Origin of the sequence: Streptomyces sp. GMY02, from assembly GCF_019056675.1 — a bacterium.
GTDB classification, from domain to species: domain Bacteria; phylum Actinomycetota; class Actinomycetes; order Streptomycetales; family Streptomycetaceae; genus Streptomyces; species Streptomyces odonnellii.
On sequence record NZ_CP077658.1, the window covers coordinates 6,960,408 to 7,191,093 of the forward strand.

The following is a 230,686-nucleotide window of genomic DNA, read 5'->3' on the forward strand; positions in this document are numbered from 1 at the left end:
AACTTCCGCTCCAGCGGTGCGGGCCGCTGCTGCCGGGGGAGTCGCTGTTCCTGCACACCGACGGCGCGCAGGACGCCCGGGACGCGGCGGGACGGTTCTTCGGTCTGGAGGACGCGCTCGCGGAAGCCGTGGCGGGTGCCCGCGGGGCGCCGCTCTCGCCCGCGGATGTGGTGCGGCGGGTGCATGCCGCACTGCTGCGGCACACGGGCGGGCGGATCACGGACGACATGGCGCTGCTGGTCCTGCGCAACGACCGGCCGGCGGTACGGGTGGCGGACCCGGCGCCGGATACGGGTGCGGACCGCCGGGAGCGGGACGCGGGGGCATCGGGCGACCGGGCGGCCGAGGGTGCCGTGGCGATCGCGGGCCCACCGGCCGGCCACCCGCCGGAGCAGGTCCCGCTGGAGCAACTGCCGTGCGCCTCGGCCCGCTCGGAACAATCTCCGCCCGGACACGTTCCCGTAGAGCAACTCGCATCGGAAACTCTGCCCCCTGAGCCTCGGTCACCCGGTGCTTCCCCTTCCGATGTACCGGCGGACACACATGCGGAGAAGCTCGCGGACTTATATCCGCCCGGGCAACGTCCCTGCCCCCGGCCCGGGATCACTGTGACCGGGGTGGTACGTACGACTTCCTTCCGCCGGTAGGGGCGACATGGCCGGACATCGAAACGACGGCCGGCGCCGCCTGCCCCGCCGCGGAGTGTCGGGCAGGTCAGCAGGGCAGACGGCGCGGTTGCGGGCCACCGCACTGTGCGAGGGGGAGCCGGCGGCCCGGCCGCCTCTTTCCGAGGCGGACTCCAGTCAACCGGTCCCGGGCGCCCGGCGGCAGAGTGCACAAGGTGCGGATGCGGGCATTACGTTCACACCCCGTGCGAATCGCACTACGCTGGCGCCCTCGTCAAGAGGGCCCGGAATCGGACGCGTCACTGGAGGGGCACCGCACATGCAGCCCAACACCCTGCTCGATTCACTGCTCGACGAGGCGGGCATCTCCCACGCCGGACTCGCCGCCCGGGTCAATGAGGCAGGCCGGGCGAGAGGCCTTGCCCTGCGGTACGAACACACCGCCGTGTCCCGGTGGTTGAAGGGCCAGCGGCCCCGCGGCCAGGTGCCCGATCTGATCTGCGGGGTGCTCGGCGATCGGCTGCGCCGGGCGCTCACCCTGGACGACATCGGACTCGGCGTCGCGGGCGAGCCGCACGCGCCGGGGCCCACCCCGCTCTCGGGCTTTGTCGAGCGGGCCACCGCGCTGTGGCGCTGCGACGAGCAGCGCAGGCCGCACATAGTGGACGCCCCCGCCGTCACCGGCACACCGGCGGTGATCCCCGTCTGGGAGTGGGAGAACCCTCCGGAGGATGCCGATGTCTCGCGCAGCGGCCGTACGAAGGTGGGTCCCGCCGATATCGAACTGCTGCGATCGGCCAGGGAGCACTACGAGCTGATGTACCGGAGGGCGGGCGGTGTGGCCACCCGCTCCCGGATCGTCCGCTTCCTCAACGCCGAGGCCGCGCCGCTGCTGCGCGGCGGATACAGCGACGCCCTGGGCCGTCAACTGCACCGCGCCACCGGCGGACTGGTCGCGGTCGCCGGTATCTGCGCGTACGACTCCGACGCCCATGGCCTTGCCCAGCGCTACTTCCACCAGGCGCTGCGGCTGGCCAAGGCCAGTGGTGACCGGGGCCTGGGCGCCTATGTGATCGCGCTGCTGGTCAACCAGTCGCTGCACATGGGCGAGCACCGTCAGGCCGTCGCCTTCGCCGAGGCCGCGCTGCGCGCGGCGGGCCGTCAGATCACCCCGGCGCTGGCCGCCGATCTCTATGCGATGCAGGCCAAGTCGTACGCCCATCTCGGCGACGGCAGCGGCGCGCTGGGGTGCATCAGACGCGCCGAGACGGAGGCGGAGCGGATCAGGCCGGGGCACGAGCCGGAGGAGACGGGCTACGTCCAGCCGGGCCTGGTGAACGTACAGGTGGCGGAGGCGCTGCTCAGCCTGGGGGATCTGGCGGCGGCCCGGGCGCACGCGGCGGCGGCCGTGGACACACCGGCGCACGACAGGGGCCGGGTGCACCGGCTCGCCATGCTCAGCCATATCGAACTGCGGCAGGGCGAGGCGGACAGGGCCGCCGGTACGGCACGCGAAATGGCCGAACGGGCGCGGGGAATGGAGTCCCAGCGGCTGCGGGACCGGCTGCGCGCCGTGCGCGCCCAGTTGGTGGCCAGCGGATCCTCCGACGCGGAGGCGGCGGCCGAACTGATCTCAGGCGCGCTGCGCGTTCCCCTGTGAGCCCCTCTGTGAGCCCCCTCTGAACCACCGTGTGCAAGAACCGCTGCTGCGATATTGCCATCAACTTGTCGGAAGGTGGCAGAAACGTGCAGTGGACGAAACTTAGCGAACAAACTGTGTATGAGAACCCGTGGTTCCAGGTCAATCTCGCGGACGTCAAGCTTCCTGACGGCCGGCACCTCGACCATTTCCTGATCCGGCTCCGGCCGGTCGCCGTGGCGACCGCGGTCAACTCCGCCAACGAGGTGCTGATGCTCTGGCGGCACCGCTTCATCACCGACAGTTGGGGATGGGAGCTGGCCGCGGGTGTCGTCGAGGACGGCGAGTCCATCGAGGCGGCAGCGGCCCGGGAGATGGAGGAGGAGACCGGGTGGCGCCCCGGCCCGCTCCGGCATCTGCTGACGGTCGAGCCGTCCAACGGTCTGACGGACGCCAGGCACCATCTCTACTGGGCGGAGGAGGCCACGTACATCGGTCATCCGCAGGACGACTTCGAGTCCTCGCGCCGTGAGTGGATCCCGCTCAAACTGGTGCCGGACATGATCGCCCGAGGAGAGATCCCGGCCGCCAATATGACGGCCGGGCTGCTGATGCTCCATCACATACGGCTCGGCTGAGGGCCACCGGCCGCCGACCACCGTCGGCCGGCCACGCACACTCCTGATCCGCCCGGCGGATCAGGAGTACGCGTCAGGGTCCGGGATGCGCGTCAGGGTCCGGGGTACGGGCCGGGGTCAGGAGTACGGGTAGAAGCCCGCGCCGGTCTTGCGGCCGAGCCGGCCCGCGTCCACCATCCGCTGGAGCAGCGGCGGCGCGGCGTACAGCGGCTCCTTGAACTCCGCGTACATCGAATCGGCGACCGACGCCACCGTGTCCAGACCGATCAGATCGGACAGCTTGAGCGGGCCCATCGGATGGGCGCAGCCCAGCTCCATCCCGTCGTCGATGTCCTCGCGGCTCGCGATGCCCGACTCGAACATCCGGATCGCGGACAGCAGATACGGGATGAGCAGCGCGTTCACCACGAAGCCCGAGCGGTCCTGGGCACGGATCGCGTGCTTGCCCAGCACCCCCTGGACCAGGGACTCCGCGCGCTTGATCGTCTCCTCGGACGTCGTCAGCGCGGGAATCAGCTCGACCAGCCGCTGCACGGGCGCCGGGTTGAAGAAGTGGATTCCGATGACCTGGTCGGGGCGCGAGGTCGCGACCGCCAGCCTGACCAGCGGGATCGACGAGGTGTTGGAGGCGAGGATCGCGTCCGGGCGGGTCACCACCTGGTCGAGCACCTGGAAGATCTCGGTTTTCACCTTCTCGTTCTCGACCACGGCCTCGATGACCAGATCGCGGTCGGCGAACTCGCCGAGATCGGTGGTGAAGGTGAGCCTGCCGAGCGCCGCGTCGCGCTCCGCCTCGCTGATCTTGCCGCGTTCCGCGGCCTTCGACAGCGAGTTGTGCAGCCGGGTACGGCCGATCTCCAGCGCCTCGCCCGTGGTCTCGGCGACCTTCACGGCCAGGCCGCTCCGAGCGACGACTTCCGCGATGCCTGCGCCCATCTGGCCGCAGCCCACCACTCCGACGCGGGCGATGTCGGTCAGGGTGTCGGTCACATCGTGCCTTTCACTCGTCCGTGTCCGCGCGGGTCCCCCGTCTGGTTCCGGTGCCCGCCTCAGGACAGGACGTTACTCCGCGGCGGAGTGTGGACGACCGGCCGGGGCGGGCATGCTCAGCGGAAACAGCGGCCCGCCCGGTGATCGACGGCGGGCCGCCCGGCTGCGGACCAGAGGACGGGGCGGCGCATGGCACACATCGGCAGACGAGGGCTGGTCGCGGGCGCCGCGGGGGTGGCGGCCGCACTGCTGGCGGCGGGCGATGCCGCCGCGGGGACACCCCGGCACCACGCGCCGCGCCGGGAGTTCCGCGGGATGTGGCTGGCGACGGTCGCCAACCGGGACTGGCCCTCGGCGCCCGGTCTGCCGGCGGCGCGGCAGCAGGCGGAACTGATCGCCCACCTGGACACGGCCGTGGCGCGCGGGCTGAACACGGTCGTGTTCCAGGTCCGGCCGACGGCGGACGCGCTGTGGCCCTCGCCGTACGAGCCCTGGGCGCAGTACCTCACCGGCGTCCAGGGCCGCGATCCCGGCTGGGATCCGCTGGGCACGGCGGTGCGCGAGGCGCACGCACGCGGTCTGGAACTGCACGCCTGGTTCAACCCGTACCGCGTCGCGAACCACACGGATCCGACCCGGCTGACCGCGACCCACCCGGCCCGGGTCCATCCCGAGTGGATCCTCCCGTACGGCGGGAAGCTCTACTACAACCCGGGGCTGCCCGAGGTCAGACGCTTCGTCCAGGACGCCATGCTGGACGCCGTCGAGCGGTACGCCGTCGACGCCGTGCACTGGGACGACTACTTCTATCCGTACCCCGTCGCCGGGCAGGTCTTCGAGGACGACGAGGCGTACGCCCGGTACGGAGCGGGCTTCCCGGACAAGGCGGCGTGGCGGCGGGACAACACGGACCGGCTGGTACGGGAGACCGCGGCCCGCATCAGGAAGATCAACCGGATGAACGGGACCAGGAAGGACGTACGGTTCGGGATCAGCCCCTTCGGGGTGTGGCGCAACGCGGCCACCGATCCGCTGGGCTCCGACACCACCGCCGGCGTGCAGACCTATGACGATCTGCACGCCGACACCCGCAAGTGGGTCAAGGAGGGCTGGATCGACGACATCGTCCCGCAGCTCTACTGGAACATCGGCTTCCCCGCCGCCGACTACGCGAAGCTGCTGCGCTGGTGGGACGGGGTGGTACGGGGGACGGGGGTGGCGCTCCACATCGGCGAGGCCCTCTACAAGGCGGGCGACCCGGCGCAGCCGGCCGCCTGGCAGGACCCGGCCGAGCTGTCCCGCCATCTCACCCTGGCGAAGGGGTTCGCGGAGGTGCGCGGGCACTGCTTCTTCTCGGCGAAGGAGGTCGGCGCGGACCCGATCGGGGCGATGACCCGGGTGGTGGCGGACCACTACGGCGGGGCGGGCGGGCGGAATTGAGCGGATGCCGAGGACACGTCAGGCGCAGGCTCGCTGACCGGCGTACGCCTCAGGTGCCGGCCCGCTGTGTGACCGCGATGCAGACCAGCACCGCCACCGCCGCCACCGGCGCCGCGGGCGTGAGGTGCTCACCGAGCAGCAGCACCGACCAGACCAGGGTCAGCACCGGCTGGGCGAGCTGGAGCTGACTGGCCTTCGGGATCCCGATCGCCGCCATGCCCCGGTACCAGACGTACAGCCCGAAGAAGGTCGAGCCCGCGGCCACCCAGACCAGCCCGGCCACCCCATGGCCCGTCAGCCGCACCGGTTCGAAGGCCAGCGCCACCGCCGCACCGCCCACCGAGAGCGGCAGGCAGCCGATCAGTGCCCAGCCGACCACCTGCCAGCCGGGCATCACCCCGGCCAGCCTGCCGCCCTCCGTATAGCCAGCCGCGCACACCACCAGCGCGCCGAACAGATACAGGTCCGCCGCCGACAGGGCCCCGCCGCTCTGCTGGACCGCGAACGCGATGACCACGGCCGCACCGGCGAGGGCCGCCAGCCAGAAGGTACGGGACGGCCGCCGGCCGGTCCGGACCGCGGCGAACGCCGCCGTGGTCAGCGGCAGCAGCCCGATCACCACGGCCGCGTGCGAGGTGGTGGAGGTCTCCAGCGCCAGGGTCGTCAGCAGCGGAAAGCCCAGCACGACCCCGCCGCAGACCACCGCGAGCCCGCCCCAGTGCCGGCGCTCCGGGACCGGCACCCGCAGCGCCAGCAGAAAGGCGCCCGCGATCAGCGCGGCGAGCACGCTCCGTACGGCCACCAGCGACCAGGGGCCGAAGCTCTCCAGGCCCCACACGGTGGACGGAAAGGTGAGTGAGAAGGCGGTGACGCCCAGTGCGGCGAGCAGCGTGCCGCCGCCGACCGCTATCGGGGTATGTGGAGTAGCGCTATCCTGTGCTGTCATGTACGAGCGTAGCAGTGTGTCGGAACTGGCCGATTCCCTGAGGCAGGAGTTGGACCGCTACTCACCCGGTGGAAAACTGCCGTCCAGCAGAGCACTGGTCGACCGTTACCGGGTCTCCCCGGTGACCGTCTCCCGCGCCCTCGCCCGGCTCGCCGCCGAGGGGCTGGTCGTCACCCGTCCGGGCGCCGGGGCCTTTCGGGCCGCACGGGCCACGGCCCCGCAGCGCGGCGACACCCGCTGGCAGGAGGTCGCCCTCAGCGCCGACGCCGCCGCGGAACTCGTACCGCGGACCGTCGACGCCTCCGGGGTCCTGATCACGCTCGCCGCGCCGCCGCCGGGTGTCATCGAGTTCAACGGCGGCTATCTGCACCACTCCCTCCAGCCGGAACACGCCATGGCCGCCGCCCTCGCCCGCGCGGGCCGGCGGCCCGGCGCCTGGGGACGGCCGCCCGCCGACGGCCTTCCCGAACTGCGCGAATGGTTCGCCCGGGGCATCGGGGACACCGTCACGGCCGCCGAGACGCTGATCACCGCCGGCGGCCAGAGCGCACTGACCACCGCGCTGCGCGCGCTCGCCCCGCCCGGCGCGCCGGTCCTGGTCGAGTCGCCCACGTATCCGGGGATGCTGGCGATCGCCCGCGCCGCCGGGCTGCGGCCGGTGCCGGTGCCGGTCGACCACGACGGCGTACGGCCCGAGCTGCTCGCCGCCGCTTTCCGGGCCACCGGCTCCCGGGTCTTCGTCTGCCAGCCGCTGTTCCAGAACCCCACCGGCGCCGTGCTCTCCCCGGCGCGCCGCCCCGAGGTGCTGCGTATCGCCCGGGAGGCCGGGGCCTTCGTCGTCGAGGACGACTTCGTACGGCGCCTGGCGCACGACGACGCGGGTCCGGTGCCCCGGCCGCTCGCCGCCGACGACCCGGACGGCGTGGTCGTGCATGTCTGCTCGCTGACGAAGGCGTCGTCGCCGAGCCTGCGGGTGGGGGCGCTCGCGGCCCGCGGCCCGGTGCTGGAGCGGCTGCGCGCGATCCATGTCGTCGACACCTTCTTCGTACCGCGCCCGCTCCAGGAAGCCGCGCTGGAGCTGGTGGGCTCCGCCGCCTGGACCCGGCATCTGCGCTCCGTCTCCACGGCGCTGAAGGTCCGCAGGGACACCCTCACCGCCGCGCTCCGCACGGAGCTGCCCGAGCTGGATCTCCCGTACATCCCGGCCGGCGGCTATCACCTCTGGCTCCGGCTTCCCGACGGGACGGACGAGCAGGCCGTGGTCTCCGCCGCGCTGCGCGCCGGGGTCGCGGTCACGCCCGGCCGGCCGTACTTCAGCGCCGAACCGCCCGCCGCCCACCTCCGGTTGAGCTTCGCCGCGGTGGCGGGCCCGGCCGAGATCACCGAGGGGGTACGGAGGCTCCGTACCGCCTGCGACGAGGCACTCGTGCCGCCCGGCTCCAGGGCGCCGGGCGCACCGCCGCGGGGAGCCTCTTGACCTGCTGGGCAATCGGCCCCACGATCACGCCCATGAGTGTTCGGGTCACGCTGGTCGCCGCCGCGCGCAGCTCGGACGTGTTCGACGAGCGCTTCGACGACGACCGGTCCCTCGACCAGGTGGGGTGGTACGAGACACAGCTCGCCGCCCACACCCTGATCCCGCTGGCCGCCGCCGATCTCCGCTACTGCTCGCCGACCCCGCGCAGCCGCGCCACCGGTGACGCGCTGGGGTTCGCGCCGCTCGCGCAGCCCGCCCTCCGCGACTGCGACATGGGCAGGTGGCGCGGGTTCACGCTCTCCGAGGTGATGGCGCGGGAGCCCGCCGCCGTCGACGCGTGGCTTGCCGACCCGCGCGCCGCGCCGCACGGCGGCGAGCCCCTGCTGGCCTTCATCTCCCGGATCGGGGGCTGGCTGGACACCCGCCCGGCGCAGGACATCGCCGCGATCGTCGCGGTCGCGGAACCTGCGGTCGTACGGGCGGCGCTGGTGTACGCGCTGAAGGCGCCGCCCCGGACGTACTGGTACGTGGATGTCCGCCCGCTGTCGACGGTCACCCTGACCGGTACGCCGGGGCACTGGCACCTCCAGGTCGGCGCCGCCGGATGACCCCACCGCCGTGCCGCCCGGCCCGGTCCGGGCAGCACGGCGGTGTCAGCCGTGCGCCAGACCCGCCGCCGGGCCGTGCGGCAGCCGTACGACGACCACCGCGCCCCCGTCCGGAGCGTTGCCGAACGCCAGCGTGGCCCCGACCGCCCGCGCCTGCCCGAGCGCGATCGTCAGCCCCAGGCCGTGTCCGGTGCCCCGCTCGCGCGCGCCCGTACGGAACCGCTGCGGCCCGTCGTCGAGCAGCCCGGGCGGAAAGCCCGGGCCCCGGTCCCGTACGGAAATCGTGGTGACACCGGTCGTGGCGTCCACCCCCACGGTCACCGTCACCGGCGCCCGTCCGTGCCGGTGGGCGTTGCCGACCAGGTTGGCGACGATCCGTTCCAGCCTGCGCGGATCGGTCCAGACACGGACGGCCGCCGGGTCGGCCACCCCAGGGACCAGCACCGCCACCTCGCCGCCGGCTCCGGCCCGTTCCACCGCCTCCTCGATCAGCGCCACCAGACCGCACAGCCGCGGATCGGCGCGCTCGACCCCCGCGTCGAGCCGGGAGATCTCCAGGAGATCCTCCACCAGCGCGCACAGCGCCTTCACCCGGTTCCGCACATAGCGCTCCGCCTCGCCGTCCGGCAGCAGCTCGGCGGCGGTGAGCAGACCCATCAGCGGGGTGCGCAGCTCATGGGCGACATCCGCGGTGAAGCGCTGCTCGTTGCGCAGCCGCGTCTGGAGCGAGGCGGCCATCGAGTCGACGGCACCGGAGATCTCGGAGATCTCGTCGAACGCGCGCGGGCGCGCCGAGATCCGCGCGTCCAGATCACCGGCCGCGATCCGCTGGGCGGTCGCGGCGGCCGATCTGAGCCTGCGGCTCATGTTCCTGGCGACCAGACCCACCAGCGGCAGAACGACGGCGGCCGTCAGCAGACCCGCTCTCAGGACGCTCTTGTTGAACGCGTCCAGGTCGTTGAGCGCCGGGCCCAGCGGGAGCCGTACGGACAGGGTCCGCCCGGCGGCCGGGCGCGCCGCCCACATCGCGGGGCCGTCGCCGCCGGTTTCGCCGTGCCCGTACTGCGTGCCGCGGCGCCCCTGCCGTACGAGGGCGCGCAGCTCACCCGGGACTCCGGGCGCGTCCAGTTCGGCTCCCGTACCGCCGACCGTTCCGGTGCGCGCGTACGCCACGGCCGCACGGTCGAGCGTGAGCATGGCGATGGAGCGCGACTGCTCCAGCTCGAAGGCGCGCGAGGCCCGGTCGACCAGCACGACCAGCACGACGACGGCCACACAGGTCGCCGCCGCCACGAGCCCCATGATGCGCCACTGCAAGGAGCGCAGCGGATACGCGGCGGAGAGCGCTTGCAGCGGGATGAACGCCGGCGGGCGAGGCGTCGGCGGGCCGCCGTCCGGCGCAAGCGGGGCCGACGGATGGCGGGTCGGCGGGCGAGACACCGGCCGGCGCGGTGCTGACGGGCGAGGGGCCATCGTCACCTCCGCAGCTTGTATCCGAAGCCGCGCACGGTGTCGATGCGGTGGGCCCCAATCTTCGCGCGCAGCCGTTTCACATGGAGGTCGACCACCCTGGTGTCACCGTCCCAGGCGTGGTCCCAGACCTGTCTCAGCAGTGTTCTGCGCTCCATCACGACACCGGGTGAGGCGGCGAAGACGAGCAGCAGCCGCAACTCGGTCGGCGTCAGCGCGGTGATCTCGCCGGCCCGGCGCACCTCCATGCCGTCGGTGTCGATGGTCAGGTCCCCGAACCGCAGCACGTCCTGCCCGGTGGGCGGCGGGCCGCTGTCCGGGGCCGGGGCGGCCGGCGCGAAGGCGGCACGGCGCAGCAGTGAGCGGATCCGCGCGACGAGCACCGCGCTCTCGCACGGCTTGACCACATAGTCGTCGGCACCGGCCTCAAGGCCCGAGATGATGTCGAGGTCGTCCCCGCGCGCGGTCACCATCAGGATCGGGACGAGACTCGACTCCCTTATCCGCCGGCACAGTCCGATGCCGTCCAGCTCGGGAAGCATGACATCGAGCACCAGCAGGTCGGGGCGGGTCTCCCGGAAGACTTCGAGGCCGGTGAGGCCGTCGGCGGCGGTGGAGACGGTGAAGCCGTACCGCTGGAGGGCGATACGGACGGTGTTCCGGATCACCTCGTCGTCCTCGACGAACAGGATGTGCGGCTCGGCGGGCTGGTCCGGGCAGACGTCGGGGCAGGTGTCGGGGCGGGCACGGCGGACGGTGGGCATGGCGGCGTCCTCGCTGTCTCGGTACGGGTACGGAGCAGGGGCTGCGTGCGGGCTCGTACGGCCGTGGCGAGAGCCGTGTCCGACGGGGGCCTGTCGTCGACGGCTGTCAGCGCCGCGCCGTTCCAGCGGTAGCGGACGGTACGGGGACCCGCGTCCTCCGCGACGGTCAGCAGCAGGTCCCCTCCGGCCACCGCCAGTCCGGCACCGGGCGCGCCGGGGTGGACGAGGAGGGGCCGTACGCGACCGCCCGCGGCCTGATACACCGCCAGGAAGGTACGGCGGGCCACCGGTTCGTCGACCGCGACGACGAGTTCGGCCCCGCCGTCACCGGTCACGTCCTCGTACACCGGCGGCCGTACGGGACAGCGCGGGCCGGGACAGTCGCGCAGGGCGGCCCGCGACCGCTCGGGCAGCCGGGGGTCGCGGGACAGCAGCGCGGCCACGGACAGGCCGTCGAGTCCGCCGTGCGCGGGGACGCGGATCCCGTCGAGGGGCGGGTAACCCTCGGGTGCGCGCGCCTCCGGGCGTTTCGGCAGGGCATCCGTGTGCACGGACAGATCGGCCGCGGCGCCCGCGTCCCGTACGCCGGTGTCCGGCGCGTATCCGCTCAGCGCTCCGCCCAGCACGGTCGCGGCGGCGACCGTGGCTCCCACGGCCCGGCCGGGACCGCGCCCGTACAGCGACAGACGCCTCAGGGTCGCGGCGCCTCGGCGGAGGAAAACGTAGGGAGAACGCATCATGCGGAGCCTAACGGTGAGGCGACAACGCTCCGTTGGCCTGTATAGCGCGGTACGGGCTAGGGGAAGGTACAGAAATCCGCGCGCCCGTACGCCTGTTGAAGCAAGGCCCGCAGCGCCTGCCCACCGGCGGACCCTGCCCGCCGAGGGACCCTGCTTACCGCGGCAGGGTCCGCCGCGCCCCGGAGGTCACTCCGTACCCAGCGTCTCCAGGATCTGCTCCCCGTACTTCGCCAGCTTGTTCTCGCCCACCCCGCTCACCGTGCCCAGCTCCGCCAGCGTCGCCGGCGCCCGTACCGCGATCTCGCGCAGCGTCGCGTCGTGGAAGACGACATACGCGGGCACCCCCTGCTCCTTCGCCGTGGCGGCCCGCCAGGCGCGCAGCGACTCGAACACCGGCACCGCCTCGTCCGGCAGGTCGACGGGCACGGCGCGCCCCTTCTTCTCCGCGCGCGCGGGCTTGGCCACCGCCGCCTTCTCGGGCTCGCGCCGCAGCATCACGGACCGCCGCCCGCCCAGCACCTCGGCACTGTCCTCGGTGAGGACGAGCGTTCCGTAGTCGCCCTCGACGGCGATCAGCCCCTGTGCCAGCAACTGCCGTGCCACACTGCGCCATTCCGCCTCGCGCAGCTCCGTACCGATGCCGAACACGCTCAGCGCGTCATGGTCGAACTGGATGACCTTGGCCGTCTTCTTCCCCAGCAGGATGTCGGTGATCTGCCCGGCGCCGAACTTCTGATTGCGCTCCCGCTTCAGCCGGACCACGGTCGACAGCAGCTTCTGCGCGGGCACCGTGCCGTCCCAGGACTCGGCGGGAGTCAGACAGGTGTCGCAGTTGCCGCACGGCCCGCTCTTCTCGCCGAAGTACGCGAGGAGCTGTACGCGGCGGCACTCCACGGTCTCGCACAGCGCGAGCATCGCGTCGACATGGGCGCCCAGCCGCCTGCGGTGCGCGTCGTCGCCCTCGGAGGTGTCGATCATCTTGCGCTGCTGGACCACGTCCTGGAGCCCGTACGCGAGCCAGGCCGTGGACGGCAGCCCGTCGCGCCCGGCGCGGCCCGTCTCCTGGTAGTACCCCTCGACGGACTTCGGCAGATCGAGATGGGCGACGAACCGTACGTCCGGCTTGTCGATGCCCATGCCGAACGCGATCGTCGCGACCATCACCATGCCCTCCTCCCGCAGGAAGCGGGCCTGGTTCGCGGCCCTCGTACGGGGATCGAGCCCCGCGTGGTACGGCAGCGCCTCCACGCCGTTCTTCACCAGGAACTCGGCGGTCTTCTCGACCGAGGCCCGGGAGAGGCAGTACACGATCCCCGCGTCGCCCTCGTGCTCGGCACGGAGCAGATGCAGGAGCTGCCGCTTGGGGTCGTTCTTCGGCGCGATGCGGTACTGGATGTTGGGCCGGTCGAAGCTCGCCACGAAGTGCCGCGCGTCCTGGAGCCTGAGCCGGGAGGCGATCTCCGCGTGGGTGGCCTCGGTGGCGGTGGCGGTCAGCGCGATACGGGGCACGTCCGGCCACCGCTCGTGCAGCGCCGACAGGGCCAGATAGTCGGGGCGGAAGTCGTGGCCCCACTGGGCCACGCAGTGCGCCTCGTCGATGGCGAACAGCGAGATCGTGCCGCGCTCCAGCAGCCGTACGGTCGACTCCACGCGCAGCCGCTCCGGCGCCAGATAGAGCAGATCCAGCTCGCCCGCGAGGAACTCGGCCTCCACCAGCCGCCGTTCGTCCAGATCCTGCGTGGAGTTGAGGAATCCGGCCCGGACACCGAGCGCTCTCAGCGCGTCGACCTGGTCCTGCATGAGCGCGATGAGCGGGGATACGACGACTCCGACGCCCTTCCGCACCAGCGCGGGGATCTGGTAGCAGAGCGACTTGCCGCCGCCGGTCGGCATCAGGACAAGGGCGTCGCCCCCGGCCACCACATGATCGATGATCTCCTGCTGGCTCCCGCGGAAGGAGTCGTACCCGAAGACGCGATGCAGCACGCGCAGCGCCTCGCTGCCGGCCTCGGGGCCGGCTCCGGCAGGTGTCTCGGGACGCGGGTCGGTATCGGCAGAGCTCATCCGGCGATTCTATGAGTCTCCTGCGACACCGGTCCGACCGATCCGCGATCCGGGCGGTCATGGCGGCGGCAGAAGCGGCGGCTGGAACAGCGGCTGGTGCGGCGGCATATAGGACATGGTCTGACCTGCACGGGATCTAGCGTCGAAGGTGTCGCCCGGAAGTGGGGCGGCGAGACCGACGAAGCAGGAGAAGCACATGAGTCACGTGACCAGCAATCAGCCGACGGGCACCCCGACCTGGGTCGAACTCGATGTCCCCGTCGCGGAGGCCGAGCGTGCGAAGGAGTTCTACGAGGCGCTGTTCGGCTGGGAGTTCGCCGTGGGATCGCCGCAGGCCGGCCAGTACACGGTGTGTCTGCTGCGCGGCCACGCGGTGGGGGGACTCAGGCCGGTGACCACGGAGACGACGCGTGGGCACTGGCGCGTCTACATCGCCACCGACGACTGCGACAGCACCGCCAAGCGCGTCCTCGACGCGGGCGGCACGCTGATCGAGAGCCCCGCCGAGGTCGGGGACCGGGGGCGGGCGGCCCTGGTGGTGGACCCGGTCGGCGCCGAGTTCGGCCTGTGGCAGGGGCGCGGGCGCACCGGCAGCGAGATCGTGAACGAGCCGGGCAGTCTCGTACGGAACGATCTCACCACCCCGGACCCCGCCACCGCGCGCGCCTTCTACCCGGCGGTCTTCGACTACACCCTGGACGGCGAAGGCGGTCTGCCGGGCACCGACTTCACCTTCCTCCGCCGTCCGGACGGGCATGAGGTCGGCGGCATCATGGGCATGCCGCAGGGGTCGCCCTCGGTCTGGGGGACCTGCTTCGAGGTCGCGGACGCCGATGCCGCGGCGGCGCGGGCGGTCGCGGCGGGAGGCACGGCGGGCACGCCCTCGGACACGGTGTACGTCCGGCTGGCGGAGATCACCGACCCGCTCGGCAACACGTTTGTGGTGGGCGCGCGGCCGGGGGCGGGGGAGGACTGAGGGGGGACCCCCGCCTGGCGCGGGGGCACCCCTTCCGCATCCCTTCTTCGGCACCCCTTCCGCTTGAGGGGGGTGAGGCACCTTCTCCGGTTGACGCGGCTCGGGAGCAACCCGCCGGCTGACGGGCCCGCCGGCTGACGGGCCCCTCCGCCGGTTCGGAGGGGCCGCGACCGTTCACTCCGGCGGGAGCCCCGGCAGGTGCCGCGGGTCCGGGTCCTTCACTCCGGCAGGCGCCTGACCTTGACGGTGTTGTCCGTGCGGTGGCCCGGCCGGCCGTCGGGCGAGGTCTGGCTCCGGTCGTGCTCCTCGCAGATCTGCACCTCCCACTTCCCGTCCGGCAGGTCCAGCGACTCCAGGACCTCTTCCGGTGTCGGGAAGTGCACGTCGGGGTGCGGGTTCTCCTCCCAGGACGGGAAACCGGAGTGTCCGACGATCAGGAGCACGCCGCCGGGCGCGACCGCCGACGCGGCGCTGCGCAGGATCTTCTCCCGGGGCATCTCGCCGTACGAGTGCAGGAACTGGGCGGAGACCAGGTCGTACGTGCCCTCGGGGAAGGACTCGCCGAGATCGTGCCGCTGCCAGTCGATCCGGTCGGCGAGCCCCTCGGCCGCCGCGTGCTCGGCCGCGCGGCCGAGGGCGACTCCGGAGATGTCGGTGCCGGTGACCCGCCACCCCTGCCGCGCGAGCCAGACCGCGTCGGCGCCCTCGCCGGAGCCCAGGTCCAGGGCTCTGCCGGGGACCGTCCCGGTGACCTCGCGGACCAGCACGACATTCGGATTGCCGCTCCAGATCCGGTCGCTCTGGCCGTAACGGTCGTCCCAGAACTCCTCCATCGAGCCGAACTCCTCGACGGAGGGGGTCTCGTGGGAGTGGTCGGTCATCGAGGTGCCTCTTCCGTGAGCGTGGTCATGGTCTGTGCGGTCGTGGTCGGCGTCGTCGTGGTTGGTGAGGTCGCGGTCCGCGTGTTCGTGGTCTGCGAGGCCGCGGTTTGTGAGGTCGCGTTCTGCGTGTTCGTCGTCCGTGGGGGAGGGGGTGCCGCGGCGGGCCGCGACGGCCGCGCGCGTCTCCTCGGCGATCAGATCGGCATTGATCGCCGCGGCGGCGCGGACACCCGCCGCGGCCGAGCCGATGACCGTCTCGGTCAGCTCGGTGACATTGCCCGCCACCCATACGCCCGGTATCTCCGTCGCCCCGGACGGATCGGAGACGATACGGCTGCCGACCACCTGCCCGGCCATCTCCTGCGGGGTCGCGTGGAGACCCAGACCGGTGAGGACATCGGCGCGGGCGGTGAAGCGCGGGGCGACCACCAGGGCCCGGCAGGGGACGACCCGGCCTCCGGCCAGGGTGACACCGGTGAGCCGGTCCCCGGTCACCTCCAGACCCGCCACCTCGCCGTCCACCACACCGACACCGCGCGCGGCGAGCTGCTCGTACTCCTCGTCACCCGGCTCGGGCGCGGTGTGCAGGAACAGGGTGACGTCCTCGCTCCACTGCCGCCACATCAGTGCCTGGTGCACGGCCAGCGGGCCGGTGGCGAGGATGCCGACCGGCTGGTCGCGGACCTCCCAGCCGTGGCAGTACGGGCAGTGCAGCACCTCGCGGCCCCACCGCTCGGCGACCCCCGGTACCGGCGGCAGCTCGTCGACCAGGCCGGTGGTCACCAGCAGCCGGTCCGCCTCGACCGCGGAACCGTCCGCGAGTACGACCCGGAACCCGCCCGCCGCCAGGCGTTCGGCCGCCACTGCGCTGCCCTCGACGACCTCGCCGCCGTACGAGGCCACCTCCTCGCGGCCCACGGCCAGCAGCCGCGAGGGCGGGGTGCCCTCCCGTCCCAGATAGTTGTGGACATGGGCCGCGGGAGCGTTGCGCGGCCGGCCTCCGTCGATCACCAGCACCCGGCGGCGCGCCCGCGCCAGCGTGAGCGCCCCGCTCAGCCCGGCCGCTCCGCCGCCGATGACCACGACGTCATGGCGCCGTGGGGCATCGGACGCCTTATGCGTTGTTTTCGTTCTTTGCTCTGTCATGTGCCGTACCTCCGTCCGCCGGAGATACTCCGCCCGCCGGGAACCGTTTGACAAACCTTGTTGCTGAGACGGCAAATGGAGGTATGGCAATCGGGGGCATCGCAGATGACGACTTCTCAAGCGTCCTGACCGCCGTGGGGCCGCGTCTGCGCGCCCTGCGCCGGGAGCGGGGGACCACATTGGCCGGCCTGAGCGAGGCGACCGGGATCTCGCTCAGCACCCTCTCGCGCCTGGAGTCGGGTCAGCGCAAACCCACCCTGGAACTGCTGCTGCCGCTGGCGAAGGCGTACGGCGTCCCCCTGGACGAACTGGTCGACGCCCCCGCGACGGGCGACCCCCGGATCCATCCCCGCCCCTTCGTCCGCGAGGGCACGACGTACATCCCGCTGACGCGTCAGCTCGGAGGCCTCCAGGCGTACAAGCTGATTTTCCCGCCGGAGCCTTCGGACTCCTCGTGCGGCGAACTGGAGCAGCGGGTGCATGAGGGGTACGAGTGGCTCTATGTGCTGGCCGGACGGCTGAGGCTGCGGCTGGGCGAGCACGACCTCGTGCTCACCGCCGGAGAAGCCGCGGAGTTCGACACCCGCACCCCCCACGGCTTCACCTCCGCGGGGCCGGAACCCGTCGAAGTGCTCAGCCTGTTCGGCCGGCAGGGCGAGCGCATGCACGTACGCGCCCGCCCCCGGAGCCGCTGATCCGTCGAGTCCGCCGGCCGGCCGGGCCCGCTCCGACCCCGTCCGCTCCGACCCTGCCCCGTACCCGTAGTACCTCAGAGCTACGCGCGAGGTGAGTTCCCCGGCGTGACGACGTCCACGGGGCCCTGTCCATAGCGTCCGTACCGCAATCACGCCCACTTGTTCCGGTACGGAAGGACCCTCCTCCATGGCGTCTGGCCCGCGCGGCAGCCGTTTCCGCCGCACCTTGCTCGCCGTGCTCGTCACCGCGTCGGTGGCGGTGCCGGTGTCCGGCGCGGCCCGCCCCGCCGCCGTCCCGGCCCCCGCCCCGCCCGTCCTCGCCCCGCTGACGGCCGTCGCCCTGGGCCCGGCCCTGGACGCCCGGTACGCCGCGAACCGCGTCGCCATCCGGGCAGCCGCGCGCATGGCGTCCGGTCACGGCGACCAAAGACGGGCCGCCGCACTGCACGGCATGGCGGGCACCTCGCGCCACTTCCTCTCCTTCGACGGCCGCGACGGAGGCCGTATCGCCGAGGTCTTCGGCGATCTGGCGCGGGCCCGCCGGATCGCCGTCCTCGTACCGGGCTCGGACACCAACCTCGACCGGTACGGGCGCTTCCGGGCCGGTGCGCGGGCACTCCAGAAGGAGCTGGGCGCCGGGTCCGCCGTGATCGCCTGGCTCGGGTACGGGACTCCGGGCACGGTGAGCCCCGAGGCGGTGACCCCGGGCCGTGCCCATGAAGCGGCACCTCGACTCCGGTCCTTCATACGGGAGTTGCGTACGGCCAAGCCCGCCGCCAGGACCGCTCTGCTCTGCCACTCGTACGGCTCGGTGGTCTGCGCGCTCGCCGCCCCGGGCCTGCCGGTCTCCGACATCGTGCTGTACGGCAGCCCCGGTACCGGCGTCGACAGTGCCGCCGAACTGCGCACCCGGGCCACCGTGTGGGCGGGCCGCGGGGACGGCGACTGGATCGCCCATGTGCCGCACGCCCGGCTCCGACTGCCCTTCACCACACTCGGGTTCGGGCCCGATCCGGTGTCGCGGGAGTTCGGCGCCCGCCTCTTCGACGCGGGTCCGGCAGGCCACAGCGACTATCTCAAGTCCGGTTCACTCTCCCTGCGGAACCTCGCCCGGATCGTCGCCGGAGCCGGAAACACCGGCGTCTCCGTACAGGCACCGGAGGCGGCCCGCCATGCGTGATCTCGTACGGCGGATCGACTCCGCCACCCCGCCGGACCGCGACCGCGCCATCGACGCCCTGCGCGCCTTCGCCATCCTCGGCGTGGTGCTCGGGCACTGGCTGGTGACCGCCCTCGTCTCCGACAGCGGCACCGTACGCGGCGCGAGCCCGCTCCACTACATGCCCCAACTGGCGCCCATATCCTGGGTGTTCCAGACGCTCGCGGTCTTCTTCCTGGTCGGCGGGCAGGTCGGGGCGAAGAGTTACGCCGCGGCCCGCGCGCACGGCACCGGCTACCCGCGATGGCTCCGCGCCCGCCTCGCGCGGCTGTTCCGGCCGGTCGTCGCCGTGCTGTCGGTATGGGCGGTGGCGGCAGGCGTGATGCTGGCCTCCGGCGCCGGATACGACACCGTGCACGCCCTGTTCCGGCTGGTGCTCTCGCCGCTCTGGTTCCTGCTGGTCTTCGCCACGCTGACCGCGGCCACCCCGCTGGCTGCCCGGCTGCACCCGCTGTGGCCGCTGGCCGTGGTGCTGTACGTCGACCTCTTCCAGTTCGGACTCGGCGGCCCGGAGTGGCTCGGCTGGCTCAATGTGGCCGCGGGCTGGCTCGTGCCGTACTGCCTGGGCGCGGCCTGGGCCCGCGGCGGCCTGCCGGGGCGCGGGGCGGGCTGGGCGCTGCTGGCCGGCGGTACGGCGGCCACGGCCGTGCTGATCCTGTTCGCCGGCTACCCGGCGTCCATGGTGGGCGTGCCCGGCTCCGCGGTCTCCAACCTCAACCCGCCGACCCTGGCCGCCGTCACCTTCGGCCTCGCCCAGTGCGGGGCGGCCCTGCTGCTCACCGGCCCGCTGCGTCGGTGGCTGCGGCGGCCCGCGGCCTGGGCGGCGGTGGCGCTGCTGAATCTGTCCGCGATGACGGTCTTCCTCTGGCACCAGACCGCCATGATCGCCGTCACCGCCCTCGGTCTGCTCACGGGCGGCGCCCTGCCAGGACTGCACACCGTTCCCGACGGCGGCGGCTGGGTGCTGGCCCGGCTGGCCTGGCTGCCGGTGTTCGCGGCGGCGCTGCTGGTGTGCTGGGCGGCGTTCCGTACGTACGAGATCACTGCTCACAAAGGACGGCCGCGGCCGGGCGGCCCTGGCGGCCGGATCGTCCGCGAAGGGCGTCCCGACCGGGAAGAGGCGATGCGGCGTGCCTAATGTGAAGCCTGTGAGGAGTCGGGTGGGGAGTCCCGGGGCGGGGAATCCCGAAGAGCCGCCGCGGTGGCCCGGACGGCTGGCGGCGGCCGTACGGGCGGTGCCGCGCGCCCTGCGCGAGGACCTCTGGACCTCCGCCGCCGAGCCGCCCCGGCGCCTGGGCCGCTCGCGGCTGCTGGACTGGTGGCCGGCGTTCATGGTGCCGCTGGTGCTGTTCTCGGTGTTCCTGCTGGTCTCCAGCGTCGACCAGTACTCCCGTGACTACCGGATGAGCTCCCTGCTGGCCCTCCTGCTCGCCGCGGTCCAGTCGGCGGCGCTGGTCGCCGCGCCGTTCCGCCCGGTCGCCGCCTGGTGGGCGTCGACGGGTGCTCTCGTCGGGCTCGCCCTGTTCGCGGATCCCCTCACCGCCCGCGCCACCACCCTGTACCCGTGGACCGGCGCGGGGATCACCCTCGAAGCCTGGGTACTGTTCCTGGTGGCGCTGCGGTCCCGGCCCCGGGTCGCGGCCGAGGTGCTGGTGATCAGTGTGCTGGCGGGTCTGCTCCGTACCGGCCACCTCAACCGCACCGTCGTCCTGCTCTTCGTGATCGCGGTGGTGCTCGGAGCGGCCCTGCGCGGGCGCCAGGTGGCCCGTACCGAACTGGTCGCACAGGAGGAGATCACCGCCGAGGAGCGGGCCCGGCGCACCCTGCTGGAGGAGCGCCACCGCATCGCACGCGAGCTGCACGACGTGGTCGCCCACCACATGGCGGTCATATCCATCCAGGCGCAGGCCGCCCCGCATCTGGCCGAGAATCCGTCGCAGGAACTGCGGGAGAATCTCGCGGGCATCCGCGAGAACGCGGTCGGGGCGCTCACCGAACTGCGCCGGGTGCTGGGCGTACTGCGTTCCGAGGACGCCCTCGGCTCCGGGGACTCGCTCGCGGACGGGGTACGGCATGCCCCGCAGCCCACCCTCGACCGGCTGGACGAGCTGCTCGGCAATGTGCGCGGCGCGGGAGTCGGGGTCACCCGCCGCACCACCGGGGAGCCGCGCCCACTGCCGCCGGGCGTCGAGCTGTCGGCGTTCCGTATCGTGCAGGAGGCGCTCAGCAACGCGATGCGGCACGCGCCGGGGGCGGAGGTACGGGTGGAGACGGCGTACCACCGCTCGGGGGTCACGGTCCGGGTCACCAACACCGCGCCCGCCGGTACGGCCCCGCCCTCGCCCGGGACCGGCCACGGTCTGCTCGGGATGCGGGAGCGCGTCGCGATGCTGGGGGGCGAACTGGCGACCGGAGCGACCCCCGAGGGCGGCTGGGAAGTGACCGCGACACTGCCCACGACGCCCCTGGGCCCGGCGGAGCCGGACGGGTCCGCGGCAGGACCTTCCCCCGCCGGATCTTCCGAGGACACCGTATGACGACGCCAGTGCCGACCGTCCGCGTACTGATCGCCGACGACCAGATGATGGTCCGCCAGGGCCTGACCGTGCTGCTCAACGCCGAGCCCGGCATCGAGGTCGTCGGCCAGGCCGTCGACGGCCTCGACGCGGTCGCCCAGGCCGCGGATCTCGCCCCGGACGTCGTCCTGATGGACATCCGGATGCCCGGACTCGGCGGTATCGAGGCGACCCGCCGCCTCACCGCCCCTGCCGGATCCACCGTCAAGGTCCTCGTCCTGACCACCTTCGATCTCGACGAGTACGTGTACGAGGCGATCCGCGCGGGCGCCTCGGGCTTTCTGCTGAAGGACGCCTCGGCCGCCGAACTGGCGCGCGCGGTACGGGTGGTGGCCGAGGGCGACGCCCTGCTCGCCCCGAACATCACCAAGCGGCTGATCGCCGAGTTCGCCCGGATGACCGCGGCGCCCCGCGCCCCGCTCAAGGACCGCGTCGGCGACCTCACGGAACGCGAGACCGAGGTGCTGACCCTGATCGCACAGGGTCTGTCGAACGCGGAGATCGCCGCGCGTCTGGTGGTGGCGGAACAGACGGTGAAGACCCATGTGGGCCGGATACTGGGCAAGTTGAGCCTGCGCGACCGTACCCAGCTCGCGGTGTTCGCGTACGAATCGGGACTGGTGCGGCCGACCGGATACTGACCCCAGGAGAGCCCACCCGAAAGACCCTCCCGAGGAGTCCTTACGAAAACCCCCCGAAGAGCCCTTCCGAAGGGCCCTTCGACGGCCCGGACAGGATCCGCCCCGGGCCCGGACAGGACCCGGTCCGTAAGCCGGGCGGCCGGGCAGTCCCCGAGCCCGGCGGCCCCGGACACGCCTCAGTCGCCGGGTGCCGCCTGTGAGCGCGCGGCCCGTGCCCGCAGCAGTTCCCTCTCCCGCGCGTTGCGGGTCAGGGACGCCGCACGCTCGAACTCCGCACGCGCCTCCCCGTCCCGCCCCAGGCGCTCCAGCAGATCGCCCCGGACACTCGGCAGCAAGTGGTAGTCCTTCAGGGCCGGTTCGGCGGCCAGCGCGTCCACCAGCTTCAGCCCGGCCGCCGGTCCCTCCGCCATCGAGACCGCGACCGCCCGGTTCAGCTCCACCACCGGGGACGGGGTCAGCGCCATCAGCCTGCCGTACAGCGCGGCGATCGTCGCCCAGTCGGTGTCCTCGTAGCGGATCGTCCGCGCGTGGCACGCGGCGATCGCGGCCTGGACGGAGTACGGGCCGTGGCCCGCGCGGCGCAGGGCCTCGATACCGCGGGCGATGAGCATACGGTTCCACCGGGAGCGGTTCTGGTCGGCGAGCAGCACCGGTTCGCCGTCGGGCCCCGTACGCGCCGCGATACGGGACGCCTGGAACTCCAGCAGCGCCGCCAGACCGTGCACCTCGGGCTCTTCGGGCATCAGGCCCGCCAGCACCCGGGCCAGCCGCAGCGCGTCCTCGCACAGGGCCGGGCGTACGAGATCGTCACCGGCCGTCGCGGAGTAGCCCTCGTTGAAGATCAGGTAGATGACCTCAAGGACGGAGGAGACCCGGGCTGCGCGGTCGGCACCGTACGGCACCTCGAAGGGCACCCCGGCCTTGGCGAGCGTCCGCTTCGCGCGGACGATGCGCTGGGCGACCGTCGGCTCCGGGGCGAGGAAGGCGCGGGCGATCTCCTCCGTGGTCAGCCCGCCCAGCAGCCGCAGGGTGAGCGCGATCCTGGCCCTGGTCGACAGCACCGGATGGCAGGCGGTGAAGATCAGCCGCAGCAGATCGTCGTCGATGTCCTCGGCGCTCCCGGCACTCTCGGCGGGGTCCCCGGGCCCGGGCGGCGGTACGTCCTCCAGTGCCCGCCCGACCTCCGCCAGCTTCCGCGCGTAGGTCTCCTTACGGCGTACGAGATCGATCGCGCGGTGCTTGGCGGTGGCCATGAGCCAGGCGCCCGGTCTGTCCGGGACACCCGACTCCGGCCACTGTTCCAGCGCGGCGACGAGCGCGTCCTGCGCGAGTTCCTCGGCGATGCCCACGTCCCGCACGATGCGGGTGACGCCGGCGATGATCCGCGCGGACTCGATCCTGAAGACCGCTTCGACCGTTTCCGCCGTACTCGCTCCCGTCACAGCCACCCATCAGAACAGGTGGATGATGCCGGAGCAAGCGCGGCCGATCAGCCCTCCGCGATCTCGCGGACCTCGACGGAGACCTGCCAGCTCGCCGGGTGGACCTCAAGGAACCGCTTGGCCCACTCCAGCGCCTCGGCCTTGTCCGCGCACCGGGTGATGGAGTACCCGCCGACGACTTCCTTGCTCTCGGTGAACGGCCCGTCCGTGTAACCGACCTTCCCGCCGGACCAGGTCAGCCGGGTCCCCTCGGCGGTCGGCGCCAGCCCGGCCGTCTCCTGCATCACCCCGGCCCGGGTGATCTCCTCGAACAGTTCCCCCATCCGCTGATCGAACCCCGGGTCGGGCGCTTCGGCGGGAAGGTTCTGCTCGTCGATGTGGACCAGCGTGAGATAGCGGGGCATGGTTGCTCTCCTCGATCGTGTCGCTCGCGAGACGGGGCCTGTCCCCGCCTCTCACCCCTGCGTCGAACGGAGGCCGCCCGGATCGACATCACCCCGGGAAAAATTTTCCGGGATGTGGTCCGGCCCGTCGACCCGGGCGCTCCGTTCAGCGATGCTTCCCGTTCAGCTCTGCTCCCGCTCCACCGGAAGCCACAGCTCCGCGTCCGCCTCGGAGTGGTCCGGCGACATACGGACGCGCAGGATCTCGGGGCCGGGGCGGCTGCGGTACGGGTTCGAGGGGAACCACTCGGTGAACACGTCCCGCCACAGCTCCTGGATGGCCTGCGGGGCTGGCCCGGAGGTGGTGAAGACCCCCCAGGCGCCGGCCGCCACGGGGAGGACGACCGTACCCTCGGGGGCGTCCGCCGATGTGATCACCCCGTGGTAGTAGTCGAGTTCCGTGCCTTCGGCACGGCTGGGGTCCAGGTCGTCGCAGACCGCGACTATGCCCTGCGGCTCCTGGTCCGACAGCTTCTCCAGGCGCTCCAGGGTCTCGGGGCCGATCCCCCGGACGAAGTCGATGATGGCCTGGTTCGGCCCCGAGTGCACCAGTGGCACCCGGGCCTTGAGGCCGGCGACGGTGAAGGCCGGCCTGTCCACGACGCGATATCGCATACTGCTTTTCCCTTCGACGGTGAGACGGAAGGTCAACCTGGGCTGGGAGACGAGCGCGGTGCCGGTGCGCCGGGCCTCGCCGGGACCGACACCGTGCATGGCGCGGAACGCGCGGGCGAACGCCTCGCCCGAGCCGTAGCCGTAGCGCACCGCGATGTCCAGCAGCGTCCCGTTCCCCGCGAGCACCTCGGCGCCCGCGACGGTGAGCCGCCGGCGCCGGATGTACTCCGACAGCGGCACGCCCGCCAGCGCGGAGAACATCCGGCGCAGGTGGTACTCCGAGGTGGCCGCCGTGCGCGCCAGCGCGGCCACCTCGATGGACTGATCGAGATGGCGCTCGATCTCCTCCATGGCCTGGTTGAGCCGCTCCAGCACGTCAGGTCCCCTTCCTGTTCTGTGACCACCACGCTAGGTGGCGCACAACCCGCCGGACCCGACATTCTGTGCCAGGTCGAGTCGGGTGCGCGCGGCCTGCCGACAGGGCGTGTGCAGCCCTGGGCATTGCATAAAGCTGCGGAGAAACGTATAGTCATGCCATCGCTGAGGAGGGCTTTCGATGGCTGTACGCGTGGCAGTGGCAGGGGCGAGCGGGTACGCGGGCGGGGAGATGCTGCGGCTGCTGCTCGGGCATCCCGGGGTCGAGATCGGGGCCCTCACCGGGAATTCCAGCGCCGGGCAGCGGCTCGGAGAGCTTCAGCCGCATCTCGTACCACTGGCCGGGCGGGTGCTGGAGGCGACCAGCGGTGAGGTGCTCGCCGGGCACGATGTTGTCGTTCTCGCGCTGCCGCACGGCCAGTCCGCGGCCGTCGCCGCGCAACTCGGCGAGGATGTCCTGGTCATCGACCTGGGCGCCGACTTCCGGCTGAAGGACGCCGCCGACTGGGAGCGGTTCTACGGTTCCGCCCACGCCGGGACCTGGCCCTACGGGCTCCCCGAACTGCCGGGCGCCCGCGCCGCGCTGGAGGGGTCCAAGCGCGTCGCGGTGCCCGGCTGCTATCCCACGGCCGTCTCGCTCGCGCTGTTCCCCGCGTACACCGCGGGCCTGGCCGAGCCCGAGGCGGTGATCACCGCCGCCTCCGGCACCTCCGGCGCCGGCCGGACCGCCAAGCCGCATCTGCTGGGCTCCGAGGTCATGGGCTCCATGAGCCCGTACGGCGTCGGCGGCGGCCACCGGCACACCCCGGAGATGATCCAGAACCTCAGTGCCGCGGCCGGTGAGCGGGTCGCCGTCTCCTTCACGCCCACCCTCGCCCCGATGCCCCGCGGCATCCTCGCCACCTGCTCCGCCAAGGCCCGGCCCGGTGTGACGCACCAGGACATACGGGATGCCTATGAGAAGGCCTTCGCGGACGAGCCCTTCGTACACCTGCTCCCCGAAGGGCAGTGGCCCGCGACGGCGTCCGTCTACGGTTCCAACGCCGTACAGATCCAGGTCGCCCATGACGAGTCCGCGGGCCGCATCATCGCGATCAGCGCCGTCGACAACCTCACCAAGGGCACCGCGGGCGGCGCGCTGCAGAGCATGAACATCGCCCTCGGACTCCCCGAGGACACCGGACTTTCCACGATCGGAGTGGCACCTTGAGCGTCACCGCAGCGAAGGGATTCACGGCGGCGGGCATCGCGGCCGGAATCAAGGAGAACGGCAACCCGGACCTGGCCCTCGTGGTCAACAGGGGGCCGCGCCGAGCCGCCGCGGGCGTCTTCACCGCCAACCGTGTCAAGGCCGCACCCGTCCTCTGGTCCGAGCAGGTCCTCAAGGGCGGCCAGGTCGCCGCGGTCGTCCTCAACTCCGGTGGCGCCAACGCCTGTACGGGCCCGAAGGGCTTCCAGGACACCCACGCGACCGCCGAGAAGGTCGCCGAGGTCCTGAACAGCGGTATCGGCACGTCCGGCGGCGAAGAGCACGGCGCCGGCGAGATCGCCGTCGCCTCCACCGGTCTCATCGGGCTGCTCCTGCCGATGGACAAGCTCCTGCCCGGTATCGAGAAGGCCGCCGCCGAACTCTCCGAGCACGGCGGCGAGAAGGCCGCCATCGCCATCAAGACCACCGACACCGTCCACAAGACCGCCGTCGCGGGCGGTGACGGCTGGACCGTGGGCGGTATGGCCAAGGGCGCGGGCATGCTCGCTCCCGGCCTCGCCACCATGCTCGTCGTCCTCACCACCGACGCCGATGTCGAGGCGCCCGAGCTGGACTCGGCGCTGCGCGCGGCCACCCGTACCACCTTCGACCGGGTCGACTCCGACGGCTGCATGTCCACCAATGACACCGTGCTGCTGCTCGCCTCCGGCGCGTCCGGCGTGACACCCGGGTACGAGGAGTTCGCCGAGGCCGTCCGTACGGTCTGCGCCGATCTGGCCCGTCAGCTCATCGGGGACGCCGAGGGCGCCTCCAAGGACATCCGGATCGAAGTGATCAACGCCGCGAGCGAGGACGACGCCGTCGAGGCGGGCCGCTCCATCGCGCGTAACAACCTCCTCAAGTGCGCCATCCACGGGGAGGACCCCAACTGGGGCCGGGTCCTCTCCGCCATCGGCACCACGGGCGCCGTCTTCGAGCCCGACCGGCTCAATGTCGCCATCAACGACGTCTGGGTCTGCCGCGACGGCGCCGTCGGCGAGGACCGCGAGCTGGTCGACATGCGCTTCCGCGAGGTGCGGATCACCGCCGACCTGGCCGCGGGCTCGGACTCCGCGGTCATCTGGACCAATGACCTCACCGCCGAGTACGTCCACGAGAACAGCGCGTACAGCTCATGACCGCCCGCAAGCACACCGCGCTGCCCAAGGCGCAGATCCTCATCGAGGCGCTGCCCTGGCTGACCCGGCACAACGGCAGGACCGTCGTCATCAAGTTCGGCGGCAACGCCATGGTCGACGAGGACCTCAAGGCCGCCTTCGCCCAGGACGTCGTCTTTCTGCGGCAGGCCGGACTCAAGCCCGTCGTCGTGCACGGCGGCGGCCCGCAGATCAACGCACAGCTCGACCGGCACGGCCTGGTCAGCGAGTTCAAGGCGGGCCTGCGGGTCACCACCCCGGAGGCGATGGATGTCGTACGGATGGTGCTGGCCGGACAGGTCCAGCGTGAGCTGGTCGGGCTGCTCAACCAGCACGGGCCGCTCGCCGTCGGTATGACCGGCGAGGACGCCCGTACGATCTCCGCCACCCGGCACCGGCCGCTCATCGACGGCGAACTGGTCGACATCGGGCGTGTCGGCGAGATCACCTCGATCGACACGGGCGCCATAGAGGCACTGCTCGGCGACGGCCGGATCCCGGTGATCTCCTCCATCGCGCGCAGCGCCGACGACGGGCATGTCTACAACGTCAACGCCGACACCGCCGCCGCCGCGCTCGCCGCCGCGCTGGGCGCCGAGACGCTGATGGTCCTCACCGATGTCGAGGGGCTGTACGAGGACTGGCCGAACAGCGACGACGTGATCAGCCGGCTCACCGCCACCGAGCTGGAGAAGCTGCTGCCCGAGCTGTCCAGCGGCATGGTGCCCAAGATGGAGGGCTGCCTGCACGCCGTACGCAACGGAGTCAGGACGGCACGGGTGCTGGACGGGCGGGTCCCGCACGCGATCCTGCTGGAGATCTTCACCGACTCGGGCATCGGAACCATGGTCGTACCCGACGCGGCCGTCGGGTACGACGGACTCAACGCATCTGAAGGGGAAGCGAAATGACCGGCAACGAGGAGCTGGCACAGCGCTGGCGGGGCGTCATGGCCGACAACTACGGCACGCCCGGGCTGTCCCTCGTACGCGGTGAGGGCGCGCGTGTCATGGACGCCGACGGCACCGAATACACCGACTTCGTCGGCGGCCTCGCGGTCAACGCTCTCGGCCACGCGCACCCCGCGGTCGTCGAGGCGGTTTCCCGCCAGATCGCCTCCCTCGGCCATATCTCCAATCTCTTCATCGCCGAGCCGCCCGTCGCCCTCGCCGAGCGGCTGATCCAGCTCTTCGGGCGGCCGGGCAGGGTGTTCTTCTGCAACTCCGGCGCCGAGGCCAACGAAGCCGCCTTCAAGATCGGCCGTCTGACGGGCCGTCAGCACATGGTCGCCACCGCCGGCGGCTTCCACGGCCGCACCATGGGCGCTCTCTCCCTCACCGGCCAGCCCCCGAAGCGGCAGCCGTTCCTGCCGCTGCCCGGCGAGGTCACGCATGTGCCGTACGGGGACGCCGAGGCGCTGCGGGCCGCGGTCACCGAGGAGACGGCGCTCGTGATCATCGAACCGATCCAGGGCGAGGCCGGGGTGGTCGTCCCGCCCAAGGGCTATCTGGAGGCGGCCCGCGAGATCACCCGCGCCACCGGCACCCTGCTCGTCCTGGACGAGGTGCAGACGGGCATCGGCCGGACGGGACACTGGTTCGAGTACCAGGCCCACCAGGGTGTCGAGCCCGATGTGGTCACCCTTGCCAAGGGGCTCGGCGGCGGTCTGCCGCTCGGCGCGGCGGTCGCCTTCGGACCGGCCGCCGATCTGCTCAAGCCGGGCCAGCACGGTACGACCTTCGGCGGCAACCCGGTCGCCTGCGCCGCGGGCCTCGCCGTACTGGACACCCTCGCCGCGGACGGTCTGCTCGACCAGGTGAAGCGGCTGGGCGAGAAGCTGCGCGACGGTATCGAGGCGCTCGGCCACCCACTGGTCTCCCATGTCCGCGGCTCCGGACTGCTCCTGGGTATCGTGCTCACCGAACCGCTCGCGCCCCAGGCGCAACAGGCGGCTCAGGGTGCCGGACTCCTGGTGAACGTGCCCGCCCCCGACGTCGTACGGCTGATGCCCCCGCTGATCATCGGCGACGCCGAGGCCGACACGCTGCTCCGGGCGCTCCCCGGCATCCTCGACAGCGTGTACGGGGAAGGACGATCCGGGGAATGAGACGACGATGACCGAGGACCAGGGGACCGAGCACGGCGGGCAGGCCGTGCCGCAGACCAGAACCGCCCGCCACCGCAGGATCGTCGACATCCTGAACCGGCAACCGGTGCGCTCCCAGAGCCAGTTGGCGAAACTGCTCGGGGACGACGGACTGAGCGTCACCCAGGCGACGCTCTCCCGGGACCTGGACGAACTGGGCGCGGTGAAGATCCGCAACACCGGCGGTGAACTGATCTACGCGGTCCCCAGCGAGGGTGGCTTCCGCACCCCGCACGCCCCGCTCGGCGAGTCGGCGAAGGAGGAACGGATGCGCCGCCTCGCCGGTGAACTCCTCATCTCCGCCGAGGCCTCGGCCAATCTCGTCGTCCTGCGCACCCCGCCGGGCGCGGCCCAGTTCCTGGCCTCGGCCATCGACCAGGCGGAGCTGAGCGACATCCTCGGCACCATCGCGGGCGACGACACCCTGATGCTGATCAGCCGGGACCCGGCGGGCGGCCAGGCCCTCGCGGACCATCTGCTGAAACTGGCCCAGAAGAACCACTGAACGCGGCTGCCCGCGGGGTGGGCCGAGTCCGGCTTCAGGGTCCGGCCTCAGGCGGTCACCTCTGCCGTATGACGGTGGAAACCAGTCGTCATCCACCGCTCGCCGGTGGCGGTGACCGCGAAGGCCTCGGTGCCGGGCAAGGCCTCCAGCCAGGCGCGGCCCCGGGCGGCGCCCATGGCGTACGCGGCTGTCGCCCGGACGTCGGCCGAGGTCAGACCCTGGGGGGTGACCACGGTGAGCGAGGCGAGGGCGTCGGCCGGAGGTTCGCCCGTACGGGGATCCAGGATGTGGCAGCCGCGTTCGGCCGGGCCCGAGGTGGCCACGCCCAGGGGTCCGTCGGCCTCGACCACCGTGGCCAGCTCACCGGGGCGGAGCGGGTCCGTGATGCCCACCCGCCAGGGCCCGCCCAGCAGTTGGACATCCCCGCCGCCGTTCAGACAGACGGCACCGGCACCGGACGCGGCGAGCATCCGTACCGCCTGCTCCACCGCCCAGCCCTTCACCAGGCCCGTCGGGTCCAGACCGCCCGCGTACCGTACGGTGAACCAGCCCCCGCTCTCCCGCTCCGCCTCCGCGCACAGCTCCAGCACCTCGCGGACCTTGGGCGCGCAGTCGGCCAGGGCCAGTTCGCCCCGGCCCAGCCGTGCGATCTCGCTCTCGGGGCGGAAGGTCGAGAAGACCTCGTCGACCCGGTGCAGCCAGGACACGGCCGCCCGCAGGGCGGCCCGGGCCGCGGGCTCGTTCCGTACCCCTCGGACGTCGAACGAGAAGACCGTGCCCATCGACTCCTCGGCGTGGTGCAGCCGCCCGTCCATGTCCGGCATCAGACCCCGGCCTTGTCGAGGGCGCTCTGGAGGGAGTTCCGGTAGCCCTCGCTGGTGTAGCTGGCTCCGGAGACGGTGTCGATCCGCGCGTTCTGCGCGGTGACGGCGGACTGGTTCAACCGGGGGACCGCGTTCGCGGTGACCGACTGGCTCTGGGCGTCGCTGTCCGGGGCCTTGACCGCGTCGGCCGCGGTGATCCGGCCGCCACTGAGGGTGATCCGTACCTGCACGGGTCCGTACTGGGTATCGACGGCATCACCGACCACGGTCCGCGCGCCCGCGCCCGCGCCCCCGTCCCCGCCCTCGGCCGGGGTCCCCGCCGCATCGGAGCCAGAGGCACGACCCGGCGCCGGGGCCGAGGCCGGGGCGGACGCGGCGGGAGGCACTCCCGTACCTCCCCGGGCCGTGGCGCCCGCCACCGACGAGCCGCCCGGCTGCTTCAGCGCGAGCAGCAGCACCACCCCTGTCGCCGTCGCCGCGACCCCGACCATGATCCGCCGGAACGGATGTCTTCTCTTCATCGGCTGCCTCACATTTCGAACGACTCATGATGGATACGACGGGTCGGCACGCCCGCCTCGCGCAGTGCTTCGTACGACTGGCGCGCCAGTCCGGCGGGCCCGCACAGAAAGACATCGTGCTCGTCGATGTCCGGCAGCAGCTCCCGCAACCGCTGCGGGGTGATCTCCGGCCGTACCCCGTCAGGACCGTTGACCGCGTACAGCAGTCTCGCCCCGCGCGCCGACGCGATCGCCCGCAGCTCCTTCCAGAGCGCCAGATCCTCGGTCTTGCTCGCCCGGTAGAGCAGGGTCAGATCACCGGGCCCGCCGGGCAGCGTCTCGAACAGCGCCCGCATCGGGGTGATCCCCGCGCCGCCCGCGATCATCAGCACCTTCTCCCGGCTGCGCCGCGCCGCCGTCATCGCCCCGTACGGGCCCTCGGCCCAGACCCGGGTGCCCGGCTCAAGACCGGCCAGGGCCTCACTGTGCTCGCCGTTCGCCTTCACGGTGATCCGCAGCAGATCCGGCCGCGGCGGGGCCGACAGGGAGTACGGATTGGAGCTCCAGCGCAGCCCGTCGGTCAGGAACCGCCAGCGGAAGAACTGGCCGGGCTGCGCACCGAGCCGGTGCAGCCGCTGCCCGGTGATCAGTACCGAGACCACCCCGGGTGCCTCGGGGACCACCCGCTCGACCCGCATCCGGTGGCGCCGGTTGAGCCGGACCGGAGCCAGCACCCGGTACCAGAGGAGCAGGGCGCCGGCCGTGCCGTACAGCGCGTACCACGCGGTACGGGCCGTCGCGTTGCCCACGAACTCGGCGCCGGTGGCGAGTTGATGCCAGAAGCTCAGATAGACCGCGGCATAGGTCAGGAGATGGAGGTAGTACCAGGTCTCGTACCGCATCCGGCGCCGCACCGCGCCCGCCGAGACAAAGCCGATCACCAGGAGCAGTACGGTCCCGGCGGTCGCCTCCCACATCCGGGGGAAGGTGGTCACCATCGTGACGGCCTGCGCCACCGGTCCGGAATCGGCCCTGGCCGCGTATCCCGCGACGGTCAGCGGGACATGGGCGATCACCAGACCGACCCCGTACCTCCCGCCCGTCGCGTGCCAGCGTGTCACCCGGTCGGATCCCACCCGCCGCTCCAGCGCTGGGACCCGTGCCATCAGCAGCACGACGACCGCGATCGTGTAGCCGCCCAGCAGCCCGGTGAGCCGGCCCGCGCCGAGCAGCCACTCGGTCAGATCGACATGGACGACCGGGGTGTTCTGCCACCACAGGGCCGCCACGGCCGCCGTGCCCGCCCACCACAGCACCAGCAGCGGCAGCGCGCCCGACCGGCGCGGGCGTATCGCCCGCATCGTCTGCCGTCTGGCGGCCCGCCCGTTGTGCAACATCGTCACAGGAGTGCTCCTCACCTTCCTCCGTGACCGCCGATACGGAAATGAGCGACGGCAGGTTCAACGAAGTGGCATGAGGAAACGATGAGTTCGGCCCGACCGCTGTTCCGGAGGCCTCGGCGGACCGGACCGGCGGGTGCTCGAAGGACCGGCGATGCGGTGGCTCAGCCGCTCAGCGGCTCGGTGGCTCAGCGGCTCAGTGGCTCAGCGGGTCAGTGGCTCGGTGGCTTTGTGGCTCAGCCGGTCACCGCGGTGATGGCCGTCCGTCCCGACGGCGTGCCGATCGCGATGTGCGGCGCCCGGCGCGGATCCGCCCAGGCCAGGATGCGGCCCATCGCCCGGCGCGGCACGGACACGCAACCCTCGGTCGCGCCCTTCCCGTTGACATGGAGGAAGATCCCGGCGCCGCGGCCGCGCACCGGCCGGTCGTAGTTGTAGCCGATGACCAGGCCGTGGCCGTACTGCGTCCGGTAGTCGGCCAGCCGCTCGGAACGGCCCGCACGGCAGTCCCTGGGCAGGCCCTCCACCCAGCGGTTGTACGAGCGCGACGCCGTGTCCTGGCACCACCAGGAGGCAGGCGTGATCCTGCGGTAGCCGGTCCTCGTCCCCGCGGGCGCCGGAGCGGTCCCGAACGCGTACGGCAGGTCGTACACGCCCGTCGGAGTCGTCGAGGTGCCCTGGGTGCGTCTGCCGCCGTCGACGAGTCCGCCCGATCCGAAGCGCGCGGCGGCGGATCCCACCTTCACCCACCGCCCGCCGCGCCGGTCCCACCAGGTCACCCGGCCCCTGGTCGCTCCGGTGCGGGGGGCCTGGGCGGTGATGAGCTGGCTGCCGCCGCCGGTGTCCGCCATCTGTTCGGGAAGCGGGACACCGGCGGCGGAGGCCGGGGCGGCGGGTGCGGCGGTGACGGCGGTGAGCAGGGCGGCGGCGAGCAGCAGAACGGGGCGCATGCTCCGGACCGTATGCCGGGCGGCCGGGCACGGCCTCCCGGGCTTACTCCGTCCGGCCGCCTCCCACCCGCCGTATCCCGTGTCCGTCCCGTGTCGGTCCGTACCCGGTCGGTACGCGCGGGCCCGTACCGTACTCAGTCCGCGCGCACTATCACCCTCAGTCCGTACGCGCGGGCAGTGGCAGCGGCAGCGCCGGCAGCCCGTCCAGGCTCACTCCGACATGGTCCTTCTTCTCGCAGTACGCGGCGAACTCCTCGTCCGTCTTGCGGCCGAAGTGCTCGGCGTGCTGGGTCCGCTCCTCCCGGTAGTCCATGAAGGGCACCGCGAACCCGCAGGCGTCCCCGATGCGCAGCGCGTGGATCACGATGATCGCGCGGGCGGACGGCCCGTCCGTGTCCTTGAAGTACCGGATGTACTCGGCCCAGCGCGGATCGTCACGGAAAATTGGCTCGCCGCGGCCGTGCACCCGCAGCACCTTGGGCGGTCCGGCGAACGCGCACCACATCAGCGTGATGCGCCCGTTCTCCCGGAGATGGGCGATGGTCTCGGCGCCGCTCCCGCCGAAGTCGAGATAGGCCAGCGTCATCTCGTCGATCACGACGAGAGTCCCGGCCCGCCCCTTGGGCGAGAGATTGACATGCCCGTCGTCCGCGAGGGGCGCGGTGGCGGTGAAGAAGACGGGCTGTTCCTCGATGAAGGTGCGTATCCGGCCGTCGATCCGTTCGTAGAGCTTTCCCATGACTCCGCATTATCCGCGCCCGGCCGCGGGCGGCGAAGGGGTTTCGGGTCGTGGGACGGCCGCGCCGGACCGACGATGGAGCCATGGCGAGGACAACGAGGAAGACGGCGGCGAGACAGCGGCACGAGATACGGGTCCGCCGCGTGTACGAGGCACCGGAGCAGGGGGACGGCACCCGGGTCCTGGTCGACCGGCTCTGGCCGCGCGGGCTGGCGAAGGAGGCCGCGGCGGTCGACGAGTGGCTCAAGGAAGCCGCGCCCTCGGGGGAGCTGCGCGCGTGGTGCGGGCACGATCCCGGCCGGTTCGAGGAGTTCGCCGGACGGTACGGGCAGGAGCTGGCGGCACCGGATCACACGGAGGCGCTCGCCCGGCTGCGCGAGCTGGCCGCCGGCAACACCGTCACCCTGCTCACGGCCACCAAGGACCTGCGCTACTCGCACGCACCGCTGCTGGCGGCGGAGGTGCGCGGGGAGGGGCACCGCTGAGTCCGCCGGGAGCGCAGCAGTGGGGCCAGGGGACCGAGTCCGGGGCCCCGGGGGACCGCGTTGACAAAACCATACGGTGCATCGCATAGTTATACCCATCAGTGAATGCACCGTAAGGAGATACCCGTGACCGAGCGCGTCGTACTCGCCTACTCGGGCGGCCTGGACACCTCCGTCGCCATCGGATGGATCGCCGAGGAGACGGGCGCCGAGGTCATCGCCGTCGCCGTGGACGTCGGCCAGGGCGGCGAGGACCTGGACGTGATCCGCAAGCGCGCGCTCGCCTGCGGTGCCGTCGAGGCCGAGGTCGCGGACGCCAAGGACGAGTTCGCCGAGGAGTACTGCCTCCCGGCGGTCAAGGCCAACGCCCTCTACATGGACCGCTACCCGCTGGTCTCCGCCCTCTCCCGCCCGACGATCGTCAAGCACCTCGTCGCCGCGGCCAAGAAGCACGGCGCCGGCACCGTCGCCCACGGCTGCACCGGCAAGGGCAATGACCAGGTGCGGTTCGAGGCCGGTATCTCCGCGCTCGGCCCCGATCTGAAGTGCATCGCCCCGGTCCGTGACTACGCGATGACCCGGGACAAGGCGATCGCCTTCTGCGAGGAGAAGGACCTCCCGATCGCGACCACCAAGAAGTCGCCGTACTCCATCGACCAGAACGTCTTCGGGCGGGCCGTCGAGACAGGCTTCCTGGAGGACATCTGGAACGCGCCGATCGAGGACATCTACGAGTACACCCAGAACCCGGCCGTGCCCCGCGAGGCGGACGAGGTCACCATCTCCTTCGCCCAGGGCGTCCCGGTCGCCATCGACGGCAAGCCCGTCACCGTCCTCCAGGCGATCCAGCAGCTCAACGAGCGGGCCGGAGCCCAGGGCATCGGCCGGATCGACATCGTCGAGGACCGGCTCGTGGGCATCAAGTCCCGTGAGGTGTACGAGGCTCCCGGCGCGATCGCGCTGATCACCGCCCACCAGGAGCTGGAGAACGTCACCGTCGAGCGCGAGCTGGCCCGCTACAAGCGGCAGGTCGAGCAGCGCTGGGGCGAGCTGGTCTACGACGGCCTGTGGTTCTCGCCGCTCAAGCGCGCCCTCGACGGCTTTATCAACGAGGCGAACGAGCATGTCACCGGCGACATCCGGATGACCCTGCACGGCGGCCGGGCCGTTGTCACCGGACGCCGGTCGGAGGAGTCGCTCTACGACTTCAACCTCGCCACCTACGACTCCGGCGACACCTTCGACCAGTCCAAGGCCCAGGGCTTCATCGAGATCTTCGGTCTCTCCTCGAAGATCGCCTCCAAGCGCGACCTCGCCTGAGCCGGAGCCCCCGCGCTCTCCGGCCCGGAACAGGCGCCGGCAGGCGCACAGCAGCCGGTCCGCCTCCCCGTTCCTCCGAAGCGGGGAGGCGGTTTTCTTTACGATCCTCGCCTTTCCGTCCTCTCTCCGATCCGTCCCCTCTCCTTTCCGACCCATCAAGGAGCAAGCAGCAGTGAGCAGCAACAACGGTGACGTCCGGCTCTGGGGCGGCCGGTTCGCCGACGGCCCCGCCGAGGCCCTGGCCAAGCTCTCCGCGTCGGTCCACTTCGACTGGCGGCTCGCGCCCTACGACATCGCCGGGTCCCGCGCCCACGCCCGCGTCCTGCACAAGGCCGGACTGCTCACCGCCGACGAGCTGACCCGGATGCTGGCCGGGCTCGACCGGCTCGAAGCGGATGTCGCCGACGGCTCGTTCACCGGCACCGTCGCCGACGAGGACGTCCACACCGCCCTGGAGCGCGGGCTGCTGGAGCGCCTCGGCCCCGACCTCGGCGGCAAGCTGCGCGCCGGACGGTCCCGCAACGACCAGGTGGCGACCCTCTTCCGGATGTACCTCCGCGACCACGCCCGGATCATCGGCGGGCTGCTCGCCGAGCTCCAGGACGCGCTGGTCGGGCTGGCGGAGGCGCATCCTCGGGTCGCGATGCCGGGCCGTACGCACCTCCAGCACGCCCAGCCCGTCCTCTTCGCCCACCATGTGCTGGCGCACACGCAGGCGCTTTCCCGGGACGCGGAGCGGTTGCGGCAGTGGGACAAGCGCACGGCGGTCTCCCCGTACGGTTCCGGCGCCCTGGCCGGGTCGTCGCTCGGGCTGGACCCGGAGGCGGTCGCCGCCGATCTCGGCTTCGAGCGCGGTTCGTCCGGCAACTCCATCGACGGCACGGCCTCACGCGACTTCGCTGCCGAGTTCGCCTTCATCACCGCGATGATCGGCGTCAATCTCTCTAGGATCGCCGAGGAGATCATCCTGTGGAACACGAAGGAGTTCTCCTTCGTGACGCTCCACGACGCCTTCTCCACCGGCTCGTCGATCATGCCGCAGAAGAAGAACCCGGACATCGCGGAGCTGGCGCGCGGCAAGTCGGGCCGGCTGATCGGCAATCTCACCGGGCTGCTCGCCACCCTGAAGGCCCTGCCGCTCGCCTACAACCGCGATCTCCAGGAGGACAAGGAGCCGGTCTTTGACTCCTGCGACCAGTTGGAGGTCCTGCTGCCCGCGTTCACCGGGATGATGGCGACGCTGACCGTCAACCGGGAGCGTATGGAGGAGCTGGCCCCGGCCGGCTTCTCGCTCGCCACGGACATCGCCGAGTGGCTGGTACGGCAGGGAGTGCCGTTCCGGGTGGCGCACGAGGTCGCGGGTGAGTGCGTCAAGGAGTGCGAGGCGCTGGGCATCGAACTGGACGGGCTGACGGACGAGCAGTTCGCCAAGATCTCCCCGCACCTCACGCCCGACGTCCGGTCGGTGCTCAATGTGCAGGGCGCGCTGGCGTCCCGTGACGGCAGGGGCGGTACGGCGCCTTCGGCGGTGGCCGTCCAGCTCTCCGAGGTCAAGGCCGATCTGGTGATACAGCACGCCTGGGCGGACGCGAGGACCGCCAAGCACTAGGCACAGGTGGACATACGGCGGCTACAGCGCCGCCGCCCACTCCTCAAGTGTGTCGAAGTCCGGCCGGGTCAGTCCGGTGCGGGGATCGACATGGAGCAACAGGGCGGCGGCGAGGTGCTGTTGGTCCACCCAGTCCCGGTCGTACGAGGTGATCTCGTCGTCGACCCACGCGAACGGCCGTCCCTTCGCGTACTCCAGGACGTACTGCGTCTTCCACAGGGTCCCGCGAGGGGCCCAGCCATGTGTTTCCGGCCATGCGATGTACGGCAGCTCGGGCAGCCCCAGGACCGGGCCTATCCACTCGTTGGCGTCGTCCTCCCAGGTGGTCGCCCACACCAGCTCGTACAGCCCGCCGAGTGCCCGCAGCTCCGTGCCGTGGTCCGGGTTGAGGAGCACCGGCAGTGCGTCCGGCCGCGTGCGCGTCCAGAGCGACGGCCGCATCAGATGCCTGACATAGCCGTACGGCGCCTCGGGGGCGGCCAGCGCCCCGTACGGATTGAGCGGACCGTCCACATCGATCATCAGCAGCGGCTTCATACGGATGGTCCTTCCCGGTGCCGCGCTGCCAACCCGTCCGAGCCCCGGGCGGGTTGGCAGCGCGGCGGCGCGGTCAGGCGGCCTTCGCCTTCGTGGCGTACATGTCCACGTACTCCTGGCCCGACAGCTCCATGACCTCTGCCATCACCGAGTCCGTCACGGCCCGCAGCACATAACGGTCCCGGTCCATGCCCTCGTAGCGGGAGAACTCCATCGGCTTGCCGAAGCGCACGGTCACCTTGCCGGTGCGCGGCATGCCCGTACCGTTCGGCTGGAGCTTGTCCGTACCGATCATGGCGAACGGCACCACCGGCGCGCCCGTCATCAGCGTCAGCCGCGCGATGCCCGTACGACCGCGGTAGAGGCGGCCGTCGGGGGAGCGGGTGCCCTCCGGGTAGATACCGAAGATCCTGCCCTGCTCCAGCACCCGGCGGCCCGTCATCAGCGCCGCGACCCCGCCGCGCCCGCCGTCCCGGTCCACCGGGATCATGCCCACACCGGTGAAGAACCAGGCCATCGCCCGGCCCTTGAGCCCCTTGCCCGTGACGTACTCGTCCTTGCCGATGAAGAAGACCTGGCGGTCGCAGACCAGCGGCAGGATCATCGAGTCGATGAAGGTGAGATGGTTGCCGGCGAGGATCACCGGCCCGCTCCCCGGAATGTTCTCGGCGCCCTCCACACGGGTGCGGAACATCAGGCGCATGATCGGTCCGAGCGCTGCCTTGATGAGCGCGAAGCGGGACAACGGGTCCTCCGGAGTCGGGGAACGGCGAGGGACGGAGAGTGAACATCTCCGCAGGTGAGCACGTTACTCGCGGCTCCTGGGGTTCGCACATCGGGTTCACTGGCTGGATACGCGCTGTTGACATGTGTTTGCGCCACGTTCGTCCGAGGTCTCCCCCGTGGCAGACACCGCCGCCTACGCTCGGGCTCGCTTGACAGGTGCAAAACATCACATCAAGGAGCGTTCATGACACAGGGTGCGCGGAACACGCCCGGCCGGCGGACCGTACTGGGAGCGGCGGTGCTCGGCTCGGCCGCCGCCATGGCACTGCCCGCCACGGCACAGGCCACCGAGCGTGGCCGGGGCGGTCACGGCCCCTCCCGTCCGGAGCTGCCGACCCTCACGATCGTCGGCCACCGCGGGGCCAGCGGCTACCGTCCCGAGCACACCCTCGGCTCGTACCAGCACGCCCTGGACCTCGGCGCGCATGTGATCGAGCAGGACCTGGTGCCCACCAAGGACGGCCACCTGGTCTGCCGCCACGAGAACGACATCACCGGCACCACCGATGTCGCGGACCACCCGGAGTTCGCGAGCCGCAAGACCACCAAGTCGGTCGACGGCGTCAGCATCACGGGCTGGTTCACCGAGGACTTCACGCTCGCCGAGCTGAAGACCCTGCGCGCCACCGAGCGCATCCCGGGCACGCGCCAGCACAGCACCCTCTACAACGGCCGCTGGGAGATCCCCACCTTCGAAGAGGTGCTGCGCTGGGCGGACGAGCAGGGCCGCCGCCTCGGCCGCCGGGTCTGGCTCTACACGGAGACCAAGCACCCCACCTACTTCCGGGGTATCGGCCTGGGCCTGGAGGAGCGCCTCGCGAAGCTGCTCCGCCGCTACGGCCGCGACCGCAGGGACTCCGCGATCTTCCTCCAGTCCTTCGAGCCGACCAGCATCCAGCGGCTGGCCAAGCTGGTCGACTCGCCCGGTGTCGTGCTGCTCTCCGGCGCCGGCACTCGCCCGTGGGACTTCCAGGCGACCGGCGACCCGCGCACGACCGACGACCTGATCAAGCCCGCGGGCCTGAAGTGGATCGCGTCCTACGCGCAGGGCATCGGCCCGACGCTCGACCTGATCATCCCGAAGGACGCCTCGGGCAAGCTCACCACGCCCACCACGCTGGTACGGGACGCCCACGCGCAGGGCCTGATCCTCCACCCGTACACGATGCGCAACGAGAACTCCTTCCTGCCGGCCGACTTCCGCCGGGGCACGGACCCGAACGCGTACGGTGACGCCTTCGGCGCCTTCCGGACGTACTTCGCCACGGGCATCGACGGCATCTTCACCGACAACCCGGACACGGGTCTGCTGGCGCGGGCGGACTTCCTCGGCCGCTGACGCGGCTGACAGCGCTGACGGGAGTTTCCCCGGTCGGGTGACCGCCCGGCCGGGGAGCAACCGCCCTCCGTCGCGCCGGCGTCCCGGGGGACATGACGCATACAACGCATATGCCGCTCCTCCGCGCGCTGGGGCCGCTTGTGAGCGCCGAGGCGGCGGCCGAGGTGCCGGAGACCGGTGTCGAGGCGCGCGATCTCGAACAGGACATCTGGGTACGGCTGTTGGAGCGGCTCGGCGCCGAGGGCCCGCCGGCCGATCCCGGGCGGTGGGTACGGAACGCCGTACGGGACGAGGCGCGCCGCGCCCGCGGTGCCGCCGCCGGCCGGCACCCGTACCGTGAAGAGCCCGCCGCCGGGCCCGAGTCCGACCCGGAGCGGGCCGCGCTGCACAACCACCGGAGGCTGCTGCTCCGCGCGGCGGTCCCCCGTACCCCCGGTCGCTGCCCCCGGCTGCTGGCCGCGCTGCTCTCTCCCGCCGACCCCACCTACCGCGAAATCGCGGGCGAGTTGGGTATGTCACAGGGCAGCTTGGGCCCTTTGCGGGCGAAATGCGTGGAATGCCTGCGCAGATTACTGGCGGCGGAGGTTGTTGCTCCTGAACCGCGGGGAAAGGAGCGGTAGACAACCGGCGGGATCAGGTGAGCGGGAGGCATGCACACATGGGCATGAGCGTGACCATGGCAGCGGCGAGCGCGCAGGACGCGGAACACATCCTGAAGCTGCAGTACCTGTGCTACCAGCAAGAGGCCGAGCTGTACGGCGACTACACCATCGAGCCCCTCACCCAGACGCTCGACGACCTCAAGGCCGAGATCGGCCGCGGGCACTGCCTGGTGGCACGCCTCGGTGACGAAGTGGTCGCTTCCGTACGGGGAAGTGTCGACGCGGCCGGCACCGCCCGGATCGCCAAGCTGATCGTCCACCCCCGGCTGCGCCACCACGGTCTCGGCGGCCGGCTGCTGGACGCCATAGAGGCGCACTTCGCGGCCGAGTCGGCGGCCAAGCGCTTCCAGCTCTTCACCGGCCACCGCAGCGAGGGCAATCTCCGGCTCTACCGCAGCCGTGGTTACGCGGCCGTGTCGGCGGAGGAGATAGGCCCGCGGCTGAAGCTGGTCACCTTGGAGAAGCCGGCCGGTCTGGGCGCGTACGCGGCCAGCGCCTGACGCGGAGGGGAAGGCCCGGACCGGACGGTCAGCGCCGGGCCTTCCGCAGCCACAGGATCCCGGTGACCGGCAGCAGCACCGGGATGAAGAGATACCCCATGCCGTAGTCCGACCAGACCGTGGCGTCCGGGAAGGCCGAGGGGTCGGCCAGCGTCCAGGTCCCGACGGTCAGCACCCCCACGAGCTCGGCGGCGCAGCACACCAGGGCCGCCTTCCGCGCCGTCTCCCCGCCGCGTACGAGCGTGTAGGTGATGAACGCGTAGACCAGGGCCGCCACGGCGGAGAGCGCGTACGCCAGCGGCGCGTGCTCGAACTCCGTCGCGATCTGGTACGCCGACCGGGAGACCGCGCCGACCGACATCACGCCGTACAGCCAGACCAGCAGCAGACCGGGGCCGCGGACGAGCCGGCCCGTACGGCCGCTGTCGTCTCCGGCCTCCCCGCCCGTCGGCTCCGTCTTCGTACCGGTGGCGGTCTCGTCCATCGTCAGCCTCCCCAGATGTCGTGCAGCCGTACTTCCAGCACGGCCAGGACGACCGCGCCCGCGGCCACCGTCGTCGAACCCCAGCGGGTCCGCTCGGCCAGTGACAGAAAACCGGCCATCGGCACCGCGAGCAGCGCGCCGATCAGATACGAGACAAAGATCACCGAACCCTGGTCGGGCTTCTCGCCGCGCGCGAGCTGAGTGATCCCGACCACCAACTGGACCAGCGCCAGCGCGGACACCACCGCCATGCCGATGAAGTGCCAGTCCTTGGTGGGCTGGTCGCGCAGGGCGGCGAAACCGCACCAGGCGGCCAGGGCGAGCGCGGCCACGGAGACCGCGACCGTCAGGGCGACAAGCATGGGCCCGAGCGTATTACGGCGCAAAAGGCACCCTGTCCCCGGCCCCGCGCCCACCGGCACCGAAGTGAGACAGGATTGTCCGATATGCGGACAGGTCGCTGGGAGTCTCTTGATGTCTGCTTTACTTGCGGCATGACCACGACGAGCTACCGCGCCCCCGCGACCGAGGCGACCCTGACGCCCGGTGCTCGTTGTCTGTGTCGAATGTGCGCCCACTGAGGGCCCCTGCCTGAGCCTCGCGCCCGGTATCGGCGTCGCACTGCCGCGCCGTACCGCATCCGTACGCCATGAAGCCATCGAGCGTCGGCACCCGCACGTCTGAATGACGATCGCCCCGTGCCCGGCCACCACTGCGCCGTGCACTCGACAGTGATGGATACCCCTGTGATCACTACTACGGGTCTGACCAAGATCTATCGGTCAGCCGCGTCACGAGGCCGCGACATCACCGCGCTCGACAGCGTGGACCTGCACGTCCGTGAGGGCGAGGTCTTCGGCGTCGTCGGACAGAGCGGCGCGGGCAAGTCGTCGCTCATCCGCTGCGTCAACCTCCTGGAACGCCCCACCGCGGGCCGGGTGACCGTAGCCGGCCAGGACCTCACCGCGCTCGCCGGACGCGGAAGGCGGGCCGGCAAGGAGCTGCGGCGGGCCCGCAGTTCGATCGGCATGGTCTTCCAGCACTTCAACCTGCTGTCCTCACGCACCGTCCAGGACAATGTCGGACTGCCCCTGGAGATCCTCGGTGTCTCCGGCCGGGACCGCGCCCGCCGCGCCCTGGAACTGCTCGATCTGGTCGGGCTCGCCGACAAGGCCTCGTCGTACCCCGCCCAGCTCTCCGGTGGTCAGAAGCAGCGGGTCGGTATCGCCCGGGCGCTGGCCGGCGACCCCGAGGTGCTGCTGTCCGACGAGGCGACCAGCGCACTCGACCCCGAGACCACCCGCTCGATCCTCCAGCTCCTCCGCGATCTCAACCGGCAGCTCGGGCTGACCGTTCTGCTGATCACACACGAGATGGAGGTCGTCAAGACGATCTGCGACTCGGCCGCGCTGATGGAGAAGGGAAGGATCGTCGAGTCGGGCACGGTCGGCGGACTCCTCGCCACCCCCGGCTCGCAGCTCGCGCGGGAACTGTTCCCGGTGGGCGGCGCCCCGTCCGGCCCCGGCCGCACGGTCATCGATGTCACGTTCCACGGCGAGGCCGCGACCCGCCCGGTGATCTCCCAGCTCTCCCGCACGTACAACATCGACATCACCATCCTGGGCGCGGCGATGGACACCGTCGGCGGGCGGCAGATCGGCCGGATGCGGATCGAACTGCCCGGCGGTTACGAGGAGAACGTCGTCCCGGTCGGATTCCTCCGGGAACAGGGCCTCCAGGCCGAAGTCGTGGACGACCCGCCGGAGAACGAACCCGCCCGGAAGCCCGTGGCGAACGAGTCCGCCGAGGGCGGGACGCCCGCGCTGGTGAAGGAAGATGCCAAGTGACCTGGTCCGAGATGCAGCCCCTGCTGGCCCAGGGGACCATCGACACCCTCTACATGGTGCTGTGGTCCACGCTCGTCACCGTCCTCGGCGGACTGCCCCTCGGCATTCTGCTGGTCCTCACCGACAGGGGCGGGCTGCTGCAGAACGCCCCGGTGAACAAGGCGGTCGGGGTGATCGTGAACATCGGCCGCTCGCTGCCGTTCATCATCCTGCTGATCGCGCTGATCCCGTTCACCACCTTTGTCGTCGGCACCTTCATCGGTCCCACCGCGATGATCGTCCCGCTCGCGGTCGGCGCCATCCCCTTCTTCGCGCGCCTCGTCGAGACCGCGATCCGGGAGGTCGACCACGGTCTGGTCGAGGCGGTCCAGGCGATGGGCGGTTCCGTACCGACCATCGTCCGCAAGGTGCTGCTGCCGCAGGCCCTGCCCTCCCTGGTCGCCGGAGTGACCACCACCGTCATCGCGCTCATCGGCTACTCGGCCATGGCCGGGGCCGTGGGCGGCGAGGGGCTGGGCTCCAAGGCCGTCACCTATGGATTCCAGCGCTTCGAGAACGGCTTCATGCTCGCCACGGTCGTGGTCCTGATCGTGATCGTCACGGCGGTCCAGCTCCTCGGCGACGGCGCGGTGCGCCTGCTGGCACGCCGTGGCCGCAGCACCTCCTGAGCCCCGCGCCCCTGATTTTCTCCCCTCACAGCCCGCACTCCTTGTCCGGGCTCCGTCACCCGCATCAGTGGAAAGAGGCACTCTTCGTGCGTACCACCGTCAGATTCAGCGCGGCCGTCGCCGCGACCGCCGCCCTCGCCCTGACCCTCAGCGCCTGCGGCACCTCCTCCGACCCCGGCTCCTCGGACAAGGCAGGATCGGGCGCCTCGGCCGACGCGTCCGCACCCCTGCTCGTCGCCGCGTCCCCGACACCGCACGCCGACATCCTGAACTTCGTCAAGGACAATCTCGCGGCGAAGGCGGGACTCAAGCTGGAGGTCAAGGAGTTCACCGACTACGTCCTGCCGAACACCGCGACCCAGAGCGGCGAGGTCGACGCCAACTTCTTCCAGCACAAGCCGTATCTCGACGACTTCAACAAGAAGAACGGCACCGACATCGTGCCCGTCGTCAATGTCGAGCTGGAACCGCTCGGTCTCTACTCCAAGAAGATCGACGATCTCAAGGGCATCAAGTCCGGCCAGAGCATCGCCATTCCGAATGACACCACCAATGAGGGCCGCGCGCTCAAGCTGCTCGCCGACAACGGTGTGATCACTCTCCAGGACGGCGCCGGAATCGACGCCAATCTCTCCGACATCAAGGACGCGAAGGGCATCGCATTCAAGGAGCTGGAGGCCGCCACACTGCCCCGCGCCCTCAATGATGTCGACGCCGCCGTGATCAACGGCAACTACGCCCTTGAGGCCGAGCTGAAGCCCGCTCAGGACTCGCTCGCCCTGGAGAAGTCCGAGGGCAACCCCTACGCCAACTTCCTCGCCGTCAAGCGCGGCAACGAGAAGGACCCGCGGGTGCGGAAGCTCGCGACACTCCTCAACTCGCCCGAGGTCAAGAAGTACATCGAGGACACCTTCGACGGCTCCATCGTGGCCTCCTTCGGCGCGGTCCAGTAGGCAACGGGTGGTCAGTGTGCCGCCCAAGTGGCCGGAGCAGTAACGTTCTTGTCTCCGCGTCCGCCGGTGCGGGCCCCGCGTACGTCTCCGTACCCGGGGCCCGCGCATTCCTGGCGACCCGGCCATGCGCATCCCCATCCGATGCTGCATGCTGTGCATTTACGACGGACTGAGGCATGGAGCTGCGCATGACCACCACGTTTCCGGACGTTTCCATCAGCACGGAGCGGTTGGTGCTGCGTTCCTTCGAGCGGGCGGACATCCCGGCGCACATCGAAATGATGAACGACGAGCTGGTCACGGCATGGACGCCCGTACCCCATCCGTATACGCGCGAGGACGCCGTACGGTGGGTCGACAGGATCGCCCCCGCGGAACGTCTCGCAGGCCATGGAATCGCCTTCGCCGTCACCGAGTTCCTCACTCAGCGGCTCGTCGGGATCGTGCGGCTGCGCAGAACCAACTGGCACGCGCTCTCCACCGAGATGGCCTATGTGACCGCCCCCTGGGCACGCGGTGAGGGATACGCCACGGAATCGGCGCTGGCGGTCGCGCAGTGGCTCTTCCGTGACCAGAAGTTCGAGCGGATCGAAGTACGGACGGCCGCCGACAACACCGCCTCCCAGCAAGTCGCGCAGAAGATCGGCTGCATCAGCGAGGGCGTTCTGCGCCACGCGTGGATAGCGCGTACGCAGACCGAGGACGGCGGCTGGACGGATATCCGTACCGACCTGATCGTCTGGAGTCTGCTGCCCGAGGATCTCGAAGGCGTGGCCGAGCAGATGGCAGAAGCGAGCGGCTACGCGTCCTTCACCGACTGGAACTGACGACCGACTGGAACTGACAACCGTCCTCCGTACGCGCCGCACCCGGCGCGCGGGCCCGGACCGGCGGCCGGCCGTACCCCCACCGCCCGGCGGCCTCCACGCCTGGTCAGGTAGTCTCGCCGTGCTCCTCTGTGCCCTGCCGCTTCCCTGTGCTCCGCCACCGCTCGACCACACCTGACCACGGGCGGCACAGGCGACCACGACGACCTCCGGGAGACTGACGACGATGGCCGACCGCGTCACGGTGATCGGCTGGGACGGCTCGCCCCTCACCGCTGCTGCCAGGTCCGCCCTCTCGGCCGCCACACTGGTGGCCGGGGCCGCCCACCATCTCGCGCTTCCCGAGGTGCCGCCCGACGCCGAGCGCATCCGGCTCGGCTCGATAGACCTGGCGGCCCGCCGGATCGCCGGGCACCGCGGCAGCGCCGTGGTCCTCGCCGACGGGGACCCGGGCTTCTTCGGTGTCGTAAGGACACTCCGCGCCCCCGAACACGGCCTGGAGGTCGAGGTCGTCCCCGCGGTCTCCGCCGTGGCCGGGGCCTTCGCGCGGGCCGGAATGGCCTGGGACGACGCCCAGGTGGTCGTCGCCCAGCGCCGTACGCTCCGCCGCGCCGTCAATGTCTGCCGGGCGCACACCAAGGTCGCCGTCCTCACCTCCCCGGGCGCCGGGCCCGCCGAACTCGCCCTGCTCCTCGAAGGGGTCCACCGCACCTTCGTCATCTGCGAGGAACTGGGCACCGAGCGGGAACAGGTCAGCGTCCTCACCTCCGACAAGGCCGCCGACCATGTCTGGCGCGACCCCAATGTGGTGATCGTCATCGGCGGCGTCGGCACCGCGGTCGCCCCCACCGGCGGCTGGATCGCCGGCCGCGACCCCGGCTACCCGCCGGCCGAACGCGGCTGGGCGCTGCCCACCGCGGAGTACGGCATCGACCTCGACGAGGGCGAGTCGACCTGGCTGCGCGCCGCCCAACTGGCCAGACTCGGCGCCCGGACCGGCGATCTGATCTGGGACATCGGCTCCGGCAGCGGAGCACTCGCCGCCGAGGCGGCCCGCTTCGGCGCGGCCGTGATCGCCGTCGACGACGAGCCCGGCGCCTGCGCCAGCACCGCGGCGGCGGCCCGCCGCGCGGGAGTTCAGATGCAGGTCGTCCAGGGCCGGGCGCCCCAGGTCCTGGAGCGGCTGCCCGAACCCGATGTCGTACGGATCGGCGGCGGCGGTATCGACGTGGTCGTCGCCTGCGCCGACCGCAGGCCCGAGCGCATCGTCACCCACGCGGCGACCCGGGACGAGGCCGAGGCCGTCGGAAGGGCCCTGGCGGAGGGCGGATACGAGGTGGAGTGCGCGCTGCTCCAGTCCGTCGACCTCGACACCGGAGCGTGGTCGGAGCGGGAGCGCTCGGTCGTTTTCCTGGTCTCCGGGCAGCGTCCGGAGACCGGCCCCTGACCCTGTTCGGGCGCCGCGCGCGGTAGGCTGGCCGATCGTTGTACCGCAGCCGGGCGTTCGTCGGTTCGTTCGTCAATGTCCGGAAAAGGGGCCCGTTTTGGGCCCCGATGTGGTACGGCGAAACCGGGGGGACGCGCGACGTGGCGCAGTCCACAACGGGCCGTGGCAGGCCTTCTGCCATGGTGGCGAAAGGACCGCGCGAAGCCGGGAGACTCCAGGCCGGACGCGGGCCGTTCGTGCCGCGCGGCGCCCACGCTCGTTGTGCTTGACGGGCGCCGGAAGCGCCGCGGATCGGGCGCCCCGGGTGAAGGCTGAAGGAGCAGAACCAATGGGCGAGGGGTACGCATGACTGACACCGGCCGGGTCCTGGGCGAGGGACTGCCGGAGGACGCGGGCATGGTGGAGCAGCCGGGCGTCCACGCTCCCGGCGCGTACACCTACCTGGGCCCCTCCGAGTCCGTCACCGAGGACGAGGACCTGCTGCTGATGCCGAGCGCGCAGGGGGGGTGGGGGGACCCCCAGGTGGTACCGGCGGAGGCGCCCGCGGTCTACGCGGCGCCGGACGGGTACGCCATGCCCGCGCCCGGGGGTACGGCTTCCCGGTGCCCGAGACGTATGGCGCACCGGAGGGGTACGGGGCGGCGGAGCAGGTGCTGGTGCAGCAGCAGGCGCCGCCCATAGAACAGCAGGGGGCGGTAGGCGCCCCGTTGGCCCAGGCCCAGGTGCCGGTGCCGGTGCCGGGTCCGGGTCTTGGCCCGGAGCAGGTGCCGGTGCACGCCGGTGCCCAGGTTCAGGCTCAGCAGGTTCAGGCGCAGGTGCCGGTTCAGCAGGTCCCGGTGACGGATCCGCGGGTCCAGGTCCAGGTCCAAGTTCCGACCGAGCCGCAGCAGGCGTTCGCATCGCAGCAGTCGCAGCAGTCGCAGCAGTCGCAGCAGTCGCATCAGGAGTTCCAGGCGCAGGCCGAGGCCGAGTTCATGGCGCGGGAGCCGCAGGGCCCGGTCGCGGTGGCCGGGTCCGGTGCCGGGGGCGACGGCTCGGGCGAGTTCGCGATGCCGGTCCAGGTCCAGGAGGCGCCCGCCGGGCCGCCCGCGGAGGCGGAAGCGGTGGCGGCGCAGGGCCCGGAGCAGAACGCGCCGGAGCACCAGGAGTCATCGGAAGCGCCGAACGTCCCGGAGCAGGCGGCGCCCCAGGGCCCCGCGCAGGGCTCCCTCGGCCGTGGCCAGAAGCTTCACCAGCCGGGTGCGCACGAGACCGGTGGCCGCGACTCCGGTTCGGTGGACCTCAGCGGCGTACGGGTTCCGCCGCCCGTGTCGACCGCGCCCCCGGTATCGCCCCAGGCCCCGCCGCGCCGTCCGCTGCACATGGGTCCGCCCGTGCCGGACCCGACGGGCGGCGTGGTGCGCTCGCTCGCCGACCGCGGCCCCGCGGGGACCCCGACCCAGTCCGTCCGCGTACGGGCCCAGACGCAGGGGCCGCCCACCACGGGCCCGGAGTATCTGGACATCCCGCGCGAGGAACCGGAACCGGCCGTCCTGCCGGGGCCGCAGCTCAGCGAGATTCCGCCGCAGGCCGGGGTGCCGTGGACCTCGGAACCTCAGGTGACACCGGAACCGCACGCAGAAACGGTCGTCCCGGAACCGGCCCCGGAGCCGGAATCCGCGGTCCAGGCCGAGTCCGCGGTCCAGACCGAATCCATGGCCCAGGCCGAGCCCATGGTCGAGATCGAGTCGGTCCAGGCCGGGCCCATGGTCCAGGCAGAGCCCGCGCCCCAGGCCGAGACCGCACCCCGGGTTGAGGCCGTCCCGGAGCCGGGGCCCGTGGCGGAGGCGGAGCCGGCCGCGGAGGCGCAGACCGTACCGGAGCAGGAGCCCGTAGCCGTACCCGTATCTGTACCGGACGCGCAGCCTGCCGAGGCCGTCGCCGTGGTGCCCGAGCCCGAGCCCCGGCCGGAACCGGTGCCGACGGCGGCGGTGGTGGCGGCGGCGGTGGTGGTGGAACCGCCCGCGGCCGACGAGCCGGCGGCCGCGGCCGAGAGCGCGCCCGAGCCGGTGGCCGGGCCGGTACCGGAGCCGCGGCCCGAGCCGGTGCAGGAGGCGATTCCCGTACCGGCGCAGGCGGTTGAGCCCGTCCCGGAAGCCGTGCCCGTACCGGATTCCGAGTTGGTGCCCGCCCCCGCTGCCCCCGTCCCCGTACAAGTCCCCGTCACCGAGGCCGAGTTCCAGTCCGGGGCCGAGGCCGTCCCTGAGCCCGCCCCCGAGCCCGAGGCCGTCGTTCCGCAGGGCCCGCCCGCCGCCTCCGGCTTCGACGACGCCGAGCGCGAGGCCGTGCTCCGGGTGATGCGCGAGCGGCGGGACATCCGCAACGGCTTCCGCTCCGACCCCATCCCGCACGAGGTCCTGCTCCGCGTCCTGGAAGCCGCGCACACCGCGCCCAGCGTGGGCCACTCGCAGCCCTGGGACTTCGTCGTCATCCGCTCCGCCGAGACCCGCCGGTCCATGCACGAACTGGCGCAGCGCCAGCGCGAGGCGTACGCCAAGTCGCTGCCCAAGGGCCGGGCGAAACAGTTCAAGGAACTGAAGATCGAGGCCATCCTCGAAACCCCGGTGAACATCGTCGTCACCGCGGACCCCACGCGCGGCGGCCGGCACACGCTCGGCCGGCACACCCAGCCGCAGATGGCCCCGTACTCCTCGGCGCTCGCCGTCGAGAACCTCTGGCTCGCCGCCAGGGCCGAGGGGCTCGGGGTCGGCTGGGTCAGCTTCTTCGACGAGCGCGAGATGGTCCGGGCGCTGGGGCTGCCCGAGCATCTCGAAGTCGTGTCGTATCTGTGCGTCGGGTACGTCGACGAGTTCCCCGAGGAGCCCGAGCTGATGCGGGCGGGGTGGTCGAAGCGCAGGCCGCTGTCGTGGGTCGTCCACGAGGAGACGTACGGCCGCAGGGCGCTGCCCGGCGAGGAGCCGCACGATCTGCTCCAGGAGACCATCGCCGGTATCCGCCCGCTGGACGCGAAGGCGCTCGGCGAGGCATGGGAGCGGCAGAAGCGGATGACGAAGCCGGCGGGCGCGCTGGGCATGCTGGAGATCATCTCGGCGCAGCTCAGCGGGTTGTCGCGACTGTGTCCTCCGCCGATTCCGGAGCCGGCGGCTGTGGCGATCTTCGCGGGCGACCACGGGGTGCACGCGCAGGGTGTGACGCCATGGCCCCAGGAGGTCACCGGCCAGATGGTGGCCAACTTCCTGGGCGGGGGCGCGGTGTGCAACGCGTTCGCGACGCAGGTGGGCGCGGAGGTGTGCGTCATCGACGTCGGTGTGGCGGGCGAACTCCCCGCGACACCGGGCCTGTTGCCGCGCAAGGTCCGGGCCGGTACGGCGGACTTCACGACCGGGCCCGCGCTGAGCCGCGAAGAGGTCCTGGCGGCGATCGAGGTCGGTATCGAGACGGCGCGCGATCTGGTGGCGGCGGGCAACAAGGCGCTGCTCACCGGTGAGATGGGCATCGCCAACACGACCGTGTCCGCCGCGTTGATCTCCGTCTACACCGGCCAGGACGCCTCGGAGGTCACCGGGCGGGGTACGGGCATCAACGACGAGACGCATGCCCGTAAGATCGATGTCGTCCGCCGCGGCCTGGACCTCCACCAGCCGGACCCGGCCGACCCGGTCGGTGTCCTCGCGGCGGTCGGCGGCCTGGAACACGCGGCCCTGGTCGGCTTCCTGCTCGGCGGCGCGTCCCTGCGTACGCCGGTGATCCTGGACGGCGTCAGCGCGGGCGCGGCGGCGCTGGTGGCCCGCGCGATCGCCCCCGAGGCCCTGGCCGCCTGCATCGCCGGCCACCGCAGCGCCGAACCGGGCCATGTGGCAGCCCTCAACAAGCTCGGCCTCCGCCCGCTGGTCGACCTGGACCTCCGCCTGGGCGAGGGCACGGGAGCGCTGCTGGCGCTGCCGGTGGTGCAGAGTGCGGCGCGGGTGATGCATGAGGTGGCGACGTTCGACTCGGCGGGAGTGACGGAGAAGTAGCCTCCAGGGGGCCGCGGGGGCCGAATCCGGGGGCGGGCCCCGGGCCCCGGAAGCGTCGGCTCGGGCGCGCCCGGGGGTTTGTTCCCCACCCCGCCCCTACCCGATCCGCGGGGCAAGCCCCGGACCCCAAAGGAAACGCGGGGGCTACCGCCCCCACACCCCCAAGGCGCCGGCTGCGCGGCGCGCACACTTGCCGCCCTGAGGGCGCGCGGAACTGTCGCCTGCCGGGCGCCCCGGCCCGGGAAGCCGCCGCACGCGTACCGCAGCCCGGTCGGCTCTCCGCGCCGCGCGCCCGCGTCGTGGCACAGCCCCTCGCATGTCGCGTGCCGCGTGTTCCGTGCCCGTACCACGCACGTCCGTGTCCGCTCGTGCCGCGCCCTGCCGTAGCCCACCGCCCGCTTCCCGCGCCGCTCAGGGCCCCGCCCCGTCGTTTCCGTGCCGCGTGTTCCGTTCCGTAACACGTCCGTGTCCGCTTCCCCCGCCCCGCCGTACCGCAGCCCGGTCGGCTTCCTGCGCCGCGTGTTCCGTGCCGTACCACGCGCGTCCGTGTCTGCTTCCCGTGCCGCGCCCTACGGCAGTTGGCCGTGCGCTTGCCGCACCGCTCGGGGCCTCGCCCCGCCTTTTCCGCGCCGGGTGCCCGCGCCGTGGCACGCGCGTCCGTATCCGCTTCCCGTGGCGCCCCCTACGGCAGTTGGCCGCCCGCTTCCCGCACCGCCCAGGGCCCCGCCCCGCCACTCCCGCGCCGCGGAGCCGGCGCCTTTCGGGTGTGGGGGCGGTAGCCCCTGCGGCTTTTCGGGGGCCGGGGCTTGCCCCGGAATTGGGTAGGGGCGGGGAGGGGACAAGCCCCGCAGGGCCCCCGCAGGCGCCGCGATCGTGACCCCCGCCGCGCCTCCCCGTAAGGTGGGCGACGGGATCACACCCCGCCCCACCAGCCGCTTCACCGCCGCAGCGGCCCCACCCCGCCCTAGGAGTCCGCACCGCCATGGCCCAGCACGCCGAGCACCCCGCCTACCCCGTCGGACTCCGCCTGTCCGGGCGGCGCGTCGTTGTCGTCGGCGGCGGGCAGGTCGCGCAGCGCAGGCTGCCCGCGCTCATCGCGGCCGGCGCCGACATCGTGCTGGTGTCGCCCTCCGCGAAGGCGTCCGTCGAGGCCATGGCGGAAGCCGGCGAGATCCGCTGGGAGCGCCGCCGGTACGAAGAGGGCGACCTCACCGACGCCTGGTACGCCCTCATCGCCTCCAGCGACCCCGTCGCCAACCGCACCGCCTCCGCCGAGGCCGAACGCAACCGCGTCTGGTGCGTACGGAGCGACGACGCCGAGGCCGCCACCGCCTGGACCCCCGCCACCGGCCGCAGCGAGGGCGTCACCGTCGCCGTACTGACCGGCCGCGACCCCCGCCGCTCCGCCGCCCTGCGGGACGCCATCGTCGAGGGCCTGCGCGACGGCACCCTCGCCGCGCCCCACCACCGCACCCGTACCCCCGGCGTCGCCCTCGTCGGCGGCGGTCCCGGCGACCCCGACCTGATCACCGTGCGCGGCCGCAGGCTCCTCGCCGAGGCGGATGTCGTCATCGCCGACCGCCTCGGCCCGCGCGGCCTGCTCGACGAACTCCCGCCGCATGTCGAGGTGGTGGACGCCGCGAAGATCCCGTACGGCCGCGCCATGGCCCAGCAGGCCATCAACGACGCGCTGATAGAGCACGCCAAGGCCGGCAGGGCCGTGGTCCGCCTCAAGGGCGGCGACCCGTTCGTCTTCGGCCGCGGCATGGAGGAGGTCCACGCGCTCGCCGAGGCCGGAATCCCGTGCACCGTCGTGCCCGGTATCTCAAGCTCCATCAGCGTGCCCGCCGCCGCCGGGATCCCCGTCACCCACCGGGGAGTCGCCCATGAGTTCACCGTGGTCAGCGGACATGTCGCGCCGGACGACGACCGCTCGCTGGTCGACTGGGCCGCGCTCGCCCGTCTCCATGGCACGCTCGTCCTGCTGATGGCCGTCGACAAGATCGGTCCCATCGCCGAGGCGCTCGTCGCGCACGGCAAGGCCCCGGAGACGCCCGTCGCGCTGATCCAGGAGGGCACCACGGCGGCTCAGCGGCGGGTCGACGCCACGCTTGCGACCGTGGCGGAGACGGTACGGACCGAAGAGGTACGGCCGCCCGCCGTGATCGTCATCGGCGATGTGGTCGCCCTCGGTGACGGCCGGCACTGAACCGTCCCGGCCTCCGGACGCCCCCTGACGCCCCCAGACGTTCCGACCCACCACCCACCGGACAAGGCAGTCATCACCCCGTGGCCCACCTCATCACCATCGACGACCCCGACGATCCCCGCCTGCACGACTACACCGACCTCACCGACGTCGAACTGCGGCGCAGGCGCGAGCCCGCCGAAGGGCTGTTCATCGCCGAGGGCGAGAAGGTCATCCGCCGCTCCCGCGACGCCGGTTACGAGATGCGGTCGATGCTGCTGTCGGCGAAGTGGGTCGACACCATGCGGGACGTCATCGACGGGACTCCGGCCCCGGTGTACGAGGTGAGCCCCGCCCTCGCCGAACGCGTCACCGGCTATCACGTCCACCGCGGCGCCCTCGCCTCCATGCGCCGCAAGCCGCTTCCGGCGGTCGCCGAGGTGCTCCGTACGGCCCGCCGCGTCGCCGTCATGGAGGCGGTCAACGACCACACCAACATCGGCGCGATCTTCCGCAGCGCCGCCGCCCTCGGCATGGACGCCGTCCTGCTCTCCCCGGACTGCGCCGACCCGCTCTACCGCCGCTCGGTGAAGGTCTCGATGGGCGCGGTGTTCTCCGTACCGTACGCACGGCTCGACGGCTGGCCGCGCGCGCTGGACACCGTACGGGAAGCGGGGTTCAGGCTGCTGGCGCTCACCCCCGACGAGCGGGCCTCCACCATTGACGAGGCCGCGCCGCACCGGCTGGAGCGGGTCGCGCTGATGCTGGGGGCCGAGGGCGAGGGCCTCTCCGCGCGGGCCCTGCGGGCCGCAGACGAGTGGGTCCGTATCCCCATGGCACACGGGGTGGACTCGCTGAATGTCGGCGCCGCGGCGGCGGTCGCCTTCTACGCGGTCACAGCGGGCCGACCGGAGATCTGAGACCGGAGATCTGAGACCGGAAGGGGCCCAGGGGGCAGAGGGGGCCGAGGAGGCCGTACGCCGGCGGGTCAGAGCTGCTGGGCCGCCGCGATCCCCAGCGCCACCACGAGCGTCACCACGACGAAGACGATCAGCCGCTGCCGCAGCAGCCGCGGATTGGCGGGCCGCCGCCCGCCCGAGGTCGTCCGCGGCCCGGTGGGCCGGCCCCCGCCCGTACGCCCGGTCCCGCTGCCGCGCGACTGCGACGGGCGCGAACCACCCGTACGGGAACCGCCGGTACGCGACGACGCCCCCGAGTTGGGTGCCTTCGGGGCCCTCGGGCGGGACCCGGACGAGCCGACGGGGCCGGAGGAGCCGCCCGTACCGCTCGGAGTGCGGTTCTGGGGGCCGCGCTCGACCACGATGCGCTCGCGCTCCGTGTACCGCTCGGTCAGCCGCCCCGTCGGCAGTTCCTGCGTCTCGCGCACCCGCTGCGCGGGCGGCCGGCCCGCCGAGAGACCCTGGGCCTCCCTCGCCGCGATCTCCTTGAGCCGCATGGACAGTTGGAGCGTACTGGGGCGCTCGTCCGGGTCCTTGGCGAGACAGGCGCGCAGCAGCGGCGCGAGGGCGTCCGGCACCCCGTGCAGATGCGCCTCCTCATGGACCACCCGGTAGAGCATGACCTCCGAACTGCCGTGTCCGAAGGGCGAGTCGGCGGTCGCGGCGTACGCGAGTGTCGCCCCCAGCGAGAACACATCGGTCGCCGGGGTCACCGCCGCGCCCCGCACCTGCTCCGGTGCGAGGAACCCGGGCGACCCGACCGCCGTGCCCACATGCGTCAGCGTGCTCGCGCCGGTCGCCCAGGCGATGCCGAAGTCGATGATGCGGGGGCCCTTGGGGGACAGCAGGATGTTCGACGGCTTGAGATCGCGGTGGACGACACCGGCCTCGTGCACGGCCACCAGGCCCTCGGAGAGCGCGGCGCCCACGGAGGCGACCTCGGCGGCCGGCAGCGGGCCGTCCTCGGCGACCTTGTCGTGCAGCGAGGGGCCCGGTACGTACTGGGTGGCGAACCAGGGCCGGTCCGCGTCGAGATCCGCGGCCACCAGCCGTGCCGTGCAGCCGCCGCGGATCCGCCGCGCGGCGGACACCTCGCGCGCGAACCGCGACCGGAACTCCTGGTCCTCCGCCAGATCCGGGCGGATCACCTTCAGCGCGACGCGCTGCCCGCGCCGGTCGGACCCCAGATAGACGACCCCCATACCGCCGGCGCCAAGCCGCCGGTGGAGCCGGAACGAACCGACGACACGCGGGTCCTCGCGCCGGAGCCGCATCATCGCCATGTCCATCCCCGCTGCCCGGTCGTCCGTGTGACGTGGCACAGCTTACGTACCCGCGCCCCGGCGCGCTCATAGGCCGCGCCCTCGCGGACCGACCGATTGTCAGTGCGGGGTGGGAAACTCGGTAAGTGGCGGGAGGACGGCGGATTCCAAGTCCTTCCGGCCCGTGCGAGATCTCAATGGTCCGTCGCAGAAGGGGGATTGGATCGTGAAGGGTGACAGGGTCGAGATAGTCGTGGACGCGGGGGACACGACCCGTACGTATGAAGTCGTGGCGAGCAGGGCGGGCCGCCGGGTGGAGACGGCGGTGCGCCGCGGCGTGGTGGAAGTGAGCGAAGTCACCCGCAATGGATCGGTCGTCAGGACGGCCCGGTTCATGGCCACGCGGGTGCTCGCGCTGGTGGAACAGCCGGTGCCCCGGCAGGACTCCTCGGAGCGGTCGGCGGAGCGGCCTCTCAGGGAAGACCCCCAGACGTAGACCCGGCTCTCCACCCTGGGGAGTACACCACCCGCGGGTGGCTCATCCCCTGGGAGGCCCGTCAATGGGTACGCGGGCATGACGTCCGGGGCACGCCGTGTCCCTAGTGTTGTGCTCAAGCGGCGGGTGCAGCAGCTCGTCCCCCGAGGTCCGACACTCGCCGCTCTCGGGACAGACAGGAGAAGGACCATGGCGGGCACGGCACCGCGGGCAGCGATCCGTACGCAGGGACGCAAGGCGTTCGCGGCGTTCGGCGAACGCCGGTCCGGCACACGCCACCCGCTGGTGGCGACGGCCATGGTCCTTCCTCTGGCGACCCTGCTCGTAGTCGTCTTCGGCGGCTGGGACGCGGTGGTCACACAGGCGTCGTCCGTGGGCGTGATGCTGGGGCGCTGAGCGGCGCCCCGGACCTGGGAGAGCGGCCCGGGTCGGGGACATCCGGCCAACAACCCCGTGGGGACGGGGGTGCGGCGGACGGCAGCGTTTGGCCGGTCAGCTGGGGAGCTGACCGGCCATCGCGCTGCCCGCACACGGCTGTGCCTTCTGACGCCGGGGCATCCGTACGCGCCCGGGGGCGGGCTTCTGCCGTCCGCTGGACCTGCGTTCCTGGCGTGGGCCGGGCCACTGGCTGCGGCGGCCCCCGGGGCAGCCCGTGCGCGGGTGTGCGTCCGTGCCCTGTGGCGGGCTTCTGCCGTCTGCCGGTCCTGTGTTCCTGGTGCGGGCACGGCCAGGTACGCGGCTGAGTGGTCGCGCCCTGCGCGGGTTTCCGCCGTCCCATGGACCTGTGCTCCTGGTGCGGGGTGAGCCACTCGCCGCGGTGATTCGCGGCGCTGGGGCAGCCCGTGCGCGGGTGCGCGTTCGCGCCCGGCGGCGGGCTTCCGTCGTCCGCCGGACCTGCGTTTCTGGCCTGGGCCGGGTCACCGACCGCGGCGACCCCCAGGCCCCGGGGCACTCGTACGCGGGGTCGCTTCGGCACACTGTGGCGGGTTTCCGCGGTCTGCCGGACGTGCGTTCCTGGTGTGAGCTGAGCCACCGGCCGCGGTGGCTCCCGGGCCTTGGGGCGCCCGTACGCGGGGTCGCGTCGGAGCTCTGCGGCGGGCTTCTGCCGCCGCCGGACCTGCGTTCCTGGCACGGGCTGAGCCACCGGCTGCGGCGGCCCCCAGGTCCCGGCCGAGCTACCCTCTGCGGCAGCCCCGGCTTCCGGCCGGGCCCCGAGCGGGGCCCGGGCTCCCAGCGCGGCTGTTTCGCCGCGCGCGGGCATCCCGGCTGAGGACCGGAGCCCGGCCCCTGGCGGGGCCGGCCAGCCGGGGCGGCTTGGCTGGCCCTTGGACCCCAGGGGCCCGTTCTGAGCGGCCAGGCGTCCGCGTCCGGCGTCGGCGCCCCCACTGCCCGGTCGCCGGTCCGGGTCGGGGCCGACGTAGGGTCCTCATGCGGGCATGTGGGCATTTCGTACCCGGGGAGGAGGGCGCCGTGACCAACGCCGTCGTTCGTGCGCTGGGGCTTGTCGCTCGGCAGGCCGCTCATGCCGGGGATCCTGAGGCGGCGGACCCGGCGCGCTGTTCTGCCTGCGGGCACACCGACGCCGTGCTCGCGCAGCGCGGCGGCGGGGTCGTCGTACGGCACGGCAGAGCCGTCGCCAAGGCGCACGCCGAGGCCACGGACCCCCTGGGCCACCGCGCGAGGCTCGCCCTCGCCGCGCATCCGCTGCTCGCCGGGATCCTGCTGCCGCCGCTCAGCACGGACGCCGAGGCCGCCGAGAACGCCGCCGGGCGGCCCGTCACCGCGTGGCCCTACGGCGCCCCCGTCGACCCCGACGACCCGGAGGGCGCCCCCTGGGAGCAGGCGGGCAGGCTCGTCGCCCGGCTGCACTCCGTACCGCTGGAAGCCGTGCGGGCCGGCGGCCTGCCGTACATGCGCGGCCCCGCCAAAGCCGCTCGCGCCGTCGCGCGGATGCGGGCCGCCGGTCCCTGCCCCGCCGCCGTGCCCGTACAGCGCGCCTGGGAGCGGCTCCCCGCCTGGGCGCGCGACGAGGCGGCCCCGCCGGGCCCGTACGCCCTCTGCCACGGCGACCTGCACCTCGGCCAGCTCGTACGCCACCCCGCGCCCGACGGCCCCTGGCTGCTCATCGACGTGGACGACCTCGGAATCGGCGACCCCGCCTGGGACTTGGCGCGGCCTGCCGCCTGGTACGCCGCGGGGCTGCTCCCCCCGGAGATCTGGCAGCGCTTCCTCGGCGCCTACCGCGGCGCCCGCGGCCCCGCCGCACCCCCGGCGGACGACCCCTGGCCCCGGCTCGACGTCCCCGCGCGCGCCCTCACCGTCCAGACCGCGGCCCTCGCGATCGCCAAGTCCGCCGCGGAGAACCGGGATCTGGACGAGGTGGAGCGCCTGTTGATCGACGCCTGCGCCCGGATCGCCGCGCTCCCGGCGCAGTTGGAGTCGGCCCCCGACCCCGCCTCCTCGTCGTAGGCTGAACCGACCGTCGCCGGGAGCATGTTCCGGCGATGCCGGACGAACGGCGAGGAGCTGAGCCGACGATGCAGTGTCCCAAGTGCCGTGCAGCGATGCACACGTACAACCGCAATGGCGTTCAGATAGAGCAGTGCAGCGGCTGCCGGGGGATCTTCCTCGACTACGGCGAGCTGGAGGCCCTGACCCGTCTGGAGTCGCAGTGGGCGCAGCCCGCCCCGCCCGTGCCGCCGGCCCCGCAGGGCTACCCGGCGGGCTCCGCCCCCGCCTGGGGCGCCCCGCACCACGGTGGCCACCATGGGGGTCACCACCGCCAGAAGAGCTTCGGCCGGATGCTCTTCTCCTCGTGAGACTCCTGAAAATCCTGGGGGACCGGTAAAGCCCGAGCCCCACGGTAAGTACGACAAAGCCCCCGGTCATCGAATTCGATTCGACCGGGGGCTTTGAACGGTGCGCGATACTGGGATTGAACCAGTGACCTCTTCCGTGTCAGGGAAGCGCTCTCCCGCTGAGCTAATCGCGCAGGTCAACCCGCATCTCCGCGCCTTGCGGCAGCAGATTCGCGGCGACATGCACAGGCCTTGCGTGCGCGATACTGGGATTGAACCAGTGACCTCTTCCGTGTCAGGGAAGCGCTCTCCCGCTGAGCTAATCGCGCGGGAATCCACCGGAAAAACCGAACGGATTCAGTGGACGATACTGGGATTGAACCAGTGACCTCTTCCGTGTCAGGGAAGCGCTCTCCCGCTGAGCTAATCGTCCTTGGAGGTGGAGACGGGATTTGAACCCGTGTAGACGGCTTTGCAGGCCGTTGCCTCGCCTCTCGGCCACTCCACCAGGAGCATGGGGGCGGGGATCAAGATCCCCCACATCGAGCGGACGACGAGATTCGAACTCGCGACCCTCACCTTGGCAAGGTGATGCTCTACCAACTGAGCCACGTCCGCCTGTCGTTTCCCGGCCCGTCTGCACGGCCCGGCGACATGCTGAACTCTAGCGGATTCCGGAGCCAGCACAAAAACCCGTTTCCGCAGCGTGCTGGGGTGCGTTCGCCGTGCGTTCAGACCGGAGCGCCCCAACAGAGCCTGTTCCAGTGCCGTGACCGGCGCGGCAGCAGTGCCGCGACCGGCGAGGTTTGCGCGACGGGGCGGGCTTCGCCCGGGAGGGGAAGCGGACGTCGCGGGGAGGGCAAGCGGACGTCGCGGGGAGGGGAACTAGACTCGCAACCGTGCACGACCTCGCTCCTCTGGCCCGTTTCGGCGCCCTTCTCGCCACGGATCTGCGGGATGTCACCCATGATCCGGAGGCACTCGGCTCCGCCGGCTTCTGGGCTGTCGCCGTGGACTTCGAGGGCCGTATCACCTGTGCCCGCTTCGGGGACGTACGGGCGGAACCGGTGCCCATCCCCGTACCGGGACAGTGGCACGGCCCGGCCGCCGGTGACTGGACGTCGTCGCTCGGCCGCACCGCGTACACGGCGGGCGTACGCCGTATCCGCGAGCACATCGCGGCCGGTGACGTCTACCAGGTCAACCTCTGCCGCGTACTCTCCGCGCCGCTGCCCGACCCGGCCGCGTCCGACGTCGACGCGCTGACCGCGCTGCTCGCGCGGGACAATCCGGCCCCGTACGCCGGGACCATCCGGCTGCCCGCCCATGGCGTGGAGATCGCCACCGCCTCGCCCGAGCTGTATCTGCGCCGTACCGGCAGCACCGTCGAGTCCGGGCCGATCAAGGGCACCGCCCGTACCGCGGCGGAGCTGCTGGAGAAGGACTACGCCGAGAACGTGATGATCGTGGACCTGGTCCGCAACGATCTCGGCCGGGTCTGCGCCACCGGCTCCGTCACCGTTCCTGCCCTGTGTGCGCTGGAGTCGCACCCCGGGCTGGTGCATCTCGTCTCGACCGTACGGGGCGAACTCGCCGAGGGGGCGGGCTGGCCGGAGCTGCTCTCCGCCACCTTCCCGCCCGGCTCGGTCAGCGGCGCCCCCAAGTCCAGCGCCCTGAAGATCATCGATGAGCTGGAGACGGCGCCGCGCGGCCCCTACTGCGGGGGCATCGGCTGGGTCGACGCCGACCGCGGCACCGCCGCGCTGGCCGTCGGCATCCGTACGTTCTGGATCGACCGCACCGCCGTGCCGGGGCCCGTCCTGCGCTTCGGCGCCGGCGCCGGGATCACCTGGGGGTCCGACCCCGAGGGGGAGTGGGAGGAGACCGAACTGAAGGCGTCCCGGCTGCTCGCGATAGCGTCGGGCGCGTACGAGGCGAGCGGAAGGACGGCGTCATGAAGATCTGGGTCAACGGCGGACTGCTCACGGCGGAGGCCGCCCGGGTGTCCGTGTTCGATCACGGGCTGACCGTGGGCGACGGCATCTTCGAGACGGTCAAGGCCGTCCAGGGCAAGCCCTTCGCCCTCACCCGCCATCTCGCCCGGCTGGCCCGCTCGGCCCGCGGCCTCGGCCTGCCGGAGCCAGATCTGGACGAGGTACGCCACGCCTGTACGGCCGTCCTCGACGCCAACCCCATGCCGCTCGCGCGGCTCAGGATCACCTACACCGGCGGACTCTCCCCGCTCGGCTCCGACCGGGGCGACGAGGGCGCCACCCTGGTCGTCGCGGCCACGGCGGCGACGCGCCGCGCGGACACCACCGCCGTCATCACCGTCCCCTGGACCCGGAACGAGCGCGGCGCGCTGACCGGGCTGAAGACCACCTCGTACGCCGAGAACGTCGTCGCGCTCGCCCGCGCGCACGAACAGGGCGCGTCCGAGGCGCTGTTCGCCAATACCGTCGGCGCGCTCTGCGAGGGCACGGGCTCCAATGTCTTCGTCGTCCTCGACGGCGAGCTGCACACCCCGCCCCTCTCCTCCGGCTGCCTCGCCGGTATCACCCGGCTCCTGACCGCCGAGTGGGCCGGGGCCCGTGAGACCGATCTGCCGCTGGACGTGCTGGAGCGCGCGGACGAGATCTTCCTGACCTCGACCCTGCGCGACGTGCAGGCCGTCCACCGCGTCGACGGCCGTCAACTCCCGGCCGCGCCGGGGCCGGTGACCAGCAAGGCGATGCGTCTCTTCGACGAGCGCTCCGGAGCCGACCTGGACCCGTGAGGGCGCCCGGGCCCGGCCCCCGCGACCCGCCAGGACCCCATAACCGGATGACTCCGCCTCGTACGACGGGTACAACTCCCCTGATGACCACCACCCTGCGGCCGACCGGGCCGCTCCGGCAGACCGACGACGGCGGGAAAGCGCGCTCCTACGAGGTCTGCGTGAACAGCCGTCCCGTCGGCTCCATAGAACTCTCCACGGACCCCGGCTTCGGCAACACCGCCGGGACCCTCCGCGCGCTCCGGATCGACGAGCCCGACCGGCGCCGCGGCCGGGCCACCGTCGCCGTGCTCGCCGCGGAAGAGGTACTGCGCGGCTGGGGCTGCGGCCAGGTACTGGCATCCGTACCGCCCTCCGCCGTACCCGCGCTGCGCATGCTGGAGTCCCTCGGCTACGTCGAACGCAGCCGCAACATGGACAAGGAACTCCCGCCGGACCCGCCCGCACTCCCGCCGGGCGTCGAGGGCCGCCCCATGAACGAGACGGAGTACGGCCGCTGGTACGCGCGGGCCGTCGACGGGTACGCGCGGAGCTGGGCCGAACGCGGCACCCCGCCCGACCGGGCCCGAGCCCTGGCCGAGGCCAGCCACCAGAAGCTGCTGCACGCCGGACTCGCCACCCCCGGTACCTCGCTGCACGTCCTGCTCCACGAGGACGCGGTGGTCGGCCATGTCTGGGTCGCGTCCCGGGAGGTACGCCCCGGCCGGCCCGGATCGTACGTGTACGACGTGGCCGTGACCGAGGACCAGCGCGGCAAGGGATACGGCCGGGCGCTGATGCTGCTCGCCGAGGGGATCGCCCTGGAGTCCGGTTCGGACCTGCTCGGACTGCATGTCTTCGCGGGCAACACCCCGGCGATCCGGCTGTACGAATCGCTCCGCTACGAGACGACCGCCGTCAACTTCTTCAAACAGCTCCTCTAGCGTTCAAACAAACAGCTTCTCTAGCGGCTCGGCTGGGCGCGGGCCGCCAGCAGCCGGTCGGCGGCCTGCTCGATGCGCTCGCGCAGCCCCTCCTGCCCCTTGCCGCCGTCCAGCCGCTCGCCGCCGATGATGTACGTCGGGGTGCCGGTCACCCGGAGCGCCTTGCCCTCGGCCTGGTCGGCGTCGACGGCCAGCAGATGCCGGCCGTCGATCAGGGCGGTGTCGAACTCCTCGGCGTCCAGCCCCAGCTCGCGCGCCAGCTCCAGCAGAACCGGCTCGCCCCCGGCCGCCAGCTCGGCGGTCCTGTCCAGCAGGGCCTCCGCGTACGCCCAGCCCTTGCCCTGCTCCGCGGCCTCCTCGGCGGCCTGTGCGGCGGCGTACGCGTGCTTGTGGCGCTCCAGCGGGAAGTGCCGCAGCCGGATCTCCAGCCGGTCGCCGTACCGGGCGCGCAGCGCCCGCAGATCGTCCAGGGCGGTGTGGCAGTCCGGACACTGGAGGTCGAACCAGACGTCGAGGACGACGGGTCCGGCGGTGGTGAAGTCGCTCATGGGACCAGTCTCCCAGTACGAGGGACCCCGGCGTGCGACCGGGACCGGGGGAGGAGGGCGTCCCCGAGATGTCCCCGAGATCCGCGGGCTCACCGTGGCCCCGACGCGGTCCTCAGGTGCAGGATGGAGAGCGGAACAGTGTTCGGCCGATGAAGCGCGCTCCGCCGGGAGGACCCGATGATTGCCGAGACCATTTGCGCTGCGGTGTCAGCGGCGGGCGTGGGCATCGCCGCGGTCACGGCCTACCGCAGGCGTTTTCTCGCCGCCGCCCGGATCCTGGCGTACGCACTGGTCCCGGTGGCCCTGGTGATGACCGGCCTGGTGAAGTGGGCCGCCAACACCGCCTTCAGCCCGGTGGCCTGGCTGGGCTTCGGAGTGCTCGCGTTGGCCTGGGTGCTCTTCATGACGACCCGCCTGATCGAGCGGCGCGGCGGCCGTACGCGCAAGGAGCGCAAGGAAGCCGCCAGGGCGGCCCGCCAGGGTGCGGTGGAGCCCGCGGCCTCGGTGCCCTCGCTCGGCCCCGGTGCCAAGCCGGTCGCGCGGCCGGGGGCCAAGGGGACCGCCGTGGAGCCCGCCGACGACTTCAGCGACATCGAGGCCATCCTCAAGAAGCACGGCATCTGAAAGCAGCACGGCATCCGACCAGCGGACTCCGCGTCGGGCGGTACGGTCACCCGGAGCGGAGTCTGCCGGCCCGGTCGGGGTGGTCGGGGGAGCATCGCAGGTGGGCGCCGTTCGCGCGGCGGTTCCGGACCTTTGTCCACGGAATATGATGAACTCCCGCGCCGAAAACGCGTGTTGGTCATTGGCGGGGTCCGCGGTACGTCATGATCGCCCCGAGATGCTCGATACCTCCCGGGATGAAACCCCCGTTCCCACCGATGAGCAGCGCGGTTGCCTTTTCGCGCTCTCCCAGCCGCCGTTGATGATCTTTCTGGCGGTGATCGGCTCGCTGCTGCTGATGGCAGCGGTGCACGATCTGTTCCTGCTGTGAGGCCTGTTCCCGCTGCGAGGCTCAGCCGGCCGCTTCCTTGCGGCGAGCCCGGTACGCGGCCACATGCAGCCTGTTGCCGCAGGTCCGGCTGTCGCAGTAACGGCGCGAGCGGTTGCGCGACAGGTCGACGAACGCGTGCCCGCAGTCCGGGGCCTCGCACCGGCGCAGCCGTTCCTGCTCACCGGCCACGACCATGAACGCCAGGGCCATGCCGCAGTCGGCGGCGAGATGATCGGCGACCGAGGCACCCGGCGCGAAGTAGTGCACATGCCAGTCGTAGCCGTCGTGGTCGGTGAGCTGCGGCGTCGTCCCGGCGGCGGCGACCAGCCGGTTGATCAGCTCGGCCGCGGTGCGCGCGTCCGGCGCCGCGAACACCTCCGCGAACCGCGCCCGTACCTCCTGTACGGCCCGCAGATCGCGGCGGCCGAGGTCACCGACCCCGCTGAGCCCCTGGCTCCGTACGAAGGCGTACAGCGCCTCTATGTCCGCCAGCCCGTCGGGAGTGCCGCCCCGACCACCGCCCGTACCGTCCTCCGGCGCGGTGTTCACCAGATCGACCACGGTGTCGAGGGCGATCCGGGTGTCGTGGGGAATCAGCACGATCCGCTCCCTGGCCTCATGCGGGCCGGTGCCCGCCGGATCCCGCTGACTTTAGCGGCTGACCGGTGCGGGCGTGGCGGGCACCGGGAGCCGGGCGCACGCCGGAGCGGCCGGGGGGACGGCTACGGGAACCCCTCCGGGAACGCATCAACGCCGTCGTCGCGGTGGGGCCGCGGCGACGGCGTCGGTGTCCTCCGTATGCGGTTGTCCGCACGGCGCCGTCTCCCCGAGTCGGACGGCGCCGAGCAGCCCTCTGCCTGGCTCAGCTCTCGGCCAGGATGTGTGAGAGCTCCGTGTCGAGATCGAAATGACGATGCTCGGTGCCCGGCGGCACCGCGGCGTCGGTCCTTTTGAGGAACGACTCCAGGGCCCGCGCCGGGGCCTCCAGCAACGCTTCGCCCTCTGGAGAGCTCAATGCGATACAGACGACGCCCTGACCATGGCTGCGGGAAGGCCAGACCCGGACGTCGCCGGTGCCGGTGGGCCGATGCAGCCCCTCGGCGAGAAGGTCTCGGGCGAAAACCCACTCGACCGTCTCTTCGGCTCCAGTGTGGAAGGTGGCGTGCACGGCGTAAGGATCGGCCGTGTCATACCGCAGGCCCGCTGGTACAGGCAGTGAGGACTCGCTCGATACAACGAGGCGCAGGTGCAGCTCGCAGCTGACCGTGGTGTTCATAAGCGCCAGGGCCTTTCGCTCAGTGTGCGCTCGGGGATTCGCACGTCGGCGAATTCGACATGCCACCTATAGTGCCGTTGTAAACCCCTCTGTCTCTTTTGTGCAGCTTCAGGTACCTCGTACAGCGGTGTGTGACTTCAGGTCATACGGCCATTCCGGTGATGTCGAGCGTTCAGGTAGGTTGGCCTTATGCATGCGGAGAGTGACGAGCGGGGGCGCGTCGTCGTACCGGAGGCCGTGCGGAACGCGGCCGGCAAGACCCCCGAAGGGGCGGCGGACCCGGCGGACGGGCCGGAGCTGGAGCTGGGTTCGCGGGCGCCGCGATTCGTCAAGGCGTCACGGCCGCTCCATCTGAGCTGGCAGGTCGGTGTTTTCGTGGTCGGCCTCGCGGTGGTCGCGGCGGGCGTGTCCATGCTCGTACTGCCGGGACCCGGCTGGCTGGTGATCTTCGGCGGGATGGCGATCTGGGCGACGGAATTCGTCTGGGCCCAATTGGTCCTGCGGTGGACCAAACGGAAAGTGACGGAAGCGGCACACAAGGCGCTCGATCCGAAGGTCCGGCGGCGGAACCTGATCCTGACCGCCGTCGGTCTGGTGATCATCGTCGTGCTGCTCGCGATCTACCTCTGGAAGTTCGGGATCGTCATGCCCTGGAACATCGAGGAGTGAGCTGGGACGCGTCGTGGGAAGCCGCTGACATCGGGTAATGTGTGCGGTGCGCCCGGGCGATTAGCTCAGCGGGAGAGCGCTTCGTTCACACCGAAGAGGTCACTGGTTCGAAACCAGTATCGCCCACAGGATCGAGGGCGGTGTGTGCTCGCGGAAAGCACGAGCACACACCGCCCTCGTTGTTTTCGGACCGCTCAGCGCATCCTGCCCAGGCTCTCGCGGAGCCTCCTGGCGTCCTTGAGGCGTTGTTCGTAGGTCGCCCCCACGGCCAGCAGGAGCAGGCCCGCGAGGGCCGGAGGCAGCCAGCGGGGGAGTGCGTCCACGACCTGGACGACATACGGCGCCAGCTCGTGCAGGGCCACCAGGGCGAGGACCGTACCGCCCAGCAGCAGCGGTGCCTGGAGGCTCAGCCGGGCGCCCGCGAGGGTGAGGGCCAGGGCCGCGAGCCCCAGCAGCAGCGGGCGCGCCCAGTGGGTGTCGCCCCAGGCGGCCAGCAGGCTCGGCAGCAGCGTCGCCGCCAGCCCGGGGCCGTACGCCGTCCAGGACGAGGCCGCCGGGTCGCGGCGGCTCCGCAGCAGGCCGACGACGAGCGCGGGGACGGTCACGGGCAGGGTGTACGCCTCGGGCACCGACACCTCCGAGGCGGCCAGCCGTACCCAGGTGGCCAGGACGAAGAGCGCCGCCGCGGTGTATCCGGCCGCCTTTCTGCGCTCGGGGCGGATGGCCGTACCCGCCGCGATCACCCCGCACAGCGCGAGCACCAGGGCCAGTACGGGCGCCCGCCCCGAGGCCAGCGCCACCGCGAGGAGCGCGGCACCGGCCGCGGCGATCTCGACCGGCGACGCCACCGGGCGGACGCCCGGCCGCGCGCTCAGCAGGGCCACCGCCGCGGGTACCACGAGCAGGATCACGGCGGTGTGCTCGGCGGGCAGCCCGGCCGCCGCGGACGAGGCGGCCACCAGGGCGGTCGCGTACCCGACGGCCGTACAGGCGAGGGCCGCGCTCACAGCCTGCCGGATTCCCGTCCGTACGGCGGCCACCGCGGCGGCGGCGAACAGGGCCGTCAGCACGGCGAGCGCGGTGACCGTCGCGGGCCGGGTGGCGAGGGAGAGCAGCGCGCCACCGACCGAGCCCGGCCCGGCGCAGCACAGCGCCGTGACCGCCACCGGCGGGCCCGCGGGGATCCGTGGGTGGACCGCCGCCACGAGCAGGACCGCCGTCAGCAGCAGCGGTACCGCCACCGCGACCGGGTAGGCCGGAGCCAGGACCAGCGGCAGCACCAGCACACCCGCCCAGCCCAGTGCGACGGCGCCGCAGAGCGCGGGTGTCCGCAGGCCGTTCTCCTCGCCCCGGGCGTCGGGCAGCGGGCGGTACCCCCAAGCCGTGAGAGCCCCGGCCGCCACCAGCAGGACCACCGGCGCGGCGGGCTGGTACGGCAATGGCACTGTCGGTGTGCCCGTCCAGATCTCCGGGACACGGCCCAGTCCGCCCAGCAGCGCCACCCCCACCGACGGCAGCGCCCACAGCACCGACGTGCCCAGCACTGCCGCGGCCGCCCAGGTCAGCCCCCGTACCACCGGCCGCGCAAGACGGGTCCGCACCACCGCGAGCAGTGTGACCCCGCAGAGCAGATAGCCCGGAACGGCCCAGTCCTCCGGGACGATCGTACGGATCACACCGCCGGCCGCCGTGACCCCCGCCAGGCCCGCCACCACCGCGCAGGCGAACGCGGTGCCACCCGCCCGGTGGGCCACGAAGAGCCCCAGGGCCGCCGCCGCGAGCAGCAGCGCGGCCGGGCGCAGTGCCTCGGCCGGTGTCTCCGCCAGGACGGACAGCGCCCCGCCCGTCAGCAGCGCCCCGCTCGCGGTCACCCACGCGGCGGGGCCCGCGAAGGCCCGTACCGTACGAGACCCCGCCCACAGCGCGGCCGTCGTGTCCAGGGCGGCGGTCACCAGCAGGGCCCAGGCGACCGCCGACGGAGTGTCGCCGGTGGCCAGTGCCCAGAGCGGGAGCGGGAGTTGAGCTGTCAGCACGGCGACGGGAAGTGGGCCGCGCAGGGCGGGGAGCGCCGTTCCGTAACCGGTCCAGAGCGCGGCCAGGACAGCGGTGGCCGCCGCCGTGTAACCGAGGCCGTCGGCGCCCGGGAACGCCACCCGGTACAGCGCGTACGCGTCGAGGGCCGTGAGCACCAGACCCAGCGCGGCCACCGCCTCGGCCGTCGAGCGCAGATCCCGGCGCAGCAGCGCCACCGGGGCGGCGAGGGCCAGGGCGGTCACCCCGGTCAGCACCGCCGCACGGCCGCCGATCCCCATATGGCCCCAGCTCACCAGGGTGAAGGCGATCGCGGCGACCGCCAGCAGCACCCCGCCCAGCAGGAGCAGCACATTCTGCGCGCTGGTCGGCGGGGAGGACTCGGGCGCGACCGGACGTACGGTCGCCGCCGGCCGGGCCGGGGGACTCAGCAGAACCGCCCTGCGCGCCAGCAACTGGCCTCTGCGCGCGTCGAGTCGGGCCAGCTCCTGATCGATGAGCGCCAGCTCATGGGCGGGCGGCGGAACATTCTCCATGGAGGCGAGTGTGGTCCGCGCCACACGCCCTGCCATGGGCTCCCGTACTCAGATACGGCGATGAGTACCGGGCGTCCGCTTCACGCCCGGTTCGCCGGTTCGCATCGGGTTTGAAGGACACCGGCCGAGACCTGTAAGGTTCAGTGCGTTCCCGGGCGATTAGCTCAGTGGGAGAGCGCTTCGTTCACACCGAAGAGGTCACTGGTTCGAACCCAGTATCGCCCACGGGATCAAGGGCGGTGTCTGCTCGCATCTTCCGCGAGCACACACCGCCCTTGTCGTTCGATCAGACGGACGGCCTGCGGACAGGCATCGACTCCCGCTGATCAGGCCGCAGCGGCGGGCAGTTCGGGGCGGAGCGGCCAGGCGGGATCCACCGCCTCCTCCGTGCCGTTGCGCGAGAACCACGCCTGGAGACCCCGCGCCTGCGCCGCGTGCCACACCGCCTGGAGCGTGTGCAGCTCGGGGGCGCTCAGCCGCTCCAGCCGGGTCGCGAACCGCCGGCCCACCGCCCGTACCACCTCCAGCGCGGCCACCGCGTCGACGGCCGCGTCATGTGCCCCGTCCAGCTCCACTCCGTAGTGCGCGCACAGATCGGTCAGTGTGCGGCGGCCCTTGCGGTAGCGGTCCAGATGCTTGTCCAGGACCCGTGGGTCCAGCACACAGAGCGGCACATGCTCCAGACAGCGCCCCAGCGACGAGGCCCGGTGCCGCCGCAACTCGCGGTCCAGGATGGTCAGATCGAACGGCGCGTTCATCACCACCAGCGGCCGGCCCGCGCCGCACTGCTCCGCCAGCGCCCTGGCCATCTCCTCCACCGCCGGAGCCGGCCAGCGCCCGTTGCGGTGCAGATAGTCGTCCGTCAGACCGTGCACTTCGGTGGCGGCCGCGGGCACGGGCACGCCCGGATCGATCAGCCAGCGGGTCACCCGCGGCCTGCCGCCTGCCATGTCCTGGACCACGAGAGCGGCCGAAACGATCCGGTCCTGCTCGACGTCCACCCCTGTTGTCTCGGTGTCGAACCCTGCCAACGGCCCTTCATACCAACGCGTCATCCCCGAACTCCTCGCGCCTGAGCGGCAGATGGCGTCCGGCCACTGCCCGAACCGGTGATACCCGGACAGCATGTTCGGTACGCGCCGTTTACGACGGCCTCCACACGGTGACAACACTGTTGTCGGGTACGTGAGTTGACGTCCCGTCGCTCCAACTGACCGGTACGGCCCGGAAGGCACCCTGAGCCATGGCGCTCGCCAAGCCCGAACCGGGTGGGCTGCTGCCCGAGCGGATGGCACCGCTGCGAGGAGCGCTCGCCACCACCGCCTGCATGGAGACTCTCCAGGTGGGCTACCTCCACGCAGTTGCCGCCGCCGCGGGCTGCTCACTCAGCCAGCCCTTTCCCGACAACGGCATCGACTGGCACGTGAGTCACAGCGCGCCAGGACATCTCGTGGACGACGAAGTCACCATCAAGGTGCAGCTCAAATGCACCTACCAGATTCCGCCGCACCCGGCGGGCCCCGCCTTCTCCTTCACCCTCGACAACGCCCACCTCGTCAAACTCGCCCGTACCCCGGTCTCCGTGCACAAGATCCTGGTCGTGATGCTCGTGCCCAGGACCCAGGACGAATGGCTGCGCGCCAGCCATGACCGGCTCGACCTCAGACACTGCTGCTACTGGACCAATCTGGCCGGCCATCCGGTGACCGGCCGTTACCGCACCACGGTGCGGGTGCCCACCGCGCGGATCTTCGACGACCGGGCGCTCTGCGAGATCATGACCCGTGTCGGGTCGGGAGGGAGACCGTGATGCGCTGGCCGTCCGACGAGCCAGTACGTTCCCATGCGTCCCACACGCCGATCGACCTGCCGGAGCCGCTGTCCGGCGCCGACCCTCTCGGTGAGGGCGGCGTCGGCGGCGGGGCGGACTCCTGGAACGGCGGAGCGGCGCCGGGACCCGATCCCGCCACGACCGATCCCGCCGTCCTCGGCGCGCTGCTCGCCCGGCACGGCTGGCGGCGGCGCGGCGGGGCACCCGGGCGTTATGCCCGCTGGACACCACCGGGGCCGGGCTCCCGTGGCACGAGCCTGCTCGTGCCCGAGAGCCGGGCCTTCCCCGACTGCGAGGACCTGCTCGCCGAGGCCCTCACCGCGCTCACCCACAGCGCGGCGCCGTCCGCGCGCGAGGTGCTGGTCGGCCTCACCGTGCCGAGCGACGAGATCCGCTGGTGGCGCGATGTGCCGCCGGGGCCGTCGGGCGCGGCGGAGTGGACCGTACAGGAACAGCTCCGTGCGGCGGCCCGGCAGTTACTGCTCGCCGGGGCGCTCGCCGTACGCGGCAGGGCCGGGTACTACGGGGCGCGCCACCGCAGGCAGGCGCAGGAGTCCCTGGACGGGGTGCTGGTGGGACCGGCCCCCGCCGGTCGGGAGCTGACCGCCTTCCTGCCGGTGACGACCGGGCGGGCCGTCGCCGTACGGCTCCATCACGCGCTGTCGGCGGCCCGCGAGGCCACCGACTACCAGCGGGCCACCGGCGGTATGGAGGCCTTCGACTCCGCGGTGGAGGCGGGGGTGAGCCGGGAGCTGACCGAGGCACTGGTGGCCCTCGTCCGCGGTACGGAGGGCGCCCGGGTCGCGCTGGCCTGGGCCCCCGGCGCGGGCGTGCCCGAGGGGTGCGCCGCCCGCCCCGAGCCGGTCGAGTTCTCGCCCGGCGACCTGCCCGCGCTGCGCGAGGCCGGCAAGCGCTATCTGCGCGACGAGCCGTCCGTACCGGTACGGATCACCGGCGCCGTGATCCGGATGCGCCGGGCCGGTCCCAACGGCGACGGGTCCGTACGGCTGCGGGTCCTCGCGGGCGCCGAGATCCCGCACGTACGGGTCGCGCTCGACGAGGAGTCGTACCGCGTCGCGGGCCAGGCGCATCTGCTCGGACTGCCGATCCGGGTGGTCGGCCGGCTGGAGAGCCGCGGCGGGTTCCGCAGGCTCACCGACGCCAGCGGGGTGGTGCCCGTCCAGGTCGACGAGGCGGAGCGGGACCGGCTGATGAAGTCGCTCCAGGAGAATCTGGACTACTTCGAAGAGGTCTGCGGCGGGGGAGACTGACGGCGCCGGGCGGGGCCGGTCCGCCGGCCCCGGTCAATCGCTTCGCGAGCGGCCCTCCCGGCTCGGTACGATTCAGACGCGCAGTGTCCGCTGCCGCGCCCCAGAGTCAGGAGAGACCGGTGTCAGACGTCCGTGTGATCATCCAACGCGATTCCGAGCGGGAAGAGCGCGTGGTGACGACGGGCACTACGGCGGCCGAGCTCTTCCCCGGCGAGCGCTCCGTGATCGCCGCGCGCGTCGGCGGGGAGCTGAAGGACCTCGCGTACGAGCCCGCCGACGGCGAGATCGTCGAGCCCGTCGAGATCTCCTCCGAGGACGGGCTCAACATCCTGCGCCACTCCACCGCGCATGTCATGGCGCAGGCCGTGCAGGAGCTGTTCCCCGAGGCCAAGCTGGGTATCGGCCCGCCGGTCAGGGACGGCTTCTACTACGACTTCGATGTGGCCGCCCCCTTCCACCCCGATGACCTCAAGGCCATCGAGAAGAAGATGCAGGAGATCCAGAAGCGCGGCCAGCGCTTCTCGCGGCGCGTCGTCACCGACGAGGAGGCGCGCGCGGAGCTGGCGGACGAGCCGTACAAGCTGGAGCTGATCGGCATCAAGGGCGCCGCGTCGGCCGAGGACGGCGCGGATGTCGAGGTGGGCGGCGGCGAGCTGACCATCTACGACAACCTGGACGCCAAGACCGGCGAGCTGTGCTGGAAGGACCTCTGCCGCGGCCCCCACCTGCCGAGCACCCGGCACATCCCGGCGTTCAAGCTGATGCGGAACGCGTCGGCGTACTGGCGGGGCAGCGAGAAGAACCAGCAGCTCCAGCGCATCTACGGCACCGCGTGGCCGTCCAGGGACGAGCTGAAGGCACACCTGGAGTTCCTCGCGGAGGCGGAGAAGCGGGACCACCGCAAGCTCGGTGCCGAGCTGGACCTCTTCTCCATCCCGGAGGAGCTGGGCTCCGGCCTCGCGGTCTTCCACCCCAAGGGGGGCATCGTCCGCCGGGAGATGGAGACGTACTCCCGGCGCCGCCACGAGGACGCGGACTACGAGTTCGTCAACACCCCGCACATCTCGAAGGAGGGCCTCTTCGAGACCTCGGGGCATCTGCCGAACTACGCCGACGCGATGTTCCCGCCCCTGGAGTTCGACGGGCAGAACTACCGGCTCAAGGCCATGAACTGCCCCATGCACAACCTGATCTTCCGGGCGCGCGGCCGGTCGTACCGTGAACTGCCCCTGCGGCTCTTCGAGTTCGGCACGGTGTACCGGTACGAGAAGTCCGGTGTGGTGCACGGCCTCACCCGGGCCCGCGGTTTCACCCAGGACGACTCGCACATCTACTGCACCAAGGAGCAGATGGCGGACGAGCTGGACTCGCTGCTCACCTTCGTCCTGGACCTGCTGCGCGACTACGGCCTGACCGACTTCGAGCTGGAGCTCTCCACCCGCGACCCCGAGTCCGACAAGTTCATCGGCGAGGACGCGGAGTGGGAGGAGGCCACCGAGACGCTGCGCCAGGCGGCGGAGAAGCAGGGTCTGCCGCTGGTCCCGGACCCGGGCGGCGCCGCCTACTACGGTCCGAAGATCTCGGTGCAGGCGCGCGACGCCATCGGCCGCTCCTGGCAGATGTCGACCATCCAGGTCGACTTCCAGCAGCCCAAGCGGTTCAACCTGGAGTACACGGCGGCGGACGGCTCCAAGCAGCAGCCGGTCATGATCCACCGCGCGCTGTTCGGCTCCATCGAGCGGTTCTTCGCAGTGCTGCTGGAGCACTACGCGGGCGCGTTCCCGGCCTGGCTGGCGCCGGTGCAGGCGGTGGGCATTCCGGTGGGCGACGCGCATGTGCCGTATCTCCAGGAGTTCGCGGCGGAGGCGAAGCGGAAGGGGCTGAGGGTCGAGGTGGACGCGTCCTCGGACCGTATGCAGAAGAAGATCCGCAACCAGCAGCGCCAGAAGGTGCCGTTCATGATCATCGTCGGCGACGAGGACATGCACGCGGGTACGGTGTCGTTCCGCTACCGCGACGGCTCGCAGGAGAACGGGATTCCGCGCGACCAGGCGCTGGCCAAGCTGGTGGATGTGGTGGAGCGCCGCGTACAGGTGTGACCACGGGGTGCACGGGTTTTACGGAGAGGCCCCCGGGAGGCGGTATCAGCTTCCCGGGGGCCTCTCCCCGTTCGCGCCGCCGTCGCGGTCCCCCCGGTCCTCCCGGTCCTCCCGCGCGAAGACCTGGATCAGCCACGACGAGAACGCGCCCGTCACCGCGCCCAGCAGCGCCAGACCGCACGCCATCAGAAACACCCCGTACACCCGCCCCAGCGAGGTCACCGGGGTCACATCGCCGTAGCCGACCGTTGTGATCGTCGAGCAGGCCCACCACACGGCGTCGCCGAAGGTACGCACGGTGGTGCCGGGGGCTCCCCGCTCCTGCTCGTAGACGGCGAGCGCGGCGGCGAAGCCCAGCAGGCACGCGGCCAGCCCGGCGTACGCCATCACCCGCCCGTACAGACTGAGCCGGGGGCGGGCGCGGCGGCGCCGCACCGCCATATAGGTGTTGACGATCCGCAGCGGGCGCAGCAGGGGCAGAACGAGAACGACCGTGTCCAGCCAATGGGTCCTTACGAAGCGCGGGCCCTCGCCGCTGAGCAGCAGCCGTACCACGTAGTCCAGCAGGAAGAGGGCCCAGATCAGCAGGGTGAGGCCCAGCGTCACACCGCGCCAGAACGGGCCGATGCCCGGGACCAGGACGTGTACCGCATAGCACGCGAGGAAGAGCAGCGCGCCGATGAGCAGCGGCAGATCCGTGCGCCGCTCCCAGCGGAGCAGGCGGTCGGACGCGTTCCGGACATGCATCGCCCCAGCATGTCGGGAGGCCACCGGGTCGGAGCCCGACGACACGCTTCGCCGGGCCGAAGTCATATGCTGCACAGCATGACGAGTGAGCCGGAGCAGCAGATCGGAGTGGGGACCCAGGACGCGTTCCAGCGCCTGTGGACGCCCCATCGGATGGCCTATATCCAGGGCGAGAACAAGCCCACCGGTCCTGGCGCCGAGGACGGCTGTCCCTTCTGCTCCATCCCGTCCAAGTCCGACGAGGACGGGCTGATCGTCGCGCGCGGCGAGCGGGTGTACGCGGTGCTCAACCTCTATCCGTACAACGGCGGCCACTCGATGATCGTTCCGTACCGCCATGTCGCCGACTACACGGATCTGGACGACGCGGAGACCGCCGAACTCGCTCTCTTCACCAAGCACGCGATGACCGCGCTCCGTACCGCCTCGGGCGCGCACGGCTTCAACATCGGGATGAACCAGGGGGTCTCGGCGGGCGCGGGCATCGCCGCCCATCTCCACCAGCATGTGGTGCCGCGCTGGGGCGGCGACACCAACTTCATGCCGGTCGTCGGGCATACGAAGGTGCTTCCGCAGCTCCTCGCCGATACGCGCGCGATGCTCGCGGAGGCCTGGCCCGTACAGCCTGATCCAGACGGCAGGCCATAGCCTCCGCGCGGGCCGCGCGCGGCTTACGCGTCGTACGCGTCGACCTTCTTCGGTGACGGGTCCTGCACCGCGCCGAAGAGGGAGGCCGCCCGGCTGCTGAAGCCCGAGGTGTCCACGCCGTGCTCGTCCAGCACACGCAGCGCCGCCTTGTGCGCCACCCGCAGGACGGGAGTGGCGGCGCGCATGGCGTCATCGGCCATGAAGCGGTGCTTCCACGGCTGCTCGGCCCAGGGGTGCCGCAGACCGAAGGGCTCGGGCAGCGCGATCTTGCCGCCGAGGAAGTCCAGGATCGGCGGATACCAGGTGAAGGGCGCCCGCACCGCCAGCCGGACCGCTTCCTTCGGCTCCACCAGCGGCAGCGTCCGCGAGGTGGTCTCCCAGAACCGGACGGTCTTGGGCCGGCTCACGGTCTTGGCCGAGGGGCCCGAGGTGAACAGCCCGTGGATCGGCCCCAGCGCATGGCCGGAGACCTCGATCCGCAGGGTCTCGTGCAGTACGGTCACCGTGATCATCATCGTGATCACCAACTGGCCGTCCCAGAGGACGAACTGCACCCCGAGATAGTGGCGGTTTCCGGCGCCGAACTGCTGCTCGTTGCAGATCCGCTGTATGGCGTGGCTCTTGAACTGATACCCGTCCACATCCTGCCCATCGGGCCGGGACACCGAGCCGGCGCCCTCCCCGACGGCCGAGACGATCCAGTGCTTGACCGAAGGAGGCGGAAAACCACCGGAGTTGATCGGGCCGCGCTCCAGCAGCTTGAGCTGGTCGTGGATCGCCCGTATCACGTCATAGCTGCGGAACTGGTGGATCTCCTTGGAGGCGTCCTTGGGCACCAGGGCCTCGGCGAGCTGCCAGCTTCCCCAGCGGGTGCCCATGCCGAGAATGCCCTTGGGGCCCGCGTAGAAGGCGACATTCGAGTGCTGCTCGGCGGTGAGCTTCTCTATGCCCGTACGGATCGCCTCGCGCGTCGCGTCGCCCGGGTTCCCGGGGACGGCCTCGGGGACCTTGGCGCCCAGGCCGCCGCCGGCCAGCAGATCGGACCAGCGGGCCCGCAGATCCTTCGCGGTGGTCTCGCAGATCCGCCGGGCCAGCACCCAGCCGATGACCGGGCCGACGATCACGCCGCGCACGTACCAGCCGAGGAAGCCGTCGAACGGCAGCCGCAGCAGCAGGATCACCGCCAGCAGGCCCACACCCACCAGCACGCCGGTCCCGATCAGCCCCGAGCGCCGGTCCTTCGAGCCCGCGAGGGTACGGCGGACCTGGAAGACGCCCAGCCAGACGAGCAGCCCGGGCAGGAAGACCAGCCCGAACAGGGCCGTCACCGCGGTGAGTTTGATGTCACGGTCCTTGCGGATCCGCTGCGCGGCCAGCGCGTGCAGCACCACGGTCTGCGGCTCCATGCCGAAGGACTGGATGAGCGCGCCCCGGCCGCCGCCGAGCGTACGCATATGGAGGGCCCGCGCGAACGCCTCGCCCAGATTGGGCTCGAAGAGCGAGAACCTGCCCTTGGACACCTTGGACTTGTGAATCTCGTTGTCGGCCTTGAGGATGTCCTCCATCGGGCTGTCCCGGTACGACACCGACGCCAGCGCGTTCGTCGCCGCCGTCTGCCCGGTGCCTCCCTGGAGCGGGATCTGTGCCCCCGGGCTGAAGTCGAATCCGCCGTCCGCCACTGCCGCCCCCTCGCCGCAAGGATCCGCTGCCGCCACTGTTCCCGGCCCGCGCGCCCCGCACACGTGCTGAGCTGGGCACCACAGCGTAACCGGGCGGCGCCTTCCGCGTCATGGGGCTGTCTGTCTTCAGCCACCGGCGTATATCGGACCGGCGCCGCCCCAACCAGGCCGGACCGGCGCCGCCCCAACTAGGCAATGCCCGCGTCCTGTTCACGGAGTCTGTCCGCGACCCCCGGCGGCATCGGCTCGTGACGGGCGTACGAGCGGCTGAAGCGGCCCGCGCCGTGCGTGACCGACCGCAGCTCCACCGCGTACCGTCCGATCTCCAGTTCCGGCACCTCGGCCTTCACCAACGTCCTTCCAGGACCGGCCTGTTCGGTGCCGACGACCCGGCCGCGCCGCCCCGAGAGGTCGCTCATCACCGGCCCCACGTACTCGTCGGGGATCAACACCCGTACCTCGGCGACCGGTTCGAGCAGATGGATCGCCGCGTCACCGGCCGCCTCGCGCAGCGCCAGCGCGCCCGCCGTCTGGAACGCGGCGTCGGACGAGTCCACCGAGTGGGCCTTGCCGTCGAGCAGCGTGACCCGGATGTCGACCAGCGGATGGCCCGCCGCGACTCCCCGCGCGGCCTGGGTCCGTACGCCCTTCTCCACGGACGGGATGAACTGCCGCGGCACCGCGCCGCCCACCACCTTGTCCACGAACTCCACACCGGAGCCCGGCGGCAGGGGATCCACCTCGATCTCGCAGATCGCGAACTGGCCGTGGCCGCCGGACTGCTTCACATGCCGACCGCGCCCGGCCGCGCTCTGCGCGAAGGTCTCCCGGAGCGCGACCTTGAACGGTACGGCGTCTACCTGGACCCCGTACCTGCTGCGCAGCCGGTCCAGCGCCACATCCATATGGGCCTCGCCCAGACACCAGAGCACCACCTGATGGGTGTCCTGGTTCTGTTCCAGACGCATCGTCGGGTCCTCGGCGACCAGCCGGGCCAGCCCCTGGGACAGCTTGTCCTCGTCCGCCTTGCTGTGGGCCTGGACGGCCAGCGGCAGCAGCGGGTCGGGCATGGTCCAGGGCTCCATCAGCAGCGGATCGTCCTGGCCGGAGAGGGTGTCCCCGGTCTCGGCGCTGGAGAGCTTCCCGACACAGGCCAGATCCCCGGCCACACAGTGCCCCAGCACGCGCTGCTGCTTGCCGAACGGGGACGAGAGCGCGCCCACCCGCTCCTCGACGTCGTGGTCCTCGTGCCCCCGGTCGGTGAGACCGTGACCCGAGACATGCACCAGCTCGTCCGGGCGCAGGGTGCCCGAGAAGACCCGTACAAGAGAGATCCTGCCGACATAGGGGTCCGAGGCGGTCTTCACCACCTCGGCGACCAGCGGACCCTCGGGATCGCAGTGGATACCCCGGCGCGGGGCGCCCTCCGGGGTGGTCACCTCGGGCGCCGGGCGCTCCAGCGGGCTCGGGAATCCGCCCGCGATCAGATCGAGCAGCTCGACGGTGCCGAGGCCCTGCCGGGAGCCGGACGGCGCGGGGGCCGCGGCCAGCACCGGATGGAAGATGCCGCGCGCCACCGCCTTCTCCAGATCCCCGATCAGTGTCTTGAGATCGATCTCGCCGCCGCCGAGATAGTGGTCCATGAGGGTCTCGTCCTCGCTCTCGGCGATGATCCCCTCGATCAGCCGGGCCCTGGCCTCCTCGATCCGCGGCTCCAGCCCCGCACCGGACGGGCTCTCCCGCCGCTCCCCGGACGAGTAGTCGAAGACGCACCGCGAGAGCGGGCAGCCGAGCCCGGTGGCCTGCGCGTGCCCGTCGGGGCCCTCGGGTCCGTACACCGGGAGGTACAGCGGCAGTACGGCGTCGGGGTCGTCGCCGCCGAACATCCGGCCGCAGAGCCGGACCATCTCGTCGAAGCCGGTGCGGGCCGTGTCGAGATGCGTGACGACGATCGCGCGCGGCATGCCGACGGCCGCGCACTCCTCCCACACCGCGCGGGTGGTGTCCGCCACGGCCTCCGCCTCCTGGGCGGCCGACACAACGAAAAGGGCCGCGTCCGCTGCCCGCAGACCGGCCCTGAGTTCCCCGACGAAATCGGCGTAGCCGGGGGTGTCCAGCAGATTGATCTTGTACCCGCCCCATTCCACCGGGACGAGGGAGAGCTGTACGGAGCGCTGCTGGCGGTGCTCGATCTCGTCGTAGTCGGAGACCGTGCCGCCGTCCTCGACCCGGCCCGCCCGGTTCAGCGCGCCCGCGGTGAGCGCGAGGGCCTCGACGAGGGTCGTCTTGCCGGAGCCGCTGTGGCCGACCAGCACCACATTCCGTACGGAGGCGGGCCGGTCGGCCGTCGCCGCCCTGCCGGCGGCCCCGGTGTGTGATTGCGCCTTGTCGCCCATGATTCCTGCCTCCCGGTCGCTCGCGGGTGGCGAGTCTGGTAGGGGATGGGGGATATGGAGGGAATGCCTCGGGCCTCTCGGGCGCGGGCCGGGGGAGCCGCCGCGGCAGCTCCGGCGATGCCCGCGGTGGTCCTTCGAGCTTCGCACTCCGGCCATGGTGCGTCCATACGTCGTACGCGGGGGCGTGCTGTGGGTGCCCGGCGGTACGGTGTGAGGGTCGTGGCTACGATGGGCGAGGTCCTGTCCGGCCGCCCCTCGCTGCGCTGCCGGATTCGCCCAAGTACGTTCCGTACAGGGCGATCCTCCGCCTTGCGACGCACGGCACCGGACGCCGTCGGCCGGCAGCGAAGACCGGCCGGACAGGACCTAGCCGGTGGCCGTCGGGGCCGCTCGGCCCACCGAACCTCGGGAAGGCCATGCTGAACAAGTACGCGCGTGCATTCTTCACGCGTGTCCTCACACCGTTCGCGGCGTTTCTGCTCCGGCGCGGAGTGAGTCCGGACGCCGTCACACTGATCGGCACGGCCGGGGTGGTGGTGGGCGCACTGGCCTTCTTCCCCCGGGGGAGTTCTTCTGGGGCACGATCGTCATCACCCTGTTCGTGTTCTCCGATCTCGTCGACGGCAATATGGCCAGGCAGGCGGGGATCTCCAGCCGCTGGGGCGCCTTCCTCGACTCGACGCTCGACCGGGTCGCAGACGGGGCGATCTTCGGCGGCTTCGCGCTCTGGTACGCGGGCAAGGGCGACGACAACGCGCTGTGCGCCGTCGCGATCTTCTGTCTGGCGAGCGGTCAGGTCGTCTCGTACACCAAGGCCCGCGGCGAGTCCATCGGGCTGCCCGTCGCCGTCAACGGGCTGGTCGAACGGGCGGAGCGGCTGGTGGTCTCGCTGGTCGCGGCCGGTCTGGCCGGGCTGCACGCCTTCGGTGTGCCGGGGATCGACATCCTGCTGCCGATCGCGCTGTGGGCGGTGGCGGTGGGCAGTGCCGTCACACTGGGGCAGCGGGTCGTGACCGTACGGCGGGAGTCCGCGGAGGCCGACGCCGCGGCGGCGGCCGGACCGGGGCCGGGCAGCGCGGGGGGCGGCGGCAGGCAGGGGAGCGGGAGCGCGTCATGAGCGGTGCGAGCGAGCGGCTGACCGACATCCTGTACGGGCTGGGCTGGAGCACGGTCAAGAAGCTCCCGGAGCCCGTGGCCACCGGGCTCGGCCGGACCATCGCGGACACCGTGTGGAAGCGGCGCGGCAAGAGCGTGCTGCGCCTCGAGGCCAATCTGGCGCGGGTCGTGCCGGACGCGGGGCCCGAGCGGCTCGCGGAGCTGTCCAGGGCCGGGATGCGCTCGTACATGCGGTACTGGATGGAGTCGTTCCGGCTGCCCGCCTGGAGTACGGAGCGGGTCGCCGGCGGGGTCGAGATCAAGGACATACACGCGCTGACGGACGGGCTCGCGGCCGGGCGGGGCGTCATCCTGGCGCTGCCGCACCTGGCCAACTGGGACCTGGCGGGGGCGTGGCTCACCCGGGGGCAGGGGGTGCCGTTCACGACGGTCGCGGAGCGGCTCAAGCCGGAGTCGCTGTACGACCGGTTCGTGGCCTACCGCGAGAGCCTGGGCATGGAGGTGCTGCCGCACACCGGCGGCTCGGCGTTCGGGGCGCTGGCGCGGCGGCTGAGGAGCGGCGGTCTGGTCTGTCTGGTCGCCGACCGCGATCTGTCGGCCTCCGGCGTCGAGGTCGAGTTCTTCGGGCAGACGGCCCGGATGCCGGCCGGGCCCGCGCTGCTGGCCCAGCAGACCGGTGCGCTGCTGCTGCCGGCGACGCTGTGGTACGACGACTCGCCGGTGATGCGGGGGCGGGTGCATCCGGCCGTCGAGGTGCCCGAGTCAGGTACGCGGGCCGAAAAGACGTCTGTGATGACACAGGCGGTGGCCGACGTCTTCGCCACCGGAATCGCCGAGCACCCGGAGGACTGGCATATGCTGCAACGGCTGTGGCTCGCGGATCTCGAACCAGGACGCACCGGCGGCTCGGCTGGGGGCCCGCTGTGAGGATCGGCATCGTCTGTCCGTACTCGTGGGATGTGCCCGGAGGTGTCCAGTTCCACATCAGGGACCTGGCGGAGCATCTGATCAGGCTCGGCCACGAGGTGTCCGTGCTGGCGCCCGCGGACGACGAGACGCCGCTGCCGCCGTACGCCGTCTCGGCGGGGCGGGCCGTGCCCGTGCCGTACAACGGCTCGGTCGCCCGGCTGAACTTCGGCTTCCTGTCGGCGGCGCGGGTCCGCCGCTGGCTGCACGACGGCACGTTCGACGTGATCCACATCCATGAGCCGACCTCGCCGTCGCTGGGGCTGCTCGCCTGCTGGGCGGCGCAGGGGCCGATCGTCGCGACGTTCCACACGTCGAATCCGCGGTCGCGGGCGATGATCGCGGCGTACCCGATCCTCCAGCCGGCGCTGGAGAAGATCAGCGCGCGGATCGCGGTCAGCGAGTACGCGCGGCGGACGCTGGTGGAGCACCTCGGCGGGGACGCGGTGGTGATCCCGAACGGCGTCGATGTCGACTTCTTCGCCAAGGCCGAGGTCAACCCGGCGTGGCAGGGGCGGACGATCGGGTTCATCGGGCGGATCGACGAGCCGCGCAAGGGGCTGCCGGTGCTGATGAAGGCCCTGCCGAAGATCCTCGCGGTCTATCCCGAGACGCGGCTGCTGGTGGCGGGGCGCGGGGACGAGAGGGAGGCGGTGGGGTCGCTTCCCAGGGAGATGCGGTCGCGGGTCGAGTTCCTCGGGATGGTCAGCGACGAGGACAAGGCGCGGCTGCTGAGAAGCGTCGACCTGTACATCGCGCCCAACACGGGCGGTGAGAGCTTCGGCATCATCCTGGTCGAGGCGCTGTCGGCGGGTGCGGCGGTGCTGGCGAGCGACCTGGACGCGTTCGCGCAGGTCCTGGACCAGGGGGCGGCGGGCGAACTCTTCACCAACGAGGACGCGGACGCGCTGGCGGGCGCGGCGGTCCGTCTGCTGGGCGACGCCCCGCGCCGCGAGGCCCTCCGCGAACGCGGCAGCGCCCATGTCCGCCGCTTCGACTGGGCCACGGTCGGCGCGGACATCCTGGCGGTCTACGAAACAGTGACGGACGGCGCGGCGTCGGTGGCGGCGGACGACCGCACGGGCCTGCGGGGCCGCCTCTTCCGCCGCGGCGAACACGACGGCACGGGCACGGGCACCACCCCAACGCCAAACCCCCAATACCGCACAGGCACAACCCCGTCCCCGGCCTGACGCTGCGCCAGGTGCGGAACGGACGGTGGTTGGGGGCGCGGGCATCGCCCCGCACCGCCGTCGATGGGGGCGTCGGCCCGTACGCCGCCTGCGGGGCGTCGGCGGAGCACGCGGGCGTCGGCCGTACCGCTGTAGGTGTCGCCGTTGCGCAAGCGCTGCGGGCGAGCGAGGCGGGGGTGCGGTCCCTGGCCCGTATTGCCGTCGGTGTGGGCGTTGGCGATCCGCGCTGCGGACCTGCGGGCGTCGGCCTGCACCGCTGCCGGTGTCGCCGTAGGCGATCCGCCTCGCAGGGCTGCGGAGGCGCGGGCACTGGCCCGTACCGTCGTCCGTATCGCCGTTGGTGCGGGCGCCGCGGAGCCGGCGCCGTCGGGGGCTGCGGGGCGTCGGCCCCGTGAACTTTCCCTCTCCGTAGGAGGGGGCCGGGGGCGCGGGGGCCTGCCCCCGGTTTCGGGAAAGGGCGGGGTGGGGGACATCCCCCCGGTCACGGAGAACGCACCGGTAGCCTGCCCCGCGTGACCGAAACTCTCGTCTGGATCGTCGTCGCCGCCGTCGCCACCGCGCTCTACCTGAGCTGGACCGCCGGCCGTCTCGACCGGCTGCACACCCGTATCGACGCAGCCCGCGCCGCCCTCGACGCGCAGTTGCTGCGGCGCGCCTCGGTCACCCAGGAGCTGGCCACCTCCGGAGTGCTGGACCCCGCCGCGTCCATCGTGCTGTACCAGGCCGCGCACGCCGCCCGCCAGGCCGAGGAGGAGCAGCGCGAGGTCGCCGAGAGCGAGCTGAGCCAGGCGCTGCGGGCCGTGTTCGGGGAGGCCGCACAGGTGGAAGCGGTACGGGTGGCCCCCGGCGGCGACGAGGCCGCGGGCGAACTCGCCGCGGCGGTACGGCGCGTACCGATGGCCCGGCGGTTCCACAACGACGCCGTACGCGCCGCCCGTGCCCTGCGCCGGCACCGTATGGTCCGCTGGTTCCGGCTCGCCGGCCACGCCCCGTTCCCGCTCGCCTTCGAGATGGACGACGAGCCGCCCGTAGCGCTGGCGGACCGCCCCGGTACCTGAACCGGCCCCCGCTCACCGGCGCCCAGCGGCCCAACCGGCACCCAACCCGGCCCCCGCCCCGGCCCCTCGGCGTTGAGAACGATCCACCGCCTGTTCATTGGCCCTTGCTGTGGACCGCACCCGGGGCGTTCTCTTATTCGGCAGTTCCCCGTCCTTTTCAGCCAGTGAGCCAGTGAGGTCGCTTCGTGTCCAGCCCGCTCCCCACCACCCCTCAGTCCGCCGAGACCGGCACCGCGCGCGTCAAGCGCGGTATGGCCGAGCAGCTCAAGGGCGGCGTGATCATGGATGTCGTCACCCCGGACCAGGCGAAGATCGCCGAGGACGCCGGCGCGGTCGCCGTGATGGCCCTGGAGCGGGTCCCCGCCGACATCCGCAAGGACGGCGGCGTCGCCCGGATGTCCGACCCGGACATGATCGAGGGCATCATCGAGGCCGTCTCGATCCCCGTCATGGCCAAGTCGCGGATCGGCCACTTCGTCGAGGCGCAGGTCCTCCAGTCCCTCGGTGTGGACTACATCGACGAGTCCGAGGTGCTGACCCCCGCCGACGAGGTCAACCACTCCGACAAGTGGGCGTTCACCACCCCCTTCGTCTGCGGCGCCACCAACCTCGGCGAGGCCCTGCGCCGGATCGCCGAGGGCGCGGCCATGATCCGCTCCAAGGGCGAGGCCGGCACCGGCAATGTCGTCGAGGCGGTCCGCCACCTGCGCCAGATCAAGAACGAGATCGCCAGGCTCCGCGGCTTCGACAACAACGAGCTGTACGCCGCCGCCAAGGAGCTGCGCGCCCCGTACGAGATCGTCAAGGAGGTCGCCGCGCTGGGCAAGCTGCCCGTGGTGCTCTTCTCCGCCGGCGGCGTCGCCACCCCGGCCGACGCGGCGCTGATGCGCCAGCTCGGCGCCGAGGGCGTCTTCGTCGGATCCGGCATCTTCAAGTCGGGCGACCCGGCCAAGCGCGCCGCCGCCATCGTGAAGGCCACCACCTTCTACGACGACCCCAAGATCATCGCGGACGCCTCCCGGAACCTGGGTGAGGCCATGGTCGGTATCAACATCGACACCCTGCCGGAGTCCGAGCACTACGCGAAGCGCGGCTGGTAACGCCCCCCATGAGCACGCACACCCCTGTGATCGGCGTCCTGGCGCTCCAGGGCGACGTCCGGGAGCATCTGGGCGCCCTGGCCGCGGCGGACGCCGAGGCCAGGACCGTCCGGCGCCCGGAGGAGCTCGCCGAGGTCGACGGCCTGGTGATCCCGGGCGGCGAGTCCACGACCATGTCCAAGCTGGCAGCGCTCTTCGGGATGCTTGACCCGCTGCGTGCCCGGGTACGGGCAGGGATGCCCGTGTACGGCACCTGCGCCGGGATGATCATGCTCGCCGAGAAGATCCTCGATCCCCGCTCGGGCCAGGAGACCATCGGCGGTATCGACATGATCGTCCGCAGGAACGCCTTCGGCAGGCAGAACGAGTCCTTCGAGGCGGCCGTGGAGGTCGACGGGGTCGAGGGCGGTCCCGTCGAGGGCGTCTTCATCCGCGCGCCCTGGGTGGAATCGGTGGGCGCGGAGGTGAAAGTGCTCGCCTCCTACGGAGGACACGTCGTCGCCGTACGGCAGGACAACGCACTGGCGACCTCGTTCCACCCGGAGCTCACCGGCGACCACCGGCTGCACCGTCTTTTCACCGAGATGGTCCGCACGGAGACCCGGGGCGCGTCGGAAGGCGCGCGCGACAGCGCTCCTCGAGGGGTGGCGGCTGGGTGACGGGCCGTTGAGTTGGTCCCGGTAGGATCTCTGCCGAACAGAGGCAGAACCGGTTACGCGAAGGAGACAGGCAGATGTCCGGCCACTCTAAATGGGCTACGACGAAGCACAAGAAGGCCGTGATCGACGCCAAGCGCGGCAAGCTCTTCGCGAAGCTGATCAAGAACATCGAGGTCGCGGCCCGCACCGGCGGCGCCGACGTCGAGGGCAACCCGACCCTCTTCGACGCCATCCAGAAGGCGAAGAAGAGCTCCGTGCCGAACAAGAACATCGACTCGGCCGTGAAGCGCGGGGCCGGTCTCGAGGCCGGTGGCGCCGACTACGAGACGATCATGTACGAGGGATACGGCCCGAACGGTGTCGCCGTCCTGATCGAGTGCCTCACCGACAACCGCAACCGCGCGGCCTCCGACGTCCGCGTCGCGATGACGCGCAACGGCGGCTCGATGGCCGACCCGGGCTCCGTCTCGTACCTCTTCAACCGCAAGGGCGTGGTGATCGTCCCCAAGGGCGATCTGGGCGAGGACGATGTGCTGGGCGCCGTCCTGGACGCGGGCGCCGAGGAGGTCAACGACCTCGGCGAGTCCTTCGAGGTCCTCAGCGAGGCCACCGACCTGGTCGCGGTCCGCACCTCGCTCCAGGAGGCCGGGATGGACTACGACTCCGCCGAGGCCACCTTCGTCCCGACCATGCAGGTCGAGCTGGACGAGGAGGGCGCGCGCAAGATCTTCAAGCTGATCGACGCGCTGGAGGACAGCGACGACGTCCAGAACGTCTTCGCCAACTTCGATGTCTCGGACGACGTCATGGAGAAGGTCGACGCCTGACACGGGCTCCTGGACGCCTGACACGGGCTCCTGACAGGACCTGGGCGAACGGGCCGGCGGGGACACCACTCCGCCGGCCCGCCGCGTTGTCGGTGCCGACCGCTACTGTGCTGAGCAGCGCTGATCATCCGTGGCGGCACAGGGGCGACCACGGGGTGGGAGTGAGGGGAGGGCGCGATGCGGGTGCTGGGCATTGACCCCGGACTGACCCGGTGCGGCGTCGGCGTCGTCGAGGGCTCCGCGGGACGCCCGCTGACGATGCTCGGGGTGGGCGTGGTCCGTACGCCCGCCGACGCCGAGACCGGCGAGCGCCTGGTCGCCATCGAGCGCGGCATCGAAGCCTGGCTCGACGAGCACCGGCCCGAACTCGTCGCGGTGGAGCGGGTGTTCGCGCAGCACAATGTGCGTACGGTCATGGGCACCGCCCAGGCCAGCGCCGTCGCCATGCTCTGCGCCTCGCGCCGCGGCATACCCGTCGCGCTGCACACCCCCAGCGAGGTCAAGGCCGCCGTCACCGGCAGCGGCCGGGCGGACAAGGCCCAGGTCGGCGCGATGGTCACCCGGCTGCTGCGCCTCGACGCCCCGCCGAAGCCGGCCGACGCCGCGGACGCGCTCGCCCTCGCCATCTGCCATCTGTGGCGTGCGCCCGCCATGAACCGGCTCCAGCAGGCCCAGGCGGCGGCCCGCGCCTCGCGAGTCCCCGCCGCCGGACCCACCACCGCATCCGTACGGAAGGCCCCGCGATGATCGCGTTCGTCAGCGGCCCGGTCGCCGCGCTCGCCCCGACCACGGCCGTGATCGAGGTCGGCGGGGTCGGCATGGCCGTCCAGTGCACCCCCGGCACCCTCGCCTCCCTCCAGATCGGCCGCCCCGCGAAGCTGGCCACGTCCCTGGTCGTACGGGAGGACTCGCTCACCCTCTACGGCTTCGCGGACGACGACGAACGGCAGGTTTTCGAGCTGCTCCAGACCGCCAGCGGCGTCGGGCCCCGGCTGGCGCAGGCGATGCTCGCCGTACACACACCGGACGCCCTGCGCGTCGCCGTCTCCACCGGCGACGAGAAGGCGCTCACGGCCGTCCCGGGCATCGGCAAGAAGGGCGCCCAGAAGCTGCTGCTGGAGCTGAAGGACCGGCTCGGCGAACCGCTCGGCACGGTCATCGGCCGCCAGGGCGCCGCCGCCACGGCCCCCGCCTCCTGGCACGAGCAACTGCACGCCGCGCTGATCGGCCTCGGCTACGCCCCGCGCGAGGCGGACGAGGCGGTCGCGCAGGTCACGCCCCAGGCCGAGGCCGCCCTGGCGCAGGGGGCCCAGCCTCCCGTACCGCAGTTGCTGCGCGCCGCGCTCCAGAGCCTGAACAGAACGCGTTAGCCGACCGGAGCGCGCCCCGACCGGGCCGGACCGTACCCGGCCCATCGAGGCCCTGCCCCCAAGGCCCTACCCCGAGGTGAGACAGAGAGTGAACTGGGACGACACCGGCGGCGAGACGCCCGACGCCGCGGCGGAGCGGCTCGTCCGCGCCTCCGCGGACGGCGAGGACCAGGCCGTCGAGGCGGCCCTGCGGCCCAAGTCGCTGGACGAGTTCGTGGGCCAGGAGCGCGTCCGCGAACAGCTCGACCTAGTGCTCAAGGCGGCCCTGGCGCGCGGCGCCACCGCCGACCACGTGCTGCTCTCCGGAGCGCCGGGACTGGGCAAGACCACCCTCTCCATGATCATCGCGGCCGAGATGAACGCCCCGATCCGGATCACCTCGGGCCCCGCCATCCAGCACGCCGGCGATCTCGCCGCGATCCTCTCCTCCCTCCAGGAGGGCGAGGTCCTCTTCCTGGACGAGATCCACCGGATGTCCAGGCCCGCCGAGGAAATGCTCTACATGGCGATGGAGGACTTCCGGGTCGACGTGATCGTCGGCAAGGGTCCGGGCGCCACCGCCATTCCCCTGGAGCTGCCGCCCTTCACCTTGGTCGGTGCCACCACCCGGGCCGGACTGCTGCCGCCCCCGCTGCGCGACCGGTTCGGCTTCACCGGCCATATGGAGTTCTACGAGAGCGCCGAACTGGAGCGGGTCATCCACCGCTCCGCCCAGCTTCTCGACCTGGAGATCGACCCCGCCGGCGCCGCGGAGATCGCCGGACGCTCCCGTGGCACCCCCGGATCGCCAACCGGCTGCTGCGCCGCGTACGGGACTACGCCCAGGTCAAGGCCGACGGACAGATCAACCGCGAGGTGGCCGCGGTCGCCCTCGCGGTGTACGAGGTCGACGCGCGCGGCCTCGACCGGCTGGACCGGGCCGTGCTCCAGGCCCTCCTCAAGCTCTTCGGCGGCGGACCGGTCGGCCTGTCGACCCTGGCGGTGGCCGTGGGGGAGGAGCGCGAGACGGTCGAGGAGGTCGCCGAGCCCTTTCTGGTACGGGAGGGCCTGCTCGCCCGTACCCCCCGCGGCCGGGTCGCCACCCCCGCCGCGTGGGACCACCTCGGGCTCGTACCACCGCAGCGCCCACCCGGCGCGGGCGGACAACAGGGGCTGTTCGGGACGTGACCGCGAAGCCGCACGCCCGGCCAGGAACCCGCGTACGGTGCCGGGCGTTGTTCCAACGACGCGGACTCGCTTAGACTCCGCCGATGCCGCCCCTACAGGTCGGCGTGCCCACCCCCGTATATGACAGGCCGCTCGACAAGGCGGTCGTGCGAAGGAAGTTCCCTCCCGTGAGTCTCGTGACCCTCCTCCCCTTCATCGTGCTCATCGGGGCCATGTTCCTGATGACCCGGTCCGCCAAGAAGAAGCAGCAGGCCGCTGTGCAGATGCGCAACGACATGCAGCCCGGCACCGGCGTCCGCACCATCGGGGGCATGTACGCCACCGTGAAGGAGGTGCACGACGACACGGTCCTCCTGGAGGTCGCTCCCGGTGTCCACGCCGTCTACGCCAAGAACGCCATCGGAGCCGTCCTGGACGACGACGAGTACAACCGCATCGTGCACGGCGACGACGCCCTCGCGGCCGACGGTACGGTCGTGCCGGACGACGCCTCCTCACTGATCGACGCCGACGCCACCGCCGCCACGGACGACGCCAAGATCGATCTGGTCAAGGAGACGGGGACGGACGCCGAGGACGTCAAGGACGCCAAGAACGCGAAGTCCGAGGACGCGTCCGACAAGTCCGGAGACAAGGCCGACGGCGAGGGCGGCGCGAAGTAGTCAGGCCGCGCCCGCTGGCCGTACCGCGGCCCGGGGAGCACGGTCCGTGCTGATTTCCGCTGGGGCAGGTCCCCACAACACTTCGTGGCCGCTCCGGCGCACACCCGGCGTGGGGCGGTTGGACAGGGAGAATCGAGAAGGTGGCAGCACCTAATAAGGGCCGAAGGCAAGCGGGGTCCCCAGGCAGGCCGGGCCGCACCCTGGCACTGTTCCTGATTGCCATGGTCGCCCTCACGGGCGGGATGTTCTGGTCCGGTCATGTCACGCCACGTCTGGGGATCGACCTCGCCGGCGGTACGAGCATCACGCTCCAGGCGAAGAACACACCGGGCAAGCCGAACGCGATCAACAAGACCAATATGGACACCGCCGTCAGCATCATCGAGCGGCGTGTCAACGGTCTTGGCGTCTCGGAGGCCGAGGTCCAGACCCAGGGTGACGAGAACATCATCGTCAACATCCCCAAGGGGACGAACGAGAAGCAGGCCAGGGAGCAGGTCGGCACCACCGCCCAGCTCTACTTCCGGCCGGTGCTGACCGTCGCGGCCGGGGGCCAGACCGCTCCGGCACCCACCGCGAGCGGCTCTCCCAGCCCCTCGGGCAGCCCCGCGCCGAGCGCCTCGGCCACTGGGGAGAAGGCGAGCGAGCCCTCCTCGTCGGCGACCCCCTCGTCGAGCGCCACCACCCAGGGCCGGGCCGTCACCGACGCCCTGAAGAAGGACGACCCCACCCCGAGCGGCTCCGCCTCGGGCTCGCCCAGCGCCCCGGCGACCCCCGACCCGTCCGCGACACCGTCCGCGGACCCGGCCACCGCCGCGCTGGAGAAGAAGTTCACGGACCTGGACTGCACCAAAGAGGCCCAGCGCACCAAGGCCAACCAGGGAGCCGCGCCCAAGGACACCATCGTGGCCTGCGGCAAGAACTCCGGTGACCAGTGGGAGAAGTACATCCTCGGTCCCGCCGAGCTGGAGGGCACGGACGTCGACGACGCCAAGGGCGTGCTCGACCCCCAGCGCGGCATGTGGATCGTCACCATGGACTTCACCGGTGGCGGCACCAAGAAGTTCCAGTCCATCACCGGCAAGCTCTCCCAGCAGCAGCCGCCGATGAACCAGTTCGCCATCGTCCTCGACGGCAATGTCGTCTCGGCGCCCTCGGTGAGCCAGACCCTCGGCGGCAGCGCCGAGATCTCCGGCAGCTTCACCCAGCAGTCCGCCCAGGACCTGGCCAACATCCTGTCGTACGGCGCGCTGCCCCTGACCTTCGAGGAGCAGAGCGTCACCACCGTCACCGCCGCGCTCGGCGGTGAACAGCTCCACGCCGGTCTGATCGCCGGCGCGATCGGCCTCGCCCTGGTGGTCATCTATCTGGTGACCTACTACCGAGGCCTGTCGCTGATCGCCATCCTCAGCCTCGCGGCCTCGGCGGTCATGACGTACACGATCATGGCCCTGCTCGGCCCGGGCATCGGCTTCGCGCTGAACCTGCCCGCGGTCTGCGGAGCGATCGTCGCCATCGGTATCACCGCCGACTCGTTCATCGTGTACTTCGAACGGATAAGGGACGAGATCCGCGAGGGCCGTACGCTCCGGCCGGCCGTCGAGCGCGCCTGGCCGCGTGCCCGCCGTACGATCCTGGTCTCCGACTTCGTGTCGTTCCTTGCCGCAGCGGTGCTCTTCCTGGTCACCGTCGGCAAGGTCCAGGGCTTCGCCTTCACCCTGGGTCTGACCACCGTCCTCGACGTGGTCGTGGTGTTCTTCTTCACCAAGCCGGTGATGACGCTCCTCGCCCAGAAGAAGTTCTTCGCCAGCGGACATTCCTGGTCCGGTCTCGACCCCGAGCGGCTCGGCGCCAAGCCGCCGCTGCGCCGTTCCCGCCGTGCAAGCGCCCCCACCGAACCGAAGGAGGCGTGAGATGTCGCGACTCGGCGCACTCGGCGCCAGGCTCTACCGTGGCGAAGTCGGCTACGACTTCGTCGGCAAGCGGAAGATCTGGTACGGGATCTCGATCCTGATCACCATCACGGCCATCGTCGGCCTGGCCGTACGCGGCCTCAACATGGGCATCGAGTTCAAGGGCGGTGCCGTCTTCACCGTCCCGAGCACCAGCGTCTCGGTGGCCCAGGCCCAGGCGGACACCGAAAAGGCCTCCGGGCACGACGCGATCGTCCAGCAGCTCGGCAACGGCGGACTGCGGATCCAGGTCACCGAACTGGACACCAAGCAGGCCGACGCGGTGAAGACCCAGCTCGCCGAGGACCTCAAGGTCGACGAGGCGAAGATCAACGCCGACCTGGTCGGCCCGAGCTGGGGCGAGACGATCGCCAACAAGGCATGGACGGGTCTCGGGATCTTCATGATCCTGGTGGTGATCTATCTGGCGATCGCCTTCGAATGGAGAATGGCGGTCGCGGCCCTGATCGCCCTGATCCACGACCTCACCATCACCGTCGGTGTGTACGCCCTCGTCGGCTTCGAGGTCACGCCCGGTACGGTGATCGGTCTGCTCACCATCCTCGGTTACTCCCTCTACGACACCGTCGTCGTCTTCGACAGTCTCAAGGAGGGGTCGAAGGACATCACCAAACAGACCCGCTGGACCTACAGCGAGATCGCGAACCGGTCGATCAACAGCACCCTGGTCCGTTCGATCAACACCACCGTGGTCGCGCTGCTGCCGGTGGCCGGTCTGCTCTTCATCGGCGGCGGCTTCCTCGGCGCCGGCATGCTGAACGACATCTCGCTCTCGCTCTTCGTCGGCCTCGCCGCCGGTGCGTACTCCTCGATCTTCATCGCCACCCCGCTCGTCGCCGACCTCAAGGAACGCGACCCGCAGATCAGGGCGCTGAAGAAGCGGGTGCTCAACAAGCGGGCCGCCGCGGCGGCCAAGGGCGAAGCGGCCGACGGTCCGGCCGACGCGGAGACCGAAGAGGACACCGAGCCCGGTGAGGCGGCGGCCCCGGCCGCAGCCGCGGCGGCCGGCCCGCGGGGCCGCGGTGGCCGCGGCGGTGGTGGCCGCCCGTCCGGGAGGCGCAGGTGACCGACGACAGCCTCCGGGAGCTGCTGCTCAGCCGTATCCGTGATGTCGCGGACTACCCCAAGCCCGGGGTGGTGTTCAAGGACATCACCCCGCTGCTGGCGGACCCGAAGGCCTTCACGGCGCTGACCGACGCCCTCGCGGAGCTGTGCGCGCGGCACGGCGCCACCAAGGTCGTCGGCCTGGAGGCCCGGGGCTTCATCCTGGCCGCCCCGGTGGCGATCAAGGCGGGCCTCGGCTTCATCCCCGTACGCAAGGCGGGCAAGCTCCCCGGTGCCACGCTGTCGCAGACGTACGACCTGGAGTACGGCTCGGCCGAGCTGGAGGTCCACGCCGAGGACCTGGACGCGGGTGACCGGGTCATCGTCATCGACGATGTGCTGGCCACCGGCGGTACGGCCGAGGCGTCCGTTCAGCTCGTCCGGCGGGCGGGCGCCGAGGTGGTGGGCGTCGCGGTCCTGATGGAACTCGGTTTCCTGGCCGGCCGGCGGCGGCTGGAACCAGAGCTTCGGGGCGCTCCGCTGGACGCGCTGATCAAGCTCTGACCAGTCACGGCGCGGAATATCTGGACAACACGGCGCGACGTCGGTACGAACAGACGGGCACCCGGGAACAACCGGGTGCCCGTCCCGCGTTCGGAGGAGCCCCGGTCCTGGGGCGAGAGGGACGCCCGAGGTCGATACCATGGAGGTCCGGGCCTGACCGGGGACCTGGATCCGCATGAGGAGCGCTCTTGCCAGAAGAGATCCAGCCACTGGCCGCCGCGACGCCCGATCACCACACCGAGCAGGCCGCGGCGGCGACAGCGATGCCGCACGCCGGCGCTGCGGAGAAGACCGGGCAGCAGGCCGCGCGGCCCCCGGCGGAGATCACCCATGCCCGGCCCACCGAGCCCCTGGAGCCCGCGCCCGCCGCGCGGCCCGCGCCGGACAGGCCCGCCGCCCCCCTGAGCGCCCCCAAGCCCGGTGCCACCGCCGCCCCTCGTTCGGGTGGCTCCTCCAACCGGGTACGGGCCAGGCTCGCCCGGCTCGGGGTGCAGCGCTCCTCCCCGTACAACCCGGTCCTGGAACCGCTCCTGCGGACCGTACGCGGCAACGACCCCAAGATCGAGACCGCGACGCTCCGCCAGATCGAGAGCGCCTACCAGGTGGCCGAGCGCTGGCACCGCGGTCAGAAGCGCAAGAGCGGCGACCCGTACATCACCCACCCGCTCGCGGTCACCACGATCCTGGCCGAGCTGGGCATGGATCCGGCCACTCTGATGGCGGGTCTGCTGCACGACACCGTGGAGGACACCGAGTACGGCCTGGACACCCTGCGCCGTGACTTCGGCGAGCAGGTCGCGCTGCTGGTCGACGGCGTCACCAAGCTGGACAAGGTCAAGTTCGGGGAGGCCGCGCAGGCCGAGACCGTACGCAAGATGGTCGTCGCCATGGCCAAGGACCCGCGTGTCCTGGTCATCAAGCTCGCCGACCGGCTGCACAACATGCGCACCATGCGCTATCTCAAGCGGGACAAGCAGGAGAAGAAGGCCCGCGAGACGCTGGAGATCTACGCGCCCCTGGCCCACCGGCTGGGCATGAACACCATCAAGTGGGAGCTGGAGGACCTCGCCTTCGCGATCCTCTACCCCAAGATGTACGACGAGATCGTCCGGCTGGTCGCCGAGCGCGCCCCCAAGCGTGACGAATATCTGGCCATAGTGACCGACGAGGTCCAGTCCGATCTGCGCGCGGCCCGGATCAAGGCCACCGTCACCGGCCGGCCGAAGCACTACTACAGCGTCTACCAGAAGATGATCGTCCGCGGCCGGGACTTCGCGGAGATCTACGACCTGGTGGGCATCCGTGTCCTGGTCGACACCGTCCGCGACTGCTACGCGGCGCTCGGCACCGTCCACGCCCGGTGGAATCCGGTCCCGGGACGGTTCAAGGACTACATCGCGATGCCCAAGTTCAACATGTACCAGTCGCTCCACACGACGGTCATCGGGCCCAACGGCAAGCCGGTCGAGCTGCAGATCCGTACGTTCGACATGCACCGGCGCGCCGAGTACGGCATCGCCGCGCACTGGAAGTACAAGCAGGAGGCCGTCGCCGGAGCCTCCAAGGTCCGCACGGACGTGCCGAGGAACGCGGGCAAGGGCGCGGGCCAGGACACCGTCAATGACATGGCGTGGCTGCGCCAGTTGCTGGACTGGCAGAAGGAGACCGAGGACCCCAGCGAGTTCCTGGAGTCGCTGCGCTTCGACCTGTCGCGCAACGAGGTCTTCGTCTTCACGCCCAAGGGCGATGTCATAGCGCTGCCGGCCGGCGCCACCCCCGTCGACTTCGCGTACGCCGTGCACACGGAGGTCGGCCACCGGACCATAGGGGCACGGGTCAACGGGCGGCTCGTACCGCTCGAATCGACGCTCGACAACGGCGATCTGGTGGAGGTCTTCACCTCCAAGGCGTCCGGGGCCGGTCCCTCGCGCGACTGGCTGGGCTTCGTCAAATCGCCCCGGGCCAGGAACAAGATCCGGGCATGGTTCTCCAAGGAGCGCCGCGACGAGGCGATCGAGCAGGGCAAGGAAGCCATCGCGCGCGCCATGCGCAAGCAGAACCTGCCGATCCAGCGGATCCTCACCGGGGACTCGCTGGTCACGCTCGCGCACGAGATGCGCTATCCCGACATCTCCTCGCTGTACGCGGCGATCGGCGAGGGCCATGTGGCCGCGCAGGGCGTCGTACAGAAGCTGGTGCAGGCCCTCGGCGGCGAGGAGGCGGCCAACGAGGACATCGCCGAGAGTGCCCCGCCCTCGCGCGGGCGCACCAAGCGCCGCTCGAACGCCGACCCGGGTGTGGTGGTCAAGGGCGTCGAGGACGTCTGGGTGAAGCTCGCCCGCTGCTGTACGCCGGTGCCCGGCGACCCGATCATTGGGTTCGTCACCCGCGGCAGCGGTGTCTCCGTACACCGTGCCGACTGCGTCAATGTGGACTCGCTCTCCCAGCAGCCCGAACGGATCCTGGGAGTCGAGTGGGCGCCGACCCAGTCCTCGGTCTTCCTGGTCGCCATCCAGGTCGAGGCACTGGACCGGTCCCGGCTGCTGTCGGATGTCACCCGGGTCCTGTCCGACCAGCATGTGAACATCCTGTCCGCGGCCGTCCAGACCTCCCGCGACCGCGTCGCCACCTCGCGCTTCACCTTCGAGATGGGCGACCCGAAGCACCTCGGGCATGTGCTGAAGGCGGTACGGGGCGTGGAGGGCGTGTACGACGTCTACCGGGTCACCTCGGCACGCAGGCCATAAGCCTCCGCGCAGGCCGTAAGCACAGCCAAGCAGGCAGGCGGCCGGCCAGGCGCGCAGTCAGGTAAGCAGCGCACGCAGAGCAGCGCACAATGAACGCCCGAGGGCGCCTCGCACGGCATGTACGAGGCGCCCTCAGGCGTACGCAACCGCCGCGGGGTTCAGCCGCCGAACTCCTGGAGGCCCTTCAGCGCCTGGTCCAGCAGTGCCTGGCGGCCCTCCAGCTCCTTGGCGAGCTTGTCCGCCTTGGAGTTGTTGCCCGCCGCGCGCGCCGCGTCGATCTGCGTGCGCAGCTTGTCGACGGCCGCCTGGAGCTGGCCCGTCAGACCCTCGGCACGGGCGCGTGCCTCCGGGTTCGTACGGCGCCACTCGTTCTCCTCGGACTCCTGGAGAGCCCGTTCCACCGCGTGCATCCTGGCCTCGACCTTCGGCCTGGCGTCGCGCGGTACGTGGCCGATCGCCTCCCATCGCTCATTGAGCGCCCGGAACGCCGCCCTGGCGGACTTGAGGTCCGTGACCGGCACCAGCCGCTCGGCCTCGACCGCCAGCTCTTCCTTGAGCTTCAGATTCTCGGTCTGCTCGGCGTCGCGCTCGGCGAAGACCTCGCCGCGCGCCGCGAAGAAGACGTCCTGGGCGCCGCGGAAGCGGTTCCACAGATCGTCCTCGGCCTCGCGCTGGGCGCGGCCCGCCGCCTTCCACTCCGTCATCAGCTCGCGGTAGCGCGCGGCCGTGGCACCCCAGTCGGTGGAGCCGGAGAGCGACTCGGCCTCCGCGACCAGCTTCTCCTTGGCCTTACGGGCCTCCTCCCGCTGCGCGTCCAGCGCGGCGAAGTGGGCCTTGCGGCGCTTGGAGAACGCCGAGCGCGCATGCGAGAAGCGGTGCCACAGCTCGTCGTCGGACTTCCTGTCCAGCCGCGGCAGGCCCTTCCAGGTGTCCACCAGCGCCCGCAGCCGCTCGCCGGCCGACCGCCACTGATCGCTCTGGGCGAGCTGCTCCGCCTCGGTGACCAGCGTCTCCTTGGCGTGGCGGGCCTCGTCCGTCTGCTTGGCCCGCTGCGCCTTGCGCTCCTCACGGCGCGAGTCGACCGTGGCGACCAGCCCGTCGAGCCGCTTGCGCAGCGCGTCGAGATCACCCACGGCGTGGTGTTCGTCGATCTGTCCGCGAAGATGCTCGATGGCCGCCGCCGCGTCCTTGGCGGATAGATCGGTGGTCTTCACTCGCCGTTCGAGGAGGTCGATCTCGACGACCAGGCCCTCGTACTTGCGCTCGAAATAGGCCAGAGCCTCCTCCGGAGAGCCTGCCTGCCACGATCCGACGACCTGCTCGCCCTCGGCCGTCCGCACGTACACGGTGCCCGTCTCATCGACACGGCCCCACGGGTCGCTGCTCACAGCGCCTCCTCCACCTGATGCCCACGAGGGGAATGGCCCCGGGCATCATCCACAGTTTCCTGGGACGGGCTGCGCCCGCCCTCCACAACGCCAATCTAGGCGACCGGCCACCCGGCTGTCCGCACTCAGCACGGCCGAAATTCAGAGGGTCACGCCTTGTCGACCGTGCCCTTCTCCACGGTGACGGCCTTCTTGGGCGCGCCGTCGCCCGTACCGCCGTCCACACCGCCCTTGGCCACGTCTTCCACGGTCTTCAGGCCGTCGGCGTCCATCGTCCCGAACGGGGTGTAGCTGGGCGGGAGTTTGGTGTCCTTGTAGACCAGGAAGAACTGGCTGCCACCGGAGTGCGGCTGGCCGGTATTGGCCATCGCCACCGTCCCCGGGGGGTACGTGACGGTGCCGTCGGCGCCCGCCTTGCCGAGAGCGGTCAGATTCTCGTCTGGGATCGTGTAGCCGGGGCCGCCGGTCCCGTCGCCCTTCGGATCGCCGCACTGGAGCACGAAAATGCCCTCGGTGGTCAGCCGGTGACACTTCGTGTTGTCGAAGTAGCCCTTGTCCGCGAGGGCCTTGAACGAGTTCACCGTGTGCGGTGTCTTCTTGGCGTCCATCTCGATCGCGATGTCGCCCTGGTTGGTCTTGAGCGACATCGTGTACTTCGCCGACTTGTCGATCGTCATCTTCGGCTCGGGAGCGCTGCTCTCGGTCGGCGACGGCGACGGCTCGGCGCTGGGGGTCGCCGACGGCGCGGCGGCCTTGTCCGCGGTGTCGCCGCCGGTCAGACCGCCCGAGGCCCATGCGGCTGCGCCGCCGATGACCACCACGGCCAGCACGGCCGCGACAAGGGCGTTGCGCCGCTTCGCCTTCTTCCTGGCCTCCGTCCGGCGCTGCTGCTGCCGCTCGAACTTCTCCCGGGCGAGCTGCCGCCGTCGCTGATCGCTGTTGACCACCGGGTCTTCTCCTCGTGTGTGAGTGATCCTGTGTGTGACTGATCCTGATCGCCTGGACTGGGCCCGCGAAGATCCGCCGGACAGGGCCCAGGTCCGTACGGTATCCGGGTTGGCTGTGGAATGAGCAGCGCCGGTAGGCTCTGATCTGCCGCATTCCACCGACGGACGATCCGGGCCGGCGGACGACACCTAAGGACGAACGTGCTCATTGCCGGGTTCCCCGCAGGGGCCTGGGGGACCAACTGCTATCTGGTCGCCCCCGCCGCGGGTGAGGAATGCGTGATCATCGACCCGGGCCACCAGGCCGCGCAGGGGGTCGAGGAGGCGGTGCGCAAACACCGGCTCAAGCCCGTCGCCGTCATCCTCACCCATGGGCACATCGACCATGTCGCCTCGGTCGTCCCCGTGTGCGGAGCGCATGACGTACCGGCCTGGATCCACCCCGCGGACCGGTACATGATGAGCGACCCCGAGAAGGCCCTCGGCCGCTCGATAGGGATGCCGCTGATGGGCGAGCTGACCGTGGGGGAGCCCGACGACGTACGGGAGCTGGCCGACGGCGCCCGACTGCCCCTGGCGGGCCTGGAGTTCACCGTCGCGCACGCGCCCGGCCATACCAAGGGGTCGGTGACGTACGGAACGCCTGAATCGGCCGGCGGGGCCGACATCCCCCCGGTCCTCTTCTCGGGCGATCTGCTGTTCGCCGGCTCCATCGGACGCACCGACATGCCCGGCGGCGACCACGCCGAGATGATGGAGTCGCTGAGCCGGGTGTGCCTGCCGCTCGACGACTCGACCGTGGTGCTGTCGGGTCATGGCCCCCAGACGACCATCGGCCGGGAGCGCGCCGCCAACCCCTATCTGAGGGAAGCGGCCGCCGCCGGCGACGGAGACGGCCCGGCCGCCGCTCCGCGACGAGGAATGTGACACACCGGATCTTCATGAGTACTTTCCAGGCCCCCAAGGGCACCTACGACCTGATCCCGCCGGACTCCGCGATCTTTCTCGCGGTGCGCGAGGCCATCTCCGCGCCGCTGAGGAACTCCGGTTACGGCTATGTCGAGACACCCGGCTTTGAAAATGTCGAGCTGTTCGCCCGCGGTGTGGGCGAGTCCACCGACATCGTCTCCAAGGAGATGTACGCCTTCGAGACCAAGGGCGGCGACAAGCTGGCGCTGCGCCCCGAAGGCACCGCCTCCGTGCTGCGCGCCGCGCTGGAGGCCAATCTGCACAAGGCCGGGAATCTGCCGGTCAAGCTCTGGTACTCCGGCTCGTACTACCGCTACGAACGCCCGCAGAAGGGCCGCTACCGCCACTTCTCGCAGGTCGGCGCCGAGGCGATCGGTGCCGAGGACCCGGCGCTGGACGCCGAGTTGATCATCCTGGCCGACCAGGCGTACCGCTCGCTCGGCCTGCGGAATTTCCGTATCCTCCTCAACTCCCTGGGCGACAAGGTCTGCCGGCCCGTCTACCGGGAGGCGCTCCAGGGCTTCCTGCGCGGTCTCGACCTGGACGAGGACACCCGCCGCCGTATCGAGATCAACCCGCTGCGGGTCCTCGACGACAAGCGCGCGGACGTCCAGAAGCAGCTCGTCGGGGCGCCGTTGTTCCGTGACTTCCTGTGCGACGCGTGCAAGGCGTACCACGAAGAGGTCAGGGAGCTGCTGACCGCCGCTGGGGTCGCGTACGAGGACGACGAGCGGCTCGTACGCGGTCTCGACTACTACACCCGCACCACCTTCGAGTTCGTCCACGACGGTCTCGGCGCGCAGTCCGCGGTGGGCGGCGGCGGCCGGTACGACGGGCTCTCCGAGATGATCGGCGGCCCCGCGCTGCCGTCCGTCGGCTGGGCGCTCGGAGTGGACCGTACGGTGCTGGCGCTGGAGGCCGAGGGCATCACGCTCGATCTGCCCGGCTCCACCAGTGTCTTCGCTGTCCCGCTGGGCGAGGAGGCCAGGCGCACGCTCTTCGGCGTTGTCACCGAGCTGCGCAGGGCGGGCGTGGCCGCGGACTTCTCGTACGGCGGGAAGGGCCTCAAGGGCGCGATGAAGAACGCCAACCGGTCCGGCGCCCGCTACACGATCGTCGCGGGCGAGCGCGATCTCGCGGAGGGCGTGGCGCAGCTCAAGGACATGGAGAGCGGGGAGCAGGAGCCGGTGGCGCTCGACGCGCTGGTGGCCGAGCTGACCCGGCGGCTGCGCGGCTGAGCGTCCGGGGAGGGGCCGAACGGCCCCTCCCCGGACCCACAGACTCGTGCGGCACAATGAGTCCGCGCCGCCCGTGGCCGACGGCGTGCCCCACGGCACCGGAGCGAGGGAACGGCGGATATGACGAGTGCGGCACTGGACGACGTCTCCTCCGAGCGGGAGGAACGGAGCGCCGCCGGCACGGTCGGTGGCAGCCGGGCGTTCGCGCTGCTGCTGGTGATCACCGGCGCTGCCGGTCTGCTGGCGGCATGGGTGATCACGATCGACAAGTTCAAGCTCCTTGAGGATCCGAACTTCACCCCGGGATGCAGCCTGAACCCGGTGGTCTCGTGCGGCAACATCATGAAGAGCGAGCAGGCCTCGGTCTTCGGCTTCCCGAACCCGATGCTGGGGCTGGTGGCCTACGGCGTGGTGATCGCCATCGGTGTGGGGCTGGTGGCGGGGGCGCGCTACCGGCGCTGGTTCTGGCTCGGCCTGAACGCGGGCACGCTGTTCGGCGTCGGATTCTGCACCTGGCTCCAGTACCAATCGCTGTACGAGATCAACTCGCTCTGCCTGTGGTGCTGTCTGGCCTGGGTCGCCACGATCGTCATGTTCTGGTACGTGACCTCCCACAACGTCCGCCATGGAGTGCTGCCCGCGCCGGGAGCGCTGCGCGGCTTCTTCGACGAGTTCACCTGGGTCGTGCCCGTACTGCACATCGGGATCATCGGAATGCTGATCCTGACCCGCTGGTGGGACTTCTGGACGAGCTGACCGTTCGGACGTGCTGACGGTCCGGGCCGGCAGTCCGGGCGAGCTGACAGATCGCGACCGGCTCGCGACAGGCCGGGAGTTCCCGCCGCCACCGCCCCGACCTGCGTTGTCAGTGGCCTGGCATAGGCTTCACGCGTGGAGCCCGACCTCTTTACCGCAGCCGCGGAAGAACGCCAGGAGAAGGATCCGTCCAGCAGCCCCCTGGCCGTCCGGATGCGCCCCCGCGTCCTCGACGAAGTCGTCGGCCAGGCACATCTGCTGAAGCCGGGATCACCGCTGCGCCGACTGGTCGGAGAGGGCGGCGGCGGCCCCGCCGGACCCTCGTCCGTGATTCTCTGGGGCCCGCCCGGCACCGGCAAGACGACCCTCGCGTATGTCGTCTCCAAGGCGACCAACAAGCGCTTCGTCGAGCTGTCCGCGATCACCGCGGGCGTCAAGGAGGTACGGGCGGTCATCGACGGCGCCCGCCGCGCCTCCGGTGGCTTCGGCAAGGACACCGTCCTCTTCCTCGACGAGATCCACCGCTTCAGCAAGGCCCAGCAGGACTCCCTGCTGCCCGCCGTGGAGAACCGCTGGGTCACGCTGATCGCCGCCACCACCGAGAATCCGTACTTCTCGGTGATCTCCCCGCTGCTCTCCCGCTCCCTGCTGCTCACCCTGGAGCCGCTCACCGACGACGATCTGCGCGGGCTGCTGCGGCGGGCGCTGACCGAGGAGCGCGGACTCGGCGGCAGCCTCACCCTGCCCGAGGACGCCGAGGCGCATCTCCTGCGGATCGCCGGAGGCGACGCCCGCCGCGCGCTGACCGCGCTGGAGGCGGCCGCCGGCGCCGCGCTCGACAAGGGCGAGCGCGAGATCGCCCTGCGCACGGTCGAGGAGACGGTCGACCGGGCGGCGGTGAACTACGACCGCCAGGGCGACCAGCACTACGACGTGGCGAGCGCGCTCATCAAGTCGATCCGCGGCTCCGACGTGGACGCGGCGCTGCACTATCTGGCCCGGATGATCGACGCGGGGGAGGACCCCCGGTTCATCGCCCGGCGGCTGATGATCTCGGCCAGTGAGGACATCGGTCTCGCGGACCCGACGGCGCTGCCGCTCGCGGTCGCCGCCGCCCAGGCCGTCGCCCTGATCGGCTTCCCCGAGGCCGCCCTCACCCTGAGCCAGGCCACCATCGCCCTGGCGCTCGCCCCCAAGTCGAACGCGGCGACGACGGCGATCTCGGCGGCGCTGGAGGACGTGAAGAAGGGGCTCGCGGGCCCGGTCCCGGCCCATCTGCGCGACGGGCACTACAAGGGCGCGGCCAAGCTCGGGCATGCCCAGGGCTATGTCTATCCGCACGACGTGCCGGGCGGTATCGCCGCTCAGCAGTACGCGCCGGAGGCCGTGCGAGGCAGGCGCTACTACGAGCCCACGCGGTACGGCGCGGAGGCACGGTACGCGGACGTGGTCGACAAGGTGCGCGAGCGGCTGCGCGGCGACGGCACCTGAGGCGGCCAGGCGCGGGCGCGCGCCCGGATCATAACGGGTGTCTCAGCGCGAGGCCGCGTCGAAGAGCGCCAGCATGGCCCGTCGCAGCCCGGTCACATCGCGCACCGGCTCAGGGAAGTCGAAGCGCGCGTCGAAGCACTGGCCGCCGATGAAGCGCACCCGCAGTCCGAAGCGGTCGAGCCCGACCGGTACGGCCGTGCCCCCGGCCCCGGACAGCACCTCCGACCTGTCGCCGAGCAGTCCGGCCAGCGTCCGCACCTCGGCGCTGTGCGCGGCGTGCAGATGCTGGAGCAACTCCGCCTCATGCTCCACCAGCGGGTCGGGCACGGCCGCCGCGAAGTCCTCCGGCGCCACCGGCTCCGCGCCCCAGAGATCGTCCACGTACGCCTCGCACACCTCCAGGCAGAGAGCCGTGTGCCCCGGTTCCGCGGGGCCGGGGCCCTCGGTGAGCGGGCCCGAGAGCCGGGCCCGTGCCCGGATCCGGTGCGGCACGGAGACGGGCGCGACATCCGTCAGCTCCAGTACGCCGGTCACCTCGCCGCCCCGGGTCCGCGCGGCGGCGCGTACGGTGCCGGCCCCGGCCGGGAAGACCAGGAACACCCCGCCGTCCGGGCCCACGGTCCGGGTGGAGGGCAGGAGACCGCACGGCTGGGCCCCGTCCGGACGCGGGACGAGCAGCACCGCCGAGCATGTACCCTGTACGAGAGTTCGTGTGCGTTCGGCTGCTGACGGCATCCGATCGATTTCAAGCCCGCTGGGACGCGGCTGACCATGAGCTGATCGGACCTCCGTCGAATCGGTGCCCTGCGCGTCGAGGCTGTCTGTGATGCGCGTGGTGTTCCCGGAGCGAGACATGCGATCTCCTTGAGCAAGGTGAGCCTAACCTAACCTACAACGGAGGTCTGGAGAACGTGCCTAACCAGTCGCGTCCCAAGGTCAAGAAGTCCCGTGCGCTCGGTATCGCGCTGACGCCCAAGGCCGTCAAGTACTTCGAGGCCCGTCCCTACCCGCCGGGTGAGCACGGACGTGGACGCAAGCAGAACAGTGACTACAAGGTCCGTCTGCTGGAGAAGCAGCGTCTGCGCGCCCAGTACGACATCAGCGAGCGCCAGATGGCCCGTGCGTACGACCGCGCCAAGAAGGCCGAGGGCAAGACCGGCGAGGCCCTGGTGGTCGAGCTGGAGCGCCGCCTCGACGCCCTGGTCCTGCGGTCGGGCATCGCCCGCACCATCTACCAGGCCCGCCAGATGGTCGTCCACGGTCACATCGAGGTCAACGGCGCCAAGGTCGACAAGCCGTCCTTCCGCGTCCGTCCCGACGATGTCGTGATGGTCCGCGAGCGCAGCCGCGACAAGGTCCCCTTCCAGGTCGCGCGCGAGGGTGGCTACGACACCGACGGCGAGACCCCGCGCTACCTCCAGGTCAACCTGAAGGCGCTGGCCTTCCGTCTGGACCGCGACCCGCAGCGCAAGGAGATCCCGGTCATCTGCGACGAGCAGCTCGTCGTCGAGTACTACGCCCGCTGACCCACCCGGGTCCCGCGCTCCGGCGTCTCAGCCCGCCGCCTCCCCGCCCTTTCCGGTGGGGGAGGAGGCGGGCTTTCGCGTGGTACGGGACGGCCCCCGCGCTCCGGACGCCTGACGCGGCACCGCCGCGGGCCCGGGGCGGCCGGCGAGCGCCCTGCGTACGGCCGCGTCCAGCGAGAGCCCCCGGCCCTCCCGCTCGTACCCCTCGTACCTCCGCGCCCCCAGCGCCTCGCCCGCCTGCCGTTCGCAGAGCATCCGCGGCCCGCTGAAGAACCCCGATCCGAACAGCCGCGGGCCGACCGACTCCCACAGCACCGCAGCCGCGCCCTGAAGCACCGCCGCCTCCGCCGGATCGCCCTCGCCCGCCGACACCAGGGCCATCAGCTCGACCGCGAGCACCAGCCCCACCAGATCGTTGAAGAGATGGTGGATGGCGATGGACTCCCCGGCCAGCGCGCGTGCCTCGGTGAACTCGCCCCGGGTCCAGGCCGCGTACGCCAGCACATACAGCGCGTACGCCCGTGACCAGCGCTCGCCGCTGTCCTCGCAGATCTCCCGGACCTCGGTGCACAGTGCGACGGCCGTGTCCAGATCGCCCTGGAAGAGCCGGGCCATGGCCAGCTCGGTCTGGCCCATCAGCACATTGCTGTTGAGTTCCCCCAGCTCCCGGTACGCGTCGAGCGCCGCGCGCAGCAGCCGCTCGGCCCGGGGCATGTCGTCCGAGAGCAGCGCCTGACAGCCCAGCCGGTGCACGGCGTACGCGCGGGCCGGCGCGTTGCCCGTACGGACCGCCTCCTCCCGGCACTCATGGAGCGCGCCCACGGCAGCGGTGTCGTCACCCTGGAGGACGGCCACGTATCCCAGCACCCACAGCGCCTTGAGCCGCGCCTCGGAGTGCCCGGAGTCCAGGGCCAGCGCGCGGCCCAGCCAGTGCCGCCCCTCGGCCAGCTTTCCGCAGCCGACCCAGTAGAACCAGAGCGTGCCCGCGAGATGCTGGCCCAGATGCGCCTCGCCGGGCGTCTCCAGACACAGTTCCAGCGCGGCCCGCAGATTGGGCAGCGCGCTCTCCGCACCGGCCGCGACCCGGTCCTGGCGCGGGCTGAACCACTCCAGCTCGTACCAGGTGGCGAGCCCCACGTACCAGTCGCGGTGCCTGCGCCGCAGCCGTCCGGTGTCCTCCAGCGCGTCCAGCCACTCGGCGCCGTACGCCGCGACCGTGTCCAGCATCCGGTAGCGCACCCCGGCCGGTGTCTCCTCGCGTACGACCAGTGACTGCGTGATCAGCCCGGAGAGCACATCGAGCACATCGTCCGCCGGCAACTCGCGTCCGCCGCAGACATATTCGGCCGCTTCCAGATCGAAGGGCCCCGCGAAGACCGAGAGCCGCGCCCAGAGCAGCCGTTCCCGCGGAGTGCACAGCTCATGGCTCCAGCCGATCGCGGTCCGCAGCGTCCGGTGGCGTGCCGGAGCGCCCCGCCGCCCCTCGGTCAGCACCCGGAACCGGTCTCCCATCCGGTCGAGGATCTGCTCGACCGAAAGGGCGTGCAGCCGCCCTGCCGCCAGCTCCACCGCCAGCGGGATTCCGTCGAGGCGCCGGCACAGCTCCCGTACGGCGGCCTCGCGCGCCCGGGTCGGCCGGAAACCGGGAGACCCGGCGGCGGCGCGGTCGGTGAACAGCAGCACCGCGTCCGGCTCCGGCATCGGCGCCAGCGCGAAGACCAGCTCGCCGTCGATCCGCAGCGGGCGCCGGCCGGTGGCGAGCACCCTCAACTCCGGTGCCCGGCGCAGCAGTTCGCGTACCAGCTCCGCGCATGCGTCGACGAGCTGCTCGAAACCGTCCAGCACCAGCAGTACCCGCCGCCCGGCGAGATGCTCGACCAGCACCCTGCGCGGCGGCCTGCCGCTCTGGTCCGTCAGCCCGAGCGCCTCGGCCAGGGAGTGCTCCAGCAGCTCCGGTTCGCGCAGGGCGCCGAGTTCGGCCAGCCAGACTCCGTCGCAGTAGCGTTTCTTCAGTTCCTCCGCCGCCCGCAGCGCCAGCCGCGTCTTGCCCACACCGCCGACCCCCACCACCGTGACCAGCCTGGACCGGTCGAGATGCTGTGCGAGCCCGGACAGCTCCTCCGCGCGCCCCACGAAGCGGTTCAGCTCGGCGGGGAGATTGCCGGGAACCGGAGCGGGGGCGCCGGCGGAGGATCCGGAGCGTAAGGACCGTCGCATGGGACACGCAGAGTACTCACCCCGCCGCACTCCGTACAATCCTTCTTCACAACTCCCGCTCCGCGCGCCCCTTGTGCGCCCGGCGGAGCACTAATGCGGTACGGGACGCGACGCCCGGCGCGATAGGGTCGGAGGACGACTTTCCAGTCGCTTTCTTTCGAGCTCTTTACGCGAGCTTCTTTACAGAAGGCCGTCGACAGATCAGGGAGCGGTGCGGCGTGACCGGTGGAGAGGTTGCCGGGATCCTGGTGGCCGTGTTCTGGGCCATCCTGGTCTCCTTCCTGGCCGTGGTGCTGGTGAGGCTGGCCCAGACGCTCAGGGCGACCACCCGGCTGGTGGCCGAGGTGACCGAGCAGGCGGTGCCGCTGCTGGCGGACGCCTCCGCGACGGTCCGCTCCGCGCAGACCCAGCTCGACCGTGTCGACGCCATCGCGACGGACGTCCAGGAAGTCACCTCCAACGCCTCGGCGCTCTCCACGACGGTCGCCTCCACCTTCGGCGGCCCCCTGGTCAAGGTCGCGGCGTTCGGCTACGGCGTACGCCAGGCCATGGGACGCAGGGCGACGCCCGCCGGGACCGGCGACGCCGAGCCGGCCCCCCGCCGCAGGGTGGTCGCGGGCCGTACGCTCCCGTCCGCCCGGCGCAGGAACAGGAAGGACTGAGGCAGCGATGCTCCGCCGTACGTTCTGGTTCACCGCGGGCGCCGCAGCCGGCGTCTGGGCCACCACCAAGGTCCACCGCAAGCTCAGGCAGCTCACTCCCGAGAGCCTCGCCGCCCAGGCCGCGAACAAAGCGATCGACGCCGGGCACAAGGTGAGGGAGTTCGCCGTTGACGTAAGGGCGGGCATGCTGCGGCGCGAGGCCGAGCTGGGCGAGGCACTGGGCCTGGAGGCACCGGCGGGGCGAGCGCTCCCGGCACCCAGGCGGCTCACCGCCATCGAATACACCGACCGGACCGAGCACACCGACCGGACCGAGCACACCGAGCGTCCGCGCACGACGCACTCCTACAACCCGTACGACCGGAATGAGGACCACTGATGGAGTCGGCTGAAATCCGCCGCCGCTGGCTGAGCTTCTTCGAGGAGCGCGGGCATCTTGTCGTGCCCTCGGCGTCGCTCATCGCGGACGACCCGACTCTGCTGCTGGTCCCGGCGGGCATGGTGCCCTTCAAGCCGTACTTCCTCGGCGAGGTCAAGCCGCCCGCCCCGCGCGCCGCCAGCGTCCAGAAGTGCGTCCGCACCCCGGACATCGAAGAGGTCGGCAAGACCACCCGGCACGGCACCTTCTTCCAGATGTGCGGGAACTTCTCCTTCGGCGACTACTTCAAGGAAGGCGCCATCACCTACGCCTGGGAGCTGCTCACCAGCTCCGTGGCCGACGGCGGGTACGGACTGGACCCCGAGCGCCTCTGGATCACCGTCTATCTCGACGACGACGAGGCCGAGCAGATCTGGCGCGAGAAGATCGGCGTACCGGCCGAGCGCATCCAGCGGCTGGGCAAGAAGGACAACTTCTGGTCCATGGGCGTCCCGGGCCCCTGCGGTCCCTGCTCGGAGATCAACTACGACCGCGGCCCCGAGTTCGGCGTCGAGGGCGGCCCCGCCGTCAACGACGAGCGCTATGTGGAGATCTGGAACCTGGTCTTCATGCAGTACGAGCGCGGCGAGGGCACCTCCAAGGAGGACTTCGAGATCCTCGGGGACCTGCCGTCCAAGAACATCGACACCGGTCTCGGTCTCGAACGTCTCGCCATGATCCTCCAGGGCGTACAGAACATGTACGAGACGGACACCCTGCGGGTCGTCATGGACAGGGCCACCGAACTCACCGGCGTGCACTACGGCGCCGACCACGCCACCGATGTCGCCCTGCGAGTGGTGGCCGACCACATCCGTACGTCCGTGATGCTCATCGGCGACGGCGTCACCCCCGGCAACGAGGGGCGCGGCTATGTGCTGCGCCGCATCATGCGCCGCGCCATCCGCAACATGCGGATCCTCGGCGCCACCGAACCGGTCGTCGCCGAGCTCGCCGATGTCGTGATCAAGACGATGGGGCAGCAGTACCCGGAGCTGGAGACCGACCGCAGGCGCATCGAGACCGTGGCCGTCGCCGAGGAGGCCGCCTTCCTCAAGGCCCTCAAGGGCGGCACCAACATCCTCGACACCGCCGTCACCGAGACCAGGGCCGCCGGCGGCACGGTCCTCTCCGGCGACAAGGCCTTCCTGCTCCACGACACCTGGGGCTTCCCGATCGACCTCACCCTGGAGATGGCCGCCGAACAGGGCCTCTCCGTGGACGAGGACGGCTTCCGCCGGCTGATGAAGGAGCAGCGCGACCGGGCCAAGGCCGATGCCAGGGCCAAGAAGTCCGGCCACGCCGACCTCTCCGCCTACCGCGCGGTCGCCGACACCGGCGGCATCACCGAGTTCACGGGCTACACCGCCACCGAGGGCGAGGCCACGGTGGTCGGGCTGCTCGTCGACGGAGTGCCGTCGCCCGCCGCCACCGAGGGCGACGAGGTCGAGATCGTCCTCGACCGCACCCCCTTCTATGCCGAGGGCGGCGGCCAGCTCGCCGACCAGGGCCGGATCAGGCTCGACAGCGGCGCCGTCGTCCAGGTGCGCGATGTGCAGCAGCCGGTGCCCGGTGTGTCCGTGCACAAGGGAACCGTGCAGGTCGGCGAGGTGACCGTGGGCGCCTCCGCCTACGCCGCCATCGATCTGCACCGCCGCCGCGCCATCGCCCGCGCCCACAGCGCCACCCATCTCACCCACCAGGCGCTGCGCGACGCCCTCGGCCCGACGGCCGCCCAGGCCGGCTCCGAGAACTCGCCGGGCCGCTTCCGCTTCGACTTCGGCTCGCCCTCCGCCGTACCGGGCACGGTCCTGCTCGATGTCGAGCAGAAGATCAACGAGGTCCTGGCCCGCGAGCTGGACGTGCACGCCGAGGTCATGGGCATCGACGAGGCCAAGCGTCAGGGCGCCATCGCCGAGTTCGGCGAGAAGTACGGCGAGCGGGTCCGGGTCGTCACCATCGGCGACTTCTCCAAGGAGCTGTGCGGCGGTACGCATGTCCGCAACACGGCCCAGCTCGGCCTGGTGAAGCTGCTCGGCGAGTCGTCGATCGGCTCGGGCGTACGGCGTATCGAGGCCCTCGTCGGCGTCGACGCGTACAACTTCCTGGCCAAGGAGCACACGGTCGTCGCCCAGCTCCAGGAGCTGGTCAAGGGCCGCTCGGACGAGCTGCCCGAGAAGATCTCCGGCATGCTCGCCAAGCTCAAGGACGCCGAGAAGGAGATCGAGAAGTTCCGCGCCGAGAAGGTCCTCGCCGCCGCCGGCGGGCTCGCCGAGAGCGCCGTCGACGTCCGGGGCACGGCCCTGGTCACCGGGCAGGTCCCGGACGGCACCTCGGCCGACGACCTGCGCAAGCTGGTCCTCGATGTCCGCGGCAGGCTGGACCGGGGCGCCGGCGGCCGGCCCGTCGTCGTGGCCCTCTTCACCACGGCCAACGGCAGGCCGCTGACGGTCATCGCCACCAACGAGGCCGCCCGCGGGCGCGGACTCAAGGCCGGTGATCTGGTCCGTACCGCCGCCAAGACCCTCGGCGGCGGAGGCGGCGGCAAGCCGGACGTCGCCCAGGGCGGCGGCCAGAACCCCGGCGCCATCGGGGATGCCGTGTCCGCCGTGGAACGTCTGGTCGCCGACCTCTCATGAGACGCGGCCGCCGGATCGCGGTCGATGTCGGGGACGCCCGGATCGGGGTCGCCTCGTGCGACCCCGACGGGATCCTCGCCACACCGGTGGAGACCGTGCCGGGACGCGATGTCCCAGCCGCCCACCGGCGGCTGCGCCAGATCGTCGAGGAGTACGAGCCGGTCGAGGTGCTGGTCGGGCTGCCCCGCTCGCTCAGCGGGGGCGAGGGACCGGCCGCGGCGAAGGTACGTTTGTTCGCACAGGAGCTGGCCAGAGGCATCGCGCCCCTGCCGGTACGACTGGTCGACGAGCGGATGAGTACAGTGACGGCCGGCCAGGGACTGCGCGCCTCGGGCGTGAAATCCAAGAAGGGCCGGTCGGTGATCGACCAAGTGGCGGCAGTTGTCATCCTCCAGAGCGCGCTGGAGGCCGAACGGGTATCTGGTGAGCCACCCGGCGAGGGCGTCGAAGTGGTCATCTGATCGCGATACGGTAACGTTCCGCGCGATGCGGTGGTGTTCGAACAGTCACCGCACAACGAAGAGGCGAAACGGATGCCGTGCCACTCGCGCAGCGGCCGCCGCCTCGCGGCTCTAGGGGATCGATGACTGACTATGGCCGGGGCCCCGGCTCCGAACCGTGGCACCCCGAGGACCCCCTGTACGGGGACCCGGGGTGGGGAGCACAGCAGCCTGCGGGCGGCCACGCTCCGTACGGTGGGCAGCCGCAGCAGCAGTACCCGCAGCAGCACGCGCAGCCTCAGCAGCAGTACGGGGGCGGACAGGACCCGTACCAGCAGCAGTACGCGCCTCCTCAGCAGCAGCCGCAGCAGTACGGGCAGCAGGGAGTGCAGCAGCATCCCGGGCAGCAGGCCTACGGCGGCCAGCAGTACGCCGATCCCCAGCAGCAGCCCCAGCACCTCCAGCACCCTCACCAGCAGCAACACCACCCCCAGCAGGCGCAGCACCCGCAGCAGTACGACCAGCAGCAGCACGCCCAGCACCCGCACCAGGCTCAGCAGCACCTTCAGCAACAGCAGCCTCAGCACCAGCAGAATCCCCAGCACCCTCCGTACAACGATCCGCAGTACAACGGCGGCTGGGACACCGGCCAGCAGGCCTCGATGCCGTACGCCGCGAATCCCGCCGTCCCCTATGACGGCGCGCAGGGCGTCGGCTACGGCGAGGGCCAGGACCACTACGGCACCCCCGACGCCTACCCCCCGCCCAGGCCGCCGGCCCAGCGCAAGGCCGAGCCCGAGCCGGCCGAGGAGTGGGAGGACGGCCAGGAGAAGGAGAGCCACCCCTTCTTCACCGGTGAGGACGACGGCGACGACGAGGGGCCGGACGACACCGGCGGACGCAGGGGCAACGGCCGGGAGCGAAGGACCAAGAAGAAGAGCCACAACGGCGTCGCCTGCCTGTTCCTGAGCGTGGTGCTCGTGGGAGGGGTCGGCGGCGCGGGTTATGTGGCGTACCAGTTCTACCAGTCCAAGTTCGGCGCGCCCGAGGACTTCGTGGGCACCGGCACCAGCTCCGTCCAGGTGGAGATCCCCCAGGGGGCCGGCGGTTACGAGATCGCCTCCATCCTGGTCAAGGGCGGAGTGGTCAAGAGCGCGGGCGCGTTTGTCGCCGCCCAGCGCCAGAACCCCCAGGGCAACTCGATCCAGGCGGGCGTCTACACCCTGAAGAAGGGCATGTCCGCCGCGCACGCCGTGAAGCTGATGCTCAGCCCGGCCAGCCACAACGACCTGATCATTCCCGAGGGCAAGCGCAACGTCTGGGTCTACGAGCAGATGGACAAGCGGCTCGGGCTCAAGAAGGGCACCACGGCGGCGGTCGCCAAGGCGCAGGCGAAGAACCTCGGTCTGCCGGACTGGGCGAGGGGCTCCAAGGACATCAAGGACCCGCTGGAAGGCTTCCTGTTCCCGGCGAGCTACCCGGTCGCCAAGGGCACGAAGCCGGAGACCATCCTCAGGAAGATGGTCGCCCGTGCCTCCTCCGAGTACAGCAAGGTGGATCTGGCGGAGGAGGCCGACAAGCTCGGTCTGACGTCGCCGCTCCAGGTGATCACCGTCGCGAGCCTCGTCCAGGCGGAGGGCAAGTACAAGCACGACTTCGACAAGGTCGCGCGGGTCGTCTACAACCGCCTCGAACCGGACAACACCGAGACGGTCGGCCGGCTCGAATTCGACTCCACGGTCAACTACATCAAGAGCCAGAGCAGGCTCGACCTCGGCGCGGTCGACGATCTGCGCAAGCTCAAGGACCCGTACAACACGTACTCCATCAAGGGACTTCCGCCCGGGCCCATCGGGAACCCCGGTGCCGAAGCACTCCAGTCGGCGCTCAACCCGACACCGGGTCCCTGGTACTACTTCGTGTCCGTCACCGAGGACAAGACCCTCTTCGCCGAGACCAACGAAGAGCACGAGCGGAACCGGAACGAGTACCACAAGGAAAGCCAGAAGGAGACCCCGAAGCGGTGACCCCACACAGGCGGGCGGCGGTCCTCGGATCGCCCATCGCGCACTCGCTGTCGCCGGTGCTGCACCGGGCCGCGTATGCCGGCCTCGGCCTCCCGGACTGGTCCTACGACCGGTTCGAGGTGGACGAGGCCGGGCTGCCCGGCTTCTTCGCGACGCTGCGGGACGACGCCTCCTGGGCCGGGCTCTCGCTGACCATGCCGCTCAAGCGCGCCGTCATCCCGCTGCTCGACGGGATCACGGACACCGCGGCCTCGGTCGAGGCGGTCAACACGGTCCTGTTCGGCGACGACGGCCGGCGTACCGGTGACAACACCGACATCCCCGGCATGATCGCCGCGCTGCACGAGCGGGGGGTTCGTACGGTCGGCTCGGCGGCGGTCCTGGGCGCGGGCGCCACCGCCTCGTCCGCCCTGGCCGCCCTCGCCAGGATCTGTACGGGACCCGTCACCGCGTATGTACGGAGCGAGGCCCGCGCGGCCGAGATGCGCGGCTGGGGCGAACGCCTCGGAGTCGATGTCCGTACGGAGACATGGGAGGACGCGGCCGCGGCCTTCGACGCGCCCCTGGTGATCGCGACCACCCCGGCGGGCACCACCGACGAACTGGCGGCGCGGGTGCCCGACCGGCCCGGCACCCTCTTCGACGTGCTGTACGAGCCCTGGCCCACCGGGCTCGCCGCCGCCTGGTCGCGGCGCGGCGGCCCTGTCGTCTCCGGGCTCGATCTGCTCGTGCACCAGGCGGTGCTCCAGGTCGAGCTGATGACGGGCCGCTCGCCCGCGCCCCTCGCGCTGATGCGGAAGGCCGGCGAACAGGCACTCGAAGCCCGCTGACTCCTGTCCGGTCGCTGGACGCGCGCGAATCGTCCGGACGGGCGTGGGAGGATCGGACATGGCGGGCCGGGGCCGCGCACCGGTCGCGCCATCAGGGCACAGTCGAGGGCGCGAGCATGAGGAGCACCGTTGAGCAGGTTGCGCTGGCTGACCGCGGGGGAGTCGCACGGACCCGCACTCGTGGCGACGCTGGAGGGGCTACCCGCCGGTGTGCCGATCACGACGGACATGGTCGCTGACCATCTCGCCCGGCGGCGCCTCGGCTATGGACGCGGCGCGCGGATGAAGTTCGAGCGTGACGAGGTCACGTTCCTCGGCGGTGTACGGCACGGCCTGACCATGGGATCCCCTGTCGCGATCATGGTCGGCAACACGGAGTGGCCCAAGTGGGAGCAGGTCATGGCGGCCGACCCGGTCGACCCCGACGTACTCGCCGGGCTGGCCCGCAACGAGCCCCTGACCCGGCCCAGGCCCGGTCACGCCGATCTCGCCGGAATGCAGAAGTACGGCTTCGGCGAGGCCCGGCCGGTCCTGGAGCGTGCCAGCGCCCGGGAGACCGCCGCGCGGGTCGCGCTCGGCGCGGTGGCGCGCTCGTATCTGAAGGAGACCGCCGGGATCGAGGTCGTGTCCCATGTGGTGGAGCTGGCCGCGGCCAAGGCTCCGTACGGTGTGTACCCCACCCCGGCCGATGTGGAGCGGCTCGACGCGGACCCGGTGCGCTGTCTCGACGCGGACGCGAGCAAGGCGATGGTCGCCGAGATCGACCAGGCCCACAAGGACGGCGACACCCTCGGCGGAGTCGTCGAGGTGCTGGCGTACGGCGTGCCGGTCGGACTCGGCTCGCACGTCCACTGGGACCGGCGGCTCGACGCGCGGCTGGCCGCCGCCCTGATGGGCATTCAGGCCATCAAGGGCGTTGAGATCGGGGACGGCTTCGGGCTGGCGCGGGTGCCCGGATCCCAGGCGCACGACGAGATCGTGGCGACCGACGACGGCATCAGGCGCGCCTCCGGCCGCTCCGGCGGCACCGAGGGCGGGCTGACGACCGGTGAACTGCTGCGCGTACGGGCCGCGATGAAGCCCATCGCGACCGTGCCCCGGGCGCTCGCCACCGTCGACGTGGTCACCGGCGAGGCCGCGAAGGCCCACCATCAGCGCTCCGACGTATGTGCCGTGCCGGCCGCGGGCATTGTCGCCGAGGCCATGGTGGCGCTGACCCTCGCGGACGCGGTCGCCGAGAAGTTCGGCGGCGACAGCGTTCCGGAGACGCGCCGCAATGTCCGTTCGTACCTCGACAACCTCCAGATCCGATGAGCGCGGCGGATCCGGCGGGCGGGCCGGGCGGACCGGTCGTCGTACTGATCGGGCCGATGGGCGTCGGCAAGACCACCGTGGGCGAACTGCTCGCCGAGCGGCTCGGTACGGGGTTCCGCGACAGCGACGCCGATATCGTCGCCGCCGAGGGCAGGCCCATCTCGGACATCTTCATCGAGGAGGGCGAGGACCACTTCCGGACGCTGGAGCGGGAAGCGGTACGGGCGGCGGTCGCCGGGCACCCCGGCGTTCTCGCGCTCGGCGGCGGCGCGGTCCTCGACGCCTCCACCCGTGAACTGCTCAAGGGACTGCCCGTCGTGTTCCTGTCGGTCGAGGTCGCCGAGGCGGTCAAGCGCGTCGGACTGAACACCGCGCGTCCGCTGCTCGCGGTCAATCCGCGCAAGCAGTGGAAAGAACTGATGGAGGCCCGGCGCCATCACTACACCGATGTGGCGCGCGCGGTGGTCGCGACCGACGACCGGACCCCCGAGGAGGTCGCCGACGCGGTCCTCGACGCACTCGGCCTGAAGCGGCGATCCGAAGACGGCTCCGCCGAGCCGGCCGGGTCCGCCGGGTCCCCGGCGCCCGCCGAGACCCCCACCCCCGGCAAGGAGACTCACGTATGACGGACCAGGCAGTCACCCGGATCCAGGTCGGCGGCACGGCGGGACACGACCCGTACGAGGTGCTGGTCGGCCGGCAGTTGCTGGGGGAGCTGCCCGCCCTCATCGGACCGAAGGCCGCACGGGTCGCCGTCATCCACCCCGAGGCGCTCGCCGGGACGGGCGAGGCACTGCGCCAGGACCTCGCGGACCAGGGGTACGAGGCCGTCGCCATCCAGGTGCCCAACGCCGAGGAGGCCAAGACCGTCGAGGTCGCGGCGTACTGCTGGAAGGCACTCGGGCAGACCGGCTTCACCCGTACCGATGTGATCGTCGGGGTCGGCGGCGGCGCCACCACCGATCTCGCCGGATTCGTGGCGGCGTCCTGGCTGCGCGGGGTGCGCTGGGTCGCCGTACCGACCACCGTGCTCGCCATGGTCGACGCGGCGGTCGGCGGCAAGACCGGCATCAACACGGCCGAGGGCAAGAACCTCGTCGGTGCCTTCCACCCGCCCGCCGGGGTGCTCTGCGATCTCGCCGCGCTGGACTCGCTCGGTGTCCACGACTACGTCAGCGGTATGGCCGAGATCATCAAGGCGGGCTTCATCGCGGACCCGGCCATCCTCGAACTGGTCGAGGCGGATCCCGAGGGCGCCCGTACGCCCGCCGGCACGCACACGGCCGAGCTGATCGAGCGCTCGATCCGGGTCAAGGCCGAGGTCGTCTCCAACGACCTCAAGGAGTCCGGGCTGCGCGAGATCCTCAACTACGGCCACACCCTCGCCCACGCCATCGAGAAGAACGAGCGGTACAAGTGGCGGCACGGCGCGGCCGTCTCGGTCGGCATGGTCTTCGCGGCGGAGCTGGGCAGGCTGGCCGGGCGGCTGGACGACGCGACCGCCGACCGGCACCGCTCGGTGCTGGAGTCCGTCGGACTGCCGCTGACCTACCGCGGCGACCAGTGGCCCAGGCTGCTGGAGACGATGCGGGTCGACAAGAAGTCGCGCGGCGACCTGCTGCGCTTCATCGTGCTGGACGGACTCGCCAAGCCCACCGTGCTGGAGGGGCCCGACCCGGCGGTGCTGCTCGCGGCGTACGGGGAGGTGTCGGCGTGACCCGGCGGGTGCTCGTACTCAACGGACCCAACCTCGGGCGGCTCGGTTCGCGCGAGCCCGACATCTACGGGGCGACGTCGTACGCCGGGCTGGTGGACGCCTGCGGGGCGCTCGGCAAGGAGCTGGGCCTCGATGTGGACGTACGCGAGACGAACGACGAGGGCGAGCTGATCCGCTGGCTGCACGAGGCCGCGGACGGGGAGATCCCGGTGGTGCTCAACCCGGGCGCGTTCACGCACTACTCGTACGCGATGCGGGACGCGGCGGCGCAGCGGACCGCGCCGCTGATCGAGGTGCACATCTCGAATCCGTACGCGCGTGAGGAGTTCCGGCACACCTCGGTGGTCGCGGCGGTCGCCAGCGGTACGGTCGCGGGCTTCGGCGTCGGCTCGTACCGACTGGCACTGCGTGCCGTCGCGGAGGAACTGGGCCCTGCCTGACACACCGCGCCCGACCCGCGACGCCCGGCACACATGCTGAACACCGGCCCGTCCGGCGATGGAGGACGAACGGGGGCCGGGAGCGGTACCGTTCGGTAACGCAGGGCCCGCGGGGCCGCCGACAGCGTCAGTCGCACGAGACGGAGTGGCACCGGATGCAGCACGCAGGCGGATGGGCGCACCAGGCTCCTCCTCCCGGCCCGCCGACCGGGCCCGGGGCCCCGCAGCCGCCGGGGCATCAGCCTGCCCCGGGCTGGACGGGACCGCACCGGGTGCCGGGCCCCCCGCCTCCGCCGGGTCCCGCCCACCCGCCAGGACCGCACCACGCGCCCGCGCCGCCGCCCGGGCCGCCCGTCGCGCCGCCGCCCCCGGACTCCACCGGCCATGTCCAGCTTCCGCCCGGCGGCCTCGTACCCATCCCCGCGCCGCCCCCGGCCCCCGGCGGCGGCACCGGGACGGCGACCCTCGCGGTCCTGCTGATCGGCCCGGCCGGCGCGGGCAAGACGACCGTGGCCCGCCACTGGGCGACGAGCCGCCGCGTACCCACCGCGCACATCAGCCTCGACGATGTCCGCGAGTGGGTGCGCTCGGGCTTCGCCGACCCGCAGAGCGGCTGGAACGACCACTCCGAGGCGCAGTACCGTCTCGCCCGCCGCACCTGCGGCTTCGCCGCGCGGAACTTCCTCGCCAACGGCATCTCCTGCATCCTCGACGACGCCGTCTTCCCCGACCGCCCGGTCGTGGGGCTCGGCGGCTGGAAGCGCCACGTCGGCCCCGGGCTGCTGCCGGTGGTGCTGCTGCCGGGGCTGGAGATCGTGCTGGAGCGCAATGCCGAGCGCAGCGGCAACCGGCGGCTCTCCGACGAGGAGGTGGCCGGCATCCACGGCCGGATGGCCGGCTGGTACGGGTCCGGGCTGCCCATCATCGACAACTCCAAGTACGACGTGGAGACCACCGCCCGGGCGCTCGACGATGTCCTGGCCCGCGCCCTGGCCAGCCCGCCGAGCTGGTGACCCGGCCGGGCCGGGGCCGCCGAGCGAGCCGCGGATGCGAGCGGATGCGGGCGGAGCCGTGAGCGGCCCGGGGCGCCGCCCGTACCCGACCCCCGGTCGGACGCGCTGAACCGGCCGGGCCACGCGCCCGCTCATACGCTCGGTTCATGTCTGACGTGTTCGCTGCCCGCCGCGCCCGGCTGCGCGACCGGTGCTCCGCGGCGGGCAACGCGGCGGCACTGATCTCACGGCCCGCGAACGTCCGCTATCTCGCGGGCGGCGCGCCGCACGGTGCCGTCCTGCTGCTCGGTCCGGACGAGGACACGCTGCTCTGCCCCCGTACCCACGCGGGCGGGAGCTCCGACGGACGGCTCGACGACCAGCTCAGGCTCACCGTCCTGGCCACCGCCACCGGCGACCCCGCGGTGGCCGCCGCGGGCGCGCTCACCTCGTCCGCCGTCGAGTCGCTCGCCGTCGAGGAGCACCATCTGACCGTCGCCAGGCACCGGGCCATCGGCTCCGTGGCGCCCCGGCTGCGTCTCGCCGATCTGGGCTGCGCCGTCGAACAGCAGCGGATCGTCAAGGACGAGGGGGAGATCGCCTGTCTGCGGATCGCGGCCGAGATCGCCGACCAGGCGCTGGGCGAACTGCTCGAATCGATCCTGGTTGGCCGTACCGAACGGCATCTCGCACTGGAGCTGGAGCGCCGGCTCGTCGACCACGGCGCCGACGGCCCCGCCTTCCCGACCGCCGTGGCCACCGGCCCCAACTCCGGCCGCTGCGACCACCATCCGTCGGACCGGCGGGTCGAGGAGGGTGATTTCCTCTCCGTCAGTCTCGGCGCCGACTACCGCGGCTACCGCTGTCTGATCGGCCGTACATTCGTCATCGGGACCTCGCCCGCCGACTGGCAGATCGAGCTGTACGAGCTGGTCTTCGCGGCACAACGGGCAGGTCGGCAGGCTCTCCTGCCGAGCGCCGGCTACCGCGATGTGGACCGTGCGACCCGGCAGCCGCTGGAGGCCGCGGGGCACGGCGAGGGGCTCGCACCCCGTACGGGACATGGGGTCGGACTTGAAATCGACGAGGACCCGCAGCTCGCCCCCGCCGCCATGGGTAAACTGGACGCTTGTGTGCCGGTCACCGTCGGACCGGGGGTCCACCTCCCGGGCCGGGGCGGTGTCCGGATCGATGACACGCTCGTCGTCCGCCCCGAGGCGGACGGCGGACCCGAGCTACTCACCATCACGACCAAGGAACTGCTCGCGCTCTAGTGCCCAGGCACCGCCGTGTGCCCCGGGCGCCGCGCACACCCGTGGTCGTCCACCAGCTTCAGTCCAGGAGATTCCGCAACCGTGGCTTCCACGAACGACCTCAAGAACGGCCTGGTGCTCAAGCTCGACGGGGGCCAGCTCTGGTCCGTCGTCGAGTTCCAGCACGTCAAGCCCGGCAAGGGCCCGGCCTTTGTGCGCACCAAGCTGAAGAACGTGCTCTCCGGCAAGGTCGTCGACAAGACCTTCAACGCCGGCGTGAAGGTCGAGACGGCCACCGTTGACCGCCGCGACATGCAGTTCTCGTACATGGACGGCGAGTACTTCGTCTTCATGGACATGGAGACCTACGACCAGCTCATGGTCGACCGCAAGGCCGTCGGCGACGCCGCCAACTTCCTGCTGGAGGGCTTCACCGCCAGCGTCGCCACCCACGAGGGCGAGGTGCTCTATGTCGAGCTGCCCGCCGCCGTGGAGCTGACCATCCAGCACACCGACCCCGGCGTCCAGGGCGACCGCTCCACCGGCGGCACCAAGCCGGCCACGCTGGAGACCGGTTACGAGATCGGTGTCCCGCTCTTCATCACCACGGGTGAGAAGATCAAGGTCGACACCCGCTCCGGCGAGTACCTCGGCCGGGTGAACAGCTAACCGTGGCTGCCCGGAACAAGGCCCGTAAGCGTGCCTTCCAGATTCTCTTCGAGGCCGACCAGCGCGGGGCGTCCGTGCAGACGGTCCTCGCCGACTGGATACGGCACGCCCGGACCGACGACCGCCAGCCGCCGGTCAGCGAGTACACCATGGAGCTGGTCGAGGGGTACGCGGAGCACGCGGGCCGGATCGACGAGCTGATCTCCACCTACGCGGTGGGCTGGACGCTGGACCGGATGCCGGTCGTCGACCGGAACATCGTGCGGCTCGGCACCTATGAGCTGGTGTGGGTGGACGGCACCCCGGACGCGGTCGTGATCGACGAGGCGGTGCAGCTCGCCAAGGAGTTCTCCACGGACGACTCCCCGTCCTTCGTCAACGGCCTGCTCGGCCGGTTCAAGGACCTCAAGCCTGGTCTGCGCCGTGTCGAGGCCCCGGACAGGTGACGCGCCCGCCGCGCTGTGTCCTCAAGCGCCGGACGGGCCGCTGAGCCCGTCCGGCGCTTGAGGGTACGGGCGTGCGGGACGCACCGGGGGGCGGGTCCGTACGCGCATACGGGCCCACCCCCCGGAGGTGACGTTTCTGCTGTTATGTGCCGGGTTTGTCAGCCCTCTTCGTGGGCCACGGCCCGGCGGGCGTCCGCGTCGAGGACACCCCAACTGATGAGCTGCTCGGTCAGGACCGACGGCGACTGGTCGTAGATCACGGCCAGCGTGCGCAGGTCGTCCTGGCGGATCGACAGCACCTTGCCGTTGTAGTCACCGCGCTGGCTCTGGATCGTCGCCGCGTAACGCTGGAGCGGGCCCGCCTTCTCCTGCGGCACATGGGCCAGCCGCTCCAGGTCGAGAACGAGCTTCGGCGGCGGCTCGGCGGCTCCGCCGGGCGTCGTGCCAGGAAGCAGTTCCTGCACGGGGACCCCGTAGAAATCCGCCAGCTCGGCGAGGCGCTGCACCGTCACGGCACGGTCGCCACGCTCGTACGAACCGACCACCACGGCCTTCCAGCGGCCCTGGGACTTCTCCTCCACGCCATGGAGCGAGAGGCCCTGCTGGGTGCGGATGGCGCGGAGTTTGGCCCCGAGCTGCTTTGCGTATTCGCTGGACATATAGCTCCCCGGACGAAGTCTGGTAACTCACTGTGAGGTTACGCAGAGTTACTTGGATGCGTCAAGCCGAGGGATCCCGGCCCTGGTCGGAGGGGGGCTTTCCGCCGCCTCCTGACTGCCTTCCGAGGGGGTGCCACCAGGAGTTCCGCGGACGCCCTGCTAGCCTGAGTGGCGTAATTCCGACGTCCTTTAAAGTCCGTCCCGTGAGGCGGAGAAGGAGGTCCGTTTCGTATGGACACCGGCACGACAGACTCCCCGGCCGACAGCCCGGGCGCGGCACGCCCCGTTCTGGAGGCCCCCGACATCGCGCGGGCCCTGACCCGTATCGCCCACGAGATCGTCGAACGCGCCAAGGGCGCCGACGACGTGGTGCTGCTCGGCATCCCGACCCGCGGGGTCTACCTCGCCCGCCGGCTGGCCGAAAAACTCGCCGGCGTCACCGGACGCCCGGTCCCGGTCGGCTCCCTCGACATCACGATGTACCGCGACGACCTGCGCCTGCGGCCCACCCGCGCGCTGGCCCGCACCGACATCCCGGGCGACGGGGTCGACGGGCGCCTCGTGGTCCTCGTCGACGACGTGCTCTTCTCCGGCCGCACCATCCGCGCCGCCCTCGACGCGCTCGGCGATCTGGGCCGCCCCAGGGCCGTCCAGCTCGCCGTCCTCGTCGACCGGGGCCACCGCGAGCTGCCGATCCGCGCCGACTACGTCGGCAAGAACATCCCCACCTCCCTGCGGGAGACGGTCAAGGTCCAGCTCGCCGAGGAGGACGGCCGGGACACCGTGCTGCTGGGCCTCCAGCGGCCTGCCGCGTCCGGCGAGCAGTAGGGCGCCTCCGGCTCGTACCGACCCCGTACGGCCGCCTCGGCGCGCCCGTACGCCCGCACACCCGAAGACCGGAGCACTCTCCCGATGCTGCGCCTGCCAGGGGCAAGCCCCCGCACACCCGGCCATCTCATCTCCGCGGCCGACCTCAGCCGCGACGACGCCGTACTGATCCTCGACACCGCGGAGGAACTGGCCCGCGTCGCCGACCGGCCCATCAAGAAACTTCCGACGCTGCGCGGCCGTACCGTCGTCAATCTCTTCTTCGAGGACTCGACCCGCACCCGGATCTCCTTCGAGGCCGCGGCCAAGCGGCTGTCGGCCGATGTCATCAACTTCTCCGCCAAGGGCTCGTCCGTCTCCAAGGGCGAGTCCCTCAAGGACACCGCGCTGACGCTGGAGGCGATGGGCGCCGACGCCGTCGTCATCCGGCACCCCGCGTCCGGCGCGCCGTACCGGCTGGCCACGTCCGGCTGGATCGACGGCGCGGTCGTCAACGCCGGCGACGGCACCCATGAACACCCCACCCAGGCACTGCTCGACGCCTTCACCCTGCGCCGCAGGCTGGTCGGCGCGGACACCGGCATAGGGCGTGACCTCGAAGGGCGGCGGATCACCATCGTCGGCGACGTCCTGCACAGCCGGGTCGCCCGCTCGAACGTCCTGCTGCTGCACACCCTGGGAGCCAGGGTCACCCTCGTCGCCCCGCCCACCCTCGTACCGATCGGCGTCGAGCACTGGCCGTGCGAGGTGTCGTACGACCTGGACCGGGTACTGCCCGGCTCCGACGCCGTGATGATGCTGCGGGTGCAGCGCGAGCGGATGAACGCCGCGTTCTTCCCGACCGAGCGCGAGTACTCCCGCCGCTACGGCCTCCACGGCGACCGGATGGGCCGGATGCCCGAGCACTCCGTCGTGATGCACCCCGGACCGATGAACCGCGGGATGGAGATCACCGCGGAGGTCGCCGACTCGGACCGCTGCACGGCCGTCGAGCAGGTGGCCAACGGGGTCTCGATCCGGATGGCGGTGCTCTATCTGCTGCTGGGCGGCAACGAGCCCGCCGTCAATCAGAACTCCCAGGCGCACAACTCCCAGACGCGCGTCCGCACCGACTCGTACGCCCGTACCGACTCCCGTACCGAGGAGAGCAAGTAATCATGAGCAAGATCCTGATCCGGGGCGCGTGGGTGCTCGGCGGCGAGGTACGGGACGTACTGATCGACGGGGAGACCATCGGCGCGGTCGGCACCGGACTGGACGCGGGTGACGCGACGGTCGTGGCGGCCGAGGGACGGGTGCTGCTGCCCGGTCTGGTCGATCTGCACACCCATCTGCGGGAACCGGGCCGCGAGGACTCCGAGACGGTGCTCACCGGCACCCGCGCCGCCGCCGTCGGCGGCTTCACCGCCGTCCACGCCATGGCCAACACCTTCCCCGTGGCCGACACGGCCGGGGTCGTCGAACAGGTCTGGCGGCTGGGCCGGGAGTCCGGCTACTGCGATGTGCAGCCCGTCGGCGCCGTGACGGTCGGTCTCGAGGGCAAGAACCTCGCCGAGCTGGGCGCCATGCACGACTCCGCCGCGCAGGTACGGGTCTTCTCGGACGACGGCAAGTGCGTGGACGACGCCGTGATCATGCGACGGGCACTGGAGTACGTGAAGGCCTTCGACGGCGTGATCGCGCAGCACGCCCAGGAGCCCCGGCTCACCGAGGGCGCGCAGATGAACGAGGGCGTCGTCTCCGCCGAGCTGGGACTCGGCGGCTGGCCGGCCGTCGCCGAGGAGTCGATCATCGCGCGGGATGTGCTGCTCGCCGCCCATGTCGGCTCCCGGGTCCATATCTGCCATCTCTCGACGGCGGGCTCGGTGGAGCTGGTGCGCTGGGCGAAGTCCAAGGGCTGGAACGTCACCGCCGAGGTCACCCCGCACCACCTCCTCCTCACCGACGAGCTGGTCCGGTCGTACGACCCGGTCTACAAGGTGAACCCGCCGCTGCGGACCGAGGCGGACGTCCAGGCGCTGCGCGCGGCCCTCGCCGACGGCACGATCGACTGTGTCGCCACCGACCACGCCCCGCACCCGCACGAGGACAAGGACTGCGAGTGGGCCGCCGCAGCCATGGGGATGGTCGGTCTGGAGACCGCGCTGTCGGTGGTCCAGGAGACCATGGTGGAGACCGGGCTGCTGGACTGGGCGGGGGTCGCCGACCGGATGTCGTTCCGCCCGGCGCGGATCGGCCGGCTCGCCGGTCATGGGCGGCCCGTCTCGGTGGGCGAGCCCGCCAACCTCACCCTGGTCGATCCGGCATACCGTGGTCCCGTGGACCCGGCGGGCTTCGCCTCCCGCAGCCGCAACACCCCGTACCAGGGCCGTGAGCTGCCAGGACGCGTCACCCACACCTTCCTCCGGGGCCGCGCCACGGTCGTCGACGGGAATCTGGCGTGACAACTGCGATGCTGAACCTCCTCTCCGTACAGCGGGTCTCCCTGCCGCCGGCCGGGCCGCTGACCGTGCCGCTCGCCGCCGAACAGCAGTCGGCGGAGGTGACCGACTGGGCCGCCCGGCTCGGCTGGGTCGCCGGGCTGCTGCTCTTCATCGCGCTGGTGTACTGGCTGATGCGCCAGGGCTGGAAATGGCGCGGCAGCCTCCAGTCGGACCTGCCCGAGCTGCCCACCGCGCCGGACGACCCCGGTACGGCGAAGCTGACGATGACGGGCCGCTACCACGGGTCCACGACCGCGGGACAGTGGCTCGACCGCATCGTGGCGCACGGCCTCGGCGCCCGCAGCCGGGCGGAGCTGACGCTCACGGACGCGGGGCTCGACGTCGTACGCCCCGGCGCGAACGACTTCTTCATCCCGGCCGCGCGACTCCGTGAAGCACGGCTCGACAAGGGCATCGCGGGCAAGGTCCTCGCCGAGGGCGGCCTGCTGATCGTCACCTGGGAGCACGGCGGCAGGCTGATCGACTCGGGCTTCCGTTCCGACCGTTCAGCCGAACACACCGCCTGGGTCGAGGCCGTCAACTTCATGAACCAGTTCATTACGGCGAACCAGACCGGGACGGCGCACCAGAGCGCAACGACGCCCCGCACCAGCACTACGGAAGGCCCCGCCCGATGACCACCTCCCCCGGGGCACTGCCCGCACCACGGCGTCTCCCGCCGTACTCGTCCTGGAGGACGGCCGCAGCTTCCGCGGCCGTGCCTACGGGGCCGAGGGGGAGACCTTCGGCGAGGCCGTCTTCTCCACCGGCATGACCGGCTACCAGGAGACCCTCACCGACCCCTCGTACCACCGCCAGGTCGTTGTGATGACCGCCCCCCACATCGGCAACACGGGCGTCAACGACGAGGACCCGGAGTCCCGCCGGATCTGGGTGTCCGGCTATGTCGTACGGGACCCCGCGCGCACCCCGTCCAACTGGCGCGCGCGGCGCTCGCTCGACGAGGAACTGATCGCCCAGGGCGTCGTCGGCATCAGCGGCATCGACACCCGCGCCCTCACCCGCCATCTGCGCGAGCGCGGCGCCATGCGCGTCGGCATCTTCTCCGGCGAGGCGCTGGCGGACGAGGCGGCCCTGCTCGCGCGAGTGCGGCAGAGCCCGGAGATGACGGGCGCCGACCTGTCCGCCGAGGTCGCCACCGACCGTACGTACGTGGTGCCCGCCATCGGCCGCAAGCGCTTCACGGTGGCCGCGCTGGACCTCGGCATCAAGGGCATGACCCCGCACCGGATGGCCGAGCGCGGCATAGAGGTGCATGTCCTGCCCGCCACCGCCACTCTCGACGAGGTGTACGCGACCGCCCCCGACGGTGTGTTCCTCTCCAACGGCCCCGGCGACCCGGCCACCGCGGACCTCACCGTCGTCAAGGGCGTGCTGGAGCGCGGTACCCCGCTCTTCGGGATCTGCTTCGGCAATCAGCTCCTCGGCCGCGCACTGGGCTTCGGCACGTACAAGCTGAAGTACGGCCACCGCGGCATCAACCAGCCTGTCCAGGACCGGACCACCGGAAAGGTCGAGGTCACCGCGCACAACCACGGCTTCGCCGTCGACGCCCCGCTCGACCGGGTCTCCGACACCCCCTACGGCCGCGCCGAGGTCTCCCACGTCTGCCTCAACGACAACGTGGTCGAGGGACTCAGGCTGCTGGACCGGCCGGTCTTCAGCGTCCAGTACCACCCCGAGGCGGCCGCGGGTCCGCATGACGCCGCGTACCTCTTCGACCGCTTCGTATCCCTGATGGAGGACCAGCGTGCCTAAGCGCACCGACATCCAGTCCGTCCTGGTCATCGGTTCAGGACCGATCGTCATCGGCCAGGCCGCCGAGTTCGACTACTCCGGCACCCAGGCCTGCCGCGTGCTGAAGTCCGAGGGCCTGCGCGTCATCCTGGTCAACTCCAACCCCGCCACGATCATGACGGACCCGGAGATCGCCGACGCCACCTATGTCGAGCCGATCACCCCCGACTTCGTCGAGAAGATCATCGCCAAGGAGCGCCCCGACGCGCTGCTGCCCACCCTCGGCGGCCAGACCGCGCTGAACACCGCGATCGCGCTCCACGAGGCGGGCACCCTCGACAAGTACGGCGTCGAACTGATCGGCGCCAATGTCGAAGCGATCCACAAGGGCGAGGACCGCGACCTCTTCAAAGAAGTCGTCGCAGCCGTCAACGCCAGGACCGGCCACGGCGAGTCCGCGCGCTCGGTCATCTGCCACTCCCTGGACGAGGCCGTGGCCGGGGTGGAGACGCTCGGCGGCTATCCCGTCGTCGTCCGGCCCTCCTTCACCATGGGCGGCGCGGGCTCCGGCTTCGCGTACAACGAGGACGAGCTGCGCCGTATCGCCGGACAGGGCCTGATGCTCTCGCCGACCACCGAGGTACTCCTCGAGGAGTCCATCCTCGGCTGGAAGGAGTACGAGCTGGAGCTGATGCGGGACAAGCACGACAACGTCGTGGTCGTCTGCTCGATCGAGAACTTCGACCCCATGGGCGTGCACACCGGCGACTCCATCACCGTCGCGCCCGCGATGACCCTCACCGACCGCGAATACCAGATCCTGCGGGACATCGGTATCGCCGTGATCCGCGAGGTCGGCGTCGACACCGGCGGCTGCAACATCCAGTTCGCGGTCAACCCCGAGGACGGCCGGGTCATCGTCATCGAGATGAACCCCCGGGTCTCCCGCTCCTCCGCGCTCGCCTCCAAGGCCACCGGCTTCCCGATCGCGAAGATCGCCGCCCGGCTCGCCGTCGGCTACACGCTGGACGAGATCCCCAACGACATCACCGAGAAGACCCCGGCCTCCTTCGAGCCCACCCTCGACTATGTCGTCGTCAAGGTGCCGCGCTTCGCCTTCGAGAAGTTCCCGGCCGCCGACGCCAGCCTCACCACCACCATGAAGTCGGTCGGCGAGGCCATGGCCATCGGCCGCAACTTCACCGAGGCGCTCCAGAAGGCGCTGCGCTCGCTGGAGAAGGCGGGCAGCCAGTTCTCCTTCACGGAGGACCCCGGCCTCGCGGTCCCCGGCGCCAAGGACGCACTGCTGGAGACCGCCAAGGTGCCCACCGACGGGCGGATCAACACCGTGATGCGGGCCATCCGCGCCGGTGCCACGCCCGAGGAGGTCTTCGAGGCGACCCGGATCGACCCCTGGTTCGTCGACCAGCTCTTCCTGATCAAGGAGTACGCGGACGAGCTGGCCGGCGCCGCCGAACTCTCCCCGGACCTGCTCGCCGAGGCCAAGCGGCACGGCTTCTCCGACGCCCAGATCGCCGGGATCCGGGGGCTGCGCGAGGATGTGGTCCGCGAGGTCAGGCACGCCCTCGGTATCCGCCCGGTCTACAAGACGGTCGACACCTGTGCCGCCGAGTTCGCGGCGAAGACGCCGTACTTCTACTCCTCGTACGACGAGGAGAGCGAGGTCGCCCCGCGCACCAGGCCCGCCGTGATCATCCTCGGCTCCGGCCCCAACCGGATCGGCCAGGGCATCGAGTTCGACTACTCCTGCGTCCACGCCTCCTTCGCGCTGAGCGAGGCCGGCTACGAGACCGTGATGGTCAACTGCAACCCCGAGACCGTCTCCACCGACTACGACACCTCCGACCGGCTCTACTTCGAGCCGCTCACCCTGGAGGACGTCCTGGAGATCGTGCATGCCGAGACACAGGCGGGACCGGTCGCGGGCGTCCTCGTACAGCTCGGCGGACAGACCCCGCTCGGTCTCGCGCAGGCCCTGAAGGACAACGGCGTACCGATCGTGGGCACGCCCCCCGAGGCGATCCACGCAGCCGAGGACCGCGGGGCCTTCGGCCGGGTCCTCGCCGAGGCCGGACTGCCCGCGCCCAAGCACGGCACCGCCACCACCTTCGCCGAGGCCAAGGCCATCGCCGACGAGATCGGCTACCCGGTCCTGGTCCGCCCGTCGTACGTGCTGGGCGGGCGCGGCATGGAGATCGTGTACGACGAGGCCAGGCTCTCCTCGTACATCGCCGAGTCCACCGAGATCAGCCCCAGCCGGCCGGTTCTCGTGGACCGCTTCCTCGACGACGCCATCGAGATCGACGTGGACGCGCTCTACGACGGTACGGAGCTGTATCTCGGCGGGGTGATGGAGCACATCGAGGAGGCCGGTATCCACTCCGGGGACTCGGCGTGCGCCCTGCCGCCCATCACCCTCGGCGGCTTCGACATCAAGCGGCTGCGGACCTCGACCGAGGCGATCGCCGAGGGCGTCGGGGTGCGCGGGCTGATCAATATCCAGTTTGCGATGGCCGGGGACATCCTGTACGTCCTGGAGGCCAACCCGCGCGCCTCCCGCACGGTCCCCTTCACCTCCAAGGCGACCGCCGTGCCGCTCGCCAAGGCCGCGGCCCGGATCTCCCTGGGCGCCACCGTCGCGGAACTGCGCGCGGAAGGACTGCTGCCCGCCCATGGCGACGGGGGCACGCTGCCGCTGGACGCGCCCATCTCCGTCAAGGAGGCGGTGATGCCGTGGTCGCGCTTCCGGGACATCCACGGGCGCGGAGTGGACACCGTCCTCGGCCCGGAGATGCGTTCCACCGGCGAGGTCATGGGCATCGACTCGGCCTTCGGTACGGCGTACGCCAAGTCGCAGGCCGGGGCGTACGGGCCGCTGCCCACCAAGGGCCGCGCCTTCATCTCCGTGGCCAACCGGGACAAGCGCTCCATGATCTTCCCGGCGCGGGAGCTGGTCGCCCATGGATTCGAGCTGTTCGCCACGTCCGGCACCGCCGAGGTGCTCAAGCGCAACGGGATCAGCGCGGTCGTGGTGCGCAAGCAGAGCGAGGGCGTGGGCCCGGCCGGCGAGAAGACCGTCGTACAGCTCATCCATGACGGAGAGATCGACCTGATCGTCAACACTCCGTACGGGACCGGCGGCCGACTGGACGGCTATGACATCCGTACGGCCGCCGTGGCCCGCGGAGTCCCGTGCCTGACGACGGTCCAGGCGCTGGCCGCGGCGGTGCAGGGCATTGACGCGCTCAACCATGGCGAGGTCGGTGTCCGGTCCCTCCAGGAGCACGCGGAGCGGCTCATCGCGGCGCGCGAGGACTGAACGTGTACAGGATCTTCTTCAGGCTGGTCTTCCGGTGGATGGACCCGGAGCGGGCCCATCATCTGGCCGTCCGGTGGATCCGGCTCGCGGCGCGGGTCCCCGTCCTGCGTACGTTTGCCGCCGCCGCGCTCGCACCGCGCTTCCCGGAGCTGCGCACGGAGGCGTTCGGACTGCGGATGCACGGCCCCTTCGGGCTCGCCGCCGGCTTCGACAAGAACGCCGTGGCCGTCGACGGCATGGCCATGCTCGGCTTCGACCATGTCGAGATCGGTACGGTCACCGGCGAGCCGCAGCCCGGCAACCCCAGGCAGCGGCTTTTCCGGCTGGTCGCCGACCGCGCCCTGGTCAACCGGATGGGCTTCAACAACGAGGGCTCGGCCGCGGTGGCGGCACGGCTGGCGGCGCGCAGAGCGGTCTTCAGGACCACGGTCGGCGTCAACATCGGTAAGACGAAGGTCGTCCCCGAGGATGAAGCGATCGCCGACTACGTCCTCTCGACCGAGCGGCTGGCCGGTCACGCCGACTATCTCGTGGTCAATGTCAGCTCGCCCAACACCCCCGGGCTGCGCGCCCTCCAGGCCGTCGACCTGCTCCGGCCGCTGCTGACCGCCGTACGGGAGGCGGCCGACCGTACCGTCACCGGCCGCCGGGTCCCCCTGCTGGTCAAGATCGCACCCGATCTGGCCGACGAGGACATCGACGCCGTGGCCGACCTCGCCGTCGAACTCGGTCTCGACGGGATCATCGCCACCAACACCACCATCGCGCGCGAGGGACTCGGCCTGGTGTCGGACCCCGGGCTGGTCGCCGAGACCGGCGGACTGTCCGGCGCGCCCTTGAAGGCGCGCTCGCTGGAGGTCCTGCGCAGGCTGTACGGGCGGGTCGGCGACCGGATCACCCTGGTGGGGGTCGGCGGAATCGAGAACGCGGAGGACGCCTGGCAGCGCATCCTCGCCGGTGCCACGCTCGTCCAGGGCTTCAGCGCCTTCATCTACGAGGGCCCCTTCTGGAGCCGCTCCCTGCACAAGGGGCTCGCGGCCCGGCTCAGGGCCAGCCCGTACGCCACGCTCGCCGAGGCCGTCGGCGCCGACAGCCGGAAGGTGACCGCATGACCGCCCCGGAAACGCCCGCACCGGAAACGCCCGCCTCGCAAACGACGGGCCCGGAAACGACCGCCCCGGAAGGCGGCCCCATGACCGAGGGACCGTACGGCGCACACCCTCAGGAGCCCTTCGGCGCCAGGCTGCGGCGTGCCATGGACACCCGCGGGCAGCTCTGCGTCGGCATCGACCCGCACGGTTCGCTGCTCAGGGCGTGGGGCCTCGGTGACGACGTCGCGGGCCTGGAGCGCTTCACCCGTACGACGGTCGAGGCCCTTGCGGACCGGGTCGCCGTACTCAAACCGCAGTCCGCGTTCTTCGAGCGCTTCGGGTCACGCGGAATCGCGGTGCTGGAGAAGGCCGTGGCCGAGGCACGCGCGGCCGGGGCACTGGTCCTGATGGACGCCAAGCGCGGTGACATCGGCTCGACCATGGGCGCGTACGCGGCGACCTACCTCGACAAGGACTCGCCGCTCTTCTCGGACGCGGTCACGGTCTCCCCGTACCTCGGCTTCGGATCCCTGCGTCCCGCCCTGGACGCCGCCGCGGTCTCGGGCGCCGGGGTCTTCGTCCTGGCGCTCACCTCCAACCCGGAGGGCGCGGAGGTCCAGCGCGCCACCGCACCCGACGGCCGGTCCCTGGCGCAGCTCATGCTCGACCACATGGCCGCCGAGAACGCGGGCGCGGAGCCGCTCGGCTCGGTCGGCGCGGTCATCGGCGCCACCCTTGCCCAGGCCGGTGCGGACCTCGCGATCAACGGTCCGCTCCTCGCCCCCGGAATCGGCGCGCAGGGCGCGACCCCGGCCGGACTGCCGGCTCTGTTCGGCTCCTCGGTCCGCAATGTGGTACCGAGCGTCAGCCGGGATGTGCTGCGCCACGGTCCGGACATCAGTGCCCTCAGGGCGTCCGCGGAGCGCTTCGCGGACGAGGTGAGAACGGCGGTCGAGGCGGCCTAGGCCCTGTCCGGCGGCTCTTTCGCGCCGCCGGGGCGGGCCGCTCGTCCCGCCCGACCACTGAAAAAGTTGGGCAAAATGCCCAAAATGTCACCCCTGATCGATGCTGACCAGGACTTTTCGTCTGTTCTCGCTGACTCCGGCGGCCTTGGCCGCTAGTCTCCGTCGAGAGCCAACGTGCAGTGCGTTGCCCGTTGCTCGCCTGGTGTGGGGCGAATAGGTTCCTCACCGGTCCGTATCCGACAGTTCGACATCCGAGGTGACGTAGGCGTGGCTCTTCCGCCCCTTACCCCTGAACAGCGCGCAGCCGCGCTCGAAAAGGCCGCCGCGGCTCGCCGGGAGCGGGCCGAGGTCAAGAATCGACTCAAGCACTCCGGCGCCTCCCTCCATGACGTGATCAAGCAGGGTCAGGAGAACGACGTCATCGGGAAGATGAAGGTCTCCGCACTGCTCGAATCCCTGCCCGGTGTGGGCAAGGTCCGCGCCAAGCAGATCATGGAGCGGCTCGGCATCTCCGAGAGCCGGCGTGTCCGGGGTCTCGGCTCCAACCAGATCGCCTCGCTTGAGCGCGAGTTCGGCGGCACCGGCGCCTGACGTTCCCGGAGACTCCCGGGAACCTGGATAATCGCTGCATGGCAGCAGAAGTACGACCGCGGCTGACCGTGCTCTCCGGCCCCTCCGGGGTCGGCAAGAGCACGGTCGTCGCGCATATGCGCAAGGTCCACCCCGAGGTATGGCTCTCGGTGTCGGCCACCACCAGAAAGCCGCGTCCCGGTGAACGCGACGGCGTCCAGTACTTCTTTGTCTCGGACGAGGAGTTCGACAAGCTGATCGCCAACGGCGAACTGCTGGAATGGGCGGAGTTCGCGGGCAACCGCTACGGCACCCCGCGGCGGGAGGTCCATGACCGGCTGGCGGCGGGCGAGCCCGTACTGCTGGAGATCGATCTCCAGGGCGCCCGGCAGGTCAAGGAATCGATGCCCGATTCCCGGCTGGTCTTTCTGGCACCGCCGAGCTGGGACGAACTGGTGCGCCGGCTGACCGGCCGGGGCACCGAATCGCCCGAGGTGATCGAACGCCGGCTGGAGGTGGCGAAAGTGGAACTGGCCGCGGAGTCGGAGTTCGATACGACGCTGGTCAACACCTCCGTCGAGGACGTCGCGCGTGAGCTGCTAGCCTTGATGGCAGTTGAATGATCTTTTTCCCTGATCTCCCTGAATTTTCTTCGGAAGGCTAGAGAGTGTCCTCTTCCATCACTACGCCCGAGGGCATCATCAACCCGCCGATCGATGAGCTGCTTGAGGCCACGGACTCGAAGTACAGCCTCGTGATCTACGCGGCCAAGCGCGCGCGTCAGATCAACGCGTACTACTCGCAGCTCGGTGAGGGCCTGCTTGAGTACGTCGGTCCGCTGGTGGACACCCATGTCCACGAGAAGCCGCTTTCCATCGCCCTGCGCGAGATCAACGCGGGACTTCTGACCTCCGAGGCCATCGAGGGCCCGGCTCAGTAAGTCGTACTTTCTCTGCTTTATCCACAGGCCCGGCAGCGCGCTGCCGGGCCTGTGGTGTGTCATGTCCTTGGGCGTGCGCTTTGGACGTCGTACGTACGAGAGGTGAGGGGACGCGGTGGAAGAGAAGGCGGAGAAGCCGAAGGTCGTGCTGGGGGTCGCGGGCGGGATCGCCGCGTACAAGGCGTGCGAGCTGCTGCGCAGGCTCACCGAGTCGGGCCATGACGTACGGGTCGTGCCGACCGAGTCCGCGCTGCACTTCGTCGGGGCCGCGACCTGGTCGGCGCTGTCCGGGCATCCCGTCTCCACCGAGGTCTGGACGGATGTGCACGAGGTGCCGCATGTGCGGATCGGGCAGTCCGCCGATCTGGTCGTCGTCGCCCCGGCCACCGCGGATCTGCTGGCCAGGGCGGCGCACGGGCTCGCCGACGATCTGCTCACCAACACCCTGCTGACCGCACGTTGTCCGGTGGTCTTCGCCCCGGCCATGCACACCGAGATGTGGGAGCACCCCGCCACACAGGAGAATGTCGCGACGCTGCGCCGCCGGGGGGCGGTCGTCATCGAGCCCGCCGTCGGGCGGCTCACCGGTGTCGACACCGGCAAGGGCCGGCTGCCGGACCCGGAGGAGATCTTCGAGATCTGCCGCCGGGTCCTGGCGCGGGGGGTGCGGGAAGCGGATCTGGCGGGCCGCCATGTCGTGGTCAGCGCGGGCGGTACGCGCGAACCGCTCGACCCGGTGCGCTATCTGGGCAACCGCTCCTCGGGGAAGCAGGGGTACGCCCTGGCGCGTACGGCGGTGGCCCGCGGGGCCAGGGTCACCCTGATCGAGGCGAACACGGGGATGGCAGATCCGGCGGGTGCCGATGTGGTCCATGTGGGGACGGCCGTACAGCTCAGGGAGGCCGTCCTGAAGGCCGCGGCGCAGGCCGACGCCGTGGTCATGGCGGCGGCGGTCGCCGACTTCAGACCGGCCGTGTACGCCGAAGGCAAGATCAAGAAGAAGGACGGCGAGGAGCCCGCGCCGGTGGCCCTGGTCCGTAACCCGGACATCCTCGCCGAGATCTCGGCGGAGCGTGCGCATCCCGAGCAGGTGATCGTGGGCTTCGCGGCGGAGACGGACGATGTCCTGGCCCATGGGCGGCAGAAACTCCGGCGCAAGGGGTGCGATCTGCTGGTCGTCAATGAGGTCGGGGAGCGCAAGGCCTTCGGAGCGGCGGAGAACGAAGCGGTGGTGCTGGCGGCGGACGGCGGGGAGACACCGGTGCCGTACGGGCCGAAGGAGGCGCTCGCGGATGTCGTCTGGGACCTGGTGATACCGAGGCTGGGCGGGGCGCCGGGCGCCGGGCCGGGGGCCTGAGCCAGGGGGCCGGGGCGGGCTCGGGAGCGGAGGCCGGGCCGGGAGACCGGGGCGGGGGGCGTGGGCGCGGGACTGGCGGGGCGGGGCATCCGGACCGGTGCCGGGGCGCCTGAGCCCGGAGTGCCCGGGCGGCCGTACCGGGGCTTGCGTGAATTCTTTGTTGCACGTCGCACACGGCGTTTGAATCCCGGGGCGCCCCCGGGACCAGCCCTGATTGCCGCTAGAGAACGGCTCTAATCCGCTGTAGCGGGCCCTGGCCAGGGTCGATCGCCGTAACGCATAATGCAGTGCCGCGGGCGACGGGACTCCCACAGAACGAGACACTTCGCCCCGTGGCGTCATACGACAGATAAAGTGGTCGTGGACCGTCGCGGGGCGCAGCCCCCGTCGGTCCGCCAACGATCAGCCAGCAGCCGCTGCAACCTCAGGGAGCGATGTGTCCCGCCGTCTGTTCACCTCGGAGTCAGTGACCGAAGGTCACCCCGACAAGATCGCTGACCAGATCAGCGACACCATTCTTGACGCGCTCCTGCGGGAGGACCCGACCTCCCGGGTCGCCGTGGAGACCTTGATCACCACCGGCCAGGTCCATGTGGCCGGCGAGGTCACCACCAAGGCGTACGCGCCGATCGCCCAGCTCGTGCGGGACAAGATCCTGGAGATCGGCTACGACTCCTCGAAGAAGGGCTTCGACGGCGCTTCCTGTGGCGTCTCGGTCTCCATCGGCGCGCAGTCGCCCGACATCGCGCAGGGCGTCGACACGGCGTACGAGAAGCGTGTCGAGGGTGAGCAGGACGACGAGCTCGACAAGCAGGGCGCCGGCGACCAGGGCCTGATGTTCGGCTATGCCTGCGACGAGACGCCCGAGCTGATGCCGCTCCCGATCCACCTGGCGCACCGCCTCTCGCGCCGCCTCTCCGAGGTCCGCAAGAACGGGACCATCCCGTACCTGCGCCCCGACGGCAAGACGCAGGTCACCATCGAGTACGACGGCGACAAGGCCGTCCGTCTCGACACGGTCGTCGTTTCCTCGCAGCACGCCTCGGACATCGACCTGGACTCGCTGCTCGCCCCCGACGTACGCGAGTTCGTCGTCGAGCACGTCCTCCAGGAGCTGGTGGACGACGGCATCAAGCTGGAGACCGAGGGCTACCGGCTGCTGGTCAACCCGACCGGGCGCTTCGAGATCGGCGGCCCCATGGGCGACGCCGGTCTGACCGGCCGCAAGATCATCATCGACACGTACGGCGGCATGGCCCGCCACGGCGGCGGCGCCTTCTCGGGCAAGGACCCGTCGAAGGTCGACCGCTCGGCGGCGTACGCGATGCGCTGGGTCGCGAAGAACGTCGTCGCGGCCGGCCTGGCCGCGCGCTGCGAGGTCCAGGTCGCCTACGCGATCGGCAAGGCCGAGCCGGTCGGCCTGTTCGTCGAGACCTTCGGCACCGCCACGGTCGACACCGAGAAGATCGAGCAGGCCATCGGCAAGGTCTTCGACCTCCGCCCGGCCGCGATCATCCGCGACCTCGACCTGCTCCGCCCGATCTACTCCCAGACGGCGGCGTACGGCCACTTCGGCCGCGAGCTGCCCGAATTCACCTGGGAGACCACGGACCGCGTGGACGCCCTCCGCGAGGCCGTCGGCCTCTGACCCACCCGCCCCACCCACAGCGGCTGACGACGGCCCCGGACCGCAGGACGGTCCGGGGCCGTTCCGTATGCGCGCGGTCGCCGAGGGCGCTCGGCATGGGGGTGTGTCGGTGGTGTCTGGTAGGTATGGAGCTGTGAGCAGCGATGACAGGCCGGAGAAGGGGGAGCCGGAGCAGCTTGCGCTTATTCGGGAGAGCGTGCGGAAGGCGAAGGTGCCACGGGCCAAGCCGCGGACATGGCGGGGGGCCGCGCTGGCGGGGGAGTTGCCGGTGGCGCGAGTCGTGGTGAACAAGGGGGTGCTGCATCTCGACCAGTTCTTCGACTACGCCGTGCCGGAGGAGCTGGACGAGGCGGCGCGGCCGGGGGTGCGGGTGCGGGTGCGGTTCGGGGCCGGGGCGCATCAGGTGCGGGGCGGGCGGCGCGAGGGCGGGCGGCTGATCGACGGGTTCGTCGTGGAGCGGCTGGCCGAGTCCGACTACAAGGGGCCGCTGGCCGCGCTGGCCGATGTGGTGTCGCCCGAGCCGGTGCTGAGCACCGAGCTGCTCGGGCTCGCCCGGGCCGTCGCCGACCGGTATGCCGGAAGCCTCGCGGATGTCCTTCAGCTCGCCATTCCGCCGAGGAACGCGCGGGCCGAGTCGAAGCCGTCCCCCGAGCCGCTGCCGCCGCCCGCCGCGCCCGAGGCGGGGACATGGGGGCGGTACGCGAACGGGGCGGCGTTCCTGGACGCGCTCGCCGGGGGCGGTGCGCCGCGCGCCGTATGGACCGCGCTGCCCGGACCGCACTGGGCGGACGAACTGGCGCGGGCGGTCGCCGCGGCGCTCGCCTCGGGGCGGGGCGCGCTGGTCGTCGTACCGGACGGGCGGGTGGCCGCGCGGGTCGACGCCGCGCTCACGGCGCTCCTGGGCACCGGCCGGCATGCCCTGCTCACGGCCGAGGCCGGGCCCGAGAAGCGCTATCGCGAGTGGCTGGCCGTACGGCGCGGTGCGGTACGGGCGGTCGTGGGGACCCGTGCCGCCATGTTCGCGCCGGTCCAGGATCTGGGGCTGGTGGCCATCTGGGACGACGGGGACGACAGCCACAGCGAGCAGCACGCGCCGCAGCCGCACGCCCGTGAGGTGCTGCTGCTGCGTGCCGCGCACGACAAGTGCGGCTTTCTGCTGGGCGGTACGGCGTGCACGGTCGAGGCGGCCCAGCTCGTCGGTACGGGCTGGGCGCTGCCCCTGACGGCGACCCGGGAGCGGATACGTACCGCCGCGCCCCTCGTCCGTACCGTTGGCGACGGCGAACTGGCGCGGGACGAGGCTGCTCGCGCGGCCCGGCTGCCGAGCCTCGCCTGGCAGGCAGTCAGGGACGGGCTGAAGTCCGGACCGGTGCTGGTGCAGGTGCCCCGGCGCGGCTATGTGCCCCGGCTGGCGTGCGAGCGGTGCCGTACGCCAGCCCGCTGCCGGCAGTGCGCGGGGCCGCTGGAGGCTCCCCGGGAGCGGGAGCTGCGGTGCGGGTGGTGCGGCCGGGACGAACCGGGATGGCAGTGCGCGGAGTGCGGCAGCGTGCGGCTGCGGGCGCGGATCGTGGGGGCACGGCGTACGGCGGAGGAGCTGGGCCGGGCCTTCCCGGCCGTTCCCGTACGCACATCGGGGCGGGACCATGTCCTGGACTCGGTACCGGGCAGGCCCGCCCTGGTGGTCAGCACGCCTGGAGCCGAGCCGGTGGCCGAGGGCGGTTACGCCGCCGCGCTGCTGCTGGACGGCTGGGCGATGCTGGGACGGCCGGACCTGCGGGCGGGCGAGGAGGCCCTGCGGCGCTGGATTCACGCGGGCTCTTTGGTACGCGGGCAGGAGGAGGGCGGCACGGTGGTCGTGGTCGCCGAACCCACACTGCGGCCGGTGCAGGCGCTGGTGCGCTGGGACCCGGTGGGGCACGCCCAGCGCGAACTGGCCGAGCGGGCCGAGCTGGGCTTTCCGCCGGTGTCCCGGATGGCGGCGGTGTCGGGCCGCGCGGAGGCGGTCCGTACGTTCCTCGCCGCCCTGGCCACGGCCGGACTTCCGCCGGACGCCGAGGTGCTGGGCCCCGTGCCGCTCCCGCCCGCCGACCCGGGCAGGTCGCGCAGACCGGGCGACCCGCCGCCGGGGGAGCACTGGGAGCGGGCACTGCTGCGCGTACGTCCGGGGAGCGGTGCGGCTCTGGCGTCCGCGCTGAAGTCGGCGCAGGCGGCACGCATGGCCCGGGGGGCGGCGATGCCGTACGGGTGCGGATCGACCCGCCGGACATCGGCTGACACGGCGGGCGCGTGGGAAAGGTCTGTTGCGGCGCCGAGCCCCGGGCGTTCTCATGGGCTGCCTTGTCCATCGGCCGCCCTGTCCTTCTGCAGCCTTGTCCTTCGGCCCTGCCTGCGCGCCCGCTGCCGTTCGGGCATCGCGGTCAGCCGACCGGTCAGCCGTCGTCGGAGGGACGGGCTTCGTCGGAGGCCCGGGCGCGCAGGGCCCGTACCTTGTGGAGGTTGCCGCAGTGCTCCATGGAGCACCAGCGGCGCCGGCCCGGGCGCGAGGTGTCGACGTACACGAGCTGGCAGTTGTCGGAGGCGCAGGTGCGGATACGGTGCGCGAAGGGCCCGGTCAGCAGCTCGACGGCGTCCCGGGCGACGGTGGCGAGCAGATGCGTGCCGGTGGCGGTGCCCGTCCACCGCCGTTCTCCGCCCGGCCCGATCGCGGGTGCCAGCGGCGGGTGGGCGGCGGCTTCATTGATGACCCGTAGCAGCCCGGGCTCGTGTGGTTCGCCCGACGTGTGCGCGATGACCAGGCGGAACAACGCGTCGCGCAACCGCCGCGCGTCCGCCACCTCGCTGTCGGAGATCTCCAGCGAGGGTGTCGGTGTCAGCCGCGACCGGTCCGCCCATTCCGCCAGATCGGCGGGCTCGTGCAGCACCTCGTACCGGCGGTAGGGGCCGGGACCGCCGGTGGTCAGCAGCTCCAGACACAACGCCCCGGGATCGAACCGGAAGGTGACGCCGCTACCGGAGCGCAGTATCAAACCCCTTGCTGGGGAAGCGGCTGCGGAAGTGGTTGTGGAAGTGGTCGCGGAGGTGGTTGCGGCAGCGTCCATGTAACCAATATAAGTGGTTACATGGCACTGAGCTGGAAGCTGGTCGTCGACAGTACGGACGCACCCGCCCTCGCGGACTTCTGGGCCGCGGCGCTGGGTTACGAGGTGGAGGACCCGAGCCCTCTGATCGAACGCCTGCTGGCCGCAGGGCAGATCGGCGAGGAGGCGGTCACCGAGCATCGCGGGCGCAGGATCTTCCGCGGCTATGCCGCGATCCGCCATCCCGATGACCCCTTCGACGAGATCAGTGGTATCGGTCGCGGTCGGCGGCTGCTCTTCCAGGACGTACCCGAGGGCAAGACCGGCAAGAACCGGCTGCACCTCGATGTGCACAGCGAGCCCGGCGGGCGCGAGGAACTGGTGGCGCGACTGGTGGACCTGGGCGCGAGCCGTGTCCGTGAGGTGAACCAGGGGCCGGCCGGGCACTGGTGGGTGATGCGGGATCCGGAGGGAAACGAATACTGCGTGGCGTGACTCGGGCCGTCGCCCACGTCGGCCGTCGCCCACGCCGACCCGGCATCGGCGGCCCGGCCGGGGGCCCCGTCCCGAAGCCTTCAAGGCCTCGAAGGCCTCGAAGCCCCCGGAGAGCATCCGAAACGTCCGAAACCCCCGAAGCCTCCAAGGACTCCAAACCCCCGAGGCCTTCAAGGCCCCGAAGTCCCCGAAGCCCGCAAGGCCCCCGAAGGCTTTGCAGGCTTCGAAGTCCCGCCCCCGGCCGCTCGGCCATCGAGCCCCCTCAGCCGCCCCGCGGCCCCGGGAACGCCGACGGCCGGGGATCTTCGCGCAGCGCCGGGGCGGCAGCCGTGGGCTGGGGCGGCATCGAGCGCGCGGCGGGCACCGAGGTCACGGCGGTCGGTACCGCGGTGGTCTCCTGCGCACGGTCCGGCTCGGCCGCGCCCGGCTGCTGCGTGGCCCGGCGCGTACCGTAACGGCGGTGCACCGCCTGCTTCGTGACCCCCAGCGCGGAGCCCACCGCGTCCCACGAGAATCCCAGCGAGCGGTCGAAGTCCACGGCCGCGGTCACCAGGGTCTCGACGCTGTCCCGCAACTCCTGTGCGAGACGGACGGTCGGCGCCGGGGCCCTGCCGTAGACGACGAAGCCCGTGGACGGGCCGGAGCGGCGGGGGCGGTAGACATTGCCCAACTGGGCGGTGAGGGTGCGCAGCGCGTCCACCTGCCGCCGGACCCGCTCGATGTCCCGCACCAACAGGTGGAGACTTGCACGGGCTTGTGCGTCGTGGGTTGCGTGGTCGGCCATGAACAAGCCTCTCGAACCGGCGTTGAAAAGGATCCGGGCCGCACCGGTGCGGCCCGCGTTGGTCAATCTCCCTTGACAACGCGCCACCCGCCGTTGTGGTCACGCCCCAGGGGCGTGTGCGCATATGCGCGGGGCGCGCACACCGACGTACGCCCCCTGCCGCCGCGGCCCATAGACTGGTGCGTCGCTCGTCACCGCACGTTTCTGCACGAGAGGCAGTCAGCCACCGATGAAGCTCGTCTTCGCCGGCACCCCCGAGGTCGCCGTACCCGCCCTGGACGCACTCATCGCCTCGGAACGGCATGACGTCGTCGCCGTCGTCACCCGGCCCGACGCGCCGTCGGGCCGTGGGCGCAGGCTCGTCTCCAGCCCGGTCGCCGAGCGCGCCGAGGAGTCGGGCATCGAGGTGCTCAAGCCGGCGAAGCCCCGGGACGGGGAATTCCTGGCACGGCTGCGGGAGATCGGGCCCGACTGCTGCCCGGTCGTGGCGTACGGCGCGCTGCTGCCCAGGGTCGCGCTCGACGTCCCGGTCCACGGCTGGGTGAATCTGCACTTCTCGCTGTTGCCGGCCTGGCGCGGCGCGGCGCCCGTACAGCACGCGGTCATGGCGGGGGACGAGATGACCGGCGCGGCCACCTTCCAGATCGAGGAGGGGCTGGACTCCGGGCCGGTGTACGGGGTGCTCACCGAGCATGTACGGCCCACCGACACCAGCGGCGATCTGCTGACCAGGCTCGCGTTCGCGGGCGCGGGGCTGCTCGTGGCGACCATGGACGGGATCGAGGACGGCACGCTCAAGCCCGTGGCGCAGCCCGCCGAGGGCATCTCGCTCGCGCCCAAGATCACCGTCGAGGACGCCCAGGTGGACTGGGCGGCGCCCGCCCTCCGCGTCGACCGCGTCGTCCGCGCCTGCACTCCCGCGCCCGGTGCCTGGACGGTCTTCCGCGGGGAGCGGCTCAAGCTGATCCAGCTCGGGCTGCTGCCGGACCGTACGGAACTGGCGCCAGGGGTGCTGGCCGTCGGCAAGAACCATGTGTACGCGGGCACCGGTTCGCACGATGTCGAGCTGCTCTGGGTCCAGCCCCAGGGCAAGAAGCCGATGCGCGCGGCGGACTGGGCCCGCGGAGTACGGATCGCCCCGGGCGAACAGCTCGGTGCGGAGGCGTCCTAGGTCTGTGGATCAGGCCGGGCCCAGCAAGATCCACAAGAGAGGACCTAGGGTGGGAGAGATCGGTTTCTCTCACCCGGAGCACCTTTGAACCAGCAGGCCCCCCGCCGTCCCGCCAAGCCCTACCGCCGCCCCAAGAAGGATCCCGTGCGGATCCTCGCCTTCGAGGCGCTCAGGGCCGTCGACGAGCGGGACGCGTACGCGAATCTCGTACTGCCCCCGCTGCTCAGGAAGGCACGCGAGAGCAGTGGCTTCGAGGCGCGTGACGCCGCCCTCGCCACCGAGCTGGTGTACGGGACGCTCCGCCGCCAGGGCACCTACGACGCGATCATCTCCGCCTGTGTCGACCGGCCGCTGCGCGAGGTCGACCCGCCGGTGCTCGATGTGCTGGCGCTCGGCGCGCACCAGCTCCTCGGCACCCGGATCCCCAGCCACGCCGCGGTCTCCGCGAGTGTGGAGCTGGCGCGGGTGGTCCTCGGCGACGGGCGCGCCAGATTCGTCAACGCCGTGCTGCGGAAGATCGCCCAGAACGATCTGGACACCTGGCTGGAGCAGGTCGCCCCGCCCTACGACGAGGACGCCGAGGACCATCTCGCGGTCGTCCACTCGCACCCCCGCTGGGTGGTCTCGGCGCTCTGGGACGCGCTCGGCGGCGGTCGCGCGGGCATCGAGGACCTGCTCGAAGCCGACAACGAACGGCCCGAGGTCACCCTCGTCGCCCGGCCGGGACGCGCCACCCCCGGGGAACTGACGGCGGCGCTCGGCGAGGACGCCGGGCTGCCGGGCCGCTGGTCGCCCTATGCGGTACGGCTCAGCGAGGGCGGCGAACCGGGTGCGCTCGACGCCGTACGGGAGGGCCGGGCCGGAGTCCAGGACGAGGGCAGCCAGCTTGTCGCGATCGCCCTCGCCAACGCGCCGCTGGACGGTCCCGACGCCCGCTGGCTCGACGGCTGCGCCGGTCCCGGCGGCAAGGCGGCGCTGCTGGGGGCGCTGGCCGCCGAACGCGGTGCGTCCCTGCTCGCCGCCGAGAAGCAGCAGCACCGGGCCCGGCTCGTGGAGCGCGCGCTGGCCGGCAATCCCGGCCCGTACCAGGTCATCGCCGCGGACGGCACCCGCCCGCCGTGGGTTCGCGGCTCCTTCGACCGGGCCCTCGTCGACGTCCCCTGCTCGGGTCTCGGCGCACTGCGGCGCAGGCCGGAGGCGCGCTGGCGGCGCCGCCCCGAGGACCTCGACGACTTCGCGCCGCTCCAGCGCGGTCTGCTCCGCGAGGCGCTTCAGGCCGCACGGATCGGCGGCGTCGTCGGGTACGCGACCTGCTCCCCGCATCTCGCCGAGACCAGGGCGGTCGTCGAGGACGTCCTCAAGGGGCGCGGCGGCCCGGCGGTCCGGGCGGAGTGGATCGACGCCAGGGCGCTGATGCCGGGCGTACCGGCGCTCGGTGACGGTCCCGACGTGCAGCTCTGGCCGCATCTGCACGGCACGGACGCCATGTATCTGGCCCTGCTGCGCCGTACGGCCTGAGCGGACGTCCACGTACGGCCTGAGCGACGCACCCGCGTACGGCCTGAGCGCACCCGCCCACGTACGGCTACGGCCACGGGTACGGCCCGAGCGCGCACCGCACCGCACCGGCCGGACACCGCTGAATCGCGCGGTTTGCGCGGACTGTGCCCGTCCTCTTCGGCATTGTTCGCGCAGTTGTCCACAGGGCGGTCGGGAAGTGCTCGGGAGCATGGCAGGCTTGGCACATGGCCCAGATCAACCCCAGCATCCTGTCCGCAGACTTCGCCCGCCTCGCCGAGGAGGCGGACGCCGTCCGTGGCGCCGACTGGCTCCATGTCGACGTCATGGACAACCACTTCGTGCCCAATCTGACCCTGGGGGTACCGGTGGTCGAAGCGCTCGGCCGGGCCACGGACACCCCGCTGGACTGCCATCTGATGATCGAGGACCCCGACCGCTGGGCACCCCAGTACGTGGAGGCGGGCGCGGGCTCGGTGACCTTCCATGTGGAGGCCGCCGCCGCCCCCGTACGGCTGGCGCGGGAGATCCGGGCGAAGGGGGCGCGGGCCTCCATGGCGCTCAAGCCCGCGACACCCGTCGAGCCGTACGAGGACCTGCTGCCCGAGCTGGACATGCTGCTGATCATGACCGTGGAGCCGGGCTTCGGGGGCCAGGCCTTCCTGGACATCATGCTGCCCAAGATCCGCCGCAGCCGGGAGCTGATCTCCAAGCACGGCCTGGAGCTGTGGCTCCAGGTCGACGGCGGGGTCTCGGAGAGCACCATCGAGCGATGCGCCGAGGCCGGCGCCGATGTCTTCGTGGCGGGCTCCGCCGTATACGGGGCGGACGACCCGGCCGCGGCGGTCCGTGCCCTGCGCGACCGGGCCGCCAAGGCCGCCGCCTCGGCGTCCTGGGCGTGCGGACACGGAGCCGGCCGGTGAGCCGGAGAACGGCCGGCGACACAGCCGTCCACTGAGCCAAGGGAACATGAACGGGGCCCCATTCGGGCCGATCAAGGACCGCTGGATCTGACAGGATGAACAGCGAGTCCAGAGTGCGCACAGCAGTGAGGAGATCGCGGTGTCTGCAATGTCGGCGGGTCGGTCCGCCCTGCGGATGGGACCCGCGGAGCTGGTGCAGGCGGCGGCCATGGCCCGTCGCTTCTACCTTGAGGGAAAGTCCAAGATCCAGATCGCCGAGGAGTTCGGCGTCAGCCGGTTCAAGGTGGCGCGGGTCCTGGAGACGGCGCTGGAGCGCGACCTCGTGAGGATCGAGATCAGGGTGCCCGCCGAGCTGGACGCGGAGCGCTCCGACGCGCTGCGCGCACGGTACGGACTGCGGCACGCGGTGGTCGTCGAGTCGCCCGCGGAGGGCGGGGACGAGTCGCCCGACCCGGAGAATCTGGGCGAGGTCGCCGCCGATCTGCTCGGCGAGCTGGTCGTCGAGGGCGATGTGCTCGGGCTGGCCTGGGGCCGGTCCACCATCCATATGGCGGCCGCGCTCGACCGGCTGCCGCCCTGTACGGTCGTCCAGCTCACCGGTGTGTACGACGCGGGGACCGCCGAGCGCGGCTCGGTCGAGGCGGTACGGCGCGCGGCCCAGGTGTCCGGCGGCGAGGCCCACCCCATCTACGCCCCGATGCTGCTGCCCGACACGGCGACCGCCGCCGCGCTGCGCAGCCAGACCGGTATCGCGCGGGCCTTCGAGTACTTCGACAAGGTCACGGTCGCCGCCGTCTCCATCGGCTCGTGGGAGGCGGGTATCTCCACGGTGCACGACATGCTCACCGACGAGGAGCGGTCCCACTACGCCTCGCTCGGTGTCGCCGCCGAGATGTCCGCGCATCTCTTCGACGCGGAGGGCCGCCGGGTCGGCCGCGACCTGGGCGAGCGGTGCATCACGGTCGAGGCCGAGCGGCTGCGCCGTATCCCGGAGGTCGTGGCGATCGCCGGCGGACTGCGCAAGGGCGAGGCGATCGGGGCGGTCCTCAGGTCCGGGCTGGTCACCAGTCTGGTCACGGACACCGCCGCGGCGGACTATCTGCTGACGGAGTTCGAGCCGGCGCCGCGCCCCGCGCTGGAGCGGTGCGACCCGGACGACTGAGCGCGCGTACGGACGGCTGCGTACGACGCGTGAGGGACGGCCGCGTACGGGACGGGCGCGTGACGCCCGCGCACAGGGCGCCCGCGTACAGGACGGCCGCGTACGGGACAAGTGCGACGGGACGACCGCGTACGAGGCGGCCGGCCGTGCCGTTCGGGCCGCAGGGTTGCCCGGTACGGGACGAATGACCGCGTCGTGTGGTTCGTGAGGGGCGCACGGTAAGCTCCTGGGGTAAGGCAGGTTCGATTCCGCTTCCTGGCCTCGGAGCCCCCGTACCGCCTCCTCGGAGGAGCAGACGACCACGGGGGCGTTTTGCTGCGCGATGGGGCGCCGCCGGGTGCCGCCCAGCGCCATCCGGCGTGGAAGCGGGAAGCGACCTGCGCCGTTCCGCGGGAAAATGTGAGACCTATGCGTTTCCTTGAGCCGGGTACCGGCCGCCATGTGGAGAGTGCTCCGGTTCCCTACGATCTGACGTACGACGACGTGTTCATGGTGCCGAGCCGTTCGGCCGTCGGCTCCCGGCAGGGCGTGGACCTCTCCTCGCCGGACGGCACGGGCACCACCATCCCGCTCGTCGTCGCCAATATGACCGCGATCGCGGGCCGCAGGATGGCCGAGACCGTCGCCCGGCGCGGCGGCCTCGTCGTGATCCCGCAGGACATCCCGATCGAGGTCGTCACCGAGGTCATCTCCTGGGTCAAGACGCGCCACCTCGTCCTCGACACCCCGATCGTGCTGACCCCTGCCCAGACCGTCGGTGACGCGCTGTCCCTGCTGCCCAAGCGCGCGCACGGCGCGGGCGTGGTCGTGGACGGCGAACACCGGCCGGTCGGGATCGTCACCGATCACGATCTGACCGGTGTCGACCGCTTCACCCAGCTCTCCGAGGTCATGTCGAAGGACCTGCTGCTGATCGCCGCGGACATGGACCCGCGCGAGGCGTTCAACACCCTCGACAACGCCAACCGCAAGCTCGCCCCCGCCGTCGACACGGACGGGCGGCTGGTCGGCATCCTGACCCGCAAGGGCGCGCTGCGCGCGACCCTCTACACGCCCGCCACCGACGCCGGCGGCAAGCTGCGGATCGCCGCCGCCGTCGGTATCAACGGCGATGTCCCGGGCAAGGCGGCGCAGCTTCTCGCCGCGGGCGTGGACACGCTCGTCGTCGACACCGCGCACGGCCACCAGGAATCCATGATCGCCACGGTCAGGGCGGTCCGCGCGCTGGACCCGAAGGTCCCGCTCGTCGCCGGCAATGTCGTGTCGGCCGAGGGCGTACGCGATCTGATCGAGGCCGGCGCGGACATCATCAAGGTCGGTGTCGGGCCGGGCGCGATGTGCACCACCCGGATGATGACCGGGGTCGGCAGGCCGCAGTTCTCCGCGGTCCGGGAGTGCGCGACCGAGGCGAGGAAGTCCGGCAGGCACGTATGGGCCGACGGCGGGGTCCGCCATCCGCGCGATGTGGCCATGGCGCTCGCCGCGGGCGCCTCGAACGTGATGATCGGCTCCTGGTTCGCCGGTACGTACGAGTCGCCCGGAGACCTTCAGCAGGCCGCCGACGGACGGCTCTACAAGGAGTCCTTCGGCATGGCCTCGGCCCGCGCCGTACGGAACCGTACGAGCGAGGAGTCGGCGTACGACCGCGCCCGCAAGGGGCTGTTCGAGGAGGGCATCTCGACCTCCCGGATGTTCCTCGACCCGTCCCGCCCCGGCGTCGAGGACCTGATCGACTCGATCATCGCGGGGGTCCGCTCGTCCTGCACGTACGCCGGGGCCAGCTCCCTGGAGGAGTTCGCGCACAAGGCGATCGTCGGCGTCCAGAGCGCCGCCGGATACGCCGAAGGGCAGCCCCTGCACGCCAGTTGGAGCTGAGGGCCCCCTGCCGGAGAAAGTGTGGAGGAAGTGTGGAGGAGTGTCGGCGGGGGCCGGGGTGGTGGGCATGGGAGGAGTGAGAGCGGGTACGCGCGCTCTGCACTGACGACGGAGCAGGGGAGGACGAAGTGTCCATGGCGAGGACGGTCCCGACCGACAGCACGCGGTATCTGAGCCAGCAGCACACGGAGGCAGCGGAGCTGGACCTGCCGTATGTGGAGTGCCCGGCCGACGTGGCGCCCAAGGATGCCCGGGAGATCTCGAAGGTCTTCTTCGCCCGGCTCACCGAGCTGACTGAGGGCACGCCCGAGTACCAGTACGTACGCAACACCCTGATCGAGATGAACCTCGCGCTGGTCCGGTACGCGGCCACCCGCTTCCGGAACCGCTCGGACCAGATGGAGGACATCGTCCAGGTCGGCACGATCGGGCTGATCAAGGCGATCGACCGGTTCGAGCTGAGCCGTGAGGTGGAGTTCGCGACCTTCGCCGTGCCGTACATCGTCGGCGAGATCAAGCGCTTCTTCCGGGACACGAGCTGGGCCGTCCATGTGCCGCGCCGGCTCCAGGAGCTGCGGATCGACCTGGCCAAGGCGACCGACGAACTGTCCCAGCGGCTCGACCACGCGCCGACCACGGCGGAACTGGCCGGGCATCTCGGGCTGGACGAGGAGGAGGTCATCGAGGGCGTCGTCGCGGGCAACGGCTATACGGCAGGCTCGATCGACCTGCCCGCGGACGACGCGGCCGGGGTCCCGGTGCCGCTCTCGGACCGGCTCGGCGGGCCGGACGCGAGTCTGGAGACGGCGGAGAACGTCCAGGCGCTCAAGCCGCTGCTGGAAGATCTGGACGAGCGGGAACGGCGGATCCTGCGGATGCGCTTCGGCGACGAGATGACCCAGTCGGAGATCGGCGCGGAGCTGGGCGTGTCCCAGATGCATGTGTCCCGGCTGCTGACCCGGATCACCGGGCGGCTCCGGGAGGGGCTGCTCGCGGTGGAGTGAGCGGCCGGGCGCCGGAGCACGGTGCCGTACGGAGGGGGCGTACCGCTGAGGCGGTACGCCCCCTCCGGTATCTGTACGAGCCGGACCGGGCCGGACGCCGCCCCTGGCGCGTCCGAGGACGGCCGGGGCCGTGTTCTACTTCCCGTACGGACAGGGCCTGGCCCCGCCGTGCCCGACCGGTCATCGCAGAGAAGTGAACCACCAGCCGTGCGACTCAATGATCTCGACGAACGCATCGTCCACGCCCTCGCCGAGGACGCCCGCCGCTCCTACGCCGACATCGGCTCGCTCGTCGGCCTGTCCGCCCCCGCGGTGAAGCGGCGGGTCGACCGGCTGCGGGCCGGGGGAGCGATCACAGGCTTCACGGTACGGGTGGACCCGGCGGCGCTGGGCTGGCACACCGAGGGCTTCATCGAGATCTACTGCCGCCGCAACACCTCGCCCGAGGCCATCCACCGGGGCCTGGAACGGCTGCCCGAGGTGGTCGCCGCGTCCACCGTCACCGGCGACGCGGACGCGATCGCCCAGGTCTTCGCGGCCGATATGCGGCACTTCGAGCAGGTGCTCGAACGGATCGCGGGCCAGCCCTATGTGGAGCGCACGAAGTCGGTGCTCGTACTGTCGCCGCTGCTCAGGCGCTACTCCTCGGGTCCGCCGGACCGGCCGTAGGCCGTACCGGACACGTCCCGGCGGCCCGGCGCGGCCCCGCGGAAACGGGCCGCGCAATGAATCGCCGGGCGGGCCGCCGATCACGCAATGGATCGGTGGCGGGCGCGCAACGGTCGTGTCTTGTACGGGGCACCGACCGGACCGTACCGTCGGTGCGAACCCCGCGATCCGGGGCAGCCCCCTTCGTACCGTCCGAGGTCACCCATGCCGTCGCTGCGCACCGCCCTGCTCCAGACCTCCGGCCGGCCGGGCTCCGTCGCCGGGAATCTTCAGGCTCTCGACGAGGCGGCGGGCCGCGCGGCGGACGCCGGGGCCGGGCTGCTGGTCTGCCCCGAGATGTTCCTGACCGGCTACGCCATCGGTGACGAGGTGCCCAGGCTGGCCGAGCCCGCCGACGGCCCGGGGGCCATGGCCGTGGCGGAGATCGCCGTACGGTACGGAATCGCGGTGCTGTACGGCTATCCGGAGCGGGAATTCGACGGGACGGGCGAACGGATCTTCAATGCAGCACAGTTGATCGGCCCCGACGGCGCGCGGCTCGCCAACTACCGCAAGACGCATCTCTTCGGCCCCTTCGAGCAGAAGTGGTTCACACCGGGGGAGCAGCCGGTCGTCCAGGCCGAGTTGGCGGGGCTGCGGCTCGGGATCGTGATCTGTTACGACGTCGAGTTCCCGGAGAGCGTCCGGGCGCACGCGCTCGCCGGCACCGATCTGCTGCTCGTGCCGACCGCGCTGATGCGTCCGTACGAATTCGTCGCCGAATCCCTGGTGCCGGTACGGGCCTTCGAGAGCCAGGTGTATGTCGCGTACGCCAACAGGATTGGCGAGGAGGGCGAGTTCGAGTTCACCGGGCTGAGCTGTCTCGCCGGGCCCGACGGCTCCGCCGTGGCGCGCGCGGGACGCGGCGAGGAACTGATCGTCGGCGATGTGGACCGGCGGCTGCTGGACGCCTCGCGCGAGGCCAATCCATATCTGCGCGACCGCCGCCCCGGCCTGTACACCTCACTCCGCTGACCGCCCCGCCACCCCGCCCGGTCTGTTCCGCCGTACCACCGCAAGGAGCCCGTACCCCATGACGTCCACGGTGCCCACCGCCGTCCCGCACACCGGCGAGCAGCCGCCGATCACCATGTCCGGGCCGGACTTCCCGTACGCGTACGACGACTTCCTGGCGCATCCCGCCGGGCTCGGCCAGATCCCCGCGACCGAGCACGGCGCCGAGGTCGCCGTCATCGGTGGCGGGCTCTCCGGGATCGTCACGGCGTACGAGCTGATGAAGATGGGCCTCAAGCCCGTGGTGTACGAGGCGGACCGGATCGGCGGCCGGCTCCGTACGGTCGGTTTCGAGGGCTGCGACCCCGGACTGACCGCCGAGATGGGCGCCATGCGCTTCCCGCCCTCCTCCACCGCGCTCCGCCACTACATCGATCTGGTGGGCCTGGAGACCCGGCCGTTCCCCAACCCCCTGTCCGCCGCGACCCCTTCGACGGTCGTCGACCTCAAGGGCGAGTCCCACTACGCCCGGACGATCGATGATCTGCCGCAGGTCTACCGCGATGTGATGGCCGCCTGGAACACCTGTCTGGAGGAGGGCGCCGACTTCTCCGCGATGAACCGCGCCCTGCGCGAGCGCGATGTGCCGCGCGTACGGGAGATCTGGGCGCGGCTCGTCGAGAAGCTCGACAACCAGACCTTCTACGGCTTCCTCTGCGACTCCCCGGCCTTCGCGTCCTTCCGTCACCGGGAGATCTTCGGGCAGGTCGGCTTCGGTACGGGCGGCTGGGACACCGACTTCCCCAACTCCATCCTGGAGATCCTGCGGGTCGTCTACACCGAGGCCGACGACCACCACCGCTCGATCGTCGGCGGCAGCCAGCAACTGCCGCTGCGGCTGTGGGCACATGAGCCCGCGAAGATCACCCACTGGCCGGCCGGGACCTCGTTGGAGTCGCTGCACGGCGGTGAGCCGCTGCCTGCGGTGGTACGGCTGCACCGCACGGCCGGCGACCGGATCACCGTCACGGACGCCTCGGGCCGTATCCGTACCTACCGCGCGGCGGTCTTCACCGCCCAGTCCTGGCTGCTGCTGTCCAAGATCGCCTGTGACGAGTCGCTCTTCCCGATCGACCACTGGACGGCGATGGAGCGCACCCACTACATGGAGTCGTCCAAGCTGTTCGTGCCGGTGGACCGGCCGTTCTGGCTGGACAAGGACGAGCGGACCGGGCGCGACACGATGTCGATGACGCTCACCGACCGGATGACCCGGGGCACCTATCTGCTGGACGACGGCCCGGACCGGCCCGCGGTGATCTGCCTCTCGTACACATGGTGCGACGACAGCCTCAAATGGCTGCCGCTCTCGGCGGGGGAGCGGATGGAGGTGATGCTCAACTCGCTGCGCGAGATCTATCCGGGCGTGGACATCCGCCGCCACATCATCGGCAGTCCGGTGACCGTGTCCTGGGAGAACGAGCCGTATTTCATGGGCGCGTTCAAGGCGAATCTGCCCGGTCACTACCGCTATCAGCGGCGGCTCTTCACGCACTTCATGCAGGACCGGCTCCCGGCGGACAAGCGGGGGATCTTCCTGGCGGGCGACGACATCTCATGGACGGCGGGGTGGGCCGAGGGCGCCGTACAGACCGCGCTCAACGCGGTGTGGGGAGTGATGAACCACTTCGGCGGCGCGACGGACGGCGGGAACCCCGGACCGGGTGACGTGTACGACGAGATCGCGCCGGTGGAACTCCCGGAGGACTGACTGAAGGGGCGGGCCCGTACTGGAGACCCGCCCCCCGTGCGGTCAGACGCCGGCGGCGCGTGCCGCCGCGTACACCTCGGCCGCGATGTCGGACAGTTCGGCCGCGTCGCGCGCGGTGGTCTGGAGGTCCAGCAGGAACTCCGGCACACCGGTCTCGGCGTGCGCCGCCAGGTCCTCGACGATCTGCGCCACGCTGCCCTGGAAGGGGTGGCGGCCCTCGCCCTCGTACGGCTTGGCGCTGTGCTGCACATTGACGCGGGCGCAGACCGCGAGCGGGCGCTCACGGCCGCTCGCGTCGGCGGCCTCCCGTACCTTCTCCCACTGCTCGGCGAGCTGGGCGACCCCCATGGCGACGGGCATCCAGCCGTCCGCGCGCTCCACGAGCCGGCGGGTGGCACGCGGGCTGTTCGCCGGGAGGTAGACCGGGATGGGGCGGGCCGGCTTGGGGCCGACCTCGGACGGGGCGATGGTGGTCAGCTCGCCCTCGTACGAGACGGGGTCCGGCCCCCAGACGGCCGCGCACACGTCCAGCAGCTCGTCCAGGACGGCCCCGCGCTTCTCGAACGGGGCGACGGCGGCGGCCGCGTACTCGTCGAGCGACCAGCCCGTGCCGAGTCCGGCGACCACCCGGCCGCCGCTCGCCGCGTCGAGCGAGGCGAGCGAACGGGCGAGCTGGAACGGTACGTGCAGCGGCGCGACCAGCACGCTGGTGCCGAGCCTGGCCCGCTCCGTGGCGGCCGCGGCCAGGGTCAGTGTGACCAGCGGGTCGGCGACGCTGCGGTAGTGGTCGGGCCAGGGGAGCCCGGGGATGCCGTAGAGGCCCTGGGTCGCGGGCTCGGGGAAGAGAACGCGCTCGAAGACCCACAGACTCGCGTATCCGGCCTCCTCCGCGGCCCGCGCCACGGTGGCCACGTCGCGGCCGATGTCGTACTGCTTCATCTGCGGAAGACCGAGGCCGAGTTCGACCGGCATGCGTGCACTCCTTCGTGCGGAGGGTGAGGTGATCCACCGTAGGGCACGGGCCGGATCCGGTCCGGGACGGCAGGTGGTGTCTCCACAGCGCCGACGGTGTATTCCCGTCCATGAGTCACCGCGTGAGCCACTGTCAGGTCCGCGGCCCGTGGGCGCACCGGACGGGTCCGGTATCCGCTACGCCTCCGCCGTGCCCACCCGCGCCTCCCGGCGGTCCCCCGTCCGGAGCACCCCCGCGCCCACCATCAGCCCGCACGCCAGCAGCGTCACCAGTCCGAACGACACCACCAGCGACGTCGCGTCCGCCACCGCGCCGATTGCCGACGGGGCGATCAGGCCCGATGTGTACGTGATCGTCGCGACGCCCGCGATCGCCTGGCTCGGGTTCGGGCCCGAGCGGCCCGCCGCCGCGAAGGCCAGCGGAACCACCACCGACACGCCGAGCCCCAGCAGCCCGAACCCGCCCATCGCGAGCGCCGGATGGGGCGCCACGACGACCAGGAGGCCGCCTGCCGCCGCCAGGACGCCGCCCGTCCTGACCGTCCGTACCGCGCCGAACCGGTCGATCACCTTGTCGCCCGCGAGCCGCGCCACCGCCATGGTCAGGGCGAAGGCCGTGGTCGAGGCGGCGGCAAGACCCGGCGAGGTGTCCAGTACGTCCCGGAGGTACACCGCCGACCAGTCCATGCTCGCCCCCTCCGCGAACACCGCGCAGAACCCGATCGCCCCGATGACCAGCGCGGACTTCGGCGGCAGCACGAACCGCGGCGGCGGCTCCTCGTCGGGCGCGCTGCGCAGGTCGAGTACGCCCTGGCACGCGATCAGCCCCAGCACCGTGAGGACGCCCGCCGCCAGCACATGGTGCAGCCGCGCGTCGGTGCCGAGATGCGCGGCGAGCGTACCGGCCGCCGATCCGATCAGCGCGCCCGTACTCCACATGCCGTGCAGGCCGGACATGATCGACTTGTTCAGCCGGTTCTCGACCTCGACCCCCAGCGCGTTCATCGCCACGTCCGACATGCCCGCCGTCGCGCCGAACGCGAAGAGCGTGAGGCACAGGGTCACCAGATTCGGCGCGAGCGCGGGCAGGGTCAGCGCCAGGGTCCACAGTGCGAGCAGCCCGCGCAGCGCGGTCCGCGCTCCGAAGCGGTGGCTGACCGTACCGGCCAGCGGCATCGCGATCGACGCGCCGATCGCCGGGAAGGCGAGCGCGAGACCGAGCTGCCCCGCACTGACCCCGGCGTGGTCCTGGATCCAGGGAATCCGGGTGGCGAAGCTGCCGGTGACCGCTCCGTGCACACAGAAGACGGCGGCGACGGCGATCCTGGCGCGCCGCAGCCTGTCTCTGTCATAGACCGTTTCGACTGTTTTGCTCGACATCCTGTTCCACCCTCCCCTGTGAGGTGCCGTCCTCCGACGCACCGCGGACGCACCCTTCCGTGGTGCCGGAGTAAACTATCAGGAACCCTGCCTGATAAAAACAAAATTAGGGTCCAGCGATCTGGAAGGATTCCGGCATGGCCGCATCCCCGAGAACCGCCCGGGCCATCAACGACCGCCTCGCCCTGCGATTCCTCCAGCAGGAAGGCCCGTTGACGGCAGGGCAGCTCAAGACGCTGACCGGACTCTCCCGCCCCACCGTCGCCGATCTGGTGGAACGGCTCCAGGGCTCGGGGCTGGTACAGGTCGTCGGGGAGACCGGCGACCGGCGCCGCGGGCCCAACGCCCGGCTGTACGGGATCGTCGCGGACCTCGCCCATCTCGCCGCCCTGGACGTAAGGACCCACAGCGTCTCCGTCGTCGTCGCGGACCTGCTGGGCGCGACCCTCGCCGAGGCCGTCCTGCCCATCGGCAGCGACACGGCCACCGAAGCCGCCGTCGAACAGGCCGCGGCCCTGCTGGAACGTACGGCCGAGGAAGCCGGCGCGGTACGGCTGCACAGCGTCGGCATCGGCGCCCCCGGGCTGGTCGATCCGGTCGCGGGCGAACTCCGCGTCACCACCGGTCTGCCCGCCTGGCACCGAAGACTCGTCGCCGCCCTCCATGAGCGGCTGCCCGCCACCGTCCTCGTCGAGAACGAGACCAATCTCGCCGCACTCGCGGAACAGCGCCTCGGCGCGGCCCGTGGCCGGGACACCTTCGTACTGCTCTGGCTCGGCCATGGCGTCGGCGCGGCCGTGATGCTCGACGGCAAGCTCCGCCGGGGCGCGTCGGGAGGCGCGGGCGAGATCGGCTTCCTGCCCGTGCCCGGCACCTCGCAGCTTCCCTCCGCACTCGGCTGCGACGGCGGCTTCCACACCCTCGCGGGCTCGGCGGGCATCGCCGAACTCGCCGAGAAGTACGGCATCTCGGCGGTCGCCGCGCCCCAGGAACCGCCCGCCGCCGCCCTCGTGCGCGCCGCCGTGGCCGCGGCACCGGGCGACAGCTCCGCCGACGCGTTTCTGCGGGTGCTCGCCGACCGGCTGGCCATCGGCGCGGCCGCGGTCAGCGCGGTGCTGGACCCCGGCTGGATCGTCCTCGCGGGCGAGGTCGGGCACGCGGGCGGCGCGGCACTGGCCGCGCGCGTCGAGGAGCGGCTGGCGGCGATGTCACCGCTGCGTACGGAGGTCAGGGCCGGGGCGCTCGGCGGCACGGCCGTCCTGCGCGGCGCCCTGCTGACGGCCCGCGACGCCGCCCAGGACGACCTCTTCGCGCCCTGAACCCCACGGCCCCGCCCCATGAAGCCGTGTGAGCCAGCCCACAGATATCACCCGGATGGCCGACGATCAGGCGTGGCACACTGGTCGGGTACCAGAAGCAGCGCACTCCGGGGTCGGTGCAATTCCGAACCGGCGGTTACAGTCCGCGACCCGTCCGCAGCCAGCGGCCGGTTGACCAGGTGAAATTCCTGGACCGACGGTGAAAGTCCGGATGGGAGGCAGTGCGCGGCGGGCCGTCACCGGTACGCCGCCGTCGATGGGTCGTCCTCGGACGATCCGTTTCTTCGGCCTCGGCGTCCCCGTGTGCGTTCCCGCTTCTCTGTCGTCATCGACAGGCCCCGGAGTCCGTGCCCGAAGAGGCAGGAGGACCCGGTGGCCACCCAGGCCGAGACCGTGACCGACGCGGACGCCATGCGCCGGGCCATCGCACTGGCCGCCCGCGGACTCGGATCGACCAGCCCCAACCCGGTCGTCGGATGCGTGATCCTCGACGCCGCGGGACACCTCGCCGGCGAGGGATTCCACCGTCGCGCCGGCGGGCCGCACGCCGAGATCCACGCCCTGCGCGCCGCCGGCGAACGGGCCCGGGGCGGCACGGCGTACGTCACGCTCGAACCCTGCGACCACACCGGCCGTACCGGACCCTGCTCCCGCGCGCTCGTCGAGGCCGGTGTCGCCCGGGTCTGTTACGCGGTCGCCGATCCCAACCCCACGGCCACCGGCGGCGCGGACACCCTGCGCGCGGCCGGAGTCACCGTCGAACAGGGGCTGTTGGCGGCGGAGGCCGAGGAGGGCAACACCGCCTGGCTCACCTCCGTCCGGCGGGGCCGCCCCCATGTCCTGTGGAAGTACGCGGCCACCCTTGACGGCCGGATCGCCGCCGCCGACTCCACCAGCCGCTGGATCACCTCCGCCGAGGCCCGCGCCGATGTCCACCGGCTGCGCGCCGAGGCCGACGCGGTCGTCGTCGGCTCGGGCACCGCGCGTACCGACGATCCGCATCTCGCGGTACGGGGTGTCGAGGGCGCCGTACAGCCGCTGCGCGTGGTGGTCGACACCGAGGCCACCGCCGTACGGCCCGGCGCCCGGATCCTGGACGGCGCCGCGCCCACCCTGATCGCCGTGGCCGAGGACGCCGACCTGAGCGGGCGCGGCCATCTCACCGATGTCGTACGGCTGCCCAGGGCCGGCCGCGGTCTGGACGCCCCGGCCCTGCTGGCCGCCCTGTACGAGCGCGGCGTCCGCTCCGTACTCCTCGAAGGCGGTCCGGTCCTGGCCGGCTCCTTCGTCGCCGCCGGAGCCGTCGACAAGGTCGTCGCGTATCTCGCGCCCGTCCTGCTCGGCGCGGGCCCCGCCGCCCTCGCGGACGCCGGAATCACCACCCTCGCCGGGGCGTTGCGACTGCGGATGACGGAGACCGTACGGATCGGTGCGGATCTGCGGATCACCGCCGTCCCGGAAACCGCGGGGCCCGCGCCCGTACCCGCGGAGGCCGCGTCCGTGCCCGTATCAGCCACCACCACGAAGGAGCGTTGAGTGTTCACCGGAATCGTCGAAGAACTGGGTGAGGTCACTGCCGTCGAGAATCTCGGTGACTCCTCGCGCTTCCGCCTCCGCGGACCCGTCGTCACCGAGAACGCCAAGCACGGCGACTCGATCGCGGTCAACGGGGTCTGCCTCACGGTCGTGGAGTTCGGCGACGGGGAGTTCACCGCGGATGTGATGGCCGAGACACTCGACCGCTCCAGCCTCGGCGCGCTGGAGCCGGGCTCCCGGGTCAATCTGGAGCGGCCCATGGCGGTCGGCGGCCGGCTCGGCGGGCATATCGTCCAGGGCCATGTGGACGGCACCGGCACCGTCGTCGAGCGCAAGACGTCCGAGCACTGGGAGATCGTCAAGATCTCGCTGCCCGCCCAACTGACCCGCTATGTCGTGGAGAAGGGCTCGATCACCGTCGACGGCGTCAGCCTCACGGTCGTCGACGCCGGGCCCGACTACTTCACCATCAGCCTGATCCCGACCACCCTCGCGCTGACGACCCTCGGCATCAAGGGCCCCGGGGACCCGGTCAACCTCGAAGTCGATGTGATCGCGAAGTACGTCGAGCGGCTGCTCGGAGCGGGAGCCACCGGCGGCATCGCGTCCGGTGCCGGTGCCGGTGCCGGTACGGGAACCGGGGAGCCCGTCCTGTGAGCGCCCTGTCATGGCTGAACGGCGAGGCCTTCACCGCCGTCGGCCAGCACATCCTCTGGTCCGACATGATCGGCAACACCATCGGGCTGGCCGCGCTCGCGCTCGGCTGGCGGCGTTCGATCTGGACCTGGCCCGCCCAGTTGCTGTCCGGGGCCATCCTCGTCGGCGCCTATGCCTCCGCCCAGCTCAGCGGGGGCGTCGGCAAGCAGCTCCTGGTCATCGGGGTCGCGCTGTGGGGCTGGCGCCAGTGGCAGCGCGGCAGCAGGCAGGCCCAGGACGGCTCGATCGCCGTACGGTTCGCGAGCTGGACCGAGCGCGGAGTACTCCTCGGCGGTACGGCGGTGGGCACCCTGGCCGTGGGCGGGCTGTTCGTCGCCGTACCCGAACTGTCCTGGAACCCCTGGCCCGACGCGTACATCTTCGTCGGCACCCTCGCCGCGATGGTCGCCCAGGCGCGCGGACTGGTCGAGTTCTGGTTCGCCTGGCTGCTCGTCGACATCGTCGGCGTACCGCTCGCGTTCAGCAGCGGACTCGCCTTCTCCGGCTTCGTCTATCTGATCTACCTCGTCCTCGTCCTCTGGGGAATGCGCGACTGGTGGCTGCGCTCCCGCACCGCCGCACCGTCCCTGGAAGGAGCAGCAGCATGACATCCTCCGCCTCGCCCACCGCCGCCCCCGACATCACCTGGTACTCGGCGGGCAACACCGAGGACCTCTCCCTCGACCCCGTCGAGCAGGCCATCGCCGACATCGCGGCCGGCCGGCCCGTCGTGGTCGTGGACGACGAGGACCGCGAGAACGAGGGCGACCTCGTCATCGCCGCCGAGATGGCCACCCCCGGGATCGTCGCCTTCATGATGAGCGAGTGCCGCGGACTGATCTGCGCCCCCATGGAGGGCGCCGAACTGGACCGGCTCCAACTGCCCCAGATGGTCGACCACAACACCGAGTCGATGCGCACGGCCTTCACGGTCTCCGTGGACGCGGCGCCCGCCCATGGCGTGACCACCGGAATCTCCGCCGCCGACCGTTCCACCACCCTGCAACTGCTGGCCGCGGGCGACACGGAGCCCGGTGACTTCGTCCGGCCGGGCCATGTCTTCCCGCTCCGCGCCAAGCCCGGCGGAGTGCTCGTACGGAACGGGCACACCGAGGCGGCCGTCGATCTGGCCAGGCTCGCGGGGCTGCGTCCGGCCGGGGCGATCGTGGAGATCGCCGGTGAGGACGGGGTGATGCTGCGGCTGCCCGAGCTGATCCCGTTCGCGCGCAAGCACGGTCTGACGATCATCTCGATCGAGGACCTGATCGCCTACCGCCGAGCCGCCGAGCCGGATGTACGGCGGGAGGCCGAGGTCCGGCTGCCCACCGCCTTCGGCGAGTTCAAGGCGTACGGCTACCGCTCCACGGCCGACGGCGTCGAGCATGTCGCGCTCGTCCACGGGGACATCGGCGACGGCGAGGACGTCCTCGTACGGGTCCACTCGGAGTGCCTCACCGGCGACATCTTCGCCTCGCTGCGCTGCGACTGCGGACCTCAGCTCCAGGCCTCGATGGAGCGCGTCGCCGAGACCGGGCGCGGTGTCGTCGTCTATCTGCGCGGGCACGAGGGCCGGGGCATCGGGCTGCTCTCCAAGCTGCGCGCGTACGAACTCCAGGAGCGCGGTCACGACACCCTCGACGCCAATCTGGAACTCGGTCTGCCCGCCGACGCCCGCGACTACGCGGCGGGCGCGCGGATCCTCGACGACCTCGGCGTCCACAGCCTCCGCCTGATGACCAACAACCCCGACAAGACGGCCGCGCTGGTACGGCACGGGCTCCGGGTCACCGGGCGCGAGCCGATGCCGGTCCAGGCGGGGGAGCACAACCTCCGCTATCTGCGCACCAAGCGCGACCGGATGGGCCACGACCTGCCGTGGCTGGATCCGGCGGCGGGCGTGTCCGCCTGCGGCAACCAGTAACAGCGGCAGTCAGCGACAGCGGCAATCAGCAACGGCGGCAATCAGTAACAGCCGCGGCCAGTAACAGCCTTCGGCCGGCAAAAGCCCGACCGACAACGAGAACAGCTTCAAGGAGAGACGTGAGCGGCAAGGGCGCACCCGAACTGAGTGTGGAGAACTGCGAAGACCTCCGGGTCGCGGTGATCGCGGCACAGTGGCACGAGAAGATCATGGACGGTCTCGTCGACGGCGCCCTGCGCGCCCTCGGGGAACTCGGCATCGACGAGCCGACCCTGCTGCGCGTCCCCGGCAGCTTCGAACTGCCGGTCGCCGCCAAGGCGCTGGCCGGGGGCGGTTACGACGCGGTCGTCGCCCTCGGTGTCGTCATCCGGGGCGGAACCCCCCACTTCGACTATGTGTGCCAGGGCGTGACCCAGGGGCTCACCCAGGTCTCGGTCGACACCGGAGTGCCGGTCGGCTTCGGCGTACTGACCTGCGACACCGAGGAACAGGCGCTGGACAGGGCCGGTCTGGAGGGTTCGCACGAGGACAAGGGCCATGAGGCGGTCACCGCCGCCGTCGCGACCGCGGCCGCCCTGCGGAGCCTCGCCGAACCCTGGCGCTGACCCCCGGCCGGGCCGCGTAAAGTGACAGTCACCATGTCCAAGAAGACGTTCGAGGAGCTCTTCACCGAGCTCCAGCAGAAGGCCGCCACCGGCGACCCCGCGACCTCCCGTACCGCCGAGCTGGTGGACAAGGGCGTCCATGCCATCGGCAAGAAGGTCGTCGAAGAGGCGGCCGAGGTGTGGATGGCCGCCGAGTACGAGGGCAAGGAAGCCGCCGCGGAGGAGATCTCGCAGCTCCTCTACCACGTCCAGGTGATGATGGTCGCGCGCGGAATCTCCCTCGACGACGTCTACGCCCATCTCTGAGCCGGGCATTCCCGGCCGGCACCGTCCTCGTACCTCCCGCACCCTCCCCTCGTACAAAGGAAGCCGTCCTCATGCTGCGCATCGCCGTCCCCAACAAGGGTTCACTGTCCGGGCCTGCGTCGGCGATGCTCCATGAGGCCGGGTACCAGCAGCGCAAGGAGTCGAAGGAACTCGTCCTGGTCGACCCGGACAACCAGGTCGAGTTCTTCTACCTCCGTCCCCGCGACATCGCGATCTATGTGAGTTCCGGCCGGCTCGACATCGGCATCACCGGACGCGATCTGCTGATGGACTCCGGCGCGAGCGCGGAGGAGATCCTTCCGCTCGGCTTCGCGCGCTCCACCTTCCGGTACGCGACCAAGCCGGGCACGGCCGCCGGAGTCGAGGAGTTCGGCGGGATGACGGTGGCCACCTCGTACGAGGGCATCGTCGCCAAGCACCTTGCGGACCACGGCGTCGACGCCTCCGTCGTCCACCTCGACGGCGCGGTCGAGACCGCCATCGAGCTGGGGGTTGCCCAGGTCATCGCCGATGTGGTGGAGACCGGCACCTCGCTGCGGAACGCGGGCCTCGAAGTCATCGGCGAGCCGATCATGACCTCCGAGGCGATCGTCATCCGCCGTACCGGCGCCGACACCGACGAGCCCAAGGTCCAGCAGTTCCTGCGCAGGCTCCAGGGCGTCCTGGTGGCCCGCTCGTACGTGATGATGGACTACGACTGCCGCGCCGAGGACCTGGAGCGCGCCGTCGCCCTCACCCCGGGCCTGGAGTCGCCGACCGTGTCCCCGCTGCACAACGAGGGCTGGGTCGCCGTCCGCGCGATGGTGCCGGCCAAGGAGGCGCAGCGGATCATGGACGATCTGTACGAGATCGGCGCCCGTGCCATCCTGACGACGGCCATTCACGCCTGCCGCCTCTGACGCCACTCCGCCGCGACCCCGGGAAGACCGAGAGCCGATGCCCGCGCCCCAGCCCGACCCGTCCGACCCTGCTGATCCGTCCGACCCTTCCGGTACGGGCGGTTCGTCCGATCCGGCCGGCCGTTCGCTTGCGATTCCGCCGCAGTCCGGGCCACCGCGGTCCGACGCGCCCGCCCTGCCGGTGACCTTCCGGCCGACCAGGACCCGGATCGTTCTGCTGACCGTCGGCACGGTCATGTTCGGCGTGATCACGGCCGTCGCCCTGGTGCTGGAGAAGCTGGGGCCGGGGGAGCGGGTCAGCTTCATCTTCACCGCGCTCCTCTTCCTCGGTGTCCTCGCCATCCTCAGCCGCCCCAAGGTCGTCGCCGACGAGACCGGGGTGACCGTGGTCAATCTCACCCGGACGCGCCGCCTGGAGTGGGCCGAGATCCTCCGGGTCAATCTGCGGCCCGGCGACCCCTGGGTCTTTCTCGATCTGAGCGACGGCAGCAGCCTGCCCGTACTGGGCATTCAGCCCGGTATCGCCAAGGCGCACGCCATCCGCGACGCCCGCGCCCTGCGCGCCCTGGCCGAATCCCGCGGCACCGGTACGGAGGGCTGACCCCGGGCCCGGCCGGGCGTCCACGGGGGCGCCGCCGTCGCGTACGGCACTGCCCTGTCCCGCCCACTCTTGATTACTCTTGTGCCGGTGGCGCCGAGTGCGCCCCGCCCCGCATCCGACGGCCGCGACCGGCAATGGCCGAGACCGGCCCGTGGGGCACCTGCGACCCGAGGAGTGACTCCCTCCAGCAATGGACGGATCGTCCGGTAGTACCTGCGCCGCCCCCTTCGACGAGGCGGCGGCATGACCATCCCCCTGCTGCTGCTCGCCGCAGCGTTCCTTCTGATCCTCGCCAACGGATTCTTCGTGGCCGCCGAGTTCGGCCTGGTCACGGTGGACCGCCCCGACGCCGAGCGCGCCGCCGCCGAGGGCGACCGCCGTGCCCGTACGGTCGTCAGATCCCTGCGGGAGCTGTCCTTCCAGCTCTCCGGCACCCAGCTCGGCATCACCATCACCTCCCTCGTCGTGGGCATGCTGGCCGAGCCGGCGCTCGCCCAGTTGCTCGACGGGCCGCTCTCCGCGACCGGACTGCCCGAAGGCGCCGTCTCCGGAGTGGCGGTGGTGATCGGGATGCTGCTCGCCTCCGCCGTCCAGATGGTGATCGGCGAACTCGTCCCCAAGAACTGGGCGGTCTCCAGGCCGCTCCAGGTCGCGCGGTTCGTGGCGGGCCCGCAGTATCTCTTCGCCACCGTGTTCCGGCCGGTGATCTCCCTGCTCAACACCGTCGCCAACCGGCTGGTCCGGCTGCTGGGCGTGGAGCCGACCGAGGAGCTGGCATCGGCCCGTACCCCCGGTGAACTCGTTTCGCTGGCCCGGCACTCCGCCCGCGCGGGCACCCTCGAACAGGACACCGCGGACCTGTTCGTACGGACCCTCTCGCTCGGCCGGCTCACTGCGCAGCATGTGATGACGCCCCGGGTGAAGGTCAGCGCCCTCCAGTCCGACGCCACCGCGGCGGATGTCCTCAACCTCACCCGGGCCACCGGTCTCTCGCGCTTTCCGGTCTACCGGGAGCGCATCGACGAGATCGTCGGCATGGTGCATCTCAAGGACGCGCTCGCCGTGCCGGTACGGGAGCGGCTGCGCACCCCGGCCGGCCGGATCGCCGTACCGGCGCTGCTGGTGCCCGAGACCCTGCCCGTGCAGCAGCTCCTCGAACGGCTGCGCAGCGAGCAGCCCATAGCCGTCGTGGTGGACGAGTACGGCGGTACGGCCGGAGTCGTCACCCTGGAGGACATCATCGAGGAGCTGGTCGGCGAGGTGCGCGACGAGCACGACGCCGAGGGCGACGGACGGCCCGAACTGGCGCCGGTCGCGGCCGAGGACGGCCGCCCGGCCTGGGACGCGGACGGCAGCGCCCGGGTCCTCACCCTGCGGCGGATCGGACTCGACGTACCCGACGGTCCGTACGAGACCCTGGCCGGGCTGGTCGCCGATCTGCTGGGGCGGATCCCGGCCCCCGGCGACAAGGCGGAACTCCCCGGCTGGCGGCTGTCCGTGCGCCAGGTGGACCACTACCGGGCGGAGCGGGTCAGGCTGGTACGTACCACCGGCGCCCCGCCCGGGGCACCGGCCGGAGAGCCGGACGGCGCAACGGCCTGCGAACCGGACGAAACGGCGATCGGGGCACCCGACCGCAGCGCGGCGGACGGTCGGCCCGGCGCGACGGCCGACGGGCCCGACGAGGTACCGGTCGGCGGCACCCCCGTAACCCCGGCGGACGACCTGCCGGAAACCGCGCCCGGTATACCGGCCGGCGCCCCCGCGATGGCGGAGGGCGCCCGATGAGCGCCCTGCAACTCGTCTTCGCCCTGCTGCTGGTCCTGGCCAACGGCTTCTTCGTCGGCGCGGAGTTCGCCCTCGTCTCCGTACGCCGCAGCCAGATCGAGCCGCATGCCGCGCGCGGCTCGGCCCGTGCCCGCCAGGTGCTGCACGGTCTGGAGAATCTGCCGCAGATGATGGCGGCCGCGCAGTTCGGCATCACCGTCTGCTCCCTGACGCTCGGCGCGGTCGCGGAACCCACCGTGGCACGTCTGCTGGAACCCCTCTTCCACGCGGTCCACATGCCCGAGGGCCTGATCCACCCGGTGGGCTATGTGATCGCCCTGGCGCTGGTCGTCTCGCTGCATCTGGTCATCGGCGAGATGGTTCCCAAGAACCTCGCCATGGCGGCCCCGGAGAAGACCGCGCTCTGGTTCAGCCCCGGTCTGGTCGGCTTCGCCCGGCTCTGCCGTCCGGTCACCGCCGGGCTCGGCGCCTGCGCGCGGCTGGTGCTGCGGGCCTTCCGGGTCGAGCCCAAGGACGAGGTGGAGGCGGTCTTCACAAGTGAGCAGCTCAACCGGCTCGTCGAGGACTCGGGCCAGGCGGGACTGCTCGAACCGGAGGCGCAGGAACGGCTGGAGGACGCCCTCGAACTGGGCAGCCGCCCGGTCACCGATGTGCTGATTCCGCACGCCTCCCTGGTGACGGTCACTCCCGCGGTGACCCCGCGCCAGATCGAGGAGCTGACCGTACGCACCGGCTACTCGCGCTTTCCGGTGTGCGCGGAGAGCGGCGGGGTCTTCATGGGCTATCTGCATGTGAAGGACGTCCTCGACCTGGAGGCCGCGGAGCGTGCCGTACCGCAGCATGTGTGGTGGCCGATGACGACGCTGCGGGCCGAACTCCCGCTGGACGACGCGCTCACCGTGATGCGCCGCGCGGCCACCCATCTCGCGCAGGTCGCGGACGCGTCCGGGCGGGTGCTCGGTCTGGTGGCGCTGGAGGACGTACTGGAGATGCTGGTGGGCGAGGTACGGGACCCCTCCCACCGGGAGCGGGTACCGCAGGCGCCCAAGGTCGGCGAACAGCGTGCCGATCAGGCGGGCCAGGTGCTGACCCGCTGACCTGGCCCTCCTCGCCCGGCGTCCGGCGGCCGGAAGGCGGCCGGCCGCCGGGCGAGGGGCGTACGGGTGACGGGCGGGAGCGCGCTCAGTCGGCCTCCCGCGCCTTCCAGTCGGCTTCTCTGGCGGCGCTCACGGCGGCGCCGATCGGATGGCCCTCGGTGATCTGTTCGATACGATCACGGGTGCCCTGGTTCCCGGGCCCCGGGTAGAGGCGCATGGCGAGGCCGGAGGAGCCGACCAGGGCGACCAGACAGACGGCGCGCGGTGACGGCGCACCGGGCCCGGCTCCGTACACGACCGCGCGGACCGCTTCGTCGATCGTGGCGGCGGCATGCCGGGCGTGCTCGGGGGACACGACGCTCCAGGTGGTACGGGGGACGATGCCCAGCACGCGGCGCCGGTGCGCGGTCAGCAGCCCACTGGTCTCCAGAGCCTCCAGGTAGCGCGGTTCGATGTCACGGAATCCGGGCCAGCCGCTGATCCAGCCCTGGAGCTCCAACCTCGTCGACGCGGCGGAGATACCGATGCGTGCCCCCGCGATCAGGCGGGAGACGACGCCACGAGGCAGTTCGGGGCGCAGGGCGTCCAGGCTCTCCCGGGGGCCGACGAGCCGGGTCTGCCCGGTGTTCGGCTGGCCGCGTCTTATGTAGGTGACGAATTCCTCGGAAATGGAGTCGATGACCGGCTCTCCCAGCGTGACCGGTCGCAGTTCGACGATCCGCAGATTCTCGATGGTGATCGCGCCGCACAGGTCCAGTTCGGCGAAAACGGCTCCGGACAGCACCCGGTTGAAGAAGTCGGGGCGCCTGACCACGCCCGTGTCCGGATCCACGCAGGCCAGCAGGAGTTCCTCGGGCAGAGTGCGGAACGGTCGGTCGTGCATCGCGATACTCCCTGTTCGCGGTACTGAACGCTTCGGACTGAACAGGACAACGTCCGTACCGGGTGCCGCGGTTGCACCGCGCGCGCCGCTGGTACGGCTCCGTCGCCCGCCCGTTACGGCACAGATTCAGAAGGCCCGTTCCCCGGTACGGAACGGGCCTTCCGGGTGTTCGCCGCATCCCGGCGCCATATTTTCCGTAAAGGGTCTATACCAATCGCGCTCACCTGCCCTCGTATGCGGGTGAATCGACCGATTGACTGGCCGATCGGGGCGCTCTTAGCGTGTCCGCGCCAAGGGTGGGACACCGGCCCGGGGCACCTTCGTCCGGGGCGCACCAGGCTGCCCCGACTGGGCAAGGGGGCACGTTGCGGACAGCATCACGCGGCACACGCGGCACACGGAGACCGGGAAGCACAACTGCCGCCGCCCTTCTGGCGGGAGCGGTGGCGCTCGCCATGGCGGCCACGGCCACAGCGGGTACGGCGACGGCGCGCCCGGCCCCGGATTCCGCGCACGGACAGCCAGGGCAGCATGGACAGTTCGCGCAGCCCGCTGCGAAGACCGCGGACACCGGGGCCACACGTGAGGTCACCCTGATCACCGGTGACCGGGTCCTCGTCGACGCACGCGGAAAGACCGTCGGACTGCGCCCCGCCCCGGGACGTGCCTCCGTTCCGGTCCAGATGCGCGAGGTCAAGGGCCACTCGTACGTACTCCCGGCGGACGCCGCCGGGCTGATCGCCACCGACAAGCTCGACATCCGGCTCTTCGACGTCACCGAGCTGAGCCGCCCCGAGTACCGGACACTCACCGGCGACGGTGTGCCGCTGATCGTCTCGTACGCCCCCGGCGCGAAGGCGCGCCAGTCGGCGCGCGAGGGGCTGCGCCGGCAGGGCGGTACGACCGTACGCGCCGAGATCGGCGCCGTGGGCAGCGAGGCGCTGACCGTACGGGGGAGCGCGGCGGCCGGGGTGTGGGCCTCGCTGACCGCGCGCTCCGAGCGGGGACTGCGGCTCGCCTCCGGGGTCCGTTCCGTACGCCTCGACGGCCTGCTCATGACAACCCTCGACGTCAGCGTTCCGCAGATCGGCGCACCGAGCGCCTGGGCCGCCGGATACGACGGCAAGGGCGTGAAGGTCGCCGTCCTGGACACCGGGATCGACACCGGCCACGCGGATGTGGCGGGCCAGGTCGTCGCCGGCCGGAACTTCACCTCGGCCGACACCGCCGACATCATGGACCGCTACGGCCACGGCACCCATGTCGCCTCGATCCTCGCCGGAACCGGTGCCCAGTCCAAGGGCACCTACAAGGGCGTCGCCCCCGCCGCGCAGCTCCTCATCGGCAAGGTGGCGAACGACCGGGGCGCGGCCACCGAGTCCTCGATCATGTCCGGCATGGAATGGGCGGTCGAGCAGGGCGCGAAGGTCATCAACCTGTCCATCGGCGGCCCCGACAGCCCCGGTGTCGACCCGGTCGAGGAGACCGTCAACAGGCTCTCGGACCGGGCCCTGTTCGTGATCGCGGCCGGCAACTCCGGGCCCGGCGCCTCCACCGTGGGCACCCCGGGCACCGCCGACGCCGCGCTCACCGTGGGTGCCGTCGACAAGCAGGACGTCCTCGCCGACTTCTCCTCGCGCGGGCCGCGCGTCGGCGACGGCGCGCTCAAGCCCGACATCACCGCGCCCGGTGTCGCCATCACCGCGGCCGCCGCCAAGGGCAGTCTCATCGACCAGAATCCGGGCATACCGCACCCCGCGCCCGGCTACCTCACCATCGACGGCACCTCCATGGCCACCCCGCATGTGGCCGGCGCGGCGGCGCTCCTCGCCCAGCAGCACCCCGACTGGGACGGCCCCCGGCTCAAGGCCGCGCTGGTCGGTTCCGCGAAGCCCGGCCCGTACGGCGCGGTCGAGCAGGGCAGCGGCCGGGTCGACTCGGCCCACGCCCTCACCCAGAGCGTGGTCACCGAGCCCGCCTCGCTGAGCTTCGGCGCCCCGGCCTGGCCGCACGACGACGACCAGCCCGTTTCCAGGACGCTGACCTACCGCAACACCGGCGCCGAGCCGCTGACCCTCGATCTCGCGGCCACCGCCACGGGCCCGACCGGCGCGGACGCTCCCGCCGGCTTCTTCACCCTCGGAGCCTCCCGGCTCACCGTCCCGGCCGGCGGCACCGCGTCCGTGGACGTCACCGCCGATCCGACGCTCGGCGGCGACACCAACGGTGTCTACAGCCTCGCAGTGACCGCGACCGGCGGCGGCCAGAACGTCCGTACCGCGGGTGCGCTGAACCGCGAGGGCGAGATGTACAACCTCACCCTCAAGGCCACCGCCCGCGACGGCTCAGCCCCTGCGGACGGCGACTGGACGGCGTTCATCTACGACCTGGGCGCGCAGACCATGGTCAGGGTGTCCGGCGACAAGGGCTCGGCCCAGGTCCGTCTGCCGCGCGGGATCTACACGATCCTCGGCGAGGTCCCGCTGCTCAGCCCCGACCTCGTGTACATCGGGGACGACTGGGTCGCCGCGCCCCGGCTCGACCTGACGCGGGACACCGAGCTGGCGGTCGACGCGCGCGCCACCGAGCTGGTCGACATGACACCGCCCGATCCGGACGCCTCGTACCAGTCCGGCTTCCTGACGATCTCACCGAAGGAGGCCCCGGGCCCGATCATCCTCTACATGGGCCAGTTGCCGGAGGGCTTCCGTACCCAGCAGGTCGGCCCCGCGCCCAAGCCCGGCTCGGTCAGTTCGTATCTGCTCTCCACCTGGGCGGGCGACGGTACGGACTATCTGCTGGCCAACACCCTTGAGGACGGCTTCTACACCGGTCACACCCAGCACAACAGGGCGAAGGACCTGGCGAAGGTCACGGTCAACGCGGGCGGTTCGGTCACCGGCGGACGCTGGGCCCAGATCTCCTCGACGCCGGACTTCCCGACCTCCTCGCCCGTCACCTTCGCGGATCTGGCGACCACGACCACCACCTACCTCCAGGGCGGGTACGCCTGGCAGCGGACCTTCCAGCAGCAGCGCGGCGGGACGGCCGAGACCCGGTACAGCGAACCGTCCCGGGTCTACCGCGGCGGCACCTCGTACACCGAGGACTTCAACACCGCGGTCTTCGGGCCCGCGCTCATCAAGGGCGGCGGACTGACGCGTGACGGCGACCGGCTGACCGGCGTCATACGGCCGTTCGCCGACGGCGCCGGACACGACGGGACCAGCCTGTACGACACGGCCACCGCGTCCACCACGCTGTACCGCGACGGCAAGGAGTACGCCACGGCCGGCGGCATCCTCGACACCGTCGGCTTCGACCTGCCGAAGGAGCGGGCCACATACCGGCTGGTCACCACCGTCAGCCGGGCCACCACGGGCATCTCGGCGGTGTCCACCCAGGTGACCTGGTCGGCCCAGTTCACCTCGGGACACACCAAGGAGCCCACCGCCCTGCCCGCGAGCGTGGTGCGCTACACGCCACGGCTCGGGCTGGACGCCCGGGCCGTGGCGGGCGCCACCCAGAGCGTCCCGGTCACCGTCCAGGGCTCGGCGGCCGGCCGGAACCTCAAGGCGCTGACGGTGTACGTGTCGTACGACCGCGGTACGACCTGGTCGAAGACGGCGGTGCGCGACGGCCGGGTGAAGGTGGTCAACCCGGCGGCCGGCGGTTCGGTGTCCTTCAAGGCCGAGGTCCGGGACCGCGCGGGCAACGCCTTCTCGCAGACCGTGCTGGACGCGTATCTGACGAAGTAGCGCGAAGCGGCGCGCCCGTACGACCGTGCCGTCCGTCCCCGCGCGGGGGGCGGACGGCACGGTTCGTCGCGGCGGCACGACCGCTGTGACGCGCGGAGACCTTCAGGAGGCCGGCGGGTCCTGCGTTCCCCGGGTCGCCGGGCCGCGCCCCGAGAGCACCTCGCCGTACGCCTGCATCAGATCGGGCAGCCGCAGCGTCGCCAGATCGTCGCGGGTGGGCGTGCCGCTGTAGCCGGACAGCCGCAGATCGCGGTACGCGCAGCTCTTCTCGTACAGCGTCCGTACGAAGCGGCCGTTGCCCAGCTCGTCGATCCACCCCTGGTCGACGACATGGCCGCTGATGGACAGCAGTTCGTCCGCGGACTCCTCGTCCCAGAGATCGCCGTTCTCCGCGGCCAGCACCCCGCCGATCGCGGTCAGCTCCAGCGGCCGGTAGCTGGGGAAGTCGACCCGGCTGGTGAAGCGCGAGGACAGACCGGGATTGGTCGCGAGCAGCCGGTCCATGCCCTCCGGATACCCGGCGAGGATGACCACGAGATGGTCCCGGTTGTCCTCGGCGCGCTTGAGCAGCACCTGGAGCGCCTCGTCGCCGTAGGCATCGCCCTTGGTGTAACCGGAGTTGGACAGGCTGTACGCCTCGTCGACGAAGAGCACCCCGCCGATCGCGGAGTCGATCAGCTCGTTCGCCTTGACCGCGGTCTGCCCCAGGAACTCGCCCACCAGATCCGCCCGCTGGGCCTCCACGAGATGGTCGCCGCCCAGCAGCCCGAGGGCATAGAAGATCCGCCCGAGGATGCGCGCGACGGTGGTCTTGCCGGTGCCGGAGGGGCCCGAGAAGACAAAGTGACGTTTCGGCGGCTGCACCGGCAGCCCTTCTCCGGCCCGCAGCCGGGCCATGTTGAGCTGCGCGGAGATGGCCTTGACCTGGCGCTTCACCGGCTCCAGACCGACCATCCGCTCCAGCTCGGCCAGTGCCTCGGCGAGCAGCGCCGGATCGGTCGGGCCCTCCGGGAACCGGGGCTGGGCGTGCTGCGCGGGCGGTGGCGGCACCTTCTCCCGTACGTCGTCGCGCGCCGGCACCGCGCCCCCGCCGCCCATCGGCGGCTGGCTCTCCCGGCCGAGCAGTACGTCGGAGCCCAGCGGCCCCTCGCTCTCGCCCGGCAGCGTGTCCACCGCGTCCGCCGTGTCCTGGCCGAAGCCCGCCAGCGCCACCGAGGCCAGCCCCGCCGGGTCGTCCGGCCCGTCGTAGCCGTCGGAGTCGGAATCGGTGATCGCCGCCAGCCGGGCCGCGGTGTCCATGAACGCCGGATCGAGCCGGTGCACGGCCCGGTACAGCGGTAACGCGGCCGCGCTGCGCCCGGTGCCCTCATGGGCGCGCGCCAGCCAGTACCGCAGCTCCTTGCGCTGGGGCTGCTCGCTGCGGCAGCGCATCAGCGCCGTGGACAGCAGCGGCAGGGCCTGCCCGTACATCTCCAGTCTGACCCGGGCCATCCCGCCGAAGAGCCCGGCCTCGATGCCCAGCAGCGGATCGTTGACCAGCGGCTCGGTGTGCCGTACGAGCTGGTCCCAGTCCTTGACCAGATAGGCGCGGCAGGCGTGCAGGAACCGTACCTGCGGATCGGCGTCGACCGGCGGCAGCCCCGCGAGCGCCCGGTCCAGCTCCGGCACATGCCGGCCGTCCAGCCAGTGCGAGGCGTGCGCGAGCAGCAGATCGCGCCCGCTCTCCAGCACCGGCTGCACCCACCAGCCCAGCCAGTACCAGGAGTTGAGGGTACGGCGGTGGCGGGCGCGCTGCTCACCGAAGCGGTCGCGGTGGCGGTACATGTGCAGCAGGGCGGGGGTGGTGTCGACGCGCAGCGCGTGCAGCCCGAGCCAGCCGTCGGCCATCCCGGGATCGAGCCGTACCGCGGCCCTGAACTCCTCCTCGGCCTGGGGGTAGGCCCCCATCGTGTACGCGTCCACTCCGCGCACCCAGGCGAGGTCGGCGGGGGCTCCGGTGCCGCCCTGTGTGCCGATGCCGCTGCCGCTCTCCATCAGCCTTCCCCCACAACAAACCGTGCCCCCGGATTGTCCCGCCGGGCGGGCGCCCGTCGGCAGCGTGCTGAACCACCCTCTGGCGGACGGGAATTGACCGCACCGAAAGGCATCGTACCTGCGCAGAGGGTGTGCGACTAAGGGCACCACACAGAGGTCACAGTGGTGACCGAGGGTGAGCGGGGGAGGGGGCGCGGCTGTGGAAAACCGGCGAAGAGGGCAGAACGAAGCCCCCGATCACGGGGGAACAACCGGGGGCTTCGCGTCTGCGACGGCTCCGAAAAGCCGCACATTGAGAACGTAAGACCTGTCCCGCCCCTCGGTCAAGCCGAGTTGGGCACTCGTGCGCAACCGATTTCCGACTGCTCAGTATGGAGGCCGAAACTGATCACCGTCGGTGATGATTTGACCCTGCATCGCGCCCGAACGGGGTCCCGGGAGCATCACATATCCCTCGCGCACCTCCCGTATCAGGGCGTCCGCGAACGGGCGGGACGGGTCGTCCGAGAAATGGCGAGTCTCCGCCGTTGTCCAGCCGTCCCAGAAACCGGACAGACCGGGCCCGTCGCGCCGCCGGCCCCGCTCCCAGGACTCCTCCGCGCCCCGGTCCATCCAGAGCAGCCCGGCCAGATACGGGCGCAGCGCCCGCCGGCCCGCCCCCACGCCCTCGATCAGGACGACGGGGGCCGCGGGCAGGGCGCGCGGCTCGGTGAAGCGCCGCAGCACCCAGTCGTACGCCTCGTAGTGCGCCGTCGCGCCCCGGGAGAGGGGCTCGATGATCCGCCGCGCGAGCCGCTCCGTCCACGCGAACAGCTCCGTGTGCGACGCCATGTCGTCTGTACGCAGGACGGGCGCGCCGCCGAGCGCCGCCGCGAGCCTCCCGGCGAAGGTGCTCTTGCCGGAGCCCGCGTGCCCGTCGACCGCGATCAGCCGGACGGGGCCGCAGGAGGGCGGCAGCGCGCGCAGCGCCTCGGCGGCTTCGGTCAGGTCGTCCATCCGGCCACCTTACGAGGACCGCCCTCGCCACCGGGTCCGCGAGGTCCCGGAGGACCCGCGCGGGTGGCGAGGCCCCAGGTCACGCCACTGGTGGAGACCAATATTGGTGCGGCGACGCGGGACGAATCGCTGGCCGAAGCCCGCCGCGAACCGCGATAGTGGCGACTACCGGCCCCATCGTGTACCCGCCAGGTCCTGTCCGGCCCGGCGCCCGCCCGTGTCTTCCCGCCCGACATCTCTGCGCCCCCGACCGGAGGTCCCGTGAACAGCTCCCCCTCGCGCCGCTCCGTCCTCGCCGCCGCTCTCGCCGCGGCCGGCGCCGGAGCGGTCTCCACCGTCCCGGCCGCCGCCGCCCCGGCCGGGCCCGGCCGGAGCACGCCCCTCGTGGACAACGCCTTCTGGACCTCGTACGAGGACTGGCGCTCCGGCGGCCACGCGGGCACCCGGGCCGTGCCCGGCGCCCGGCCGACCCTGACGATCGCCGCCCCGGCCGGCCGTACCGACTACCTCGATCCGCACACCGGGAAGACCGGCACCTGGGAGTACGCGGCCTGGACCTCGCCCGTGTACCGCCCGAAGGTCCCCGCCACCGAGGTGATCGCCTCCTGGAACGCCGCCACCCCGGCCGGTACGTGGCTCCAGATCGAGCTGCGCGGCCGGTACTCCGACGGCACCGACACCCCCTGGTACGTGATGGGCCGCTGGGCCGCGGGGGACGGCGACGGCAGCATCCGGCGCACCTCCGTCGACGACCAGACCGACGGGCGCAGCACCATCTGGACCGACACCTTCTCGGTGGACGACCCGGCGAGCGGGCTGCGCCTCGTCTCGTACCGGCTGCGGCTCACCCTCTACCGCACGCCCGGCAGCGGGCTCACCCCGGTGGTCCACCGGGTCGGCGTGATGGCCTCGGACATCCCCGACCGGTTCACCGTCCCCGTCTCCGTGCCGGGACTCGCCCGTGAGCTGACCGTGCCGCGCTACTCCCAGAACATCCACGCCGGGCAGTACCCGGAGTACGACAACGGCGGCGAGGCCTGGTGCAGCCCCACCTCCTCGCAAATGATCATCGAGTACTGGGGGCGCAGGCCCAGCGCGGCGGAACTGGCCTGGGTGAACCCGGAGTTCGCCGATCCCCAGGTCTGCCACGCGGCCCGGTTCACCTACGACTACCAGTACAAGGGCTGCGGCAACTGGCCCTTCAACGCCGCCTACGCCGCCACCTACCGGGACATGAGCTCCGCGGTGACCCGGCTGGGCTCGCTCACCGAGGTGGAGACCCTGATCCGCGCGGGCATTCCGGTCATCACCTCACAGTCCTTCCTCAAGGAGGAGCTGACGGGCGCCGGTTACGGCACCTCGGGCCACCTCATGACCGTGATCGGCTTCACGGCCGACGGTGATGTGATCGCCAACGACCCCGCCTCGCCGGACAATCCGGCCGTACGCCGGGTCTACCGGCGCGCCGAGTGGGAGACCATCTGGCTGCGCACCAAGCGGTACAACGCCTCCGGCAATGTCGCGTCGGGCACCGGCGGCGTCTGTTACGTCTACTGGCCCGCCACTCCGTCCGCGGCCCAGCGGCGCGCCCTGCGGGCCGTGGGCCTGCTCTGATCCAGGAGCGGCCGGGCCCGGGGGGATTCCGCTTGGCCCCCCGGGCCCGCGTGGACACGCACCGGGTCTGTGTACTGTCTCTGCAATACTGCGGGCACTCTTGCGGGAGTCCCGTGGCAGCCGGAGACCAGGACGCGAACGTGAACCGTAGTCAACAGCGAGGCACCTCGCAGCGATCCCAGGTGCGGCGCTCCGAACTCATCGCCACCGGGCGCAAGCTGTTCGCCAACACCTCGTACGACGCGCTCTCGATGGACGACATCGCCCAGCACGCCGGGGTCGCCAAGGGCCTGATCTACTACTACTTCAAGAACAAGCGCGGCTACTACCTCGCCATCGTCGAGGACTCGGTCACCGAACTGGTCACCCTCGCCGCCGCGGGCGGTACCGAACTCCCGCGCACGGAACGGATCCAGCGCACGGTCGAGGCGTACCTCCGCTTCGCGCAGCAGAACGAGGCCGCGTACCGCACCATCATCACCGGCGGAGTCGGCTTCGACACCCAGGTGCAGGCCATCCGCGACGCCGTACGGACCGGTCTGGTCTCCACCCTCGCCGAGGGCGCCTACGGCACGAGCGACATCCCGGCGATCGCCCGGCTCGCGCTGCTGGGCTGGCTGAGCAGTGTCGAGTGGCTCACGCTGGAGTGGCTGGGCCACCAGGAACTGACCCTGGAGATCCCGCGCGATCTGCTGGTACGGATGCTGCGCCACACCCTGAACACGATCGAGGAGTTCGCGCCGGACTGCCCGGCGCCGCCGCCGGACCTCAACTGGCGCCCGTACACCGGACAGTCGCCGGACGGACCGGGGATCGGTCCGTCCGGCGACTGAGGACCACGTGCCGGCAGGCGACGGGGCTAGCTGATGGACTTGATCAGCTCACCGTTGGCGGTGTCGCCGCTCAGCTCCCAGAAGAACGTGCCGCCCAGATTCTGCTGGTTCTTGTACGCCATCTTCCCGGCGATCGTCGCGGGCGTGTCATAGCTCCACCACTGGTTGCCGCAGTGGGCGTAGGCCGTGCCGCCCACCGTGCCATTGGCCGGGCAGGAGTTCTTGAGGACCTTGTAGTCCTCGATACCGGCCTCGTACGTGCCCGGGGCCGCACCCGTCGCCGTACCGCCCGGCTCCTTCTGGGTCACACCGCTCCAGCCGCGCCCGTAGAAACCGATACCGAGCAGCAGCTTCTCGGACGGGACGCCGAGGCCCTTGAGCTTGCTGATCGCCGCGTCGGAGTTGAAGCCCTCCTGCGGGATGCCGGGGTACGAGGTGAGCGGGGAGTGCGGGGCGGTGGGGCCCTGCGCCGCGAAGGCACCGAAGAAGTCGTAGGTCATCGGGTTGTACCAGTCGAGGTACCGCGCGGCGCCCGCGTAGTCGGCGGCGTCGATCTTCCCGCCGTCCGAACCGTCCGCCGTGATGGCCGCGGTCACCAGGCTGCTCGAACCGAACTCGGCCCGCAGCGCGGCGGCGAGGTTCCTGAACGCGTCGCGGCCACTGGTGTCGCAGGTCAGACCGCAGGCGTTGGGGTACTCCCAGTCGATGTCGATGCCGTCGAAGACATCGGCCCAGCGCGGGTCCTCGACCAGCGCGCGGCAGGACTGGGCGAACGCGGCCGGGTTCCTGGCCGCCTCGCCGAAGCCGCCGGACCAGGACCAGCCGCCGAAGGACCAGATGACCTTGAGACCGGGGTGGCGCGCCTTGAGCTTGCGGAGCTGGTTGAAGTTGCCCCGCAGCGGCTGGTCCCAGGTGTCGGCGACGCCGTCGACGCTCTGGTCGGCGGTGTAGGCCTTCTCGTAGTCGGCGTACGAGTCGCCGATCACGCACTTGCCGCCGGTCACATTGCCGAACGCGTAGTTGATGTGGGTGAGTTTGTCCGCCGAGCCGGAGGTCTCGATGTTCTTGACATGGTAATTGCGGTCGTAAACACCCCAGTTGGTGAAGTAACCGACCACCTTGCTGCCGGCCGCGGGGGCGGCGGAGACGGTGGTGACGGTCTCACCGGCCGAGGCGCTGCCCGCTCCGGAGAGCAGGGTCACGCCGAGCGCGGCCGTACAGGCGGCGGCGATCAGCGCCCGGAAGCGGGCGCGCGAAGTGTGAAGCATGCGCATGGCATCTCCTCGTGGGGGAGGAAGAAGTGAGTGGGGGGAACGGTGTGACATGAACGCGAAGTGACATGAACGCGTTGTGAGCGAACGTTAGAAGGACTAGACCAGTGGGGTCAATGGTGCGGACCATCTTCCGTCGTACGGGAGAGAGCGCTTCCGGCCCGTGACGGAAGGGCGCCGATCGGGCATACTCGACGCGCCACAACCGCTGGTCAGCAGCTTCCGTGATCCGGGAGGGCAGCATCGGTTGGGCAGAACCGCCGTCCGGGGGCACTCCCCGGACACCAGTCGGCGGCGCCGCTCACACCCCGCGCGTGCGACCGCCGTAGCGCCCGACAGGGAGGAGAGCGCCGCCATGCCCGACCGCGCCCCGCGACCGGTGGACCGGCAACTGCCCACCGAGGAGTCCAAGGACCTCATCGCCCTCGTACGCGACATCGTCGAGCGGGAGATCGCCCCCGGGGCGGCCGAGGAGGAGGCGGCGGGACACTTCCCGCGTGAACTCTTCACCCTGCTCTCGGCGTCCGGCCTGCTCGGCCTCCCCTACGACTCCGCCCATGGCGGCGGGGACCAGCCGTACGAGGTCTATCTCCAGGTCCTCGAAGAACTGGGCGCCGCCCGGCTCACCGTCGGCCTCGGCGTCAGCGTCCACTCCCTGGCCTGCCATGCCCTGGCCGGCTACGGCACCAAGAGCCAGCAGGCCGAGTTCCTGCCCGCGATGCTGGGCGGCGGGCTGCTCGGGGCGTACTGCCTCTCCGAGCCCGCCTCCGGCTCCGACGCGGCCTCACTCCGTACCAAGGCGGTACGGGACGGCGACGACTGGGTGATCACCGGCACCAAGGCCTGGATCACCCACGGCGGCATCGCGGACTTCTACACCGTGCTGGCGCGTACCGGCGAGGAGGGTGCGCGGGGCATCACCGCCTTCCTCGTACCGGGCGACGCGCCCGGTCTGGACGCGGCGGCGCCCGAGAAGAAGATGGGCATGAAGGGCTCGCCCACCGCCCAACTCCACTTCGACGGCGTACGGGTGGCCGACGGGCGGCGGATCGGCGAGGAGGGCCAGGGCTTCGCGATCGCGCTGTCCGCGCTCGACTCGGGCCGGCTCGGCATCGCCGCCTGCGCGATCGGCGTCGCGCAGGCGGCCCTCGACGAAGCCGTCGAATACGCCACCGGCAGACGGCAGTTCGGCAGGCCCATCGCGGACTTCCAGGGACTGCGCTTCCTGCTCGCCGACATGGCCACCCGGATCGAGGCGGGCCGCGCGCTCTATCTCGCCGCCGCGCGGCTGCGCGACGCGGGCCTGCCGTTCTCCCAACAGGCCGCCATGGCCAAGCTGTTCTGCACGGACACCGCGATGCAGGTCACCACCGACGCCGTACAGGTGCTCGGCGGCTACGGCTACACCACCGACTTCCCGGTGGAGCGCTATATGCGCGAGGCGAAGGTGCTCCAGATCGTCGAGGGCACCAACCAGATCCAGCGCATGGTGATCGCCCGCCATCTCGCGGGCCCGGAAACCCGCTGAACCGGTCCCCGGCCCGCCCTCTGACAGATCGTCAGCGGCGGAGCCGGGGCGCCTCAGGCGGCGTGGCGCAGGGCGGGCACCTTGAACGGGCGCGAGCCGGGACCGCCGACGTGAGAGAACGGCTGGGTCCGCCAGTTGAGCCCCTGAGGGAGCGTCAGCAGCAGTGCGGTGTCCTGCTCCTGGACCTCGTACGACGCGTCGGCGGGGCGGGCGTCCGCGGCGGGACGGCCCGTACCGGCGCAGACGGCGAGCACGAACGGGTTCCACGGGGTGGGGCACAGCGCGTGTTCCGGCAGGACGTCCTCGTCCGCCAGCAGCGCGATCGGCTGCGCACAGTCGGGGCAGACGACCCGGTACATCTCGAAGGTGTCGTAGGAGTCGATGTCGTCGGTGTCGACAAGATCGACCGGCTCCGGTTCCGTACGTCCGGCGCGCTTCAGGCTCTGCATGGAGACATTCCCCCTCGGGTGGGCCGACCAGGCACTTGTGGTCTCGACCACAGCAAGGAATTCCCGTCGCGCGAGCCAGGTAACCGTGAGGTCTCGATGGACCCTGTCATATACCTGTGGTCTTCATCACATGCCCCTTACGGACGCCTCTTGGCCGACTTGCCGACTGTGCCTGAGGTGACCTGGGGCAATAGGTTGATCCGTATGGAGGAGCTGGATCGTCAGATCGTGGAGTTGCTCGTCAACGACGGCCGCATGAGCTACACCGACCTGGGCAAGGCCACGGGCCTGTCCACCTCGGCCGTACATCAGCGCGTGCGCAGACTGGAGCAGCGCGGAGTCATCCGCGGGTACGCGGCCGTTGTCGACCCGGTGGCGGTCGGCCTGCCGCTCACCGCGTTCATCTCGGTGAAACCGTTCGATCCGAGCGCGCCGGACGACATCGCGGAGAGGCTGGCGGGGATTCCGGAGATCGAGGCGTGCCACAGCGTGGCGGGGGACGAGAACTACATCCTCAAGGTGCGCGTCCCGGCGCCGCTGGAGCTGGAGGACCTGCTGACCCGGATCCGCTCCCTGGCCGGGGTCTCCACCCGCACGACGGTGGTCCTGTCCACGCCTTACGAGTCCCGCCCCCCGTCGTTCTGACGTCTCCGCCCTCGACTGCCGGCCGGGCTGGATTTGCCCGGCAGCTCCGGAAAGTCGCCCACCGGCGGGAGGGGGTCGGGGTCGTAGGAGGTGCGTGTCCGGACGTAAAGCGTCGCAGCTCGCGCGGAGCGCGGTGAGGATAGCAGTCCGGACATGCGCCTCCGGAGGCCCCGGGCCCCGGCACCCCGCCGCACCGCAAGGCGCACCCCGCACCCCCGCCGGACGGCGCACCGCACCCGCCGGACCGCCCCCGCGCCGCAGGCGCGCACCGCACCCCCGCCGGGCCGCGCAACGCGTACCCGCCACACTGGTTCCATGAAGACGCGCACCACCCTCCTCCGCAACGGCGAAGTCCACAGCCCCGCCGACCCCTTCGCCACCGCCCTTCTCGTCGAGGGCGGGCACATCTCCTGGGTCGGGTCCGAAGGCGCCGCCGAGTCCTTTGCCGCCGGTGCGGACGAGGTCGTCGACCTCGAAGGCGCGCTCGTCACCCCCGCGTTCACCGACGCGCATGTCCACACCACCGCCACCGGCCTCGCCCTCACCGGTCTCGATCTCTCCGCCGCCCGCACCCTCGCCGAGGCGCTCGCGCTCGTACGGGCACACCGCACCGCGCACCCCGACAGCCGGATCCTGCTCGGCCACGGCTGGGACTCCGCGCGCTGGCCGGAGCAGCGGCCTCCCTCCCGTGCCGAACTCGACGAGGCCGCCGGTGGCCGGCCGCTCTATCTGCCGCGCATCGACGTGCACTCCGCCGTCGTGACGACCGCCCTGCTCGACCTCGTCCCCGGTGTCACCTCCCTCACCGGCTACCACCCGGACGCCCCTCTCACCGCAGCCGCGCACCACGCCGTACGGGCGGCGGCCCATGGCGCGATCAGCGCGGGCCAGCGTACGGAGGCGCAGCGCGCCGCCCGTGAGCGCGCCGCCTCGCTCGGCATCGGCACCCTCCACGAGTGCGCGGGCCCCGACATCTCCGACGAGGACGACTTCGCCGCGCTGCTGCGACTCGCGGACGAGGAGCCGGGCCCCCGCGTCCACGGCTACTGGGCCGAGGCGGTCACCGACGAGAAGGGCGCACGGCGCGTCCGCGAGCTGGGCGCGGCCGGCGCCGCGGGGGACCTCTTCGTCGACGGGTCCCTCGGCTCCCACACCGCCGCGCTGCGTGATCCGTACGAGGACGCGCCCCACACCGGCACCGTGCATCTCGACGCCGCCGCGGTCGCCGCCCATGTCGCCGCCTGCACCGAGGCCGGGCTCCAGGCCGGATTCCACGCCATCGGCGACGCCGCGGTCGACACCGTCGTCGAGGGGGTACGGGCCGCCGCCGAACGCGTGGGCCTGCCCCGGATCCGCGCCGCCAGGCACCGTGTGGAGCACGCCGAGATGCTGACCGCCGACACCGTCGCCGCCTTCGCCGAACTGGGCCTCACCGCCTCCGTCCAGCCAGCCTTCGACGCGGCCTGGGGCGGCGAGGACGGGATGTACGCACGCCGGCTCGGCGCCGCCCGCGCCCGTACGCTCAACCCGTACGCCGCCCTGCTGCGCGCCGGCGTCCCGCTGGCCTTCGGCTCCGACAGCCCGGTCACCCCGCTCGACCCCTGGGGCACGGTCCGGGCCGCCGCGTTCCACCGGACGCCCGAGCACCGTATCTCCGTACGGGCCGGATTCACCGCCCACACCCGCGGCGGCTGGCGCGCCGTGGGCCGCGACGACGCCGGAACGCTCGTCCCCGGCGCCCCCGCCGACTACGCGGTCTGGCGCACCGAGGAGCTGGTGGTCCAGGCTCCCGACGACCGGGTGGCCCGCTGGTCGACCGACCCGCGCTCGGGCACTCCGGGCCTGCCGGATCTCACTCCGGGCAGGCCGCTGCCGGTCTGTCTGCGGACCGTTGTGGCCGGACAGACGGTGTTCGTGCGACCGAACGAGTGACGTGCGGACATTTCGTACCGCCGCCCGGTGTTCCCGGTCTCGGTCGCGACCTGCGGATCTTCGCTGCTGACCTGGTGATTCGGGCCGAAATCACAGGTCAAACGGCTATTGACAGTAAGCCTCCACCGGCGGGTAGGTTCGGCCGAGTCCACCACAGGACGTCCGTCCGGCAAGCTCCGCACAGTCGTCGAACGCCGCTGGGCCATGGGGAGGTGTGCCGCACCGGCGCACCACCACTGGGAGCCAGGTCCAGCATCCGCGTCCGGCGGCGAGGGAAGGTTTCGGCCGGCCGACGGGTGCGACCCGGGCGGGGCCCCGGCGTTCAGTAGACAACGGCTTTCGGTCGACCCGCAGCCAGCGGGTTCCAGGTCGGCCCGAAGGACGCCGGGTTCCGTACGGCATTTCCTGACATCACCCGCGCCCGTCCCGACACCCAGCACCCGGGGCCGCCGCCCTCCGGGTGCTCGCTATGGTGGTGCCCCTGCGTACGGCAATTAAGGGGCAGTAGTGAACGACGGCGGTCAGAGGCGGTACGGCCCGCTCGGCACGGCCCTGGTGATCATCCCGACCTTCAACGAGGCGGAGAACATCAGGTCGATCGTCTCCCGGGTCCGCGCCGCGGTGCCGGAGGCCGACATCCTCATCGCCGACGACAACAGCCCCGACGGCACCGGCAAGATCGCCGACACACTGGCCGCCGAGGACAGCAAGGTCCAGGTGCTGCACCGCAAGGGCAAGGAAGGCCTCGGCGCCGCCTATCTGGCCGGATTCCGCTGGGGCATCGAACGCGACTACGGCGTCCTCGTCGAAATGGACGCCGACGGTTCCCATCAGCCCGAGGAACTGCCCCGCCTGCTGACCGCCCTGAAGGGCGCCGATCTCGTCCTCGGCTCGCGCTGGGTCCCCGGCGGACGCGTCGTCAACTGGCCCACCACCCGCAAGGTGCTCTCGCGCGGCGGCAGCACCTATTCGCGGGTCCTGCTCGGGGTGCCGATCCGTGATGTCACCGGCGGCTACCGGGCGTTCCGCAAGGAGACCCTGGACCGGATCGGCCTCGACGCCGTCGCCTCGCAGGGCTACTGCTTCCAGGTCGACCTGGCCCGGCGAGCGGTCGAGGCGGGCTGCCATGTGGTCGAGGTGCCCATCACTTTCGTCGAACGCGAGTTGGGCGACTCGAAGATGAGTCGCGACATCGTGGTCGAGGCGCTCTGGCGGGTCACCGCATGGGGGGTCGGGGCGCGCGCCAACCGGCTTCTGGGCCGCGGGCCCGCCGGAGAGAACCGGCCTTCCTGACTGCCCCCATACGCCATCCCGGCCCGCGCCCAGGCACACTGGAACCATGACGACCGCGCATCCGTCCCGGACCGTTCCCAAGCGCTCCCGTGTCCGCACTTTTCTTCCGCTGGGCATCGCCGCCTGGGTGGTGCTGGAGATCTGGCTGCTGATCCTCGTGGCCGACGCGGCGGGCGGGCTGACCGTTCTGTTGCTGCTGGTGGGGGCGGTCGTCCTCGGCTCGGTGGTGATCAAGCGGGCCGGGCGTCGTGCCTTCCGCAATCTCACCGAGACCCTGCAGAAGGCACAGAAGCAGCAGCAGGAGCACCCCGGGGAGCCGCTCGTCCCGGAGCCCGCCAACGGGACCACGGGCAATGGCTTTCTGATGCTGGGCGGCCTGCTGATCATGCTGCCCGGGCTGATCACCGACGTGGCGGGTCTGCTGCTGCTCGTACCGCCCGTACGGACGGCCCTAGGCCGGTACGCGGAGCGGTCGCTGGAGCGGCGCATGGCGACGGTGGCCCCACCCGGCAGCCTCGGTGACGCCTTCCAGCAGGCCCGGATGCGGCGGCCGGACGGCAAGGTGGTGCAGGGCGAGGTCATCCGGCACGACGAGCACGACCCGAGCCGCCACGACGACGAGAAGGACGGCCCGCGCCCGCCCCTGACCCCCTGACCGGGGACGGGCCGCGTGGCCGAAGACGCGTGGCCGAAGACGGGCCGCGCGCGGAAGTAAGTCCGCGTACCCCCGCATACAACAACGAGGCATACAACGAGCCGCGGGCTGCGGCCACACACTCGGTGTGACGCAGCCCGCGGCTCTGTGCTGTTGTGTCTCGCTGGTCGGTCAGGCGGACTTCCGGCTGTCCCGCGGATGCACGGCGATGTTCATGGCGCCGGAGCGCAGGACGGCCAGCCTCTCGGCCAGCACCTCCTCCAGCTCCTCACGAGTGCGCCGCTCCATGAGCATGTCCCAGTGCGTACGCGCAGGCTTGCCCTTCTTCTCTTCGGGACCATCCCCGTCCACCAGGAGTGCCTGGGCGCCGCACGCCTTGCACTCCCACTCCGGCGGAATTTCCGCCTCTACCGAGAACGGCATCTCAAATCGATGGCCGTTCTGGCATGCGTACTCCACCGCCTGGCGCGGGGCCAGATCGATGCCGCGGTCCGTCTCGTAGCTGGTAACCACGAGTCGCGTGCCGCGGAGAGCTCGCTCACTCATGAATCGTGCCTCCCGGGCTTGTCGCCCACAGGACAGGTGTCGCTGTCGTCGTCATCCGGTCAACGTCCGGTCGGCGGTAAAGATTCCCGTTCCGGGTCATGCGTCGCCCGTCGTGCCGCCCTTGTTGTACCCACCAGCGCCCGGTTTGTCACATCTAACAGGAGATGTCACCCAGCAATTCCGCTTTTCATCTACTCTCCGGTTACGCAGTAACGGTCCGCCTGGCAGGCCAAACGCGTACACTACCGCCCTTTCACTTCAACGTCTAAATCCGCTCCGGTACGGGATTGCCCGCCGCCGCGATCGCCCGGCCGACCGGGACCCTCGCCAGCAGTCCGAAGCCGAGCACGAAGAAGATCACCAGCGAGATGATCGCGTCCCGGTAGCTGCCCGTGAGCTGATACGCCAGACCGAACACGAGCGGCCCCAGCCAGCTCAGCCCCCGGTCGCTCATCTCGTACGCCGAGAAGTACTCGGCCTCCTTGCCGTGCGGCACGAGATGCGAGAACAGCGACCGGGACAGCGCCTGGCTGCCGCCCAGGACCAGACCGATCGCCGAGGCCAGCACATAGAACGCGACCGGAGCTCCGGCGGGCAGGAAGTAACCGGCCACGAGGATCAGTGTCCAGACCGCCAGCGACCACAGGACCGTCCGCTTGGCGCCGTACGACCTGGCCAGCCGGCCCATGCCCAGCGCGCCGCCGACCGCCAGCACCTGCACCAGCAGCACGGCGGTGATCAGCGTCGTCTGGTCCAGGCCGAGTTCCTCGGAACCGTAGATCGAGGCCTGTGAGATCACCGTCTGGATGCCGTCGTTGTAGACGAGATAGGCGAGCAGGAAGGAGAGCGTCAGCGGATGGCGCCGCATGTCCCGCAGCGTGGCCACGAGTTGACGCCAGCCCGCGCCCACCGCGCCCTCGCCGACACCGTCCGCGCCGTCGCGCGCCACCTTGCGGTCGCGCAGCCTGCGCAGCGGCACGATCGTGAACGCGCCCCACCAGACCCCGGCCGAGGCGAGACAGATCCGTACCGCCTCCGACTCCGAGAGCCCGAAGGACTCATGGCCGGTGTAGAGCACCAGATTGAGGACGAGGACCAGCGCGCCCGAGGTGTAGCCGAAGGCCCAGCCGCGCGAGGAGACCGCGTCGCGTTCCTCTGGCGCCGCTATCTGCGGCAGATAAGCGTTGTAGAGCACCATCGACACCGAGATCGAGGCGTTCGCCACGATCAGCAGCAGCGCGCCCAGCAGATAGCGGTCGCCGTCCAGGAAGAACATGCACGCCGTGGCGGTCGCGCCCAGATACGCGGCCGCGGCCAGCAGCGGCTTCTTGCGTCCCGTACGGTCGGCCACCGCGCCGGCCAGCGGCATCACCAGCACGGCCACCACCACCGAGACGGACACCGCGTACGCGAAGACCGAGCCCGCGCGCACCGGGATGCCCAGCGGATGGACAAAGCCGTCGGCGTCGGCCGCGGCCTTCGCCACCGAGGTCAGATAGGGGCCGAGAAAGACCGTGAGCACGCTCGTCGAGTAGACCGAGCACGCGAAGTCGTAGAAATACCAGCCGCGTTGCTCGCGTGTGCGGTCCGCCGCCCCGTCGGCCCGGTCCACGGCGGTGTCAGTGCTCACCGCGTGCTCCCTCGATTCCTCAGAGTGTTCCGTCGTACCGGCGCCCCGCCCGGTCAATGCCAGACTCCTCGCGCGGTCAACACCGTGCGCAGCGCTTCCAGTTGATCCGTCATGATGCCATCCACACCGAGATCCAGCAGCGCCTCCATGCGATCGGGCTCATTGACCGTCCAGACATGGACCTGCAGACCGCGGGCGTGCGCCATGCGTATGAAGCGCTCGTCCACCACCCGGATCCCGCTCTGTGTCTCGGGAACCTGCGCGCAGACCGCGCCGGGTCGGACCGGGAAGGGAATGCCGTACGAGCGCAGCCGCAGGCCCAGCACGCCCTTCACCCCGTACGAGGTGGCCAGCCGGGGACCCGCGAGCCGGGCCGCGCGTGCCACCCTGGCCTCGGAGAAGGAGCCCACGCACACCCGGTCCCAGCAGTCCGTCCTGCGGATCAGCTCGACCAGCGGCTCCAGCGCGGGCGCGGCCTTGATGTCGACATTCCAGCGCGCCTCGGGGAACTCTTCGAGCAGCTCCTCGAAGAGCGGCAGCGGCTCGCTGCCCGCCACCCTCGCCCGGCGCACCTCGGCCCAGGGCAGATCGACGATCCGGCCCCGGGAGTCGGTCACCCGGTCCAGGGTCGCGTCGTGGAAGGCGACGAGCCGGCCGTCCGCCGTGGCGTGCACATCGGTCTCGAAGTGGCGGTAGCCGAGGCCGGCGGCGCGGCGGAAGGCGGCCGCGGTGTTCTCCAGCCCGTCCGCCGCGCCGCCGCGATGGGCGAACGGGATCGGTGTCGGCCGGTCGAGATAGGGGTGGGATACGGGAGTCACCGCCGCAGTATGGCCCCTGCCGGTGTCCCGGCGGCGACGGCGGTGCTGCCGCCGGCCGCCGGGGGGATGGCGAAGACACGCAGGAAGAGCTGGGCGAGCGGGCCGATGGCCAGGGCGTACGCGATGGTGCCGATGCCCACCGAGCCGCCGAGCGCGAAGCCGGTGGCGACGACGGCGACCTCGATGGCCGTACGCACCAGCCGCACCGAGCGGCCGGTGAGCCGGTGCAGCCCGGTCATCAGGCCGTCGCGCGGGCCCGGGCCGAAGCGGGCCGCTATGTAGAGACCGGTGGCCAGCCCGTTGAGGACGATCCCGGCGACCAGCAGCGGGACCCGGGTCGTCAGGCTGTGACCGGCGGGGACGGCGGCGAGTGCGGCGTCCATCGCGAGGCCCACCACGAACACATTGGAGACCGTGCCCAGCCCCGGGCGCTGCCGGATCGGGATCCAGAGCAGCAGCACGACCGCGCCGACGATGATCGAGACGACCCCCATGGTCAGCTCGGTCAGCTCCGCGAGCCCCTGGTGCAGCACGCCCCAGGGCTCAAGACCGAGACCGCCGCGCACCAGCAGCGCCGCGCTCGCCCCGTACAGCGCGAGTCCGGCGTAGAGCTGCGTCAGCCTGCGGGGGAGCCGCCGGCCATGGAGTCCCCGGCCGGCGGACCGCTTCCGGAAACGGCTGAAACCGGAAAAGCCGGAGAAGGCTGACATGAAAAGGCCCCTTGGTGCGATGGTGGACTGGTGCGTGTCACTCTGTGGCTGGCTGGTAGATGCCAACCATGGCCAATTCAAGGAAGGTGGACTGATTTTCATGGCGCAGTGGACCTCGGCCGTCGGCGCGGCTCAGCTCGCCCGGCAGCTCACCACCCAGCAGCCCGCGCCCACCGTGCCCGGCACCCGCAGACCGCCCGCCTACCGCGCCCTCGCCGACGGCATCCGGCTGCTCGTCCTCGAAGGCCGGGTCCCCGTCGCCGCCCGGCTGCCCGCGGAGCGCGAGCTGGCGCTCTCGCTGTCGGTGAGCCGTACGACCGTGGCCGCCGCGTACGAGGCACTGCGCGCCGAGGGGTTTCTGGAGTCCCGCAGGGGCGCGGGAAGCTGGACGGCCGTACCGGCGGGCAATCCGCTGCCCGCGCGCGGCCTCGAACCGCTGCCCCCCGAGTCGCTGGGCTCGATGATCGACCTCGGCACCGCCGCCCTGCCCGCCCCCGAGCCCTGGCTGACCCGGGCCGTCCAGGGCGCGCTGGAGGAGCTGCCGCCGTACGCGCACACCCATGGCGACTACCCGGCCGGACTGCCCGCGCTGCGGCAGATGCTCGCCGACCGCTACACCGGGCGCGGCATTCCCACCATGCCCGAACAGATCATGGTGACCACGGGAGCGATGGGCGCGATCGACGCGATCTGCCATCTCTTCGCGGGCCGGGGCGAGCGGATCGCGGTGGAGTCCCCCTCGTACGCGAACATCCTCCAGCTCATGCGCGAGGCGGGCGCCCGGCTGGTGCCGGTGGCCATGGCGGAGGGGCTGACCGGCTGGGATCTGGGGCGCTGGCGGCAGGTACTGCGGGAGGCCGCCCCCGGCTCGCCTATGTGGTGGCCGACTTCCACAATCCGACGGGCGCGCTGGCCGACGAGGACCAGCGGCGGCAGCTCGTCGACGCGGCACGCTCGGCGGGCACCGTGCTCGTCGTCGACGAGACCATGTCGGAACTGCACCTGGACCCCGGTACGGAGATGCCGAGGCCGGTCTGCGCCTTCGACCCTGCGGGCAGCACGGTCCTCACGGTCGGCTCGGCCAGCAAGGCCTTCTGGGCGGGGATGCGGATCGGCTGGGTGCGCGCGGCGCCGGACGTGATCCGTTCGCTGGTCGCGGCACGCGCGTACGCCGATCTCGGCACCCCGGTACTGGAGCAGCTCGCCATCAACTGGCTGATGCGGACCGGTGGCTGGGAGGACGCGGTCGCGCTGCGCAGGGCCCAGGCGCGGGAGAACCGGGACGCGCTGGTGGCGGCGGTGCGCGAGCGGCTGCCCGACTGGGAGTTCGAGGTGCCGCGCGGCGGGCTGACCCTGTGGGTACGCACCGGCGGGCTCTCCGGCTCCCGGCTGGCCGAGGTGGGCGAACGGGTCGGGGTACGGGTGCCTTCCGGGCCCCGCTTCGGGGTCGACGGGGCGTTCGAGGGGTACGTACGGCTGCCGTTCACCGTGGGCGGGCCGGTCGCCGTCGAGGCCGCGGCACGGCTGGCCGCGGCGGCGCGCCTGGTGGCGAAGGGCGCGAGCACCGGGACGGAGGCGCCGCGCACCTTCGTCGCCTGAGACCCGGCGCGTTTGTCACCTGAGACCCGGCGCGGGGGCCGTCGGCTCTCAGCCCTCGGCGGGCACCGGACGGGCGGGCGGCCTGGGCGTACGGACCGTTCCGAGCGGCCGGTCCGGTTCGTGCACCTGGATCCGCCGCTGCTGTTCCTGCTCCTCCCGCTGCTGCTCCGGCGACGGCGTCCACTCCGGCGACGGCGCCGCGGCCGGCGTCTCGCCGAACGCGGCCGGCCGCTCCGGGAGGAGGTCCAGGACCGCGCGGCGGTGCTGCTCGCTCGTCTCGTCGTCGTACGGGTCGGGCGTCGCCGGGACCTGGATCCTGAGCACCGGGCCCGTACCGAGCCGCGCGTAACCCCTGCCGGGCGGGACGTCCGCCGTGGGCGTGGTGTGCGGCGGCAGTCCGAGCACCGCTTCCACCTGCGGCGCCGCCACCGGCCCCAGGACCACCCGGGCGCGGGTGTGCGTGCGTACGGTCTCGTCCAGCGCGTCCAGATCGTCGAGCTGATCGGCGACCACCACCGTCACATGGGCGGCCCTGCCGTGGCGCAGCGGCACATGGAGCAGCTCCTGCGGATCCGGCCGCCCCTCGGCCTCCGCGAGCTGACGGAAGACGCCCGGCCGGTCCACCAGGATCCACAGCGGCCGTTTGATGTCCTCGGGAGCGGGACGGCCCGACTGCCGGGCCTGGTTGGCGGCGATCAGCCGCCGCTCCGTCTCGTGCGCGGCCCACTCCAGCCCGGCCAGCGCCCCGGCCAGCCCGTACTCCACCGCGAGCACACCGGTGCGGCCGGTCAGACAGGTGAACTCGCCCGTTCCGCTGCCCTCCACGATCAGGACGTCGCCGTGCCGGAGGGCCTGGAGGGCGATGGAGCGCAGCAGGCTGGTGACCCCGCTGCCCGGCTGCCCCGCGACCAGCAGATGCGGCTCCGCCGAGCGCGGCCCGGTCCGCCAGAGCACCGGGGGAGCGTTCCGGTGCGCGTCGCCCACGACGACCGGCACGGTCCGCGGCACCGCTCCGTCGTCGGTGAAGCCGAGGACCGTCTCGCCGGGGGCCGTGACGAAACGCTGGGCGGCGATCGAGGTGGTGAGGGCCGGCAGCACGGTCATCACAAGCTGGTTGGCCTCCTCGTGCCAGTCGAAGTGGTATTCACGTCCGCGTCCGGACTTGGCGTACAGCACCTGCTCGATCCGGGCGCGCGCCTCGGGTTCGCCGTCGGTGAAGTAGGCGGGATAGGCCAACTGGAGCCGGGTGAGCCGCCCCTGGGCATCGAAGGCGTGCTCGCCGAACGCCTTGCTCCACTCGCCGCCATGGGCGAAGAGCGGACTCGGGTCCTCGGGAGCGGAGAGATACGGCACCAGCGCCTCGTACAGCGACTGGAGCCGCCGTGCCTCCGCTTCGTCGGGCCCGGTCCGCGCCGGCGGCGTACGGTCGCGCCCCTGCCAGGCGGCCACGCCCATCACCGTGACCAGGGCCAGCATCGGCCCGTACGGAATGAACGCGAGCACCAGCACACAGGCGGCGATCAGGAACAGCGCGGGACCGCGCCGGTCCTTGGGGGTGCCGGCCCACTTCTGGCGCCCCGCTGCGGCCAGCATCCGCAGCCCCCGGGTGATGGTGATCAGCGGATGGAGAACATCGGTGGCACCGTCGGCTGCCGTACGGGCCAGCTCACGGCCGCGCGCGATCCGGTCGCTGCCGCTGCTCAGAATGCGGGGGAGTGCTCGCCGGGCCACGAAGGTCTCCTGTAGGTGCGGAAAGGGGAGCGGGCCGGAATCAGAACTTGATCCCGCCCAGGAGACCGGCGAGGCTGGCGCCCCCGGCCGTGATGCTCGGGGCGATGGCGGTGCCCGCGAGATAGAAGCCGAAGAGGGAGCACACCATCGCGTGCGACGCCTTGAGTCCGTCCTTCCGGAAGAAGAGGAAGACGATGATTCCGAGCAGCACGACACCCGACACGGACAGAATCATGAGAGTTCTCCTGGTTGATGGGGACAGTCACCATGAGTTCTTCCAGAATCACGGAAAGTATCTATGCGATAAAAGGTGCAACGGAGTGAAATATCGGGTATTTCACTGCACTGGTCGACGCGGTGCCCCGCATGGCGCCGCAGTAGTCTGTCCGTCACTCGTACGGCGCAGATGCCGTACGTACCAGGTCAACAGCGTGAGAGGCGGTCCACCGATGAGCGAAACCCCGGATCCCGAGGTGGTGGAGCTGGCCACGAAGATCTTCGATCTGGCCAGGCACGGGGGGACCGGAGCGCTCACCGCGTACATCGACGCCGGAGTGCCCGTGAATCTCACCAACGACCGGGGCGACTCGCTTCTGATGCTCGCCGCCTACCACGGCCACGCCGAGACGGTGGCCGCGCTGCTGGAGCGCGGCGCCGAGGCCTCCCGCGCCAACGACCGCGGCCAGACCCCGCTCGCCGGCGCGGTTTTCAAAGGTGAGGACGAGGTCATCAGGACCCTGCTCGCCGGCGGCGCCGATCCGGCGGAGGGGACGCCCTCCGCCGTGGATACCGCGCGGATGTTTGGGAAGACGGACCTTCTGGAGCTGTTCGAAGCCAGGTGAGAGACGTCGTAAATGTGGTCGCGGTGGCGAAATGGCTGGGTCATCATGACGTCGGGCCCGCAGTGGGCCACCGACGAGAGGCAGGGAAGATGGTCTGCGCTGAGCGGGAGACGACGGGCGGCGGGGCATGTTGCCGCACGGTCTGAGCCCTGCCCGCCGGATGGTACGCGGCGGGCAGGGCCTGGACCCGAGAGGGCCGGCACCGTGTCGCGGTGCCGCGTCGCACCCCCGGTCGCGTCAACAGCTTGATGTGAGGCTTCTTCCATGTTCGATCCAGTCATAGCGCCGAGCGGCACGCTGCTCGGCCTGTTGCAGAGGGGCCGCGGCGACGGCACGCTGCACGCGCTCGCGGCGCCCCGTACGGAGGCGCTCGCCGCCCTGAACCACTGCGTACTGAACGACCCCCGGCACGACTGGCAGGTCGAGAACAGGTCGCTGTACTACGCGCGTCTCTACCTGGATCTGCACGGCGGGCTCGACGCCGTCGACCGCCATCTCTTCGACGCCGAGGACCGGTTCGACACCGAGGAGTCACGGACCGGGCTCGCGCTCGCCGTCCTCGGCCACCTCGCCTCGTACGGCAGGCGCGACGCCCTGGAACTGCTCAGGCGGTACGCGGCGACCGGCGCCAACTGGGCCTGGGCGCTGGACGAACTGGCGCTGCGCGACGACGACACCGGACTGCGCTCACTGGCCGTACCGGTCCTCGCGCGGTTCCCCGCCACCCCCGAGGGCGACACCGAACTCGCCGCCGCCGTACGGGACGCCTTCGAACCACGGCCGTGGCGGCTGTGGGCCGACGACCCGCGGCAGGAGGTCGGCGCCCGGGTCAGGGCCGCCGGTGAACAGGGCTCGTTCGACCGCTGGCAGCGGCAGCTTCGGCCGAGCGGCCCGCGGCCCGGCTGGAGCGTGGCGGCCGTCTTCGTCTGGGCCCAGCAGGGCCTGGAGCGCGGCTCGGCGCTCCATGTGCCCGCGGCCCGCTGTCTGAGCGCGGTCGCCGGGCCCGAGGACCGGCCGCTGATCGTCGAGACCGCGCGCGGCGGACCGGACGGCGCCCGCAGCGCGGCGCTCCACTATCTCGCCGGGGCCGGTGACCCCGCCGTGCTCGACCTGATCGAGGCCGCCGCCGTCAGCCCGGACCGTACGGTCTCCGACGCGGCGGTCTCCGCCTTCGAGCGGATGTGCGGCGAGGAGGCGGTCGACCGGGCCCGGGGCTGGGTGCACCGGCCCGACGCGCTCGGCGCGTCCGCGGCGGGCGTGCTCGCCTTCCGGGGCGGTACGCGCGACGCCCCGCTCGTGCTGGGCGCGCTGCGCGAGACCGTACGGGCCGAGGGGCCGGACGCGCCGCGGCTGTGGACGCTCGTCGACGGCGCGGGGCGGCTCGGGATCGTCTGCGCGGCGCCGGTGCTGCGCCATGTCTACCGGGAGACCGCCTCCTCCCAGCTCCGTGGCCGTACGGCCCGCGCCCTCGCCGCCACGGACCCCTCCTTCGCGACCGGGTTCGCCGTCGAATGCCTGTGGGACTGCGAGGAGACGACCAGAGAGGTCGCCGCGCTGCACGCAGAGACCGGCGATGTGCGGGTGGCGGAACGGCTGCGGCGGCTGGCCGCGGATCCGGCCGAGGAGGCCGAGGTGCAGACGGCGGTCCGCAGCCGGATCGGCCCGGACGCGGCGACACGGTAGGGGGTCGCGGACCGGGCGGTGGCGAGCCCGGTCCGCGCTTGGAGAACGTTCCGCGCGTGGAGAGCGTGAAGAGTCCGTGAAGAGGCCTGGGTCGGCTCGCTCGTGCCTTCGTGTCCTTGAGCCGGTTCGCCCGTAATCAGCCCGCTTGTGCGGGACGCTCGGTGGATCGGCGTGCCCGGCGCGCCTCTTGGCGACTCCGGTGCGGGAACCAAACCGGAAGCCCGGCCGTTCACCGTGGTGATGGGCGGGCCCGGCGGTCGCCCGCCTGCCGCGGACGCGAGGTTCCGAGCGGCCCGATGATCTCGCTCCGTAAGGAAACCGGCACGCTCTGTGCATGGTGATCGCCCGCTGAGTGCTGCCCGCGTTTAATGCTCACGGGACGTTCCCCACACGTCAAGATCCACGTTGGCAGGGACACGTTCGGTGGGACGAGAACACGAATATGCGTGTCGCCATAGTTACCGAGTCCTTCCCACCGGATGTCAACGGCGTAGCCCACTGCGCCCTCCAGACCGCCCGGCATCTCGCCGCCCGCGGCCATGACCCGCTCGTCATCGCCCCGTCAGTCGCCGGCGATGCCGAGATCGACGCACCGTGCCCCGTGGTACGCGTGCCCTCCGTGCCACTGCCCGGCTATCCGCAGGTGCGGGTGGCGCTGCCCAGCCGGCGGCTCGCGGCGACCATCGCCGCCCACCGCGCCGAACTGGTCCACCTCGCGGGGCCGTTCGTGCTCGGCGTCCGCGGCATGACCGCCGCGTCACGGCTCGGGGTGCCCGCCGTCGCCGTGTACCAGACCGATCTGGCCCACTACGCCCGTACATACGTGGGCGCGGGCGAGGCGGCGGCCTGGCGCCGGATCCGCGCGGTGCACACCGCGGCCGACCGTACCCTCGCGCCGTCCAGCGCCGCCCTGCGCGATCTCACCGAGCACGGCATCCCCCGGGTACGGCTCTGGCCGCGCGGCGTGGACACCGTACGGTTCCGCCCCGAGCTTCGTGACGAGGAACTGCGCCGTCAGCTTGCCCCCAACGGGGAGCTGATCGTCGGTTATGTCGGGCGGCTCGCGCCCGAGAAGCATGTCGAACTGCTCGCGGGCGTCTGCGAACTGCCGGGCGTCCGGGTCGTGATCGTCGGGGACGGCCCCAGCGAGACCTCGCTGCGGAGCACGCTGCCCGGCGCGGTCTTCCTGGGCCGTACCACCGGTGACGCGCTGGCGCGCACCTTCGCCTCGTTCGACCTGTTCGCGCACACCGGGCCGTACGAGACCTTCTGCCAGACCGTGCAGGAGGCCATGGCCAGCGGGGTGCCGGTGATCGCGCCCGCCGCGGGCGGACCGCTCGACCTGGTCGACGACGGGCGCACCGGCACGCTGGTCGCGCCGCTCGACGCCGATGCCGTGACCCAGGCGGTACGGGACCTCGCGCACGCGCCCGCGCTCCGCGAGGCCTACGGGCGCGCGGCACGGACCACCGTCGAGGGCAGGACCTGGGCCGTCGTCGGCGACCAGCTCATCGACCACTACCACGAGGTCATCGGCGCGCGTACGGCGGTGGTCGCGTGAGCGGCTTGCGCATCGTACGGCTGGCCAACTTCGTCACCCCGGCCTCGGGCGGGCTTCGTACCGCGCTCCAGGAGCTCGGCAGCGGCTATCTCGCGGCCGGGCACGAGCCGGTGCTGATCGTGCCGGGGGACCGGGAGTCGGACGAGGACACCGTGCAGGGCAGGGTGATCACCCTGCCCGGTCCGGTCATTCCGGGCACCGGCGGTTATCGGGTGCTGACGGGCCGCCGGCGGCTGCGGCAGGTGCTCGAATCGCTCGGACCCGACCGGATCGAGGTCTCCGACCGGACCACCCTGCGGTGGACGGGGGAGTGGGCGCGGCGCCACCGCGTGCCGTCGGTGATGGTCTCGCACGAGACGGCGGACGGAGTGCTGCGGACCTGGGGCGTGCCCGGGATGGCCGCCGAGCGGACCGCGGACCGGCTCAACATGCGCAGCGCGTGGGCGTATTCGCGGATCGTGTGCACCACGGAATGGTCGGAGCGCGAGTTCCTGCGGATCGGCGCCCGCAACGTGGTGCGCGCGCCGCTCGGGGTCGATCTGAAGCGGTGCAGGCCGGAGCGGCGCAGCGAGGCGCTGCGCGCCCGGTACGCGCGCGGCGCGGACGTGCTGCTGGTGCTCGGCTCCCGGCTCTCGGTGGAGAAGCGGCCCGGCGCGGCGCTGGACGCGCTGGTGGAACTGCGCGACCGGGGCGTACGGGCGGTGCTGGTCGTCGCGGGCGAGGGCCCGCTGCGGGCCGGACTGGTCCGCAAGGCGCGGGCGCTGCGGCTGCCCGCGCTGTTCCTGGGGCATGTGGCCGACCGCGAGTCGATGGCGGACCTCCAGGCCGCCGCGGACATCTGCCTGGCACCGGGTCCGGCCGAGACCTTCGGACTTTCCGCGCTGGAGGCGCTGGCCTGCGGTACGCCGGTCGTGCCGAGCGCGTCGTCGGCGCTGCCCGAGGTGATCGGGGACGCGGGGGTGGCCGCGATCGACAGCGCGGTGTCCTTCGCCGACGCGATCCAGGAGCTGCTGACCCGCCCGGAGGACGCCCGCCGCGCCGCGGCGCGCGCCCGCGCGGAGCTTTTCAGTTGGGACAACGCGGTGGCCGGCTTCCTGGCCGCGCACGACGCCCCGATGCTGAACAAGGTCCCCTCGCAGATCCGCCGCCCGGACGGAGCCCAGAGATGACCCGCGGCGCGGACATCGCGGACCCGGTGCCGGACGGAGAGTGCGCGGGCACGCAGCCGCGCATCTTCGTACGCGGCGCCGACCAGCCTCCTCTCCCGGACCCCCGGGACCAGTCGGCCCGGACGGGCCCGGCGCCCGCGGGCCGCCCGGCCGACGGCGACGCCGTACGCGAGGCCGCTCAGCAGGCCGGACCGGCCGTACCGGCCGCCGCGGGCGGTGCCGCCGGCACGACCCGGTCGGATCGGGCAGAGTCGGCCGACGCGCCGATCCTCGGCGGCAGCCCGGCGGAGACGACATCCGCCGGTCGGCCCGGCGGGCCGGATCCTGCGATGCCCGTCGGCAGTTCTACGACGGTGGCCCCGGCCGTCCGGCCGGGTGCGACGGAAGCGGGGGCTTCCGACGGCGGCTCCAGCGGCCGGGCGACCGGGCCGTCGGCCGTCGGCGCCGTAGGGGCGACGGCATTCGCTCCGGGCCCGTCCGGGCCCGTACCGCCGCAGGCGGCGCACGGCGCCGGGACGCCGGTCGCGGGTGCCGCCGGGGCACCCGCGCAGCCGACGCACGGCTTTGGCACCGCGCCCGGTGCCAAGGCGCCGATCACGAACAGTGTCGCCGGTGAAGCGGCGGCCGGGCCGTCGGCCGGCAGCGGCGTCGGGGAGGCGGCAGCCGGCTCCGGCAGCCGCGGATCCGTACCGTCGCAGCCGACGCACGGCGTCGGGGCTCGGCCCGACGCCGGATCGTCGGCCGCAGGCGGCATCGGCGAAGCGGCAGCCAGGACCGTACCGCCGCAGACAGCGCCCGGCGCCGGTGCCGCGCACGGCGCCGGGATGCCGGTCGCGGGTGCCGCCGGGGCTTCCGCGCAGACGGTGCCCGGCGTGGGCGACGCGCTTGGCGTCGAGTCGTCGGGCGCAGGCGGTGTCGGGACCGGCAAGGCCGTCGGCGGCCGGGGCGAGCAGCGGCGTGGCAAGGGGCTTGTCATGGCGCCGCGCGCGTTGCGGTTTGCCGCGTTGGGGGACTCGCTCACCTCCGGCGTCGGTGACCCCGTCGACGGTGGGTGGCGCGGGTGGGCCGCGTTGCTCGGTGGGGCGCTCGGGCCCGCCCGGGCGGCCGGGGCCGGGGGCGAGAGCCCCGTACGGTTCCACAACTTCGCCGTCAGCGGCGCCCTGACCCGCGATGTCGAGGAGGAGCAGGTCCCCGCGGTCCTCGACTTCGGCCCCGACATCGCCTCCGTCGTCGTCGGCGTCAACGACACGCTCCGCTGCGCCTTCGACATACAGGACATAGCCCAGCGTCTCGACCGCGCCTGCGCGGCCCTCGCCGCCCGTGGCGCCGTCCTGCTGACCACCTGTCTGCCCGACCCCGGGAGCATGCTCGGACTGCCTCTGCCGCTCGCCCGTCCCCTCGCCCGCCGCCAGCGCGCGCTCAACGCCGTCGTGCACGCCCTGGCCGCCCGCTACGACACGATCCACCTCCATATGGCCGACGCCGCCTGGGTCGGCGACCGGTCGCTGTGGAGCGCCGACCGGCTGCACCCCGGAGAGCGCGGCCACCGCATGATCGCCGCGCGTTTCCACGCACCGCTCGCCGCGCGCGGTCTCGCCATCGGCCCTCCGCCGTCCCTGGAGGCCGACCAGGCCCCGCCCAGCCGCGCCGCCGTCATGATGTGGCTCGCCACCAAGGGAGCGGGCTGGGTGGCGCGCCGCTGCCAGGACCTCCTGCCGGAGCTGCTGCGGCTCGCGGGCGACGAGGTACGGCACTGGGCCCGCGGCACCAGCGCCCGTCTCGACGCCCACGCCGAACAGGCCCTCTCCCGGGCCCTCGCCACCCTGTCCCCGCTCTCCGCACCGCTCGCACCGCTGTCGCCGGGTGTCCCGCTTGCGAGAATGGGGGAATGACCGGGCGCTGGGAATTCTGGATCGACCGGGGCGGCACCTTCACCGATGTGGTGGGCAGGCGCCCCGACGGAGAGCTGGTCACCAGGAAGCTGCTCTCGCACCACCCCGAGCGGTACCGGGACGCGGCGGTCGCCGGTATCCGGCTGCTGCTCGGTCTCGGTCCACGGGACCCGGTCCCGTCCGACCGGATCGCCCTCGTGAAGATGGGGACGACCGTCGCCACGAACGCGCTCCTTGAGAGACGTGGTGAGCCGACCGTCCTCCTCATCACCGAGGGCTTCCGGGACGCCCTGCGGATCGCGTACCAGAACCGGCCCCGGCTGTTCGACCGCAGGATCGTGCTCCCCGAAGCGGTGTACGACCGTGTCATCGAGGTCCCCGAGCGGGTCGACGCGCACGGCGCGACCGTACGGCCCCTCGACACCGGCACCGTCACCGAGCGGCTCCGCGAGGCCCACCGTGACGGCTTCCGCAGCGCCGCCGTCGTCCTGATGCACGGCTACCGCCACCCCGCGCACGAGAGCGCCGTCGCCGAGGCCGCGCGCGCCGCGGGATTCACGCAGGTGAGCTGCTCGCACGAGGTCAGCCCGCTGATCAAGCTGGTGCCGCGCGGCGACACCACCGTCGTGGACGCCTATCTCTCCCCGATCCTGCGCCGCTATGTCGACGAGGTCGCCCAGGAACTGCGCGGAATCCGGCTGATGTTCATGCAGTCCAACGGCGGCCTGCGGGAAGCCGCCCACTTCCGCGGCAAGGACGCCGTCCTCTCGGGCCCGGCCGGCGGAGTCGTCGGCATGGCCCGTACGGCACGGCAGGCGGGCTTCGACCGGGTCATCGGCTTCGACATGGGCGGCACCTCCACCGATGTCTCGCACTACGCGGGCGAGTTCGAGCGGGAGCTCGGCACCCAGGTCGCCGGGGTCCGGATGCGCGCCCCCATGATGAACATCCACACCGTCGCGGCGGGCGGTGGCTCCGTCCTGCACTTCGACGGCCAGCGCTACCGTGTGGGACCCGACTCCGCGGGGGCCGTGCCGGGCCCCGCCTGCTACCGGCGCGGCGGCCCGCTCACCGTCACCGACGCCAATGTGATGCTCGGCCGAGTCCAGCCCGCCCACTTCCCCGCGGTGTTCGGCCCGCACGGCGACCAGCCCCTGGACACCGAGGTGGTACGACGCCGCTTCGAGGAACGCGCCGAGGAGGTCCGCAAGGCCACCGGTGTCGCCCGTACCCCCGAGGAGGTCGCGGCCGGCTATCTGGAGATCGCCGTCCTCAACATGGCGAACGCCGTCAAGAAGATCTCCGTGCAGCGCGGCCACGACATCACCCGCTACGCCCTCACCAGCTTCGGCGGCGCCGGCGGACAGCACGCCTGCGCGGTCGCCGACGCGCTCGGGGTGGACACCGTGATCGTGCCGCCGCTCGCCGGGGTCCTCTCCGCGTACGGCATCGGCCTTGCCGACGCCACCGCCATGCGCGAACAGTCCGTCGAGGCCGAGCTGACCGAGGAGACCCTGCGCCGGGTGCGTGAGCTGTGCGGCTCGCTCGCCGGGCGCACCCGCGCCGAACTGCGCGCCGACTCCGTCCCCGACACGGCGATCAGCACACGCGCGCGGGTGCTGCTGCGGTACGCGGGTACGGACGCGAGCCTGCCGGTCGCGCTGGACGGGGTGGCGGCCATGGCCGGGGCGTTCGAGGACCAGCACCGCGCGCGCTACGCCTTCACCATGGACAAGCCGCTGGTCGTGGAGGCCGTATCGGTGGAGGCCGTGGGGACTTCGGGGCCGTCCGCTCCGTACACCTCCCGGCGCTCCGACAGCCGGCCGGGGCGGTCCGGACCGGACGCCGACGCGGAACCGTACGCCTCCGTAAGGATGTTCAGCGAAGGCCGTGTCCACGACACCCCGCTCCACCGCAGGGACGATCTGCGTCCCTCCGACACCGTGACCGGCCCCGCCGTGATCGTCGAGGCCGACGCCACGACCGTTGTCGAACCCGGCTGGCGGGCGACGGCCGGCGAGCACGGGCATCTGCTGCTCACGCGCGTACGGCCACGCCCCTCGCGGACCGCCGTCGGTACGGATGTGGATCCCGTGCTGCTCGAGGTGTTCAACAACCTCTTCATGGCGATCGCCGAGCAGATGGGCGTACGTCTGGAGAACACGGCTCATTCCGTCAACATCAAGGAGCGGCTCGACTTCTCCTGCGCCCTCTTCGACGCCGAGGGCAACCTGATCGCCAACGCCCCCCACATCCCCGTCCATCTGGGCTCCATGGGCGAGTCGATCAAAGAAGTCCTGCGGCGCAACGAGGACACCCTGCGGCCCGGCGATGTGTACGCGATCAACGACCCGTACCACGGCGGCACCCATCTGCCCGATGTGACCGTCGTGACCCCGGTCTTCGACACGGCGGGCGAGCGGCTGGACTTCCTGGTGGCCTCACGCGGCCACCACGCCGAGATCGGCGGTGTCACCCCCGGCTCCATGCCCGCCTTCAGCAGGACCGTGCAGGAGGAGGGCGTGCTCTTCGACAACTGGCTGCTCGTCAGGGACGGCCGGTTCCGCGAGGCCGAGACCAGGCGCCTGCTCACCACCGCGCGGTATCCGTCCCGCGACCCCGACACCAATCTCGCCGACCTGCGGGCCCAGATCGCCGCGAACGAGAAGGGCATCGCCGAACTGGCGCGCATGGTCGACCAGTTCTCGCTGCCGGTCGTCCAGGCCTATATGGGACATGTACGGCGCAACGCCGAGGAGTCCGTACGCCGGATCCTCGCCGGGCTGGACGACGGCTCGTACCGCTACGAGACCGACGGCGGCGCGGTGATCGAGGTGGCGCTGCGCGTCGACCGCGCGGCCAGGAGCGCCGTCCTCGACTTCACGGGCAGCTCCCCGCAGCTCCCGGGCAATTTCAACGCGCCCACGTCGGTGGTGATGGCCGCCGTGCTCTATGTCTTCAGGACGCTCGTGGCCGACGACATCCCGCTCAACAGCGGCTGTCTCGAACCGCTGGAGGTCCGCGTGCCGGACGGCTCCATGCTGGCGCCCGCCTACCCGGCGGCGACCGTCGCGGGCAATGTGGAGACCTCGCAGGCCGTCACGGGCGCGCTCTACGCGGCCCTGCGCGTCCAGGCCGAGGGCTCGGGCACGATGAACAACCTCACCTTCGGCAATGACCGGGTGCAGTACTACGAGACCGTGGCCAGCGGTTCCGGCGCGGGCGACGGCTTCGACGGCGCCGACGCCGTACAGACCCATATGACCAACTCCCGGCTCACCGACCCCGAGGTGCTGGAGTGGCGCTATCCGGTACGCGTCGACGCCTTCGCCGTACGGGATGGCAGCGGCGGGCCGGGACGCTGGCACGGCGGCGACGGCGTCGTCCGCCGGATCCGTTTCCTGGAGCCCATGACGGTGGCACTGCTGACCGGCCACCGCAGGGTCCCCCCGTACGGCATGGCCGGCGGCGGCCTGGGCGCGCGCGGCGCCAACGAGGTGGAGCGCGCGGACGGCACGGTCACCCCGCTGCGGGGCGTGGACTCGGCGGAGGTCGGCCCCGGTGACGTACTGGTCATGAGGACACCGGGCGGCGGCGGTTACGGCGAGGCCACGGCGCCTTCGTAGCCGTCCAGACCGCGCGGCCCGGTGGGAGCGCTGTCGTCCGGGCCCGGTTCAGCGCCGTACGGGAACGAACCGTACGGGCGTGCCGGGCGCCGCCTGTGCCGCCGCCGGGAGGTCACGCTCCAGGACGACCGCGATCACCGGATAGCCGCCGGTGGTGGGATGGTCGGCGAGGAACACCACGGGACGTCCGTCCGGAGGCACCTGTACCGCCCCGGTCACCATGCCCTCGCTGGGCAGTTCGTCCGGAACGGCGCGGTCCAGCGGCGGGCCCTCGGTGCGCAGCCCGATGCGGTTGCTCACGGACGACACCCGGTAGCCGTGGGTGGCCAGGGTGCGCAGCGAGCCGGCGCTGAACCAGTCGTCGCGGGGGCCGAGCCGTATCCGCAGCACCAGTTCGGCCGGCGGCGACGGAGCGGGCGCCCAGTCCACCGGCGCCGCCCGGCCCGCCGGCGGGCCCAGCGGCAGGGCCTCGCCGTCCCGCAGCGGCGCGGGTCCGAGGCCCGACAGCAGATCCGTGGACCGGCTGCCCAGCACCGGTTCCACCGAGATCCCGCCGTCGAACGCCACATAGGCGCGGAGACCGTGGACGGCGGGGCCGATGTCGAGGACCGCGCCCGCGGGGACCCGAACGGCAGCGCCCCAGGCCACCGGCCGCCCGTCCACGGACACCGCGCACGGCGCACCGGTCACCGCCACGACGGCCGGGCGGCGCGGCCGTACCGCGCATCCGGTGAGCGTCGTCTCCAGCGCCGCGGCGCCCGCGGGATTGCCCACCAGCCGGTTGGCCAGCCGCAGTGCGGGCTGATCGAGGGCCCCGGAGCGCGGTACGCCCAGATGGGCATGCCCGTACCGGCCCAGATCCTGCACCGTGGTCAGCGCCCCGGCCCGGACGACCCCGAAGGCCCGGTCCGTCACCGCGCGGCCATGCCGTGGTCCACGGGCACGAATCTGACCCGGGTCCCCGGCGTGAGCAGCGCGGCGGGCGCGCGCTCCGGGTCCCACAGGACCGTGTCCGTCGTCCCGATGAGCTGCCAGCCGCCGGGCGAGGAGCGCGGATACACCCCGGTGTACGGTCCCGCCAGCCCGACGGAGCCCGCGGGCACGGCCGTACGCGGAGTGGCCCTGCGCGGTACGGAGTACCGCTCCCCGAGCCCGGTCAGATAGCCGAAACCAGGCGCGAACCCGCAGAAGGCGACCCGGAATTCGGCCGCCGAGTGGATCCGTACGACCTCGTCCTGCCGCACCCCCCACAGCGCCGCCACATCCGCCAGATCGGGACCGTCGTACCGGACCGGCAGCGCGACGGCCTCCGTCGCGCGTGCGAGCGGTGCCCGGCTCCGCCAGCCGTCGAGCCCCGCCGCGAAGCCGGCCGGATCGTCAAGACCGTCGAGCAGGACGGTACGGGCCGCGGGCACTATCTCCCCGACCGGCGGCAGGGTGCCCTCGGCGCGGCGGCGAAGCAGTTCCGCGTGGAACGCCTCCGTCGCCTCGCCGTCGGCCAGTTCGACCAGCAGCGCCCGCTCGCCGACCGGCAGCGCTCTCATACGAATGCCTCCACCCGGACGCCGGAGGCCTCCAGTTGGCCGCGCACCCGCCGGGCCAGACCGACCGCGCCCGGGGTGTCGCCGTGCACACACAGCGACCGGGCCCGGACCGCGACGGACTGCCCGCACCGCGAGGTCACCACCCCGAACCGGGCCATGGAGACGGACCGTTCGACCACGGCCGAGGTGTCCGTGATCACCGCGCCGTCCTGCCCGCGCGGCACCAGCGTGCCCTCCGGGGTGTACGCCCGGTCGGCGAACGCCTCGGTGACGACGGGCAGTCCGGCCTTCTCCGCGTGCTCGTGCAGCCGCGAGCCCGGCAGTCCGAGCACCGGCAGCCGCTCACCGCTGAGCATGATGCCCTCGACGACGGCCTCGGCCTGCTCCTCGTCGCGTACGACCCGGTTGTAGAGCGCGCCATGCGGTTTGACATAGGCGACCCGGGCGCCCGCCGCCTTGGCGAACACCTCCAGCGCACCGATCTGGTAGGCGACTTCGGCCGCCAGCTCGTCCGCCGGCACCTCCATGGACCGGCGGCCGAACCCCGCCAGATCGCGGTACGAGACCTGGGCGCCGATCCGTACGCCGCGCTCCACCGCCCAGTCGCACACCCGCCGCATGGTCGCGGGGTCGCCGGCGTGGAACCCGCACGCCACATTGGCGCTGGTGACGACGGAGAGCAGGGCCTCGTCCTCGGTCAGCCGCCAGCGGCCGAAGCCCTCGCCGAGGTCGGCGTTGAGATCGATGGACGCCCAGGTCATGAAGCCACCTTCCGATCGGATCCAGTCGGTTTCGTCAGAGCAGCTCGCGCCCGCGCGTCTCGGGCAGTCCGAGCAGCGCGACCACGGCGAGACCGTAACCGACGGCGCCGAAGACCAGCGCGCCGCCGACCCCCCAGCTCGTGGCCAGAAAACCCACCACGGTGGGGAATATCGCGCCCACGGCCCGGCCCGTGTTGTACGTGAACCCCTGGCCCGTACCGCGTACCGCCGTCGGATACAGCTCACTGAGGAACGAGCCGAAGCCGCTGAAAATGGCCGACATGCAGAACCCGAGCGGGAATCCGAGAACCAGCAGCCAGCCGTCCGCCGCGGCCGGCAGATTGACATAGGCGAGGATCGCGAGCCCGGAGAGCACCGCGAAGATCGCGACATTCTTCTTCCTGCCGAGCCGGTCGGTGAGATAACCCCCGGTCAGATAGCCCGTGAAGGCGCCGGTGATCAGGAAGGTGAGATAGCCGCCGGTGCCGATGACCGTGAGGCCCCGTTCGGACTTCAGATAGGTCGGCACCCAGGTGGCTAGCGTGTAGTAGCCGCCCTGGACACCGGTGGACAGCAGGGTCGCGAAGAAGGTCGTACGGAGCAGGTCCCCGCGGAAGATGGCGCCGAACGAGCCCTTCTCCGTGCTGGTCCTGCGCTGTTCGGCCGCGGCCGGGGCGTCGCTGACGTTCCGCCGTACGTACACGATCAGCAGCGCGGGCAGCGCGCCCGTCCAGAACATCACACGCCAGGCGGTGTCCGCGTCCAGGAACTGGAACACCAGGGTGTAGACGATGACGGCGAGCGCCCAGCCGGCCGCCCAGGCGCTCTGGACGGCGCCGAGGGTACGGCCGCGGTGCTTGCCGGAGGCGTACTCGGCGACCAGGATCGCGCCGACGGCCCACTCGCCGCCGAAGCCCAGGCCCTGAAGTGCGCGGAAGACAAGCAGGGTCTCGTAGTTGGGCGCGAAACCGCAGAGGACCGTGAAGACCGCGTAGGTGATGACCGTGATCATCAGGGCCCGCACCCGGCCGATCCGGTCGGCGAGCACCCCGGCGACCGCGCCGCCCACGGCGGAGACCACGAGCGTGACGGTGGTGAGAAGTCCGGTCTGGCCGCTGTCGAGACTGAAGTAGGCGGCGATCGCCACCATGCTCAGCGGCAGGGTGAAGAAGTCGTAGGAGTCCAGGCCGTAACCGCCGAACGCGCCCGCGAACGCGCGGCGCCCCTGCGGTCCCAGTGCCCGCAGCCACGCTAACGCACCGGTGTCGTCGGGGAGTTCGTTCTTGTCCAGACGTGCTTGGGTCGTGCTCATCTGCACCTCGCAGGAGGGTGAGTGTGCCGGGACCGTGAGCTGTTTTCACCGTAGGGGATTGTTCAACGATCCGACAAGGCTCATGTTGTTTCGTTCTTGCTTCTACGATGAGTCCAGGACGGGACCAGACCGGACGGACTCAGGGAGAGAGCGCTGTGGGGACGAGCGGGACCGAACTCGGCGAACTGGCGGACGACCGCCCGCTGCTGGGCCGTACGAGCACGGCGGAGCGGGTCGCGGACATCCTGCGGACCCGGATCGCGGAGGGCTACTTCCCGCCGGGGGAGCGGCTGTCCGAGGACGCCATCGCCAAGGCCCTGGCCGTTTCGCGCAACACCTTGCGCGAGGCGTTCCGGCTGCTCACGCACGAGCGGCTGCTCGTCCATGAACTCAACCGGGGGGTCTTCGTCCGGGTGCTCGCGGTCGAGGACGTCGAGGACATCTACCGCACCCGCCGGCTGATCGAGTGCGCGGTGGTACGGGGGCTGGACGGGCCGCCGTTCCCGGTGGACGGACTGGAGAAGGCGGTCTCGGAGGGCGAACAGGCGGCGCGCGAGGAGATCTGGAAGGGCGTCTCGACGGCGAACATCCACTTCCACCGCGAACTGGTCGCGCTGGCGGGCAGCGCGCGCACCGACGAGCTGATGCGCGGGGTCCTGGCGGAACTGCGGCTCGCCTTCCATGTGGTGGACGATCCGCGGGGCCTCCACGAGCCGTATCTCGTACGGAACCGGCAGCTCCTGGAGTCGCTCAAGTCGGGGGACAGGGACGGTACGGAGCGGATGCTGGCGGAGTATCTCGACGACTCGCGCGAACGGCTGGTGGCGGTGTACGCGGGGCTGCTGTCGGAGGAGGGGACGGAGTCCGGCTGACGCTCCGCGTGATCGGTGCGCGTGGCCGGTACGCCGGGATTCATGACGGGTCCGGGGCGGGTCCGTGACGGGGGCACGGCCGGTACGCGTGGCCGGTTAAGGCATCCCGGGCCGCGGTCGCTTCCGCACTGTTTCGACCGATGTCAGTGCGAGGACCTAATCTGTTCCCCGTGACTTCGCACGCCTCGACGGACTCCGTTCCGCCCCAGCCCGGCGCGGGGCCGCGACCCGCGCAGGGCCCGGCCGCCGACGAGGGGCTCGCGCGGCGGCTGCGCGCGCTCGCGTGCACCGCGCCGCTGCACGACCTGGACACCCGCAAGGCCAATCTCGCGGGGGAGTACGCGATATACGGCATGGCGGAGGTCGCGCTCGCCGCGATCGATCTGGTCACTCTGAACATGGACTTCGACACCGGCGCCGACCACGAACAGATAGTGGGCAGGCTGCTGCCCCGAATCGCCGCGCAGGCACCGGGCCGTCCGGCCGCCGAACACGAGCGGGTGGCGCGCTGGGTGCTGGAGAACCTGATCAACGTCGGCAGCGTGGACCGCGGATTCCGCGCGGTGTACGGCACCTTCGGCACCGACGGCGTCTACACCCGCAGGGACTACGACTTCAAGCTCATCGAGGAAGTCCCGGGCCACGGCGGCAGCGTGTATCTCCGTACGACCGACGAGGCGGTCAATGTCCTGGTCGGCGCGCTCGACACGGATGTCACCAGCGCGCAGATCGCCGCCGAGGTCAAGCTGGAGGTGCTGATCAACCGCGGCAGGCTCGCCGACGCGCAGCTCGCCGCGGAGCAGGCGCGCTACCGCACCGTGCAGTACGCGGAGACCCTCCGCCGCACGCTGGAGGCGACCCGGCGCAATGTGCGGGCGGTCGACTGGCTCAACTCCGTACCGGACCTGATCGACGAGGCGCTGAGCCATGTCGCCGACCGCTACCGCCACGAGAACGCGATCCTGACCAATATCCGCAAGGCACGCGACGAGGCCGAGACCGGCGCCGACCCCAGGACGGCGGAGCACAAGCGGCGCGCCGCCGAGCTGGTCGACATCGTCAAGGACTGCATCCGCCGGCACACCCAGCTCCAGTCCCGGCTGCTGGAGGCGGGCCCGCTGTTCCGCGCGGAGCAGGACCGGCAGGCCTTCGCCCGGCCCACGGCCCATACCGGCCTCGACCTGTACGGGCAGCTCGTCGCACCCCTGCTGCCGCTGCCGGTCGAGCGGGCGACGCGCGTGACGGACGCGTTCTTCGCCCGGGGCACCGGCCTGCGGACACCCGTGTCCGTGCGGGTCGGCGATCTGATCGACCTGCTGCTCACGCCGCCGCTGGAACGGGAGCACCTCGGCGCGGAGATGCCGGAGCCGGACCTGATCGCGACCCCGGACGACAGCCGCTTCAGCGAGGAGCAGCTCGCGAACGCGAAGGCCCTGCTCGACCTGGAGGACGACGCCCCGCGCCGCCTCTCCGGCCTCCTGTCGGCCGCCCGCCGCTCCGACCCCGAACTTCCCTATCTGGTGGCGCTCCTGGCCATCCACGCGGCGAGCCCCCCGGTGGGCACGGCGCACCGCCAGGGCGAGGACCGCCTGCTGTTCGCGGTGGACGACGGGACGCCACTGGAGGACCCGGAGTTCGGCGGGGCGGACCTGATCGTGGGCGTGGCACGGTTGGGGGTGGCGTAGGTGTGCGGCGATACGGTGCCGGCCGGCGAATCCAGCCCGTCCGGCGTCTGAGGACGGAACCGCCGGCCCCGGTACCGGGCGCTTCCCGCCCGGGCTTGCGCTTGCGGGCCAGAAACAAGCCCGTCCGGCGATTGAGGACGAACACAGACCAGGAGCCCGCACCCCGTGAGCGAGCAGTACCAGCCCGAAAGCAACGGCACCGGCGCCGAAATCCGCGCTGCCGCACCCCCCACCCTCACACCCCCGGACGTCGCCGACGCCGCCCGCCTCGTCTCCTTCGGGCTTCAGCCCAAGCTCCCGCCCGCCCGTGACATCGAGTACACCGAACTCCTCCGCCGCTACCGCGAAGAGCCCGCCTTCGCGCGCGTCGCCGACGCCGTCGCCACCGGACTCGGCCTCGTCGTGCTGGAGGTCTCCCCGCGTGCGGGCATGGCGGTCACCGCGGCCGAGGACTCCGTCTTCGCCGTCCGCATGGGCGACTACGCCCGCCGCGCCTCGACCGACTCCGCCGACCGGTTCCTGCACGGCCTCGCCCATCTCGCCGTCGCGGCCATGGCCTTCCCCCGCCCCGAGGACCTCGCCGACGACGGATACATCGGCCGGATCACGGTCAACGGCGTCGACGCGTTCGTACGGCAGGCCTGCCGCCGGCTGGAGGAGCGGGCCGAGGCGGACGGGGAGAACACCGACCCGTCGACCGACGCGCCCGGACTCGAAGCCGCCTGGCGGATCTACGCACGGCGCAGCGCCACCGGCGCGACCAAGGACGCCCGCAGGCTGGCCGGTTCGACGACCGGCATCGTGGGCAAGGCGGTCGCGTTCCTCACCGACTCCGGCTTCCTCCAGCGCACCGGTGACGACGCCGGAGGCACGTACCGTACGACCGCCCGCTACCAGCTCCAGGTACGGGACATGGCGGGCCACGCGGCCATGGCCGAACTGCTGGGGCTGGGCGTCGTGCCCGTCAGCGACGGCTCCGCCACCCTGCTGCCGCCGCCCGAGGGCGACGACCTGGAGCTGGCCGCCGACGCGGGCCTGCCCTTCCACGCCTGACGCCCCGCACGCCGGAGGCCCCTCCACACCTGACACGGCACGCCGCAGGCCACCGTGCCGTACCCCACCGACCGAATCCCCCACCGCTGTTCACCACGACGAGAGTCCGCCGCCATGTACGAGCTGTCCCGGGTCCGCCTCTACTCCATCGGGCCTGCCGGTGCGCGCTACGCGGACACCGTGCTCGACCTGCGTGACGTGGGCGCGCCCGTACCGCATCCCGCGCCCGCCCAGGCGGAGTTCTTCGAGGAGGAGCCGGTAGGACCGCCACGCCGCCCGGCCCCGGCGGGCGTGCTGTTCCTGGAGAACGGCGGCGGCAAGTCCGTACTGCTCAAGCTGATCTTCTCGGTGATGCTGCCGGGCCACCGCAACACCCTCGGCGGCGCCAGCTCGGGCGTGCTGCGGAAGTTCCTGCTGGCAGACGACTGCGGGCATGTGGCCCTGGAGTGGCAGCACACGCTCACCGGTGAACTCGTGGTGGTCGGCAAGGCCAGTGAGTGGCGCGGGCGTCAGGTGTCGAACGACCCGCGGAAGTTCGTGGAGGGCTGGTACTCGTTCCGGCCGGGCCCGGGGCTCAGCCTGGACTCCCTGCCGGTCGCCGAGTCCACCGCCGTACGCCCGCCCGTCGAAGGCGCGTCGGGCGCGCGGGGCAGGCGCCGCACCATGAAGGGGTTCCGGGACGCCCTCACGGAGGCGGGCAAGTTCTATCCGCATCTCGACGTCCACTGGGAGGAGATCCACGACCGCTGGAACGAACACCTCGGTGATCTGGGCCTCGACCCCGAACTCTTCCGCTACCAGCGCGAGATGAACGCCGACGAGGGCGAGGCGGCGGGCCTTTTCGCGGTCAAGAAGGACTCCGACTTCACCGATCTGCTGCTGCGTGCCGTCACCGACACCCGGGACACGGACGGCCTCGCCGATCTCGTCGGCGGGTTCGGCAACAAGCTGGGCCGCCGCGCCGAACTGACCGCCGAGCGCGACTTCACCGCCGGTTCCTTCGATCTGCTGGGCCGGATCGTCGAGGCCGCGGAGACGCGTGCGCGGGCCCGGGAGATCCACGCGGGTGCCGAGCGCCGGGCCCGTACGCTCGTACGGCGGCTCACGGCGCGCGGAGCCGAGGAGCGCGGGCGTGCCGCGGACCTGGCGCAGCGGGTCACCGGCGCCGCGCACACCGTGGCCACGGCCGAGCAGGCGCGCGGGCGCGGTGCGCTGATCGCCGCCGAACTGGCGTACCGGCATGCGTCCCTGGCCCTCACCGCCGCCGAGAAGCGCGCCGCCGCGCAGCGCCGCGAGCTGACCGACGCCCGTACGCTCCACTCCGCCTGGCAGGCGGCCGAGGCCGTGCTGCGCCACCGCGCCGCCGCCGACCGCTCCGCGCGGGTGGCCGCCGCGATCCGTGATGCCGAGCGCGACGCCGCGCCCGCGCTGGCCGCGCGCGCGACCGCGGCGGCCGATCTCGTACGGGCGCTGCACGCGGCGGCCGAGGACGGCGAGCGGCTGGCGAACGAGGAGGAGGAGCGTTCCGCGGTCCTCCAGGAGACCGGCGAGGCCGCCCATCGCGACGCGACCTCCGCCGCGACCGAGGCGCAGCGCGCCCGCAGCGAGGCCGGGCATCTGCGGCAGCGGCTGGCCGAAGTGGGGCAGGAGACGGCCGAGGCGGTACGGGCGGGCTGGCTCGACGACACCGCGCCCGACGCGGATCCGGCGCGGGCCGCGCTGGCGGCGAGCGACGCGGAGAAGTCCGCCGTCGCGAGCTGGGACACGGCCCGTGAGGCCGCCCGCACGGCCGCCGACCGCGCCCGTGAGGCGGCCTCCGCCGAGTCCCGCGCCGAACTCGCAGCGGCCCGCGCCGCCGACGCGGCCCTCTCCGCGGACCACGCCTACGAGGCGGAACGCCGAGCGGCGGACTCCCTGGCCCAGTCCGACCGCCTGACAGCCCTGCTGAGCCTCCCCACCCCACCCCGTCCGGCCGCATCGCTGGCCCACCACGACAGGGGCCCGCGCGCCGACGCCCGCGTCGACGACTCGGCGGGCACGGAGGAACCGGCCGACCCGACCGGTGGCGATTCCACCAGGGACGCCCAGGGGCCTTCCCTGGCCGGCGGCCATGGAGCTGGCCGTACGGCCGACGTCACAGCCGGTGGCACGGCCGGTCCGGCCGACGAGGGAGGCACGGTCTCGCACGAATCGTCCGAGCCGGGCCACCCCTCCGGTCCGGCCGGACCGCAGGTCGGCGGGGCGAGCCCGGGTGGACATCCGGCCGGCGCGGGCCCGGCAGGGTCGTCTGCGCCCGGCGGTTCTGGCGGTGGCCGGGCGGCCCGTGCCAGCGGGGATCCCGAGGCCGGCGGTTCGGGCTGGCGCGTCAGCGCGGGCGGGGGCCGGGGCGTGACGGGCCCCGGTGGACTTCCCGCTGTCGCGCGGACCGACCCGCGTTCCTCCGTGCGGCGGCGCAACGTCGACGCGCCCCTGACCGCCGAGGAACTCGACCGGTACGCCGACGAGTTGCGGGAGTTGCTCGACCTCAGCGTCGGGTCCGCCGAGCGGCAGCTTTTCGAACTGCGGACCGCCGCCGCCGACGACGCGCGGATTCTGGGGGCGCTCGGGGACGGGGGGCTGTTGCCGCCGGGGCCCGATGTGCTGGCCACCGTGGAGTATCTGGGCGAGCACGGCATCCCCGCCCTGCCCGGCTGGCGCTATCTCGCTCAGGCCGTCGACCCCGCCGACCACGCCGCCGTACTGGCCGCGCGGCCCGAACTGGTCGACGGAGTGGTGATCACCGACCCCGGCTCGCACGCCCGGGCCCGGGAAACCCTCGCGGGCGCCGCCCTGTTGCCGAGGTCCGCCGTCGCCGTGGGGACCGCCGCCGCGCTGCTCGCGCCCGTCCCGGGCCCCGGCGCCGGGGGCGCGGACGACGGCGGGGTCTTCCTCGTACCGCCGAACCCCGCCATGCACGACGAGTACGCCGCCGACGAGGAACGGCAGGCGCTGCGCGCCCGCGCCGCTGCCCGGGACGAGGAGATCCGGGTGCTGGCGGCCCGGCTCGCCGCCGACCGTTCGCTCGCCGCGAGGCTCAGCGCCTGGCGTACGGACTGCCCGCCCGGCATGCTCGCCGAGCTGGCCGAGGCGGCCCGTACCGCCAGGGCCGCGGCGGAGGCGGCCGCGGCGGCACTCACCGAGGCCCGTACGGTGCGCGCCGAGGCGGACGAGGCCGCCGCCGACACTGCCCGCGTCCGCGACGAACGCCAGGACGCCGCCCAGCGCGCCCGCCGCGCCGCCGACGCCCTCGCGGGGCTCGCGTTCCGGCTCCGCGAGCGGTCCGGCTGGCAGGCGAAGCTCCGCGAACTGGCCGACGAGGCAGCCGAGTCCGAGGCGCGCGCAGCCGTCTGCCTGGAGCGGGCCCGCGCCGCCGACGAGGACCGCAGGGCCGCCCAGCGCGCCGCCGACGACGCCCGCCGTACCGCCCGCGCCCTGCGCGCCGAGCGTGCCGAGATCGCCGGCGCGCCGGAGACCCTTCCCGAGCGGGACCCCGATGTGCCCCGCACCGCGCTGCCCGCCCTGCGCGAGGCGTACCGCGCCGCTTCGCAGCTCTACGAGAAGGTCGGCGTCGGCGCCGATCTGCGGGCCGAACAGGCCCGCGCGGAGAGCGACGAGAGCGCCGCCCTCGCCGAACTCGACCGGCTCACCAACAAGGTCCGCACCCGCGCCGCCCAGCTTCTCGAATCCACCGACGGCGCCGACGGCCCGTCCCGCCAGGCCGCCGCCGCCCGCGCCGAATCGCTCGTCCAGATGCTGGAGTCACGCGCGTCCGCCGCCAGCGAGCAGCTCGGCCGCTTCCGCGGCGAGGCCGAGCGGCTCGCGCCCGCCGACGGCGACGCGCACACCGAGCTGCCCGCGGAACTGGCACCGACCGACGCGGAGAACGCGCAGAGCCTGCTCCGTACCGCCACCGCCGAACTCGCCGCCAGGACCGAGGCGCTGGACACCGCCCGCGCCGCGCACGCCGAACTCCTCCAGTCCCACCGCGCCGCCGAGGACGCGGCAGGCGGTTTCGACGATACGGCGGCCCTTCTGCGTGACCTGCTCCGCGGCGCCGTCGCCGAGGACGGAGCGGACGAAGACACCGACCGGCAGTCCGAGCCCTACCCCGGCACGCCGGCCGAGGCACGGCACGCCACCGCCGAGGCCCGCCGCTCACTGCGCGCCTGCGCGTCCGACCTCTCCGCGGCCGAGTCCGCCGTACGGGAAGCCTGTGACGTGCTCGTACGGCATGCCAACTCGACCCGTTACGAACAGGTCCGCACCCCCGCCCGCCAGCAGATCCGCGAACTGCCCGCCTCCGCGCTGCCCGAGCACGCCGCCCCCTGGGCACAGGCCTTCGCACCCCGCCTGCGCGTACTGACGGACGAGCTGGCACAGCTCGAACGCAACCGCGACTCCATCGTCGACCGGCTGCGCGGCCTGGTGGAGTCCGCGCTGACCACGCTCCGTTCGGCACAGCGGCTCTCCCGGCTGCCGGAGGGCCTGGGGGAGTGGTCCGGCCAGGAGTTCCTGCGGATCCGCTTCGAGGACCCGGACCGCGCCGCGCTCACCGAGCGGCTCGGTGAGGTCATCGACGAGGCGACCCGTTCCGCCCTCAAGAAGAACTCCGACCTGCGCAGGGACGGTATGTCCCTGCTGCTGCGCGGAGTCCAGGCGGCGCTCCAGCCCAAGGGCGTCGCCGTCGAGATCCTCAAACCCGACGCCGTCCTGCGCGCCGAGCGCGTTCCGGTGGGGCAGATGGGCGACGTCTTCTCCGGCGGTCAGCTCCTCACCGCCGCGATCGCCCTGTACTGCACGATGGCCGCCCTGCGCAGCAACGACCGGGGCCGCGACAAGCACCGCCACGCGGGCACGCTCTTCCTCGACAACCCGATCGGGCGCGCGAACGCCACGTATCTGCTGGAGCTCCAGCGCGCGGTCTCGGACGCCCTGGGCGTACAGCTCCTTTACACCACGGGCCTTTTCGACACGACGGCGCTGGCGGAATTCCCGCTGGTCATCCGGCTGCGCAATGACGCCGATCTGCGCGCGGGACTCAAGTACATCAGTGTCGAGGAGCATCTGCGCCCGGGGCTGCCCCAGCAGGACCCGGAGGGCGAAACGGTGCACGGCGAGATCACCGCGACCCGGATGTTCCGCCGAACCCCCGCACAGGACCAGCCCCCAGCAGACCAGCCCGCCTCCGCCTCCGGACCCGCCCTCGGCCCCGCCTCTGGCACCGGCCCGGCCTCCGGCCTCACGCCTCGCTGAGCTGGTTCCGCCCCTGCTCCCGCCCCCGCCGCCGTATTCGCGCCGCTTGCCGCGCCGCGCTCCGCGCCGCCCGTCTCGCCCTGCGCCGCTCCCGGCGCAGGGCGCGCGCCGTACTGCTGGGCACGGACACCACACCATTGCGCTGGTTCCACACCTGCCGTGTGACCCAGACGTCCAGCACCCCCCAGGTCGCCACCACCGTGGAGGCCACACTGCTCAGCACCATCGGAAAGGCCAGCCAGGAGCCCGCGAGCGTGCTCAGGAACGCGACCATGGCCTGAATCAGCGTCACCGCGGCGATGATCACGGCGCGGACCGCCGCCGTTCTGACCGGATCCGGCATGCGGTAGCGCGTCGCCGGCTCCTCGACCCAGAGCCCCCGTGAAACCCGTCCGATCCCACCGTCCGACGCCGCGTCACGCCGTTCATACGTCTCCATGGACGTCACTCCCCACCCGCTGTCCACCGTCCGACTCCACAGGGTGACTGCCCGCCCCGCCACGCTTCACGCCGGCCATGGAACCGAATGTGAGACGTGGACCGCGCGGGCGTTCCCGGCGCCGGACTCATCTCCGTACACCGTCACCCTCATCCCCGTACGCAAAGACGAACGGAAGTGAGCGAAGATTCCCCTGCGAGCCCTGAGCGAATGATTCAAGCCAACTGCCCCGGCCGGTAAGCGCCGTCGCACCCGGCTCAATGCCTCCCCACGGCGGAAGTCATCTCGCCGAATACCAGGACAAGGCATAATCAACACGCCGGGCGGCGGCCGAAAATCATCCGTATGTGTCTTCGAGTTGCCGGTGTGACAGTAGTAGGCTCGCGCCGTTTGCTGACGGAGCATCTCCCGCACCGGGCGGGGATCGAGCTGGGGGAGGCCATGCGCTTTCGCGGGAAATCCATCCGCCGGAAGATCGTGGCGCTGCTGCTCGTGCCGCTCGTCGCGCTCACCGTCCTCTGGGCCTTCGTCACGGTGCTCACCGGCGGCCAGGCCACTCAGCTCCTCAATGTCGGCCATGTCATCAGCAGAGTCGGTCACCCCGTCGAGGAAGCGATCCTCGACTTCCAGAGCGAGCGCCGGCAGTCGCTCATCTTCCTCGCCGACCCCCGGGCCTCGGACGCGCTGACCGAACTCCGTGCCCGCCGCGCCGACACCGACGCGTCCGTGGCCATCTTCAAGGCGAACGCCACCCGCGGCATGGTCGAGCAGATGGACGACACCACCGCCGAGCGGTTCAACGCGATCCTCGTGGCCCTGAAGGGCCTCGACCTGATGCGCCGCTCCGTGGACGAGAGCACGGTCACCCGCGAGAAGGCATTCGACTTCTACAACCTGGTCGTCGACCCCGGCTACACCTTCCTCGCCTCGCTGTACGGGTACGAGGACGTGGACGGCGACAACTGGGGCCGCGCGCTGGTCGGTCTCGACCGCGCCCGCGAGATGGTCGCCCGCGAAGACGCGGTGATCGCCTCCGCGCTGGTCGCCCGCAGAATCACCGCCGTGGACATCCGCACGGTCTCCGACCTGATCGCGAGCCGCAACACCCTCTACCAGACCAACCTCTCGGACCTGCCGCTCACCGACCGGGTGACGCTCGAACAGTACTGGCGCACCCCCGCCACCCTCGCCCTGCGCGAGACCGAGGACGATCTCATCGAGGCCGGTCCCGTCAACGGCCCCAAGGCCGTCGACATCGCGCACTGGCGGGAGATGACCGCCCCGGTCCTCACCGACCTGACCAACGAGAGCGCCAAGACGGACGCCCTCTACCGGGCCCATATCGACCCGGTGCGCCGTGAGGTGTTCATCCGGCTCGCGATCGCCGCCGTCGTCGGCTCCGCCGCGCTGCTCATCTCGGTGATCGTGTCCGTACGCATCGGCCGCGAGCTGATCCGCGACCTGACCCACCTCCGCAAGGAGGCCCACGAGGTCTCCGGCGTACGCCTCCCCAGCGTCATGCGCCGCCTCGCCGCCGGTGAACAGGTCGACGTGGAGACCGAGGCGCCCAGGCTCGACTACGAACGCGACGAGGTCGGCCAGGTCGGCCAGGCACTCAACACCCTCCAGCGCGCCGCCGTCGAAGCCGCCGTCAAACAGGCCGACCTGAGGCGCGGAGTCTCCGAGGTGTTCGTCAACCTCGCCCGCCGCAACCAGGTCCTGCTCCACCGGCAGCTCACGCTCCTGGACACCATGGAACGCCGTACGGAGGACACCGAGGAACTGGCCGACCTCTTCCGGCTCGACCACCTCACCACCCGTATGCGCCGCCACGCCGAAGGCCTGGTGATTCTCTCCGGAGCCGCGCCGTCCCGGCAGTGGCGCAAGCCGGTTCAGCTCATGGACGTCGTACGCGCCGCCGTCGCCGAGGTCGAGGACTACGAGCGCATCGAGGTCCGCAGGTTGCCGCGGATCGGCGTGGGCGGCCCCGCGGTTGCCGACCTCACCCATCTCATCGCCGAACTCCTGGAGAACGCCACGGTGTTCTCCCCGCCGCACACCGCGGTCCAGGTGCACGGCGAGCGGGTCGCCAACGGCTTCACCCTGGAGATCCACGACCGCGGCCTCGGCATGGCGCCTGAAGTACTGCTCGACGCGAATCTGCGGCTCGCCGAGACCCCCGAGTTCGAGCTGTCCGACACCGACCGTCTCGGCCTCTTCGTGGTCAGCCGGCTCGCCCAGCGGCAGAACGTACGGGTCTCGCTCCAGCCGTCCCCGTACGGCGGCACCACCGCGATCGTCTTCCTGCCCGTCGCGCTGCTCACCGACGCCCCCGAGACCGAGGGCACCGGATTCCGTCTGGACCGCAAGCGAGCCACGGGCGGCAACGGACGCCACCGCGCCGACGGCGGCCACGGCCGGCGCACCGCACTGGCGCAGGTCCCCACCGGACGGAGCGGCGCGCCGTCCGTGCTCGACGGCCCCGTCGAGCTGGAACCTCCGGTCGGCGTTCTCGGAATGGAGAACGGGCCGGTACGCGGAGGAGGCGACGGCATCGCCGATCTGGAGGACACCGACAGCGAGCGCGGAAGGCTCTTCCGAGCCCGGGAACACCTCCGCGACTCCGCCAACGACCCGCGCGACATGCGGGACGCCAGGGACATGCGGGACACGCGCGACGACGGCCGCGACTTCCGTGACCGGCGGGACGGGCGTGGCGCACAGCCGCCCCGCGGTCTCTACGAACAGCACCAGCAGGCCGCGGACCCCGCCTCCCCGCGCACTCCCGATCCGGCTCTGCCCCGCCGCAAGCCCCCCACGCTGGTCGTGGACCGGGGCCGCCGCGTGGACGAACCGGGCCGTGCCCACGCCGCTCGGGAACAGTCCACCGGCGCGCCGGGCCGTACCTGGTCCGACGGCATCCCCGCCCAGCCCTCGGCCCAGGCCGCCGCACCGCCGTCCGACGGCGCCCCGCCCCTGATCGACGGCCTGCCGCGCCGGGTCAGGCAGGCCAGCCTCGCCCCCCAGTTGCGGGAAGCCGTCCCGGACCGCACCGGACGCCGCACCCCCGCCGGGCAACACGACGAACGGGACGCGGACGAAGTACGCAGCCGTATGGCTTCTCTCCAACGGGGCTGGCAGCGCGGCCGTCGGCAGAACGATGCCGAGGACTCCACCGGCCCCGGCGATACACAACGAACCACATCGGAGGGGGACGGTCGATGACCGCACCGGACGCCGCAGCATTCAATTCCATGGACCCCAACGGCTCGGGTGAGCTGAACTGGCTCCTCGACGAGCTCGTCGAGCGGGTCGCCAGCATCCGCAAAGCCGTGGTCCTCTCCGGCGACGGACTGGCCACCGGTACGTCCAAGGACCTCACCCGGGAGGACGGCGAACACCTCGCGGCCGTCGCCTCCGGGTTCCACAGCCTGGCCAAGGGCGTGGGCCGCCACTTCGACGCCGGCAGCGTCCGGCAGACGGTGGTGGAACTCGACGACGCGTTCCTCTTCGTGACCGCCGCGGGCGACGGAAGCTGTCTCGCCGTGCTGTCCGACGCGGACTCCGACGTCGGCCAGGTGGCGTACGAGATGACGCTGATGGTCAAGCGGGTCGGCGTCCACCTCGGCACGCCGTCCCGGACCGGTCTGCCCGCCGGAGGGTGAGTGGCCTGGGATGAATGACGCGGGTCAGGATCAGCAGCACTGGTTCGACGGCGAGGCCGGACCAGTAGTACGTCCGTACGCGATGACGCGCGGCCGCACCAGCAGCGCGACGCGCCACCGGCTCGACCTGATCGCGATCGTCGTCCCCGAACCCACGGCCGGTGACCCCGGCCGGGACCAGACGCTCTCCCCCGAGCATGTGGAGATCGTAGAACGCTGCTCCGCCAGCCCTCAGTCGATCGCCGAACTGTCCGCGAGCCTGGACCTCCCCGTCGGAGTGGTCAGGGTGCTGGTCGGTGATCTGGTCGAGGACGAGATCGTGCATGTAACCCGTCCCGTTCCGCCGGCCGAACTGCCGGACGTGAACATTCTCCGCGAGGTGATCAATGGTCTACGGGCGCTCTGACCACGGACGGCGTCCGGTCGAACCGGTGACGCTGAAGATCCTGGTCGCGGGCGGCTTCGGGGTGGGCAAGACCACCATGGTGGGCGCGGTCAGCGAGATCCGGCCGCTGCGTACCGAGGAGATGCTGAGCGAGGCGGGCCGGCCCGTCGACGATGTCGACGGTGTCGAGGGCAAGACCACCACCACGGTCGCCATGGACTTCGGCCGGATCACCCTCCGCGAGGACCTGGTGCTGTACCTCTTCGGCACCCCGGGCCAGGACCGCTTCTGGTTCCTCTGGGACGAGCTGGCCCAGGGCGCCCTCGGCGCGGTCGTGCTGGCCGACACCCGGCGCCTCGCCGACTCCTTCGCGGCGGTCGACTACTTCGAGCGGCGCGAGATCCCGTTCACCGTCGCGGTCAACTGCTTCGAGGGCTCGGGCCGGTTCCCGGCCGAGAGCGTACGGGCGGCGCTCGACCTCGATCCCGAGGTGCCGCTGGTGATGTGCGACGCACGTGAGCGCGAGTCCGTCAAGGAAGTGCTGGTGACGGTCGTCGAGCACGCCATGACGCTCGCGACACGGCAGCGCGAGCACGCGGCGGCCGTCACCACCTGAGCGAAGCCGGACGCCCTGAACGACGCCGGACGCCGTCGGGGAACGAGGGCCGTACCCGCGCCACCGGGGCGGAGCACGGCCCGTACCCCCGCCACCGGCCGGAGCACGGGCCGTACCGTTCCACGGGGGCCTCGCTACTCCGCGGCCCCCGCCTCCTCGTCCTGCCAGCCGAGGCTGCGCTCCACCGCCTTGCGCCAGTTGGCGTACTCGCGCTCGCGCGCCTCCGCCGCCATCGTCGGCGACCACTCCGCGTCGCGCTTCCAGTGCGCCTTCAGCTCGTCCAGATCCGACCAGACCCCGGTCGCGAGCCCTGCCGCGTACGCCGCACCCAGACAGGTCGTCTCCGAGACCCGCGGTCTGATCACCGGCACGCCCAGCACATCGGCCTGGTGCTGCATCAGCAGATTGTTGGCGGTCATCCCGCCGTCGACCTTGAGCGTGGTGATCCGTACCCCCGAGTCCTGGTACATCGCGTCGACCACCTCACGCGTCTGCCAGCTCGTCGCCTCCAGCACCGCACGCGCGAGATGCGCCTTGGTCACATAACCCGTCAGCCCGGTGATCACCCCGCGCGCGTCGGAGCGCCAGTACGGTGCGAACAGCCCGGAGAAGGCCGGTACGACATAAGCCCCGCCGTTGTCGTCGACACTCGCGGCCAGCTCCTCGATCTCCCCGGCGCTCCGGATGAGGCCGAGCTGGTCACGGAACCACTGCACCAGCGCCCCCGTGATCGCGATCGACCCTTCCAGACAGTAGACGGGCGCCTCCGAGCCGATTTTGTAGCCGAGGGTCGTGATGAGGCCGTTCTTCGACGCCACCGGCCGCTCACCGGTGTTGAGCAGCAGGAAGCTGCCCGTGCCGTAGGTGTTCTTGGCGGTGCCCGTGTCGTAGCAGGCCTGGCCGAAGACCGCCGCCTGCTGGTCACCGAGCGCGGACGCCACCGGCACCCCGGCGAGCGGGCCGACGGCCGTCCCGTACACCTCGGCCGAGGACCTGATCTCCGGCAGCACGGCCTCGGGGATGTTCATCGCCGCGAGGATCGCCGGATCCCACTGGAGGGTCTCCAGATTCATCAGCATGGTCCGGGAGGCGTTGGTCACATCGGTGACATGCACCCCGCCGTCCGTACCGCCGGTCAGATTCCAGATCAGCCAGGAGTCGAGCGTTCCGAAGGCGATCTCGCCGCGCTCGGCCCGTGCCCGCAGTCCTGGTACATGATCGAGCAGCCAGGCCGCCTTGGGCCCGGAGAAGTAGCTCGCCAGGGGCAGTCCGGTGGCGTTCCGGAACCGGTCCTGGCCGTCCTCGCCGCCGAGTTCACGGCAGAGCGCGGCGGTACGGGTGTCCTGCCAGACGATCGCGTTGTGCACCGGCCTGCCGGTCGCCCGGTCCCACAGGACGGTCGTCTCCCGCTGGTTGGTGATCCCCAGCGCGCTGAGCTGGTCGGCGCGCAGCCCGGCCCTGGTGAGGGCCCCGGCCACGACAGCCTGCACCTTCGACCAGATCTCGGTGGCGTCGTGCTCCACCCAGCCGGGTTTGGGGAAGATCTGGCGGTGCTCGCGCTGGTCGACGGCGACGATCGCGCCGTCGTGGCTGAAGATGATGCAGCGGCTCGATGTGGTGCCCTGATCGATGGCGGCGACGAACTTCTCCGTCATGGTGTCCCTTTGCTGATCGGCAAGTCGGCAAGTCGGCAAGTCGGTAAGTCGGCGAGCGGGGTTCGGTGAGCGGGGTCCGGGGGAAGAGGCTGGCTTCAGAACGCCGCGTTGAAGACGACTCCGGCGAGGACCCCGCCGATGAGCGGCCCGGCCACCGGAACCCACGAGTAACCCCAGTCGGAACCGCCCTTGTTGGGGATCGGCAGCAGCGCGTGCGCGATCCGCGGCCCCAGGTCGCGGGCCGGGTTGATGGCGTAGCCGGTGGGTCCGCCGAGCGAGAGACCGATGCCCACGACGAGCAGCGAGACCAGCAGGATGGAGATCCCGGAGCCGTACACTCCCGCGTTGCCGGGGCCGGGGAGTTCGCCGATGCCGATGCCCGCGTTCTTCCCGAAGGCCAGGATCGGCAGGACCAGCGCGGTCGTCGCGATCGTTTCGGTGACAACGTTGGCGACCGGGCTGCGGATCTCCGGCGCCGTCGAGAAGATACCGAGCGTCGGCTGTGCCTGCCCCGCGTCCGAGTTGGCCCGGAACTGCGCGTAGTACGCCAGCCAGCACAGCACCGCGCCGAAGACCGCGCCGGTCATCTGTCCCAGGATGTAGAGAGGGACCTTGTCCCACTCGCCCGTGTCGACCGCGATCCCCACGGTCACCGCCGGGTTGAGATGCCCGCCCGACAGCGGCGCCGAGGTGTACGCGCCCGCCAGTACGCCGAAGCCCCAGCCGAAGGCGATCACCACCCAGCCGGCGTCCTTGGCTTTGGAGTGGCGGAGTGTGACCGCGGCGCAGACTCCCGCGCCGAAGAGGATGAGTATGGCCGTTCCGATGAATTCACCGACGAATATGTCCCCATTGCTCAATGCGGCTCCTAGACCTGGCCCGGAGCCTTGCCGGCCCCGGATCTCCTGATGAGCGTGCTGAGCGCGCCGGACTTGCGACGCTGACGGTGATCAGGAAGTGTTCACCGGCCGGTGAGGGAGCGTCAAGGTCATTGACAGCAAGCGCTGTTCAGGGACGGTCTTGACAGAAGCGAACGGAACGTAAGGCTCCGGGGGCCGGAGTCAGTTGGGGGAACCGTCGGTTCAGGAGTGCTCGGTGTGCTCGGTGTGCTCGGCGAGCCACTTCTCCGCGATCTCCGCCAGCTCGCGGTCGCGCCCCGCCAGCATCATCCGGATCATCTGCACATCCCCGCGCAGGGACCAGGCCGGATGCCCGAAGCTCGCCGGATTGTTCTTCTCGATGAGGAAATGCGCCGGCCAGGCCGTCCCGTACCCGATCAGCGGCAGGGCCGCCGCATACCGCTTCCGCCCGCGCGCCAGACCGTACGCGGTGATCGCGAGCCCGGTGAGCGTGCCGGTGAGATGGACCCAGCGGGTCGCCGCCTTGGAGTGCATGGCAACGTAGTAGGGCCAGAATTCCTCGTACGAATCAAACTCTCGCTCCGCCATGAGGGCACCGTAACCGCCCGCGCGAGAACGGGAAACGGGTACCGTCAGTTCCGTACGACCGAACGCCACGCCACCGGGAAGTCGAAGTACGTGTCCGGGAATGTCTCGGGCTTGTGGGTGAAGTGCCACCATTCCTCGGGCAGATTGGTGAACCCGGCCTCGGTCAGCGTCGTCTTCAGTAACTGCCGGTTGGCCCGCTGCCCGTCCTGGACACGCGGATCATCCGTGTGGGACAGCGTGTCGAAACAGTCGAAGCCGGTACCCATGTCCACCGAATTGTCCGGGAATCGCTCGGCCTCGGGACCGTAGCAGGGTGCCAGTTCCTCGCCCGGGACATACGGCCGGGTCGGCAGCGCGGGCAGCTTCACCAGAGTGAGGTCCACCGTACTGCCCCTGCTGTGCCCGGACTTCTCCGCGATGTAACCGTCCGCGAACAGGCGCGACTTGTCGACCCGCGGATAGAACTCCGCCTTCATCCGCTCGTCCTGGAGATCCTTCGCCCACCGTACGAAGTGATCGACGGCCCGCTGCGGCCGGTAACAGTCGTACACCTTCAGCGAATAGCCCTTCCGCAGCAGCCGGTGCTGCGCCTGCCGCAGCGCCTGCGCGGTGGACCGGGTGACGATGCACGTCGGCTGTTCGTATCCGTCCACGGGCTCGCCCAGGAAGTTGTGGGGAGTGAGATACCGCATCTCCTGAATGATCGTCGGCGCGACCGTCCGCAGAGCCACGAACTCCTTGGGCGCGACCGGCTCCGACGAGGCATGGGCCGAGGCATGGACAGCGGGTGCGTTGACGGTCGCGGTGGCGGCGAGCAGCACGGCGGCGGCCGAGCCGGCCAGACCGCGGAGCATGGACCGGAGTCCGGGCTGAAGTCGTGTCATGAGCACCTTCGTCTATCAGCTTCCGGGGCTCCGGGGAAGGGCGATCGGATACAGTCCGCGCGTGTCCGAGTCCCAGAACATGCCGCTGCCCGGTGAGAAGCCCGTCGCCAACTCCCATTGCGGAAGCTGCGGTACGCCGTATCCGGCGGCGGCCGGCTGGCCGCGTACCTGCGCTGCCTGCGGCGCCACCGCCTACCGGAATCCACTGCCCGTCGCCATCGCGCTGCTGCCGGTGAGCGACGACCGGGGCGGCGGTCTGGTCGTCATCACACGCACCATCGAGCCCGAGTACGGCGGGATCGCACTGCCCGGTGGATTTATCGACTACGGCGAGGACTGGCGGCACGCGGTCGTACGGGAGTTGCGCGAGGAGACCGGAATCGAGTCGGACGGCGCGGACGTACGACTCGCCGACGCCCTCAGCTCGCCCGCCGGCCATCTCCTTCTGTTCGGCCTGCTCCCGGAGCGGCGGGCCGACGAACTGCCGCCCTCGCGGCCCACGGACGAGACGTCCGGCTGGCACGTCCTGCGCGCGCCAGCGCGGCTGGCCTTCCCGCTGCACACGGAGGCCGTACGGTCCTGGTTCGCGGGCCGGTACGACACGGCCTGACGCGCGGGCCGACCAGGAGCCCCGCCCGCAGCCCCAGGACCGGCCCCGACAGCACCCCCGACCCGCTCACCGCCCCCTGCCCGGCACCCTTGCTGTGCGCTACCGCCCCCGGACCCGTACCGGCCACTCCGGTTCCGCCGTGCCCTCCTCCGTCACCCGCTTCACCCGCACCTCGCCGTCCACCATGCGCGAGGTGTACCGCTCCACCTCCGCCTTCTCCCAGCCGTCCCCCGGGTCCCGCACCACCAGACCGCCGCCCGCGCGCCCCACCGCCGGAGCCCATGCCTCCAGCTCCGGCCCGCCGTCCGCTCCCCGTACCGGGATCACCGCACCCGCCCGCGCCAGTACCGGGATACGGGACCGCGGTGCCTCCAGCGTCACCTGACCGGGACCGTCGTACACCTGCTCCGTGGCCGTGTCGTACCAGCTCCCGCGCGGCAGCCGCACCGTCCGCCGGTGCGCACCCCGCTCCAGGACCGGCGCCACCAGCAGCGAGTCCCCGAGCAGAAACGCGTCCTCGCAGTCGCGCAGCGCCCGGTCCTCCGGCGCCCCCCACCACAGCGGCCGGGCGTACGGCGCGCCGGTCAGCCGGGCGAGCTGGGCCAGCGTCACGAAGTACGGCCTCAGCCGCTCCCGTTCGACGAGCGCCGCCCGCGCGTACTCCAGCACCTCGGTGCCGAACTCCCACGGCTCCCTGCGCCCCGCGTCGATCGCCGCGTGCGTACGGAACAGCGGCAGATACGCCCCGAGCTGGAACCAGCGCAGATACAGCTCCGGAGACGGGCTCCCGTCGAAACCGCCCACATCGGGCCCCGAGTACGGCACCCCGCACAGCCCGAGCCCCAGCACCAGCGAGAGCGACGCGCGCAGCCCCGGCCACCCCGTCGCCACATCGCCCGACCAGGTACCGCCGTACCGCTGCATGCCCGCCCAGCCGGAGCGCGAGAAGAGGAAGGGACGCTCGTCGGGACGCAGCCGCCGCAACCCCTCGAAACCGGCCCGCGCCATGGTCAGCCCATACACATTGTGGGCCTCACGATGGTCCCCGCCCCTGCCCTCAAGCCGGTGCCTGGCCGAACGCGGCAGCGTCGTGTCACCGAACGGGGCGAACGACACCGGCTCGTTCATGTCGTGCCACACCCCGGCGAAGCCCTGCGCCAGCCGCTCCTCGTAGAGCCCGCCCCACCAGTCGCGCACCGCGGGATCCGTGAAGTCCGGATAGACGCACTCGCCCGGCCAGACCACGCCCTGTATGTCCCGCCCGCGCGCGTCCTGGACAAACGCCCCGGCCGCGGAACCGCTGTCGTACACCGCGTTGCCGCGCTCGGCCTTCACTGCGGGATCGACGATCGAGACCAGCCGCACCCCGTCCGCGCGCAGTTCCTCCGCCAGCCCCGGCAGATCGGGGAAATGCTCGCGGTCGACGGTGAAGACCTGATGCGCGTCGTAGTGATCGATGTCGAGATGGACCGCGGACAGCGGCAGCTCGCGCTCCCGGTAACCGGCGACGATCCGCCGCACCTCCCGCTCGCTGCCGAAACCCCACCGCGCGTGCTGCGGACCGAGCGCCCAGGACGGCGGCGGCGTGGCCGCTCCGGTCAGCGCCGTCCAGGCGTGCAGGACGCGCGCGGGCGTACCGATCACCACCCAGCAGCGCAGCGGCCCGCCGTCCATCCGCAGCTCGCTCGTACCGGGCCGGTCGTGCCCCGAACCCTCGCCCTCCTCGCCCTCCCGGAGGGTGACCCGGCCGTCCCAGGAGTTGTCGTGGAACGCGAGATGCGTCCCGCCGTCGGCCACCACGAGCTGGACCGGCATCGTCACATACAGCGGATCGTCCTCGGGCCCGAAGCGGCCGCCGGGATCGGTGTTCCACAGCCGGTACGTACCGTCCCGCAGCCGTGGCCCGGAAGCCCGGCCGCCGAGCCCGAAGAACCGCGCGTCCGCCGCCACCTCGGTCCGCTGCACCCAGCGCGCCGGACCGCCCGCCACCGGCTCCCACCAGCGCGGCGGCAGCTCACGGCGCAGCACCACACCGCCCGGCGTACGGACCTCCACCCCGCCGTGGCGCGAGACCGCCACCGTCACCCGCTCCGACACCACCCGCCAGCCGCCGTCCGTGTCCGGCTCCAGAGCGGCCCGGGTGTCCGGCTCCGGCGGGGCGCCGGCCAGGGCGTACGACGGCAGCGGCTCCGCCCCGTCCCACCCCCAGAACACCGCGCCGCCCACCGTGACGCACACATGCAGCTCCGCGCGCGCGAACCGTACGGTGCCGCCGCCCGGCAACGGCTCCGCTCCGCTCACCGGCCCCGGCACCCTGGCCCGCTCCACGCCGCGCGGTGCCAGCTCTCTGGCGTCCGTACGCCGTTGGCGCCACGCCGACCGTATGGCGCGCAGCCCCTGCACCGAACCGACAACTCTCATCGAACGCACCAGTTCACGACCGTCCATGCTGCTCAGCCTGCCATCAGGCCCGGGGGCGAGGTGCATCGTTCAACTCCCGTTCACCCGTGGCGGGAGCACATATCCCGACGGCTGACCATGGGTGATGACACCTGGTGCGAGGGTCGATCCCATGGCATCGTCCCTGTCAGCCGCGTCACGCGCACACCCACGCACGTGCGCGACCGACGCACACCAGCGTCGAGCAGAAGCGTCGAGCAGAAGCGTCGAGTACACAGCGCCGGACACCTCGGCGCCGAGCCCGCCGGGAGCCGCCCCATGACCGCAGCAGCAAGCCCCGAACCCCTCTGGCAGCCGGATCCCGATCGTATCGCCGCGGCACACGTCACCCGCTTCCAGACCTGGGCGGCCGAGCGGTACGGAGCACCGGCCGAGGGCGGATACGCGGCGCTGCACCGCTGGTCCGTCGACGAACTCGACACCTTCTGGAAGGCCGTCGCCGAATGGTTCGGGGTGCGCTTCTCCACTCCGTACCGGCAGGTCGTCGGTGACCGCACCATGCCCGGCGCCCAGTGGTTCCCCGGCGCCACCCTCAACTACGCGGAACACGCCCTGCGCACCGCCGAGGACCTGGCCCACGCACATGACCCGGCCATTCTCCATATGGACGAGACACATGAGCTGCGCGCGGTGAGCTGGTCCGAGCTGCGCCGTCAGGTGCTCTCCCTCGCCACCGAACTGCGCGCCCTCGGTGTACGGCCCGGCGACCGCGTCAGCGGCTATCTCCCCAACATCCCCGAAGCCGCGATCGCCCTGCTCGCCACCGCCGCCATCGGCGGGGTCTGGACCTCCTGCGCACCCGACTTCGGCGCCCGCAGCGTCCTCGACCGCTTCCAGCAGGTCGAACCCGTTGTGCTGTTCACCGTCGACGGCTACCGCTACGGCGGCAAGGAGCACGACCGTACGGGCACCGTCGCCGAACTCCGCCGCGAACTGCCCACCCTGCGCGCCGTCGTCCACGTACCGCTCCTGGGCACCCCGGCCCCTGAGGGCGCTCTCGAATGGGCTGACCTCACCGCCGGAACGATCAGCTCGTCCGAGGGCGTTTTCGAACAGGTCCCCTTCGACCATCCGCTGTGGGTGCTCTACTCCTCGGGCACCACCGGACTGCCCAAGGCCATCGTCCAGTCCCAGGGCGGCATCCTCCTGGAGCACTTCAAACAGCTCGGCCTCCACTTCGACCTCGGCCCCGAGGACCGTTTCTTCTGGTACACCTCCACCGGCTGGATGATGTGGAACTTCCTTGTCTCCGGCCTGCTCACCGGCACCACGATCGTGCTGTACGACGGGAGCCCCGGGTACCCGTCCGTCGACGCCCAGTGGGGCGTGGCCGAGCGGACCGGCACCACCGTCTTCGGCACCTCCGCCGCGTATGTGATGGCGTGCCGCAAGGAGGACGTCCACCCCGGCCGCGACCACGACCTCTCCCGGGTGACCTGCGTCGCCACCACCGGCTCACCGCTGCCCCCCGACGGCTTCCGCTGGCTCCATGACGCGGTGGCCGAGGACCTGTGGATCGCCTCCGTCAGTGGCGGCACCGACGTGTGCAGTTGCTTCGCCGGGGCCGTCCCCACCCTCCCCGTCCACATCGGCGAACTTCAGGCGGCCGGCCTCGGCACCGACCTCCAGGCCTGGGACCCCCAGGGCAAGCCCGTCATCGGAGAGGTCGGCGAACTGGTTGTCGCCGCACCCCTGCCGTCCATGCCGGTCCGCTTCTGGAACGACCCCGACGGCAGCCGCTACCGGGACAGCTACTTCGAGATGTACCCCGGTGTCTGGCGCCACGGCGACTGGATCACCGTCACCGACCGCGGCTCGGTGATCATCCATGGCCGCTCCGACTCCACCCTGAACCGGCAGGGCGTCCGGATGGGCTCCGCCGACATCTACGAAGCCGTCGAACGCCTCCCCGAGATCCGTGAGTCCCTGGTCATCGGCCTGGAGGAGCCGGACGGCGGCTACTGGATGCCGCTCTTCGTCCATCTCGCGCCGGGCGCGGTCCTCGACGACGCCCTGCGCGCACGCGTCAAGGCGACGATCAGGGAGCAGCTCTCACCGCGCCATGTCCCCGACGAGATCATCGAAGTGCCCGGCATCCCGCACACGCTGACCGGCAAGCGCATCGAAGTCCCCGTCAAGCGCCTCCTCCAGGGCACGGCCCTCTCCAAGGCCGTCAACCCGGGCTCCGTCGACAACCTGGACCTGCTGCGGTTCTACGAGGAACTCGCCCGCACCCGTCACTGACCGCACCCGTCACTGACCGCACCCGTCACTGACCGGACCTGCCACTGACCGGTCCCGTCAGTGACCGCCACAGTCGGAAGCCCATTGTCAGACCCCTCGGTTACGGTGAGTGAGTAGTGACCGACAGTATTCAGGACAGTACCCAGGGGGAGACATGACGCACACCGAGCAGCACCGGCAGACCGGACAGCGGCGGCGGACCGGCGGCCCGAGGAATTCCGGGCCCGGCCACCCCGCGCCCCAGCCGACGGCCAGGACGATGCGGCGCAGACTGCGCCGCGAAGTCCCCAGCACGGTCGGCCTGCTCGCCGACGAACAGGACTTCACCACGATGCGGCGGTACAGCAGCTTCCCCTTCGACGACCACGCCGGCTATCTGCGGCAGATCGACGGCCTGCTCACCTCCCTGGCCTCCCAGGGCGTCCACACCACCGTCGGACTCCTCGACCCCGAGGAGTACGCGGAGTACTGCGCCGAGACCGGGCTCGACCCGGACTCGCCGGTCAGCCGCAGCCGCTTCATCGCCGGAATCCCCGCCACCGGCGCCGCCGTCGCCTATACGGGCCAACCGCTCGACCGGCTCGTCCCGCTGCTCATCGGCACCGCCGCCCGCAAAGCGACCTGGGAGTACGCGACGACCGTCCTGGCCGATCTCGGAGAGTGCGCGGACTGCGGCCAGGACATCGGACGTGCCGCCTTCGACCGGGCCTCCCACACCCTCGTACGGCTTCTCGAAGGAGCCGGACCCGGCACGCACCACCTGGTCTGCAGCGTCCCCGCCGCCGGCGAACAGCTCCTCGCCGTCCTCCACGCGGACCGTCCCGAAGGAGCACCCGCGCTGCTCGACTCCTCCGAAGGCGCCGAATTCGTCAGCCTGCTGGCCCTGGGCATCGCCCTGGAGAGCCCCGGGGGCGTGGTCCTCCGTACGACACGACCCGACAGCCCCGACCGTCTGCACGGCTGGCGCCTCCACCGCGACACTCTCGTACCGCTCACCGAGGCCGAGGTCTTCAACGCCTACTGCACCGACGCCGACACCGGAGAGCCACTCCCGCCGGAGCCGGACGTCGAATACCGCGCGGGATTCGACCTCCATCTCGACGACACCGGCACCCACCACTGAACTACCCGTCACCGAACTACCCACGACTGAACTACCCGCCACCGAACGCGGGAAGGGGCTTCTCGCCACGCCCCGGCGAGAAGCCCCAGCTCTCAGTTCCCGTCTCAATTCCCGGCCGGAAGCCGGTCATTCGGGATCATCGGCGAGCACGGATCACTCGCCGGACAACACCGCCTGCGCGGCCTTCCTGGCCTCGTCAGCGGTGTCCGCGGCGCGCGCGGCGGCAGCGGCACGCTCGCACTGCGCGAGCGTGTGCTGCGCGAGCGCCGACCGTACATACGGAATCGACGCCGCGCCCATCGACAAGGAGGTCACACCCAGCCCGGTCAGCACACAGGCGAGGAGCGGATCGGAGGCCGCCTCACCACACACCCCGCAGCTCTTGCCCTCGGCCCTGGCACTCTCGGCCGACATCGCCACCAGATCGAGCAGCGCGGGCTGCCACGGATCCTGCAACCGCGACACCGCACCCACCTGCCGATCCGCGGCGAAGGCGTACTGCGCCAGGTCATTGGTCCCCAGCGAAAGGAACTCGACCTCCTGAAGAATCGAACGAGCCCGCAGCGCAGCCGACGGAATCTCCACCATGGCACCGAACTTCGCGCTCAGCCCCGCCTCACGGCAGGCGTCCGCGAACGCCTTCGCGTCCGTACGGTCCGCCACCATCGGCGCCATGACCTCCAGATGCACCGGAAGCCCCTCGGCGGCCTTCGCCAGCGCGGTCAACTGGGTCCGCAGCACATCGGGATGCTCCAGCAGACTCCGCAGACCACGCACCCCCAGGGCAGGATTCGGCTCGTCGGCGGGGGTGAGGAAGGCGAGGGGCTTGTCCGCGCCCGCGTCCAGCACCCGTACGACGACCCGACCCTCCGGGAAGGCCGCCAGCACCGTCCGGTACGCCTCGACCTGCTTCTCCTCGGACGGCGCCCGCCCGCTGTCGTCCAGGAACAGAAACTCCGTACGGAACAGCCCGACGCCCTCGGCACCCGCCTCGACAGCGGCCGGCACATCCGCGGGACCACCGATGTTCGCCAGCAACGGCACCTGGTGCCCGTCCGATGTCGCACCCGGCCCGGTGGCAGCGGACAGCGCGGCCTTCCGCGCGGCAGCGGCCCGTTCCAGCTCCGCCCGCTTCTCCGCGCCCGGCTCGACGAAGATGTCACCGGTACTGCCGTCGACCGCGATCACCGTGCCCTCGGCCAGCTCCTGCGCACCCGGCAGCGCCACCACCGCGGGCACCCCGAGCGCCCGCGCCAGAATCGCGCTGTGGCTCGTCGGCCCGCCCTCCTCGGTCACAAATCCCAGCACCAGAGCCGGATCGAGCAACGCCGTGTCCGCGGGCGCCAGATCGCGGGCGATCAGTACGTACGGCTGGTCGCTGTCCGGCACCCCCGGCATCGGAACGCCGAGCAGCCGGGCGACGATACGATTCCGCACGTCATCCAGGTCCGCGACCCGACCGGCCAGATACTCACCGGCGTTGGCGAGCAGCGCGCGGTACGAGGCGAACGCGTCGTACACACCGCGCTCGGCCGTACTCCCCACCGCGATCCGCCGGTCCACATCGGCCATCAGCTCGGGGTCCTGAGCCATCATCGCCTGTGCCTCAAGGACGCCCTGGGCCTCGCCGCCGGCCAGATTGCCGCGAGCGATGAGATCCGCCGCCACCGCCTCGACGGCCTGGCGGGCCCGCGCCTGCTCCCGCTCCGCGTCCTCCGCCGGAATCTGCTTGGCCGGCGGCTCAAGCATCGCGGTCCCCATATGCCTGACCTCGCCGATCGCCACCCCGTGACTGACCCCGACGCCTCGCAGCGTTGTCTTCATCTCATCCGTCTCCGGTTATGCGGCGAGCAGGCCGCCGCGAGGGAAGTACGACCAGCGCCCCGCGCTCGTCCCTGACATACGGCATCGGTGTCACTGCCATCCGAACAGTGTGTCGCCGTTCTTCACCTCGCCGTCCTCGCGGACGTCGGAGAGGGCTTCGGCCGTGGCTTCGAGCGCGACAACGGGGCAGATCGGTGACTTGGCCGCATCCTCGACGGCTGCCGGATTCCAGCGCACGACCCCCTGACCACGCGCGACCGTGTCCCCCTTCTCGACGAGCAGCTCGAACCCCTCGCCATTGAGCTGCACGGTGTCGATCCCCAGATGCGTCAGTACGCCATGGCCCTCGGCGTCCACAACGACAAAGGCGTGCGGATGCAGGGAGACGACAACACCGTCAACCGGAGACACCGCCTCGCTGGGCTCCCGCACTGGATCGATGGCGATACCGGGGCCGACCATCGCGGCGGCGAAGACGGGGTCGGGCACGGCGGCGAGTCCGATGACTCGGCCTGCCAGCGGGGCGGTCACGAGGGTCATGGGGTGCCTCCCAGGGGCGGGGGGTTGGGTCCGCTGTCACC

General features: G+C 71.7%; 195 protein-coding genes, 7 tRNA genes, 6 pseudogenes and 1 riboswitch (1 of these 209 running past the window's edge). Of the genes and pseudogenes, 143 read left to right on the forward strand and 65 right to left on the reverse strand.

Features of this window, described 5'->3' with window-relative positions; genetic code table 11:
* From KQY30_RS36770 to KQY30_RS29585, 3 genes and pseudogenes are all read left to right on the forward strand, one after another.
* Positions 1 to 257 (forward strand): annotated as a pseudogene (locus KQY30_RS36770) (PP2C family protein-serine/threonine phosphatase) (its annotated part extends 181 nt beyond the left edge of the window); the annotation flags it as partial.
* Between the two features lie 688 nt (positions 258 to 945).
* Positions 946 to 2,286, forward strand: coding sequence for a transcriptional regulator (locus KQY30_RS29580; RefSeq protein ID WP_217309547.1), 1,341 nt, complete (start codon positions 946 to 948; stop codon positions 2,284 to 2,286).
* A gap of 86 nt (positions 2,287 to 2,372) precedes the next feature.
* Positions 2,373 to 2,903 carry an NUDIX hydrolase gene (locus KQY30_RS29585; protein ID WP_046504473.1) on the forward strand — a complete coding sequence of 177 codons (531 nt, stop codon included), beginning with the start codon at positions 2,373 to 2,375 and terminating at the stop codon, positions 2,901 to 2,903.
* A 117-nt stretch (positions 2,904 to 3,020) separates the two neighbouring features.
* Here the strand turns inward: KQY30_RS29585 and KQY30_RS29590 are convergent, their stop codons facing one another.
* A complete protein-coding gene (locus KQY30_RS29590; RefSeq protein ID WP_217311393.1) occupies positions 3,021 to 3,881 on the reverse strand; it encodes a 3-hydroxybutyryl-CoA dehydrogenase in 861 nt (286 codons plus the stop codon).
* 201 nt (positions 3,882 to 4,082) lie between these two features.
* On the opposite strand from KQY30_RS29590, the gene KQY30_RS29595 reads away from it, so the two are divergent.
* Positions 4,083 to 5,333: a glycoside hydrolase family 10 protein gene (locus KQY30_RS29595; RefSeq protein ID WP_217309548.1), complete on the forward strand. Its 1,251-nt coding sequence runs from the start codon at positions 4,083 to 4,085 to the stop codon at positions 5,331 to 5,333.
* A 49-nt stretch (positions 5,334 to 5,382) separates the two neighbouring features.
* Here the strand turns inward: KQY30_RS29595 and KQY30_RS29600 are convergent, their stop codons facing one another.
* On the reverse strand, positions 5,383 to 6,279 hold the full coding sequence (locus tag KQY30_RS29600) for a DMT family transporter (RefSeq protein ID WP_217309550.1): 897 nt from the start codon (positions 6,277 to 6,279) through the stop codon (positions 5,383 to 5,385).
* On the opposite strand from KQY30_RS29600, the gene KQY30_RS29605 reads away from it, so the two are divergent.
* Positions 6,278 to 7,756 carry a PLP-dependent aminotransferase family protein gene (locus KQY30_RS29605; protein ID WP_217309552.1) on the forward strand — a complete coding sequence of 493 codons (1,479 nt, stop codon included), beginning with the start codon at positions 6,278 to 6,280 and terminating at the stop codon, positions 7,754 to 7,756. The genes KQY30_RS29600 and KQY30_RS29605 overlap by 2 nt on opposite strands.
* Positions 7,757 to 7,788: 32 nt before the next feature.
* A complete protein-coding gene (locus tag KQY30_RS29610; RefSeq protein WP_217309553.1) occupies positions 7,789 to 8,364 on the forward strand; it encodes a histidine phosphatase family protein in 576 nt (191 codons plus the stop codon).
* Between the two features lie 45 nt (positions 8,365 to 8,409).
* Here the strand turns inward: KQY30_RS29610 and KQY30_RS29615 are convergent, their stop codons facing one another.
* The 4 genes from KQY30_RS29615 to recQ form a co-directional block, all read right to left on the reverse strand.
* A complete protein-coding gene (locus tag KQY30_RS29615) occupies positions 8,410 to 9,681 on the reverse strand; it encodes a HAMP domain-containing sensor histidine kinase (protein ID WP_254407368.1) in 1,272 nt (423 codons plus the stop codon).
* Between the two features lie 158 nt (positions 9,682 to 9,839).
* Entirely contained in the window at positions 9,840 to 10,598 is a 759-nt protein-coding gene (gene cseB, locus KQY30_RS29620; protein ID WP_217309555.1) for a two-component system response regulator CseB, read from the reverse strand.
* Complete coding sequence (locus tag KQY30_RS29625; RefSeq protein ID WP_217309557.1) at positions 10,499 to 11,251, reverse strand: hypothetical protein; 753 nt, start codon at positions 11,249 to 11,251, stop codon at positions 10,499 to 10,501. Before KQY30_RS29625 ends, cseB begins: the two co-directional genes overlap by 100 nt.
* Before the next feature lie 273 nt (positions 11,252 to 11,524).
* Positions 11,525 to 13,402 carry a DNA helicase RecQ gene (recQ, locus tag KQY30_RS29630; RefSeq protein WP_217309559.1) on the reverse strand — a complete coding sequence of 626 codons (1,878 nt, stop codon included), beginning with the start codon at positions 13,400 to 13,402 and terminating at the stop codon, positions 11,525 to 11,527.
* 196 nt (positions 13,403 to 13,598) lie between these two features.
* On the opposite strand from recQ, the gene KQY30_RS29635 reads away from it, so the two are divergent.
* A complete protein-coding gene (locus tag KQY30_RS29635; protein ID WP_217309560.1) occupies positions 13,599 to 14,378 on the forward strand; it encodes a VOC family protein in 780 nt (259 codons plus the stop codon).
* Positions 14,379 to 14,596: 218 nt separating this feature from the next.
* On the opposite strand, the gene KQY30_RS36775 is transcribed toward KQY30_RS29635, so the two are convergent.
* Positions 14,597 to 16,405 (reverse strand): bifunctional NAD(P)/FAD-dependent oxidoreductase/class I SAM-dependent methyltransferase, encoded by a 1,809-nt coding sequence (locus KQY30_RS36775; RefSeq protein ID WP_254407369.1) that lies wholly within the window; start codon positions 16,403 to 16,405, stop codon positions 14,597 to 14,599.
* Positions 16,406 to 16,503: 98 nt separating this feature from the next.
* On the opposite strand from KQY30_RS36775, the gene KQY30_RS29650 reads away from it, so the two are divergent.
* The 5 genes from KQY30_RS29650 (at position 16,504) to KQY30_RS29670 (ending at position 21,536) form a co-directional block, all read left to right on the forward strand.
* Complete coding sequence (locus KQY30_RS29650; RefSeq protein ID WP_217311396.1) at positions 16,504 to 17,100, forward strand: helix-turn-helix domain-containing protein; 597 nt, start codon at positions 16,504 to 16,506, stop codon at positions 17,098 to 17,100.
* Between the two features lie 187 nt (positions 17,101 to 17,287).
* Positions 17,288 to 18,280 carry an alpha/beta hydrolase gene (locus KQY30_RS29655; protein WP_217309561.1) on the forward strand — a complete coding sequence of 331 codons (993 nt, stop codon included), beginning with the start codon at positions 17,288 to 17,290 and terminating at the stop codon, positions 18,278 to 18,280.
* Entirely contained in the window at positions 18,273 to 19,457 is a 1,185-nt protein-coding gene (locus KQY30_RS29660) for an acyltransferase (RefSeq protein WP_217309562.1), read from the forward strand. Before KQY30_RS29655 ends, KQY30_RS29660 begins: the two co-directional genes overlap by 8 nt.
* A gap of 22 nt (positions 19,458 to 19,479) precedes the next feature.
* On the forward strand, positions 19,480 to 20,856 hold the full coding sequence (locus tag KQY30_RS29665) for a sensor histidine kinase (RefSeq protein WP_217309564.1): 1,377 nt from the start codon (positions 19,480 to 19,482) through the stop codon (positions 20,854 to 20,856).
* Positions 20,853 to 21,536, forward strand: a complete 684-nt coding sequence (locus KQY30_RS29670; RefSeq protein WP_254407370.1) for a response regulator transcription factor — start codon at positions 20,853 to 20,855, stop codon at positions 21,534 to 21,536. The genes KQY30_RS29665 and KQY30_RS29670 overlap by 4 nt, the downstream gene beginning before the upstream one ends.
* A 176-nt stretch (positions 21,537 to 21,712) precedes the next feature.
* Here the strand turns inward: KQY30_RS29670 and KQY30_RS29675 are convergent, their stop codons facing one another.
* From KQY30_RS29675 to KQY30_RS29685, 3 genes are all read right to left on the reverse strand, one after another.
* Positions 21,713 to 22,984 carry an RNA polymerase sigma factor gene (locus KQY30_RS29675; protein ID WP_217309566.1) on the reverse strand — a complete coding sequence of 424 codons (1,272 nt, stop codon included), beginning with the start codon at positions 22,982 to 22,984 and terminating at the stop codon, positions 21,713 to 21,715.
* Between the two features lie 41 nt (positions 22,985 to 23,025).
* Positions 23,026 to 23,382 carry a YciI family protein gene (locus KQY30_RS29680; RefSeq protein ID WP_217309567.1) on the reverse strand — a complete coding sequence of 119 codons (357 nt, stop codon included), beginning with the start codon at positions 23,380 to 23,382 and terminating at the stop codon, positions 23,026 to 23,028.
* A 162-nt stretch (positions 23,383 to 23,544) separates the two neighbouring features.
* Entirely contained in the window at positions 23,545 to 24,411 is an 867-nt protein-coding gene (locus KQY30_RS29685) for an AraC family transcriptional regulator (RefSeq protein ID WP_217309569.1), read from the reverse strand.
* A 181-nt stretch (positions 24,412 to 24,592) separates the two neighbouring features.
* Here KQY30_RS29685 and argC point away from each other — a divergent pair, with 181 nt between their 5' ends.
* From argC to KQY30_RS29710, 5 genes are read left to right on the forward strand one after another with little or no spacing between them, the layout of a single operon-like run.
* Positions 24,593 to 25,621, forward strand: coding sequence for an N-acetyl-gamma-glutamyl-phosphate reductase (gene argC, locus KQY30_RS29690; RefSeq protein ID WP_217309571.1), 1,029 nt, complete (start codon positions 24,593 to 24,595; stop codon positions 25,619 to 25,621).
* A complete protein-coding gene (gene argJ, locus KQY30_RS29695; protein WP_217309573.1) occupies positions 25,618 to 26,799 on the forward strand; it encodes a bifunctional glutamate N-acetyltransferase/amino-acid acetyltransferase ArgJ in 1,182 nt (393 codons plus the stop codon). The genes argC and argJ overlap by 4 nt, the downstream gene beginning before the upstream one ends.
* Complete coding sequence (gene argB, locus KQY30_RS29700; protein ID WP_217309575.1) at positions 26,796 to 27,728, forward strand: acetylglutamate kinase; 933 nt, start codon at positions 26,796 to 26,798, stop codon at positions 27,726 to 27,728. The genes argJ and argB overlap by 4 nt, the downstream gene beginning before the upstream one ends.
* Positions 27,725 to 28,924 carry an acetylornithine transaminase gene (locus tag KQY30_RS29705; RefSeq protein WP_217309576.1) on the forward strand — a complete coding sequence of 400 codons (1,200 nt, stop codon included), beginning with the start codon at positions 27,725 to 27,727 and terminating at the stop codon, positions 28,922 to 28,924. The genes argB and KQY30_RS29705 overlap by 4 nt, the downstream gene beginning before the upstream one ends.
* Before the next feature lie 7 nt (positions 28,925 to 28,931).
* Positions 28,932 to 29,468 (forward strand): arginine repressor, encoded by a 537-nt coding sequence (locus KQY30_RS29710; protein ID WP_217309578.1) that lies wholly within the window; start codon positions 28,932 to 28,934, stop codon positions 29,466 to 29,468.
* 47 nt (positions 29,469 to 29,515) lie between these two features.
* Here KQY30_RS29710 and KQY30_RS29715 read toward each other — a convergent pair whose 3' ends face one another.
* The 5 genes from KQY30_RS29715 to KQY30_RS29735 form a co-directional block, all read right to left on the reverse strand.
* Positions 29,516 to 30,292, reverse strand: coding sequence for an FAD:protein FMN transferase (locus tag KQY30_RS29715; protein WP_254407371.1), 777 nt, complete (start codon positions 30,290 to 30,292; stop codon positions 29,516 to 29,518).
* Entirely contained in the window at positions 30,292 to 30,813 is a 522-nt protein-coding gene (locus KQY30_RS29720; protein ID WP_217309580.1) for an FMN-binding protein, read from the reverse strand. The genes KQY30_RS29715 and KQY30_RS29720 overlap by 1 nt, the downstream gene beginning before the upstream one ends.
* A gap of 8 nt (positions 30,814 to 30,821) precedes the next feature.
* On the reverse strand, positions 30,822 to 32,189 hold the full coding sequence (locus tag KQY30_RS29725; protein WP_254407711.1) for a ferric reductase-like transmembrane domain-containing protein: 1,368 nt from the start codon (positions 32,187 to 32,189) through the stop codon (positions 30,822 to 30,824).
* A 239-nt stretch (positions 32,190 to 32,428) separates the two neighbouring features.
* Positions 32,429 to 33,142, reverse strand: coding sequence for a L,D-transpeptidase (locus KQY30_RS29730; RefSeq protein WP_217309581.1), 714 nt, complete (start codon positions 33,140 to 33,142; stop codon positions 32,429 to 32,431).
* Positions 33,143 to 33,299: 157 nt separating this feature from the next.
* Entirely contained in the window at positions 33,300 to 33,881 is a 582-nt protein-coding gene (locus KQY30_RS29735) for a pyridoxamine 5'-phosphate oxidase family protein (protein WP_217309583.1), read from the reverse strand.
* 83 nt (positions 33,882 to 33,964) lie between these two features.
* Between KQY30_RS29735 and KQY30_RS29740 the strand changes: the two genes are divergently transcribed.
* The 3 genes from KQY30_RS29740 to argH all read left to right on the forward strand — a co-directional run bounded on the left by KQY30_RS29740 (position 33,965) and on the right by argH (position 37,295).
* Positions 33,965 to 34,366, forward strand: coding sequence for a DUF488 domain-containing protein (locus tag KQY30_RS29740; protein WP_217309585.1), 402 nt, complete (start codon positions 33,965 to 33,967; stop codon positions 34,364 to 34,366).
* A 126-nt stretch (positions 34,367 to 34,492) separates the two neighbouring features.
* Positions 34,493 to 35,686 carry an argininosuccinate synthase gene (locus KQY30_RS29745; RefSeq protein WP_046506619.1) on the forward strand — a complete coding sequence of 398 codons (1,194 nt, stop codon included), beginning with the start codon at positions 34,493 to 34,495 and terminating at the stop codon, positions 35,684 to 35,686.
* Between the two features lie 172 nt (positions 35,687 to 35,858).
* Positions 35,859 to 37,295: an argininosuccinate lyase gene (gene argH, locus KQY30_RS29750; protein ID WP_217309587.1), complete on the forward strand. Its 1,437-nt coding sequence runs from the start codon at positions 35,859 to 35,861 to the stop codon at positions 37,293 to 37,295.
* Positions 37,296 to 37,316: 21 nt separating this feature from the next.
* Here argH and KQY30_RS29755 read toward each other — a convergent pair whose 3' ends face one another.
* Both KQY30_RS29755 and KQY30_RS29760 read right to left on the reverse strand, forming a co-directional pair.
* Positions 37,317 to 37,832: an HAD domain-containing protein gene (locus KQY30_RS29755; RefSeq protein WP_217309589.1), complete on the reverse strand. Its 516-nt coding sequence runs from the start codon at positions 37,830 to 37,832 to the stop codon at positions 37,317 to 37,319.
* A 73-nt stretch (positions 37,833 to 37,905) separates the two neighbouring features.
* Positions 37,906 to 38,535, reverse strand: a complete 630-nt coding sequence (locus KQY30_RS29760) for a 1-acyl-sn-glycerol-3-phosphate acyltransferase (protein WP_232789107.1) — start codon at positions 38,533 to 38,535, stop codon at positions 37,906 to 37,908.
* A gap of 267 nt (positions 38,536 to 38,802) precedes the next feature.
* Here KQY30_RS29760 and KQY30_RS29765 point away from each other — a divergent pair, with 267 nt between their 5' ends.
* The 3 genes from KQY30_RS29765 (at position 38,803) to KQY30_RS29775 (ending at position 41,119) form a co-directional block, all read left to right on the forward strand.
* The gene (locus KQY30_RS29765; RefSeq protein ID WP_217309590.1) at positions 38,803 to 39,957 is read left to right on the forward strand and encodes a glycerophosphodiester phosphodiesterase; all 1,155 of its coding nucleotides are present in this window, start codon (positions 38,803 to 38,805) and stop codon (positions 39,955 to 39,957) included.
* Positions 39,958 to 40,067: 110 nt separating this feature from the next.
* On the forward strand, positions 40,068 to 40,577 hold the full coding sequence (locus KQY30_RS29770; protein ID WP_254407372.1) for a sigma-70 family RNA polymerase sigma factor: 510 nt from the start codon (positions 40,068 to 40,070) through the stop codon (positions 40,575 to 40,577).
* 38 nt (positions 40,578 to 40,615) lie between these two features.
* Entirely contained in the window at positions 40,616 to 41,119 is a 504-nt protein-coding gene (locus KQY30_RS29775; protein ID WP_217309593.1) for a GNAT family N-acetyltransferase, read from the forward strand.
* 28 nt (positions 41,120 to 41,147) lie between these two features.
* Here the strand turns inward: KQY30_RS29775 and KQY30_RS29780 are convergent, their stop codons facing one another.
* Together KQY30_RS29780 and KQY30_RS29785 are read right to left on the reverse strand one after the other, a co-directional pair.
* Positions 41,148 to 41,480, reverse strand: a complete 333-nt coding sequence (locus tag KQY30_RS29780; protein WP_254407712.1) for a hypothetical protein — start codon at positions 41,478 to 41,480, stop codon at positions 41,148 to 41,150.
* Positions 41,481 to 41,605: 125 nt separating this feature from the next.
* Complete coding sequence (locus tag KQY30_RS29785; protein ID WP_217309594.1) at positions 41,606 to 41,965, reverse strand: hypothetical protein; 360 nt, start codon at positions 41,963 to 41,965, stop codon at positions 41,606 to 41,608.
* 384 nt (positions 41,966 to 42,349) lie between these two features.
* On the opposite strand from KQY30_RS29785, the gene KQY30_RS29790 reads away from it, so the two are divergent.
* The 9 genes from KQY30_RS29790 (at position 42,350) to KQY30_RS29830 (ending at position 54,469) form a co-directional block, all read left to right on the forward strand.
* Entirely contained in the window at positions 42,350 to 43,450 is a 1,101-nt protein-coding gene (locus KQY30_RS29790; RefSeq protein ID WP_217309596.1) for a methionine ABC transporter ATP-binding protein, read from the forward strand.
* Entirely contained in the window at positions 43,447 to 44,118 is a 672-nt protein-coding gene (locus KQY30_RS29795; protein ID WP_217309597.1) for a methionine ABC transporter permease, read from the forward strand. Before KQY30_RS29790 ends, KQY30_RS29795 begins: the two co-directional genes overlap by 4 nt.
* A gap of 86 nt (positions 44,119 to 44,204) precedes the next feature.
* Positions 44,205 to 45,071: a MetQ/NlpA family ABC transporter substrate-binding protein gene (locus tag KQY30_RS29800; protein ID WP_217309599.1), complete on the forward strand. Its 867-nt coding sequence runs from the start codon at positions 44,205 to 44,207 to the stop codon at positions 45,069 to 45,071.
* A gap of 188 nt (positions 45,072 to 45,259) precedes the next feature.
* Positions 45,260 to 45,898: a GNAT family N-acetyltransferase gene (locus KQY30_RS29805; protein WP_254407373.1), complete on the forward strand. Its 639-nt coding sequence runs from the start codon at positions 45,260 to 45,262 to the stop codon at positions 45,896 to 45,898.
* 226 nt (positions 45,899 to 46,124) lie between these two features.
* Positions 46,125 to 47,345 (forward strand): precorrin-6y C5,15-methyltransferase (decarboxylating) subunit CbiE, encoded by a 1,221-nt coding sequence (gene cbiE / locus KQY30_RS29810; RefSeq protein ID WP_046506581.1) that lies wholly within the window; start codon positions 46,125 to 46,127, stop codon positions 47,343 to 47,345.
* 345 nt (positions 47,346 to 47,690) lie between these two features.
* Positions 47,691 to 48,026, forward strand: coding sequence for a hypothetical protein (locus tag KQY30_RS29815; RefSeq protein WP_217309602.1), 336 nt, complete (start codon positions 47,691 to 47,693; stop codon positions 48,024 to 48,026).
* A gap of 368 nt (positions 48,027 to 48,394) precedes the next feature.
* Entirely contained in the window at positions 48,395 to 51,361 is a 2,967-nt protein-coding gene (cobT, locus tag KQY30_RS29820; RefSeq protein WP_217311401.1) for a nicotinate-nucleotide--dimethylbenzimidazole phosphoribosyltransferase, read from the forward strand.
* Between the two features lie 982 nt (positions 51,362 to 52,343).
* The gene (cobA, locus tag KQY30_RS29825) at positions 52,344 to 53,570 is read left to right on the forward strand and encodes a uroporphyrinogen-III C-methyltransferase (protein WP_217309603.1); all 1,227 of its coding nucleotides are present in this window, start codon (positions 52,344 to 52,346) and stop codon (positions 53,568 to 53,570) included.
* A gap of 80 nt (positions 53,571 to 53,650) precedes the next feature.
* Complete coding sequence (locus KQY30_RS29830) at positions 53,651 to 54,469, forward strand: RNA methyltransferase (protein WP_217309605.1); 819 nt, start codon at positions 53,651 to 53,653, stop codon at positions 54,467 to 54,469.
* 68 nt (positions 54,470 to 54,537) lie between these two features.
* Here the strand turns inward: KQY30_RS29830 and KQY30_RS29835 are convergent, their stop codons facing one another.
* Positions 54,538 to 55,797, reverse strand: a complete 1,260-nt coding sequence (locus tag KQY30_RS29835; RefSeq protein WP_217311402.1) for a serine/threonine-protein kinase — start codon at positions 55,795 to 55,797, stop codon at positions 54,538 to 54,540.
* A 199-nt stretch (positions 55,798 to 55,996) separates the two neighbouring features.
* Between KQY30_RS29835 and KQY30_RS29840 the strand changes: the two genes are divergently transcribed.
* The 4 genes from KQY30_RS29840 (at position 55,997) to KQY30_RS29855 (ending at position 59,085) form a co-directional block, all read left to right on the forward strand.
* The gene (locus KQY30_RS29840) at positions 55,997 to 56,266 is read left to right on the forward strand and encodes a hypothetical protein (RefSeq protein ID WP_217309607.1); all 270 of its coding nucleotides are present in this window, start codon (positions 55,997 to 55,999) and stop codon (positions 56,264 to 56,266) included.
* Between the two features lie 189 nt (positions 56,267 to 56,455).
* On the forward strand, positions 56,456 to 56,662 hold the full coding sequence (locus KQY30_RS29845; RefSeq protein WP_217309609.1) for a hypothetical protein: 207 nt from the start codon (positions 56,456 to 56,458) through the stop codon (positions 56,660 to 56,662).
* A gap of 1,074 nt (positions 56,663 to 57,736) precedes the next feature.
* Complete coding sequence (locus KQY30_RS29850) at positions 57,737 to 58,735, forward strand: phosphotransferase family protein (RefSeq protein WP_254407374.1); 999 nt, start codon at positions 57,737 to 57,739, stop codon at positions 58,733 to 58,735.
* Positions 58,736 to 58,803: 68 nt separating this feature from the next.
* The gene (locus KQY30_RS29855) at positions 58,804 to 59,085 is read left to right on the forward strand and encodes a zf-TFIIB domain-containing protein (RefSeq protein WP_217309613.1); all 282 of its coding nucleotides are present in this window, start codon (positions 58,804 to 58,806) and stop codon (positions 59,083 to 59,085) included.
* Between the two features lie 101 nt (positions 59,086 to 59,186).
* On the opposite strand, the gene KQY30_RS29860 is transcribed toward KQY30_RS29855, so the two are convergent.
* From KQY30_RS29860 to KQY30_RS29880, 5 genes are all read right to left on the reverse strand, one after another.
* Positions 59,187 to 59,258: transfer RNA gene (locus KQY30_RS29860), tRNA-Val, on the reverse strand.
* Between the two features lie 63 nt (positions 59,259 to 59,321).
* A tRNA-Val gene (locus KQY30_RS29865) sits at positions 59,322 to 59,393 on the reverse strand.
* 32 nt (positions 59,394 to 59,425) lie between these two features.
* A tRNA-Val gene (locus tag KQY30_RS29870) sits at positions 59,426 to 59,497 on the reverse strand.
* Position 59,498: 1 nt separating this feature from the next.
* A tRNA-Cys gene (locus KQY30_RS29875) sits at positions 59,499 to 59,572 on the reverse strand.
* 37 nt (positions 59,573 to 59,609) lie between these two features.
* Positions 59,610 to 59,682: transfer RNA gene (locus KQY30_RS29880), tRNA-Gly, on the reverse strand.
* A gap of 281 nt (positions 59,683 to 59,963) precedes the next feature.
* Here KQY30_RS29880 and KQY30_RS29885 point away from each other — a divergent pair.
* The 3 genes from KQY30_RS29885 (at position 59,964) to KQY30_RS29895 (ending at position 62,763) form a co-directional block, all read left to right on the forward strand.
* A complete protein-coding gene (locus KQY30_RS29885) occupies positions 59,964 to 61,022 on the forward strand; it encodes a chorismate-binding protein (protein WP_217309614.1) in 1,059 nt (352 codons plus the stop codon).
* Positions 61,019 to 61,840, forward strand: coding sequence for an aminotransferase class IV (locus KQY30_RS29890; RefSeq protein ID WP_217309615.1), 822 nt, complete (start codon positions 61,019 to 61,021; stop codon positions 61,838 to 61,840). Before KQY30_RS29885 ends, KQY30_RS29890 begins: the two co-directional genes overlap by 4 nt.
* Before the next feature lie 83 nt (positions 61,841 to 61,923).
* Positions 61,924 to 62,763: a GNAT family N-acetyltransferase gene (locus tag KQY30_RS29895; protein ID WP_217309616.1), complete on the forward strand. Its 840-nt coding sequence runs from the start codon at positions 61,924 to 61,926 to the stop codon at positions 62,761 to 62,763.
* A 20-nt stretch (positions 62,764 to 62,783) separates the two neighbouring features.
* Here KQY30_RS29895 and KQY30_RS29900 read toward each other — a convergent pair whose 3' ends face one another.
* On the reverse strand, positions 62,784 to 63,311 hold the full coding sequence (locus KQY30_RS29900; RefSeq protein WP_217309617.1) for a DsbA family protein: 528 nt from the start codon (positions 63,309 to 63,311) through the stop codon (positions 62,784 to 62,786).
* Between the two features lie 177 nt (positions 63,312 to 63,488).
* On the opposite strand from KQY30_RS29900, the gene KQY30_RS29905 reads away from it, so the two are divergent.
* Positions 63,489 to 63,935 carry an MFS transporter gene (locus KQY30_RS29905; protein WP_217309618.1) on the forward strand — a complete coding sequence of 149 codons (447 nt, stop codon included), beginning with the start codon at positions 63,489 to 63,491 and terminating at the stop codon, positions 63,933 to 63,935.
* A 217-nt stretch (positions 63,936 to 64,152) separates the two neighbouring features.
* Positions 64,153 to 64,305, forward strand: a complete 153-nt coding sequence (locus KQY30_RS29910) for a hypothetical protein (RefSeq protein ID WP_198533903.1) — start codon at positions 64,153 to 64,155, stop codon at positions 64,303 to 64,305.
* 21 nt (positions 64,306 to 64,326) lie between these two features.
* Here the strand turns inward: KQY30_RS29910 and KQY30_RS29915 are convergent, their stop codons facing one another.
* The gene (locus tag KQY30_RS29915) at positions 64,327 to 64,905 is read right to left on the reverse strand and encodes a CGNR zinc finger domain-containing protein (RefSeq protein ID WP_217309619.1); all 579 of its coding nucleotides are present in this window, start codon (positions 64,903 to 64,905) and stop codon (positions 64,327 to 64,329) included.
* A 262-nt stretch (positions 64,906 to 65,167) separates the two neighbouring features.
* A complete protein-coding gene (locus KQY30_RS29920; protein ID WP_003959770.1) occupies positions 65,168 to 65,581 on the reverse strand; it encodes an SsgA family sporulation/cell division regulator in 414 nt (137 codons plus the stop codon).
* Positions 65,582 to 65,770: 189 nt separating this feature from the next.
* On the opposite strand from KQY30_RS29920, the gene KQY30_RS29925 reads away from it, so the two are divergent.
* Together KQY30_RS29925 and KQY30_RS29930 are read left to right on the forward strand one after the other, a co-directional pair.
* Complete coding sequence (locus KQY30_RS29925) at positions 65,771 to 66,250, forward strand: TIGR02611 family protein (RefSeq protein ID WP_217309620.1); 480 nt, start codon at positions 65,771 to 65,773, stop codon at positions 66,248 to 66,250.
* A 54-nt stretch (positions 66,251 to 66,304) separates the two neighbouring features.
* Positions 66,305 to 66,376 (forward strand) — tRNA-Val (locus tag KQY30_RS29930).
* 68 nt (positions 66,377 to 66,444) lie between these two features.
* On the opposite strand, the gene KQY30_RS29935 is transcribed toward KQY30_RS29930, so the two are convergent.
* Entirely contained in the window at positions 66,445 to 68,817 is a 2,373-nt protein-coding gene (locus tag KQY30_RS29935; protein WP_217309621.1) for an SCO7613 C-terminal domain-containing membrane protein, read from the reverse strand.
* Between the two features lie 153 nt (positions 68,818 to 68,970).
* Here KQY30_RS29935 and KQY30_RS29940 point away from each other — a divergent pair.
* Positions 68,971 to 69,042 (forward strand) — tRNA-Val (locus KQY30_RS29940).
* Positions 69,043 to 69,143: 101 nt separating this feature from the next.
* Here KQY30_RS29940 and KQY30_RS29945 read toward each other — a convergent pair.
* Positions 69,144 to 69,872: a 3'-5' exonuclease gene (locus KQY30_RS29945; protein WP_046505647.1), complete on the reverse strand. Its 729-nt coding sequence runs from the start codon at positions 69,870 to 69,872 to the stop codon at positions 69,144 to 69,146.
* A 188-nt stretch (positions 69,873 to 70,060) separates the two neighbouring features.
* Here KQY30_RS29945 and KQY30_RS29950 point away from each other — a divergent pair, with 188 nt between their 5' ends.
* From KQY30_RS29950 to thrS, 3 genes are all read left to right on the forward strand, one after another.
* Positions 70,061 to 70,627, forward strand: coding sequence for a DUF4365 domain-containing protein (locus KQY30_RS29950; RefSeq protein WP_046505650.1), 567 nt, complete (start codon positions 70,061 to 70,063; stop codon positions 70,625 to 70,627).
* Positions 70,627 to 71,919 (forward strand): hypothetical protein, encoded by a 1,293-nt coding sequence (locus tag KQY30_RS29955; RefSeq protein ID WP_254407375.1) that lies wholly within the window; start codon positions 70,627 to 70,629, stop codon positions 71,917 to 71,919. Before KQY30_RS29950 ends, KQY30_RS29955 begins: the two co-directional genes overlap by 1 nt.
* 119 nt (positions 71,920 to 72,038) lie before the next feature.
* Positions 72,039 to 74,018 (forward strand): threonine--tRNA ligase, encoded by a 1,980-nt coding sequence (thrS, locus tag KQY30_RS29960; protein ID WP_217309623.1) that lies wholly within the window; start codon positions 72,039 to 72,041, stop codon positions 74,016 to 74,018.
* 45 nt (positions 74,019 to 74,063) lie between these two features.
* Here the strand turns inward: thrS and KQY30_RS29965 are convergent, their stop codons facing one another.
* Positions 74,064 to 74,765 carry a potassium channel family protein gene (locus KQY30_RS29965; RefSeq protein WP_254407376.1) on the reverse strand — a complete coding sequence of 234 codons (702 nt, stop codon included), beginning with the start codon at positions 74,763 to 74,765 and terminating at the stop codon, positions 74,064 to 74,066.
* 66 nt (positions 74,766 to 74,831) lie between these two features.
* On the opposite strand from KQY30_RS29965, the gene KQY30_RS29970 reads away from it, so the two are divergent.
* Complete coding sequence (locus KQY30_RS29970) at positions 74,832 to 75,413, forward strand: HIT domain-containing protein (protein WP_217309625.1); 582 nt, start codon at positions 74,832 to 74,834, stop codon at positions 75,411 to 75,413.
* Between the two features lie 23 nt (positions 75,414 to 75,436).
* Here the strand turns inward: KQY30_RS29970 and KQY30_RS29975 are convergent, their stop codons facing one another.
* Entirely contained in the window at positions 75,437 to 77,092 is a 1,656-nt protein-coding gene (locus tag KQY30_RS29975) for a hypothetical protein (protein WP_217309627.1), read from the reverse strand.
* 188 nt (positions 77,093 to 77,280) lie between these two features.
* Complete coding sequence (locus KQY30_RS29980) at positions 77,281 to 79,488, reverse strand: elongation factor G-like protein EF-G2 (protein ID WP_217309629.1); 2,208 nt, start codon at positions 79,486 to 79,488, stop codon at positions 77,281 to 77,283.
* Between the two features lie 416 nt (positions 79,489 to 79,904).
* On the opposite strand from KQY30_RS29980, the pseudogene pgsA reads away from it, so the two are divergent.
* The 15 genes and pseudogenes from pgsA to KQY30_RS30055 all read left to right on the forward strand — a co-directional run bounded on the left by pgsA (position 79,905) and on the right by KQY30_RS30055 (position 95,934).
* A pseudogene (gene pgsA, locus KQY30_RS29985) lies at positions 79,905 to 80,605 on the forward strand (phosphatidylinositol phosphate synthase).
* Entirely contained in the window at positions 80,602 to 81,531 is a 930-nt protein-coding gene (locus KQY30_RS29990) for a phosphatidylinositol mannoside acyltransferase (RefSeq protein WP_217309630.1), read from the forward strand. The pseudogene pgsA and the gene KQY30_RS29990 overlap by 4 nt, the downstream one beginning before the upstream one ends.
* Positions 81,528 to 82,661: pseudogene (locus KQY30_RS29995) on the forward strand (glycosyltransferase family 4 protein); the annotation flags it as partial. The gene KQY30_RS29990 and the pseudogene KQY30_RS29995, both read left to right, overlap by 4 nt.
* 614 nt (positions 82,662 to 83,275) lie before the next feature.
* The gene (locus KQY30_RS30000) at positions 83,276 to 83,821 is read left to right on the forward strand and encodes a hypothetical protein (RefSeq protein WP_217309631.1); all 546 of its coding nucleotides are present in this window, start codon (positions 83,276 to 83,278) and stop codon (positions 83,819 to 83,821) included.
* A gap of 185 nt (positions 83,822 to 84,006) precedes the next feature.
* Positions 84,007 to 84,921, forward strand: coding sequence for a pyridoxal 5'-phosphate synthase lyase subunit PdxS (gene pdxS, locus KQY30_RS30005; RefSeq protein ID WP_046509200.1), 915 nt, complete (start codon positions 84,007 to 84,009; stop codon positions 84,919 to 84,921).
* 8 nt (positions 84,922 to 84,929) lie between these two features.
* Positions 84,930 to 85,580 carry a pyridoxal 5'-phosphate synthase glutaminase subunit PdxT gene (pdxT, locus tag KQY30_RS30010; protein WP_217309632.1) on the forward strand — a complete coding sequence of 217 codons (651 nt, stop codon included), beginning with the start codon at positions 84,930 to 84,932 and terminating at the stop codon, positions 85,578 to 85,580.
* 74 nt (positions 85,581 to 85,654) lie between these two features.
* A complete protein-coding gene (locus KQY30_RS30015; RefSeq protein WP_217309633.1) occupies positions 85,655 to 86,407 on the forward strand; it encodes a YebC/PmpR family DNA-binding transcriptional regulator in 753 nt (250 codons plus the stop codon).
* Between the two features lie 177 nt (positions 86,408 to 86,584).
* Positions 86,585 to 87,154, forward strand: a complete 570-nt coding sequence (gene ruvC, locus KQY30_RS30020; protein ID WP_217309634.1) for a crossover junction endodeoxyribonuclease RuvC — start codon at positions 86,585 to 86,587, stop codon at positions 87,152 to 87,154.
* Positions 87,151 to 87,777: a Holliday junction branch migration protein RuvA gene (ruvA, locus tag KQY30_RS30025; RefSeq protein WP_217309635.1), complete on the forward strand. Its 627-nt coding sequence runs from the start codon at positions 87,151 to 87,153 to the stop codon at positions 87,775 to 87,777. Before ruvC ends, ruvA begins: the two co-directional genes overlap by 4 nt.
* Positions 87,778 to 87,865: 88 nt before the next feature.
* Positions 87,866 to 88,944, forward strand: a pseudogene (gene ruvB / locus KQY30_RS30030) (Holliday junction branch migration DNA helicase RuvB).
* A gap of 167 nt (positions 88,945 to 89,111) precedes the next feature.
* The gene (yajC, locus tag KQY30_RS30035) at positions 89,112 to 89,606 is read left to right on the forward strand and encodes a preprotein translocase subunit YajC (RefSeq protein ID WP_217309636.1); all 495 of its coding nucleotides are present in this window, start codon (positions 89,112 to 89,114) and stop codon (positions 89,604 to 89,606) included.
* Positions 89,607 to 89,746: 140 nt separating this feature from the next.
* On the forward strand, positions 89,747 to 91,519 hold the full coding sequence (gene secD, locus KQY30_RS30040) for a protein translocase subunit SecD (protein ID WP_217309637.1): 1,773 nt from the start codon (positions 89,747 to 89,749) through the stop codon (positions 91,517 to 91,519).
* A 1-nt stretch (position 91,520) separates the two neighbouring features.
* Entirely contained in the window at positions 91,521 to 92,645 is a 1,125-nt protein-coding gene (secF, locus tag KQY30_RS30045; RefSeq protein ID WP_217309639.1) for a protein translocase subunit SecF, read from the forward strand.
* Positions 92,642 to 93,187: an adenine phosphoribosyltransferase gene (locus KQY30_RS30050; protein ID WP_217309641.1), complete on the forward strand. Its 546-nt coding sequence runs from the start codon at positions 92,642 to 92,644 to the stop codon at positions 93,185 to 93,187. Before secF ends, KQY30_RS30050 begins: the two co-directional genes overlap by 4 nt.
* 188 nt (positions 93,188 to 93,375) lie before the next feature.
* Positions 93,376 to 95,934, forward strand: coding sequence for a bifunctional (p)ppGpp synthetase/guanosine-3',5'-bis(diphosphate) 3'-pyrophosphohydrolase (locus KQY30_RS30055; protein ID WP_217309642.1), 2,559 nt, complete (start codon positions 93,376 to 93,378; stop codon positions 95,932 to 95,934).
* A gap of 158 nt (positions 95,935 to 96,092) precedes the next feature.
* Here the strand turns inward: KQY30_RS30055 and KQY30_RS30060 are convergent, their stop codons facing one another.
* Positions 96,093 to 97,322, reverse strand: a complete 1,230-nt coding sequence (locus tag KQY30_RS30060) for a DUF349 domain-containing protein (RefSeq protein WP_217309643.1) — start codon at positions 97,320 to 97,322, stop codon at positions 96,093 to 96,095.
* A 149-nt stretch (positions 97,323 to 97,471) separates the two neighbouring features.
* Complete coding sequence (locus tag KQY30_RS30065) at positions 97,472 to 98,269, reverse strand: peptidylprolyl isomerase (protein WP_217309644.1); 798 nt, start codon at positions 98,267 to 98,269, stop codon at positions 97,472 to 97,474.
* 201 nt (positions 98,270 to 98,470) lie between these two features.
* Here KQY30_RS30065 and KQY30_RS30070 point away from each other — a divergent pair, with 201 nt between their 5' ends.
* From KQY30_RS30070 to KQY30_RS30085, 4 genes are all read left to right on the forward strand, one after another.
* Entirely contained in the window at positions 98,471 to 99,196 is a 726-nt protein-coding gene (locus tag KQY30_RS30070) for an MBL fold metallo-hydrolase (RefSeq protein WP_217309645.1), read from the forward strand.
* 14 nt (positions 99,197 to 99,210) lie between these two features.
* Entirely contained in the window at positions 99,211 to 100,476 is a 1,266-nt protein-coding gene (hisS, locus tag KQY30_RS30075; protein ID WP_217309646.1) for a histidine--tRNA ligase, read from the forward strand.
* 120 nt (positions 100,477 to 100,596) lie between these two features.
* Positions 100,597 to 101,232, forward strand: coding sequence for a vitamin K epoxide reductase family protein (locus tag KQY30_RS30080; RefSeq protein WP_217309647.1), 636 nt, complete (start codon positions 100,597 to 100,599; stop codon positions 101,230 to 101,232).
* 135 nt (positions 101,233 to 101,367) lie between these two features.
* The gene (locus KQY30_RS30085; RefSeq protein ID WP_217309648.1) at positions 101,368 to 102,723 is read left to right on the forward strand and encodes a replication-associated recombination protein A; all 1,356 of its coding nucleotides are present in this window, start codon (positions 101,368 to 101,370) and stop codon (positions 102,721 to 102,723) included.
* 42 nt (positions 102,724 to 102,765) lie between these two features.
* Here the strand turns inward: KQY30_RS30085 and KQY30_RS30090 are convergent, their stop codons facing one another.
* Positions 102,766 to 103,458: a DUF2470 domain-containing protein gene (locus tag KQY30_RS30090; protein ID WP_217309649.1), complete on the reverse strand. Its 693-nt coding sequence runs from the start codon at positions 103,456 to 103,458 to the stop codon at positions 102,766 to 102,768.
* Between the two features lie 176 nt (positions 103,459 to 103,634).
* Between KQY30_RS30090 and rpsD the strand changes: the two genes are divergently transcribed.
* Entirely contained in the window at positions 103,635 to 104,249 is a 615-nt protein-coding gene (rpsD, locus tag KQY30_RS30095; protein ID WP_217309651.1) for a 30S ribosomal protein S4, read from the forward strand.
* 27 nt (positions 104,250 to 104,276) lie between these two features.
* Here the strand turns inward: rpsD and KQY30_RS30100 are convergent, their stop codons facing one another.
* A complete protein-coding gene (locus tag KQY30_RS30100) occupies positions 104,277 to 106,466 on the reverse strand; it encodes an AAA family ATPase (RefSeq protein ID WP_217309653.1) in 2,190 nt (729 codons plus the stop codon).
* Positions 106,467 to 106,684: 218 nt separating this feature from the next.
* On the opposite strand from KQY30_RS30100, the gene KQY30_RS30105 reads away from it, so the two are divergent.
* The 14 genes from KQY30_RS30105 to nusB all read left to right on the forward strand — a co-directional run bounded on the left by KQY30_RS30105 (position 106,685) and on the right by nusB (position 120,313).
* On the forward strand, positions 106,685 to 107,128 hold the full coding sequence (locus KQY30_RS30105; protein ID WP_217309655.1) for a DUF948 domain-containing protein: 444 nt from the start codon (positions 106,685 to 106,687) through the stop codon (positions 107,126 to 107,128).
* A gap of 7 nt (positions 107,129 to 107,135) precedes the next feature.
* On the forward strand, positions 107,136 to 107,507 hold the full coding sequence (locus KQY30_RS30110; RefSeq protein ID WP_217309657.1) for a hypothetical protein: 372 nt from the start codon (positions 107,136 to 107,138) through the stop codon (positions 107,505 to 107,507).
* The gene (gene alaS / locus KQY30_RS30115; protein WP_217309659.1) at positions 107,507 to 110,185 is read left to right on the forward strand and encodes an alanine--tRNA ligase; all 2,679 of its coding nucleotides are present in this window, start codon (positions 107,507 to 107,509) and stop codon (positions 110,183 to 110,185) included. The genes KQY30_RS30110 and alaS overlap by 1 nt, the downstream gene beginning before the upstream one ends.
* On the forward strand, positions 110,182 to 110,646 hold the full coding sequence (gene ruvX / locus KQY30_RS30120) for a Holliday junction resolvase RuvX (RefSeq protein WP_046500919.1): 465 nt from the start codon (positions 110,182 to 110,184) through the stop codon (positions 110,644 to 110,646). Before alaS ends, ruvX begins: the two co-directional genes overlap by 4 nt.
* 122 nt (positions 110,647 to 110,768) lie before the next feature.
* On the forward strand, positions 110,769 to 112,652 hold the full coding sequence (mltG, locus tag KQY30_RS30125; protein WP_217309660.1) for an endolytic transglycosylase MltG: 1,884 nt from the start codon (positions 110,769 to 110,771) through the stop codon (positions 112,650 to 112,652).
* Positions 112,649 to 113,482, forward strand: a complete 834-nt coding sequence (locus tag KQY30_RS30130; RefSeq protein WP_217309662.1) for a shikimate dehydrogenase — start codon at positions 112,649 to 112,651, stop codon at positions 113,480 to 113,482. The genes mltG and KQY30_RS30130 overlap by 4 nt, the downstream gene beginning before the upstream one ends.
* A 129-nt stretch (positions 113,483 to 113,611) precedes the next feature.
* Positions 113,612 to 114,796, forward strand: coding sequence for a chorismate synthase (gene aroC / locus KQY30_RS30135; RefSeq protein WP_217309664.1), 1,185 nt, complete (start codon positions 113,612 to 113,614; stop codon positions 114,794 to 114,796).
* Entirely contained in the window at positions 114,793 to 115,422 is a 630-nt protein-coding gene (locus KQY30_RS30140) for a shikimate kinase (RefSeq protein ID WP_217309665.1), read from the forward strand. Before aroC ends, KQY30_RS30140 begins: the two co-directional genes overlap by 4 nt.
* Positions 115,419 to 116,513: a 3-dehydroquinate synthase gene (gene aroB, locus KQY30_RS30145; RefSeq protein WP_046500914.1), complete on the forward strand. Its 1,095-nt coding sequence runs from the start codon at positions 115,419 to 115,421 to the stop codon at positions 116,511 to 116,513. Before KQY30_RS30140 ends, aroB begins: the two co-directional genes overlap by 4 nt.
* Positions 116,510 to 116,953 (forward strand): type II 3-dehydroquinate dehydratase, encoded by a 444-nt coding sequence (aroQ, locus tag KQY30_RS30150; protein WP_217309667.1) that lies wholly within the window; start codon positions 116,510 to 116,512, stop codon positions 116,951 to 116,953. Before aroB ends, aroQ begins: the two co-directional genes overlap by 4 nt.
* Before the next feature lie 155 nt (positions 116,954 to 117,108).
* Positions 117,109 to 117,966, forward strand: a complete 858-nt coding sequence (locus KQY30_RS30155) for an AAA family ATPase (protein WP_217309669.1) — start codon at positions 117,109 to 117,111, stop codon at positions 117,964 to 117,966.
* 146 nt (positions 117,967 to 118,112) lie between these two features.
* Positions 118,113 to 119,219 (forward strand): aminopeptidase P family protein, encoded by a 1,107-nt coding sequence (locus KQY30_RS30160; protein WP_217309671.1) that lies wholly within the window; start codon positions 118,113 to 118,115, stop codon positions 119,217 to 119,219.
* Between the two features lie 81 nt (positions 119,220 to 119,300).
* Positions 119,301 to 119,867 (forward strand): elongation factor P, encoded by a 567-nt coding sequence (gene efp / locus KQY30_RS30165; RefSeq protein WP_046501979.1) that lies wholly within the window; start codon positions 119,301 to 119,303, stop codon positions 119,865 to 119,867.
* 2 nt (positions 119,868 to 119,869) lie between these two features.
* Positions 119,870 to 120,313 (forward strand): transcription antitermination factor NusB, encoded by a 444-nt coding sequence (gene nusB / locus KQY30_RS30170; RefSeq protein WP_217309673.1) that lies wholly within the window; start codon positions 119,870 to 119,872, stop codon positions 120,311 to 120,313.
* A gap of 158 nt (positions 120,314 to 120,471) precedes the next feature.
* On the opposite strand, the gene bldD is transcribed toward nusB, so the two are convergent.
* Positions 120,472 to 120,972 carry a transcriptional regulator BldD gene (gene bldD / locus KQY30_RS30175; protein ID WP_030355502.1) on the reverse strand — a complete coding sequence of 167 codons (501 nt, stop codon included), beginning with the start codon at positions 120,970 to 120,972 and terminating at the stop codon, positions 120,472 to 120,474.
* A gap of 231 nt (positions 120,973 to 121,203) precedes the next feature.
* On the opposite strand from bldD, the gene pyrR reads away from it, so the two are divergent.
* The 14 genes and pseudogenes from pyrR to KQY30_RS30245 all read left to right on the forward strand — a co-directional run bounded on the left by pyrR (position 121,204) and on the right by KQY30_RS30245 (position 138,226).
* On the forward strand, positions 121,204 to 121,800 hold the full coding sequence (pyrR, locus tag KQY30_RS30180; RefSeq protein WP_217309675.1) for a bifunctional pyr operon transcriptional regulator/uracil phosphoribosyltransferase PyrR: 597 nt from the start codon (positions 121,204 to 121,206) through the stop codon (positions 121,798 to 121,800).
* Between the two features lie 84 nt (positions 121,801 to 121,884).
* A complete protein-coding gene (locus KQY30_RS30185) occupies positions 121,885 to 122,955 on the forward strand; it encodes an aspartate carbamoyltransferase catalytic subunit (RefSeq protein ID WP_217309677.1) in 1,071 nt (356 codons plus the stop codon).
* Positions 122,956 to 122,957: 2 nt separating this feature from the next.
* Positions 122,958 to 124,244, forward strand: coding sequence for a dihydroorotase (locus tag KQY30_RS30190; RefSeq protein WP_217309678.1), 1,287 nt, complete (start codon positions 122,958 to 122,960; stop codon positions 124,242 to 124,244).
* 8 nt (positions 124,245 to 124,252) lie between these two features.
* Positions 124,253 to 124,921 (forward strand): hypothetical protein, encoded by a 669-nt coding sequence (locus tag KQY30_RS30195; RefSeq protein ID WP_254407713.1) that lies wholly within the window; start codon positions 124,253 to 124,255, stop codon positions 124,919 to 124,921.
* A gap of 52 nt (positions 124,922 to 124,973) precedes the next feature.
* Positions 124,974 to 126,062 (forward strand): glutamine-hydrolyzing carbamoyl-phosphate synthase small subunit, encoded by a 1,089-nt coding sequence (carA, locus tag KQY30_RS30200; protein ID WP_217311404.1) that lies wholly within the window; start codon positions 124,974 to 124,976, stop codon positions 126,060 to 126,062.
* Positions 126,055 to 129,381, forward strand: coding sequence for a carbamoyl-phosphate synthase large subunit (gene carB, locus KQY30_RS30205; RefSeq protein ID WP_217309680.1), 3,327 nt, complete (start codon positions 126,055 to 126,057; stop codon positions 129,379 to 129,381). Before carA ends, carB begins: the two co-directional genes overlap by 8 nt.
* Before the next feature lie 2 nt (positions 129,382 to 129,383).
* Positions 129,384 to 130,493 (forward strand): quinone-dependent dihydroorotate dehydrogenase, encoded by a 1,110-nt coding sequence (locus tag KQY30_RS30210; protein WP_217309681.1) that lies wholly within the window; start codon positions 129,384 to 129,386, stop codon positions 130,491 to 130,493.
* Between the two features lie 80 nt (positions 130,494 to 130,573).
* A complete protein-coding gene (gene pyrF, locus KQY30_RS30215; RefSeq protein WP_217309682.1) occupies positions 130,574 to 131,437 on the forward strand; it encodes an orotidine-5'-phosphate decarboxylase in 864 nt (287 codons plus the stop codon).
* Between the two features lie 267 nt (positions 131,438 to 131,704).
* Positions 131,705 to 132,028 (forward strand): integration host factor, encoded by a 324-nt coding sequence (locus tag KQY30_RS30220; protein WP_046501951.1) that lies wholly within the window; start codon positions 131,705 to 131,707, stop codon positions 132,026 to 132,028.
* A 38-nt stretch (positions 132,029 to 132,066) separates the two neighbouring features.
* Positions 132,067 to 132,630: a guanylate kinase gene (gene gmk, locus KQY30_RS30225; protein ID WP_217309683.1), complete on the forward strand. Its 564-nt coding sequence runs from the start codon at positions 132,067 to 132,069 to the stop codon at positions 132,628 to 132,630.
* 44 nt (positions 132,631 to 132,674) lie between these two features.
* Entirely contained in the window at positions 132,675 to 132,947 is a 273-nt protein-coding gene (rpoZ, locus tag KQY30_RS30230; protein WP_003970369.1) for a DNA-directed RNA polymerase subunit omega, read from the forward strand.
* Between the two features lie 115 nt (positions 132,948 to 133,062).
* Positions 133,063 to 134,304, forward strand: a complete 1,242-nt coding sequence (gene coaBC / locus KQY30_RS30235; RefSeq protein WP_217309684.1) for a bifunctional phosphopantothenoylcysteine decarboxylase/phosphopantothenate--cysteine ligase CoaBC — start codon at positions 133,063 to 133,065, stop codon at positions 134,302 to 134,304.
* A gap of 436 nt (positions 134,305 to 134,740) precedes the next feature.
* A complete protein-coding gene (metK, locus tag KQY30_RS30240) occupies positions 134,741 to 135,952 on the forward strand; it encodes a methionine adenosyltransferase (RefSeq protein WP_217309685.1) in 1,212 nt (403 codons plus the stop codon).
* A 67-nt stretch (positions 135,953 to 136,019) separates the two neighbouring features.
* Positions 136,020 to 138,226, forward strand: a pseudogene (locus KQY30_RS30245) (primosomal protein N').
* Between the two features lie 155 nt (positions 138,227 to 138,381).
* On the opposite strand, the gene KQY30_RS30250 reads toward KQY30_RS30245, so the two are convergent.
* A complete protein-coding gene (locus KQY30_RS30250) occupies positions 138,382 to 139,050 on the reverse strand; it encodes an ABATE domain-containing protein (RefSeq protein WP_217309686.1) in 669 nt (222 codons plus the stop codon).
* Between the two features lie 21 nt (positions 139,051 to 139,071).
* On the opposite strand from KQY30_RS30250, the gene KQY30_RS30255 reads away from it, so the two are divergent.
* Complete coding sequence (locus KQY30_RS30255) at positions 139,072 to 139,524, forward strand: VOC family protein (RefSeq protein ID WP_217309687.1); 453 nt, start codon at positions 139,072 to 139,074, stop codon at positions 139,522 to 139,524.
* A gap of 262 nt (positions 139,525 to 139,786) precedes the next feature.
* On the opposite strand, the gene KQY30_RS30260 is transcribed toward KQY30_RS30255, so the two are convergent.
* Positions 139,787 to 140,308, reverse strand: coding sequence for a hypothetical protein (locus tag KQY30_RS30260; protein WP_217309689.1), 522 nt, complete (start codon positions 140,306 to 140,308; stop codon positions 139,787 to 139,789).
* Between the two features lie 229 nt (positions 140,309 to 140,537).
* Between KQY30_RS30260 and fmt the strand changes: the two genes are divergently transcribed.
* The 9 genes from fmt to KQY30_RS30305 all read left to right on the forward strand — a co-directional run bounded on the left by fmt (position 140,538) and on the right by KQY30_RS30305 (position 151,394).
* A complete protein-coding gene (gene fmt, locus KQY30_RS30265) occupies positions 140,538 to 141,479 on the forward strand; it encodes a methionyl-tRNA formyltransferase (protein ID WP_217309691.1) in 942 nt (313 codons plus the stop codon).
* An 84-nt stretch (positions 141,480 to 141,563) separates the two neighbouring features.
* Complete coding sequence (locus KQY30_RS30270; RefSeq protein ID WP_217309692.1) at positions 141,564 to 142,997, forward strand: RsmB/NOP family class I SAM-dependent RNA methyltransferase; 1,434 nt, start codon at positions 141,564 to 141,566, stop codon at positions 142,995 to 142,997.
* Between the two features lie 227 nt (positions 142,998 to 143,224).
* Positions 143,225 to 143,920, forward strand: a complete 696-nt coding sequence (gene rpe / locus KQY30_RS30275) for a ribulose-phosphate 3-epimerase (protein ID WP_217309694.1) — start codon at positions 143,225 to 143,227, stop codon at positions 143,918 to 143,920.
* A 148-nt stretch (positions 143,921 to 144,068) separates the two neighbouring features.
* Entirely contained in the window at positions 144,069 to 145,082 is a 1,014-nt protein-coding gene (locus KQY30_RS30280; RefSeq protein ID WP_217311405.1) for a sugar-binding transcriptional regulator, read from the forward strand.
* Positions 145,083 to 145,490: 408 nt separating this feature from the next.
* Positions 145,491 to 146,957 carry a GuaB1 family IMP dehydrogenase-related protein gene (locus KQY30_RS30285; RefSeq protein WP_217309695.1) on the forward strand — a complete coding sequence of 489 codons (1,467 nt, stop codon included), beginning with the start codon at positions 145,491 to 145,493 and terminating at the stop codon, positions 146,955 to 146,957.
* 134 nt (positions 146,958 to 147,091) lie between these two features.
* Positions 147,092 to 147,961: an RNA polymerase sigma factor SigF gene (locus KQY30_RS30290; protein WP_217309697.1), complete on the forward strand. Its 870-nt coding sequence runs from the start codon at positions 147,092 to 147,094 to the stop codon at positions 147,959 to 147,961.
* A gap of 207 nt (positions 147,962 to 148,168) precedes the next feature.
* Complete coding sequence (locus tag KQY30_RS30295) at positions 148,169 to 148,630, forward strand: Lrp/AsnC family transcriptional regulator (protein WP_046501300.1); 462 nt, start codon at positions 148,169 to 148,171, stop codon at positions 148,628 to 148,630.
* 204 nt (positions 148,631 to 148,834) lie between these two features.
* Positions 148,835 to 149,644, forward strand: a complete 810-nt coding sequence (locus KQY30_RS30300) for a carbon-nitrogen hydrolase family protein (protein WP_217309699.1) — start codon at positions 148,835 to 148,837, stop codon at positions 149,642 to 149,644.
* 58 nt (positions 149,645 to 149,702) lie between these two features.
* Complete coding sequence (locus KQY30_RS30305; RefSeq protein WP_217309700.1) at positions 149,703 to 151,394, forward strand: NAD(P)/FAD-dependent oxidoreductase; 1,692 nt, start codon at positions 149,703 to 149,705, stop codon at positions 151,392 to 151,394.
* Positions 151,395 to 151,436: 42 nt separating this feature from the next.
* On the opposite strand, the gene KQY30_RS30310 is transcribed toward KQY30_RS30305, so the two are convergent.
* Both KQY30_RS30310 and KQY30_RS30315 read right to left on the reverse strand, forming a co-directional pair.
* Positions 151,437 to 152,366, reverse strand: coding sequence for an LLM class F420-dependent oxidoreductase (locus tag KQY30_RS30310; protein WP_217309702.1), 930 nt, complete (start codon positions 152,364 to 152,366; stop codon positions 151,437 to 151,439).
* Between the two features lie 177 nt (positions 152,367 to 152,543).
* A complete protein-coding gene (locus tag KQY30_RS30315; RefSeq protein ID WP_217309703.1) occupies positions 152,544 to 153,746 on the reverse strand; it encodes an MFS transporter in 1,203 nt (400 codons plus the stop codon).
* A gap of 137 nt (positions 153,747 to 153,883) precedes the next feature.
* Between KQY30_RS30315 and KQY30_RS30320 the strand changes: the two genes are divergently transcribed.
* From KQY30_RS30320 to KQY30_RS30370, 11 genes are all read left to right on the forward strand, one after another.
* Positions 153,884 to 155,065 (forward strand): ROK family transcriptional regulator, encoded by a 1,182-nt coding sequence (locus KQY30_RS30320; RefSeq protein ID WP_217309705.1) that lies wholly within the window; start codon positions 153,884 to 153,886, stop codon positions 155,063 to 155,065.
* A 98-nt stretch (positions 155,066 to 155,163) separates the two neighbouring features.
* Positions 155,164 to 155,294: riboswitch (FMN riboswitch) on the forward strand.
* A 182-nt stretch (positions 155,295 to 155,476) separates the two neighbouring features.
* The gene (gene ribD / locus KQY30_RS30325) at positions 155,477 to 156,601 is read left to right on the forward strand and encodes a bifunctional diaminohydroxyphosphoribosylaminopyrimidine deaminase/5-amino-6-(5-phosphoribosylamino)uracil reductase RibD (RefSeq protein WP_217311406.1); all 1,125 of its coding nucleotides are present in this window, start codon (positions 155,477 to 155,479) and stop codon (positions 156,599 to 156,601) included.
* The gene (locus tag KQY30_RS30330) at positions 156,602 to 157,258 is read left to right on the forward strand and encodes a riboflavin synthase (protein ID WP_217309706.1); all 657 of its coding nucleotides are present in this window, start codon (positions 156,602 to 156,604) and stop codon (positions 157,256 to 157,258) included.
* Positions 157,255 to 157,905: a nicotinamide mononucleotide transporter family protein gene (locus tag KQY30_RS30335; protein WP_217309708.1), complete on the forward strand. Its 651-nt coding sequence runs from the start codon at positions 157,255 to 157,257 to the stop codon at positions 157,903 to 157,905. Before KQY30_RS30330 ends, KQY30_RS30335 begins: the two co-directional genes overlap by 4 nt.
* Positions 157,902 to 159,218 carry a bifunctional 3,4-dihydroxy-2-butanone-4-phosphate synthase/GTP cyclohydrolase II gene (locus KQY30_RS30340; RefSeq protein WP_217309710.1) on the forward strand — a complete coding sequence of 439 codons (1,317 nt, stop codon included), beginning with the start codon at positions 157,902 to 157,904 and terminating at the stop codon, positions 159,216 to 159,218. The genes KQY30_RS30335 and KQY30_RS30340 overlap by 4 nt, the downstream gene beginning before the upstream one ends.
* A gap of 119 nt (positions 159,219 to 159,337) precedes the next feature.
* Positions 159,338 to 159,823, forward strand: a complete 486-nt coding sequence (ribH, locus tag KQY30_RS30345; protein WP_217309712.1) for a 6,7-dimethyl-8-ribityllumazine synthase — start codon at positions 159,338 to 159,340, stop codon at positions 159,821 to 159,823.
* Positions 159,824 to 159,856: 33 nt separating this feature from the next.
* Positions 159,857 to 160,129: a phosphoribosyl-ATP diphosphatase gene (locus KQY30_RS30350; protein ID WP_046501288.1), complete on the forward strand. Its 273-nt coding sequence runs from the start codon at positions 159,857 to 159,859 to the stop codon at positions 160,127 to 160,129.
* Between the two features lie 71 nt (positions 160,130 to 160,200).
* Positions 160,201 to 161,049 (forward strand): ATP phosphoribosyltransferase, encoded by an 849-nt coding sequence (gene hisG / locus KQY30_RS30355; RefSeq protein WP_217309714.1) that lies wholly within the window; start codon positions 160,201 to 160,203, stop codon positions 161,047 to 161,049.
* A 37-nt stretch (positions 161,050 to 161,086) separates the two neighbouring features.
* Positions 161,087 to 161,650, forward strand: a complete 564-nt coding sequence (locus KQY30_RS30360) for a PH domain-containing protein (protein WP_217309715.1) — start codon at positions 161,087 to 161,089, stop codon at positions 161,648 to 161,650.
* Between the two features lie 243 nt (positions 161,651 to 161,893).
* Complete coding sequence (locus KQY30_RS30365) at positions 161,894 to 163,438, forward strand: hemolysin family protein (protein ID WP_217309717.1); 1,545 nt, start codon at positions 161,894 to 161,896, stop codon at positions 163,436 to 163,438.
* On the forward strand, positions 163,435 to 164,535 hold the full coding sequence (locus KQY30_RS30370; RefSeq protein WP_217309719.1) for a hemolysin family protein: 1,101 nt from the start codon (positions 163,435 to 163,437) through the stop codon (positions 164,533 to 164,535). The genes KQY30_RS30365 and KQY30_RS30370 overlap by 4 nt, the downstream gene beginning before the upstream one ends.
* 85 nt (positions 164,536 to 164,620) lie before the next feature.
* On the opposite strand, the gene KQY30_RS30375 is transcribed toward KQY30_RS30370, so the two are convergent.
* Positions 164,621 to 165,418: a GPP34 family phosphoprotein gene (locus tag KQY30_RS30375; protein ID WP_217309721.1), complete on the reverse strand. Its 798-nt coding sequence runs from the start codon at positions 165,416 to 165,418 to the stop codon at positions 164,621 to 164,623.
* 443 nt (positions 165,419 to 165,861) lie between these two features.
* Between KQY30_RS30375 and KQY30_RS37225 the strand changes: the two genes are divergently transcribed.
* A complete protein-coding gene (locus KQY30_RS37225; RefSeq protein ID WP_302185344.1) occupies positions 165,862 to 169,176 on the forward strand; it encodes a S8 family serine peptidase in 3,315 nt (1,104 codons plus the stop codon).
* A 102-nt stretch (positions 169,177 to 169,278) separates the two neighbouring features.
* Here the strand turns inward: KQY30_RS37225 and KQY30_RS30385 are convergent, their stop codons facing one another.
* Together KQY30_RS30385 and KQY30_RS30390 are read right to left on the reverse strand one after the other, a co-directional pair.
* Positions 169,279 to 171,210, reverse strand: a complete 1,932-nt coding sequence (locus KQY30_RS30385; protein ID WP_217309723.1) for an AAA family ATPase — start codon at positions 171,208 to 171,210, stop codon at positions 169,279 to 169,281.
* Positions 171,211 to 171,576: 366 nt separating this feature from the next.
* Positions 171,577 to 172,206 (reverse strand): uridine kinase, encoded by a 630-nt coding sequence (locus KQY30_RS30390; RefSeq protein WP_217309724.1) that lies wholly within the window; start codon positions 172,204 to 172,206, stop codon positions 171,577 to 171,579.
* A 261-nt stretch (positions 172,207 to 172,467) separates the two neighbouring features.
* On the opposite strand from KQY30_RS30390, the gene KQY30_RS30395 reads away from it, so the two are divergent.
* Positions 172,468 to 173,820 (forward strand): peptidase C39 family protein, encoded by a 1,353-nt coding sequence (locus KQY30_RS30395; protein WP_217309726.1) that lies wholly within the window; start codon positions 172,468 to 172,470, stop codon positions 173,818 to 173,820.
* Between the two features lie 140 nt (positions 173,821 to 173,960).
* The gene (locus KQY30_RS30400; protein WP_254407377.1) at positions 173,961 to 174,653 is read left to right on the forward strand and encodes a TetR/AcrR family transcriptional regulator; all 693 of its coding nucleotides are present in this window, start codon (positions 173,961 to 173,963) and stop codon (positions 174,651 to 174,653) included.
* A 26-nt stretch (positions 174,654 to 174,679) separates the two neighbouring features.
* On the opposite strand, the gene KQY30_RS30405 is transcribed toward KQY30_RS30400, so the two are convergent.
* Positions 174,680 to 175,927 (reverse strand): glycoside hydrolase family 18 protein, encoded by a 1,248-nt coding sequence (locus tag KQY30_RS30405; protein ID WP_217309729.1) that lies wholly within the window; start codon positions 175,925 to 175,927, stop codon positions 174,680 to 174,682.
* Positions 175,928 to 176,279: 352 nt separating this feature from the next.
* Between KQY30_RS30405 and KQY30_RS30410 the strand changes: the two genes are divergently transcribed.
* Positions 176,280 to 177,452: an acyl-CoA dehydrogenase family protein gene (locus tag KQY30_RS30410; protein ID WP_217309731.1), complete on the forward strand. Its 1,173-nt coding sequence runs from the start codon at positions 176,280 to 176,282 to the stop codon at positions 177,450 to 177,452.
* A gap of 53 nt (positions 177,453 to 177,505) precedes the next feature.
* On the opposite strand, the gene KQY30_RS30415 is transcribed toward KQY30_RS30410, so the two are convergent.
* Positions 177,506 to 177,901, reverse strand: a complete 396-nt coding sequence (locus KQY30_RS30415) for a hypothetical protein (protein ID WP_217309733.1) — start codon at positions 177,899 to 177,901, stop codon at positions 177,506 to 177,508.
* A gap of 204 nt (positions 177,902 to 178,105) precedes the next feature.
* Here KQY30_RS30415 and KQY30_RS30420 point away from each other — a divergent pair, with 204 nt between their 5' ends.
* The 4 genes from KQY30_RS30420 (at position 178,106) to fxsA (ending at position 182,426) form a co-directional block, all read left to right on the forward strand.
* The gene (locus KQY30_RS30420) at positions 178,106 to 178,546 is read left to right on the forward strand and encodes an Lrp/AsnC family transcriptional regulator (protein WP_046500726.1); all 441 of its coding nucleotides are present in this window, start codon (positions 178,106 to 178,108) and stop codon (positions 178,544 to 178,546) included.
* A 315-nt stretch (positions 178,547 to 178,861) separates the two neighbouring features.
* Positions 178,862 to 180,478 (forward strand): amidohydrolase, encoded by a 1,617-nt coding sequence (locus KQY30_RS30425; protein ID WP_217309735.1) that lies wholly within the window; start codon positions 178,862 to 178,864, stop codon positions 180,476 to 180,478.
* A gap of 507 nt (positions 180,479 to 180,985) precedes the next feature.
* Positions 180,986 to 181,771 (forward strand): polyprenol monophosphomannose synthase, encoded by a 786-nt coding sequence (locus KQY30_RS30430; RefSeq protein ID WP_217309736.1) that lies wholly within the window; start codon positions 180,986 to 180,988, stop codon positions 181,769 to 181,771.
* 46 nt (positions 181,772 to 181,817) lie between these two features.
* Complete coding sequence (gene fxsA / locus KQY30_RS30435) at positions 181,818 to 182,426, forward strand: FxsA family membrane protein (RefSeq protein WP_217309738.1); 609 nt, start codon at positions 181,818 to 181,820, stop codon at positions 182,424 to 182,426.
* Positions 182,427 to 182,597: 171 nt separating this feature from the next.
* On the opposite strand, the gene KQY30_RS30440 is transcribed toward fxsA, so the two are convergent.
* From KQY30_RS30440 to KQY30_RS30455, 4 genes are all read right to left on the reverse strand, one after another.
* Positions 182,598 to 182,972: an RNA polymerase-binding protein RbpA gene (locus KQY30_RS30440; protein ID WP_003959706.1), complete on the reverse strand. Its 375-nt coding sequence runs from the start codon at positions 182,970 to 182,972 to the stop codon at positions 182,598 to 182,600.
* A 265-nt stretch (positions 182,973 to 183,237) separates the two neighbouring features.
* Positions 183,238 to 184,602 (reverse strand): MFS transporter, encoded by a 1,365-nt coding sequence (locus tag KQY30_RS30445; RefSeq protein WP_217309739.1) that lies wholly within the window; start codon positions 184,600 to 184,602, stop codon positions 183,238 to 183,240.
* Between the two features lie 53 nt (positions 184,603 to 184,655).
* On the reverse strand, positions 184,656 to 185,420 hold the full coding sequence (locus KQY30_RS30450) for a glycerophosphodiester phosphodiesterase (RefSeq protein WP_217309741.1): 765 nt from the start codon (positions 185,418 to 185,420) through the stop codon (positions 184,656 to 184,658).
* The gene (locus tag KQY30_RS30455) at positions 185,417 to 186,130 is read right to left on the reverse strand and encodes a YitT family protein (RefSeq protein ID WP_254407378.1); all 714 of its coding nucleotides are present in this window, start codon (positions 186,128 to 186,130) and stop codon (positions 185,417 to 185,419) included. Before KQY30_RS30455 ends, KQY30_RS30450 begins: the two co-directional genes overlap by 4 nt.
* Positions 186,131 to 186,230: 100 nt before the next feature.
* Between KQY30_RS30455 and KQY30_RS30460 the strand changes: the two are divergent.
* Positions 186,231 to 187,729: pseudogene (locus tag KQY30_RS30460) on the forward strand (PLP-dependent aminotransferase family protein).
* Between the two features lie 48 nt (positions 187,730 to 187,777).
* On the opposite strand, the gene KQY30_RS30465 reads toward KQY30_RS30460, so the two are convergent.
* Both KQY30_RS30465 and KQY30_RS30470 read right to left on the reverse strand, forming a co-directional pair.
* Positions 187,778 to 189,460, reverse strand: coding sequence for a hypothetical protein (locus KQY30_RS30465; protein WP_254407379.1), 1,683 nt, complete (start codon positions 189,458 to 189,460; stop codon positions 187,778 to 187,780).
* 40 nt (positions 189,461 to 189,500) lie between these two features.
* Positions 189,501 to 189,695 carry a hypothetical protein gene (locus KQY30_RS30470; RefSeq protein ID WP_046500734.1) on the reverse strand — a complete coding sequence of 65 codons (195 nt, stop codon included), beginning with the start codon at positions 189,693 to 189,695 and terminating at the stop codon, positions 189,501 to 189,503.
* A gap of 214 nt (positions 189,696 to 189,909) precedes the next feature.
* Between KQY30_RS30470 and KQY30_RS30475 the strand changes: the two genes are divergently transcribed.
* The 6 genes from KQY30_RS30475 (at position 189,910) to KQY30_RS30500 (ending at position 200,233) form a co-directional block, all read left to right on the forward strand.
* Positions 189,910 to 190,302 carry an ankyrin repeat domain-containing protein gene (locus tag KQY30_RS30475; RefSeq protein WP_217309743.1) on the forward strand — a complete coding sequence of 131 codons (393 nt, stop codon included), beginning with the start codon at positions 189,910 to 189,912 and terminating at the stop codon, positions 190,300 to 190,302.
* A gap of 264 nt (positions 190,303 to 190,566) precedes the next feature.
* On the forward strand, positions 190,567 to 191,985 hold the full coding sequence (locus KQY30_RS30480) for a HEAT repeat domain-containing protein (RefSeq protein WP_217309745.1): 1,419 nt from the start codon (positions 190,567 to 190,569) through the stop codon (positions 191,983 to 191,985).
* A 442-nt stretch (positions 191,986 to 192,427) separates the two neighbouring features.
* The gene (locus tag KQY30_RS30485; RefSeq protein ID WP_217309746.1) at positions 192,428 to 193,546 is read left to right on the forward strand and encodes a glycosyltransferase family 1 protein; all 1,119 of its coding nucleotides are present in this window, start codon (positions 192,428 to 192,430) and stop codon (positions 193,544 to 193,546) included.
* Positions 193,543 to 194,715: a glycosyltransferase gene (locus tag KQY30_RS30490; RefSeq protein ID WP_046500738.1), complete on the forward strand. Its 1,173-nt coding sequence runs from the start codon at positions 193,543 to 193,545 to the stop codon at positions 194,713 to 194,715. Before KQY30_RS30485 ends, KQY30_RS30490 begins: the two co-directional genes overlap by 4 nt.
* A 974-nt stretch (positions 194,716 to 195,689) precedes the next feature.
* Positions 195,690 to 196,607 carry an SGNH/GDSL hydrolase family protein gene (locus KQY30_RS30495; RefSeq protein ID WP_217311409.1) on the forward strand — a complete coding sequence of 306 codons (918 nt, stop codon included), beginning with the start codon at positions 195,690 to 195,692 and terminating at the stop codon, positions 196,605 to 196,607.
* Positions 196,604 to 200,233 carry a hydantoinase B/oxoprolinase family protein gene (locus tag KQY30_RS30500; RefSeq protein ID WP_217309748.1) on the forward strand — a complete coding sequence of 1,210 codons (3,630 nt, stop codon included), beginning with the start codon at positions 196,604 to 196,606 and terminating at the stop codon, positions 200,231 to 200,233. The genes KQY30_RS30495 and KQY30_RS30500 overlap by 4 nt, the downstream gene beginning before the upstream one ends.
* Before the next feature lie 48 nt (positions 200,234 to 200,281).
* Here KQY30_RS30500 and KQY30_RS30505 read toward each other — a convergent pair whose 3' ends face one another.
* Genes KQY30_RS30505 through KQY30_RS30520 form a run of 4 tightly spaced genes read right to left on the reverse strand, consistent with a single transcriptional unit; the run spans position 200,282 to position 203,850 of the window.
* Positions 200,282 to 201,148, reverse strand: coding sequence for a biotin-dependent carboxyltransferase family protein (locus KQY30_RS30505; protein WP_217309750.1), 867 nt, complete (start codon positions 201,146 to 201,148; stop codon positions 200,282 to 200,284).
* The gene (gene pxpB / locus KQY30_RS30510) at positions 201,145 to 201,777 is read right to left on the reverse strand and encodes a 5-oxoprolinase subunit PxpB (RefSeq protein ID WP_217309752.1); all 633 of its coding nucleotides are present in this window, start codon (positions 201,775 to 201,777) and stop codon (positions 201,145 to 201,147) included. The genes KQY30_RS30505 and pxpB overlap by 4 nt, the downstream gene beginning before the upstream one ends.
* Positions 201,774 to 202,538, reverse strand: coding sequence for a LamB/YcsF family protein (locus tag KQY30_RS30515; RefSeq protein WP_217309754.1), 765 nt, complete (start codon positions 202,536 to 202,538; stop codon positions 201,774 to 201,776). Before KQY30_RS30515 ends, pxpB begins: the two co-directional genes overlap by 4 nt.
* A 34-nt stretch (positions 202,539 to 202,572) precedes the next feature.
* Positions 202,573 to 203,850 (reverse strand): MFS transporter, encoded by a 1,278-nt coding sequence (locus tag KQY30_RS30520; RefSeq protein ID WP_217309756.1) that lies wholly within the window; start codon positions 203,848 to 203,850, stop codon positions 202,573 to 202,575.
* 155 nt (positions 203,851 to 204,005) lie between these two features.
* On the opposite strand from KQY30_RS30520, the gene KQY30_RS30525 reads away from it, so the two are divergent.
* From KQY30_RS30525 to KQY30_RS30540, 4 genes are all read left to right on the forward strand, one after another.
* Complete coding sequence (locus KQY30_RS30525) at positions 204,006 to 204,722, forward strand: GntR family transcriptional regulator (protein WP_254407380.1); 717 nt, start codon at positions 204,006 to 204,008, stop codon at positions 204,720 to 204,722.
* A gap of 170 nt (positions 204,723 to 204,892) precedes the next feature.
* Positions 204,893 to 206,407, forward strand: coding sequence for a hypothetical protein (locus tag KQY30_RS30530; protein WP_217309760.1), 1,515 nt, complete (start codon positions 204,893 to 204,895; stop codon positions 206,405 to 206,407).
* Between the two features lie 210 nt (positions 206,408 to 206,617).
* The gene (locus tag KQY30_RS30535; protein ID WP_254407714.1) at positions 206,618 to 207,460 is read left to right on the forward strand and encodes a hypothetical protein; all 843 of its coding nucleotides are present in this window, start codon (positions 206,618 to 206,620) and stop codon (positions 207,458 to 207,460) included.
* A 114-nt stretch (positions 207,461 to 207,574) separates the two neighbouring features.
* Positions 207,575 to 212,752 carry a hypothetical protein gene (locus KQY30_RS30540; protein WP_254407381.1) on the forward strand — a complete coding sequence of 1,726 codons (5,178 nt, stop codon included), beginning with the start codon at positions 207,575 to 207,577 and terminating at the stop codon, positions 212,750 to 212,752.
* On the opposite strand, the gene KQY30_RS30545 is transcribed toward KQY30_RS30540, so the two are convergent.
* Complete coding sequence (locus KQY30_RS30545) at positions 212,739 to 213,191, reverse strand: hypothetical protein (protein ID WP_217309763.1); 453 nt, start codon at positions 213,189 to 213,191, stop codon at positions 212,739 to 212,741. The genes KQY30_RS30540 and KQY30_RS30545 overlap by 14 nt on opposite strands.
* Positions 213,192 to 213,632: 441 nt before the next feature.
* On the opposite strand from KQY30_RS30545, the gene KQY30_RS30550 reads away from it, so the two are divergent.
* From KQY30_RS30550 to KQY30_RS30565, 4 genes are read left to right on the forward strand one after another with little or no spacing between them, the layout of a single operon-like run.
* Positions 213,633 to 216,416, forward strand: coding sequence for a nitrate- and nitrite sensing domain-containing protein (locus KQY30_RS30550; protein ID WP_217311410.1), 2,784 nt, complete (start codon positions 213,633 to 213,635; stop codon positions 216,414 to 216,416).
* Entirely contained in the window at positions 216,413 to 216,856 is a 444-nt protein-coding gene (locus tag KQY30_RS30555) for a roadblock/LC7 domain-containing protein (RefSeq protein ID WP_217309765.1), read from the forward strand. Before KQY30_RS30550 ends, KQY30_RS30555 begins: the two co-directional genes overlap by 4 nt.
* A 10-nt stretch (positions 216,857 to 216,866) precedes the next feature.
* Positions 216,867 to 217,262, forward strand: coding sequence for a DUF742 domain-containing protein (locus tag KQY30_RS30560; protein ID WP_046507199.1), 396 nt, complete (start codon positions 216,867 to 216,869; stop codon positions 217,260 to 217,262).
* On the forward strand, positions 217,243 to 217,857 hold the full coding sequence (locus tag KQY30_RS30565) for an ATP/GTP-binding protein (RefSeq protein ID WP_217309767.1): 615 nt from the start codon (positions 217,243 to 217,245) through the stop codon (positions 217,855 to 217,857). Before KQY30_RS30560 ends, KQY30_RS30565 begins: the two co-directional genes overlap by 20 nt.
* Positions 217,858 to 217,991: 134 nt before the next feature.
* On the opposite strand, the gene glpK is transcribed toward KQY30_RS30565, so the two are convergent.
* The 4 genes from glpK to KQY30_RS30585 all read right to left on the reverse strand — a co-directional run bounded on the left by glpK (position 217,992) and on the right by KQY30_RS30585 (position 221,844).
* Positions 217,992 to 219,512: a glycerol kinase GlpK gene (glpK, locus tag KQY30_RS30570; protein ID WP_217309769.1), complete on the reverse strand. Its 1,521-nt coding sequence runs from the start codon at positions 219,510 to 219,512 to the stop codon at positions 217,992 to 217,994.
* Between the two features lie 95 nt (positions 219,513 to 219,607).
* Complete coding sequence (locus KQY30_RS30575; RefSeq protein ID WP_217309771.1) at positions 219,608 to 220,372, reverse strand: MIP/aquaporin family protein; 765 nt, start codon at positions 220,370 to 220,372, stop codon at positions 219,608 to 219,610.
* Positions 220,373 to 220,594: 222 nt separating this feature from the next.
* On the reverse strand, positions 220,595 to 220,960 hold the full coding sequence (locus KQY30_RS30580; protein WP_217309773.1) for a DUF962 domain-containing protein: 366 nt from the start codon (positions 220,958 to 220,960) through the stop codon (positions 220,595 to 220,597).
* Between the two features lie 44 nt (positions 220,961 to 221,004).
* Complete coding sequence (locus KQY30_RS30585) at positions 221,005 to 221,844, reverse strand: M15 family metallopeptidase (protein WP_217309774.1); 840 nt, start codon at positions 221,842 to 221,844, stop codon at positions 221,005 to 221,007.
* Positions 221,845 to 221,923: 79 nt separating this feature from the next.
* On the opposite strand from KQY30_RS30585, the gene KQY30_RS30590 reads away from it, so the two are divergent.
* On the forward strand, positions 221,924 to 222,454 hold the full coding sequence (locus tag KQY30_RS30590) for an NUDIX domain-containing protein (RefSeq protein WP_217311411.1): 531 nt from the start codon (positions 221,924 to 221,926) through the stop codon (positions 222,452 to 222,454).
* A 99-nt stretch (positions 222,455 to 222,553) separates the two neighbouring features.
* Here the strand turns inward: KQY30_RS30590 and KQY30_RS30595 are convergent, their stop codons facing one another.
* Positions 222,554 to 224,902, reverse strand: coding sequence for a TIM-barrel domain-containing protein (locus KQY30_RS30595; protein WP_217309776.1), 2,349 nt, complete (start codon positions 224,900 to 224,902; stop codon positions 222,554 to 222,556).
* A gap of 270 nt (positions 224,903 to 225,172) precedes the next feature.
* On the opposite strand from KQY30_RS30595, the gene KQY30_RS30600 reads away from it, so the two are divergent.
* Both KQY30_RS30600 and KQY30_RS30605 read left to right on the forward strand, forming a co-directional pair.
* A complete protein-coding gene (locus KQY30_RS30600; protein WP_217309778.1) occupies positions 225,173 to 227,158 on the forward strand; it encodes an acetoacetate--CoA ligase in 1,986 nt (661 codons plus the stop codon).
* A gap of 259 nt (positions 227,159 to 227,417) precedes the next feature.
* Positions 227,418 to 228,281: a hypothetical protein gene (locus KQY30_RS30605; protein ID WP_217311412.1), complete on the forward strand. Its 864-nt coding sequence runs from the start codon at positions 227,418 to 227,420 to the stop codon at positions 228,279 to 228,281.
* A gap of 153 nt (positions 228,282 to 228,434) precedes the next feature.
* On the opposite strand, the gene ptsP is transcribed toward KQY30_RS30605, so the two are convergent.
* Together ptsP and KQY30_RS30615 are read right to left on the reverse strand one after the other, a co-directional pair.
* Positions 228,435 to 230,105: a phosphoenolpyruvate--protein phosphotransferase gene (gene ptsP, locus KQY30_RS30610; RefSeq protein WP_217309780.1), complete on the reverse strand. Its 1,671-nt coding sequence runs from the start codon at positions 230,103 to 230,105 to the stop codon at positions 228,435 to 228,437.
* A 90-nt stretch (positions 230,106 to 230,195) separates the two neighbouring features.
* On the reverse strand, positions 230,196 to 230,645 hold the full coding sequence (locus KQY30_RS30615) for a PTS glucose transporter subunit IIA (protein ID WP_217309782.1): 450 nt from the start codon (positions 230,643 to 230,645) through the stop codon (positions 230,196 to 230,198).
* Positions 230,646 to 230,686 lie beyond the last annotated feature (41 nt).

Coding starts and splice junctions, on each gene's coding strand:
- KQY30_RS29580 (WP_217309547.1), top strand. CDS start 946: ATGCAGCCCAACACCCTGCTCGATTCACTGCTCGACGAGGCGGGCATC.
- KQY30_RS29595 (WP_217309548.1), top strand. CDS start 4,083: ATGGCACACATCGGCAGACGAGGGCTGGTCGCGGGCGCCGCGGGGGTG.
- KQY30_RS29605 (WP_217309552.1), top strand. CDS start 6,278: ATGTACGAGCGTAGCAGTGTGTCGGAACTGGCCGATTCCCTGAGGCAG.
- KQY30_RS29600 (WP_217309550.1), bottom strand. CDS start 6,279: ATGACAGCACAGGATAGCGCTACTCCACATACCCCGATAGCGGTCGGC.
- KQY30_RS29610 (WP_217309553.1), top strand. CDS start 7,789: ATGAGTGTTCGGGTCACGCTGGTCGCCGCCGCGCGCAGCTCGGACGTG.
- cseB (WP_217309555.1), bottom strand. CDS start 10,598: ATGCCCACCGTCCGCCGTGCCCGCCCCGACACCTGCCCCGACGTCTGC.
- recQ (WP_217309559.1), bottom strand. CDS start 13,402: ATGAGCTCTGCCGATACCGACCCGCGTCCCGAGACACCTGCCGGAGCC.
- KQY30_RS29635 (WP_217309560.1), top strand. CDS start 13,599: ATGAGTCACGTGACCAGCAATCAGCCGACGGGCACCCCGACCTGGGTC.
- KQY30_RS36775 (WP_254407369.1), bottom strand. CDS start 16,405: ATGACAGAGCAAAGAACGAAAACAACGCATAAGGCGTCCGATGCCCCA.
- KQY30_RS29655 (WP_217309561.1), top strand. CDS start 17,288: ATGGCGTCTGGCCCGCGCGGCAGCCGTTTCCGCCGCACCTTGCTCGCC.
- KQY30_RS29660 (WP_217309562.1), top strand. CDS start 18,273: ATGCGTGATCTCGTACGGCGGATCGACTCCGCCACCCCGCCGGACCGC.
- KQY30_RS29670 (WP_254407370.1), top strand. CDS start 20,853: ATGACGACGCCAGTGCCGACCGTCCGCGTACTGATCGCCGACGACCAG.
- KQY30_RS29680 (WP_217309567.1), bottom strand. CDS start 23,382: ATGCCCCGCTATCTCACGCTGGTCCACATCGACGAGCAGAACCTTCCC.
- argC (WP_217309571.1), top strand. CDS start 24,593: ATGGCTGTACGCGTGGCAGTGGCAGGGGCGAGCGGGTACGCGGGCGGG.
- argB (WP_217309575.1), top strand. CDS start 26,796: ATGACCGCCCGCAAGCACACCGCGCTGCCCAAGGCGCAGATCCTCATC.
- KQY30_RS29705 (WP_217309576.1), top strand. CDS start 27,725: ATGACCGGCAACGAGGAGCTGGCACAGCGCTGGCGGGGCGTCATGGCC.
- KQY30_RS29710 (WP_217309578.1), top strand. CDS start 28,932: ATGACCGAGGACCAGGGGACCGAGCACGGCGGGCAGGCCGTGCCGCAG.
- KQY30_RS29715 (WP_254407371.1), bottom strand. CDS start 30,292: ATGCCGGACATGGACGGGCGGCTGCACCACGCCGAGGAGTCGATGGGC.
- KQY30_RS29720 (WP_217309580.1), bottom strand. CDS start 30,813: ATGAAGAGAAGACATCCGTTCCGGCGGATCATGGTCGGGGTCGCGGCG.
- KQY30_RS29725 (WP_254407711.1), bottom strand. CDS start 32,189: ATGTTGCACAACGGGCGGGCCGCCAGACGGCAGACGATGCGGGCGATA.
- KQY30_RS29730 (WP_217309581.1), bottom strand. CDS start 33,142: ATGCGCCCCGTTCTGCTGCTCGCCGCCGCCCTGCTCACCGCCGTCACC.
- KQY30_RS29735 (WP_217309583.1), bottom strand. CDS start 33,881: ATGGGAAAGCTCTACGAACGGATCGACGGCCGGATACGCACCTTCATC.
- KQY30_RS29740 (WP_217309585.1), top strand. CDS start 33,965: ATGGCGAGGACAACGAGGAAGACGGCGGCGAGACAGCGGCACGAGATA.
- KQY30_RS29755 (WP_217309589.1), bottom strand. CDS start 37,832: ATGAAGCCGCTGCTGATGATCGATGTGGACGGTCCGCTCAATCCGTAC.
- KQY30_RS29760 (WP_232789107.1), bottom strand. CDS start 38,535: ATGCGCCTGATGTTCCGCACCCGTGTGGAGGGCGCCGAGAACATTCCG.
- KQY30_RS29765 (WP_217309590.1), top strand. CDS start 38,803: ATGACACAGGGTGCGCGGAACACGCCCGGCCGGCGGACCGTACTGGGA.
- KQY30_RS29770 (WP_254407372.1), top strand. CDS start 40,068: ATGCCGCTCCTCCGCGCGCTGGGGCCGCTTGTGAGCGCCGAGGCGGCG.
- KQY30_RS29775 (WP_217309593.1), top strand. CDS start 40,616: ATGGGCATGAGCGTGACCATGGCAGCGGCGAGCGCGCAGGACGCGGAA.
- KQY30_RS29780 (WP_254407712.1), bottom strand. CDS start 41,480: ATGTCGGTCGGCGCGGTCTCCCGGTCGGCGTACCAGATCGCGACGGAG.
- KQY30_RS29785 (WP_217309594.1), bottom strand. CDS start 41,965: ATGCTTGTCGCCCTGACGGTCGCGGTCTCCGTGGCCGCGCTCGCCCTG.
- KQY30_RS29805 (WP_254407373.1), top strand. CDS start 45,260: ATGACCACCACGTTTCCGGACGTTTCCATCAGCACGGAGCGGTTGGTG.
- cbiE (WP_046506581.1), top strand. CDS start 46,125: ATGGCCGACCGCGTCACGGTGATCGGCTGGGACGGCTCGCCCCTCACC.
- KQY30_RS29815 (WP_217309602.1), top strand. CDS start 47,691: ATGACTGACACCGGCCGGGTCCTGGGCGAGGGACTGCCGGAGGACGCG.
- cobT (WP_217311401.1), top strand. CDS start 48,395: ATGCCGGTCCAGGTCCAGGAGGCGCCCGCCGGGCCGCCCGCGGAGGCG.
- cobA (WP_217309603.1), top strand. CDS start 52,344: ATGGCCCAGCACGCCGAGCACCCCGCCTACCCCGTCGGACTCCGCCTG.
- KQY30_RS29835 (WP_217311402.1), bottom strand. CDS start 55,797: ATGGACATGGCGATGATGCGGCTCCGGCGCGAGGACCCGCGTGTCGTC.
- KQY30_RS29845 (WP_217309609.1), top strand. CDS start 56,456: ATGGCGGGCACGGCACCGCGGGCAGCGATCCGTACGCAGGGACGCAAG.
- KQY30_RS29855 (WP_217309613.1), top strand. CDS start 58,804: ATGCAGTGTCCCAAGTGCCGTGCAGCGATGCACACGTACAACCGCAAT.
- KQY30_RS29890 (WP_217309615.1), top strand. CDS start 61,019: ATGAAGATCTGGGTCAACGGCGGACTGCTCACGGCGGAGGCCGCCCGG.
- KQY30_RS29895 (WP_217309616.1), top strand. CDS start 61,924: ATGACCACCACCCTGCGGCCGACCGGGCCGCTCCGGCAGACCGACGAC.
- KQY30_RS29900 (WP_217309617.1), bottom strand. CDS start 63,311: ATGAGCGACTTCACCACCGCCGGACCCGTCGTCCTCGACGTCTGGTTC.
- KQY30_RS29905 (WP_217309618.1), top strand. CDS start 63,489: ATGATTGCCGAGACCATTTGCGCTGCGGTGTCAGCGGCGGGCGTGGGC.
- KQY30_RS29910 (WP_198533903.1), top strand. CDS start 64,153: ATGCTCGATACCTCCCGGGATGAAACCCCCGTTCCCACCGATGAGCAG.
- KQY30_RS29920 (WP_003959770.1), bottom strand. CDS start 65,581: ATGAACACCACGGTCAGCTGCGAGCTGCACCTGCGCCTCGTTGTATCG.
- KQY30_RS29925 (WP_217309620.1), top strand. CDS start 65,771: ATGCATGCGGAGAGTGACGAGCGGGGGCGCGTCGTCGTACCGGAGGCC.
- KQY30_RS29935 (WP_217309621.1), bottom strand. CDS start 68,817: ATGGAGAATGTTCCGCCGCCCGCCCATGAGCTGGCGCTCATCGATCAG.
- KQY30_RS29945 (WP_046505647.1), bottom strand. CDS start 69,872: ATGACGCGTTGGTATGAAGGGCCGTTGGCAGGGTTCGACACCGAGACA.
- KQY30_RS29950 (WP_046505650.1), top strand. CDS start 70,061: ATGGCGCTCGCCAAGCCCGAACCGGGTGGGCTGCTGCCCGAGCGGATG.
- KQY30_RS29955 (WP_254407375.1), top strand. CDS start 70,627: ATGCGCTGGCCGTCCGACGAGCCAGTACGTTCCCATGCGTCCCACACG.
- KQY30_RS29965 (WP_254407376.1), bottom strand. CDS start 74,765: ATGCATGTCCGGAACGCGTCCGACCGCCTGCTCCGCTGGGAGCGGCGC.
- KQY30_RS29970 (WP_217309625.1), top strand. CDS start 74,832: ATGCTGCACAGCATGACGAGTGAGCCGGAGCAGCAGATCGGAGTGGGG.
- KQY30_RS29980 (WP_217309629.1), bottom strand. CDS start 79,488: ATGGGCGACAAGGCGCAATCACACACCGGGGCCGCCGGCAGGGCGGCG.
- KQY30_RS29990 (WP_217309630.1), top strand. CDS start 80,602: ATGAGCGGTGCGAGCGAGCGGCTGACCGACATCCTGTACGGGCTGGGC.
- pdxT (WP_217309632.1), top strand. CDS start 84,930: ATGAGCACGCACACCCCTGTGATCGGCGTCCTGGCGCTCCAGGGCGAC.
- KQY30_RS30015 (WP_217309633.1), top strand. CDS start 85,655: ATGTCCGGCCACTCTAAATGGGCTACGACGAAGCACAAGAAGGCCGTG.
- ruvC (WP_217309634.1), top strand. CDS start 86,585: ATGCGGGTGCTGGGCATTGACCCCGGACTGACCCGGTGCGGCGTCGGC.
- ruvA (WP_217309635.1), top strand. CDS start 87,151: ATGATCGCGTTCGTCAGCGGCCCGGTCGCCGCGCTCGCCCCGACCACG.
- secF (WP_217309639.1), top strand. CDS start 91,521: ATGTCGCGACTCGGCGCACTCGGCGCCAGGCTCTACCGTGGCGAAGTC.
- hisS (WP_217309646.1), top strand. CDS start 99,211: ATGAGTACTTTCCAGGCCCCCAAGGGCACCTACGACCTGATCCCGCCG.
- KQY30_RS30080 (WP_217309647.1), top strand. CDS start 100,597: ATGACGAGTGCGGCACTGGACGACGTCTCCTCCGAGCGGGAGGAACGG.
- KQY30_RS30090 (WP_217309649.1), bottom strand. CDS start 103,458: ATGCCGTCAGCAGCCGAACGCACACGAACTCTCGTACAGGGTACATGC.
- KQY30_RS30100 (WP_217309653.1), bottom strand. CDS start 106,466: ATGCGACGGTCCTTACGCTCCGGATCCTCCGCCGGCGCCCCCGCTCCG.
- KQY30_RS30110 (WP_217309657.1), top strand. CDS start 107,136: ATGCTCCGCCGTACGTTCTGGTTCACCGCGGGCGCCGCAGCCGGCGTC.
- alaS (WP_217309659.1), top strand. CDS start 107,507: ATGGAGTCGGCTGAAATCCGCCGCCGCTGGCTGAGCTTCTTCGAGGAG.
- ruvX (WP_046500919.1), top strand. CDS start 110,182: ATGAGACGCGGCCGCCGGATCGCGGTCGATGTCGGGGACGCCCGGATC.
- mltG (WP_217309660.1), top strand. CDS start 110,769: ATGACTGACTATGGCCGGGGCCCCGGCTCCGAACCGTGGCACCCCGAG.
- KQY30_RS30140 (WP_217309665.1), top strand. CDS start 114,793: ATGAGCGCGGCGGATCCGGCGGGCGGGCCGGGCGGACCGGTCGTCGTA.
- aroB (WP_046500914.1), top strand. CDS start 115,419: ATGACGGACCAGGCAGTCACCCGGATCCAGGTCGGCGGCACGGCGGGA.
- KQY30_RS30155 (WP_217309669.1), top strand. CDS start 117,109: ATGCAGCACGCAGGCGGATGGGCGCACCAGGCTCCTCCTCCCGGCCCG.
- KQY30_RS30160 (WP_217309671.1), top strand. CDS start 118,113: ATGTCTGACGTGTTCGCTGCCCGCCGCGCCCGGCTGCGCGACCGGTGC.
- bldD (WP_030355502.1), bottom strand. CDS start 120,972: ATGTCCAGCGAATACGCAAAGCAGCTCGGGGCCAAACTCCGCGCCATC.
- pyrR (WP_217309675.1), top strand. CDS start 121,204: ATGGACACCGGCACGACAGACTCCCCGGCCGACAGCCCGGGCGCGGCA.
- KQY30_RS30185 (WP_217309677.1), top strand. CDS start 121,885: ATGCTGCGCCTGCCAGGGGCAAGCCCCCGCACACCCGGCCATCTCATC.
- KQY30_RS30190 (WP_217309678.1), top strand. CDS start 122,958: ATGAGCAAGATCCTGATCCGGGGCGCGTGGGTGCTCGGCGGCGAGGTA.
- KQY30_RS30195 (WP_254407713.1), top strand. CDS start 124,253: ATGCTGAACCTCCTCTCCGTACAGCGGGTCTCCCTGCCGCCGGCCGGG.
- pyrF (WP_217309682.1), top strand. CDS start 130,574: ATGACCGAGGGACCGTACGGCGCACACCCTCAGGAGCCCTTCGGCGCC.
- gmk (WP_217309683.1), top strand. CDS start 132,067: ATGGCAGCAGAAGTACGACCGCGGCTGACCGTGCTCTCCGGCCCCTCC.
- KQY30_RS30250 (WP_217309686.1), bottom strand. CDS start 139,050: ATGGACGCTGCCGCAACCACCTCCGCGACCACTTCCACAACCACTTCC.
- KQY30_RS30255 (WP_217309687.1), top strand. CDS start 139,072: ATGGCACTGAGCTGGAAGCTGGTCGTCGACAGTACGGACGCACCCGCC.
- KQY30_RS30260 (WP_217309689.1), bottom strand. CDS start 140,308: ATGGCCGACCACGCAACCCACGACGCACAAGCCCGTGCAAGTCTCCAC.
- fmt (WP_217309691.1), top strand. CDS start 140,538: ATGAAGCTCGTCTTCGCCGGCACCCCCGAGGTCGCCGTACCCGCCCTG.
- rpe (WP_217309694.1), top strand. CDS start 143,225: ATGGCCCAGATCAACCCCAGCATCCTGTCCGCAGACTTCGCCCGCCTC.
- KQY30_RS30280 (WP_217311405.1), top strand. CDS start 144,069: ATGTCGGCGGGTCGGTCCGCCCTGCGGATGGGACCCGCGGAGCTGGTG.
- KQY30_RS30285 (WP_217309695.1), top strand. CDS start 145,491: ATGCGTTTCCTTGAGCCGGGTACCGGCCGCCATGTGGAGAGTGCTCCG.
- KQY30_RS30290 (WP_217309697.1), top strand. CDS start 147,092: ATGGCGAGGACGGTCCCGACCGACAGCACGCGGTATCTGAGCCAGCAG.
- KQY30_RS30300 (WP_217309699.1), top strand. CDS start 148,835: ATGCCGTCGCTGCGCACCGCCCTGCTCCAGACCTCCGGCCGGCCGGGC.
- KQY30_RS30305 (WP_217309700.1), top strand. CDS start 149,703: ATGACGTCCACGGTGCCCACCGCCGTCCCGCACACCGGCGAGCAGCCG.
- KQY30_RS30310 (WP_217309702.1), bottom strand. CDS start 152,366: ATGCCGGTCGAACTCGGCCTCGGTCTTCCGCAGATGAAGCAGTACGAC.
- KQY30_RS30315 (WP_217309703.1), bottom strand. CDS start 153,746: ATGTCGAGCAAAACAGTCGAAACGGTCTATGACAGAGACAGGCTGCGG.
- KQY30_RS30320 (WP_217309705.1), top strand. CDS start 153,884: ATGGCCGCATCCCCGAGAACCGCCCGGGCCATCAACGACCGCCTCGCC.
- ribD (WP_217311406.1), top strand. CDS start 155,477: ATGCGCCGGGCCATCGCACTGGCCGCCCGCGGACTCGGATCGACCAGC.
- KQY30_RS30340 (WP_217309710.1), top strand. CDS start 157,902: ATGACATCCTCCGCCTCGCCCACCGCCGCCCCCGACATCACCTGGTAC.
- KQY30_RS30350 (WP_046501288.1), top strand. CDS start 159,857: ATGTCCAAGAAGACGTTCGAGGAGCTCTTCACCGAGCTCCAGCAGAAG.
- hisG (WP_217309714.1), top strand. CDS start 160,201: ATGCTGCGCATCGCCGTCCCCAACAAGGGTTCACTGTCCGGGCCTGCG.
- KQY30_RS30360 (WP_217309715.1), top strand. CDS start 161,087: ATGCCCGCGCCCCAGCCCGACCCGTCCGACCCTGCTGATCCGTCCGAC.
- KQY30_RS30365 (WP_217309717.1), top strand. CDS start 161,894: ATGACCATCCCCCTGCTGCTGCTCGCCGCAGCGTTCCTTCTGATCCTC.
- KQY30_RS30370 (WP_217309719.1), top strand. CDS start 163,435: ATGAGCGCCCTGCAACTCGTCTTCGCCCTGCTGCTGGTCCTGGCCAAC.
- KQY30_RS30375 (WP_217309721.1), bottom strand. CDS start 165,418: ATGCACGACCGACCGTTCCGCACTCTGCCCGAGGAACTCCTGCTGGCC.
- KQY30_RS30385 (WP_217309723.1), bottom strand. CDS start 171,210: ATGGAGAGCGGCAGCGGCATCGGCACACAGGGCGGCACCGGAGCCCCC.
- KQY30_RS30390 (WP_217309724.1), bottom strand. CDS start 172,206: ATGGACGACCTGACCGAAGCCGCCGAGGCGCTGCGCGCGCTGCCGCCC.
- KQY30_RS30405 (WP_217309729.1), bottom strand. CDS start 175,927: ATGCGCATGCTTCACACTTCGCGCGCCCGCTTCCGGGCGCTGATCGCC.
- KQY30_RS30410 (WP_217309731.1), top strand. CDS start 176,280: ATGCCCGACCGCGCCCCGCGACCGGTGGACCGGCAACTGCCCACCGAG.
- KQY30_RS30415 (WP_217309733.1), bottom strand. CDS start 177,901: ATGCAGAGCCTGAAGCGCGCCGGACGTACGGAACCGGAGCCGGTCGAT.
- KQY30_RS30420 (WP_046500726.1), top strand. CDS start 178,106: ATGGAGGAGCTGGATCGTCAGATCGTGGAGTTGCTCGTCAACGACGGC.
- KQY30_RS30425 (WP_217309735.1), top strand. CDS start 178,862: ATGAAGACGCGCACCACCCTCCTCCGCAACGGCGAAGTCCACAGCCCC.
- fxsA (WP_217309738.1), top strand. CDS start 181,818: ATGACGACCGCGCATCCGTCCCGGACCGTTCCCAAGCGCTCCCGTGTC.
- KQY30_RS30440 (WP_003959706.1), bottom strand. CDS start 182,972: ATGAGTGAGCGAGCTCTCCGCGGCACGCGACTCGTGGTTACCAGCTAC.
- KQY30_RS30455 (WP_254407378.1), bottom strand. CDS start 186,130: ATGTCAGCCTTCTCCGGCTTTTCCGGTTTCAGCCGTTTCCGGAAGCGG.
- KQY30_RS30470 (WP_046500734.1), bottom strand. CDS start 189,695: ATGATTCTGTCCGTGTCGGGTGTCGTGCTGCTCGGAATCATCGTCTTC.
- KQY30_RS30475 (WP_217309743.1), top strand. CDS start 189,910: ATGAGCGAAACCCCGGATCCCGAGGTGGTGGAGCTGGCCACGAAGATC.
- KQY30_RS30480 (WP_217309745.1), top strand. CDS start 190,567: ATGTTCGATCCAGTCATAGCGCCGAGCGGCACGCTGCTCGGCCTGTTG.
- KQY30_RS30485 (WP_217309746.1), top strand. CDS start 192,428: ATGCGTGTCGCCATAGTTACCGAGTCCTTCCCACCGGATGTCAACGGC.
- KQY30_RS30495 (WP_217311409.1), top strand. CDS start 195,690: ATGGCGCCGCGCGCGTTGCGGTTTGCCGCGTTGGGGGACTCGCTCACC.
- KQY30_RS30500 (WP_217309748.1), top strand. CDS start 196,604: ATGACCGGGCGCTGGGAATTCTGGATCGACCGGGGCGGCACCTTCACC.
- pxpB (WP_217309752.1), bottom strand. CDS start 201,777: ATGAGAGCGCTGCCGGTCGGCGAGCGGGCGCTGCTGGTCGAACTGGCC.
- KQY30_RS30515 (WP_217309754.1), bottom strand. CDS start 202,538: ATGACCTGGGCGTCCATCGATCTCAACGCCGACCTCGGCGAGGGCTTC.
- KQY30_RS30520 (WP_217309756.1), bottom strand. CDS start 203,850: ATGAGCACGACCCAAGCACGTCTGGACAAGAACGAACTCCCCGACGAC.
- KQY30_RS30540 (WP_254407381.1), top strand. CDS start 207,575: ATGTACGAGCTGTCCCGGGTCCGCCTCTACTCCATCGGGCCTGCCGGT.
- KQY30_RS30545 (WP_217309763.1), bottom strand. CDS start 213,191: ATGGAGACGTATGAACGGCGTGACGCGGCGTCGGACGGTGGGATCGGA.
- KQY30_RS30550 (WP_217311410.1), top strand. CDS start 213,633: ATGCGCTTTCGCGGGAAATCCATCCGCCGGAAGATCGTGGCGCTGCTG.
- KQY30_RS30555 (WP_217309765.1), top strand. CDS start 216,413: ATGACCGCACCGGACGCCGCAGCATTCAATTCCATGGACCCCAACGGC.
- KQY30_RS30560 (WP_046507199.1), top strand. CDS start 216,867: ATGAATGACGCGGGTCAGGATCAGCAGCACTGGTTCGACGGCGAGGCC.
- KQY30_RS30565 (WP_217309767.1), top strand. CDS start 217,243: ATGGTCTACGGGCGCTCTGACCACGGACGGCGTCCGGTCGAACCGGTG.
- glpK (WP_217309769.1), bottom strand. CDS start 219,512: ATGACGGAGAAGTTCGTCGCCGCCATCGATCAGGGCACCACATCGAGC.
- KQY30_RS30580 (WP_217309773.1), bottom strand. CDS start 220,960: ATGGCGGAGCGAGAGTTTGATTCGTACGAGGAATTCTGGCCCTACTAC.
- KQY30_RS30585 (WP_217309774.1), bottom strand. CDS start 221,844: ATGACACGACTTCAGCCCGGACTCCGGTCCATGCTCCGCGGTCTGGCC.
- KQY30_RS30590 (WP_217311411.1), top strand. CDS start 221,924: ATGCCGCTGCCCGGTGAGAAGCCCGTCGCCAACTCCCATTGCGGAAGC.
- KQY30_RS30595 (WP_217309776.1), bottom strand. CDS start 224,902: ATGGACGGTCGTGAACTGGTGCGTTCGATGAGAGTTGTCGGTTCGGTG.
- KQY30_RS30600 (WP_217309778.1), top strand. CDS start 225,173: ATGACCGCAGCAGCAAGCCCCGAACCCCTCTGGCAGCCGGATCCCGAT.
- KQY30_RS30605 (WP_217311412.1), top strand. CDS start 227,418: ATGCGGCGCAGACTGCGCCGCGAAGTCCCCAGCACGGTCGGCCTGCTC.
- ptsP (WP_217309780.1), bottom strand. CDS start 230,105: ATGAAGACAACGCTGCGAGGCGTCGGGGTCAGTCACGGGGTGGCGATC.
- KQY30_RS30615 (WP_217309782.1), bottom strand. CDS start 230,645: ATGACCCTCGTGACCGCCCCGCTGGCAGGCCGAGTCATCGGACTCGCC.